A 228692-nucleotide genomic window follows, 5' to 3' on the forward strand; every position below is an offset into this window, starting at 1 on the left:
TGGCTCGGCGCTACAGAAAGCGATGACGCCGAGGCCATGCTGCCTGGATCACCGCGCCAGCAGCGCGCGGGCCAGTTCCAGATCGCTCTGCTGCTGTGCGGCGGCGCTCTGCTCACGCAGGTGGACCAGCGCGGCCTGCAGGCGCGCACCCCGGATCTGGCCGTCGCTGGCAACGAATGCGGCGGCATCATCGCGTGCGGCAAGTACCACCTTGTCATCACCCGAGCTGCTACCCGAGGAACCGGACGACGCACCCGTGGCCGAACCGGCCGAGGTGCCGGCAAAGCTGGAAGCGAAGCCGGCCAGCGGCAGGGACAGCAGGGCAAGCAGCAGAAGCGGACGGGTCATCGGTGCGAAGCCGGTTGTGAAGGTGCGTGGAGCGTAACGGGTACGTGAAGGATTTTCCCGGCTCAGAGGTCGAAGAGCTTGCCGGGATTCAGCCGCGCTTGGGGATCGAACGCGCGTTTGACCGCCTTCATCAGGGCGATCTCGGCCGGGCCACGGGTGCTGTCCAGGTACCCCTTCTTGACCAGGCCGATGCCGTGTTCGGCCGAAATGCTGCCGTCGAAGCGGGCCAGCACCTGCGCCAGCAGCTTGGTCACCTGCTCGCACTGCGCTACGAATTCGGCGTCGCCGGTGTCGTCGGGCTTGAGCACGTTGATGTGCAGGTTGCCGTCGCCGATATGGCCGAACCAGACCACGTCGAAGTGCGGATAGGCCTGCCCGATCAGCGCCTGGGTCTCGGCAAGGAACGCCGGCATCGCCGAGATCCGCACCGACACGTCGTTCTTGTAGGGCTTGTAGCGCGCCAGCGATTCGGTGATGCCTTCGCGCAGGCGCCACAGCTGGGCGGCCTGGGCGTCGCTGGCGCTGATCACGCCGTCGCTGACCCAGCCGTTGCCCATGCAGTCCTCGAAGGCGGCCATTGCCGCCGCTTCCTGCGCCTCGTCATTGGCCGCGAACTCGGTGACCACGTAGTACGGGTGCACCTCGTCGAACGGCGCCTGCGCGCCGTGCGCCAGCACATGTTCCAGCGCCCGGTCGGTGAAGAACTCGAAGGCCTGCAGCTGCAGGCGCGCGCGGAACGCGGCGAATACCTGCATCAGCACCTCGAAGCTGGGCAACGCCAGCAGCATCACGTTGCTTGCAGGCGGCGGGTCGGTCAGTTTCACCGTCGCCTCGACGATAACGCCCAGGGTGCCTTCCGAACCGATCAGCAGCTGGCGGAAGTCGTAGCCGCTGGAGTTCTTGATCAGTCCCTTGTTGAGCTCGAGCAGTTCGCCACTGGCAGTGACCACCTTCAGCCCTGCGATCCACTCGCGGGTATTGCCGTAGCGGATCACGCGGATGCCGCCGGCATTCGTAGCGATGTTGCCGCCGATCGTGCAGGAACCACGCGCGGCGAAATCCACCGGGTAGATCAGGCCATGGTCCAGCGCGGCATTGTGCACGGCTTCCAGCGGCATGCCGGCCTGCACCACCAGCGTGCGATCGACCGCATCGTAGGCCAGTGCCTTGTTCATCCGTTCCAGGCTGAGCACCAGCTCGCCGTTGGCCGCCACTGCGCCACCGGACAGGCCGGTGCGGCCGCCGGACGGCACCACCGCCACGCCATGCTCGGCACTCCAGCGCATCACCGCCTGTACTTCCTCGACCGTGGCCGGCAGCGCGACCGCCAGTGGCGCCGGTGTCCAGCGCCGGGTCCAGTCGCGCCCGTAATGCTCCAGGTCGGCCGGGTCGGTCTTCAGCTTCAGGCCGGGACAGGCCTGCTGCAGCGAGGCAATGCGGGAATCGGTCATGACGGTCCAGCGCGGGGCGTGAAGAACGGGCAAGCGTGCCAGCGGCACGCGCCAGCGTCCAGCCCCGCAGGCAGGCAGATAGCTACCGATGCAACCAATTGCGCACTGCACCATGGGCGTCGCGATCTGGCATAGTGATTGGCCCCTGTCCCACTGGCCGTGTTGCCCCATGTCGCCGAAGAAGACCTCGTTCCCGAAGCAGGATATCCGCGTGCTGTTGCTGGAGGGGGTCAGCCAGACCGCCGTGGAGGTGTTCAGCGCCGCCGGCTACAGCCAGATCGAGGCGCACACCAAGGCGCTGCCCGAGGACGAACTGAAGGCGCGCATCGCCGAGGCGCACATCGTCGGCATCCGTTCGCGCACCCAGCTCAGCGCCGAGGTACTGGCCGAGGCCAAGCGCCTGATCGCGGTGGGCTGCTTCTGCATCGGCACCAACCAGGTCGACCTGGACGCGGCCGAGCTGGCCGGCATCCCGGTGTTCAACGCGCCCTATTCCAATACCCGCAGCGTGGCCGAGCTGGTGATCGCCGAGGCGATCATGCTGACCCGCGGCATTCCGCAGAAGAACGCTGAATGCCATCGCGGCGGCTGGTCGAAGTCGGCCAGCGGCAGCCATGAGGTGCGCGGCAAGACCCTGGGCATCATCGGTTACGGCCACATCGGCACCCAGGTCGGCGTGCTGGCCGAATCGCTGGGCATGCAGGTGATCTTCCACGACGTGGAAACCAAGCTGGCGCTGGGTAATGCCCGCGCTGCCGCCAGCCTGGACGACCTGCTGGCGCGCGCCGACATCGTCACCCTGCACGTGCCGGAAACCCCGTCCACGCAGTGGATGATCGGCAGTACCGAGCTGGCGAAGATGCGCAAGGGTGCGCACCTGATCAATGCCGCACGCGGCACCGTGGTCGACATCGATGCACTGGACGCGGCGCTGGCCAGCGGCCACGTCGGCGGCGCCGCACTAGACGTGTTCCCGGTCGAGCCGAAGGGCAACGGCGATATCTTCGAATCGCCGCTGACCCGCCATGACAACGTGATCCTGACCCCGCACGTGGGCGGCAGCACGCTGGAGGCGCAGGACAACATCGGCGTGGAAGTGGCGGCCAAGCTGGTGCGCTACAGCGACAACGGCAGCACCCTGTCGGCGGTCAACTTCCCCGAAGTGACCCTGCCCGAGCACGCCGACAGCCTGCGCCTGCTGCACATCCACCAGAACGTGCCGGGCGTGCTGTCCAAGGTCAACGAGATCTTCTCGCGCCACAACGTCAACATCGACGGCCAGTTCCTGCGCACCGACCCGAAGGTGGGCTACGTGGTGATCGACATCACCGCGAGCGAGGAACAGGCCGCGGCCGTGCGCGACGAACTGGCCGCGATTCCGGGCACGCTGCGTACGCGCATCCTGTATTGACGCGCGTTCCACCTTGCACTTGTAGAGCCGAGCCCATGCTCGGCTGCGCTTCTGGCCGACATTGAGCCGAGCATTGGCTCGGCTCCACATATTGCTAGCGCGCCAACCACCGGCGCGCCATGCGCTGCATCGACTCATCCGATTCCGGGTCTGCGGCGACCTCCGCCACCGGCCGCCAGGCCAGCTCCAGCGACTCCTCGCTGAGCACGAAGGCCTCGCCGCCCAGTGCCCGGATCACGAAACGCACGTCATAGTGCCAGTGTCCCGGCACGTCCTTGCGTTCCGGAATCCAGTGCTTGTCGATGTCGAAGATGGCAGGGTCTTCCAGCACCAGGCCGCTCAGGCCGGACTCCTCCTCGGCCTCCTTCAGCGCGACCTGGGCCAGGTCGCGGTCGCCGTCGGCGTGGCCGCCCAGCTGCAGCCAGCGCTGCAGCTTGCGGTGGTGGGTCAGCAGCAGGCGCTGGCCATCGGCACTGACCAGCCAGCAGCTGGCGGTGAAGTGGCCGGCCAGGCGCTCGCGGCGGAACGGATCTTCCGGATCGTCCAGCAATGTGCCGAATTCGGCAGCCAGTGCGTCGTGGGCCGGTTCGCGGCGGGCATAGTCACGCAGCAGGCCACGCAGGCGATCGTCAAGCACGGCAAGGGTTTCGGCGGTCTGGCTCATGAATGGGCGGCGTTTGGAAAAATACTGCTCATTATCGCCGTTCATTGTTGCGATTGCGCTTGTGCGTTGGCTTCAGCTTTGGCTAAGGTACAGCGGGCCGTTCGCGCGGCCTTCACCATTCCAGGGTTGCCGGCAACGTATCGGCGGCCCACCCAATCCGATCACTAGGAAGTACTGCATGCTGAAAGCTCTGTTGAGGGTCAAGCCGGTTGAACCGGCCGGGCACGTCGATGCCGGCGAACCCATCGAAGGCAGCCTGGATGGCGAAGCCACGCTGAAACGGACCCTCACGGCTAAACACCTCATCCTGCTTGGCGTAGGTGCGGTGATCGGCGCTGGTATCTTCGTGCTGACCGGCCAGGCCGCGGCCAACCATGCCGGCCCGGCGGTCATGCTGTCGTTCGTGATCGCCGGCTTCGCCTGCGCCCTGGCGGGCCTGTGCTACGCCGAGTTCGCGGCGATGATGCCGGTCTCCGGCAGTGCCTACTCCTATTCCTACGCCACCCTGGGCGAGGGCATGGCCTGGTTCATCGGCTGGTGCCTGGTGCTGGAATACCTGTTCGCCTCGGCCTCGGTCGCGGTGGGCTGGTCCGCGTACCTGATCAGCTTCATCACCACCACGCTGCACATGCCGTTCCCGGATGCCCTCAGCGCGGCCCCGATTGCCTGGACCGGCAGCGAGTTCATCGCTTCGGGCAAGCTGTTCAACCTGCCGGCGGTGCTGATCGTGGCGGCGGTGTCCGGCCTGCTGTACGTGGGTGTGACCCAGTCGGCCTTCGTCAACGCGATCATCGTGGCGATCAAGGTCACCGTCATCTGCCTGTTCATCGGTATCGGCGCGGCCCACATCGACCCCGCCAACTGGCAGCCGTTCATCCCGGAAAACACCGGCGTGCCGGGTGAGTTCGGCTGGAGCGGCGTGTTCCGCGCGGCCACCATCGTGTTCTTCGCCTACATCGGCTTCGATGCTGTCTCCACCGCAGCCGGTGAAACCAAGGACCCGCAGCGCAACATGCCGATCGGCCTGCTCGGCTCGCTGGCCGTGTGCACCATCGTCTACATCATCGTCTGTGCGGTGCTGACCGGCATGATGCCCTACCACCTGCTGGGCACCGACAAGCCGGTGGCCACCGCGCTGGAGCCCTACCCGACCCTGTCCTGGCTGAAGACGTTCGTGGAGATCGGTGCCATCGCCGGCCTGTCCTCGGTGGTGCTGGTGATGATGATGGGCCAGACCCGCATCGCCTACACGATCTCCCGCGACGGCCTGCTGCCGAAGTTCTTCGGCAAGGTCCACGCCCGCTTCCGCACCCCGTATGTCGCTACCATCGTGGTCGGCGTGATCGCTGCCGCCCTGGCCGGCCTGGTGCCGCTGAACGTGCTGGGCGAGCTGGTGTCGATGGGCACCCTGCTGGCCTTCGCCACGGTCTGCATCGGCGTGCTGGTACTGCGCTATTCCAAGCCGGAAATCCATCGCCCGTTCCGCGTGCCGATGGTGTGGATCATCTGCCCGCTGGGCGCGGCCACCTGCCTGTTCCTGTTCTGGCAGGCGTTCGTGGTGCACTGGCACCTGTTCGTGGGCTGGACGCTGCTCGGCCTGCTGATCTACCTGGGCTACGGCATCCGCAACAGCAAGCTGGCCAAGTCGCCCTGATCCGCCTACGGGCCGGCCTCGCGCCGGCCCGTCCGTTTTCCCCGCGCGCCAGCCACGGCGCGCTTCGACAAGACCACCACACATGTTCAAGCAACTGTGGGCCACCAAGCACCCGCACGCCGCCCATGAAGACGCCAATGGCCTGAGCCTGCGCCGCCACCTCGGCCCCTGGGGGCTGACCGCCCTCGGCATCGGCGCGGTGATCGGCGGCGGCATCTTCGTCATCACCGGCCAGGCCGCCGCCAACCACGCCGGCCCGGCCATCATGCTGTCCTTCGTGCTGGCCGCCATCTGCTGCGCCTTCTGCGCGCTGGCCTACGCCGAGTTCGCCTCGATGGTGCCGGTTTCCGGCAGCGCCTACACCTACACCTACGCCACCTTCGGCGAGCTCTCGGCCTGGTTCATCGGCTGGATGCTGGTGCTCGAATACGGCGTCTCCGCCTCGGCGGTGGCGGTCAGCTGGACCGGCTACTTCCTCAGCCTGCTCAGCCAGTTCGACATCCATCTGCCCGCCGCGCTGGTCAGCGCGCCACTGGACGCACAGCTGCGCCCCACCGGCGCGATCGCCAACCTGCCCGCCGCGGCACTGGTGATGCTGCTGACCTGGCTGTGCTACGTCGGCATCAGCAAGTCCTCGGCGATGAACATGGCCATGGTCGTGCTCAAGACCGGCCTGATCGTGCTGGTCATCGTGGTCGGCTGGAAGTACGTGGATACCAGCAACTGGACCCCGTTCATCCCGGCCAACGAGGGCCCCGGCAAGTACGGCATGGAAGGCGTGCTGCGCGGCGCGGCGATGGTGTTCTTCGCCTACATCGGCTTCGAGGCAGTGTCGGTGGCGGCGCAGGAATCGAAGAACCCGCAGCGCGACATGCCGATCGGCATGATGCTGTCACTGGTGGTCTGCACCGTGCTGTACATCGCGATGGCCGCGGTGATGACCGGCCTGGTGCCGTTCCAGCTGCTGGGCACCGATGAGCCGGTGGTGACCGCGGTGGCCGCGCATCCGCAGCTGGGTTGGCTGCGCTGGGTGGTCGAGGTCGGCGCGCTGGTCGGCCTGTCCTCGGTGGTGCTGGTGATGATCATCGGCCAGCCGCGCATCTTCATGATCATGGGCCGCGACGGCCTGCTGCCACCGGTGTTCACCAGGATCCATCCGAAGTACCGCACCCCGCACATCAACACCGTGATCACCGGCATCGGCATCGCGCTGCTGGCGGCGCTGTTCCCGCTGGACATCCTCGGCGAACTGACCTCGATGGGCACGCTGATCGCGTTTGCCGCCGTGTGCGCGGGCGTGCTGATCCTGCGCCGCACCCAGCCGGACCTGCCGCGCCCGTTCCGCATGCCGATGGCGTGGCTGATCTGCGGCCTGGGCGTGCTGAGCTGCCTGGCGCTGCTGTCGGCGATGACGATGCACAACTGGATGCTGATGGGCGTGTGGACGTTCGTCGGTTTCGTGATCTATTTCTGCTACGGGTTCAGGCACAGCCGCCTGCGGGGTCAGTGAGGTTTTTTGTTTTGCAGGGCCTGCGGCCCTGCACCCGCGTCTGAAGCCAGAGCAACGGCAAGAGCGGGTGTGTTGATTTGGCGGGGAGGCATGGGTACGCGGGGGACGCCACGTACCCATGCCCCCCCACCCCTGACAGTCTCCCGGCGTGTCCGGTAGATCCACGCCATGCGTGGATGAAGCGTTCCCGGAAGCGAATGTATCGGGACGAATCTTCTGTAGAGCCGAGCCATGCTCGGCTGCGAGCAAGCGCAGCGCCGCGACCCGCTTTTCGCTCTTCCTTCTTCACTCCGTGGCCGGCCGCAGCCGGAACCTGTCCGAGGCGGGGCGGGTGGGCCGTGCAGGGGCGTTGGCGCCATGGATGGCGCCATCGAGCTTACAGGGACGTACTTGCAGCGTCCCCTGCACGGCCCACCCGCCCCGCCAAACCCATGAACCGCTCTGCACGACCCGCCACGAGGGGCTCAGCCGTTGGCCGAATCCAGTAAAATCACCCGCATGAACGCCCCCACCTTCCCCTACGACACCGCCCGCCTGGGCGAACTGGCCCAGCTGCTGATCGACAACGTCCGCGAGCTGGCCCAGGCCGGCTGGACCCCGGCTACCAGCAGCAACTTCTCCCACCGCCTGGACGACCGCCACGCCGCGATCACCGTCTCCGGCAAGGACAAGGGCCGCCTGATCGAGGACGACATCATGGTGGTGGACTTCGATGGCAAGGCCGTCGGCCGCCCGCTGCGCCCCTCCGCCGAAACCCTGCTGCACACCCAGCTGTACCGCCGCTTCCCGGAAATCGGCTGCGTGCTGCACACCCATTCGCCGGTGCAGACCATCGCCTCGCGCCTGTACGCGCCGCAGGGCCATGTGCACCTGGAAGGCTACGAGCTGCTGAAGGCCTTCGCCGGCAACAGCACCCACGAGATGGCCATCGACGTACCGGTGTTCGCCAACACCCAGGACATGAACGTGCTTTCGCAGCAGGTCGATGATCTGCTTGACCGGCAGAACCTGTGGGGCTACCTGATCGACGGCCATGGCCTGTACGCCTGGGGTCGCGACATGGCCGAAGCGCGCCGCCACCTGGAAGCCTTCGAATTCCTCTTCCACTGCGAGCTGGAGCTGCGCAAGCTGCGCGGCTGAACCCGCGCGCAGGTGCAGATGCCGATCCGGAATCTGCGCCCCGCCCCCGCCCTGCTACCCTGTCTTCCCCCCGAGACGTTCAAGCTGCCGCCATGAGCCGACTGCGCATCTACGACGACACCCGCCCCGAATCGCCGCTGCTGGACACCCAGGACGGCGCTGTCATCGCTGCCGAACTGAAGCAGATCGGCGTCACCTTCGAGCGCTGGCAGGCCACCGCACCGGTCGCGCCGGGCGCCAGCCAGGATGAAGTGTTCGCCGCCTACCGTGCGGACATCGACCGCTTGGTCGCCGAGCGCGGCTTCAAGAGCGTGGACGTAGCCTCGATCGCCCCGGACAACCCCAACCGCGCCGAGCTGCGCAGGAAGTTCCTCGACGAGCACTTCCACAAGGAAGACGAGGTGCGCTTCTTCGTCGCCGGCTCCGGCCTGTTCACCCTGCACGTGGGCGACAAGGTCTACGAGATCGAGTGCGTGAAGGATGACCTGATCGCCGTGCCCGATGGCACCACCCACTGGTTCGACATGGGCGATGAACCCAGCTTCGTGGCGATCCGCTTCTTCACGGAGCCGGATGGCTGGGTCGGTCACTTCACCGGCACCGACATCGCACAGAAGTTCCCCCGTTACGTACCCACCCAGGCATCCTGATCCATGCAACCCCGCGTCATCCTGACCGATATCGAAGGCACTACCAGCAGCATCTCGTTCGTCAAGAACGTGCTGTTTCCCTATGCGCGCCAGGCGCTGCCCGGCTTCGTCGCCGAACACGGCCAGGACCCGGACGTGCGCCGCTGGCTGGACGCGGTAGCCACCGAGATCGGCGGCACCTGCCAGGACAGCCTGGTGGTCGAAACGCTGCAGGGCTGGATCGACCAGGACCGCAAGCACACCGCGCTGAAGGCCCTGCAGGGCCGGATCTGGGACGCCGGCTACCGTCGCGGCGACTACACCGCGCACTTCTATCCGGAAGTGACGGCGGTACTGAAGGGCTGGCACGCCTCGGGCCTGCCGCTGTACGTGTACTCCTCCGGTTCGGTGCCGGCGCAGAAGCTGTTCTTCGGTTTCAGCGACGCCGGCGACCTCAGCCCGCTGGTGTCGGGCTGGTTCGATACCGAAGTCGGCGGCAAGCGTGAGGCCGACAGCTATCGCCGCATCGTGCAGGCGATCGGCGTCCCGGCCGGCGAGATCCTGTTCCTGTCGGATGTGGTGGAAGAGCTGGACGCCGCCCGCGAAGCCGGCCTGCAGACCCGCCTGATCGACCGTCTGGATGATTACCCGCTGCCGCGCACCGGCCAGGCCGCCAACGGCCATGAGCGGGTCGAGAATTTCCAGCAGATCCAGCTGTAACTCGAAAAGGGTAGATGCCAACCTTGGTTGGCATGCTCCCAGCGTGCCAACCAAGGTTGGCACCTACCAGAGCAGAATATGCCTGCCCGATGGTCCGGTAGATGCCAACCTTGGTTGGCATACGGCCGATGTGTCAACCAAGGTTGACACCTACCAGAACATGGTTCGCCTGCCCTCAACGATCGTTGAGTGTTTTTACCTTCAACGCTTCTCGCAGCGTCGTCAGATCCACCGGACCACGCACTGCAATGTCCCGGGCTTCACCCGGCAGCAGGTCCAGCAGGTTGTCTTCGATCTGCACATCCAGCGCACCGAAATCGATCCACATCGCGCGCACGTAAGCCGCGCTTTCCAGCCGTAGTCGATAGTGGTCGCCTTCTATGGACAACGTGGCCTTGAGCTTCTGCCGCGGCAACACCTGGTCCTTGGCTTCGGCGAAACCGACCACCTGCCTCGCGCTCACCTTGCCGTCCTGCAGCAGTTCGAACACCGCCACCGTGCGCTTCGGGTCGGCACCGGCCAGCAGTTCGGCGTCGCGGAAATCACCGATCGAGGTGACACCTTCCCCCGCCAACGTGACCGCCTCCTCACGGCGGCCCAGCACCTTGCCCTCCACGTCCATCACCCGCAGCCGCCAACGTGCCTCCTGCGCGGCGCCATCATTGATCAGGCGCACCCGCGTATTGCCCTCGTCGCGCAGCGCAGCCACCGTCACCGGCGCGAAGAAACGCCGCGCGGCAAAGTGCAGCGCCTTCCAGCGGCCGAAGTAGTCCACGCTGGACCATGAAGCGCCCGGCCAGACATCGTTGAGCTGCCAGTACAGCGAACCCATCGTGTACGGACGCGAGGCGCGGTGATGCAGCGCCGCCAGGGCGATGCCATCGGCCTGCATCACCTGGCTCAGGTAGACGAAGTCCTCGAAGTCCTTTGGCGTGCCGTAGCCCAGTTCGATGTAATGCAGCAGGCGGCTGTTGCCCTCGCCGGCCATGAATTTCTGGTGCGCGCGGATGACCGGGCTGTCGATGCGCTGCTCGGCACGGGTGGCGATCTGGTCCACCGTCGCCACCGACGGCCACGCCTGCAGCCCGTACTCGGACATGAAGCGTGGGGTCTCGCGCAGATAGGCCTGCACCGGCAGCGCCGGATTGCCCCAGACCTGCCAGTAGTGCTTGTCACCGCGGGTGGAATCGTTGGCCTTTTCATCCAGATCGTTGCTGGGCGAACTGGACCAGTACGGCACGCCCAGCCCTTCCTCGCCAACCACCGCACGCAGATCGTGGCCGAACAGGTCCACGTAGCCCTGCCAGACCTTCGCCGCGAACGCCGGATCGGCCGCCTTCAAGTCGCGGCCGTGGCCCCAGTCCTTCCAGGCGGTTTCCTCTTCGTTGTTGCCACACCACAGCACGATGCTGGGGTGATGCCGCAGGCGCCGCACGTTGTCGCGCGCCTCGGCGACCACGCTGGCGCGGAACGCCGGATCGTAACCGGGCTGCATGCCGCCGCCGAACATGAAGTCCTGCCAGACCAGCAGGCCGAGCTCATCGGCGATATCGAAGAAGGCATCTTCTTCGTAGTAGCCGCCGCCCCAGTTGCGCAACATGTTCATGTTGGCGTCGCGCGCGGCCACCAGCACCTGGCGCAGGCGCGCGGCATCGACGCGTGCGGGGAAGGCATCGAACGGAATCACGTTCGCGCCCTTGGCGAAGATCGGCACGCCATTGATGACGAAAGCGAAGCCCTGCCCGCCCTTGTTGTCCGAATCGCGGCGCAGTTCGACCGTGCGCAGGCCGATGCGCTGCTCGCGGGCCAGCGCCGGCGTGCCACCGTCGTCCAGGCGTGCCTGCACCGTGTAGCGGTCCTGCGCACCATGGCCTACTGGCCACCAGCGCCGCGGGTCAGCCAGTTCAACCGGAACCTCGATGCTGTTCTGGCCGGGCTTCAGCAGCACCGTGCGCTTCACCTGGGCCACGCTGCGACCCTGCGGATCGCGCACATCCACATTGACAACCGCAGAACCGGCTGCATTCCCCTGCTCCACCTGCAGCAGCACCGCCAGCTTCGCCTGCTCCGCGCTCAATGCACCGGTGCGCACGGCAAGATCGGTCAATCGATGCGTATCCCAGGCCTGCAGGTCGACGCCGCGCCAGACACCGGCGGTGACATAGCGCGGCCCCCAGTCCCAACCGAAGTGGTAAGCCGGCTTGCGCGCGAAGTTGCCGACCATCGCATCTTTGGGCTCATCGCCATAGGGCGAAGGATAGTTGCCGGCGATCTTGTGCGGCATCGCCTGCACGTCCGGCAGCAGCATGCGGATCGGCGAACGGAACACGATCTGCAGCTCATTGTCCTTCGCACGCAGGCGGCCTTCGACCCGCGCACGCCAGCTGCGATGCGCGTTGTCCGCGCGCAGCAGCGGCCTGCCGTTGAGAGTGACTTCGGCGTAGGTGTCCAGCCCGTCGAAGCGCAGTTCGGCATTGGGCTGGGCCAGCGTCCCCGCATCCACGTCGAAGCGCGCGCGGTACTCCCAATCGGCCAGGCCGATCCACTGCAGTTCAGCCTCCGGCGCACCCACGTAGGGGTCGCGGATCAACGCGTGCGCCAGCAGGTCGGTGTGCACGCTGCCGGGCACCTGGGCTGCACGCCACTGCTGCAGGCCCGGGTGGGCGGCGCCTTGCGCATCGCCGGGCAGCATGCGGAATTCCCACTGCGCCTGCAACGGGGCCGCCAGTGCAGGGAACACAGAGGTTGCGACCAGCAGCAGGAGCAGGCGGACAACGAGGGAAAGGCGATGCACGGGATGCTCCTGTTTTTCCGCCGGGCCTGGCCCGGCGCTACCTGCAAGTCTGATTCGAGGTAGTGCCGGGCCATGCCCGGCGTACCCATCTCAACGCACGACGTTCAATACTTCGTAGCACGCACCCATGGTGTGGTAATCCACCTTGCCTGCCGGGCTCTTCTCGTCGCTGTACTTGCGGTTGTCGGCATCGAGGATGCGGAACCAGGCACCGTACTGGTGGTCGACGAAGTGCTCCCACGAGTACGCCCAGATGCGCTCGTACCACTGCCAGTAGCGGTCATCGCCGGTGCGCTGGGCCATCAGTGCGGCGGTGGCCAGGGTCTCGGCCTGAACCCAGAAGTACTTGTCGTCGTCGCAGACGAAACTGTCGCCACCGATCGGGGCGCCCTCCATGCCCGGCTGCCGGCGCGATTCCGGCGCGAAGCCGTAGTAGAGGCCACCACGCGCCTCATCCCAGCTGCGGGCCACGGCGACATCGAACAGATGCTGCGCGGTCGCCACCAGCCAATCGGCCTGCACATGGCGGTCCAGGATCAGCAGCAGCTTGGCCCACTCGGTCTGGTGACCGGGCTGGAAGCCCCACGGGCGGAACAAGTGCTTGGGGTCGTCCAGGTTGTAGTCCCAGTCGATCTCCCAGTTCACGTCATAGTGTTCCCAGACCAGGCCACCGGCCTTGGCGGCCTGGCGGCGGGTCATGTTGTCGGCCAGCTGCAGCGCGCGTTCCACATAGCGCTGCTCGCCACTGGCCTCGAACGCCGCCAGCATCGCCTCGCACATGTGCATGTTGGCGTTCTGGCCACGGTAGCCGGTAAAGTTCCACTGGCCATCGGCCTCGTCCTTGTACAGGCCGTGTTCCGGCTCCCAGAAGCGCGCTTCCAGCAGCTGCCAGGTCTCGTCCATCCACGCGCGGGCCTGCTCGATGCCGGCCTTCAACGCACAGCTGTAGGCCAGCAACACGAAGGCCACGCCGTAGCAATGGTTCATGTCGTCCTCGACCTTGCCGTCGCGCAGGGTCCAGGCATAGCCACCGGTAACCGGATTGCGATGCACCTCGCGCAGGTAGCGCACGCCGTGATCGACCGCGTCGCGGTATTCAGCGTTGCCGAATTCGCGGTAGGCCATCGCGTAGTTGAAGACGAAGCGCGTGCTGCTGACCAGATGGCGATGGCTGGCATCGTAGATGCTGCCGTCATCGCGGAAGTAGTGGAAGAAGCCGCCGTTCGGGTCGATGCAGCGCGGGTGGTAGAACGCCATCGTGTCGGCGATATGCGCACGCAGGAACGCGGGCGAACGGAAATCGGGCGAGGTGTTCATGCGGTAATGTCCTGGGCCTGCAGCAGCTGCTGCACTTCATCGAGCGAGGGCATCGCGGCGAACGCGCCCTTGCGGGTAACAGCCAGCGCGCCGACCGCGGCGCCGAAGCGCAGCGTGGCTGTGATCGCCTCGGGGTCCTGGCAGAACGCGGCAAAGCCTGCGCCCGCCCCGCCACGCTCCAGCAGTCCGACCAGCACCCCACCGACAAAGGCATCGCCGGCGGCCGTGGTATCGACGGTGGCTACGCGGAAGCTGGTGACCGTGCCGTGGTTGTCGCGCGTGTACCAGTGCAGCGTGGCCGCACCATCGGTAACGATGACCCAGCGTGCCTGCGCAGCCAGCAGGCGCTTCAGCACCACTGCCTCACCATCGGCACCCAGCGGTGCCGCCAGGTAGTCCAGCTCCTCGCGCGACAGCTTGACCAGGTCGGCACGCTGCAGCGCCTGCCACAGGCGCGGCGTCGGATCTTCGCTGGCCGGCCACAGTGCCGGGCGCAGGTTGAGGTCCAGGCTGACCACCGCACCGGCGGCACGGGCGCGCTCCATGCCGGCGAAGGTCGCCTCGGCGATGGACGGCTCGGTCAGGCTGTTGGAGCAGACGTGGAAGCACTGCGCGCTGTCGAAGCACGCGGCCTGGAAGTCGCTGTCACGGAACAGCAGGTCGGCGGCCGGCGGGCGGTAGAAACTGAAGCTGCGCTCGCCGCTGGCATCCAGCGCGACGAAGGCCAGTGCGGTCTTGGCCGCATCGGTACGCACGATGTAATCCGTGCCTACGCCGTGTTCGACCAGGCTCTCGGCCAGGAAGTCACCGAACATGTCACGGCCCAGCATGCCGACGAACTGGGTCTTCGCACCCAGTCGCGCTGCCGCCACCGCAACGTTGGCCGGCGCCCCGCCGGCGTACTGCAGGAACGCGCGCGGCGTGTCGGCCGAGGCCGGCGGCTGCGCCAGTAGATCGATCAAAATTTCGCCGAAGCAAACGATGGAACCCATTCCGGACTCAGCCTCCCTGCGTTGCGGAAGCCGGCGTACGTGCGCCGACCAGTCCGTAGAAAATGATGTAGCCGTAGCACAGCAGCGGCAGGATGAAGCTGGCCTGCACACCGATGTGGTCGGCCAGCACGCCCTGCAGGTACGGCACCACGGCACCGCCGACGATGGCCATGATCAGCAGGCTGGAGCCCTTGTTGGTCAGCGGGCCCAGGCGCTCGATGCTCAGCGCGAAGATGGTCGGGAACATGATCGAATTGAACAGGCCGATCGCCACCACCGAGTACAGCGCGATGTTGCCGGAGGTCAGCATGGTCGTGACCAGCAGTGCCACGTTGACCAGCGCGAAGATCGCCAGCAGGCGGCTGGGCGAGAAGCGCGCCAACAGCGCCGAGCCGGCGAAGCGGCCGATCATCGCCATGGTCCAGTAGGCCGACACGTAATGGGTGGCCTCCTGTTCGCTGAAGCCACCGATGTTCGGCATCGACAGGTAATTGACCAGGAAGCTGCCGATCGATACTTCGGCACCGACGTAGAAGAAGATGCCCAGCACGCCCAGCAGCAGGTGGCGCTTGCGCAGCGCATCCAGGTAGCTGTGGCGGTGACCCTGGTCGGCCTGTTCGGTGGCATCGCTCAGTGCCGGCAGGCGGAACAGGAACACGAACAGCGCCAGCAGCACCAGCGCAACGGCCAGGCCCACGTACGGGCCCTGCACGGCCTGCGCCTCGGCGGCGCGGTAGGCCAGCTGTTCGGCGGGCGGCAGCGCGCTCAGTTCATCGGCGCTCTTGACCGTGTTGGACAGGATCAGCATGCCGCCGAAGATCGGGGCGATGGCCGTGCCCAGCGAGTTCAGTGCCTGCGCCAGGGTCAGGCGGCTGGAGCTGGTCTGCTCCGGGCCCAGCAGCGCGACGTAGGGGTTCGCAGCAACCTGCAGCACGGTGATGCCGGTGGCCAGCACGAACAGTGCGCCGAGGAAGGCGCCATACACGCGCAGCTCGGCCGCCGGCCAGAAGCCCAGTGCGCCGATACCGGCGATCACCAGGCCGGCCACGATGCCCTTCTTGTAACCCAGCGCCGCCACCAGGCGGCCGGCCGGCAGCGACATCAGGAAATAGGTTCCGAAGAAGGTGAACTGCACCAGCATCGCCTTGGCGTAGTTCAGCTCGAACACTGCCTTCAGGTGCGGGATCAGGATGTCATTGAGGCAGGTCAGGAAGCCCCACATGAAGAAGATCGTGGTGACCACGGCCAGCGCCTTGCCGTTGGTGACGGCGGGTGCGTTGCCCGAAGAACCCGATGGACGGGGCGTTGCGGAGATCGGCATGCGGTACGCGCCTCGATGCGCGGAAGGTCGTTGGTGCGTGGAAGGGGTACGTGGAAGGAATCAGTTCGGCCGTGCGGCACTGCTTTCGCGGATGCGCAACTGCACCGGCGCCACCGTGCGCCGTGGTGGCGCGTCCGGTTCGTCCAATCGTTGCAGCAGCAGCGCGGCCGCCTGCCGGCCCCGCTCGCGCGGATCGGCGGTGAGCGTGGTCAATGGCGGCACCGCGACCGATGCCTCGGAAATATCGTCGAAGCCGGTCACGGCAAAGTCACCGCCCGGACGAATGCCTCGCGAGTTCAGGCCCAGCATCAGGCCCAGCGCGACGGTGTCGTTGTAGCAGACCGCCGCGCTGGGGCGATGGCCATCGGCAAACAGCTCATCGGTGCGCGCAGCTGCTTCCAGCCGGTTCGGCGCCGACTCGATCATCCAGCCCGGCGGCAGCGACAGACCGGCCTCGGCCAGCGCCTGCTGGAACCCGGCACGCCGCTGGTGGCACGAGCTCGATGCGGCGTGGCCGCCGAAGAAGGCGATCTGGCGATGGCCGCGCTCGATCAGGTGGCGCGTGGCCAGATAGGCGCCGTGCTGGTTGTCCAGGGTCAGGAAGTCCCAGTCGGCCCCTTCCAGTTCGCGGTTGAACAGCAGCACGTTGGCATTGGCGCCCAATGCCTGGCGCAGCTGCGCGGTGTCGCTGCCTTCGGCCGGCGACAGGATCAGGCCGGCCGGGGTGTGCTCCATCAGCGTGGACAGCACCGCCTGCTGGCGCTCCGGCGATTCGCCGGTGCTGCCGAGCAGGGTCACATAACCACGCCCGCCCAACGCCTCGTCCACGCCGGACGCAAATTCGGCGAAGAACGGGTTGGACAGGTCGTTGATCACCAGCGCGATGCTCGACGAGGTACGACGGCGCAGGTTGGCGGCCGCACGGTTGTAGACATAGCGCTGCCGGCGCAGCTCGGCCTCGACCTTGGCCCGGGTATCGACATTGACCAGCGGGCTGCCGCGCAGCACCAGCGACACGGTCGCCCGTGACACGCCGATGGCACGCGCGATGTCGGTCACCGTCACTGCCTTGCCGGCGCGTTTGCTGGGACTGCTGCCGTTGTCGTTCATCGTCTTCCCGGACTCCGCTGGAGGCTCAAGCCTAATGGATCAGGGCCGTGTCGTGCCGTGCCGTTCGCTGGGTCACCGCGAAGGGCACAGTCCGGCTCAGCGCAGCTGGCTGCCCGGTGCCGCGCACCAGGATACCGGCAGGTCCTTCACCGCCGTGCCCCAGCCCTGCTCCGGCACCTTCGCATCCAGCGCAAAGCGCACGCGCGGGCCCTGCTGCAGGCGGCTCCAGTCCAGCCACACCGGTGCATGTGCCTGGCCATCGACCTGCACGCCCTGCACGTACTGCAGGCGGCGGCCATCGGCGCCCGGCGCGTCGATGCGCAGGGTGCGGCCATTGCCCATGTCCACTTCCACCCTGCTGAAACGCGGGGTGTGCAGCAGGAACTGGCCGCTGCCCGGCACCGCCGGGTACACGCCGATGGCGCTGAACAGGTACCAGGCCGACATCGTGCCGAGGTCGTCGTTGCCGGTCACGCCGTTCGGGGCGTTGGTGAACAGCTGCTGCGCGGCACGCACCACGGCAGCGGTCTTCCATGGCTGGCCGATCAGCGTGTACAGCCACGGCGAGTGCAGGTCCGGTTCGTTGTTAGGGTTGTAGCGGAACTGGTTGTAGTAGCTGTACGGCCCGACCACCCACTCCTTGCGGGCAGCGTTGAGCGGGTCGGCCTGCAGCGCATCCATCGCGAAGAACGCATCGAGGCGGCGACCGGCCTGCTCGCGGCCATCCATCGCTTCGACCAGGCCTGGCACGTCCTGCTGCGCCAGCCACTGGTACTGCCACGCGGTGCCCTCATGGAAACCGTGGTGCGAACGCGGGCTGTAGTGACCATCGGCCGGGGTGTACCACTGGCCGTCCTCGGTACGCGGGCGCGGGAAACCGGTGAAGCCGGTCTCGGCATCGCGCACCTGCGGGTCCCACACCTTGCGCCAGTTGCGGCCGCGCTCACGCAGCGTCGCCGCGTCCTGCGCGTGACCCAGGCCATCGGCCATCTGCGAGAGCGCGCAGTCGGCCAGCGCATATTCGAGCGTCGCCGAGCCACCGTGGTGCGGATCGACGTCCATGCCCTTGGATGGGAACGCACGGTCGTAGACCACGTAACCCTTGTCCAGGTAGGTGGGGTTGCCGGAGCGGCCGGCCATGCGCGAGTTCAACGGCGGCGTGCCGAAGGCGTTGCGGCGCAGCGCATCCCAGGCCTGCGATTCACTGCCCTTGAGCGCACCGAAGCGCCACAGGTCGACCATGAACGGGGTAACCGGATCACCGGTCATGATGTTGGTCTCGAAGTTGGCATAGCCCCAGCGCGGCAGCCAACCGCCCTGTTCGTCAATCGCCAGCAGGGTCCGGCCGATATCGCGCGCCACGTCCGGGCGGGTCAGCGCCAGCCACTGGTTCTGCGCGCGGTAGGTATCCCACAGCGAGAAGTACTCGTAGTAGGTCCAACCATCGGCGCGATGGATGCCATCGTCGTAGCCGCGATAGCGGCCATCAGCATCGTTGCCGGTCATCGGCTGCAGCAGTGCGTGGTAGACCGCGCTGTAGAACACGGCGCGGTCGTCGGCGTTGCCGCCCTGCACGCGCACCCGGCCCAGCTGCTCGCGCCAGGACTGCTGCGACAGCGCACGCATGCGGTCGAAACCGAGCAGCGCCCCACCCTGCATGCCCTCGGCGCGCAGGTTGGTGCGCGCGCCTTCGGCATCCACGTGCGAGATCGCGCTGACCGCCGTCACCGACTGGCCCTTGGCCAGATCGAAGCTGAGCCAGGCGCCATTCGGCTTCTGCTCGCCTTCCATGCTGTGACGCGCACCGGGCAGGCCACCGCCCTCGCCCCAGGTGCCATGCGCCTTGAACGGACGGTCGAACTCGATGCGGAACCAGGTGGTGTACTGGTGGCCGCCACAGAAGCTCTTGGTGACCAGCTTGCCTTCGACCACGCGGTCGCCGACCACGTCGACCACGCTGCCGATGACCGAATGGCGCTCGTTGGCCTGTCCGACATTGACCAGCACGTGGCCATCGCCGCTGCGCTGGCTGAAGGTGTAGCGCTCGGCGGCGGCACGGGTGCGCGCGGTGGCCTCGGCATCAATACCGCCGTAGCTGGTCAGGCGCACCTTGTAGTAGCCGGCCTGACCGATCTCGCCGTCATGGGTGTAGTTCGATGCGTAGGCCTTGTGGTCGAACTGCTTGGCGTTGCCGGTATCGAAATCGCCACCGGGGCCGATGCTGCCGGTGACCGGCAGGATGGACACCTGCCCGCCCTGCTCCCAGCAACCGGCGCCGGAGATGAACGAGTGGCCGAACCCGCGGATCTTCTCGTCGTCGTAGCGCCAGCCGGAATAGTGGCTGCCGATCGGGCTGACCTGGATCAGGCCAAACGGTGCCGACGCGCCCGGGAAGGTATTGCCGTCGTCCTTGCTGCCGATGAAGGTGTTGACCTCGCGCTCCAGCGCTGCCGGCGCAGCCTGCAGCAGCATCGGCATGGCCGAAAGCGCCAGCAGGCAGGCCAGGCGCGCCAGCGGGCGCGAGGTCGATGGGACGGCGGGAGCGGACGGCACTGGACGCATGTCGGGTTCCTGTAGTCGATGATGGGGAGGCTGACGGCCGGGGCCTTCCGGCACCGTTCCGCTGAGCCACGCCGTGATCGGCAGAGAGCTCCCTCTGGAATGACGCCCGACCCGTGCGACCGTGAATTTAGATCGATTCAAGTAGAGCATGCAGGTTCAGCCGAATGCATTCTGCGGCGCAGCATGAAAGGGGTGTTCGGCAGGGCTGCGTCCTGCACCTGCCGAAGCCGAAGCCGAAGCCAGAGCAACAGCAGAAGCTGACTTCCTGAGGGGAAGCGGGGTGGGTCCGGTTGCGGGGGACGCTGCAAGTACGTCCATGTAAGCTCGGTCGCCGCTTGCTCGTGTGCGCTGTCCTGCGCACACGGCAAGACCGGGGTTGGGCGTCCTGCCCAACCCGCCCGAGGCATGCCTCGGGCCCATGCGGCTCACGCCCCCGCAACCGGCCCCACCCCGCCTTCGACAGATTTCCGCGATCTGTGGATCCACGCCATGCGTGGATGAATCTCTGTCGGATAGCGAAATTCAATCGGGGTCAGATCCGTTTTCCAACGGAAAACGGATCTGACCCCAAGCCATTCCCCATGCCGTCCCCAGGACCCATCCAACCGTCACCGGGAAATTGTCGAAGGCAGGGCGGTGTCGGATTGCGGGGTGTCCGCGGCATGGATGCCGCGGCCAAGCCCCCAGGGTGAAGTGACCCCCGGGAGTTGGACGCCAGATCCAACCCCGAGGGATACATGAACAGATACGACGCGCGTTTCAAACTGCAGGTCGCCAAAGAGGCCTGCAAGACCTCCACATCGGTCAAAGCCGTTGCTCGTCGCCACAGCCTGGAGTTCTCCACGGTCAGACGCTGGGTGGCGACCTATCGGCTGCACGGTTGGCGCGGGTTTCACCGCCAGGCCCGGTCCTATGACCTCGCGTTCAAGCTGGCTGTCCTGGAGAAGATGAGCCAGGACGGCATGTCCGGGCGCGAGGCCACCACCTACTTTCAGATTGGTGATGCCGGCGCAGTGGGGCAGTGGCGGCGCCTGTATGCTCAGGGCGGTGCCCAAGCGTTGGCACCGCCCCTGCCGCCGCCCCGAAAGCCGATGAAAAAGACCCGTTCGTCCAAGCCACCTGAGGATATGAGCCGCGATGAGCTGCTCAAGGAAGTCGCCTATCTGCGCGCGGAGACCGACTACCTAAAAAAACTCGATGCCTTGATCCGGGAAGAGCAGGCGGCGCAAGACGCAAAGCGCAAGCCATCCAAGGATTGAGGCAGGTTCATACGCTGTCGCTTCTGCTCGAAGCGGCAGGGCTGTCGCGCAGTACGTTCTATTACCAGAACCATGTCCTGGCCCATCCGGATCAGGACGAGGCAGACCTGCGTGAGCGTATCCGTGCAATCTACGATCAGAGCCAAGGGCGCTATGGCTATCGCACGGTGACGCTGGAACTGGCCAATCAGGGCCATCGGACCAATCACAAGCGGGTACAGCGCCTGATGGGGGAGATGGGCCTGAAATCGCGCGTGCGCGTCAAGCGCTATCGGGCCTTCAAGGGGGCGGCCAATATTGTGGTTGGCAACGATCTCAATCGTGAGTTCCAGGCCGAGCGACCCAATCAGAAGTGGGTGACCGACGTCACCGAGTTCAAGGTGCAGGGCATGAAGCTGTACCTGTCGCCGATCATGGACCTCTACAACGGTGAAATCGTGGCTTATCAGATCAAGCGCCAGCCCGTGTTCGATCTGGTGGGTCAGATGCTGGAGGAGGCCATCAGCAAGCTTTCCCCGGATGAGCGCCCCATGATCCATTCTGACCAGGGCTGGCAGTACCAGCATGAAAACTACCGGCACATGCTGGAAAAGCACTCGTTGAAGCAAAGCATGTCCCGGCGTGGCAACTGTTTGGACAATGCGGCAATGGAGAGCTTTTTCGGAACGTTGAAGTCGGAGTTCTTCTATCTGAACAGCTTTGACAGCATCGAGAGTCTGGAGGCTGGGCTGGTGGAATACATCCAGTACTACAACGAAGAGCGCATCAAACTGAAACTGAAAGGTCTGAGCCCGGTAAAGTACCGGGAGCAGGCCCAATCGGCCGCCTGACCCCGTCCAAGTCTCGGGGGGCACTTCAGGGATGGGTTTACGGCGTCCCCGCAATCCGACACCGCCCTGCCCAACCCACAGACAACCCAGAGCCGCTTTGGCTTTGGCTTTGGCTTTGGCTTCAAGCAGGTGCAGGGCGCAGCCCTGCCGACCCACCCTCCCCTGCGCACGAAAACGATTTCACTGATTTCAGCAAACCGTCATCCCTTCGCCACGCCAGTACCATATTGCGGAGCAGCATGCGTCCGCGGGCGACCCATGCTAAAAAACGCCCGCCCATCGCTTAGATCGATCCAAGACGACATTGCGATGGCCGGGAGTTGGGGGAGCGGCAACAGGACGTACCAGGCCACGCGCACGGTGCTACTGCCACTGCATGGCGATAGCGACAATGTCACTTCAAATTAGATCGATTCAAGTTGTCCGTGCCACGTCACCGGATCAATCCAGGAGAGAGGGAGAGATGGGAATGAAGCATTCAACACGTAAGCATGGCCAGGATGCATTGTCGCTGGCCATCGCGCTGGCCCTGGCCGCCGCCGTCGTTCCGGCCGGCGCCGCCGCGCAGCAGGCAACCACCACCGGCTCGCAGGAAGCCACCAACCTGGACAGCGTCCAGGTCACCGGCTACCGCTACGCCATTGAAAAGAGCCTTGAGCAGAAGCGCGACGCCAATGCCGTGGTCGAAGTGATCACCGCCGAGGACGTCGGCAAGTTCCCCGACAAGAACGTGGCCGACGCACTGCAGCGCGTGCCCGGCGTGGTCATCACCCGCAGTGGCGGCGAAGGCAAGACCGTCAGTGTGCGCGGCCTGGCCCCGGACCTGACCCTGACCCAGTTGAACGGCAACTACGTCGCCACCTCGGAAACCAACGACGAGGCCACCCGTTCGTTCAACTACACCCTGCTGCCGTCGAACATGCTGTCCAGCGCCGAGCTGTTCAAGTCGCCGGAAGCACGCATCGACGAAGGCGGCATCGGTGGCACGGTCATCCTGCATACCCGTCGTCCGCTGGACATGGAATCCAACTCGGGCTTCGTCACGCTCGAGGGCACGTCTTCCGACACCCATCACGATATCGATCCGCAGGCCTCGGCCCTGTACTCCTGGCACAGCAAGGATGAGCGTTTCGGCGTGCTGGTCGGCGTGACGCAGCAGAAGCGCACCACCCGCACCATGGAAGCCAGCACCGAGGACTACCAGTGGTATGGCGCCGGCAAGGCGCGCGATGCCTATGGCAACGTGCAGTCGCAGGATGGCATCCACTACTGGTGGGGCAAGTCCGGATTCAACAACCAGACCGGCGGCAACTACAGCGATTTCTTCATGCCGACCTCGGCCAACTTCGCGGTGAAGGAAGAAAAGCGCGAGCGCAAGGGCGGCCAGCTGACGTTCCAGTTCAAGCCAGTCGACAACGTCACGATGACGGCCAACTACTTCCGCTTCGAGCTGCAGGGTGACTACACCCAGAACATGCTGAAGATTCCGGAATGGAGCATGGCTCGTTTCAACGGCGATGGAAACTGGGCGGGCGGACGCCTGCTCAATGGGTTGGACTTCGACCCCAGCGGCAACACCGTCACCGGTGCACAGTTCGAAAAGCTGGCCGGAAAGACCTACTACTGCAGCGAAGACCAGGCCAAGGCCGCCGGACTCAAGCCCGGTGGCTGGGGCCCGGACGACTGCACGGTTCCGACGCCGCAGCTGACTGGCGGCTACAGCAAGGAAAAGGCACTATCGCAGACCGCTGACCTGACCATCGAATGGGATATCAGCCCGCTGTGGAAGGCCTCGTTCACCGGCGGCCGCACCTGGTCCGAAGGTGGCCCGTCGATGAACTTCCGGATGTCGGCCAAGCCGCGCCGCAAGGTCGGCAGCGATTACCTGTCGGGCAACCAGTACAGCGCCTGGGACCTCACCGGCACGCCCTCGGCCACCTTCTCGCCCGACCTGCAGCAGCAGCTGATGAACGGCATCGCCGAAGTCGACACCGGTTCGACCGATTCGTCGTGGAAGCGCACCGAGGTCAAGCAGAACTACTTCCAGGCCGACGTCACCAAGCTGTTTGAATCGGGCTGGCTGGACTCGATCCAGTTTGGTGCCAAGTACCGCGACGGCAAGGTCCACCGCAATACCGGTAACACCTACTGGACCTGCCAGGGCCGTGATCCGGCCGACTACAAGGACGGCCGTTACCAAGCGGGTTGCGACCCGACTGCCGGCGACGCGCAGCCCGGCTTCTTCCTGTCCAATCCGATCAGCAACATCGCCGGCGGTTTCAATGCGAATGTGTTCCCGGGCATCAACTACCCGGCCTACATCGACTACCTGAACAAGACCTACGGCGGTTCGCACAACCGTACCGAGGAAGACTTCGTCTACAACGTCAACGAAAAGATCTACTCGGGCTATTTCCAGGCCAACTTCCGCACCGAGCGTCTGCGCGGCAACGTCGGCGTGCGCGTAGTACGCACCAAGCAGTTCGCGCAGTCCTCCGACTCGATCGAGAAGTTCAACGATTACTTCCTGGACAACGCGTCCGGCGCGCCGATGGCGTGCACCGACCCGGCTGCTGCGGCCTACCCGGGCTATGGCTGCGAGAGTGGCTTCGTGCGACTGCCGTATGATCTGGCGCAGAGCAAGACCCATGAACTGATCGGCGTCGACCGCACGTATACCGATATCCTGCCGAGCTTCAACATCGCCTGGGACATCACTGACACCCTGGTGCTGCGCGGCGCCGTGTCAAAGGTCATCGCCCGTCCGGGCTACACCGATATCGCCACCCCGGGCGCTCTGAGCTTCTACAGCGCCGAATACGTCGACGATCGTCGCGTCGCCGGCGGTGCGCCGAACCCGGGTTGGGCCGGCGAAGGCAGCAACAAGCAGCTGCAGCCGTTCAAGGCCACGCAGTACGACCTGGGCCTGGAATGGTACTTCCAGCCGGGCGCCGTGGCCGGTGTCGGCCTGTTCCGCAAGGACGTGAGCAATTTCACCGTGCCGGTCGTGCGCGACACGCAGATGACTGTCGGCGGCGAAGTGGTGACCGTGCAGAACTACAAGACCAAGGCCAATGGCCAGGATGGTGTTTCGCAGGGCGTGGAACTGTATGGCCAGTACACCTTCGATTCCGGCTTCGGCGTGCAGGCCAACTACACCTACAATGACACCAACCTGGCATCGATCGTGATTGACGGACAGAACATCGGCTCTTCGCCGCTGGTCGGCAGCGCCAAGAACCAGGCCAACGTCACGGTGTTCTACGAGAACGACAAGTTCCTTGCGCGTGCCTCGTTCAACCGTCGCGGCGAAGTTGTGGGGGGCCTGCAGAACGGCATGACGGTCTACACCGAGCCGTATGACCAGCTGGATCTGAACGTGGCCTACAACCTGACCCCGGACTGGACGCTGACCGCCTCGGTGATCAATGCCACCAAGTCCGAGCAGCGCGTGCACCTGGGCAATGACACCAAGGCCCGCCTGATCTCCAACACCTATGCAGGCCGCCAGCTGTACTTCGGCGCCACCTGGAAGTTCTAAGGCCCGACCGGGCGTGCCGGGTCCTGCCCGGCATGGCCCCGCCCCGCTCCGTGCGGGGCCATTCCTCCACGGCAGCCGCGCTGGTACAGGTGGCTGCCGTTTTCATTGGCTCCGATATGCCCGGCGTTCAGTCCGGCGCTTGACCCTGCCATCGTTGGAAGGTGCACACTGGCTCCACCCAAGAGCACAGAAGGAGCTACAGATGGAATTCCATGTTGACGGCATGACCTGCGGCAGCTGCGCACGCAGCGTGTCCCGTGCAATCCAGCAGATCGATCCCAATGCCAGCGTGGTCGCCGACCCGCCGACCGGCCTGGTCAGGGTGCAGACCACCGCATCACAGGAAGATGTCTTCGCCGCGGTGAACGATGCCGGGTTCCCGCCGCGCACCGCCTGATCCGCAGCCTCGCTTCAACAACAAAGCCCGCCCGGTGCAACCGCATCGGGCGGGCTTTTTCATGTGCGCGACAGCGGCTCAGTGCTTGTGTGGACGGCGCCGCACCGCACCGGTCTTCGGAGCATCAACCGGTGACTCTATTTCGTCATCCTCGCCCAGCCGCTGCAGGATCGGGCACTCCGGGCGCTCGTCGCCCGCGCAGCAACTGATCAACGACTTCAGCGTGTCGGCCATCTGCCGCATGCTCTCGATGCGCTGCTCCAGATCGACGATGTGCTGTTCTGCCAGGCGCTTCACGTCGGCACTGTGCCGCGAGGTGTCGTTCCAGAGGCCCAGCAGGTCGGTGATTTCGGCAACCTGGAAGCCGAGATCGCGTGCGCGGCGGATGAAGCGCAGGCGGTGGATGTCCGCCTGCGAATATGCCCGGTAGCCGGACTCGGTGCGATCGGCCGCAGGAATCAGACCAATCTGTTCGTAGTAGCGGATCATCTTCGCCGACACGCTGGAGGCCTTGGCGGCTTCACCGATATTCATACGGTTCTCCTTCAGTGGCTCGCAGCGGGGGCATCCGCCATCGGCGGCTGGAAGCGGCGCAGGCGCAGCGCGTTGGCCAGCACGAACACGCTGGAGAGGGCCATCGCACCGGCCGCGAACACCGGCGACAGCAGCACGCCCCAGGCGGGGTACAGCACGCCGGCCGCCACCGGGATCAACGCGGTGTTGTAGGCGAAGGCCCAGAACAGGTTCTGGCGGATGTTGCCCAGCGTCGCCTTCGACAGCGCGATGGCATTCGGCACGCCCTGCAGGTTGCCTGACATCAGCACCACGTCGGCCGATTCCACCGCGATATCGGTACCGGTGCCGATGGCCAGACCAACATCGGCCTCGGCCAACGCCGGCGCATCGTTGATGCCATCGCCGACGAACGCGACATGACCATGCGCGGCCTTCAGCCGGCGCACTGCTTCAACCTTGCCTTCCGGCAGCACCTCGGCCACCACCTCATCGATGCCCAGCTGCCGCGCGATCGCCTGCGCGGTACCGGCATTGTCGCCGGTGATCATCGCCACCTTCAGGCCAAGCCGGTGCAGCGCCGCGATCGCGGCCGGCGTGCTCGGCTTGATCGGATCGGACACCGCGATGATCGCGGCCAGGCGGCCGTCGATGGCGGCATACAGCGGCGACCTGCCCTGCGTTCCAAGCTGGCTGGCCAGTTCAGCGAACGGGCCGATGTCGACGCCGAGCTCACGCATGAATCGATCAGCACCAACCTCCACGCGCGCGCCATCAACACTGGCACGCACGCCCATGCCGGTGACCGATTCGAAATCGGCCATCGCCGGCAGCGCGATGCCCTGCTCGGCAGCCGCGTCGACGATGGCGCGGGCTATCGGATGCTCCGAGCGCGACTCCACTGCCGCCACCGCTGCCAGCACCGTACCGTGATCAAACCCGTCGGCGATCTCCAGATCGGTCAAGCGCGGGCGGCCTTCGGTCAGCGTGCCGGTCTTGTCCACCGCCACCACCTGCGCATCCTTCAACAGCTGCAGCGCCTCGCCCTTGCGGAACAGCACGCCCATCTCCGCGCCGCGGCCGGTGCCGACCATGATCGAGGTCGGCGTTGCCAGCCCCATCGCACACGGGCAGGCAATGATCAGCACCGCCACCGCATTGACCAGCGCGAAGCTCAGTGCCGGTGACGGGCCGAAGATCAACCAGACCAGGAAGGTCGCCAGCGCAGCCAGCATCACCGCCGGCACGAACCACAACGTGACCTTGTCGACCACCGCCTGGATCGGCAGCTTCGAGCCCTGCGCCTGTTCGACCATGCGGATGATCTGCGCCAGCATGGTCTGCGCGCCCACCGCCGTGGCACGTACCGTCAGTGCGCCCTTCTGGTTGACCGTACCGCCCACCACGCCGCTGCCCGGCTGCTTCTCGACCGGAATCGGCTCGCCGCTGATCATCGATTCATCGATGTAGCTGCGGCCTTCAACCACCTCGCCGTCGACCGGCACGCGCTCGCCCGGCCGCACTTCCACCACGTCGCCGCTCTGCACTTCATTGACCGGGATATCGACTGCGCGGCCGTCACGGATCACGTGGGCGACCTTGGCCTGCAGGTTGACCAGGCGCTTGATCGCTTCGGAGGTGCGGCCCTTGGCCCGGGCTTCGAGGAAGCGGCCGAGCAGGATCAGCGCAACGATCACCGCTGCCGCTTCGTAGTAGACGTTCACCGTGCCCGGCGGCAACAGCCGCGGTGCAAAGGTCGCCACCACCGAATAACCGAACGCTGCGGCGGTGCCCACCGCCACCAGCGAATTCATGTCCGGCGCAAGCCGCAGCAGCGCCGGGAATCCCTTCTGGTAGAAACGGCGACCGGGGATGGCCAGCACCAGGAGGGTCAGTGCGAACTGCAGATGCCAGCTGGTCTGCATGCCGATGTTGGCCATCACCCATTCGTGCATGCCGGGAATCAGGTGCGAACCCATCTCCAGCACGAACACCGGCAGCGCCAGCGCGGACGCCACGATCAGGTCGCGCTTCAGTTCGGCGCGCTCGGCATCCTTCTTTTCAGCGGCTTCATCATCGGACTGCACACCGGCCTCGATCGGGCGGGCGGCGTAGCCGACCTTGTCGATGGCAGCCACCAGCGCGTCCACGCCCGCCACGCCGCGTACGGTGGCACGCTCGGTGGCCAGGTTCACGCTGGCCTGGCTGACCCCGGGCACCGCCAGCAGCGCGCGCTCCACGCGACCAACGCAGGATGCGCAGGTCATGCCCTCCACCGCCAGTTCAACGGTCGCGGCGGGTACGTCGTAGCCCACACGTTCAACCGCCTGGATCAGCGCCGCGCGATCAACCGGACCGGAGGGCCGGATGTCCGCGCGCTCGGTGGCGAGGTTCACAGAGACACTGCCGACGCCCTCGACCTTGGACAGCGCTGCTTCGACCCGGCCAACACAGCTGGCACAGGTCATGCCCTCGATGGGAAGGCTGATGGTGGAGGGGCTGACGGGGACTGCAGTGGCGCGAGGCGTGCTCATGATCGGATTCCCGGGGTTCCTTCTGGATGCGGACAGGCTAAACCTTGCCATCGTTGGAAGGTCAAATCCATCCACCCCGGGACCGTCCGGTAGCGCCGGGCCATGCCCGGCGTACCGCCTGCAACCCGCCTCAGAAGGTGAACACGTACTCCAGCGCGAACTCACGGCCCACCGCGCCCAGCAGGCGGGTCGGGGCGAAGTCGTAGTCCAGCTTGTACGGATCCTTGTGGTTCCAGCTGGCCGAGTTGAACGCGTTGTTGACGTACACGTTCACCTTCGCGTGTTCGGTCACCTGGTAGCCCACGTTGAAGTTCCAGGTGATGAACGGCCCGACCCGGCCGAAATAGCGGGCGGTCTGCTGGCCTGCATTCGGGTTCGGGTTGGGCGAGCCATCCGGACGCGTCGCCGGCTCCAGGCAGTTCAGCGACGGGCTGTCGCTGGGCACGTAGCCATCGGCGAACGGCAGGCAGCCGCCGGGGTTGTCCAGGCGGTCGGTGCCCCAGTGGTAGCGCACGCCCGGCACCGAGCCGACGCGGTCGGCGTAGACATTGGCGTTCCAGTTGCCACGCTGCCAGGCCAGGCTCGCGCGCAGCTTGCTGCGCAGGTCACGATCGCGCCGCTCCGGATTCGGGTCATTGGCGTAGCGCTGTTCCTTGGTGGAGATCTGGTTGGTGTAGTTCAGGCCCAGCTGGAAGCTGCCCCACTGCACGGTGTCCAGGCGATAGCGTGCGGTCAGGTCGATGCCACGCACCTCGCGGCTGGCCAGGTTGAACGGGCCGCGCTCGATCGATACCAGGCGCCCGTTGCTGTCACGGTTCACGCGGGCCAGGATGCCGGCGCAGTACTCGCCACCGGCCGGATTCGCCCACGGCGTACCGTCCATGTTCTTGCCGGTCAGGCAGCCCGCTTCGCTGGCCAGCACCTCGTCGGCGCCAACGTCGACGATCATGTCTTCCAGCTTGATCGCCCAGTAGTCGGCGCTGACCGACAGGTTCGGCAGCACGTCCCAGACGAAGCCGACCGTCCACGAATCACCGGTTTCCGAGCGCAGCAGCGGCGTGCCACGGCGGTTCACATCGAACGTGTACCAGACATCGGTGTTGCCGACGCCGCAGTTGTTGACCAGATAGGCGCCGCTCTGGATGCAGCGCAGGCGGTCATAGGTCTGCACTTCGGAGCTGCTCGGCTGGCCCAGCAGGTAGTGCATGTCCGGCGCATGGAAGCTGGTGGCATACGAGCCGCGCACCAGCAGCGATTCCACCGGGCGCCATTCCAGGCCGACATTCCAGGTGGTTTCCTTCTGGCTGCCGATGTTCAGCGCTTCGCTGCTGTCGTCGGCCTTGTAGTTGCCATAACGGTCATAGCGCGCGGCCGCGGTGGCGGTCACGCTCTCCAGCAGCGGGATCTTGAACTCGACGCCGGCCGAATAGCGCGTGCGCTCGCCACCACCACGGTCGACATTCTGCAGATCGAAGTCGATGCCGGCGCGTGGGTCAGGACTGAGGTGATAGCCCTGCTGCGCGACTTCAGCCACGGCTGCGAACGAGATGGGGCCGGCCCAGCCCTGGAACAGTTCGCCGGTGATGTCCGCCGACGCCTGGTTGACCCAGGAGGTCGCGCGGTTCTTCGCCACCGTACCCATCTGCCAGTACTGGTCCGGCGTCAGCGGATTCCACCAGCGCGATTCGTTCAACGCGTAGATCGCCTCGCCATCGGCAGTGGTGCCCAGCTTCGGGCCGAGGAAGTAGTCGTACGACTTCTGCTTGTCGACCACGTTCTGCCGCTCTTCCACACGGTAGTACGAACGCCCTACCGTTGCGCTCCAGTCGAAACGGTCGGCGAGGCGCCCGCGCAGGCCGGCACTCCAGTCCCAGGACAGTTCGCGATTGGTGTTGCGCAGCGTATCGAGGCCGCCCACCTCGTTTGGCGTGAACTGGCGCACGCCGAGGATCGGGCGGTTGCGGTTGGCATCCCAGTAGTAGCCGTTGTCATCGTCGATCAGCGACACGCCGGGCGGATTGGTGCCCCATATCGCCTCCGAGCGGTACACCGCCAGGTTGGTCCAGGCCTGCAGGTCGTTGCTGAAATCGAAGGTGGCATACAGGTTGCCGGACACGTTCTCGGCACCGCCGGTCAGCAGCCAGTTGGCGTAGTCGGCGCTCATGCCGCACAGGCGGCCGGTATTGGTGATGGTGTTGGCGGCGTAGTTGTAGACCAGCCGGTCGGCGGTGTAGTACTCGCCGTTGAACTTCTCGCAGGTGCCGGCGGGCGGCGCCACGCGCTGGCCGTTGCTCGGATCGATCAGCGCCAGGCCGGCAGTGGGACGGAAGCCGACCTTGCGCTGTTCCATGTTCCAGGATGGATACGGAGCATCATCGGCATCGTCCATCTGCGGGCGGTCACGGCCGAACAACGGATCGCGCTTGGTGTACTGCAGCGCGTAGGTCACGCTCCAGTTGTCGCCGGTCTTGCCGCCAGCCCAGGACAGGTCCCAGGTATCGCGCCCGCCCTCGGTGGAGGTACCGCCGCGTACGCGCACTTCATCACCGTCGTAGTTCGTTTTCAGGATGACGTTGACCACACCGGCGATCGCATCGGAACCGTAGATGGCCGAGGCACCACCGGTCAGTACTTCGATGCGCTCCACCGCCGCGGCCGGAATGTTGCCGTAGTTGGAGAAATTGGTTTCGCCGCCATAGGGCAGCGGGTAGTCGGCCACGCGACGACCATTGACCAGCAGCAGCGAGCGGTTCGGGCCCATCCCGCGCAGGTTCAGGCCGCTGGCGTTGGGCGTGTGCGAGCCCCACTGCGAGGCCGCCTCGACGGTGCCGGTCGCTTCGGTCAGTGTCTTCAGCGCGTCATACACGCTGACGAAGCCTTCCTTCTGGATCTGCGCAGCGGTGATCACGTTGACCGGTGCAGGGCCTTCGACGCTGGCGCGCTTGATGCGCGAGCCGGTGACGGTGACCGCGTCGAGATCCTTGGTGGACGAGCTTGAGGCTTCCTGCGCATTGGCAGCCAGGGGAAGCAGGGCCAGGACCAAGGCCTGGGACAGCAGGTGACGGCGCTTGCGGACGATCTGAGCCATGGGTGGTTGCTCTTCGAAAGTGTGGACGCACGGACGGGTGGTGGCGCGGCACTACGGCTGATCCGGGCACCTGGATCGGTTCAAGACCGTCCCGGCACCCTCCCCTGTGGATCGATCCAAACTAAAGCACAGCTGAACCGTGCCAAGCATGCGGCGACGCAGCAAGCGGCGACGGAATGCCGTTATTGGCTACCGGTATCGAGAGCAATCAATAGGTTGCGGACTATCGCCGAGAGAGCGGCGCAGGTATGCATGACACGATTGCGACAATCACGCGCGGAACGGTTTTGTCCGCCTCAAGGACTTGCCGCACCCGGTTGATCCACGACGAAGCGGCTGTTGCGGAGCAGATAGCGGCGTGAAACATCGCTTCCGGGCCCGCTCCCCCGCCACTGGACGGTGAATCCATCCCGTTGCCAGGTAACCGAGGAAAAGTCGGACTCGTCGCCCACTTGCCCCGAGTTCTGGCTGGCCAGTGACACATTCTCAAGGCAACTGCTGATCCGTATCCTGCCGCGCTCCACGGGCTCCAGCGGCGTCACTTCGTAGACGAAGAGATGGATCTCGCGTCCAGCGCCGCAAAAGCCCATCGGGTTATCCGCGTTGGAATCGAATACCTGATACAGCGCGCGAAAACGCCTCGCCCCGATGCGATGTGCACGCGTGTCGAGGAGCGCGCTCCGCGCGGTCGGCTCAAGCCTCACACCAACCATTTCGGGGTCAACCTGCAGGTCCTTGTCGGCAGCCACCTCCCGCACCCACTCCGGTGCCTGCCCTTCACGTGCGCCGATTGCAATGGCTGGCACCGCGCAGACAAGCAGCAGAAACAATCGAAACATGCGGGAATTCGATGGCGAACGACGGTATGAACCACTATCGGCAATCGCCGACTGCGCCGCCATGCGACGGCGCGCCAGCGTATGCATTTCAACGACTTGGCCTGCCCCCCGAGCCGTTCGAACGTGCTGTAAGCGTCACATCTTCGGCCGCAACGGTGGGCAGAACCGAGGTCAGAGCCCTTCTGCGAAGGGATCCGACCCCGGGCCCAAAGAGCAGCCGAGCGTGGGCTCGGCTCTACAGAAGAAGCGGGCTAGCTTGCGCCGTCCAGCGCCTGCCGCAGTGCAGCCACGGTGGCGGTGGCGGTCTGGCTCCAGTCCGGGTCCAGGCCGCGCAGGGCCGGATTCTGGAACTGCATGGCCGAGCGCCGCAGGCCCTTGGCCGAGGCGTGCAGTTCGCTGCAGCCACTCTTCCGCGCGACCGTGGCAATGTTGGCCGGGCCCAGTCCGGCACCAGCCATCACCGTGATGCGCCCCGCCGCCTGGGTAACCAGGCCCGCCAGCACCTCGGCACCGGCCTCGGCGCTTGCCTGGCCCCCCGAGGTCAATACCCGTTGGCATCCCAGCCCGATCACCTGCTCCAGTGCGGCAGGCAGGTCGCGGGCGGCATCGAAGGCGCGGTGGAAGGTCACCTGCAACGGCCCGGCGGCCTGCACCAGTTCGCGGCACAGCGGCAGGTCGATGTCGCCCTGCACATCCAGTGCGCCGATCACAACGCCATCGCAGCCGAGGGCACGGCACTGCGCGATGTCACGCAGCATCAGTTCGGTTTCCAGCGCGTCGTAGTGGAAATCACCCGGACGCGGGCGCACCAGCACGAACAGCGGAATCGACAGGCGTTCGCGGGCGATGGCGATGCTGGCAAACGACGGCGTGGTGCCACCCTCGGCCAGGTTGTCGAACAGCTCGATGCGGTCGGCGCCGCCGGCCTGGGCGGCCAGCGCCGAGGCCAGCGAGTTGCTGGCGATCTCCAGGGTGCGCCGCGTGCTCACGCCTGGGTGCTCGTGTAGATCGACGGCGAATCGCGCAGGTCGTCCTGGCGTTGCGCATCACACACCGCGTAGACGAAACCGCGGTGCAACGCGTACGCGCCCACCTCGCCCTGCTTGTTCATGGCCAGGAAGCACACCTGCAGCGTTCTGCTCGCTTCCGGGCGCTTGCGCACCACACGGTCGATCGCCTCGCGACAGGCCTGCGCCGGCGAGCGCCCCTGGCGCATCAGCTCAACCACCAGGAATGAAGCGGCGTTGCGGATCATCTCCTCACCCACGCCCGAGGCAGTGGCCGCGCCCACTTCATTGTCGACATACAGGCCGGCACCGATGATCGGGCTGTCGCCGACCCGGCCATGCAGCTTCCAGGCCATGCCGCTGGTGGTGCAGGCACCGGCCAGATGGCCCTTGGCATCCAGCGCCAGCATGCCGATGGTGTCGTGGTTGTCGCTGTTGCCGGGGATGCCACGGCGCTCGGCATTGATCTGCGGCTGGTACTTCTCGGTCTTCAGCCACTCGCGCCAGGCCGCTTCGGCCTGCGGCGTCAGCAGGCGCTGGCGTTCGAAGCCCTGCTGCACGGCAAACTGCTGTGCGCCCTCGCCCACCAGCAGCACATGCGGGCTGTTCTCCATCACTTTGCGGGCCACCGACACCGGATGCAGGATGTCGACCAGCGCGGCCACCGCGCCACAGCGGCCATCACCATCCATGATGCTGGCATCCAGGCTCAGTACGCCGTCGCGATCCGGGTTGCCGCAATGACCGACGGTGGGGTTGCACAGTTCGCTCTCGGCCCAGCGCGCACCGGCTTCCACCGCGTCCAGCGCGCTGCCACCTTGCGCCAGTACTTTCCACGCAGCCTGGTTGGCCGGCACGCCGAAATCCCAGGTTGATACGACCTTCGCCCCGCCCTGGCTGCGCGCCTGCACGCCCGGTAATGCTGCGATGCCTGCGGCCAGTGCGCCGGCCTGAAGGAACTGCCTGCGATCCACCATCTTCCCCTCCCAGTCTGCAATGTGCGGCCGGCACGATGCCGGTCGCAGCGATCAGTCGTGCGCGGGCTGCCGTGCGGCGTGCCAGACCGCTGCGCCCAGCACCCCCAGCTGGCCATGCTCCACGCGCCATACCGGCACCTGGCGCAGCACCTCGGTCAGCACACCCTTGTTGAGGAAGCGCTCACGGAAACGGCCATCGGCCAGGAAATCCTGCACGTGCGCGGAAATGCCGCCGGCCAGGTACACCGAGCGTGCGCCGACGGCGATCGCCGCGTCACCGGCCAGGCTGCCCAGCCAGGCGCAGAACACCTGCAGCGTCTCCACCGCCAGCGCATCCTCGCCGCTGCGGGCGGCGCCGATCAGCGCCTCGGTGCTGGACCACACCGGGGTGACGCCACGCAGTTCGCACAGGCACGGATACAGGTTCATCAGGCCGCTGCCGGAAAGCACGCGCTCGTTGTCCACGTGCGCCCAGCGCTGAAGCAGCTTGCCCAGCACCTGCAGTTCCAGCGCGTTGCCGGCGCCAAGCGCGGCATGGCCGATCTCGCTGGGCAGCACCGGGCGCTCGCCATCGGCGAAGCGCAGCGCGGCGCCCAGGCCGGTGCCCGCGCCCAGCACCAGCGCCGGGAACGCCTGCGCCGGATCGGCGTCGCCGTTCAGTGGCACCAGCGTCTCGCGCTGCAGGTACGGGATGGCCAGTGCCACCGCCTCGAAATCATTGATCAGCTGCAGCTCGCGCAGCCCGGACTGCGCGCGGGTGGCCGACAGCGATACGGTCCACGGCAGGTTGGAATTGATCAGCACATCGCCATCGAGCAGGCCGGCGATGGCCACCACGGCGGTCTGCACCGGCTGGCTGAGGCCAGTGGTGAAATCAGCAAGGATCGCCGCCAGGCTGGGATGCTCGGCGCAGGCGTAGGTGCGATGGCTGCCCAGCAGCGGCGCCTGGCCGGGTTGCGTTTCAGCCAACGCCAAACGGGCGAAGGTGCCGCCGACATCGGCGACGACCAGATGGCGCGGAAGACCGCCGCGGGCGGAGTCGGAGGAAACCGGGGACGCTGCTGCGATGGTCACGCTGGCCTGCTTGGATCGATCGAATCGCCCCGATTCTCAGGCATCAGGGCGGCTTTGCCTAGCACGCCGGTGGTTCAGGTTGGCCTACATGCCTTCCTGTTCGGCCACCTGCACGCCGTCCACCAGCACGCGCAGGCGCTGCGGGCGGAAGCCGGCGAACAGCAGCGGCCGGGTGCGTTCTACCAGCACTTCATGGCCAGCAATGTGGCGCAGCCACGACTGTACCAGCGAGAACGAGAAGTGGGTGCCCGGATGCAGCGGGTGCTGCACCCAGACCTTCTCGGTGGCGCTCTGCAGCAGCATCGCGCCGGTGAACCAGTGGCGGCTGAGGGTCACCGGCGTAGTGCCGGCCATGAAGCGGATATCCATGCGGGGTCCTTTCGCTGGAGAGGCCTTGCGGCGTGTCAGGGCTGGGCAGTCTGCAGGCTGTAGCTGGTGGTGGCAGTGAACACTGCGCCATCGGGCTGGGTGGAGCGTACCTCGACCTTGTGGCTGCCCACCGCCAGATCGGTCGGCAGCGCGCCACGCCACAGGTGAGGCGATGCGGTAGCCTCCGGCGAACGATCGTAGCCACGCAGGCTGTTTGCCATATCGTCGGCCACGTTCTCCACCATCAGGCGCGGGTCCGGCTGGCTGACCTGCTTCATCGGCTGCCAGGCACCGCCGTCGACGCGGTACTCGACCACGCTGGCATCCTCGCCCATGTAGACGTTGGCATAGATGCCCCATGCCGGGTAGGCCCCCTGGCGGAGCACCTTCGGTGCATGCAGGCCGATCTGTTCGCTGGCTGGCCTGCCGGCCACGCGGTACTGCAGTTTGTAGCTGCCATTGCCGGCGACATCCAGCAGCGCATAGCCCTTTGGCGTGCCATCGCTCATGGTGCTGTCCGGCACGCCGGCGGCATCCTTCACCCCGGACCAGAATGCACCGCAGTTGGCACCGACATTGTATTCGTGCAGCGGCTTGTCGCCGTTCCAGCCCTCGGCCTTGCCGTGATAGACGTGCTGCTGGGTGTGGCTGTGGCCGCTGAGCACCAGCACGTTGCGGAAGTCCTTGAGCAGGTCGAACAGGCGCTGGCGGTCGGCATGACGGAAGGTCTCGCGCCCTGGCGCCGCATCGAACAGCGGAATGTGCATGCCCAGCACCAGCAGGCGGTCCTTGTGCAGGCCCTTCAGATAGCTGGCGAGGAAAGCGAACTGGTCTTCGCGCAGGCCGCCGACATACTTCGGCCTTGCCTTGGGGTCGTACACCACGTCGTCGAGGAATACGAAGCTGGCGCCGCCCTCTTCCACCGCGTAGGTGTCCGGGCCATAGATGTTGCGCCAGCTGTCCAGCGAATGGTCGTCGCTGGCTGCATCGAAGTCGAGGTCGTGGTTGCCCGGCACATGGAACCACGGCACGCCCAGCGACGTGGTGACCTTGTTGATCGCCGGGTACAGGGTCAGGTCGTCGTTGACGATGTCACCCAGGGTTGTACCCAGGCGCGCCCTGGTCTGGCCAACCAGTGGCGCCACGATCGACTGCTGGTAGTAGCCGATGTCCTTCAGGCTGGCCGTCTGCGAATCGGTGAACACCAGCATCTGGAATCCACGGCGACTGTCATGGCGGTCCGGATGCAGCGCGAAATCCCAGTTGCGGGTGACGTCGCTGGTCGCGGCGATGCCGCCGTACTTCAGTGCCGGCGAACCGTTCGGGCGGTAGTGGCGCCAGAACGACGGCAGGCCATCGGTCGCCTTCGGGAAGGCGTAGGCGTCCGGCTTGATCACGAACACGGTCTGGCCGTCACGCACCGGAAGGCTGTAGCTGCCATCGGCGGCGGTCTTGACGATGGTCTCGCCATTGGAGACCTGCACCCCGGCCAGGCCCGGATCGGTGGCACCTCGGCCCGGCTTGCCGTCGCGCTCCAGATAGACCTTGCCGGTGACCACGGTGTCCGCGGCCCAGGCCGGCGAGGTCAGCAACAGGCAGCACAGCCACGCGGCAGGCAGTTTCATGGGACGGTCCGGGAGAGAAGAAGACTCCCTATTGTAGAGCCGAGCCATGCTCGGCTGCATTGAAAAGGTAGGTGCGGACCGTTGGTCCGCACGCCTCCTTCAACGATGGCGCTTTTCCAGCACTGCCCGCGCATCCTCCAGCGACAGACCACGCGCGCGCAGCAGCACCAGCAGGTGGTACAGCAGGTCCGAGGCCTCGCCCAGCAGCGCCTCGTCATCCTGCGCCACCGCCGCCAGCGCGGTTTCCACGCCCTCCTCGCCCACCTTCTGCGCGATGCGGCGGATACCACCCTCGAACAGACTCGTGGTGTAGCTGCCCGGTGGCCGCTGCGCCTCGCGCATCGCCACCAGCTGGCCCAGCCCGCCAAGGAAGTCCTTCGGCGCGCCATCGAAGCAGCTCTCCGCACCGGTGTGACAGGTCGGCCCGGCCGGGCGCGCCATCACCAGCAGCGTATCGGCATCGCAGTCCACGCTGATCGACTGCACCAGCAGCACGTTGCCGGACTGCTCGCCCTTGGTCCACAGCCGCTGCTTGCTGCGGCTGAAGAAGGTCATGTGGCCGATGGCCAGCGTGGCCGCCAGCGACTCTGCACTGACATAGCCCAGCATCAGCACCTGCAGGGTATCGGCATCCTGCACGACAGCGGGCAGCAGGCTTTCGCCCTTGCCCCAGTCCAGCGCCTGCAGCGCATCCAGTGACGGCCTCACTTCAATAGACATCCCGCACCTCGATCTGCTGCTCGCGCAGGTAGCGCTTCAATTCCGGAATGGCGATGGCGCCACTGTGGAACACGCTGGCGGCCAGCGCGCCATCCACATCGGCCTGGTCGAAGGCCTCGGCGAAGTGTTCCATCGCACCGGCGCCACCGGAGGCGATCAGCGGCACCTGGCAGAGTGCCCGTGCCTGCTGCAGCTGGGCGACATCGTAGCCACGGCGCACACCGTCACTGTCCATGCAGTTCAACACGATTTCGCCGGCACCACGCCGCTGTGCTTCGACGATCCAGTCCAGCGTGCGCAGCGGCACTGCCTGGGTCTTGTCCGGGTCGCCACTGAAACGGCGCACCCGCCACTGGCCATCAGCCTCGCGCACTGAATCGATGCCCACCACCACGCACTGCACGCCGAACTCGTCGGCCAGCTCGGTGATCAGTTCCGGGCGCCCCAGCGCCGGGGAGTTGATCGACACCTTGTCGGCACCGGCGAACAGCACGCGGCGTGCCGTTTCGACGCTGTCGATGCCACCGGCCACGCAGAACGGGATGTCGATCAGTCGCGCGATGCGCTCGATCCAGGCCACGTCCACTGAACGCGCCTCGGGGCTGGCGCCGATGTCATAGAACACCAGCTCGTCGGCGCCCTGGTCACGGTAGCGCTGCGCCAGCTCAGCGATATCGCCCATGTCGACGTGGTCGCGGAAACGCACGCCCTTGACCACGCGGCCATCGCGCACGTCCAGGCAGGGAATGATGCGCCGGCTCAACATGCCAGTGCCTCCGCCAGGTCCATGCGCTGCTCCAGCAGCGCCTTGCCAAGGATCGCGCCACCGCAGCCTGCACGTCGCGCTTCGGCAACGTCGGCCACGTCACGGATGCCGCCGGAAGCCTGCACCGCCACGCCCGGCAGCAGCGCCGACAGGTGCTGGTAGAGGCTGATGTTGGGCCCGGCCAGCATGCCGTCGCGGGCGATGTCGGTGCACAGCAGGTGGTGCATGCCGGCGCGTGCGTAGCGCTGGGCCAGATCATCCAGGGTCACCCCGGCGTTCTCGGTCCAGCCGTGCACCGGCAGCTGCCACTGGCCCTGTGCATCCTGGCGGGCATCAAGCGCAATGGTGATGCGTTCGGCGCCGAATTCCTCCAGCCAGCCCACTACCTCGTCGGGGCGGCGCACGGCCAGTGAACCGACCACCACGCGGTGGGCGCCGGCATCGAGGATGCGCGCCACGTCATCGCGACCGCGTACGCCACCGCCGGTCTGCACCCGCAACGGCGTCTGCGCGCGAATCGCTGCCAGCAGCGGCGCCAGCGTATAGCCGCCGGCACGCGCCGCATCAAGATCGACCAGGTGCATCCACTGCGCGCCCTGCGCAGCAAAGGCCTGCGCGCGCGGCAGGCAGTCGTCGCCATACGAGGTTTCCTGCGCGTAGTCGCCCTGGCGCAGCCGCACCACGCGGCCATCACGGATATCCAGCGCGGGGTAGACGATGAAACTCATGCAGCGGTGCCCTCAAGGAAGTTGCGCAGCATCAGCGAGCCGGTTTCGCCGGAACGCTCGGGATGGAACTGCGCGCCGTAGTAGCGCCCCTGCTCCACCACGGCCGTGAACAGGCCGCCGTGATCGCAGGCAGCAACGGTGTGGGTATTCAGCGGCGCCGCATAGCTGTGCACGAAATAGGCGCTGGCCCGCTCTGGTACACCCTGCAACAGCAGCGACTCACGTAGCGGCAGCAGGCGGTTCCAACCCATGTGCGGCACCCGGATGCCGCAGGCCGGTACCAGCTTGCGCACCACCCCGGGAATCAGCCCCAGCGTTTCCACGCCGGCTTCCTCGGAGCGCTCGAACAACAGCTGCATGCCCAGGCAGATGCCCATCAACGGCACTTCCAGCCGCTGCAACGGCTCGACCAGGCCCTGCGCATGCAGGCGCTGCATGCCGGGACCCGCCGCACCGACGCCGGGCAGGATCACCCGCTGCGCGCCGACCAGCCCATCGGCATCGCGCACCAGCCGAACGCTGGCGCCAAGGCGTTCGAGCGCATAGCGCACCGAACCAAGATTGGCACCGCCCGCGTCGATCAGCGCTACGTCACTCACAGCGCCCCCTTGGTGGTCGGCAACGCCGTGCCCTGCCGGGCCAGCGCCGGGCGCAGCGCGCGCGCCAGCGCCTTGAAGCAGGCCTCCACCTTGTGATGGTCGTTGTCACCGCGTACCTGCAGGTTGAGGTTCAGCCCACTGGCATCGCACAGCGAACGGAAGAAGTGCGGCACCAGTTCGGTCGGCATGTCGCCCACCCGTTCGCGCTTGAACTCGCCGTCGAACACGAAGTAGGGGCGGCCGCTGAAATCCAGCGCAGCGCTGGCCAGGGTCTCGTCCATCGGCAGGGTGAAACCGTAGCGGCCGATGCCGCGCTTGTCGCCCAGTGCTTCGCGCAGGGCCTGGCCCAGAGCCAGCCCGGTGTCTTCGATGGTGTGGTGCTCGTCGATGTGCAGGTCGCCCTCGGCCTGGATGTCCAGGGCGAAACCGCCGTGCTTGCCGATCTGTTCCAGCATGTGGTCGAAGAACGGCAGTCCGGTGGCGATGCGCGCATCACCGGCACGGTCCAGATCGAGTTCAACGCGGATCTTCGTCTCCTTGGTGTTGCGCTGGACCACGGCAGTACGCGGCGCGTCGGCCAGCGCATGGGCGATGCCCGGCCAGTCCCACTCGCCACCAAACTGCTCGGTACGCAACTGGAAGCCACGGATGTTGAGATTGTCGGCGAACTGCAGGTCGGTGATGCGGTCGCCCACCATGCCGGAGCGTGCCCAGTCGATGCTGCGGTCCTGCAGATAGGCGGTCATCAGCCCGATGCCCGGCTTGCGGGTCGGTGCATTGTCCTGCGGCCAGCTGCAATCGATCAGCACGTCACGGAAGGTGATGCCCTGGCTCTCGAAGATCTGCAGCATCAGATCATTGGGGCCATCGAAGCTGGCGCGCGGGTAGCTGTCGCTGCCCAGGCCATCCTGGTTGGTGACGATCACGAACTGGTAGCCGGCATCCCGCAGCTTCAGCAGCGCCGGGATCACCTGCGGCACGAAGCGCAGCTTCTCGTAGGCATCGATCTGGAAATCGGACGGCTCCTCGATGAGGGTGCCGTCGCGGTCGATGAACAGGATCGGGGTCATGCTGCGGCCCTCCGCGCCGACAGGGTCGCAAGCACGCGGTCGTTCTCTTCGGGGCTGCCAATGCTGATGCGCAGGGCATCGCCCAGTTGCGGCGCGGCGCGCTGGTCGCGCACCACCACGCCAGCAGCCAGCAGCGTATCGAACGCGGCCTGGGCATCGGCGAAGCGCACCAGCAGATAGTTGCCGGCCGAGGCATACACGCGGCGCACGCCGGGCAGGCCGGGCAGCGACGCGAACAGGCGTTCACGCTCGGCGATGACCGTGGTCACGCGTTCGGCGGTGCGCCCCAGTGCGGCCGTTTGCAGCGCCTGCACCGCCAGTTCCGCGCATGGCGTCGGCACCGGGTACGGCGCCTGGCAGCGACGCAGGACGGCAATCAGTTCCGGTGCGGCGATAAGTGTTCCGATGCGCGCGGCGGCAAGAGCGTGCGCCTTCGACAACGTTCTCAGCACCGCCAGATTCGGGTTCACGGCCAACAGCGTGGTCGCCGACGGACGTTGCGCGTACTCGACATAGGCCTCATCCACCACCACCAGCGCCTGCCCGCGCAACGCAACCGCCACGCGTTCGACCTCGTCCAGGGCGATATCACTACCGGCCGGGTTCGATGGTGCGCACAGGAACACCAGCTTGGCATTGCGCGCCTTGGCGGTGTCGATCACCGCATCCAGATCGGTGCGCAGGCCATCCTCGCTGTCCACAAGCGGCACTTCGATCAGCGCGGCGCCCTGCAACCGTGCACACACGGCGTACATGCCGAACACCGGCGGCGTGACCAGCACGCCATCACGTCCGGGCACGCACAGCGCGCGCACCAGCAGATCAATGGCTTCGTCGCTGCCGCGGCCGACCAGCAGCTGCTGCGGTTGCACGCCATACAGTGCGGCCAGGCTCTCGCGCAGCGCCAGCGGCTGCGGTTCGGGATAGCGCCGGCTGCTGCCGTCGGCATCGGCCGGATTGGCCCAGGCCGACTCGTTGGCGTTCAACCAGACCTCGCCCTGCACCGCCGCACTGCGCGCCGAGCTGTAGCCGGCGAAGGCCTGCAGATCCGGGCGCACCAGTGCCAGCACGTCATCAATGGCGGCGCTCATGCGGCGGCCTCCATGCGCAGGGCCACTGCACGCTCATGCGCATCCAGGCCTTCGGCGCTGGCGATGATGCGTGCGCAGCCGCCGATTGCTGCCAGTCCTGCAGCGCTGGCACTCTGCACGCTGATCAGGTTCTGGAAGCTGGCGACGCTGACACCGCTGTAGGCACGTGCAGCGCCTGCTGTCGGCAGTACGTGGTTGGTGCCGCTGCAGTAGTCACCCAGTGCTTCCGGCGTGAAATCGCCTAGGAACACCGAGCCGGCCGCCTGCACCTTGTCCAGCCAGTCGCGCGGCTGGCGCAGCGCCAGGATCAGGTGTTCGGGCGCATACCGGTTGCTGATTGCAAAGGCGTCAGCCAGCGAATCGACCTCGATCAGGCGCGACGCCGACAGTGCCTGGCGTGCGATCTGCTGGCGCGGCAGCAAGGCCACCTGGCGTTCCACTTCCGCCTCGACCGCCACCAGCATCGCGGTATCGTCGGTCAACAGAAGCACCTGTGAATCCGGGCCGTGCTCGGCCTGCGACAGCAGATCGGCAGCCACGAACGCCGGGTTTGCGCCCGCATCGGCAATCACCAGCACTTCCGACGGGCCGGCCGGCATGTCGATGGAGGCGGCGCCGTCCTGTGCGACCTGCTGCTTGGCTTCGGTAACGAAACTGTTGCCGGGCCCGAACAGCTTGTCGCACGCCGGGATGGTGGCGGTGCCATAGGCCATCGCGGCAATCGCCTGCGCGCCGCCGAGCTTGAACACGCGCTGCACGCCGGTCAGGCGCGCGGCCACCAGCACCGCAGGGTCGGCCGTGCCATCGGCGCGTGGCGGCGTGCACAGCACCACCTGCGGGCAACCAGCCAGTTGCGCGGGCACGCCCAGCATCAACGCGGTGGACGGCAGCGGCGCACTGCCTGCCGGTACGTACAGGCCGACCCGGCCGATCGGCCGCAGCATGCGTTCACAGACCACGCCCGGCGCGGTCTCCACGACATAGCCCTTGCCCATGCCAGCCTCGTGGAAGCGCGTGATGCGCTCGGCAGCTTCCCCCATGGCCTGGCGCAGATCCACGGGTACCGCCGCTTCGGCGGCCGCGAACTCGTCATCGGACACTTCGAAGGACGCCAGCTCCACGCCATCGAAACGAGCGGTAATCGCACGCAGCGCCTCGTCGCCCTGCGCGCGCACCTGCGCGATCATCGCCGCCACCGCATCGCGGGTCTGCTGCGCCACGGTCTGCACCGGGCGGGTCAATGCCGCGCTGCGCGCGGCCTCATCAAGTTGCGACCAGATCAGACGATTCATGCCAGCGACCGCTCCACGCTCAACACCATCAGACCCTGTGCACCGGCGCGCTCGAGTTCTTCCATGCGTTGCCAGCTCAACGGACCCGGGCACATGGTCTGCAGGCGCAGTGCACCGCCATCGGCCGGCAGCCGCACCAGCGGCTCGGCATCGGCCAGCAATTGTGCCAGCGCATCGACGCGATCCTCGCTGGCGCGGAACATCAGCAGCTTGCGGTCCTGGCGCTGCACCACGCCGTCGAGACGGCGCAGCAGCATCGCACGCAGCGACGCGCGTGCGTCATCCGGCACGCGCACCGCGCCCGCCAGCACTGCCTCGCTGTCGAGCAGGTTGTGCACCGGGGTCAACTGGTTGGCGCGCAGCGTAGCGCCGCTGGAGACCAGGTCGCAGATCAGGTCGGCGGTACCAAGGCGCGGCGCGATCTCCACCGAACCGGACAGCTCGACCACCTGCGCATCCACGCCCTGCTCATCCAGCCACTGCTTGAGGATGGCCGGATAGCTGGTGGCGATCCGTGTGCCAGCCAGCTGCGCCGGACCCTGCCACTGCCACTCCTCGGGCACCGCCAGCATCAGCCGGCACTGGCCGAAGCCCAGTCCGCGCAGCGCCTGATAAGCATCCGGCAGGCCGATCTGGCGGCGCGCGGCGGCCTGCTCATCCAGTTCATTGCGGCCGACGATGCCGAGGTCGCAGACACCGTCGGCGATCAGGCCCGGGATGTCATCGTCGCGCACCAGCAGCAGGTCCACCGGCAGCGACTCGCCGTAGCAGAACAGCTTGTCGCGGCTTTCGCGCCAGCTCAGGCCACAGGCACTGAGCAGATTGCGGGCGGGCTCGGCCAGCCGGCCACTCTTCTGGATGGCGATACGCAACCGGTCTCGTGCCGGTGCTGCCTGGGTTGCACTCATGGGGGAGGTCTCGAAGGTCGGAACGGGGCGCGGATCAGCGCGAAGCAAGGCGGTCTATGGCGGCGGCATAGCCTCGATGGCCATGCTCGAGCGTGCGTGCCACCCGTCCGGTGGTGGTCACGCTGACCCCGGTGCGCTCGTGGATCTCGCGATACGGCACGCCCTGCTGCAGCAGCGGCACCACCTTCCAGCGGTCGGCCATGGCTTCCAGTTCAGCGGGGGTGCACAGGTCGCGCAGGAACGCTTCCACCTGCTCAGGCTCGCGCAGGGCGGCAAAGGCCCGGGCCAGGGCTTCCAGGTCGGCCTTCGGGTCTTTGGCGGCAATTTCGGGGCGGACTTTCACGGGGTCGTTTCCATGCATCAATGTAATAGCGCGTTAGTACATTAGCGCATTCTTGCGCGGTGCGTCAAATCCGGGCGGCGTGGGGTCAGATCCGTTTTCCTGCGGAAAACGGATCTGACCCCTTAACGGGCAGCCGGAAACGAAAAACGCCCACCAAAGGTGGGCGTTTTTCTTTTTAATCATAGATTCGGCACAACTCAGGGCTTCAAGCAGCGCACCTCGGCCTGCAGCGCCCCGCGCCGCAGGCATTCGCCGAGCAGGCTGCCCTGCCGGCTCGGCAGGGACTGGATGTTTTCCAACGCACCCACGCCCGCCGGGCACTTCTGTGCGGCCAGGGCCTGCAGGTCGCCTTCGAGTTGCGCGCGGTCGATCACATGACAACGATCAACCTGCAGCCGGTAGTGGTCCGGACCGATGCGCGTGCTGTGCAGCGACGGGTCACTCTGGCAGCCGGCCAGCAGGAGGACGAACAGCCCTCCTGCCGCGACCCGCATCACGCCATCGCCTTCGACTGCTCCAGCTCCACCTGCAGGGTGCTGGCCAGCTCATCGCGGGAGACTTCGAACTGCTGCTCGCGCAGCAGGTCCTTCACCGCCACCACACCGCGTGCCAGCTCATCCTCACCCGCAAGCACCACGAAGCGGATACCGGCCTTGGCGGCGTACTGGAACTGCTTGCCGATCTTCTTCGGCTCCATCTGCACTTCGGTGTTGATGCCGCCGGCGCGCAGTCGACGGGCGATGTCCAGCGACTGCGGCATGCCCTGCTCGTCCATCAGCGCCACCAGCGCCTGCACGCTGCTGGCTTCGATGCCGTCGATCAGGCCGGCCTCGCGCAGCTGCCAGAACAGGCGCGACAGGCCGATGGAGATGCCCACGCCCGGCAGCTTCGACTTGCTGTAGTGGCTGGCCAGGTCTTCATAACGGCCGCCCGAGCAGATGGAGCCGATCTGCGGGTGGTCGGTCAGCGTGGTCTCGTACACGGTACCGGTGTAGTAATCCAGGCCACGCGCAATCGAGAAATTCAGGCAATAGGCGCTTTCCGGCACGCCCAGCGCCTGCACCAGCTGCAGCACTTCGCGCAGCTCGGCAACACCGGTGCGCAGCGTTTCCGACGAAGCCGCGCCGGTTTCCAGCGCGGCCAGCTGGGCCAGCGCATCGGCATGGCCCTGCGAACGCACAGCCACGAAGGCCAGGATCTTCTCGACCTGTTCGGCCGGGATCCCGAAGCCTTCGCCAACCAGCGTCTCGCGCACGTAATCGGCGCCGCGCTTGTCCAGCTTGTCCACTTCGCGCAGCACCGCCAGCTGGCGCTCGCCCTCGGCCACGCCCAGGCTTTCGAAGAAGCCGCGCATCAGCTTGCGGTTGTTCAGCTGGATGCTGAAGTCGCCGATACGCAGTTCCGAGAACACCGCGTGGATGACCGCCAGCACTTCGGCGTCATAGCGAACGCTCAGGCTGTCCTTGCCGATCACGTCGATGTCGCACTGGTAGAACTCGCGGAAACGACCGCGCTGGGCGCGCTCGCCGCGGTACACGCGCTGCATCTGGTAGCGGCGGAACGGGAAGGTCAGTTCATGTTCGTGCTCGGCCACGTAGCGCGCCAGCGGCACGGTCAGGTCGAAGCGCAGCGCCATCTCCGGCAGCGAACGGTCGCCTGACTCGGCGGCGTTGGCCAGCGCACCGGTGGACTGCACGAAATACACCTGGCGCTCGGTCTCGCCACCGGACTTGGTCAGCAGCACGTCGGACAGCTCGAACACCGGCGTCTCCACCGGCAGGAACCCGAAGCGCTCGTAGTTGCGGCGGATCACGTCCAGCATGCGCTGGAACGCAATCTGCTCGCGCGGCAGCAGTTCAAGGGTGCCGGGCGGGGTACGGGGCTTGATCACGGGCGGAACTCCTGCTGGAACGGGACGTGGGAGGGGGCGACATTCTAGCGCCCCCGCCTCGGGCAGGGTCGAACGGCCGCTTGAAGTATCATAAGGCCCTCCCCGCCCGCGATACGCCCCCGCAACATGTCACGGCCTTCCGGCGCCCCGCCCGCCACCAACGATCCCGCCTCGCCGTCCTGCACCACGCTGGACTGCCTGCACTGCTCGGTTCGCCACCTTGCGGTGTGCTCGGCGCTGTCGCCCGATGAAGTGCAGGCACTGGAACAGGTCACCGTTTCCCAGCAGGTCAGCATGGGCAGCACCCTGGCCCGCACCGGCGAAGAGCGCGACCATGTCTATACATTGACTGGCGGCGCCCTGCGCCTGGTGCGCACCCTGGCCGACGGCCGCCGCCAGATCAATGGCTTCGTACTTCCCGGCGACTACCTGGGGCTGAGCGGCAGCGACCACCACCGCTACGATATCGAGGCTATCGCCGACAGCCGCGTGTGCCGCGTTGCGCTGCCGCAGATGAAGGCGCTGCGCAGCCGCTTCCCGCACCTGGAGCGCAAGCTGCTGCAGCGTGCCTGCCAGGAACTGGACGCCGCACAGGACGCCGCACTGGCACTGGCGCGGCTGCAGCCGGCCGAGAAACTGGCCGACTTCCTGCTGCGCCTGGCCGCGCGCGAGGCCAAGCTGGGCGGCGATGGCCTGCGCGTCTCGCTGCCGATGGGCCGTGGCGACATCGCCGACCATCTGGGCCTGACCATGGAAACGGTCAGCCGCACCTTCACCAAGCTGCGCCAGCAGGGGCTGATTGCCCTGCCCCACCTGAACGTCGTGGAGATCCTCGACGAGGACGGATTGCGCGGACTGGCGGGCGAAGGCCTGGCCTGACCTCCGCCAGCGCTCCCCGGGAATGGCCCGGCGCTACCCCGCTCGCTGACCTTCGGTAGCGCCGGGCCATGCCCGGCGGCTCTTGCTCAACCCAACAACACCTCACGCAACGCCGCGTAATCGGCGGCCAACGGTTCCGCGTGCGCAGGCCGCTGCAACAGTGCATCCAGCGCCGGCGGCACCGCCACCGCTTCGCCAATCAACGGCTCCACCACCGCCTCGAACTTGGCCGGGTGTGCGGTGGCCACCACCGCCCAGTCACCCTTGGCGCCGCGCGCACGCAGGTCCTGCAGTACCTTCACCGCCGTCGCCGTGTGCGGGCAGAACAGCTCGCCGCGGCTCGCATGCGCCGCCGCAATCGTGGCGCGGATGGTCACGTCGTCCACCGCGAACGCACGGAAGGCCGCACGCAGCTCTGCATCATCGCCGTGATAGAGCCAGCGAAGGCGCTCGAAGTTGCTCGGCGCGCCCACGTCCATCGCATTGGCCACGGTGGCCACGCTGGCCTGCGGTTGGTAATCACCGCCATTGAAGTAGGCCGGCAACACGGCGTTGGCATTGGTCGCCAGCACAATCTGCCCGATCGGCACACCCAGCGCACGCGCCAGCACCGCAGCCATTGCGTTGCCAAGGTTGCCGGTCGGCACCAGCAGGTTGAGCCGGCGACGGGTTTCAGCATGATGGGTCAGTGCCGCATGCGCGTAGTAGCTCATCTGCGGCAGCAGGCGGCCCAGGCTGATGCTGTTGGCCGAGCTCAGCGGCACCTGCACCTGCAGTTCGCGGTCGGCCAGCGCCTGCTTGACCATGGCCTGGCAGTCGTCGAATGCACCGGCCACACGCAGCGCCTGGATGTTGTCGCCGAAGCAGCCCAGCTGGTGTGCCTGGCGTGGTGACACGCGGCCATCCGGATACAGCACCACCACCCGCACACCGGGCTGGCGATGGAACGCCGCCGCCACCGCGGCACCGGTATCGCCGGAGGTGGCGACGACAATGGTCAGGTCGCGGTCCTTGCCGGCCTGCAGCCGCGACAGCGTACCGGCCAGGAAGCGCGCGCCGATGTCCTTGAACGCTGCCGTTGGTCCATGGAACAGCTCCAGCACGTGATCACCGTTGCCGAGCGGGCGCAGCGGCACTGGGAAATCGAACGCTTCCCGGCAGATCGACGGCAACGCAGACTCCAGCGCGTCGCCGAAAAAGAACGGCGCCAGCAGGTCGGCGGCGGTATCGGCCAGCGCCGCACCGGCCTGCAGCTCACGCGGCGCCGGCAGCACCTGGGGCACATACAGCCCACCATCGGACGCCAGTCCTGCGGCGATGGCCGCGCTGAGGCCAACGGCTGGAGACTGGCCGCGGGTCGAAACAAATTGCATGGGTTGGGTATCCAGTAAGGGGGAAGGATTCAGCACAGCCGGGCTCCCGGCGCGTCCAGCGGCGACACCCAGGCATCGCTGTCGAAACCGGCGACGGCGAATGCCGCCTGCACCGGCGCCACGGCAGCGTGGGCCCGCTCGGCATCTTCAAACCAGGCGAACACGCTCGGACCGGCACCAGAGATGCCTGCCCCCATCGCCTGTGCCGATAGCGCCGCATCGCGTGCTGCCTCGAAGCCCGCAATCAGGCCGGCGCGTCGTGGCTCCACCAGCACATCACGCAGGCCAGCACGGACCAGCGCGGCGTCGTTGCGATGGCAGCCGCTGAGTACCAGCGCGAGGTTCGCGCTCTGCGCCACGAACTCACCCAGCGCATAGCTGCCCTGCAGCGCCTGGCGGGCGCGACGCGTCTCAAGCACCGCGTGTGGGTGCACCAGCAGGCTGTGCCACGTGGCCGGCACCGGGATCGGCAGCAGGCGATCGGCCGTGCACAGCGCGAGGCCGCCCAGCAGCAACGGACCCACGTTGTCACCGTGGCGGCCACCGCTGGCCACTGCTTCGCCATCCAGCGCAAACGGGTAAAGCGCCTCGCGCGACAGCGGCGCATCCAGCAGTGCGTTGGCCGCCACCAGCGCCGCCACGCACGATGCCGCCGATCCGCCCATGCCCGAGCCGAACGGAATGCCCTTGTCGATCTCGATGGCGAAACCGAAGTCCAGTCCGAGCCCTGCGCGCAGCGACATCAGCGCAGCTCCGGCGGTATTGCCGGCCGCTTTCAACGGCAGCTCGACCGCACTGCCCCGGATCGCCTCGATGCGTACCATCGGCTCATCGATGCGGCGCACGCTCACAGTATCGCCAACCCCGGCGATGGCATGACCAAGAATGTCGAAGCCCACCGCCACGTTGGCCACCGACGCAGGCGCAAACGCACGTGCGATCACAGGCGCGCTCCTTCACCGGCAGCCACCCGCAGCAGGTCGGCGAACACTCCGGCGGCGGTCACTTCCGGACCCGCACCCGGCCCCTGCACCACCAACGGGTTGTCGCAGTAGCGGCGGGTACGGAACTGCACCACGTTGTCGGTCAGCCGCAGGTTGGCGAAGGCGTGATCGGCCGGCAGCTCCTGCAGACCCACCGAAGCACCATCGGCGCCAAGCCGCGCCACATAGCGCAGCACGGCACCGCGCGCCCGCGCATCGTGCAACCGCTGCAGCAGGCTGGCATCGGACTCGCCCAGGCGCGCCATGAAGTCATCCACACTGCCCTCGCGCAGCAGCGCCGGCACCAGGCTTTCCACCTGTACCTGCTCCAGGCTGAGCGCATGGCCGGCCTCGCGCGCCAGGATCACCAGCTTGCGTGCCACGTCCACGCCGGACAGGTCATCGCGCGGGTCCGGCTCGGTGTAGCCCATCGACCGCGCCTGCGCGACCAGCGAAGAAAATGGCTGGCTGCCGTCGAAGCGATTGAACAGCCAGGCCAGCGTGCCGGAGAAAATACCTTCGATGGCCAGCACCTCGTCGCCCGTATCCATCAGATCACGCAGTGTGGTGATCACCGGCAGGCCCGCGCCCACCGTGGCCTCGTAGCGGAAGCGCGCACCACTGGCGGCCGCAGCAGCACGGATGCGCTGGTAGCGTGGCAGCGGCCCGGCACCGGCCTGTTTGTTCGGGGTGACCACATGGATGCCGGCCGCCAGCCAGCCCTCATAACGCTCGGCCACCTCGGCGCTGCCACTGCAGTCGATCACCACCGCATGCGGCAGGTGCGCGGCCAGCAGGTGTTCGGTGAAGCGATCGAGGTCGCTGGACTCCCCCGCGTCCTGCAGTGCCTCCCGCCAATCGGCGTGCAGGCCGTCCACTTCCAGCCGCATGCGCGAGCGCGAGGCCATCGCACGCAGGCGCAGGTCGACATTGGCCTTGGCCAGCAGTTGCGGGCGCGCCGCCAGCAGCTGGTCAAGCAGTGCCGCGCCGACATTGCCCGGCCCGATCACGCCCACCGCAAACGTCTGCGGCGACAGCCAGAAGCCGGCATGTGCGGCGCGCAATGCGCGGGTGGCATCGGCACTGTCCACCGCCACCGAGATGTTGCGCTCCGACGAGCCCTGCGCGATCGCCAGGATGTTCACCTGCGCACGACCCAGGGCTTCGAACAGGCGGGCCGCCACGCCCGGCTGGCCGGCCATGCCATCGCCCACCGCGGCCAGCACGCTGACGCCCCCGCTGACCTGGACGCGCTGCACTTGGCCGACCGACAGTTCATGCGCGAATGCGTGCAACAGCGCCTCGCGCCCCCGCGCGGCTTCGGCGGCACGCACCACGCAGCAGATCGAATGTTCCGACGAGCCCTGCGAGATCATCACCACCGACACCTGCGCCTGGCGCAGCGCGGCGAACACACGCTCGGCCGTACCGGGCACGCCGATCAAGCCGGTGCCTTCCAGGTTCAGCAGGGCCAGCCCGGGGCTCAGGGTCAGGCCCTTCACCGGCCCACGCGGTGAGCGCTCTGCCGAGATGCGCGTACCGGGATGCGCCGGCTGGAAGGTATTGCGGATGAAGATCGGCAGGCCCAGGCGGATCGCCGGCGACATCGTCTGCGGGTGCACAACCTTGGCCCCGAAATAGGCCAGCTCGCAGGCTTCGTCGTAGCTCAGCGATTCCAGCTGTACCGCCTCGGGCACCAGCCGCGGGTCGGCCGACAGCACGCCATCGACATCTGTCCAGATGTGCAGTTCATCGGCGTTGAACAACGCGGCGAAGATCGCACCGGAATAGTCGCTGCCATTGCGTCCGAGCGTGGTGATGCGATCGTGGCGGTCACGGGCGACGAAACCCGTGGCAACCACCCGCGGCTGGGGATGCTGCAGGCGCCACTTGGCCAAGCGGTCCGCACTAGCTTCCCAGTCGACATCCACACCCAGTTCGCCATGGCCGACCACCAGCACATCGCGCGCATCCAGCACCGCGCAGTCTTCGCCCAGCGCCTGCAGGTGCGTGCCGAGCAGCTGCGCGGAGAATACTTCGCCCAGGCCCTGCACGCGGTCGAGTACTTCGCGCGGCAGCTCGCCGATCACCGCCAGCGCCGCCAGTACCTCGGCCAACTGCTCGAAGCGGGCATCGATCCATTCCACGGTCTCGCCCACCTGCTCGCCCAGCAGCGCCACGGCGGCGCCCCGATGGCGTGCGCGCAGCGCATACCAGGCCTCGCGCCACCCTTCGTCGCCCTTGGCCGCCAGCTGCGCCAGCTCGATCAGCGCGTCAGTGACGCCCTTCATTGCCGAAACGACAGTGACCTGCAGCGATTCGGGACGCGCCAGCAGCAGGCCGGCGACATGGCGGTAGCGCTCGGCGTCGGCCACCGACGTGCCGCCGAACTTGTGCACGACGATGGACGGTGCGGCCAGATCGGCCGGGGCAACGGGTTGGGCGGGGGCGTGGGAAGACATGCAGACCTCGGCAGGAGGCCCCGTCGCATGCAAGTGTCGAGTCTCCCCGCCACCTGGATGGTGCGGGGCCGTGGTTTTCGGGAGTTACACGAAGACGACGGGCCGCACCAGGCGAGTGGTGACGGTGGTGGTGGTAATGGTGGTGATGGCGACCGGCACAGTCGAACGGCCCGCAGTGGCGGGGGCGATCAGGCTGGCGTGGGCGGCATCAAGGACCATGGCGTACAGAAAACACTGCACGCCGGGCGGCTGTCAAGTGCTGCGATGCAAAATTTCTCTGCGGCGATCATCGGCCAACGTGCCGGCATTTGGTTGCAACTGAGACAAAGTGGACATCAGCGCGCTTGCGGGCCGTATTCAGCCGGCATGTTCGGCGATTGCCCGCGGCGTGCGATGTGCATGCGCGCACAGCATCACACCCGCCACCAGGATCACGATTGCCAGCGCCTCCAGCAGCGTCGGCCAACGCTGCTGCCAGGCGAAGGCGTACAGCAGCGCGAACAGCGTCTCGAACACAATCATCTGCCCGGTGAGGGTCAGTGGCAGCAGGCGACTGGCCCGGTTCCAGAATGCGTTGCCGAGGATCGAGGCCACCACTGCCACACCCGCACTGATGGCCCAGAACCCGCTCCATTGCGCCGCCGAATGGCTGCCGGTGTGACCGATGAAGGCCATCGGCACCAGCAGCAGGGCCAGGCCACCGGTGGTGACGCCGGTCAGCAGTGACCAGTCGTGGCTGGACAGGTCCGGCCGGCGCGCCAGCCAGCGGCTGTTGCCGATCGAGTACAGTGCCCACGAGAACAGCGCGCCAAACGCGCACAACAGGCCGATCAGGCGCTGCCGCCACGGGGTTGCCAGGTGCTCGGACATCAGTGCCTCCCAGCCGACCAAGGCCACGCCGAGCACGCACAGGCCCAACGCCGGCAGCAGCTGCTTCAAAGGCACTGCACCCTGTTCGCGCACGCCGACCAGGGTGACCACCGCCGGAATCAGGCCGACAATCAGGGACGCCGCCGCGCCGCCTGCCCACTGCACCGCGGTGGCCAGCAACAGGAAGTACACGAGGTTGCCAGCCAGGCTCAGCCACAGCAGGCCGATCCATTCGGCGCGACCGAGCTTCGGCGCCAGCCGTTTCCAGCGCGGCAGCAACAGGGCTACGGCAATCAGGCCATAGACCAGGTAGCGACCGGCGGACAGTTGCAGGGCGTTGAACGACTGCAGCACAGCGGGCGCGAGGAAGACCACGCCCCAGAGCGCGCCGGCGGCAACGCCATTGGCGATGCCCAGGGCCATCGGGTTGTTGCGCATTCGGGTTCTTCGGGGGAGAGAGAACAGGCCGCGCAGTGTAAGCGCTGGCCGGTGCACGCTCTTGACCCAGGCTACTGCCCTGCGCTGTCGCTGATCTGTAGAGCCGAGCCCATGCTCGGCTGCGATTGCCCGCTGTGTAGATAAAGGCAGCCGAGCGTGGGCTCGGCTCTACAGGTCAGATGGCGCCCCGGCGCCACGCTGCGGGGGTCTGGCCGCACTCGCGGCGCAGCGCTCGGGTCAGTGCGCTCTGCTCGGAATAGCCTGCAGCGAGTGCGATATCGCAGATCGACGCGGTGCTGGTGCGCAGCTGGTGCTTGGCCCAGCGCAACCGGCACGCACTGAGCCAAGCCTGCGGGCTGAGCCCGAACTCACGCTGGAACAGCGCATGCAAGCGGCTCTCGCCGACACCCACGAACGCGGCCATGCGCGCCACCGGCCACGCCTGGCCGGGCTCCGCCTGCACTGCCGCGCACAGCCCCTGCATGCGTGCGCCACTGCCGGCGGGGGCAAACACCTGCAACAACTGCGGCAACAGCGCCGGCATCGGTTGCCCAGCCTGTACGCTGGCAAGACGCCGGCGCAGCGCCAATGGCAGGTAAAGCCAGCGTTGGCGGCACAGATGCTCCTGCGTGCCGTCATCGAGCACACCCGGGGCACAATCGACGATCACGAAACCATTCGGCCCATCCGCCATCTGGTCATGCGCCTCACCGGCGGCAACGAATGCCCCCTGCAGGACGTCCAGGCGACCACCGCGGCCTTCCATTTCGAATTGCAGTTCACCCCGCAGCGGCAGCACCCACTGCGCATAGTCATGGCGGTCCAGGCCGGTGGCCTGGCCGTAGTGCCGCAGGTGGAAGATGGCGCCCATCGGCGCAGTGTGCGCGTGTAATACCGGCCGCGCAAACCGCTGCTATAGTCGATCCGTCATCCAACGCAGGGAATGCAGGTCATGACCGATCAGTACGTGCGCCTGGTGCTTGCTGCCGGCCTCGGCCTGGCCCTCGCCGCGACGGCCTCCGCACAGCAACGTATGCCACCGGCACCGCATTGCATGGACGCTGTCGGAGTGCAGGAAGTGGAGCAGGCCTCGCCGCGCTCGATTGCCCTGCGCGCTGCGTCCGGCCAGGCCTATCGCATCGATTTCAGCGAGGATTGCCCCGGGGTCCGCGCAGCCACCACCTTGAAGCTGGAAGCGCCCGCCGGTTGGGCCTGCGGCCGACCCAGCGAGCGCGTCGTGGTTGACGGCCGCAGCTGCGCCGTCAGCGCGGTCACGCCGGTACAGAACCGCGACTATGCCAGCGTGGCCCGCGACAGCGACCGCCTGCGCACCGCTACCCTGCCCGCCATGACCATCCGCGAACGCAAGGAGGTGCGCCGCAGCTTCGGCGGCTCGCCCTCGTACTGCTTCGCGACCCGCAACGTGCGCGCATGGTCGTCCGATCCGCAGGGCATGCTGGTGGAGACCAATCCGCGCCGCAATGGCGGGCATCGCTACTACCGCGTGGAACTCGGCAGCCATTGCCGCCAGCTTGATCGTGCGCCACAGCTCAGCTTCCACTCCGGCCTGCAGAATGGCCTGATCTGCGGCAATCCCGGCGACCGGGTCACGACCGCCGGGTTCGAAGCAGGCGACCTGCGCCATGACGGGATCGCGCCGCTGCCGCAGTACACCCGCGGCAGCTGCACGATCCAGGCGGTCTACCCGGCCTCCGGCCAGGCGTCGAACTAACCGTCGACGCCGAGGAAGGTGAACGGTGCGCTGGGCACGAACTGGCCCAGTGCATCGCCGGAGAAGGTATTGCGCTGGTCCGGGCCAAGATCCAGCTTGAGCACCTTGCCACCGAAATCGACCTTGTTCAGATCGACCCAGAACGTGTTCGGGGTCAGTGCGGATTCGAAGAAGTACAGCCTCCGCTTGTGGTCGGCCACGGTGCGCCAGCGCGTGGATGAAATGTTCGGCTCGCCCGGCGTGGTGATGCCGTAGGGCACCGAGGTATTGCGGATCACGCTGAACACACTGGCCAGCGCCACGACCGGGTCTTCGGCCTTGGGAATGGCGTTGATGTAGAAAGAGGCGCGCGCGAAGCGGTCGGCGGAACGGTTGGTGCCCGGCAGCATCACCGTGCCACCGATCTGCTGCCAGTAGGTGTTGAGCGCCAGCTGCTGCTCGAAGATCGGCGAGTTGGTCATCACCTGGTAGCGCCGGTCATGATGGATCACCTGACGACCGCCGATGTACTCGACGATGGCGCTGTCGCCGCTGGCATCGGACAGCGACAGGTGCAGCGTCGCCTGGCGATCCTCACCGGGCACCTTGTCCGTGACGATCGAATACGGTTCACGCCTCAGCGCTGCCACCGCCTCGTCCACCGTGGCGAAGTTGTCCAGCACGTACTGTGCCCACAGCGAGATGGCCAGGCCCGGTTTGGTGCCACGCTGCTGTGGATACTCCGATTCGACCAGCCACAGCAGGTTGGCCACCAGGCCCTTTTCGTTCATGCCATCGGTGGTCGACACGTCGTAGCCGGTCGCCACCACCGAGCCGTAGCGCGCGGTCCAGGCCAACGACTTCGGGCCTGCCTGGCCGGTGCGCGCAATGCCGCGCGGCAGTATGTAGAGGTTGGTCGCCACATCGACCTTCCAGTCCATCGAGCGCGCGGTGATCACATCACCGTTGTCGCCCAGGTACACCGCGCGCGTGCAGGCCAGAGCCGGTGCCACGGCTGCGGCCAGCGCGACCACCAGCATCCCTCTTCCCATCCACTTCATCCGTGCCATGTCGTTGCACTCCTTTCCCCGTGATCCGAAGATAGGACCCCAAGCAGGGTGACACAAGGGTGAAGCCTCAACGGACGAAGCGGTCGTGCAGCCAGAATCCTGCAAGCATCGCCGGCACGAACCACAGGGATTCGCGCGATGCCACGGCCAGCCCGGCGATGGCCGGGCCCGGGCAATAGCCCGCCCAGCCCCAGCCGATGCCGAACAGCGCGGCACCCAGCAGCAGGCGAGCATCGACACCCCGGGCAGCAGGCAGCTGGAAGTGGAGCGAGAACCACGGCTGCACGCGCCGCAGCACCCAACGCTGTCCGACCGCACTGACCAGCAGCGCCGAGCCCAGCACCCACATCAGCGTGGGATCGAAGTCGCCCGTGATGTCGAGGAAGCCGAGGACACGACGCGCGTCGGTCATTCCCGAAAGCGCCAACCCCATGCCAAACAATGCGCCCGCCGCGCCGGCGGCCCAGACTGCGCGGCTCATGCCAGGCCTCCGCCATGACGGACCAGGAAGGTGGTCAGCATCGCGCAGGCCATGAACACCAGCACGGCTGCCAGCGAACGCTTTGAGCCGCGGGCCATGCCGCAGACGCCGTGACCACTGGTGCAGCCATTGCCCAGCCGTGTACCGAAGCCGACCAGCAGCCCGGCTCCGATCAACTGCCAGGCCGGCAAAGCATCACGCAGCAACACGCGTGGCGATGCCTCGGGCACCGATTGCCACCACAGTACCAGCCCAGCCGACGCGAGCAGTCCGGCCAGGAAGGCCCAGCGCCAGCCACGCTCGCCTTTGGCTGCGTGCAGGCTGCCCGCGGCGATGCCGCTGATGCCCGCCACGCGTCCGATGGTGGCGAGCAACAGCACCGCAGCGGCGCCGATCAACGCACCACCTGCCACTGCACTCCATGGCACGTTCATGCCCTGCCCTCTTCACTGCCGCACATGGGATTGTCCATTTATTTAGATTATTCTAAATTAGATCATCCTAAACAAAATGGTCAACCATGGCCCGCACCCAGCTCGACAGCGCCGCGATGGCCGAACACGCTTCACAGGCAGCCACGCTGCTCAAAAGCCTCGCCCACCCGGCCCGGTTGCGGGTGCTGTGCCGCCTGGTAGAAGGTGAGGCACCGGTGCCGGAACTGCAGGCACTGACCGGCCTGAGCGCATCGGCGCTGTCACAGCACCTGGCGGTACTGCGCGGACTGGATATCGTGGCGACCCGGCGCGAAGCACAGGCAATCCACTACCGGGTCATTGAAGGGCCGGCGCTGGGCGTGCTGCAGGCGCTGCATGCGGCCTACTGCGGTGGTACTTCGCGCTGAATCCGGCGCAGGCCTTCAACCAGCGTGCAGCACCGGCTGCACCACCTGATCGAGCAGGTCCACCGGCGTCGGTGCCGAACGGTCGCCCTGCAGGGTGCGGGTGAACCCTGACCAGTCACTGGAAGAAAGCTGGCGCAGCATCGCCGCGTCGACCGGGAGCGACCGCATCGCCCAATAGGGAAACTGGCGCTGGCCCAGGCGCCCGCGTGCCAGTTCGATGATGTCGATGTGGCTTCCTGCCTGCAGGATGCGCTCGTAGACCGAATCGATGCCGTCCGGCGGACCCTCGATGTACTGCAGGAAACGTTCGCCGTCATGCAGCAGCACGCCGGTCACCCCTGCCAGCTTGTTGAAACGTGCCGCGTCTTCCACCAGCCGATGCAGGCGCTCGGCGGAAAGGTCCGGCAGCGCCCGGCTGACGTAGGCGATGACGCGCAATGGCATGGCGCTTCCCTGGCAGGATGTGCACCCACGGTAGCAGTTGCGGACGAGTCCGTCTCAGTCCGCCGGGCCGTTGCCTGAAGAGTTCAGGTTGCCGCCATGACCGCGCCGTCGAAACGCCGTGGCAGCACTGCCTCGAACACCACCTGCCCCGCTTCGTTGCGGGCCGCAATGCGCCCGCCGTGCGCGCGGACGAACTGATCGACGATGTACAGGCCAAGGCCCAGGCCCTTGCTCTGGTGGAAGCTGGCCTTGAAGGGCTCGAACAGTCGCGGCAACAGCGCATCATCGATCCGGCCGGCGTTACTGACCCGCAGCAGCACGCTGCGCGGGTCGCGCCCATCCACCTCCACCCTGGCCTCGCTGCCATGGGTCAGCGCATTGCCGACCAGGTTGGCGGCGACCTGGCCAAGGCGATCCAGATCGCCCTGCAGCCGCGTGTCTCCCTGCATGTCCAGGCGGATCCGGTCCATCCCATGCGCGCTGCCTGCTTCGGCCACTACCGCGCGCGTCACGTCGGCCAGATCGCAGGCACTTGCCTCCAGCCTCAGGCCACCGCTGCGGATCCGCGAGAAATCCAGCAGCTGCTCGACCATCCGCGCCATCCGCAGGGTGCTGGCTTCCAGGTACTGAAGGGTCTGCTGCGCGCCTGCGTTGCCTTCCGGAAGCTCCAGCGCCAGCTTGTCGGTGCACAGCAGGATCGCCGACAGCGGCGTGCGCAGATCGTGGGTCAGCACCGCGGCCATCGTCTCGTTGAGCTTCAACGCGCGCTCCAGTGCCTCGTTGCGCGCCTTCAGCAACTGCCGCTGCTGGTACAGCTCGATGAAGACATTGACCTTGCTCAGGATCACCTGTGGCGCCACCGGCTTGTGCAGGAAATCCACGGCGCCGCTCTCGTAGCCCTTGAAGACGCGCAGCGGATCGTCAGGCGAGGCGGTCAGGAAGATGATCGGCACGTCGCGACTGCGATGCGAACCGCGCATCAGCTCGGCCAGGGTGAAGCCATCGATCTCGGGCATGTGCACGTCGAGCAGGGCCAGGGCCACTTCGTGCTCCAGCAACAACTCCAGTGCCTGCGCACCCGAGCCAGCCAGCAGCAGGTTGACCCCTTCGCGCTGCAGCAATGCCTGCATGGCTACCAGGTTCTGCGGCACGTCGTCGACGATCAGCAGGTTGACCCGGGTCTGCGAGTGCGCAGGGTCCGGTGGCAGCAGGTTCATGCAAACGACTCCTTCAGGCGGCGACACATCATTTCAAGAGGCAGCACGGCATCGGCACCGGCGTACTGCAGGGCGGACGCCGGCATCATCGACGCCTCGGCTTCCTCGGGACATTGCAGCCAGGCACGGCCACCGGCAGCACGCACCGCGGCGACACCTTCGCTGCCATCGCTGCTGGCGCCGGTCAGCAACAGTGCAAGCACCTGCGGGCCGAACACCGCGGCGGCGGATTCAAACAACGGGTCGATGGCCGGCCGCGAGAACAGCACCGGCGCATCCACCGACAACGCCAGCGAACCGGCGTCTTCCACCAGCAGGTGGTAGTCCGGTGGCGCGAACGTCACCGTACCGGGCTGCAGTGGCTGCTTGTCCTCGGCCTCGCGCACCGGCAACGCGCAGTACGGCGCCAGCACCTCGGCGATGCGGCTGGTGCGGTCACGCGGCAGGTGCAGCACGGCCAGCACCGGCGCCGGCAGCCCCGACGGCAACGCACCCAGCACGGCCTGCAGGGCCGCGACCCCACCCGCCGACGCACCGATCACCAGCAGCGCGGGACGCGCCGGCACCACCATCAGGCCACCTTCCGGTACAGGCGGTGCTCGCGCGAACAGACCTCGAAGGCATCGTGGTGACGCCCGAACTGCAGCGACTCCTTGCTGCCCAGGCCGAGGAAGCCACGATGCACCAGCGCCTCGCGGAACAGGCCGACGGCGCGGTCCTGCAGGTCGCGGTTGAAATAGATCAGCACGTTGCGGCACGACACCAGGTGCACTTCGGAGAACACGGTATCGGTGGCCAGGCTGTGATCGGCGAACACCACGTTGCGGCGCAGCTGGCGGTCGAACACCGCACCATCGTAGGCGGTGGCGTAGTAGTCGGACAGCGACGCCGTGCCACCGGCGGCCAGGTAGTTGCGGCTGAACTGGGCCATCCGGTCGATGCCATAGGCACCCGCCTCGGCGGTGGTCAGCGCGGCCGGATTGATGTCGGTGGCATAGACGATGCTGCGATCAAGCAGACCCTCTTCGTGCAGCAGGATCGCCAGCGACCACACTTCCTCACCGGTGCTGCAGCCGGCCACCCACAGCTTCACCGAGGGATAGGTGCGCAGTACCGGCACCACCTGCTCGCGCAGCTCACGGAAATACGCAGGGTCACGGAACATTTCCGAGACCTGCACCGTGAAGAACTGCATGGCCTGGGCGAACAGTTCCGGCTCGTGCAGCAGGCGGTGCTGCAGGTCAGACAGGCGCTCACATTCGTAACGCTGCATGGCCTGGCGCATGCGCCGGCGCAGCGACGATACCGCGTAGCTGCGGAAATCATAGTGGTAGCGCTGGTAAAGCGCCTCCAGCAGGACCTTCAGCTCCAGGTCGAACAGGGCCTGTTCGTTCATTGCCGCGAGCACCAGACCCGGCACAGCGAGACCAGCTTGTCGACGTCGATCGGCTTGGCGATGTAATCGTTGGCGCCCGCCTGCAGGCAGCGCTCGCGATCGTCGGGCATGGCCTTGGCGGTCAGCGCGATGATCGGCAGGTCCTGCAGGTGGCGCTGCGCACGGATCTCGCGCATCGCGGCAAGGCCATCCTTCTCCGGCATCATGATGTCCATCAGCACCAGGTCGACCTCGCGCTCGGCCAGCCGATCCACCGCTTCCTGGCCATTGCGCGCGATCTCCAGCGTGACGCCGAGCGGTTCGAGCACACTGGACAGTGCGAAGATGTTGCGCACGTCGTCCTCGGCCAGCAGCACCGTCCGACCGTCGAGCACGGTGTCGCGACGGCGGGCCTCGCGCAGCAGGCGCTGCTGGTCGCTGGGCAGGCTGGCCTCCACGCTGTGCAGGAACAGGGTCACCTCGTCCAGCAGGCGCTCGGGCGAACGTGCGCCCTTGATGATGATGCTCTTGGAATAGCGGCGCAGGCGCTGCTCTTCCTCGCGGCTGAGCGCGCGGCCGGTGTAGACGATCACCGGCGGGAAACCGACGTCATCGTTGCCGGCCATGTGTTCGAGCAGGTCGTAGCCGCTGCCGTCGGGCAGCGACAGGTCCATCACCATGCAGTCGAACGTGACCGTGCTGAGCTGTTCCAGCGCACCGGCCAGGGTGCCCACCGCGACAATCTGCAGCTGGTCGCGGCCCAGCAACAGTTCCAGGTTGTGGCGCAGCTCGTTGTCGTCCTCCACGATCAGCAGCCGCCGCACGTCGCGCTGGCTGGTCTGTTCCAGCTGCTCGATGGCCGTCACCAGACGCTCGCGCGTGGTCGGCTTGATCGCAAAACCGATCGCGCCCAGCTCGCGCGCCACCTGGCTGCGGTCCGTCGCCGAGACCACATGCACCGGGATGTGCCGGGTATCAGGGTTGCGCTTCAGGCGCTCCAGCACGCTCAGGCCCGACACGTCCGGCAGGCCGATATCGAGCAGGATGCCGTTCGGACGCAGTTCGCTGGCCAGCGCCAGCGCCTCTTCCGCCGTGCCTGCCACCACGCAGTCGAAGTCCAGTTCATGGGCCAGGGCCACCAGTGCTTCGGCGAACGTGGCATCGTCCTCGACCGCCAGGATCAGGCGCCCGGCGCGCTGGCGGCGACCGCGGTCGTCGGCTACGCCGGCCATCGCAGCAACCGGCGCTGCCGCGGTCGCAGCGCGTACGGGCGCGGCCGGCAGCACGACCGGCGCCGTCGGCGGCGCTGCCACGGGGACCTCGGCAGCGTCGGCTGCGCTCGCCGCGGGCGCACCCTGCAACGGCAGCTCCAGGATGAAGCAGCTGCCGCGCCCGGGCTCACTGTCGACCTGGATGCCGCCGCCCATGCGCTCGGCCAGATCGCGCGAGATCGACAGGCCCAGGCCGGTACCGCCGTAGCGACGGCGGGTGCTGCCATCGGCCTGGCGGAACGCTTCGAAGATGACATCCAGCTGCTCGCGGGCAATGCCGATGCCGGTGTCACAGACCTCGAACCGGATGCGGCCGTTGCCGCCGGCACGCACGTGCAGGCTGACCTTGCCATGCTCGGTGAACTTCACCGCGTTGGCCAGCAGGTTCTTCAGGATCTGCTGCAGCCGCTGGCCGTCAACCACCATCTGGCTCGGTGCCAGGGCGTCGGCCTCGATCTGCAGGGCCAGGCCCTTCTGCCGCGCCATCGGCTCGAACGTCTCGCGCAGGCGCTGCAGCGCGCTCTCGACCACCACCACTTCATCGGACAGTTCGACATGGCCGGCCTCGATGCGCGACAGGTCGAGGATGTCGTTGATCAGCGCCAGCAGGTCGTTGTTGGACGACAGGATCGCGCGGGCGTACTTCACCTGCTCCTCGGTGAGCGTGCCGTCCTTGTTGTCGGCCAGCAGCTTGGCCAGGATCAGCGAGCTGTTCAGCGGCGTGCGCAGCTCGTGCGACATGTTGGCCAGGAATTCGGACTTGTAGCGCGACGTAGCCGCCAGCTCGTTGCTGTTGCGCACCAGCTGTGACTGTGCAACCAGCAGCGCCTGCTTCTGCGCTTCCAGCTCGTGGGTGCGCTCTTCCAGCTGCACGTTGCTCTGTTCCAGCTCGGCCTGCTGCTCTTCCAGATGGCTCTGCGACTGCTGCAGGCTGCGGCTCTGCTCTTCCAGCTCTTCGTTGGCCACCCGCAGCTCTTCCTGCTGCGCCTGCAGTTCCTCGCCCTGCCGCTGTGACTCTTCCAGCAGCACGACCAGCTGTGCGCGCAGCAGCGAAGCGCGCAGGGCCATGCCGATCGTCTCGGCGCAGCGCTCCAGCAGCTCACGATCCAGATCACGCTGTTCACCCGCCCGCGCGCGGCCCAGCTCGACGACACCGACCACCGCACCATCGCTGCTGATCGGCGCCAGGATGCGCTCGCGCACCGGCAGCCGGCCCAGGCTGGTCTGCAGTTCGAGCACGGCAGCGTCTTCGCCGCGCAGGTGGCGGATGCGTTCGTCCCGCGCAACCTGCCCGGCCAGTCCTTCGTGCAGGGCCAGGGAGGCCGGCGTCCCAGAGGGCAGCGCCACGCCACCGGTCAGCTGCAGCCGACCGCCGTCCAGCCGATAGACCGCACCGACCTCTGCGCCCAGCTGCCCGGCCAGGCTCACTGCTGCCGCTTCGGCGATCTGCTCCGGCCCGAGGTCACCGCGCAGGCTCATCGCCACGGCATTCTCAGCCTCCTGCAGCCAGAGCGCGCGCATCGCCTGGCGCCGGGCCTGGATCGCGCGCGAGACGATCAGTGCGATCATCAGGAAGGCGCAGCCACCCACGGTACGGTTGACAAGCGAGAACGACGAATTGTTGCTGGCTGGCGCAACGTTGAAGCCGATCACCAGCAGGACACAGGCGATCACCGCGACCACGAACGGCGCGCGTGCACTGCGCTGGAACACCGTCACGCCGACCGCGAGGAAGTAGGCCAGCCATACCGCGTAGCCGAGCGGGACGACCAGTTCCAACGCGATGGTCGCGGCCAGGAGCAAGGCGGACGTCATCCAGATCCAGCGGTCACGCGTAGTCGCACCAGGACGCATGCAGGTCGGTTCCAGAAGGCAAAGGGTGGAAGATGGTACTCCGTGTCGCATTCAGCCGCACAGGACAAATGGCACGTGTCAGGTGTGCACGCATCCTTCACACTTGAGTGCCTAGCTTCACGTCCCTCACAGGGGTAACACTTATTTACACGTGGACGCAGCCGCTTCTACGACGTCCGTGCTGACGGACCCTTCCCGACAACTGCGACTGCTGATCGACAGCGTGCGCGACCATGCGCTGTACCTGCTTGATCCTGAAGGCATCGTGTGCAGCTGGAACCCGGGCGCCGAACGTATCAAGGGCTATTCAGCCGATGAAGTGGTGGGAACGCACTTCAGCCGCTTCTACCTGGCCGCCGACCGCGAGGCCGGTGAACCCCAGCGCCTGCTTCGCGTCGCAGCACAGCAGGGGCATGTCGCCAGTGAAGGCTGGCGCGTTCGCCGCGATGGCTCGTCGTTCCGCGCCAGCGTGGTCATCGAACCGGTCGTGGAAGCCGGCGAACTGCTCGGCTTCGTCAAGATCACCCGTGACATCACCGAGCAGTGGCAAGCGCAGCGGCTGCTGCGCGATGCCCAGCGTGCGCTGCGCAACACCCAGCAGTTCGAGACCGTTGGCCGTCTCAGCCGTGGCCTGTCGCATGAGTTCAACAACCTGCTGACCACCATCGGCAATGCGCTGGACCTGCTGTCGCTGCGTGTCAGCAGTGACGATGCACGCGCAGCCGAGCTGCTGGATGCCGCGCAGGCAGCCACCGACCGCGGCGCGCTGCTGACCCGCCAGCTGCTGGCCTTCAGCACCGGCCAGACCCTGATCCGGGAATCGGTGGACATCAATGCGATGGTACGGCAGTGGCTGCCGGACCTGCAACGCGCCTGCCCGCCCACGGTGGTACTGGAAGCCCATCTCACCCCAGGCCTGCCGCAGGTGAGCACCGATGCGATGCAGCTCCAGACCGCCCTGGCGAACCTGGTGGCCAATGCCGTGGAGGCCACCGCCGATGGCGGCCGCATCCTGATCAGTACCGCGTTGGAACATCGCCTCGACCCGGATGCGGACACCACGCTGCAACGCGGCTATGTCACCCTCAGCGTCTGCGACGAGGGCCACGGCATGGCCGCCGACATCGCCGAGCAGGCCAGCGAGCCCTTCTTCACCACCAAGGACATCGGCAAGGGCAGCGGCCTGGGCCTGAGCCAGGTGTTCGGATTCACTACCCAGAGCGGCGGCTTCGTCGACGTGTCCACCACGCCCGGTGTCGGCACCACGGTCAGCCTGCTGCTACCCGCAACCGAGGAAGCAATCCATGACCGATGACCCGATCCGCGTTCTGATGGTGGAAGACCAGACTGATCTTCGCGAAATGATCGGCCTGGCCCTGCGCGATTTCGGCATCGAGGTGGCCACCACCGCCGACGGGCATGAAGCCGCAGCGTTGCTGAAGGGCGACGCGCGTTTCGACGTGGTGTTCAGTGACATCAGCATGCCCAACGGCATGTCCGGCATCGAGCTCAGCGAGCACGTCGCGCGTGAGCAGCCGCAGGCACGCATGATCCTGTCCTCCGGCTATGCGCGTTCGCAGCTGCCGCCCCTGCCTGAGCAGGTGGAGTTCCTGCCCAAGCCCTATCGCCTGCGCCAGCTGGTGCAGCTGCTCAGGCAGGAATGATCCGTCGCCGGGCATCGCCCGGCGTATCCGCTCATGTACAGCCGGGCCCATGCCCGGCTGCGCTCCTCAATAGCGCCCCACCAGGTTCAGGTACCACCCGCGATGGGTGTAATCGAACCTGGTCAGGTCATCGCTGAAGTCGGTGAAGTTGTAGCCCACACCCACGCGGAAGTTGCGGCCGATATCGCGATCGACACCGGCCAGCCAACCCTGCCTGCTGCCGCCGTCGCGGACATCCAGCAGCCGATACTCCAGCAGGCCGTGCCACTGGTAGTACAGGTCATAGCGCAGCTGTCCCGCAGCGAAGTTGGTGGCCGAGTCGAACCAGGGGCCGCTGCCGCGTCCATAACGCACCTCGCCTTCGCGCCGCGCCGCCTTGGCCGCCACCTCCCAGCGCTGGTCGATGCGGTACACGCCTTCCAGCGACAGGATCTGCGTGCGCTGATCGTAGTCCACGCCGTTCACCTGGCCCATCGTCGACAGGTCGTACAGGTAACTGTAGCGACCGAACAACGCCCAGCGGTCGTTGTCCCACGGCCGGTAGGCGAAGCCCAGGTTGCCTTCGATGAAGCGCGCACCCGCCACCGGATTGATCGCATCGTCGGTGTCGGCATAGTTGAAGCGCGCCGCGATGCGCCAGCTGTCGCTGAGGCGGTGGCTGAGGCGATTGGTGCTGACCCACTGCGTGCGCCGCTCGGCACCGGTATCGCGCCGCCATTCCAGCTTGCTCTGCCACTCGGTACCGGGCGCGGTGCGGCCGCCGGACAGGCTGACCGCCTTGCGATCCACCTGGCCACTGCTGGCGTCCAGCTTGCCGTTGCTCAGGGTGAAGCCCGCGTTCCAGCCCACCGCCGGATAGAAGTCCATGCCGAAGGTGTGCGCCAGGCCGGACTCCTGCCCGGATTTCAGGAACTGGCTTTCGTTGAACACGTTGACCTGGTCAGACAGGCGCCAGCGCTGGCCCAGAGTCCATCCATCCTGTGCGTTCGGGCTGAACAACGGGTCGTACTCGCTGCGGTCGGTGGACTGGGTGAATGCACCGTAGAAGCTGTGCTGCGGGGTCAGCCGGTACTCGGCGTTGACCTGCGCGGCGGTGCCACGGTCGCCGTCCGAGACTTCCGCACCAATGGTGGACAGGTTGGCGAAGGTCCAGGTGCCACCGGCCACCACCGCGTCGTTGTCGGCATAGCGGCCATGGTCATCGTCGACGGTCAGCTGGCCACCGCCGTACACATCCAGCGACGTACCGATGCGGTGTGTGTAGCGCGCCGCAGCCAGCACGCCAGCCACATTGCCGCCAAGGCCGCGGTCCTCCTGCACACGGCGCAGTTCGGCCGACAGTCGGTCGTTCTCGCCGATCCGCCATTCGGCGGTGGCCTGCGCCTGGATCAACGACGCATTGCCACGGCGGGCCTCGCTGTAGCGCGCATACAGGCTGAAGTCGTCGGTCACGTAGCCCAGCAGCTCGGCGCCCTGCTCGCGCACGCGCTGGCCGGTGTCGAAGCGGCCCACCGAATAGCCGCCGTCCACCTGGCGCCACCAGGCGCCGGCGCTCCAGTCGCGCTGGGTCCAGCCCAGTTCGCGCAGATTGACGCGTGCTTCAACGGCGGTCGCTTCACCTTCGCGCAGCCCCTCCGGGTTGAGGCGGCTGAAGCTCAGACCGCCGTTGTCCGAGAAGAACACCGGCGCACTGGTCGCCTCGCTGCGGCTGTGCTCGACCTTCAGGTAGGTGCCACGGCCGGCCTGCAGGGTCAGGTCCGCACCCTTCATCGAATAGTCCTGGCCGGAGCGCTGCTCGTCCACGTAGGTGGCGCCCACGGCAACGTGATCACCAAACCAGTGCTTGCCGCGCACGCCAGCGGTGATGTCATCGCTGTCGAAGCCGGTCGGCACCCATTCGTAGTCCACGATCAGGCGCTGCTCATAGCCGTCCAGCGGCACGTCGCGGCTGATCCGGCGCAGGTTCTCACGGCTGACCTGGGCCAGCGGCCGGGTCAGCAGGATGCGGCCCTGCAGGGCGTCGATCTCGTAGTCGGCACCGCGCACCATCGGCACGCGCTGCTCGACGCGGCCGGTGGTGCGGTCACGGATTTCCAGCACCACCTGGTCCGAACCACTGAGGATGCTTGCATGCCGCAGGTAGTACAGACTGCCACCGGTGCCGATGAACTCGCTGTGGCCCGGCGCCGTTTCGGCCTGTGAACCGAATACGCGCAGCTCGCTGCGTGCATCCCCCCAGGCATTTGCTCCGCGCGAGCGCCACGACAGTGCCGCACCGTACAGCGAACGCACGTACTGCGCGTACTCGGTGCCGGTCAGGCCGGTGTTGTAGTTGCCCCACAACGCCTGGTTCTTGTCCCAGTCCATGCGCAGGTAGAAGCGGCCCATGCTGTCAACATCGCGCTGGGTCAGCGAGTCGTCGCCATAGGTCGGGTAGTACAGGTCCGGGTCCAGGCTGCGGAACAGGTCGCGCGGATCGGCCGTGGTGAAGCCGGTGAACAGCTCGTCCAGCGGACGGTTCTGGGTATCGGCCTGTGCGGTCAGCAGGTAGCGGCCACGGGTCTTGGCCTTCAGGTAGAAGGCCAGGCGGCCATCGCTGAGCACGTCATCATTGCGCTCGCCCCGGGCGAAGTCCTGCCCTGCCCCACTGGCCTTGTTCTGGTACACGGTGATGTCGGCCAGGCCGACGCCAAACAGATACTGGCCGCTGACATCGACTTCCAGCGTGCGCGCGATGGCCGGCGCATCCGGTCGCTCCACGCGCACGTCGAAGGCATGATGGCCGATCGGCATCAGGTACTCGGCGGCGAACTTGCGATCCTGGTCCAGCGGATAACTGTCGCCATTGATCTTCAGCGACGCGCCCAGTGGCAGGTCGCGGCCACGCAGGCGCACCCGAGATCCATACACCGGGATGTTCTGCTGGCGCAGGCCATTGCCATCGAACACCTGCTGCAGCAGTGACAACGACGCGGCCTGGTTGGCGTCCACCGAGGTACCGCGGCGGTCTTCCAGCGCGTCACGCAACTGCTGGTTGCCGCGCTCGAATTCCGCCGGCGTCACCAGCTGCATCGACTGCGCGGTGGTTTCATCGACATTGCCCTCGGCATCAAAGGCGCGCAGCACGTAGACCAGCCGGTCGCCGCGACGCAGCGGCGTCGAGGCCGGCAACGCCCCATCCCACACGCCCTGGGCAACGGCGGCCACCGGCAGTTCGAACGTCGCCAGTGCTGCCACACGATCCGTGTCGCTGCCGCGGTAAACGCTGACTTCCAGGCGCTGGATGAAGGCGGTGTAGTTGCCACGCACGTAGAACTCGACCGGCCACACGATGCGGCCTTCGTCGAAGGCGACCATGCCCGGTGCAGAGACCGACAGTTCCGGCTGGCCCATCGCCGGGTCTTCGGTGGCCCAGATCGCGCCGCCTTCCGGCAGGCGGATCATGAACTCGCCACGCACGGTGGCCTTGCCCGGCTCATCGATCGCCACACTGACCCGGCGGTCCGGTTGCAGGGCCTGCGAGCTGGAACGCGTGGACGTTCCCTCGGTCACCGGTTCGTCATAGCTGCGCGAGCGCAGGCTGAACAACAGTTCGCCCTCGGCATTGCACTGGGTGCCGTCACAACGGATCGGCGCCGGCTCGGCGGCGGGCGGCTCGGCATGGGCGGCACCGGCCAGGCCAAGCAGCAGGGCCTGATACAGCGCAGCGCGCGGCAGGCGGGCCGCACGGCGGGCGGCAGAGTGATGCGCGCTCATGGGCGTGCCTCCTGTTGGCGGGCAGCCGCACGGGTGGCGGCGCTCTCCTCGTTGCGAACGCGCAGGCGCTGCTGCACGGCGGGGCTGAGCTGGCTGCGCAGCGCCTCGAACACGGCGTTGGCACGGCGCAGGCCCAGTGCCTGGTTGTAGGCATGGCTGCCGCGCACATCGGTGTGGCCGACCAGGCTGACCTGGCCACCGCCCAGCTGTTCCAGACGCGCGGCGATGGCGGCCAGCAGCGGCTTGAACTCGTCGCGTACGGTGGCCTTGTCGGTGTCGAACAGCACGTTGCCCAGCAGCGCGCCACCGGCATCCACACCGGCCAGCAGCGAGTGGGGATCGCGCACATCGGTGCGCAGCTGCACGGCCAGGCCGGCGCGTGCGCTTTCCGCAACCTCGGCCTGCAGTGCATCGCGTACCGCTGCGGCGCGGGCAAAGGCCAGTGCCTGGCTCTCGCCATTGGCAGCGATCACCACGTCGCCGCCCTGGTAGCGGTCGACCACCTCGGCCATCTTCTTCAGCACCGGGCGATAGTTGGCCTGCAGCTCGCTGCTGTCCGGTGCGAACAGCACCTCGCCCAACGCAATCTCCATGCGCTCGGCGGCGGCCTGCGGCGATGGCGACAAGCGCACGCCGAAGCTGAAGCGGGTCGGCACGCCCCGCGTCACCCGCCGCAGCAGCGGATTCTCGGTGGTCAGTTCAGCCCCGGCCGGCAGCGTGGCCGGGTCCAGCTTGATGATGAAGTTGCGGCCCAGGCGCGCGTCACCTCCGTGCACGTCAGCCAGGTGGTAGCGCCCGAACGGATCGGTCTCCACCAGCAGGCCTTCCACCGTGGCCAGACGCACACCGGGGATGCCCTGCTCCTGGATGCCTTCGTTGCCGATCACATAAGCCACTTCGTAACCCTCGGCGACACGGGCGATCTCGCGGCGCACGCTCGGCTCGGCTGCGGTGAGGCCTTTGCCGGCCTCACCGCTGCGTTCCACGCGCGTGGCGCCCTGCGCGTCCATCCGCAGGCGGTGGCCCTGCGCGCTTTCCAGCACGAAGTCATCGCTGAAGGACAGTTCGCGCAGGCGCTGGCGCAGCACCACCTGATGCGCCTCGGCGGTGTCGGACGTGGACGCGCGGCCATGCACCACGCCAATCTGCACTCCGTGCAGCAACGGTGCACTGGCATCGGCCAGCGGTTGCGGGCCATCGCCGCGATCCAGCGTGGTCGAGCCCGGCACGTAGGCCGCAGCAGCGAAGCCGCCCTGCACGCGAACGCCGCTCAGCTCGGCACTGTCCTGCCAGCCATCGCCGTCACGATCATCAAACACAGTGCCGAATACCAGGCTGTCTTCCAGCAGCGGATCGGCATCCATGGCCACCTCGGCGGTGGCGATGTTCGACAGCGGCGTGCCATCGTCGGCGGTGGCAACGGCCTGGTTCACGTGGTTGCCCGCGCGCACGCCGGCGCCCACACGCAACAGGTAGGTGATGGTCGCACTGCGACCCACGGCAATGTCCACCGCACCGATGCGCAGTGGAACCTGGCTGCTGGCCAGCGAGAACGCGCCGTCATCGTCGGCCACGCGCATCGAGCCGTCGACGTAGCTGAAGCCCGGCGGCGGTGTATCGACCACCACGCCGTTGCGCCAATGGCTGCCGCCCACGTTCTCGACCACCAGCTGGTAGCGCACCAGGTCGCCCACCTTCACCCGGCGCGGGCTGGCGGTCTTGGTGATCCGCAGGGCGAAGTCGGACACCACCTTGTGGCGCGTCTCGCAGGTCGTGCAGTCCGGCGGCGGCGAGCCATCCGGATACTGTCCGCGCAAGCGGTTCAGCACCTCGATGCGGGCCTCCTGGTTGACCACGGCCTGGTAGGCGAACTCGTGGCGACCGATAGCAGTACCCGTCGGCACCGTGCAGACGATGTCGGGCCCCTGCTGGACGCATCCGGCGGGCAGGCTTTCGATGCTCAAGCCGGCGTCCGGCGTATCCACCAGCTGCAGCGGCTGGCGCAGCGCCGCCCGCTCGACCGTGGCCACCAGCGTGTAGCGCAGGCGGTCGCCCGGTCGCACTTCGGTGCCACTGGCAGGTCCGGAATGCTTCTCCAGCACCACGCGCGGTTCGGCCAGCGCGTGCTCGGTGCTGCAGTCACCGCTGCAGGTGGGCGTGTCACCGCCGGTGCCGAGTACGGCGTTGCGCACGCTGCCGCTGGCCTGGGCGTTGACCAGCGCGCGGTAGCCCAGCGCATAGGTCCCGGGAGCGGTACCGGCCGGCAGCGTACAGACCAGCGGATTGCTGGCGTTGCAGGTGAACGGTCCCGGCTGGGTGACCGACTGCAGGTCCAGGCCCGTGCCCAGGGTATCGGTCAGGGTCAGCGTATCGAGGGTCTGCGAGTTGGCGACCGTCACTTCCACGCTGTAGTCCACCGCATCGCCCACGCCCACCGGAGCGACGGTGGTCGACTGCTTGCGGTAGGTCACCACCGCCGACAGCACCGGCGTGGTGGTTCCGCAGTTGCTGGTGCAGGTGGTGACGCCGGTGCCACTACCGAGCACGGCATTGCTGACGCTGCCCTTGGCCCGGGCATTCACCCGAGCGGTGTAGTCCACCGTGTAGGTGCCCGGCACAGTACCGGCCGGCAGCGTGCACACCAACGGATTGGCGGCATTGCAGCTGAAGCCCTGGCTGGCAGTCACCGCACCGAAGTCCAGGCCGGGGCCCATCGTGTCGGTCAGGGTGAACACCGCCGTGGTGCGCGAGTTGCTGACCACTGCAGTCAATGTGTAGGCGATGCTGTCGCCCACCTTCACCGAACCTGCGGCGGCCGAGGTCTTGCGATAGTCGATCGCGCTGCCGGTCACCGGCGTGCTGGTGCCGCAGTTGGCGGTACACGACGGATTGTCGCCACCACCGCCGAGCACGGCGTTGGTGACCTGCCCGGTGGCCTGCGCATTCACCACGGCGGTGTAGGTCAGGCTGTAGCTGCCCGGAACGGTGCCAGCCGGCAGCGTGCACACCAGTGGATTGGCGGCATTGCAGGTGTAGCCCCCCGCAGTGGTCACCGCGCCGAAGTCCAGGCCGGTACCCAGCGTATCGGTCAGGGTCACCACATCGGTGGTGCGCGAGTTGGTCACCACCGTAGTCAGGGTGTAGGTCAGGCGATCGCCCACCGAAACCGGACCGGTGCTGTTCACCGACTTGGCATAGCTCACCCCCGGTGTCGCCACCGGGGTGGTGGTATCGCAGTTCACGCTGCACGACGGATTGTCGGTGCCGCTACCAAGCACGGCATTGCGCACACTGCCGCTCGCCTGCGCATTGACGGTGGCGCCATAGGTAACACTGTAGGTACCCGGCACGGTGCCGGCCGGCAGCGTGCACACCAGCGGATTGGCGGCGTTGCAGGTAAAGATGCCTGCGCTGCTCACGCCAGCGAAATCGAGGCCATTGCCCAGCGTATCGGTCAGGGTGACCACGGCACTGGTGCGCGCGCGCGTCACGGTTGCAGTCAGGGTGTAGTCGATGCGGTCACCCACCCGTACCGGCCCACCTGTGGAGGCCTGCTTGGCATAGACCACCTGCGCTGCGGCCATCGGCGTGGTGGTATCGCACGCACCCACGCAGGACGGGTTGTCGGTGCCGCTGGGCACCACCGCGTTGCGCACCTGGCCACTGGCCTGCGCGTTGACCACGCCGGTGTACGAGAATGCATAGCTGCCCGGCACGGTCCCGGCCGGCAGCGTGCAGACCAGCGGGTTGCCTGGCGTGCAACTGAAGCTACCCGCGCTGGTGACGCTGCCGAAGTCCAGGCCGGGACCCAGCGTGTCGGTCAGCGTGGTCACCGCCGTGGTGCGCGCGTCGGCCACCAGCACCGTCACGGTGTAGGCAACACTGTCGCCGATGGCGACCGGACCGGCGGTGCCGCTGGCCTTGGATACCGAGATGCGTGGCGCCGCCACCGGCGTGGTGGTGGTGCAGTTGCTGCTGCAGGTGGGCGTGTCAGTACCCGTGCCGACCACGGTGTTGACCACCTGGCCACTGGCCTGCGCATTGACCGTGGCCGTGTAGCTCAGGCTGTAGGTGCCCGGCACCGTGCCTGCCGGCAGCGTGCACACCAGCGGGTTGGCCGCATTGCAGGTGAATGCACCGGGGCTGCTGACGCTGGCGAAATCCAGGCCGGTGCCCAGGGTGTCGGTGAAGGTCAGCACATCGCGGGTGTTGCCGTCGGCCACGGTGACATCCACCGTATAGTTCACGGTCGCACCCACCGCGACCGGGCCGGCGGTGTTCGAACGCTTGGCGTAGCCCACCCGTGTCACCGGCACGGTCACATCGCTGCGCGTGCAGTGGTCAACGTCGGTGCAGCTGCTGCCGGGTGCCGGCGGATTGCCGTTGTTGAAGGGATCGTAGCCGCCGCCCACGCTGGCATGGTTGGTCAGCACGCCGTTCGCAGCCGCGGTGACCGTCACCGGCAGCGTGAACGCCGAGCTGGAGCCGGGGCTGCCGGCTGCGGCCAGCACCTGGCTGCTGGTGCAGGTGACGTCCTGGCCACTGGCCGTACAGCTCCAGCTGCCGCTCACATGGGCACCCGCCCAGTTCGGCACGATCCCGGCCGGCAGCTGGTCGCGCACGATGATCGCACCCACCGGCACATTCGGTGGATTACCGGTGGGCACATCACTGGTATTGCTCACCGTCAGCGTGTACTGGGTGCCGGCCTGCCCGTAGTTCCAGATGCCACCGGTGGCGTTGCTGCCCTTGACCACCTTCAGCGAGGGAGCGGTGATGGTGATGCGGTGGTCTTCCACCTCGCCGTCATCGGCCACGCCGGTCGGGTTCTGGATCTGCGCGGCGATGGTGGAGTAGCGCAGCCGCACGTAGCTCGTGCCGGCGCTGACCGCGCTGGGTACCGTCCAGCTCAGGTTCGCCTGGCCTCCGCTGCAGGCGGCGGTCGTGCTGCGTTCGTTGAGATCGAAGGTGCCATTACGGTTGAAGTCGATCCAGCCGGCAACGCTGCCATTGCCCACACAGGCTACTGACTGGGTGATCAGCGTACCGGCCTGCATCACCGTCAACCGGTAGCTGGTTGGCCAGGCATCTTCTTCACGGCTCCCCACCTGCGGGAAGTTGTCATCGCCCAGTGCGTCCGCGCTGTAGCTGCTCTTCTGTTCGGTATCCGGGCCCAGGCTGCCGAGGAAATCAGTCAACGGTGGTGCCAGGCCACCCGGCGTATAACCGGCGGTATTGATGTTGAAGTTGCTGGCGCCCTGCGGAATGCCATCGGAACGGAACTGCAGATCGTCCACCACGTGCATGGCATCGCCGTAGCTCTGCGGTGCGTCACCGAAGTCGGCATACGGCACCAGCAGGCCGATGGCGATGGCGGTGGTGCCGCCGCCGCGCATCGAGAAGCCCATGTTCACCGCCAGGTTGCCCGGCGCGTGTGCGGCATTGTCGAAACTGAGGAAGGTAACGGCCGCCGTGTTGTCGTCGTTGCCGGGACCGAAGCGGATCACCTGGTTGGCGCCGCTGGTCGACTTGTTCACCAGATAGGGCGTGGCATTGGCCAGGTTCTTGCGAACCTCCACCACGTTCCAGGTGCCCTGCGCGCTGGCTTCGACGAACTCGCCGCTGTTGTTGATCGATTCGGCATCGGCCATCACCACGCCGCGCAGGCGGTAGGGCGCGCCCCCCAGGGTCGACGTGCAGGTGATGCTGAAACTGGAGGTGCCGCCCGCACGTGCGATGCCGGCAATCAGCTGGTTGCTGGTGCCAGTGCCGCCGATGTTGTACAGATCGTCAAGACTGTCACCGCCGAAGTTGCCAGGCCGATAGCTGCGCAGCACACCGGTCTCGGCGGTGTTCAGGCGGCAGTCCACGCGCAGGTTCACTCCCGCCGCCACAGGCATATCGATGGACGACGTCGCGCCGTCGTTGAGCGCGACGTTGTTCACGCCATTGGCACCGCCGCCCCAGGTCAACCACAGCACGGTGTTGCGATACGGGCTGCTACCGCCGGTGGCATAGGCCGCAGCCCAGGCCAGCGAGGGTGCCAGCATTGCCAGCAACAGCAACAGGCCGGCCGCCATCCAGCGGCCGGGGTGCAGGTACTGCAGGTTTTTTCCGGGATGAACGCATCCACCGCCCGCGCGAATGCGCGACGTCGTCGACTGCCACATGTTGATTTCCCCGCTCAGCCCTCAGACGGGCCGAAGTTCAATGGGTGACCTGGGACGAAATCCCGGCACCGGCGACGCACGCAACTACGTGTTCTGCCGACTCCGTGGCACCCGCCTTCGTCCCTGCACCCGGATGGTTGGGCACATATATCTGTGACCAAGTTAACACATTTCGCACAAATGTGTGACATTCATCACATTAATATTTGCCAACTCTGGCGCCAATCGCCTGGCTACAGTTGTAGCAACACGGCCCCGGCGGCCCGTGCACGATTCCGGCAGCTGCAGCGCCCTTTCCGGCAAGTTGCCATGCGAATTCGGCGCACAGTGGGGCCAGCGACAAGGTGGCGCGCGCTGCGCGCCATCGGGAATCAGCCCTTCATCGCCCCATGCCGGAACGAGGCCAACAGCGTGGATGCGGCCATTGCCGGGGCCAGACGGCCGCGCGCAAGCGACCAGGTGATGCCGTAGAAGCAGGTCCAGTAGAAGTCGGCCAACCACACCGCGGTGAACTCGACATTGAACTCACCCGCTCGCTGGCCGCGCAGGAAAAACGCCTCGAAACGTTCACCGATCGGGGCCCAGCGCTCCGGCAGCAGGTGCAGGTCACCCTGGCGCTGCTGCTCTTCCATCATCCGCGCGAACACCAGCGTCACCAGCTCCCAGTCCGCCAGCAGTGCCGCCGTAACCTGCTCCAGCACCTGCTGCGCAGGCTCGTTGCCATCGAACGAGCTCGCCGCTGCTTCCAGGCGTTCGAATCCCGCTACGAACAAGGCCTCGTCAATCGCCTCCCGTGTTGGCGCGAACCGGTACAGGGTCGCGCGACTGATGCCTGCCCCGCGCGCCAGTTCGCTGAGCGTGCAGCGAGGATGGCTGACCAGGGTGGCAGCAAGGGCGTGGTGCAGGTTGCGGCGTGTGCGGGCAGCGGCAGGTCGCATGGAGGGGCCTGGATGCGGGGTCCGGTCACGCTAGCATGAATCATAAATTAATAAACTGAATCATATTTGATTCACTCGAATCACGAATGCGCTACAACAAGGCTGCGTCCGGTGCACCCGGGTCGGTGCACGGCAGGGAACGCGTCACAGGCATCGAAGGAGACAACGCCATGCTGCATCCGCTACGCGACATCGCCGTGCTGTTCGACGCCAGCGATACCGGGGACCGCGTACTGAACATTGCCGCGCATCTGGCGCAGGCACAGCAGGCGCATCTGGTCGCGGTATCGACCGCCCAGCATCCCACCGACATCGCCAACGGCTTCGCGCGTGGCGCGGGCATCGCCGCCGCACTCGACCATGAAGCCCGCGCTGACGCCGCCTGCACCGCGCAGTTGATGCAGAACCTGCGCGACGCCGCCGAACCGCTGCAGATCAGCACCGAACTGCGCATCGTCTCGGACTATCTGGGCGGCGCCGATCTGGCCCTGCAATCGCTGTATTGCGACCTGATCGTCGCCGGCTATCCGCATACGCCCGGTGCCCCCTCCGGTTGGCATCCACTGGGGACACTGCGCCAGACCGGCGTGCCGATGCTGCTGGTGCCGCCGCACTGGAAGGGCGAGCAGGTCGGCCGGCGTATCGTGGTGGCCTGGAATGCCAGCAAACAGGCCCGCCGTGCCGTGGCAGATGCCCTGCCTCTGCTGGCCCGGGCGCAGGCCGTACACCTGCTGATGGTCGACACGCCCAAGGCTGAAGCCGCGCCCGGGGCCGAAATGGCCCAGCATCTGGCGCGGCACGGCGTCGAGGTCGAAATCCAGGCGATCAGCTCCAGCCAGGGCGGCGTTGCCGCCACCATCCGCCAGCATGTGCTCGATGCCGAAGCCGATCTACTGGTGTTGGGGCCGTACAGCCGCAGCCGCGTGGTCGAACGCGTGCTCGGCGGCGTCACCGAGGATCTGCTGGCCGAAGTTCCGGCGCCGCTGTTCGTATCGCACTAGCGCCACCCTGGCCGGCGCGGCGGTAGCCGGTCAGCGACTGGCCGGTATGCCGCCGGAAGTAGCGGCACAGGTAGGACGCATCCTCGAAGCACAGGCGTTCGGCGATGCGTCCGATCGACAGTTCGCTGTAGCTCAGCAGTCCCTTGATCTCCAGCACCACCTGGCGGTCGATCAACGCCTTCGGCGTTTCATCGAAGCATTCCCGGGTCAACTGCGAGAGATAGAACGGGGTGATGCACAGCGCCTCGGCGTAGGACTGCACGTCACGCTGGCGCATGCTGCGCCGGCCGACCAGCTCCCAGAAGTTCCAGGCCAGGCGCTCGCGCCGGCCGACCTTCGGCGCGGCCTCGTAGTGTGCCGGGAGCAGCGTGGCGAACTTCAGGAAAAAGGTCTGCAGCAGGTTGCGCAGCATCACGTGCCGATGGCGGCCACCGTTGTGCTGGGCATCCATCAACTGCTGAAGCCAACCCTGCAGCAGCGGCACCTCCAGCGGTGACGGCACGCAATGGGGATGCTCGTGCAGGAACTTGAACAGTGCATTGGGCAGCACATAGGCGACCTCCGAGGCCAACGCCTTCGGCATCAGGCAGACCACCGCCAGGAAACCGCGCGAACGCTGCCGCAGCAGCGCCAGCGTATCCTCGGCCAGCACCAGCACGTCGTGCCGCTGCACCGCCACCTCGCGGAAGTTCAGTGCGAAACGCGCACGCCCGGACACGCACACCAGCACCGCCAGATACGTATGCCCGAACGACAGTGGAACACCCAAGCCTTCAGCCAGCGTGCTGACCTCCAGGCGCATGGATTCGTCCTGTTCCAGAAGCTGGGGGATTCGATCCATGGGCCGATCCGGCTGGATTCCGGGGCCCAGCATATCGGGCCCGATGCCAGACTTGTGAAAAGTACCGAAATGATCAAGATGCCGCCCCCACCCGCAGTAGCCGACGCTGGGGGTGGATCAGCCCCCGCTGCGCTGCATGAACAGCAGCTCCGGCGTCGAAGCGTGTTCCACCGGCTGGAAGCCGAGATCACGGTAGAGGGCCACCGCCGCGAGGTTGTCACGATAGACACGCAGGGTCAGGCGCTGCACCCCGGGCGCCCGCAGGGCCTCGGCACCCAACAACTGCATCAGCACCCGCCCCAGGCCGCGCCCACGCGCCTGCGGCGAAACAATGATGCGGCCCAGGTGGGCGGTGCCAGACGCGGTCAACCAGTACTGGCCGAACCCCATGCACGCGCCCTCGCCGTCCAGCAGCACCCAACCCGGGCGCTTGGCCAGTTCAAGTGTCTGTGCGAACGCTTCGGGCGGCAGAGGAAACGCAACGCCTGGGCCAGCCCAGCGTTGCGTCGCTGCAACCGAATCGAGCCAGCCAGCGATACACGGGTAATGCGGAGGTTGAACCGGTTGCAACTGAGCGGGCATGAGGATGCCAGTGTGGTCTGGTCTGCTGATTGTGAGCGACCCGGTCGGCACCGTCACGCTGCGCGGCAGTCCTTGAATATTGTCCTAGGACAATATTCAATGCCGTGCATCCATGCACCTGCCTGCGCCTCGCAGCACTCCCCCCACCTCTCCAGGCCCCCTCATGTTCAAAGGTCTCAGCGCGTTTCCGCTCACGCCCTTCAACAACGAAGACATCGACACCCGCGCGTTCGCCGGCTTGGTTGAGCGCCTCGCGGCGTCGGGGGTGGACTCGATGGGCATCCTTGGCTCCACCGGCAGCTATGCCTACCTGGAAAAGGCCGAACGCAAGCGGGTGCTGCGCCAGGCCCTCACCCACGCCGGTGGCGTTCCAGTAATCGCCGGGATTGGCGCACTGCGCACCCGCGACGCGGTGGAACTGGCCAAGGATGCCGAGGATGCGGGCGCGACCGGTCTGCTGCTGGCACCTGTGTCCTACCATCGGTTGAAGGAGCACGAGGTCTACGCGTTGTTCGAATCGGTGTGCAATGCAGTGCGTACCCCGATCTGTGTCTACGACAACCCCGTTGCCACCCACTTCCGGTTCAGCGATGAACTGCATGGGCGAATCGCTGCCCTGCCGAACATCGCCTCGATCAAGATGCCTCGCCTCTCCGATGACCCTGCGGAAGCGGTGGCTCGGGTTTCCACGTTGCGTTCCCACATCCCGAAGCACGTCACGCTGGGCATCAGCGGCGATGCGGCCGCAGTGCATGGGCTGGCCGCCGGCTGCGATGGCTGGTACTCGGTGATCGGTGGGCTGTTCCCCGAGGTGGCGCTGCGGATCACGCGCGCGGCCCTCGGCGGCGGGATCGCCACGGCAAAGGCCTTGTCGGCGAGGCTGGCGCCACTGTGGGCGCTGTATGACCGGTTCGGTGGGATACGTGTAATGGCGTGCGCTGCAGCGCTGATGGGGCTGAGTGGGCACGGCAACCTGCCGCGGCCGCTGCTTGGCCTGGAGGGTGATGACCGGGCGCTTGTAGCGGACGTGCTTGCGCAGCTTGGGCTGTGCTAGCCGGGCCAGCCCGCGTTGCAGCCGCCCTGCATGCCTCTCACCACAGGGCGGCAGGCCTGCAACGCCGCAGTCACCAAATTGCAGACCGATCAGAATGCCATTGCACCATCACCACCACAGTCGCAGCTTCAGCCCTGCAGGTAGGTAGGGCCGTCCCACCCATCAAGGTACTTCGGCAACTCATCGCGAACCTCAACTACGCGATGCCGGTAGTAGAGATGCATTGTGGGCGCCATGGCAACGTCCAGCCATCCATCGCTTGCTCGGGCGAGCATGGCGTTGGGAACAACACACATGCCCAGACGATTCGTGCCGAACACAACCTCGCCGCACGTAGCACAGAAGGTCTTCTTCAGCTGCTTGTGGGGATGGTTGAAGCTTCGCGCATCGAAGGAGGCCATCTGAACCGACGAAGCCTCCCAAGCCGTCGCAGAGAACATGGTGACACCGTAGAAGTCCCTGCACGATGAACAGTGGCAGTTGGCGCGTGCGACCGGCGCTCCAGCCAACTCAATGACGACGTTTCCGCACAGGCACGCTACTCGTATTGACATGATGACCCGGAAGTAGAGAGGACTGGCGCGGATTCTACTGGCCTTTCTGAAACACATGCCGGCTGCCCCAACAGAAAACCCAGTCTGGCTCACCCACAGACGCAACGTATCGTCCATCGCCTTCGGGGTCTTCGGGCGCTTCTTCCCGATACCCTTTCCCTTCAGGGCCATCAAGGTATCGGGCATGCCGTACCGCACGACGATGGTGCTGGTGGCGCGCTCGCCGATGCTGCCGACCTCCTTCAGCTGGACGATGGCGACGGCAGCGAACTGGGTGGGGTGCAGAAAAGAAAGGCCCGCTGGAGAGCGGGCCTTTCTTCATTCATTTGCCAGTTGTTGACGACTGGATGGGCTTCGGAGTGGTTAGATCGTAGGCAAAGCATGCAGCCTGCATTTCGGTAAGCGCCTTCCGTCGATCGTGCGACGTCTCTCTGCGATCCGTGATCACTGGGAGCTTCAGACGAATCACGTCAGCGACGGCTCTACGATCAGCAATTGCTGCGGATCCGCCAAACCCAGAGTCCTCCAGCGCCTTTCCCGCCATCCCAGAGGCGCCCCCCAATGCACTTAGTCCGGCTATCGCACCGGCGTGCTTGGCAGCGTTCGCCGCCGTGAGTGCAGGTGCGATGACCGTGCCCGCGACCAGCCCGATCCCGTACACCGAGAGGGACGCCTTTCGCTGATCAACGGATTTGTTCTCCATCCCGAGGATGAGCTTCTTGCATTCCGCCAGTACCGCTGGCAACGCCTCCTCAACGTCTGAGGCGTCATCGACCTCCCCTTCAGGCTCATGCCATCCGTCGCGGGGATGCCTCCTCGGAGGCTTGACCCCGTTGGGATCAGGCGCCTGGGTCTGCCCCCCCAACGGGGGGCGGCGGAGGTGGAGGTGGTGCTACGTCGGCCCGGGAAGGATGGCCAACGAAAGAAACGTTGTAAGGTGCAGTAGAACCACCCGTGGTTGAACAGCCAACGCAAAGCACAGCCGCAACCAGAACAGCGATCATCGCTTTCATGTTGCCCCCTGTCGGCGGCGTCTTGCCACCGCTGGGGCCTTTACTACCACAGGATTCCGACTTTCACGGGCGCGACAATCCGACTCTGCCTGCTTTTTACCGGGCCCAGCTAGGCCGCCAGCAGTTGCATGGCCTGCGGCCGCGTGAATCCGTTCTCCACTTGGGACAGGTACTCAGCCCGGACGCACGCCGCCACCAATGGTGCTGGTCAAAACGGGGTACACCGCGTTCGTCGGAGATGGCCTCTGTACGTCATTCTGTCTGACTGACGATTCGATCATCGACGGCCGAGTCCGCCTCATCCAGCACCTGCAAGGCGTTGCATGACCTGCAGCGCTTGGCTACTGCTCGCGGCTCAGGCGAAGGCTCCCGTCGGACGGGAGCAGGATTCGATAGACCTGCCTTTCGCCCGCGTTGATGGTCAGGTTCTGGGAAGTTGAAATGTTCGGACAGGCGCCACCGCCTGTGTCGAGCTTCACGAAGTAGGAGCCTGGGGATACATACAGGGTGGCGGCCTCAGACTGGCGAATGTCCATCACCTTCTCATTGTTGAGAGAGATGGCATGCGTGCATGCGGATCCGTGGAAACCCTTGTCCCGCATGATGTAGATCTGCGCACTACGGTCCGGCGACGGCGCCAAGCGCGCGGCCTTGTAGATGCGATCAGGAGGCACCGGCCTGGCGGCCCCCTCCGTGACGGGGACCGTGGAACAGCCGATCAACGTGGCCATTGCCGCCGCAGCACCAAGCATTCCTTTCCGCATGATCCCCTCCATTGTCGTTGCCTGATTCTACCGCGCGTCCGCTCCCTCGCAATTCCGAACTGATTGACAGGAAAAGTCACCTTCCGGCATTGCGAGTCAGTTGCCGCGTAGCAATCCAACTCCAGCCGCCCACGAAGCTTCCCGGCAGAGGCGGGCCGCCGAAGTGCTGTGAGTGATCCAGACGAAGATGGCCAGGGGCGCACGAAGTCGGCAAGTGGCGCGAGGCCCCGCTGAGCCGGTATGCGCGCTGGGCACTTCGCCGCCCATCCGATCCGCTTGCCGCCGTGCACAAGAACACGGTATGGCCAACACCGGAGTGCCGTTGCGACAGGTGCAGATCCTGGCCGGGCATCCCGACTACGCCACTACTGAGAAGTACTACGCCCACCTGCCCCCGGAGGGCGATGACAGGGCGGCGCGAAAGCTCAGATTCCGGGGTGTGCCAACTGTGCCGGTTCGCGGTTAGAAACTGGCCAGAATAGTCCAATCGACACCACTGGGCTCAGCGTAAGTCGTTAAATCTGGTGACCCCGGCCCGATTCGAACGGGCGACCTTCCCTTAGGAGGGGGATTTCGTCGCCCGCTCAATCAGCTACTTACGAAGTGCATGGGACCGGCATGGGTCCATTTCAGCTCAAATACCCCGCCGTAGCTGCAGCAGCCCCCCGCCCTCACCGGCTCCTTGTCGGATCCTCGCATCATTTGCTGCCAAGGTGTCCGTTGGGGCGCAGATAGACGTCTCCGGTGTTGGTGTCCAGCAGAATGTTGAAATTCCTAAGGACTTCGCTGCCGATTGTGCCGTCACCGCTTGACCCGTCTTCATCGATGGTGAAAGAGACCTTGGGTTGGTCCAGCCGAAGACTCTGAAGCTCTACCGCGGGAGCCCGAACGTCGACCGACCGGATCTTCTTGCCTGCGCTCCCACTGAATTGTGACGTTCCGACCTTCTGCGTGAGAACATCTTTGAGGTTGTGTCGGGAACTGTAGGCATAGCTCAGATCGATGGTTCCGTTGTTGCCGGTGTCCAAAGATAGCCACGCTTGGAGTCGTGAGCCTTCTGTCTGGAGGGTCACTTCGATAGCGGGAGTGTTGTCGATCCACCGCGTTTTCATCCGCGTGTAGCCCACTACGCTGGGCAAACTGCCATGCACGAACAGAGTCATCTTGTCGTAGTCGATCTCGACCACACGGCCCTCAAAAAATTTCCAGCCGAGAACGGCGTCAAAAGGCCGGTTCTGGTAGTCAATCACTGCGGCGCCTAGCGTTCTGCTAGCGCCTCCAAGGGCAACCCTATTTTTCGTGCTGTAGTCAACCAAGGTCGTCCCGTCTGCACCGGTGTTCTCGGATTGATCATCGATTTTCATACCAGCCAGATCGCGCGTAGCGAGTGACACAGCCATGCCGTCCGCTCCTGTGTCTACCAGGAAACGCAGAGGACGCGACTGATTGATCGTGCCCTCTGCGTAGATTCGTTGGTCTTTACCGAGCTCGAACGGGATAGCGATGGTCTCCGCAGAAACGGCAGGAGCACCAGTGAGGGCAGTCACCACAAGAATGGCAATAAACTGAATACGGCAGATCTTGGACATTGGCAGCTTCCGTTGGGCGAGGTATGAGTCCATGCGCCTACTTGGATGCATCACCGGGCCAAATGGTTTAACAGGTAGGCTGGCAGCTACCTCAGATCGCGGACCTGCCGCTGCTCAAGCGCGTCTCCACTGAGTCAGATGCCTTGGCCTGGGCATCGGTGACTTGCGCGGCTCCAGCGCTTCCTTGATGAGCGCGCCCTCTCTGGCTCCAGCCGCGGCTAGGCGCCGTGCCTGTTGCTGTTGCTCGCGGGTCAGGGACTGGGCCCATTGGGCGGCGACGGCGGCAGTACAGCCGACCGCCTGCTGGATTGTCGAGGCGGTCAGGATCATGGCGGGTCCGGAAATAGAAAACCCCGGCTGGTTGGCCGGGGTTGGGTCGTGCGCGATGGTAGTGAATCTACTCCGAAATGTGCGGGGGCATCAACCCCGCACTACTGCCATGGCCAACGATGGATGGTCCAAAGCGCAGGAATGTTGATGACCTTGGCCTGCAATAGTGCGGCGATCACCATGACCCCCGTCAGCCACTTGATGCCGCTCTGCAAGCGCATCGATTCCCTGTGCTTCCGCTCCTCCTCCTCGTATTGCGACAACGAAGCAATGCCCTTACCGTTGATGACGAATCCATTGCCGGTCTTCTGGATCTCCTGCAAATCCACTAGAGCAGCCAACATCGTCTCAATCTCGTCGAGCTTCTTCGAGGCATCAGGTCTTTCCATCCAGCGCTTTCCAACTATGGATTGGCACACTACCCAGGAGGAAACGGCATCTCTTTTGGATGACAGCTCTCTAACTGTCTTGAGAGTGGCGTATCTCTCGACAGATACTTCTTTCCGATAAGAGGCGCTAAAGGTCAACTTCCGCCACGCGCTAATCAATTGCCATGCGATGGCGTTGAACCGCCAGGTCTGTTCTCGCGCAAAACTTGTCCAATTATTGAACTTAAACTCGGCCCGCCCCCAGTACTGAGTAATCTCCGGCCTAGCCCGCCACACATCAAACAAGCTCAGTTCAGTTCGCACCGAAAATGAATCATCCTTCCAAGCCCGGCAGCTGACCACATCCCCTTCAATGCGATCGAACAGATAGTCTTGCTCGTCAATGTTTAGAAATACAGATACACATCGGACTGTTGCACCATCCGCCCCAGACCTTGGAATCAGTTGTGGAGACTTTACGGTCCCCGCATACCTGAGCCAAAAGCGAAGACTATCTGATGAGAACACGGAATCTCCTGGGATGTCCCTAGCGATCGAGCCAGAACGGCCGCCGCGTCGTTTTCAGCTTCTCGCATTCTATCCAGCAGCCACTCGTATACGCCACGCCAACGTTCCCTGTAGCTGGACTCATCTCGGCAAATAGCTGCAGCGCGCTGCCGATCGCTTACTGGAACGAGCCCGGTCCCGCCGCATGTCTTGCATGACACCAGCAGCTCCCCAACCATCGCTTGGCTCCTGCCCTCGCAGGCCACACAGTGCGGCCGCTTGGCGATCTCGCTGATCACCGCCGCCGCCAGGGTCGGAAGCGACTCCAGGGTGCTGATCGGCCAGCACTGAGCCTTCACCCGGCCAAGCCTCTGCTGGGCCGCGCCACGGTTCGCGCGCTGCTCCGCCGTCGCCGCGCCGCCCCAACCCATGCACACCTCGGCCAGGCCGAGATCTGTGCGGGCCTCGGCGAGGCGCCGCTGCTGCCGCTGCAGCTCCGGAGTCACCAGCGCAATCACAGCGTCCCGCAGCTTGTGCCGGCGCAGCGCGGCGCCGTCCGGCCACCAGCACGCCTCCAGCAGCTCCCGGCCCAGCCCGGCCGGCACCATGCCCAGAGCCGCGGCAATGTCCTGGTTCGTCAGGTCGGGCTTCCCACCTCCCCGGCCGATGTCGAACTTCACCGTGCTCGGCCCCAGCCGCGCTATCGTCTCTCGTGGATTCATGCCCGTTCCCCTGCCGCTGACAACGTCGTGCAGTTCAACCTCAGCCTCGCCGAGCAAGCGCCGGCCAGGAGGAAGGACGCGGGAGGCACCAATGGGCGCCGCTGAAAGGCTCGACCTGTCAGGGAAAGACTGGCTCACCGTCGAGGAAGCCGCCCACTACTGCGGCGTCTCAAACAGCCAGTTCAGGAAGAACGCCAGGGGCTACGGGCTCACGCCCCGCCGCTTCATGGGAAAGCAGTTGTACGAAAAGGCGGCGCTCTATGCCGCGATCGAAGGTGCAGAGGAATGGCAAAGGTTCGACTCTACTGGCGCGGCAGCAAGGCCTACCTCGACTGGGCGGAAGGCGGCGAGCGCTTTCGCCGGTCCATTGGGCAACCTGACGCCCGTGAGGCGGAGAGAATACGTGCCGCGAAAGAAGCAGAACTGACCCATGGGGTCCGGATCCTGGCGCGCTTGCCGAAGGTCCGCGACTACCTGGAGTGGTATCTGGACTGGTACGAGGCCGAGCACCCGACCACCATCGCGAAAACCAGGAGTGAGGTGAAGCGCTTCATAGAGCGCTTCGGCCACCGGCCGATCGACAGCATCCGAGCGGTCGAGGTAGAGCAGTACAAGCGCGGCAGGCTGCTGGACGACAGGGCGGCAAAGGAGACTGTGGGTAAAGAGATTCGACGGCTGAAGGCGGCATTCAACCGCGGCCTGGAATGGAAAGAGCTGGACGTGAACCCTCTGGCCTCCGTGAAGGCGCCCCGGGGCGTGCGGAGCGTGGCTGTGAAGTTCTATGACCGGGCCGCGATGCGCCGGCTGTATCGAGCTAACCCTGCACGGGCGCCGTTGTGGCTATTCATGGCCCACACGGGACTCCGGCGGGGCGAGATCATCGGCCTGGAGAAAAGCTCGGTCGTTGCCGGGCGACTGCTTGTGGAAAGCGACCCGGACGAAACGGGAGAAGGCCGAACTAAGTCAGGGAAGTGGCGAGAGGTTCCCCTCAACCGCTATGCCAGATGGGCACTGCGGCATCTGCCTGATCCGCTCGTCACGGTCCACAAGGACACACTATCGGACTGGTTCTCCAAGGACGCGTACACGGCAAGCATTGGCGGGCATCTCCATCGACTGCGACATACATTCTGTGCACATCTGGCTACCAGCGGAGTGCCTCTTCGCCGTATACAGCTTCTAGCTGGACATGCTGACTATGCGACCACGGAAGAATACTACGCACACCTCACGCCAGAGGGGAACGAAGAAGCAGTATCAAGATTAAGATATTGAACAATTACACCAACTTCGAAACATAAGGCTGCGCGAAAATTCAACGCGAAGCAAAGGAAGACAGATAGATTTTGGCCAAATCAGTGCAGGTCCTTGCGATTAAGGTTAGGAATTTTGCAGTCTTAAGAACTTGACCTGGATCAGGGAAGTTTGTACTGCCAGTAGGGTGAGCCACTTGGTTCCGCTCATCCATGATGTTATTAAGCCGACTCTGAGCCTCCCTCGTCGCCTCCGGATCAGTGGACTTTTCCAGAAACAACTTTACTGGAGCTTGCTTGCCGACATTCGCCCAGAACTCGGTAATCCCGACACGCAGAAGAACATCAGAAAGAACACGATCTCGCATGTTTGATTCTGTAAGGGCCAGTACTTGAGACGAAATGGAAACAGGGGGCGAAGTGATGGCCCTGCTTGCCACATACGATTCAAGCAGAGCCTCGGCCTCAAGATCGTCATACCCGTACTTCTTGGGAGCCTTCGCTACATCCAGCACCCTGCTTCTGAGCTCGGCCTGAAGACTCTTCGGAAGATCTGCATATTTTTCGACCCGCGTACAAATCTCGTCAGCTACCGCCTCAACGATTTGACGTATGCAGTATTCAAATCGACCGGCAAGATACAACTGCAACGATCCCGAGAGAACTGGGAGGTCGGTCCGCCTGCCAGATGCCGTTTGATGGAGCTGAGCCGCCTCGACCCAAACTGGCGGCTCGCCTTCGCCAACCGCTGGCGGAACGCTTCCACCAAAGTCCTTAAAGCCCCGGATTAAAGTGAGCAGATGCTCGACTCTCTCCACATCAGATGTAAACTCAGCTAGCACCATATCGAGGTCAGGCATAGATCCATCTCAAGCTTGGAGAATTTGTCGAGCAAGCTCAACCCGCTCTATCACCGATTCCATGGTGTTGCCACGGCCCACAAGCACATCGTATGTATCGTCGTCAGCAAGCGCGGCTGCAAGCGCCGCCTGAATCTTCCTCTTCCTCTTTTCCACATCAAGGTGAGAATTCAAGCTCAACGCAATCATTAATGCATCGTAAAGCGGCCTACTCGGACGCGACGTTTTGGGAAGCCTAAAGGGATGACCGCCAAATACGCTATTCAACCGCGACAGCGTCTCTATATATTCATCCTCCATGAGGGCAGCTGTACCATGAGATATCAGCTGTTTCTCTCTCATAAATCTGTCCAAAATTCTTCGCAAGGATCCCGCCCCTGAGTTTTGGACAGCATCCCTCAGCGCGAAGAAGCGCAAGACGAGCTCCGCATCTGCGAGTGACGAGAAAAGTGGATTCCTGACCAACTCCTCTGACGGCTCTGCCTCCTCCGATTTCTTATACGCAGGAATTCCCCAAGTCTGTGTAAACACCTTAGACCTGGCGATTCGAATGAGAAGCGCATTGAGCTCACCGGGGTACAAGGCATTGCGCAACTCCTGAGGATTCAACCTCATGCCACCCGTGTTCAACCGGTCGAACAAGAGACGGCGCACATCCAGTCCACCTTCAGTCGGCTCTTTGGTTTCAGCCAAAAGCACAACGGCTGGGAGACTTCTACGGAGCAGGCCTTTTTGCAGGACCTGAGGCAATTCATTAAATCGCTTACGGTTGAGCTCGGGCCAATACTCGAGCCCAGATAACGCGAATTCGCTGGATAAGAATGCCCTGATCGTCTCAATGCGTTGACGACCGTCGATCACTTCATAGGCATTGTAATCGCGCTCAAACAGAAAAACCGGAGGCACTGGTATATTCAGAAGAAAAGACTCAATCAAAAGAGACCTTTTCTTGTTTGACCACCTCAACCTACGCTGGTAAGCAGGAGCCGTATCTATAAGCTCCTTTCCTGGCTTTAGGGCATGTTGAAGATAGTCGAGCTGATAGTCTTTCGTTTCACGGACGACCCGGAGCTGACTTCTGGCATATTTCGTAGCGGGATCAAGCTTCTCGTCGTCCACGAGGCTTGAATCATCGACCTCGTCTTCGAACCACTGTTCGACCTCGTCAGCGTCAATGTATTCCTTGGTCATCCTAGCCATCCGATTACCTCAAGTTGAGCGCTTACCTCGCGGGCAGTGGCGAGCATAGCGTCAACAAGGGGAGAAAAGATCAGCTAGTAGCAACCTCCCCCCAAAGAATGCTCGGCCACTGAACTCCGCTCACGTTAGTCGGGAAGCTGCTGTGCCATCTGTGCCAGATGAGGTCCACTTGATGGCAATTAACAGCAACCTCTGGCCAAGCGCGCGAACCTAAGCCATTGATTCTGGTGACCCCGGCCCGATTCGAACGGGCGACCTTCCCCTTAGGAGGGGGACGCTCTATCCAGCTGAGCTACGGGGCCATGCAGCCGTGAAGTTTACAGGCAACCTACCCCACCCTCCAAGCATTCACGTTCCACCCGCTTCCGCTGGCGCGTTGCACCATGCCCGGGCAGACCGCTCTGCTACCATCGGCGATTCAGTTCATCGCGTCCCCCACCTGCCCGCGATGGCACCAAACAACGTAACGAAACACAGGAGTCTGCATGTCTTCCGAGCTGCTCAAGTCCCTTGGCCTGGACGCGATCAACGCTGGCACGTACCTGGGCAACGGGGAGTGGTCGAGCGCGACCAGCGGTGAGCTGATCACCCCGGTCAACCCGACCACCGGCGAGCCGATCGCGCAGGTCCGCGCGACCACCGAGGCCGAGTACGAGACTGTCGTCGCCCGCGCCCAGGAAGCCTTCAAGGTCTGGCGCACCACGCCGGCGCCGCGTCGCGGTGAAGCCGTGCGCCTGTGCGGCGAAGCGCTGCGCAAGCACAAGGATGCGCTGGGCTCGCTGGTCGCCCTGGAAATGGGCAAGAGCAAGCCGGAAGGCGATGGCGAAGTGCAGGAGATGATCGACATCGCCGATTTCGCCGTGGGACAGAGCCGCATGCTGTACGGCTACACCATGCATTCCGAGCGCCCCGGCCACCGCATGTACGAGCAGTACCACCCGCTGGGCCTGGTCGGCATCATCTCGGCCTTCAACTTCCCGGTTGCGGTGTGGAGCTGGAATTCGTTCCTGGCCGCCATCTGTGGCGACGTGTGCATCTGGAAGCCGTCGAACAAGACCCCGCTGACCGCCATCGCCTCGCTGAAGATCTGCAACGATGCCCTGCGCGAAGCCGGCTTCCCGGACATCTTCTTCCTGATCAACGACGCTGGTACCGCGCTGTCGGAAAAGATGGTCGATGACCGTCGCGTGCCGCTGATCAGCTTCACCGGCTCGACCCAGGTCGGCCGCACCGTCAACGAGAAGGTCGCGCGCCGCCTCGGCCGCTGCCTGCTGGAACTGGGCGGCAACAACGCCATCATCCTGGACGAAACCGCCGACCTGAAGCTGGCCGTTCCGGGCATCGTGTTCGGCGCCGTCGGCACCGCCGGCCAGCGCTGCACCACCACCCGCCGCCTGATCGTGCACCGCTCGATCTACGCCGACGTGCTGGCCACCCTGGTCAAGGCCTACAAGCAGGTCGAAGGCAAGATCGGCGATCCGACCGATGCCGCCAACCTGATGGGCCCGCTGAACAGCGACGGTGCCGTGCAGCAGTTCCTCGATGCCATCGCCCAGGCCAAGGCCGCTGGCGGCACCATCGAAACCGGCGGCACCCGCATCGACCGCGCGGGCAACTTCGTTCTGCCGGCCATCGTCTCCGGTCTGAAGAACAGTGACGCCGTGGTCCAGCACGAGACCTTCGCACCGATCCTGTACGTGATGCCGTACGACAGCATCGACGAAGCCATCGACATGCAGAACGGCGTGCCGCAGGGCCTGTCGTCCTCGATCTTCACCCAGAACCTGAAGACCGCCGAGAAGTTCCTGTCGGCGGCCGGTAGCGACTGCGGCATCGCCAACATCAACATCGGCACGTCCGGTGCGGAAATCGGCGGCGCGTTCGGTGGCGAAAAGGACACCGGCGGTGGCCGCGAGTCGGGTTCGGATGCGTGGAAGGTCTACATGCGCCGCCAGACCAACACCATCAACTATTCGGACTCGCTGCCGCTGGCCCAGGGCATCAAGTTCGATCTGTGATGCCTTCTGTAGTGCCAGGTCATGCTCGGCAGGATGCGCCATGAACACCGTTGGAAATGCAGCCGAGCATGGCTCGGCTCTACAAGGTCGCAAGCCGGTGATTGATTTCACCGGCCGCCGCGTGCTGATCGCCGGCGGCAGCAAGGGCATTGGCCGTGAAATGGCGCTGGCATTCGCTGCTGCCGGTGCGCAGGTATCGGCCTGCGCCCGCGGACAGGCCGGGCTGGACGCCCTGCAGGCCGACGCCCATGCCCAAGGCACGTCGCTGCACACGTTTGCCACCGATCTGGCCGACATTGGCCAGATCCAGGTGTGGCTGGACGCTGCCGCCAACGCACTCGGCGGCATCGATGTGCTGGTCAACAACGCCACCGGCTACGGCATGGCCGATGACGAAGATGGCTGGGCCGCCAGCCTGCAGATCGATCTGATGGCGGCGGTGCGGGCCTCGCGCCTGGCACTGCCCTGGCTGCGCGCATCCAGCGATGCCTGCATCCTCAACCTGTCCTCGATCGCCGCACAGCAGCCACGCCCCGGCGGCGCACCCTACGCCGCCGCCAAGGCCGCGCTGTCGCACTACACCACCTCGCAGGCACTGGCGCTGGCCAAGGACCGGATCCGGGTCAACGCCATCGCACCCGGTTCCATCGAATTCGACGATGGCCTGTGGGATCGCCGCCGCACCGAAGACCCCGCGCTGTACCACGGCACCGTGGCGAAGATCCCGTTCGGCCGCTTCGGCCATCCGCGCGAGATTGCCGACGCGGCCCTGTTCCTGTGCTCGCCGCTGGCGCGTTGGATCACCGGCCATGTGCTCAATGTGGACGGCGGCCAGGTGTTGATGGGCTGAATCTGTAGAGCCGAGCCCACGCTCGGCTAGCGCGCGAGGCGCGGTCGACACTGCATTGTCCAGGGTCCAGCCGAGCATGGGCTCGGCTCTACAGGGCGCTGCCCATGGGATTGCCCGGGCAGAGGCACTATCATGTGCACACTGCCAAGGAGGACCCCGATGAGCGTGGCACCCCGACAGACAAGCGCCCTGGCTGTAGTCAGCCTGGTCATGGGCATCGCCAGCTGGACCGTCCTGCCCTTCGTGGCCAGCATCGTGGCCATCGTCACCGGCCACATGGCCCGCGCCGAGATCCGCCGCCGCCCGCAGGAACTGGAAGGCGATGGCCTTGCCGTCACCGGTCTTGTGCTGGGCTGGGTGATGGTCGGCGCGGTAGTCGCCGCCATCCTGGTCTTCATCCTGTTCTTCGGCGGCCTGGCCTGGCTCGCCGCGATGTCGAACTGATCGCCATGACCGTTTCCGACAGCACTGAACGCTTCAGCAGTCGCGTCGCCGATTACGTCCGCTACCGGCCCGACTACCCGCCCGCCCTGCTGGAGTGGCTGCATGGCCCCATGGGCGTGGGCCACGAGGCCGTGGTCGCCGACATCGGCGCCGGCACCGGCATTTCCAGCCGCCTGTTCCTGGCCACCGGCCATCCGGTCATTGCGGTGGAACCGAACGCCGCCATGCGCGCTGCGTCCGAGCAGTGGCTGGCACCGCAGTACCCACGATTCAGCGCTATCGACGGCCGCGCCGAGGCCACCGGCCTGGACGATGCCAGCGTTGACCTGGTCAGCGTCGCGCAGGCCTTCCACTGGTTCGATACCGTAGCGGTGCGCGCCGAGTGGCAGCGCATCCTGCGCCCGGGTGGCCAGGCACTGATCTACTGGAACTCGCGCCTGCTCGATGCCAGCCCGTTCCTGGTCGGCTACGAACAGCTGCTGCTGGACTACGGCACCGACTACACCGCCGTGGCCGAGCGCTACCAGGACGACGCCACCATGCAGGCCTGGTTCGGCGCCGGGCTGCGCGGCATGGTGCAGCTGCCGAACGTGCAGTACCTGGATCTGGATGCCCTGCAAGGGCGCCTGCTGTCCTCCTCCTATGCCCCCCAACCCGGTCACCCGCGCCATGCGCCGATGATCGCCGCTCTGCAGGACCTGTTCGCCGCCCACGCGGTCGACGGCCAGGTTGCTTTTGAATATCGAACCCGAGCCTTCCTCGGCACGCTGGACTGAACCGACGCATGTATTCGCTTGCCCGCCCCTTCCTGTTCTCGCTCGACGCCGAGCGCGCCCACGGCCTCGGCCTGTCCGCACTGGACCTGGCCTACCGCACCGGCACCACGCCGCTGCTGGCCGCCCGCATCGCGCCGATGCCGAGCACCGTGTTCGGGCTGACGTTCCCCAATCCGGTCGGCCTCGCTGCTGGCCTGGACAAGAACGGCGAGCATATCGATGCGCTGTTCGCGCTGGGCTTCGGCTTCGTCGAAATCGGCACCATCACCCCGCGCCCGCAGGCCGGCAACCCGCAGCCGCGCCTGTTCCGCCTGCCGGAGCACAACGCGATCATCAACCGCATGGGCTTCAACAACGCGGGCGTGGATGCGCTGGTGCGCAATGTCGAACGCGCGCGCAACCGTCGCGGCCTGCTCGGCATCAACATCGGCAAGAACAAGGACACCCCCAACGAACAGGCCGTGGACGATTACATCGCCTGCCTGGACAAGGTGTATCCGCTGGCCGACTACATCACGGTCAACATCTCCTCGCCCAACACCGCCGGCCTGCGTGAGCTGCAGGAAGAGACCGCACTGCGCCAGCTGGTCAGCCAGCTGCGTGACCGCCAGGAAGCCCTGGCTGCGCAGCACGGTCGCCGCGTGCCGATGCTGGTGAAGGTGGCGCCGGACCTCAGTGAACGCGACATCGATGCCGCCGCGCGCGTGCTGGGCGAACTGCAGGTGGACGGCGTGATCGCCACCAACACCACCATCGACCACAGCAAGGTGGCCGGCGATCCGCTGGCCAACGAGGCCGGTGGCCTGTCCGGCGCGCCGGTGCTGGAGCAGTCCACGCTGGTGCTGCGCCGCCTGCGTTCGCGCCTGCCCGAATCGGTACCGCTGATCGGTGTCGGCGGCATCCTGTCCGGTGCCGATGCCGTGGCCAAGATGGCCGCCGGCGCCGCGCTGGTGCAGTGCTACAGCGGCCTGATCTTCCGTGGCCCCGCCCTGGTCTCCGAATGCGTGGAGGCGATCCGTCGCCGCCGCGAGGCGCCGAGCCGCGGCGCGGTGGCGCCGCTGTGAGCGCGCCCATGGACACCACCGATGCAGCCGCACCGCTGCGCTGGACGCTCACCCGCAATGCGCCCCTGCAGGCACTGAACACCTTCCATGTGCAGGCCAGCGCGGCACGGCTGCTGGAACTGCACGACGCTGCCCTGCTGCCGGAAGTGCTGGCGCTGCCCGAAGTCGCCAACGGCCCACTGCTGGTGCTGGGCAGCGGCAGCAACGTACTGATCGCCGAAGACCTGCCCGGCACCGTGCTGGTGTTCGGCAACCGCGACATCAGTTTCCTTGAACACCGCGCCGACCATGCGGTGATCCGCGCCGGCGCCGGTGTGCCCTGGCATGGCCTGGTGATGTGGTCGCTGCAGGAAGGCCTGTCCGGCCTGGAAAACCTGGCCCTGATTCCCGGCACCGCCGGTGCCGCGCCGATCCAGAACATCGGTGCCTATGGCGCGCAGGTCGGCGAATTCATCCAGGCCGTCGAGGCCTGGGACTGCCAGGAACAGGCCTGGGTGCGGCTGGACAACGAACAGTGTGGCTTCGCCTACCGCGACAGCGTGTTCAAGCAGCAGGTGGACCGTTACCTGATCACTGCCATCGAGCTGAAGCTGCCATTGCTGCATGACCTGCGCATGGACTACGCCGGCATCCGCGAGGAACTGCAGGCACAGGGCGTGGAACTGCCGGGTGCGGTGGACGTAGCCAATGCGGTGATCGCGATCCGCCGCCGCAAGCTGCCCGACCCGGACGTGCTGGGCAATGCCGGCAGCTTCTTCAAGAACCCGGTGCTGCCGCTGGAACAGGTTGACGTGCTGCTGCAGCACTTCCCCGACCAGCCGGTGTTCCCGTCCGACCAGGACGGCAAGCGCAAGGTTTCGGCGGCCTGGATGATCGAGTCCTGCGGCTGGAAGGGTTTCCGCGAAGGCGATGCCGGCGTGGCCGCCAGCCACGCGCTGGTGCTGGTCAACCATGGCAACGCCAGCGGCGCTGAACTGCTGGCACTGGCACGCCGCATCTCGGCCTCGGTGCTGGAGAAGTTCGGCGTGCCGATCGAACCGGAGCCCCGCCTGCTCGGCGCCCAGTGGTGAACACCCCCGCCCTTTCCACAGGCGCCACTCCGATGCGGGCGGCGCTGCTGATGCTCGGCAGTACGATGGCGTTCGGCCTGATGGCGGTGGCGATCCGCTATACCACGCGCTACGTGCCGACCCAGGAAGTAGCGTTCTTCCGCAACGCCTTCGGCCTGCTGGCCCTGTTGCCGATGCTGTTGCGCCCGGGCCATGCGCCGCTGAAGACCCAGCAGCTGCCGCGCTATTTCGTGCGCAGTGCGATCGGCCTCGGTTCGATGCTGTGCGCGTTCTGGGCGCTGGGCCACCTGCCTTTGGCGCAGGCGGTTTCGCTGTCGTATTCCACGCCGCTGTTCGTCACGATTGCCGCCGTGCTGTGGTTGGGGGAAACCGTGCGCGTGCGGCGCTGGGGTGCGGTCGTGGTCGGCTTCATCGGCGTGCTGGTGATCGTGCGGCCCGGTACCGCGGGCTTCACCGCGGGCAGCTTGGTGGCGGTGGCTGCCGCCGTGCTCAGCTCATTGGTGGCGATCCAGATCAAGCAGCTGACCCGCGTCGACAGCGCCGACACCGTGGTGCTCTACACCTACGTGTTCTGGGTACCCCTGTCGCTGGTGCCGGCCCTGTTCGTCTGGGTCTGGCCGACCGGCATCGCCTGGCTGTGGCTGCTGGCCACCGGCGTACTCGGCACTATCGGCCAGCTGCTGTGGACGCGGGCACTGCGGCTCGGTGAAGTCTCGGCACTGACCCCGATCAGCTTCCTGCAGCTGCCGCTGGTAACACTCTTCGGCTGGCTGTTGTTCAACGAAAGCGTGGATCGCTGGACGCTCATCGGCGCCAGCATCATCCTCGCCGCGAACGCCTACATCGCCCACCGCGAAGCGGTGTTGTCGCGGCGTGCCGCAAGTGCGGCGGCCTCGGCAGCGGCCAAGCCCGCAGAATGAAAACCACCTGCATGGACAACCCATGGGTCGTGCACGGACAGGCTGCGGGTAGAGTCGACTGTTAGTCGACTATCGCGCGCAGCGCGGGCATTGCTGGTTCATTCGAAGAGCAGTCGACTAACAGTCGACTCTACCCGGGCGATCCTGGCAACCCGGGGCGATCCTGGCAACGGCCCGGAACCTACGCCAGCGCGCGATACGCACGCTCCGCAGCATCGAACACATTGCCCGGCGCGAACTGTTCGCCCAGATAGTGCAGCGACTGCCGCCGCAATGGAGGCGAACGCTCCTCTCCATCGCTGCCCAGCAACACCTGCTGGAACTCGATCAGGTCCTGCAGGATGCGCCAGTGCCGGTACCACGCGATCCAGCGCGGGTCGCCGCGGTCGCTGCCATAGCCCTCCTCGAAGCCCAGCGGATTCTCACGCCCCCAGCGCCCGCCAACCGCGGCACCGATGAACATCAGGTCACGCTCACGCGGGGCCAGCGACAGGCCGTCCCAATCGATCAGGTGCAGGCCACCGTCATTGCCCATCAGCAGATTGCCGGCATGCAGATCGGTATGACACAGGTGCAGGTCAACCGGAACCTCCTGCAATGCCGCGTGCAGCTGCAGTGCCTGCGCGTGCAGCGCGGTGATGCGCGCATGCTGCCGGTCCCATACGGAAACGAATGCACGGCCCAGTCCATCCTTTGCAGCCGCAAGGCCCTCGCCGGCCAGCCACTGCCCAACGGTCTCAAGTGCCGCAGTTTCCAGCCGCGTGGTCGGAAGCGCACCCTGCAGTTCGGTCGGCAGCTGAGACGCGTGCAGGCGCCGCAGCACCTCGCCCAGGCGCCGCCACTGCCCATGGCTCAACGCCGCCTCGAACCCGGACTGGCCTTCGATGTAAGGGAACAGGGTGAACTGCAATCCCCAACGCTGCACCGACGCGCCACCGGTCAACGCCGGCCACGGGGCAACGATTTCATCGATGCCCAGCGTACCGCGCAGCCAGTGCAGGCTGTCCCATACCGCCGGATCAACCTGGTACGTGCGGCATTTCAGCCACCATTGCCCGTGGCGCGCGTCCACACGATACACGCTGGCATTGGCGTCGGCGCCCACCGGGCGCGGCACCACGGCGGTGGCGGTAATGCCATAGGATTGTTGCAGGACTTCGCCGAGATGCTGCGCCGAAGCGAATGACATGGATGCAAGCGGAAAGTAATACCTGCCGCCACTATCGCAGATGCGATCGCCGCGACACAGACATGTCCGTCACAACATCACCTCGGCGCGACCAAAGGACTAGCCCGCGATGCGCCGCATCATCGCTTCCAGCGGACCGCGTGCGAACCGCCACGACCACAGCCACGCCGCGCCTGTCGCCAGCATCAGGAACAACAGCGCCCACAACAGCACCGACGCAAGCGAAGCACGCCCATCAAGCAGGCCAAGGCTTTCCAGTGTTCCCATGCCCAGCAGGATGTGGCCGACATAGAGCGTGAGGGTCATGCGCCCTGCCGCCGTGAACGGCTCCAGCCAGTCGCCCGGATGTACCCGTGCCAGCCACAGGCAGGCGGCGATGACACTGCAGGCCGCGCCCGCACCGGTAAGCACGTAGGCGGGGCCCGGCGGCATCGGTTGCGTACCCAGCCACGCCTGCCATGGCGTTCCCTGCGCAAGATGCTGCACGCCCTGGCCGGCACCGATCAACAGCACGCCCAGCACCAGCAGTGCACGCTGCACCCGCGGTTGCGACAACTGCAGCCGCGCCAGCAACATGCCCAGCAGGAAGAAGCACAGCCAGGGCAGCAGCGGATGGAAGCCATTGAACAGCAGGTTGCGCGCGGCACCTGGCCATTGCCAGAGGCCGGCGTACTCCAGCGTCTGCCAGTTCCATCCCTGGCTGTAGTCCCAGTGCAGCAGCGCCCAGAACGAACAGGCGGCAAGGCCAACAATGCTGGCCAGCAATACCTGCGGGGAGGCGCGCAGCCACACCACGGCCAGCGCGAAGTACACCGCGTAGTAATGCAGGATGTCGGCGGGGAACACGGTCAGATTGAGCAGGCCCAGCACCAGCAGGAACAGCGCGCGCCGCCAGGTCTGCACGCTGGCTGGCCACCATTGCTGCCGCTGCGTAGCCAGCACCAGGCCAAGACCGGCCAGGGTGACGAAGGTCGCCGACGCCTTGCCTTCCAGCAGATGGAAGAATCCTGCCAACCAACCCTCACCCTCTGCCGGCAAGGCCATCGCCAGGCGGAAGTTGACCAGCACCATGCCGGCCAGCGCCAGATAGCGGGCCAGATCCAGGCCGTGCAAGCGCCGGTCATCGGCGCTCATGCGCGTGCCCCGAGCAGCCGCGCGAGCAGGCCAAGATCCAGCGATGCCCCATCGGTGCCATCGGCTTCGCCCAGCCCCCGACGTAGTGCATCGCTTTCGATGGCATCCAGCAGCACCTGCGCCTGCAGTGCCGCTGCCAGCACGGGACGCCGCCGCTCGCGCTGAGCCACCTGCTGCAGGGCTTCGGCCAGCGTCGCCTGCAATTGCCTGCGATTGGCCGCAAATGCCTCGGCCACGGCCGGATTGCGTGCGCTCTCGGCCAGCACTTCGACGGCAAGCGCCGCCCATTCCGGCTGGCGGCACAGTGCGTGGAAGTCCTGAAGGAAAACCAGTACCTGTGCACGCTCGCCATTGGACGCGACCAGTCGCTGCAGCAACGGTGCCAGTTCTTCGCTCTCGGCCACCGCCACTGCGAGGATGATCGCTTCCTTGCCCGGAAAGTGGTTGTAGAGATTGCCCAGGCTGACGCCGGCCGCCTGCGCGATGTCACGCATGCTGGTCTGGTGAAATCCCTTTGCGAGGAAGCACTGCAGTGCCGCCTGCAGGATCAGGATCATGCGCTGCTCATTGCGGTCGATTCTGCTCATGCCACAAATAGTGAACGAACGTTCGTCCGTTTTGAAGAGGGTAGCCCGGCCACCACCGGGCTTCGTTCAGGCAGCCTTGACCTCAACCGCTGTTGAGGCCCGATGCTGCCCGCCCTGCCCAACGCTCAACCCGGAGCTGCTGCATGCCACGGATGATCTCCACCCTGCTCGACAGCCGCGCGCTGTGGTTCCTCGCCCGCCTGCTGTTGGCCGTGGTGTTCCTGTCCTCGGGCCTGGCCAAACTGATGGCGTGGGACAACAGCGTCGCCGAGATGCAGGCGGCCGGGCTGCACCCACCTGCGCTGTTCAACATCGCCAGCGCCATGGTGCTGCTGGGCGGCTCACTGTGCCTGCTGCTCGATCGCCTGCTGTGGCTGGGCAGCGGCGCACTTGCGGTGTTCATGCTGTTGACCATCGTCATCGTGCACACCTTCTGGGCCAAGCAAGGTGCAGAACAGCAACTGGCCCTGTTCTTCGCGCTGGAACACCTGAGCGTGGTGGGTGGCCTGATCTGCGCAGCCATCGCCAGCCGTGCGCGGTCTCAGAAGAACTCGTCAAGCAACCGATAGAATGCAAGCCGCCGCTCATCAGGGACCGCACCGTAGCGCCGGAACAGCGTGGCGACACAGCGGGTCTCACCGGAATTGTGGACCAGGCTGCGCGCGGCCAGGGCCAGGTCCTGATAGCGGTCGGCCACGCCCAACCGGCCACAATCGATGAAGCCGGTGAACCGCCCATCGGCCACCATCAGGTTGGGCAGGCAGGCATCGCCATGACTGACCACCAGGTCTTCATGAGCGGGCCGGGTAGCGCGCAGCTCGGCGAAAACCTGCTGCGGGCTCTGGCCCAGCCGCTCGTCGTCGAAGTCATCGGCATCGACCAGCCCCGCCTCGACGCGTGCCTGTGCGGCCTGCAGGCGCGATGCCAACCGCTGGTCGAACGGGCAGTTGGCTACAGGCACGGCATGCAGGCCACGCAGTGCGTCAGCCAGCAGTTCTGCCACCTGCCTCGGCGCGAGCTCCGGCGAGGAGGCCAGGTCGCGGCCGGGCAGCGCGCTCATCAACAACCAGCGCCGACCGCCCTCCTCGGTCGTGGCAATCACCGTCGGCGCCGACTGCCCCTGCGCCTGCAGCCAACGCAGCCGGGCGATCTCATCACCCAGTTCACTGAAGGCATCGATCACTTCCGATTTCAGGAAGGCATCCGCCTGGCCCGATCGATGGACGCGGGCGACGTCGGCACGCGACACACCGATCGACTGCCGTTCGATGTATGCGTCGGTCAGCATTTCCTGCCATGCCTGCGGCAGCTGCATCCCGCAGGGGACCGCTTCGTTTTCGTCCATGTGCATTCAACGACCCAGGCAGGTGGATGGCACTGCCGATTGTCGCGCACCCTGCCGGTTCGCGCCCATCCCTGCAAAGGTGCGCCTGGCGTGGCACCGTGCTGAACGGAATGAGTACGCCGACGCGCACGCAATGGACGAATTGCCGCGCGCCGTCCACAGTAGCCGGCCCCGTACAGGCAGCAGCGGCCGCTGCAACTCCCAACGACAAGGAAGCAGCATGAAGTTGATGGTCATCGGCGCCAGCAGGGGCCTGGGGCGGGCATTCGTTGAAGGCCTGTGCCAACCCGGCGATACCGTTGTCGGCGTCTCCCGCAGTCGCCCGCGCGACATCCAATGCCCTGCGGGCGTCACCCTACAGTGGATCGAAGCCGACCTGGCCCAACCAACCCTGGCCGCCGACCATATCGCGACGCAGGCACCAGCCGATATCGACGTGCTGATCCACAATCTGGGCATCTGGGAAGCGAACGCCTTCAGCGACGATTACGCCTTCCTCGATGAATCCGACAGTGCCCTCGCACAGCTGATCGACGTCAACGTCACCGCCACCCTGATGCTGCTGCGCCGCCTGCTGCCTCGCGTGCTGCAGGCATCGCGCCCGCAACTGGTGCTGACCGGCTCAACCTCGGCCCTGCCACGCAGCGGCCGCCCGGAAGTGGCGTTCGGCGCTTCGAAATTCGCACTCAACGGCATCGCCGACGCATTGCGCGAAGGCTTCCGTGATCGACGCCTGGCGGTGACCAGCCTGCAGCTGGGTTATCTCAATACCGACGATGCACTGTCGGTTCCCGTGGCAGCGGCGGCAGCGCGCGGCGATGGCGAACTGGTGCCGGTGCACGACGTGGTGACCATGGTGCGTGCGCTGCTGCAGCTGTCGCCGTCCGGCTTCGTACGTGAACTGGTACTGCCCGCCATCGCCGACCCGCGCTACTGACCCCAGGGGCAGCGCAGCGCACTCGCGGTGGCCGCACAGGCGGACGTGGTTTACCCTGCTCCTCACTGGCCGTCGGTCACAGGCGGGAACCTGCTATGGATGCGCTTTCACGGGTTGCGGCTCAGGTCCTGGACAGCGCCCTGCCCAGCCTGCCGCTGTACCTGCTGCAGGCCACGGCGGTGATCGGCATGATCGGCGTGCTGCTGATCGCCACCCGTCGCGCCGGCCACGCCATTGAAGGCCGCCGCCTGTACGTAGGCGTAGCGCTGGGCCTGATCTACCTGTTCAACTCGTGGTTCGTGGCCCGCTATACGCAAGGGGTGGTCAAGCTCCATCTGGGCTTCGACATCCTGCTGGTCAGTGGCCTGCTTGGCGGCTGGCGCGGCGGCCTGGCCTGCCTCGGCGCCAGCCTGCTGGCCCGCTACCAGTTCGCAGGCACGCTGTACTTCCTGCCTGCTGGCCTGGAGGCCGCACTGCAGATGTTGGCAGGCGTCTGGCTGCGCAGGCGCCTGCACCCGCGCATGCTCAATGAACTCTCGCTGCGCATGATCCTGCAGGCCTGGGGCGTACGTATCGCCGTCACCGCGTTCGGCCTGGCCCTGGGCGTGGCGATCATCGGCGCCGATCTGCTGCCGGTGGAAGAGCTGGCGATCCAGCGCCTGCTGGCGCTGCCGCTGTCACTGCTGATGCTGGGCGCGGTGTTCGCACTGGTCTACAACGATGCGCAGATCGACGCGCAGCGCCAACGCGAACAGGCCTGGCTGCGTATCGATCCGATCAGTGGCCTGCCCAACATGCGCGCGCTCGGCGAACGCCTGCAGCACTTCTGGCGCGACAACGACGGCATCGGCAAGGCCTGCCTGATCGTGGCCGAGATGGGCAACCTGCGCGATCTGCGCCTGCGCTATGGTCCTCTGCAGGACAACGGCCTGTGGCAGCGCGACACCACCGACGAGGTGCATCGGTTGCTGCCCGCGCTGCCGACCGGACAGCTGGAGATCCATCAGTTCGGCGACGCCGCGCTGGCGATCCTGGTACGCGACCTGACCCTGCCCGAACTGCGCACGCAACCACAGATCACCGAGCTGGCCAGCAACCTGGCTGACCGGGTCGGCCGTGACTGGCCGGGCTTCCGCCCGTTGTTCCGCTGCGCGGTGGTGGAGCTCAAGCCCCCAACCCCTGAAGACGACGGCCACCTGCCGTTCCGCGCGATCACCCTGGCGCTCAGCGCGATCGAATCGGGCGTGGTGTTCTTTGATGACCCGATCCAGCGCGACAGCGAGATCGACGCCCTGATCGAGAGCTCACTCGAACGCTGGTTGCAGCAGGGGGATGCGCCGCTGTGCTACCAGCCCAAGCATCGCCTGCAGGATCGCCGGCTGGTCGGCGCCGAAGCACTGCTGCGCATGCGCGATACCGAGGGCAGGATGATCGCACCGATGCGCGTGATCTCCCTGCTGCGTCGGCATGGGCGGTTGGCCGAACTGGAATGGGCCACGCTGCAGTCGGCCATCCATTTCCTGCAGCAGTGCCGGCGTGATGCCACAGCGTTGACCGCTGCCGTCAACGTTTCCGCCGAGTCCCTGCGCCAGCCCGGCTTTGGCCAGCGCCTGCAGGAACTGCTGCAGCTGCACGATGTGCCTGGTGAGATGCTGCGCCTGGAGATTGTCGAATGGACCGAGATCGTCGAGCGCGACGTGGTCGATGCCAACATCGCGCAGTTGCTGGCGGCCGAGGTCACCTTGTCGCTGGATGATTTCGGCGCCGGCTATTCAACCCTGATCCTGCTTTCGCAGCTGGCCATTGCCGAGGTCAAGATCGAACAGGCGCTGATCGCCACGCTGTCCGACGCCAAGTCGCAGTCGATCGTGCGCTTCATCGTCGAAGTCGCGCACCGCTGCGGTGCGGTTGTCGTGGCCGAGGGCACCGAGACCCTGGCGCAGGAACAACAACTACGTGCACTTGGCGTGGATGTCGGCCAGGGCTATCTGTACTCGGCAGCGCTGCCGGCCGACGAGTTCCGCCGTTTCGCCGCCAACTAGACTGCGTAGAAGCCCAGGAACATCGCCACCGCCGACTCGGCCACGCGTGCACGCTCATGCGCATTCAACGGCGCCTGCCCCATCGTCACCTGCGGCCAGAACGCGAAGCTCTTCACCAGGCCGTGCAGCTGGTGGCCAGCAAATTCCGGATCAACCTCGCGCAGCCGGCCATCGGCGATGGCCGCGCGGATCCAGGCACTCTCGCCGCTTTCCTTCTCGCCCATGCGACAGACGATGGCCTGCGCGCGCTCCGGCGAATGGATGATCTCGGCCATCGCCACCCGCGCCAGATCGATGAAGTTGGCATCGCTGAGCAGTTCCAGCTTCTGCCCTACCAACTGCAGCAGCTGCGCCTGCAGCGTCTGGTCAGGCCGGTACGGCAACGTATCACTGGCTACGCTGCGTTCCCACAGCTCCTCCAGGATCATCGAGAACAGCGCTTCCTTGCTCGGGAAGTGGTTGTAGACGGTGCGCTTGGAGACCCCGGCCACCTCGGCGATGCGGTCCATGCTGGTCGCCTCGTAGCCCGAGGCACGGAACTCCTCCACCGCCGCGCGCACGATGGCTTCGCGTTTGCGGTCGGTCAGGCGTTGCGGGGCACGGGGCATGGCGGAAACCGGATAGCTGAACGGACACCGACATTTTACACCCGTCAGTGTACTTTTCAAAAAACGGAAACTACACTGTGCAGTGTACTCAGCGGACGTCACCCATGAAGCGCCTGCTCCTTGTCCTCCTGCTTGGAATCCTCGCCGTGACCGCCTACACCTTCTGCAAGTCCTGGTCCCTCCCCGACTTCCCCGACTCGCCGCAGTACCGCGACGGCAAGTTCCGCAACGCCCTGCCGAAGCCGGCAATGGGCCTGCGCGACGGCCTGGAGATCTGGTGGACCTTCCTGTTCAACAAGCCCAAGGGCACCGTGCCCAATCATCCGATCCCGGTGCAGCCGCTGGACCGTGCCACGCTGGACGCTGCGCCGGACCGCAGCCTGTTCCGCATCGGCCATTCCACGATCCTGTTGAAGCTTCGCGGCCAGTACTGGCTGACCGACCCGGTGTTTTCCGAGCGCGCCTCGCCGGTCCAGTGGATGGGACCGGCCCGCTTCCATGCGCCGCCGATCAGCATCGACGAGCTGCCGCCGATTGCCGGCGTGATCCTCTCGCACAACCACTACGACCACCTCGACCACGCCGCCGTGATGCAGTTGGCCGGCAAGACCGCGCGCTTCATCGCACCGCTCGGCGTGGGTGACCAGCTGATCGCCTGGGGCGTGGACGCCGCCAAGGTCGAACAGCTGGACTGGTGGCAATCCACCGAAGCCAACGGCCTGCGCCTGACCGCCACCCCGGGCCAGCATTTTTCCGGCCGCGGGCTGGGCGACAGCGACCGCAGCCTGTGGGCGTCGTGGGTGATCCAGGACGGCGACTTCCGCATCTTCTTCAGCGGCGACACCGGCTACTTCGACGGCTTCAAGGCCATCGGCGAAAAGTATGGCCCGTTCGATCTGACCATGATCGAAACCGGTGCGTACGACCCGCGATGGGCGTTCGTGCACATGCAGCCGGAACAGACCCTGCAGGCGCACCTGGACCTGCGCGGCAAGTGGCTGCTGCCGATCCACAACGGCACCTTCGACCTGGCCCTGCACGCGTGGCAGCAGCCGTTCGAGCGCATCACCGCATTGGCGGCCGCGAAGAACGTGCCGGTGGCTACGCCGATGATGGGCGAAGCACTGGACATGCAGGCGCCGCAGGCGGGTACGCGCTGGTGGGAGACGGTGGAGTTGTAACCGGCGTGACGGGGCGTCATGTATCCCAAGGCCCTGTAGAGCCGAGCCATGCTCGGCTGCTTCTGAAACGTGTTCAGTGGAAGTCAAGCAGGCTCAGCTCTGGCGAAACTGCAGGTAGAGACGCTGGCAGCATTGCTGACATCAGAATGCACCGCTATCAACTCGGCTTCCGGGAGCGCCTTCTGGACCTGCGCGCATGTGTCACGCGCGACATCGTTTGCGGCCGTTCCCTCTCGCCAGAATCGCAACGCCAAGATGCCCGGCAAACCGCTGCCCAGCAATGCATCGTCACATCCCGACTCTGCAAGACATCGCTCAAATGCACTGAGATCTTCTCCGGTATCGGGCACCCGATACATCAGCGTGAAGCTGAATTCCATCATCAATCCATTTCAGACCTGAGGTCGCTATCAATCAGCGTATGACCTAGCCGGCAGGCGTCCAGAGCCACATGCGTCAGTCCCATCGATGAATCGTGACTCAAGCCCACGAAGGAGGCGACCGGGGATCATCCGCAACCTATTGCAGCGCGTCATGTAACCGATTACATACCTTGCTAGCGTAGCGCTCGCCCGATACCGGTCGAACCTGCGAGGCTGTCCGTAATGACGTTGCGCGCCGAACGCTCCAAGGTCTCCCGCTCAGCCTTCCCGTGGCAATCTGCCGCCACCCTGCTGTTGGCCGCCCTCGCCGCTGCCGCACAGGCACAGACCCTTCCCCCCCGCAGTCAATGGCAGGCCAGCAGTTCCTCCCAGCAGGTGCCGGCGATGGCGATCAGCCACCTGATCGACGGCGACCCGAAGACCGTCACCGGCGGCGCCTTCAGCCCCGGCCACTGGTTCCAGATCGACCTGGGCGCGCCCACCCTGCTGGCCGGCGCGCGCCTCACCTGGGATGTCTCCAATCCGGAAGGCTATTCACTGCAGACCTCGCTGGATGGCACGCAGTGGCAGACCGCGTACACCATGGCCGATTCGCTGGGCGACGTTGAAACGCTGTACTTCGCACCACGCCAGGCACGCTACCTGCGGCTGGCCAGTCCACGGCGCACCTCCGACTGGGGCGTGTCGATCTTCGAGATGGAGCCACTGGACAGCACACTCAGCGCGCGCATCGGCGGTGTCGATGCGACGCAGGCAGCCGCACTCTGGCAAGGCGGCAGTCCGGTCGCCTTGCCGACCGGGAAAGGTGGCAGCCACACGCTCGACATCACGCTGCCGCGCACGCAATCCACGGCTGGCCTGGCAGTGGAATGGGCCGACGGCGCGCGCGGTGCGGCCCGCCTGCAGGCACAGGACGCCCAAGGCCGCTGGCAGGAACTGGCCCACGATGCGCAGGCGGCAGATCACAAGCAGAGCTGGCTCGCCGCCGATACCGCGCAATCCGTGCGTGCATTCCGCCTGAGCGTGGAGGGTCCTGCACCAACGGTGGCACGCCTGCGCCTGCTCGGGCCGAAGGCGGTGATGACGCCGATGAAGCAGTACCAGATTGCCGCCAGCGGTGCGCAACGCGCGTTGTTCCCGGCCTCGCTGCAGATGCAGCAGACCTACTGGACCGCTGTTGGGGTGCATGCCGGGCGACAGAAATCGATCTTCGACGAGTACGGCAACCTGGAAGCGTTCAAGGGCGCGCCGCTGGTGCAGCCGATCTGGCGCAGCGCCAGTGGGAGCACTGCAGGTGCCGCCGGGCAGAACGTGCAGCATGCTTTGCGTGATGGCTGGAAGCCGATGCCCTCCGCCACCTGGTCGCCGCAGCCTGGGCTGGAACTGCGCAGCGAAGTGTTCGCCATCGAACGTGATGGCCAGCCGGTAACGTTGTTGCGGCATCGCCTGCACAACACGGGCAGCGCCAGGATCGAAGGCACGCTCAGCCTGGTCGTGCGCCCGATGCAGATGAATCCGCCGTGGCAGAACGGTGGCCTGTCGCCGATCCGCGACGTTGCTGTAGACCGTCAGGCCGTGCGCATCAATGGCCGCACGTTGTTGTATTCGCTCACGCCGGTATGGGCGTCTGGTGCGGCGCCCTTCGGCAAGGAGGGGGCCACGGAAATCACCTCGGCCCTCGCCGTTGGGAAGCTGCCTTCCACCCAGCAGGCACGCGATGAGCAGGGTCTTGCCGCCGCCGCTATGGACTACCGTATCTCGCTGGATCCGGGTGCCAGTGATGCCGTCGTGGTTGCCTTCCCGCTGGGTACTGCCGCCGCCGATACCAAGGGTGTGCTGCCCGAGGCACCACCGCTCGATCTGGCCTCGCTGCCGCGCGACGCCAACACGGCATTCGACACCCTGGCCACACAGGCCTCTGCGGACTGGCAGGCACGGCTGGGCCAGGTCGGCCTGCGCCTGCCCGATCCCTCACTGGTGGACATGCTGCGCGCGCAGGCCGCCTACATGCTGATCAACCAGACCGGCCCAGCCATGCAGCCTGGCCCGCGCAACTACAACCGTTCCTTCATCCGCGACGGCATGGCCACCTCGGCGGTGCTGCTGCGCATGGGCGAAGCCCGCGTAGCGCGTGACTACCTGGCCTGGTACAGCAAACACGGAGTGCATGCCAACGGCCTGGTCTCGCCCATCCTCAACGACGATGGCAGCGTCAATACCGGCTTCGGCTCGGACATCGAGTACGACAGCCAGGGCCAGTACGTCGCGCTGGTGGCCGATGTCGCGCGCCTCGACGGCGGGCCCGGGTCGGTGCGTGCCTATCTGCCGAAAGTGAAGGCGGCGCTGCGTTTTCTGCAGGAACTGCGCGAGCGCACGCTGGTGCCCGGCTACATGGCCGACCAGCCAGCGCCGGAGCGCTTCGCCGGCATTCTTGCGCCATCGATCAGCCACGAGGGCTATCCCTCGCCCACCCACAGCTACTGGGATGACTACTGGGGACTGAAGGGCTGGCACGACGGCGCGTGGCTGGCTGAATCGCTGGGCGACCACGAGACTGCGATGTGGGCACGGGAACAGTACAAACTGCTTTACGACGCGCTGCACGCCTCGATCCGGGCGACGATGGCGTGGAAGGGCATCGACTTCATTCCCTCCTCGGCCGACCTGGGCGATGGCGATCCCACCGGGGTATCGATCGCGCTGGATCCGACCGGCGCACAGAGCGTGCTGCCCGCCGAAGCGCTGCGCACCACCTTCGCCCGCTATCTCGATGACGTGCGCAAGCGCAGCCAGCCCGGCGCGCTGTACGCCTACACGCCATACGAGATCCGCAACGTGCTGAGCTACGTGCACCTTGGCCAGCCACAGGTGGCCGACGAGCTGCTGCAGGGGCTTCTGCACGATCGGCGCCCGCTTGAGTGGCAGGTGCTGGGCGAAGTGGTGCATTCGCGGCTGCGGTTCCCGCGCTATCTCGGCGATATGCCCCATACCTGGATCGGCGCCGAGTACGGCCGCACGCTGTTCGGCATGCTGATGCGCGAAGACGATGATGCGCTGTCGCTGCTGCCAGGCACGCCGCCGTCGTGGGTGGCGGGCGATGGCTTGGCGGTGGAACGCCTGCCGACCGCGTATGGCACGTTGCAGATGCAGGCGCGGCAGCGCGACGGCGTGCTGACGGTGGCGCTTGGCGAGGGGCTGCGCAACGGGACGGCGGTGAAGGTCTGGTGGCCGGCGCGCACGATGCCGAAAACGGTGCGTGTGGATGGACGTAGCGTTTCCGACTTCGATGCCGAGGGTGTGCGGTTGGCGAAGCCCTTCAAGACGCTGGAGGCGCGTTGGTAGAGCAGCCGAGCATGGCTCGGCTCTACAGAAGCGGAGGTAGCGCCGGGCCACGCCCGGCGTCACTGCAGCGTCGGCAACCCCGGTGGATTGGTCTGCGACTGCGGCACCGCTTCCTCGGCCACATTCCAGCGCTTCAGCGCCTGCGCATAGGTGCCGCTGCCGATCTGGGTGTTCAGCGCCTGCGTCACCGCCTCGGCCAGGCCACTGCCCTTGCGCGTGGTCACCGAGATCGCCGCGGCGTTCGGCCAGCCACCGGGGAACAGGCCCACGCGCCGAACCTTGCCATCGCGTGCCGAGTACGCGCCGGTGGCATTGGGCTCGAACGAGACATCGGCGCGGCCGGTGATCACCGCCAAACGGCCGACCACCGCGTCGTCGAAGTACTGGTACTCCACCGCTTTCAGGCCCGCGGCGATGTTCTGCTGGTCCCACTGGCGCAGGATCTGGTCCTGGTTCGTGCTGGCACCCACCACCACCTTCAGCCCCGCCACGTCCGCCGGCTTCTCGATCTTCTGGATCGGCCCATCCGTGCGCGTGTAGATGCCCAGCAGGTCGTAGCGATAGCTGGAGAAATCGAACTTCTTCTTGCGCTCTTCAGTGACCGTCACGTTCGACAGCACTGCATCGTACTTGCCCGACTCCAGCCCCAGCGGCCAATCGGCCCATGCCACCGGCACGATCACCAGCTTCAGGCCCAGCGCATCGGCGATCAGGCGCGCGATGTCGGGCTCGATGCCGACCACGTCCTTGCTGTCGGCGCCGTAATCGGCCAATGGCAACTGTCCCGGATGGGTCGCCACCGTAAACGCCCCCGGCGTGACGAAGCGGTAGCCCGCGGGAATCAAGGCCTGCGCCTTGGGATCGGGCGTGCCCTTCAGCACCGTGCTGTTCGCTCCGGCCAGGCTGCTCGCGGCCACCGCCGCAGCCTCCGGGGCCTGGCGCACGCGCGAGTAGACGATGCCGGCGATGCCGATGACCAGCACGCCGGTGATCAACAAGGTACTGCGTGAGGGACGACGGGGTGCTGCAGGGCTCATGGCATTCCTTGAGGGTTACAGGGTCTTGGCCAGGAAGTCGGCCGTGCGTTGGTGGCGCGGGCGCTCGAATAACGCCTCGGGCGTGCCCTGCTCGATCACCCGGCCCTGGTCCATCATCACCACGTGGTCGGCCACTCGGCGGGCGAAGCTCAGCTCATGGGTGACGATCACCAGCGTGGTGCCGGAGCGGGCCAACTCTTCGATCACACTGAGCACTTCCGCCACCAGTTCCGGGTCCAGCGCCGAGGTGGGTTCGTCGAACAACAGCACCTTCGGCTGCAGCGCCAGGGCACGGGCGATCGCGATGCGCTGTTGCTGGCCGCCCGACAGCTGGCGTGGGAAGGCATCGGCCTTGTCGGCCAGGCCGACCCGCTCCAGCAGCGTGCGCGCCTGCTCTTCGGCCTGCGCGCGCGGTACGCCGCGCACGGCGATCGGCGCCTCGATGATGTTCTCCAGCGCGGTCAGGTGCGGGAACAGGTTGAAGCCCTGGAACACCATGCCCACCTCGGCACGCCGACGGCGGATCTCACGCTCGGGCAGTTCGTACAGGGTGTCACCGTCGCGGCGGTAACCGATCAGCTGGCCGCCGACAGTCACGTAACCACTGTCCGCGCGTTCCAGGTGGTTGATCAACCGCAGCAGCGTGGATTTCCCGGCACCGGACGGGCCGATCAGTACCGTCACGCTGCCAGCGCGCAGGTCCAGGTTCACGTCTTCCAGCACCGGCTGCTCGCCGAACACCTTGCCCACGCCATGCAGCGATACCGCCGCACCCTCGCCCGCTTCCACCTGGGTGGCGATGCGCGGGCGGTTGGCCACGCGCGGCGCAGCATCACTGGATGTCCGCACCGGTGACGACACCCGCGACACCGAGCGCTCGCGCTGCAGCTGGCCGCGCGCGAAGCGCTGTTCCACGCGCCGCTGCAGCAGCGACAACACGGTCAGGATCACCAGGTACCAGACCGTGGCCACCATCAGCAGCGGCACCACTTCCAGGTTGCGCCGATAGATCACCTGCACGGTGTAGAACAGCTCCGGCAGCGCCAGCACGTAGACCACCGAGGTGCTCTTGGCCAAGCCGATCACATCGTTGAACGCCGCCGGCAGGATCGAACGCATCGCCTGCGGCAGGATGATGCGGCGCACCTGGCGGCCACGCGGCAGGCCAAGCGCGGCGGCCGCCTCGTACTGCCCATGGTCGACCGAGAGAATGCCGCCGCGAATCACCTCGGCCGAGAACGCGGCCTGGTTCAAGGTCAGGCCCAGTACTGCTGCCGTGAACACGCCGATCAGTTGCGTGGTCGGGTACGAGAACAGGCTGATGCCGGTGAACGGCACGCCCAGCTCGATGGTGCTGTACAGGTAGCCCAGGTTGTTCAGCAGCAACAACAGCACCAGCAGCGGGATCGAGCGGAACAGCCACACGTAGCCCCACGACACCGCCGACAGCAGCGGCGAGCCGGACACACGGGCCAACGCCAGCAAAGTACCCAATGCGAAACCAAGTCCGGTGCCAAGCGCGGTCAGCAGCAGCGTGCGGCCCAGGCCCTCGAGCACTGGGCGTGCGAAGAACCATTCGGCAAAGGTGCCCCAGCCCCAACGCGGATTGCCCAACACCGATTGAAGGCCGATCAGGATCAGCGCAAGTGCCAGCACAGTGCCAACCACCTGCAGCGGATGGCGCGCCGGCACGATCTTCAACGCGGGCGCTGGCGCAGGTCGCGCAGTGATCCCCTCAAGCGCAGACGACGGCGTACTCATGCGTGGGCTCCGTGCAGCACTGTCTGGGACGGCGAAAGCACTGGCGTCGGTTGCCCAAGAAGCTTCTCGAACGGGAGGTGCGCGATGGTTTCCGGATCCGCGTCCAGATCGAACAGCGCGGTGTAGCCATGGCTCAGGTACAGGCCGACCGCCTCGGGCTGGCGGAAGCCGGTGGTCAGGAACACCCGCCGATAGCCCTGGCGTGCCGCCTGGTCTTCCAGCTCCTGCAGCACGCGCCGCGCGATGCCCTGGCGGCGCAGCCCAGGCAGCGTCCAGATACGCTTGAACTCGGCGGTATCCGGATCACGATGCGGCATGAAGGCGCCACCCGAGATGGCAGCGCCATCACGCAGCAGCAGCACGAACGCCCCTACCGGTGCGGCGAAGGCCTGCGCCGGATAGCGCTGCAGCTCCTCGCGTGCGCTGCCGCCGATGCGGCGGCGCACGTCGGCGTAGCGGCTGTCGTACTCCTGCTCCAGGCCATCGAACAAAGGCCGCGCCAGCGGATCATCCACCGAGGTATAGAGGAAGCGTTCGTTGCTGCTCATGTCGCGTCCTTCACCAGATAGTCTTCGGCCAGCCGCGCCCACAGGCTGGCGGCGGGTGCGATGGCCGCATCGTTGAACACATAGCGCGGGCTGTGCAGCGGGGCGCTGTCACCGTTACCCACGAACACGAAGCTGCCGGGCCGCGCCTGCAGCAGGAAGGCGAAATCCTCGCTGGCGGTGCGTGGCGCGAATTCGGGCACCACCTGTTCGGCACCGAAGCCCTGCACCGCCACCTCGCGGATGTAGGCGGTCTGCTGCGGGTGATTGATCACGCTGGGGAAGCCGCGCGGGAATTCGATCTCGGCGCGCGCACCAAACGCGGCGGCGGTCTGCTCGGCAATCTCGGTGACCCGGCGCCGCAGGGTATCGCGCACCTCCGGTAGATAGGCGCGCACGGTCAGCTTCAGCTCGACCACGTCTGGAATCACATTGGCGGCCTGCCCGCCGTGGATCGAACCGACGGTGACCACGCCCATCTGCCGCGGATCGACATTGCGCGACACCACGCTCTGCAGCGCGGTGATGATGTGCGCCGCCACCAGGATCGGATCGACGCTGCCCTGTGGCTCGGCGCCATGGCCACCCTTGCCGATCACCTTCAGCCGTGCCCAATCCACCGACGCCATCGCCGGGCCATCGACGAAACCGAAGTGGCCCACCGGCACGCCCGGCCAGTTGTGCAGGCCATAGATCGCATCCACCGGGAAGCGCTCGAACAGGCCGTCGGCAATCATCTTCGATGCACCCGAGCCGGTTTCCTCGGCCGGCTGGAATACCAGCTGCAGGGTCCCATCGATCCGTCCGTGGTGGGCCAGGTAATGCGCGGCAGACAGCAGGATGGCGGTGTGGCCATCATGACCGCAGGCATGCATCAGGCCCTCGGTCTGGCTGGCATAGGCCAGGCCGGAGTCCTCATGGATCGGCAGTGCGTCGATGTCGGCGCGCAGGCCGAGGCGACGGCTGCCCTGCCCGCGCTGCAGCGTGCCGACCACGCCGGTGCCACCGAGCCCGGTGGTCACCTCATAACCCCACTGCTGCAGCAGTTCGGCCACGCGGGCGCTGGTGCGATGCTCCTCGAAGGCCAGCTCAGGGTGCCGATGCAGGTCATGGCGGATCGCGATGGCGGCCTCGGCGCGTGCTGCGATCTCAGGCAGCACGCCGGTTGTTGGGGAAGTCCGCCGGGCGTGGCCCGGCGCTACCGCGCTTTCTCCGCTCATCGCCCTACCCTACCTTCCGCGCCGGTTCGGCATCGGTCGAATAGCGGCTGGCCTTGTACGGCAGCCCCAGATGCTCGCGCAGGGTCTGTCCTTCCAGCTCGCGCTGGTGGTAACCGCGCGCCTGCAGGATCGGCAGCACCTGGGTCACGAAATCGTCCAGGCCTTCGCGCTGTGCGGCGAAGCCGAGAATGAAGCCATCGCTGGCACCCGCATCGAACCAGCGGATCAGCTCATCGGCCACATGCTCCGGTGTGCCGATGAAGTTTGGCCGTGGGCTGACCGCTTCCAGCGCCACCTGGCGCAGGCTCAGTCCCTTCTCGCGCGCGTCCTGCTTGATGCGGTCGGTGGTGGAGCGGAACGAATTGCTGCCGATGTCGCCAAGCGCCGGGAACGGTGCATCCGGGTCGTACTGGCTGAAATCATGGTGATCGAAGAAGCGCCCGAGGTAGGCCAGCGCATCTTCCAGCGTCGCCAACGCGGCAATCGCCTGGTATTTGGCTTCGGCCTCCTCGGCAGTACGGCCGACGATGGGACCGATGCCCGGGAAGATCTTCACGTCGTTGCCGCTGCGGCCGTGCGCGATCGCCGAGTTCTTCACCTTCTGGGTGAACGCGCGGGTTTCTTCCAGCGACGGCGAATGGGTGAACACCGCATCGGCGTACTTGCCGGCCAGCGCGATACCATCATCAGACGAACCGGCCTGGAAGATCACCGGCTGGCCCTGTGGCGAACGCTGGATGTTGAGCGGCCCTTCCACCTGGAAGAAGCGGCCCTTGTGATCGAGGCGGCGGAACTTCTCCGGTGCGAAGAACGTGCCACTGTCACGCTCGCGCACGAAGGCATCGTCATCCCACGAATCCCACAGCCCCTGCACGACGTCCAGATACTCATCGGCGATCTGGTAGCGCAGAGCGTGCTCCGGATGCGGGCGGCCGTAGTTGCGGCCGGAGCCTTCCAGCGGTGAGGTCACCACGTTCCAACCGGCGCGGCCGCCGCTGAGAAGATCCAGCGAGGCAAACTGCCGGGCCACGGTGAACGGGTCGCTGTAGGAGGTCGACAGCGTGCCGGCCAGGCCAATCTTCTTCGTTGCCGTGGCCAGTGCCGAGAGCAGCGAGATCGGCTCAAAGCGGTTGAGGAAATGCGGGATCGACTTCTCGTTGATGTACAGCCCATCGGCCACGAAGCCAAAGGCAATTCCGTTGTTCTCGGCGGTGCGCGCGATGTCGATGTAGAACTGCAGGTTGACGCTGGCATCGGCCGGATTGGATGGATGCTTCCAGGCATGCATGTGGCTGCCAGGGCCCTGCAGCATGATGCCGAACGGAATGTGGCGCGGGGTGGTGCTCATGGGGATCGCTCCTGCAGGTCAGGCCACCGCCGCGCGTGGCGCGGGCGACAGCAGTTCAAGGGATGTCAGGCGTGCGTCGAGGTCGGCCACCGGCGCATCGAGAATGAACTCACCCACGCCGAAGCGCCGGTGCAGCGCGTCCAGTTCGTCACGCACATGCTGCGCATCGCCGGACAGCACGCTGGGGCGCGTTTCCTCGATGCGGAAGTCCGCCACGCCCACCTGGCGTGCGTACTCGGCAGCCGCCTCGGGGCTGGGCAGGTTCACCGCCTGCCCGGGACCAAGGTGCAGCTTGTAGACGCGTAGCGCACCGATGTGCCGCGCAGCCGCTTCGGCCGTAGGTGCGGCGAAGGCCACCGTCGCCAACAGAGGGGGCTGCGAGGAGACGCTGCGATAGGCATCGAACGCGGCCTCGATGTGCTTCGGGTCGCCATCGAAGTGCGCGGCGTAGACGAAGCGCCAGCCCAGCTCGGCCGCCTGCTGCGCACTCTGCGGGCTCGCACCGAGCAGGAAGCGCTCCGGCGCCTGCTGCGGAACCGGACGCGCCAGCACATCGGCTTCAGCGCCGGACAGATAGCCCTCAAGGTCGCGCAGCTGCTGGTCGAAGTCGGCGAACGCCGGGCGCCCGGCCGCCAGCGCGGCAGTCGACGCTGGCAGGCCGCCCGGCGCCTTGCCCACGCCCAGATCCACGCGCCCTGGCGCCAACGCTGCCAGCAGGTTGAAGTTCTCCGCCACCTTGTACGGCGCGTAGTGGCGCAGCATCACCCCGCCGCTGCCGATACGGATGCGCCGGGTCTGCGCCAGCACCCACGCCGCAATCACCTCCGGTGCGGGACTCGCCAACGTCGGCGTGGCATGGTGCTCGGCAAACCAGTAGCGGTGGTAGCCCAGCTGTTCGGCGCGCTGCGCCAGCTGCAGGCTGTTGCGCAGCGCTTGCTCCGGCGAGGCGCCCTCGGCCACCGGGCTCTTGTCCAACACGCTGATCTGATAGCTCATCGTCGCGTCCTCGCTCAGGGGTGGGCCACGGGAATGCCGAGCAATCCGTTCAGCGCGGCCAGGATCGGCTCGGCACCGGAGATGTACTGGCGATCCTGGTGCGCGCCGCTGGCCAGCTCGCTGCGCACGCCCTGCGGCAGCACCAGCTTGGGCAGCGACTGGTCCTGCTCGCCGATCTCGGCGATCACCTCGCGGCGCGGCCGCGCGAAGCCGATGCGGCGCACGTCCAGCTGCGCGTCCAGACCGTCGATGCTCGACAGCGCCCCTTCCAGCAGCAGGCTGTGCCGGCAGAAGAAGCGCTGGCCGGGAATCTGTCCGTCCTCGAACTCACGGTCGAGCAGGAACAGGATGGGCTTGTCGGTTGCGTCCAGACTCACGGGGGCGTCCTCATCGGGGGGCGGCAATGCGATGCCGCTTCGATATCGATGCTAGAGATGACGGCCGCCGGGACGGCGATGCCAGGCGACAATCGGCGGTCAGATCCGGCCATGCAGATGCGCCTTGGCCATAAGCAAAGCGCCGCCGGTTATGCCGTCAGGCGATCCGTCGCAGCGGCGCCGGTACCGCCAGCGCCTGCACAGCCAGATGCCCGGCCGCGCGCTCGGTCGCCAGCGCGATGCGTGCCTGCAGGGCCGCACTGTTGATACGCTCGCCATCGAAGTCGGCCGACGTGGCGTACACCCCGATTGGCAGCGTGTGCGCCTGCAGGAAGCTGAACAACGGCCGCAGCTGATGATCGATCACCAGTGCGTGGCGCTCGCTGCCGCCGGTTGCCGCCAGCAAGACCGGCGTATCCACCAGCGCTTCCAGCCCGATGAAATCGACCAGGTGCTTGAACAGCCCCGGATACGCCCCCCGATAGACCGGTGCAGCCACCACCAACAGTTCGGCCGCCTCGATCGTCTGCAGCGCCTGCTCCACGGCGGGCTCCGCTTCATCGCGCGACAACGACTGCCCCAGCGAGCGCGCGATCGGCGCCAGCTCCACCAGATCCACACTGGCGTGCACCCGCTGCTGCAACGACTCCAGCAGATACCGCACCAGCAGCAACGTGCGCGACGTCGCCGAACTGGTCGGCGACCCCACCACTGCAACCACCTTCAATGCAGAAGACATGAACTGCTCCTCGATGATGCCGGACTACGTCCGGCCGCCTTTCGCCTTTTGTAGAGCCGAGCCATGCTCGGCTGCTTCCCGCCCTTGTAGAGTCGAGCCATGCTCGACTGCTCCAGGTCAGAACCGGTAATTGACCCGCCCATACCAGTACGCCCCAACGTTGCCCAGCACGTCGCCGTTGTCCCAGGTCGTCTCGATGCTGGCCACATCGGTGGCACTGCGCGCGTACTCCGGCACCTTGCGGGTGCGCTTGTCGAACACGTTGTTGATGCCCAGCGCCGCACTCCAGCCCGCACCCAGTTCCACCGCACCGGAGAGATTGGTCACCAGCACCGGCGGCTGCTTGTACTCCACGCCGTTGTTCAGGCGCTTGATCGGGCCGTAATACGTGAAGTCCACATTCGAACGCCAGCGCCCGTTCTGCCACCCCAGCCCGGCCACCTGCGTGTAGCTCGGCGTACGGAAGCGCAGCGCGTACTCGCTGCTCTTTGTCAGCAGGTTGATGTTCGGCAGCCCCTGCAGCGCCGCCGGAATGTCGCTGACCTTCTGGATGGTGGTGCGGCCCACGTTGGCCGCGTAGCTCCAGCGCAGCTTGCCCCACGCAGTCTCCTGGTTCGCTTCCAGGGTCAATTCGACGCCGCGTGTGCGGGTGTTGCCCACGTTGGTGAAGTAGCTCGCGTAGAACGCATCACCCGGCAGGATGCTGATGCCGGCCGAACCCAGCAGTGCATCGATGGTGTTCTTCTGCACCGCGCTCAGCACCGTGCCGCTGTTGTCGGTGATGCGCGCCGGATCCTGTGCGTTGTAGCCGATCTGGCTGGACTGCCCGAGCTGGCCACGGATATCGATCTGGTACGCATCCACGGCCAGGTGGAAGGCCGGGCTCGGGTCCCAGGTCACGCCGAGGCTGTAATTGGTGGCCTTCTCAGGCTTCAGCGGCGTGGCACCCAGTGCGACCGCCGCCGGCGAAGACACCTGTGCCACCAGCGTGGTGCCGCACGGGCAGCTGCCGGTTGCCTGGTAGTACTGCGCGCCCAGGCTGGGCGCATGGAAGCCGTTGCTCACCGTAGCCCGCACACCCAGCGCATCGGTGAAGTCGAAGCGCGTGGTCAGGCGGCCCGTGGAAACGCTGCCGAAGTCGGAATGGTCTTCCCAGCGCGCGGCGGCATCCAGGTACCAGCGCGAGGTGATGTTGGTGGCTGCACCCACGTACACCGCCTTGCTGTTGCGGGTGGCCTTCACCGCATCGGCGGTGGAGTAGCCGACGAAGGCAGCCGCACCGAAGCCAGTGTACGACTCCCACTGCCCTGCCCCGCGCTCGTATTTTTCGTGCTGGTACTCCGCGCCCGCGCTCACTTCCAGGGGCGAGGCGAACGCCGCCACCTCGAACCCGCGCCGCAGGTCCAGGTTGGCGATGCCCTGCTGGTAGTCCAGCTTGCCGTCGTAGAAGTCGGTGGGCGAACCGGGGTACGGCAGCGAGTAGTTCACCGAATTGCGGGTGTAGGTACGCACCGTGCTGCGGTTGCCGGTCAGGCTGGCGTCGTAGTCCCATCCCGCAATCTGTCCCTTCACGCCCGCGGTACCCGTGTACTGCTTCTCCTTGGTTTCCAGCACCGGCAGGAAGCCATCGGGAAACACGCTCAGTACGCCGGGGGCCTTGTAGGTGGTGAAGATGGTCGCCGGCAGGCGGAAGTTCTGGATCGCCTGCGCGGTGCGATCGCTGGCGGTGGCATTGGCATAGAACTGTGCGCTCTCGCCCAGCCCATGGCCCACGTTCACCGCAAACGCCTTCAGCGCGTACGACGGGGAACTGAGGATCGTGTTGGCCTCGGCATTGCGGCCGGCTTCTGCCGGGTTCGGCGATGCGCCGGTCGGCAACCGGTTGTTCGGTCGCAGCGCGACCAGATTGCCGTTGGCATCTACCGCCGGATAGCTCAGATAGCCATCGATGTAGCGGCGGGTACGGATCGCGTGGTGCTGCCGCGTGGTCTCGCCGGACAGGTTGACGAAGCCATCGGCGCCCCACGGCAGGCCCACGTTGGCACGCACGCTGGTGCGCGATCCATCCCCGTCGATGCTCTGACCGCTTTCCACAGCCAGTTCGCCACCCTGTGCCTGCGATTTCAGGATCACGTTGACCACACCGGTAATCGCATCCGAGCCATAGATGGCTGAAGCGCCATCGCGCAGCACTTCCACATGGTCGATGGCCGAGACCGGAATCAACGCCAGATCGGCCCAGGCATGGCCGGGGAAGCCACCGCCGTTGGCGCCACTGACATAGGCACTGGCATTGCGGCGCTTGCCGTTCACCAGCACCAGCGTGTAGCCCGGCGACAGGTTGCGCAGCTGGTAGCCACGGATCAGGCTCTCCTGGTCGCTCTGGTAGCCACCGATCTGGCTGAGCGACGGCAGCGCGCGTTGCAGTGCTTCCAGCAGGTTGGCCTGGCCGGTGGCGGTGAGGTCTTCGGCCGAGATCACATCGATCGGCGTGGAGCTGTTCTTCACCGTACGCGTGCTGGTGCGCGAGCCGGTCACCACCACGGCATCCAGCGTGGATGCCGCGACATTGGCGGTTGCTGCCGTGGTGGCAGGATCCGTATCGGCTTCAGCGGCATGGCTGGGCGACGTGGCCAGGGTGGCCGCGATCAGGACGGCAAGAGAGCTCAGGACAGGAGTGTGGGCGGCAGGCATGGGGGCTCGTGGGGGTAGGCCGGAAACACGCTTCCATTCAAGGGCCTGTTCACCCACTGCGACAGGCACGAACGCGTCACCCAGCCGTAACATCCGGCCACCCACATGACCGCTGGTAATGACGTTAGGCGGCATTGCCGGTGCACTGCTGTCTGTAGAGCCGAGCCCACGCTCGGCTGCTCTTCGTGACGGCGTCAGATGCATCCCCCCTGCCGGTATTGAGCCGAGCGTGGGCTCGGCTCTACAAGAGGGGAACGACCGCTCCATATGCCTGCCCGGCATCACCTCATGCCCGTACACCACTCCGCACCGCGCATCACCGCCCGTAGCATCAGGCCATGCCCAGCCCACCTGCCGATCCCGCCGCACCGCTCGTCGCCATCGTTGCCTGCCACGGCCAGGGCCTGTTCGAGTTCGGCTGCGCGGTCGGCCTGTTCGCACCCGTGCGGCCGGAACTCGGCGTGGCCTGGTACCGCACCCAGCTCTGCGCAGGCGAGCCCGGCGCATTGCGCATGCTCGGCGGCACGCAGGTGCAGCTTCCCTACGATCTGAGCACAGTTGATGACGCTGACATCATCGTCATTCCCGGCTGGCGTGAGCCCAGCGAGCGTCCACCACAGGCGCTGCTCGAAGCCCTCATCCGTGCCCACGCACGTGGCGCGCGCATCGCCTCGATCTGCTCCGGTGCCTTCGTGCTGGCCTGGGCCGGGCTGCTCGACGGCCGCCAGGCCACCACCCACTGGCGCCTCACCGAAGCGCTGGCGCGTGACTTCCCGCGCATCGACGTACGCGAGGATGTGTTGTACGTGGACACCGGCAGCATCATCACCTCCGCAGGTTCGGCCACCGGCATGGACATGATGCTGCACATGGTGCGCAAGGATTACGGCGCACGGGTAGCCAACCTGGTGGCCGAGCGGCTGGTGCTGGCACCGTGGCGTGATGCCGGCCGCAGCCAGCGCGTCAGCCGGGCCATTCCCAATGGCGAGCCCTCGCGTCTGGCAAAACTGATGGAATGGATGCGCCGCAACCTGCGCGAGCCGCACTCGCTGGGCAGTCTTGCCGAGCAGGCCGCGCTCAGCCAGCGCACGCTGCAGCGGCAGTTCCTGGAAGCCACCGGCCTGTCACCCATCGACTGGCTGATCCGCGAACGCGTGGCCTTTGCCCGCGAGCTGCTGGAGACCACCGACCGGCCGCTGCAGTGGATCGCTGAGCAGGCCGGCTTTGGTTCACAGGAATCGTTCCGTCGGCACTTCCGGGGTCAGGTCGATGCGAGCCCTACCGAGTACCGCAGCCAGCATCGCAACGGCATCGGTGCCGACCGCCTGGTCGGCTGCTGAGCGCCCTCTTTCCCGGCTTTCCACGGCGCCCCCACCGCCGAAAGATAGGGGCACGCCCCACACTGCCGATGGAACGGTGATGACTGACAGCCCCTACAGGAATTACCGCGTCGGCATCGGCGTGTCGCTGCTGCTGGCCGTGCTCATCGCCGCGCTCTCGCTCATCGCGGTGGCGACGCCCAACCTGGGCTGGGGCGTCGTGGCGCTGGCCACCGTCGCGATCTGGGTCGGCCTCCCATTGCTGCTTGTCCTGCTGCTGGCCTGGCTGCGCTACATGGTGCGGCAGCGCGGTCAGGTGCCCGGCCGGGTACACGCGCTGATGTTCGTGCCGACCGTCGCCGCCATGCTCATCATTCCGCTGTGGCATTCCCTGCAGAGCAGTTGGGCCAGCCTTGGTGGCGGTTCGCGTGCCTCCATCGCAGAGCTGCACGTCAACCTCAGCGGGCAGCCGCTGTGGCTGGACACCACGCCGTATGCATCCACCGGCTCCGGCGCTGGCCCGGACCTGCCCATGAAGGGTGAAACGCCCGGGCAGTTCATGGCCTTCCATCGCTATCCCAATGCACAGTCCGACGCAGACGGAGCGTTCCCGTATGAGGACGGGCGCCTGAAGCGCTCCGTTGACCACTATCGCTACGCCACACCCTCTGGAGATCGCGCTGTCACCGATGTGCCCCTGGAGCGCCAGCCGTATCCGGACACCGCCCCCTTCAATGCCGGATGGCGCCGCGCAGACACACCGGAACTCGTGTACATCTACTACCACTACAGCGATCACGTGGAGGTCGCGCCAACACTCGCACGCCTCAGCGGCTTCACTGCCGACGATCTGGAACGCAGCCGCTTTGAAGGCCTCGTGCTGTTCAGGATCCACAACTACGGCAGCGCACCGATCGTGCGGCTGGAGGTCAATGGCACCGCACTGGACATCGGTGACAGGGCCATCGAGAGCATCCCGGACGCGCCCGGGGACTGCACGGCCTACGGCTCCCCCCTCGGCACCGCATTGTTATCGCTGGACGCACCCCTGCAGGTGCGCTGGCAAACCGTCGATGCACCGACTCGTTGGCACAGCGCGCGCGTGCAGGTGCCTGCGTTCCGGCAGCCGCTGCCACTGCAGGGGCAATCCACGTTGCAGCGTGTCCTGCTGTACGTACTGCCCGACGGCACGCTGGCCGCCGAACGCTACGCCGAAGTATTCGAGGGCGATAGACTGCGCGGCATCAAGGCCACCGGCCTGCCCGCCAGTGCGGCCACCCATGCGGTGTGTGGCAGCGCCCGCGCGAGCTACCGCGAAGGTGCCGACACCGTGCTGGCCGACTGACTCGCGGGGCACGCGGGCTCAGCCTTGATGCCATCTCTCCGTCGCTACGTTCGCCGGGCATGGCCCGGCGCCACCTGACGCGGCTTTCCTGGTAGCGCCGGGCCACGCCCGGCGAGGCCTAGTCCTCCTGCACCAGCTTGAACTCGCGCAGCAGGCCACCGATCTGGGTCTTGTCCAGCTTGTTCATCAGCAGGTTGCGCAGGAACGCCGGCCCGGGAATATCCAGTTCCTTGCCATCGCGCAGCCGTCCGGTCGCGGCCAGCAGCGAACGCACATCGTAGGTGGAATTGAACACCTCCGGCACACCGCGTTCGATGTCCAGCAACGTGTACACCGCCTCCATCGGCGTGCGCACCGAGTACTCGGTGGTGAAGATGCAGTCGCGCTGCTTCGATTCAGCGAACTGGCCAATGAAGGCGAAGTTCACCGCACCTTCCGGCACCACGTCCGGGCGATCACCGGCCTGGCGCGGCATGAAGAACGCGGTGATGTACGGCATCATCACCGGAACCGTCTTGGCACCGGTCGCGGCCAGCGCATCAATCTCTTCCACCGGCACGCCCAGGTGGTACAGCCACTCGCGGGTGATCTCCTCGCCGGTACAGTCCTGCATCGGCTTCTTCACGTAGTCACCGGGCGTATCCACGAACAGCGAATACACCCAGACCACGATCTGCTCCTTGGGCTGGTTCTTGAAATGCGGCTGACGGTTCACCGTCCAGCTCATCAGCCAGCGCGAGTCGCGCACGCTGACGATGCCGCCGGTCACCACCTTGCCGCTGAAGGGGTCGCGCTTGGCAATCTTCTGGATGTAAGCCGGAATGCGCGCATCCAGCGTGGTTACCGTCGCCGATTCCCACTTGGTTTCCGGGATATGCGCGCCGAACACATCCGGGCGCCCGAATGCCGCATCCTTCGCGGCAATGCGTCGCCACAGGTCCCAGGCCGGCGCCGGACCTTCATTCAGGCGTGCCGCAGTGTGGTGGTCGCCATTGTCCGAGTTCTCAGTCAGCGAGCCGATGGTCATGAACAGAAGATCGTCCGCGCCCAGATCCACGCCACCGGCTACACCATCACGCATCCAGTGGATGCGCGTGGCCTGCTTGCGGCCCGGCTGCAGATCGAAGTCGACGTCGGTCACCTCGGTGCCGTACTGGAACACCACGCCATGGTCCTGCAGCCACTTCACCAGCGGCAGCACCAGCGATTCGTACTGGTTGTATTTGGTGAACTTCAGTGCCGAAAAGTCCGGCAGGCCGCCAATGTGATGGATGAAGCGATGCAGGTACAGCTTCATCTCCAGCGCCGAATGCCACTCCTCGAATGCGAACATGGTGCGCCAGTACAGCCAGAAATTGCTGTCCAGGAAATCACGGCCCAGCACTTCGTTGATGCGCTTGTTCTCCATCTCCTGCCGGGTGGCCAGGAACAGCGCGATGATGTCCTTCTGCGCCTGCTCGGTCAGCGTGAACAGGCCGTCGGTGTGCGCATCCTCGCCGCGATTGATGGTGGCGCGCTGCAACGAATAGTTCGGGTCGTCCTTGTTCAACCAGTAGAACTCGTCCAGCACGCTGGCGTCCTCGATCTCCAGCGAGGGAATCGAGCGGAACAGATCCCACAGGCACTCGAAATGGTTCTCCATTTCGCGGCCACCGCGGATCACGAAACCCTTCTCCGGCACCTTCAGGCCATCCAGCGCGCCGCCGGCAATCTGCTGCTGCTCAAGGATGGTGATGCGTTCACCAGCCATGCGGCCGTCGCGCACCAGGAACGCGGCACCGGCCAGCGAGGCCAGCCCCGAGCCCACAAACCAGGCGCTCTTGCCATCCACACCGGCCGGCTTACGCGGGCGCGCGAAGGCTTCGTAGTTGCCACTGCTGTAGTACATGCACTGCTCCTTCCTGGAGGGGGTCCACCCCACTCTAGCGCCGAACCCTTCTCCCTCATGCTTCAGCCCGCCTGTGACCCAGTGACGCAGTAGTGCCAGGCCAGGCCTGGCAGATCCCCTCCACACCGAAGATTGACATGCAGGCATTTGCCTGCATATAGTCACCCCAAGGGCGGCGCCTGCCGGCCCATCGCGAGGAACCTGCAATGGTGGATATCGCACACAGGGTCGGCATCAAGGCCCCCGCAAGCCAGGTGTACCAGGCCTTGGCCACCCCCGAAGGCGTGTCCGGATGGTGGGCCGAAGATACTCGTGGCGACCGCCAGGTTGGCGGCACGGTCAAGGCGCGTTTCACGAACAACGGCCAGGAGATCGGCGCCATGGAAATGAAGCTGGAACAGCTCATTCCCGGCGAGCTGGTGCTCTGGAAGTTCCTGGCGGGCCCCGCCGAATGGATCGGCACGCATGCGCGTTTCGCCCTGAAACAGGAAGGCGACTACTGCATCGTGCTGTTCACCCACGAGGGCTGGAAGGAACGCGTCGAGTTCACCTCCCACTGCAGCACCAAGTGGGCGGTGTTCCTGATGAGCCTCAAAGCCCTGCTGGAAACCGGCAAGGGCCAGCCCAACCCACACGACATCAGGATCGACAACTGGAACTGACGACGCTCCGCATGAATGCAGACAAGGTGTTCAAGGCCCTGGCCGACCCCACGCGCAGGACGCTGCTGGACCTGCTCTGCGCAGACAACGGCCAGACCCTGGGCCAGCTCTGCGAGCACCTGGACATGGCCCGGCAATCGGTCACCCAGCACCTGGGCCTGCTGGAAGACGCCAACCTGATCAGCACCGTGCGCCGTGGCCGCGAGAAGCTGCACTTCATCAACCCGGTGCCGCTGCATGAAGTCTACGAGCGCTGGGTACGCAAGTTCGAGCAGCAGCGCCTGAGCCTGCTGCATGACCTGAAACGCGAACTGGAAGGAGAATGACGATGTCCGCAGAGTCCACCCGCTTCATCCACGTGATCTACATCGCCTCCACCCCACAGAAGGTGTTCGAGGCCATCACCCGCCCCGAGATCGCCAGCCGCTACTGGGGCCATGAAAACGTCTCGGACTGGAAGCCCGGCTCGCGCTGGCAGCATGTGCGTGCCAACGAAACGCGCTCGGTCGAGCTGGTCGGCGAGGTGGTGGAAAGCACCCCGCCCTCGCGGCTGATCATCACCTGGGCCGCCGCCTCGCAGGCCGACAACCCGGACGCCTACAGCCGGGTGACCTTCGAGATCGTGCCCTACCAGGACATGGTGCGGCTGACGGTTACCCATGAGGAGCTGGAACCGGGCAGCGGCATGGATACCGGCATCCGCCAGGGCTGGCCGATCGTGCTGTCCAGCCTGAAGTCGCTGCTGGAGACGGGCAAGGGGCTGGATGTGTTCGCCAAGCCAGCGTAGCTGTCGGGATGATTTGCCCGCGCGAGCGGCACCGGGCAGATGGCCCCCTGTTGCCGCCGCCGCGCAACCCCCAATCGCTCCCGAAAATTGCATTTCATGGAACAATAGGGAGCACATGGTTCTCGAGTTCCGTTATGTCCCCCGCGTTGCTAACCGTCGATCAGGCTGCCCAGCAGCTCAGCCTGCACCCCAAAACCGTCCTGCGGCATATCCGTAGCGGCCAACTGCGCGCGACCCGCATCGGCAAGTCCTATCGCATCACCGCTGAAGACCTCGACGTGTTCACCGGCACCGTGCGTGAGCCCTCCGCTGCGCGCCCACAGCTGACCACAGTGGTGGATATTCCCGGATGCGGTGCGGCACGTGCCGCCGACCTGGTCCGTGCCCTGCATGCGCGCGTCACCGGCCGCGAGGCCAACGATGAGCCGCTGCGCATGGAGACGATCTATTCGCCTGAGCACGATGTGCTCAAGCTGATCGTGATCGGTGGCCTGGCAGGTTCCACGGCGCTGCTGGTCAGCCTGCAGCGTCTGCTGCAGGACCGCAGCGCATGAAGCGGCAGCGCCCCGGCATTCCCACGCAGCACGTACTTGCCGCCTACCGCCAGGTGCTTTCGGACTGGCCGGGACCCCACGAATCGCACCATCTCGCCACCCGTGCCGGTTCCACATTTGTGGTCAGCTGCGGCCCGGAACACGGCCCTGCCCTGGTGCTGCTGCATGGCACCCTCAGCAATGCCGCCAGCTGGATGTTCGATGCCGAACGTTGGAGCGAGCACTACCGCGTGCATGCCGTCGACATCATTGGCGAACCGGGCCTCAGCGAAGGCACGCAACCTGCGCTGGACAGCGATGCGCATGCGCAATGGCTGGATGATGTCCTCGACGCACTCGGCGTGGAAAGCGCAGCATTCGTGGGCCTGTCGTTCGGCGGCTTCCTGGCACTGGACTACGCGCTGCGAAGGCCTGCCCGGGTCAACGCACTGGTCCTGGTCAGCCCCTCGGGTATCGGGCGCCAGCGTGCATTCCTGCTCAAGGCGCTGCCACTGTTGCTGCTTGGCCGATGGGGACGCGAGCGCCTTCGCCGTGCTGTCATGGGTCCCGCGCCACTGCATGCACCTGCACGTGCGCAGCCGCTGCTCGACCTGCTGGCATTGATCCGTGCCGAGGTTCGGCCACGTCCGCTGCGCATCCCCCGCATCAGCGACGAGCGCCTGGCTACCTTGCATCCGCCGGCAGCCCTTGTCATGGGCGCGCGTGATGCCCTCATCGACACCCCTGCCGCCGCCGAACGCATGAAACGGCTCGTCCCGACGGCGGACGTCACCCTGCTCGCAGACGCCTATCACTACATCCCCGGCCTGCGCGAAGACATCCTCGCCCGGCTGCGTCAACTGCAGAACCTCCAGCATGAATGATTCCATTGAACACATCGGCACCACCCGCCTCCTGCGCATCGAGCCGCAGGGCCCCGCACTCGATGCCAACGGCCTGCGCGATCTGGTCGGCGACGCCCTTGGGCATCAGGCCGAGTGGATTGCCGTGCCGGTGCAGCGCCTTTCGGCAGACTTCTTCGAGCTGCGCTCCGGCACGGCCGGGCAATGGCTGCAGATGCTGGTGAACTACCGCCTGCGCTTCGCCGTGCTGGGCGATGTCAGCGGCTACCGCGCACAGAGTGAATCGCTGGACGCGTGGATCACCGAATGCAACCGTGGTCGCGATGGCTGCTTCGTGGCCGATTGGGATGCTCTGCTGGCTCGCCTTTCGGCCCCCGCCAGCGCGGGCTGAACGCCAACCCCACGCTCACCCTCACCGAACCCGGTTCCGACTGCACTCCGACGGCGCCCGCCACAGCATCGCCGGCAGGCTCCCCAGGCGACGTTCGATGAGTGCTTCAGACGCAGATTCCCTGCACAGCAAAGTGGCGGCGGTCACCCTTGGCTTCTGGGTGATGAAGATTGCCGCCACCACCCTCGGCGAGACTGCGGGCGATCTGCTGTCGATGACGCTCAACCTGGGCTACGTGACCAGCTCGGCCATCCTGCTGACGATCTTTGCCGGCCTGCTGGGCATGCAGTTGTCGGCACGGCGCTTCCATCCTGTGCTGTTCTGGTCGGTGGTGCTGGCGACCAGCACCGCTGGAACCACCATCTCCGACCTGCTAGACCGCACGCTTGGCCTGGGCTACGCCACCGGCGCCAGCCTGCTGGCCGGCTGCCTGGCGCTGGTGTTGCTGGCCTGGCGCATGTCGGAGAAGTCGATCTCGGTCAGCAACATCGCATCGCGCCGCGCCGAAGGCTTCTACTGGACCGCCGTGCTGTTCTCCAACACGCTCGGCACAGCGCTGGGCGACTTCCTGGCCGACGATTCCGGGCTGGGCTTCACTGGCGGCGCACTGCTGATCGGCAGCCTCATCGCGCTCACCGCGCTGGCCAGCCGCATCAAGGTCATCAACCGGGTCATCCTGTTCTGGATCGCCTTCGTACTCACCCGCCCGTTCGGCGCCACCTTCGGCGACCTGCTCACCAAGCCGCTGGAAAAGGGCGGCCTGGGCTTCGGCACGGTCGGCTCGTCGCTGGTGCTGTTCACCATTCTCGCCACGTTGGTGGCGCTGCCGATGCTGCAGCGCAAGCCGCAGCCAGCCAACTAGCGCGCCGTCCAGCCCCCATCCACCGGCAGCGCCGTGCCGGTGATCTGCGCTGCGGCGTCCGAGGCCAGGAACACCACCATCTCGCCCAGCTGATCGGGCGTCACGAACTGCAACGACGGCTGCTTTTCAGCCAGCAGCGCACGCGCGGCGGTTTCCTGATCCGTGCCTTCGTGCTCGGCCAACGCGGTGATCTGCTGCTCGACCAGCGCCGTTCGCACCCAGCCCGGGCAGATGGCATTGGCGGTAATGCCGGTGCCCGCATTCTCCAGCGCGGTCACCTTGGTAAACCCCACCACGCCATGCTTGGCCGCCACATAGGCCGACTTGTTCACCGAGCCCACCAACCCGTGCACCGACGCGATGTTGATGATGCGGCCGGCGCCCTGCTGCTTCATGTGCGGCAAGGCCGCCGCCGTTGCATGGAACACCGCCGACAGGTTCAGCGCCAGGATCGCATCCCATTTCTCGACCGGGAATTCCTCGATCGACGCGGTGTACTGGATGCCCGCGTTGTTCACCAGGATGTCGATGCGGCCCATCTTCGCAACGGCGTGGTCGATCAGTCCGCGCACCGCCTCGCCGCGCGACAGGTCGGCGCCGTCATGCGCCACTCGCACACCGAACTCAGCTTCCAACCGCGAACGAATGCGCTCGATCTCCGCCGCATCGCCGAAGCCATTCAGCACGATGTCCGCGCCCTGCCGCGCCAGCGCGGTGGCAATGCCAAGACCGATACCGCTGGTGGAGCCGGTGACCACCGCAACCTTTCCATTGAACATGGGTGAGCTTCCATCGGGCATAGGCAGCCAGTGTAGCGTCACCGACCGCCGCACCCACTTCCTACGCGTCCACATCCAATGAATGCGCCAACAGGAACTCCCGGGCGTACTCATTCCCACCCTGCGCCGAAGCGCGGATCAGGGACACCGCACGTGGCACGTCGCTGGCGACTCCCTTGCCATGGAACAGCGCCAGGCCAAACTCGTACATGGCCGACGGATAGCCGGCCTCCGATGCGCGCTCAAAATGCGCGGCCGCCCGCATGACATCCTGCTCGACGCGGTCACCCGTCAACAGACACAGCCCTACCGCATGGATTGCCGGAATATAGCCCTTCTCTGCGGCTCGCTTGAGGGTCGCAAAGCTGTCAGCCTCGGCATGTGCGTCATCCTCCCCCACAGGCATCGAAGAAGAGAGGAACAACGCTTCGGCACAGCCGCTTGCAAGCTGCGGAGCCAACAGCCGCCGCGCCTCGGTAATGTCGCCACGGTCGAGCACCGCATCGAAGTCAGTCGTGAGCTGGGTTGGCATGTTCGTCATGGCGCAGGCTTCCTTCCTGTTTGCGGGCATCCGTTCGCCCGGCTGACAGTATGCCTGCACCAGGCCAGGGCATTGCGCCAGCCCCACAAGACCGGGTGACCAGAAGGCTCTCCGCGTCCATCGATGTTGGCCCTATAGTCAACGCCATCCACCCAAGGATGGCCCGATGAACCCCTGCAACGCCCTACTGCCTGCCGCCCTGATCGCGCTGCTCGCTCCCGCTACCAGCGTGGCCGCACCGGCCGCACAACCGGCCACACCGCTCACCACCGGCAGCGTGCGGCTGGATATTGCCAGCGGCCGTGTCGAGGGCGATGTCTGCATGTCCAACCTCCCAGCCGAATCAAGGGGCGCGTTCGTACTCAACGCCGGTCTGAACGTCGCGCGGGTCTCCGACGGTGACGGCAAGCCGGTAGGGTTCGATGGCTGGTACGACCCGGGTGTGGATGGCGAAGCGCGTGTCTATACCCTGGCAGAGCCCGCCGCCGCGCTCTGCGTGCAGTATGTGGGCGCGTTCCCGCTGTACCCGAAGCACGATGCCCTGGGCGACTTCAAGGGCATGATGGCCTTCAACGGCGACAGCGCCCGCTTCACCGAGCAGTCCGCATGGCTGCCGCAGGCGTTCGATCCCAAGGCGCGCGTGCGCAGCAGCGAGAGCCGCTACGACCTGCAGGTGGACTGCGCCGGCTGCCGCTTCCTGTATCTCAACGGCAGCCCGGCCATCGAAGGCGCGCAGGGGCGATTCCGCAGCGACAACGCGCGGCCGATCCTGCTGTTCGGCGGCAGCGGCCCGATCACCCGCACTGCGCAGGTCACCATCCTCAACGAGACCCTGCCCACGGCCAAGGTCGATGCACTGTCCAGCACGGTGCAGAAGGTTGCCGACGTGCACAGCCGCTACATGGGCGCGCCGCTGGCCGACCGCCCCACCTTCCTGCGCATGGTCACGCTCAACCAGATCGAGCGCGACCGCGAAGGCAGCGAATGGGGCTTTGCCACCTGGCCGACCATCGCCATGAGCGGCAGCATCGGCAATGTGGCCGACTCGCTGCTGGCCGGGGGCGAGCAGGCCGAGCGGCGCGTGCAGTACATCGCACACGAAATGGGCCATTACTATTTCGGCACACTGAACCGTCCGCAGGGGCCGTATTTCTGGGTGCTGCTGGAGTCCAGCGCCGAGTTCCTGTCGATCAGGGCGCTGCGTGAGATCAGTGGCGATGCCGCGGCCGATCGCTATATTGCGCGACTGCAATCGGCCATCGACACGCAGGACAAGCCGCTGCCAGCATTCGATGCCATCGACAGCAGCTCGGACCTGGGTGAGATGTATCTCTACGTCTATGGCCCGTTGCTGCTGCTCTCGCTGGAAAAGCAGGTGGGCGAAGCGAAGATGCAGGCCTTCATGCGCGGGCTGCTGGCCGCGCCGTCGCCGAGGAACTGGGCCGAGCTGCAGACCATCGCACTGAAGGCCGGCATCGACGCCAAGGCCTGGGAGCGTTGGCGGGCCAGCTGTGTGGCAGGTGGCACACCGAGGTGCCGGTAGATTCACGCCACGCGTGGATTCACTCCCTCAACGCCCGCACAACTGAATCGCCCAGCACCGTGTCCAAGGCAACTCGCCCCCTGGCCCCTCCATTTGCCAATCAGCGCCGCTGATGTCCCCGCGCAATCAGAAGAACAGACCCGCCTGATCCAAAGTCGCCAATGGATTGGCCTTCCGCACCGCCTCCAGGAACAGCAGGAAATCGCGATTGAACAGCGTCAGGTTGTTGGTGAACGTCACGCATTTTCTGCCCGATGCTTTGCTGAAGCACACCTGCCACACATAGCGCCCGTAGATCTTGTCGGAGGTGCGAGTGACTGAGGTGATCTGCGAAAGCGGAACCGCCGTAGGCACCGGGCCACGCCGTAGGTAAAAGGACGCCGCATCAAAGAAGTAGTGCTCCCGATCCTCTTTCCCATCCACCATCACCAAGGTCATGGATGTACCGGAGATCCGGCGAGGGGCATGCAAACGCAGCCCCGACTTCACGGACGAGCGAGCAGTTGCTGCCATTCGCCGAAGTGTGAACCAGAGGATCACCAACGGAAGTGCCGCAAGGACAATGAAACCTACGGTCTTCAAAACAGTTTCCAGCGTGCTGGGCACACAGATCTCCAGGATGAATTTTCAGGCGATACCCAAGTAGATCCACGCCACGCGTGGATGCTCTGGCTTCAACACCCCATCACTTCCAATGATCCGGCCCCAGGAACGGCAGGCTCAACACAAACACCGGCACCGCCACAGGGATCAACGCCGCGCCGAGCACCTTGCCAGCCGCCGAACCCACACCCGGCTTGTCCTCCCTCTCCGGCAGGATCCGCTGCGCCCGCGCACTGATCGGCTGTGCCAGCTTCCCCTTCTCCGCCAGCGCCGCAGCATCGGGCAACTTCACCCGCTCGCCGTCGCCCTCGAACAGCGCGCTGTAATAGCTGCCACCCTTCTTGGAAAGATTGCAGGCACGGTCAAACGCCAACGCGTAGCGGCTCCGGTCCTGCGGCAGGTAGTAGCGCGCACGCTCATCCACATACTTCGCCTCGCGCGGGAGCACTTCAATCCGCTCCAGCTTGAACTGCGCGGCCTGTTCCGGCGTCACCTGCTCCGGCCGCAGCAGCAGCGCATAGCTGCCGTGCACCTTGGCCTTGTTGGCTGGGTCGCGCCAGTCCTCATGGAAGTACATCTGCGCGCAGGCCACTGCCTCGCGCAGCGGGCTGTCCATCAGCGCGCGGTACTCGCGGAACGGCGCGGCATTGAAGCGCATCGGCTCGTCATAGCGCGGCAACAGGTACAGCTGGCCGTCGTCGGCCACGAATGCGCCGGTGATCTCGCGGCTTGAGGCGTGTTCCTCCGGGCCACTGGCACAGCCGGACAGCAAGCCAAGGCACAGGGCGGAGAGAATGAAAAAAGACGTTCGCATGTCGTGTTCGAGGGCTTCCCTGGGAAAACGGCCCCGCCCGGAAGAACGAGGCCAGCCCACCATGGTGCCACGGCACCGCATGCGATGCTGAATCCGCCCTACTTCAACCGCTCCACCAACCGCTGCCCCACCTCCAGCGCCGAAGCCGGGTTCTGCCCGGTAATCAGCTCGCGGTCCACCACCACATGCCCGGTCCACGGCGTCGCATTGCTGCTGAACCGCGCCCCCGCCCGCTGCAACGCGGTCTGCGGGTAGAACTTCATCTCACCGCCGCCCAGCAGGGGTTCGGCCTGCTCCTCCTCCTGGTTGCTGATCACCGTCATCTGGTAGCCGCTGTAGATCCACTTCGGCGTGGCCGGCATCGCACCGGCCTCCAGCTTTGCCACGAAACCCGCAGCATCCGGCAACGTGGACAGCAGCGCGATCGGCCCATGGCAGACCAGCGCCGTGGTCTTGTTGCGCTGGTGGAAGTCGGCCAGCAACCGGCCCAGCGCCGGGTTCTTCAGCAGGTCCTGCATCGGCGCGTGGCCACCGGGAATGTAGACCGCATCGAAACGCACGTAGCCCTGTTGCTCGATGCGCGCCAGGCTGACCACCGGCGAAGCCGTCGGCGAGGTCAGCGCCAGTTTCTCCAGCAGGTCCTTGTGCAGTTTCAGCTGTGCGGCATCGTTGCCGAAGTACGCCGGCGTCACCGAGGACGCATCCACCGTCGGCGCCCGCCCCTGCGGCGTGGCGAAGGTCACCACGTGGCCGGCGTCCAGCAGCAGCTTGACCGGCTGCATCAACTCGTTGAGATAGAAGCCGGTGGACAGCACCTTGCCGTCCTTCAGGTCCAGGTGGTTTTCGTCGGACAGCACCACCAGCACGTTGGCGGCCTGCGCGCCGGTGGCGGCCAGGGTCAGGGCCAGCGCTGTGGCCAACCGGGTCATCAGGTTCATGGGGTAGCTCCTATCGGGGAATGGCGGCCACTTTATTCATCGCCCCAGCGGCGATAAATTGGCCCCATCGCAAAACATCTGTTCCCCGGAGAGCCAAATGAGCCGCAAGTTCGACTACCTGGGCGATGTGGAGGTGTTCCTGGCGGTGGTCGAGCACGGCTCGTTCACGTCCGGCGCGGTGGCGCTGTCCACCACGCCCTCGGTGCTGAGCCGCGCCGTCACCCGCCTGGAAGCGCGGCTGGGCCGCCAGCTGCTGCAGCGGACCACCCGCCGCGTGGGCCTGACCGACGCCGGGCGGCTCTATCTGGAACAGGTGCGCACCGCCTTCGGCCTGCTGGACGACGCCGAGCGCGACGTACTGGCCCAGGACGGTGCGCTGGCCGGCCGCGTGCGCCTGAGCGTGCCCACCACCTATGGCCACTACCGGCTGCCGCCCGTGCTGGCGCGCTTTGCGCAGCAGTACCCGCAGGTGCAGGTGGAACTGAACATCACCAACCGCAACGTGGACCTGGTGGCCGAAGGCTTCGACCTGGCCATCCGCCTGGGCCAGCTGCCGGACAGCGGGCTGGTGGGGCGAAAGCTGGAAGACGCGCCGCTGCTGCTGGTGGCCGCGCCGGACTATCTGCAGCGCCACGGCACGCCGCAGACCCTGGACGACCTGCAGCAGCACCTGTGCCTGCCGTTTGTGATGCCGCGTACGGGACGGCTGGCGCCGTGGGTGTTCCGCGATGGCGGGCGCGACGTGGACTGGCTGCCGCGCTCGTCCATCGAAACCTCCGACGACGTGCTTGGCGTGGTGTCGCTGGCCGAACAGGGCATCGGCATCTGCCAGAGCTATGCGTTCATCGTGCGCGAGCGGTTGATGCGTGGGCAGCTGGTGGAAGTGCTGCCGCAGCTGCGGGGAAGATCGCGGCCGTTCTCGGTGATCTATGCGCCGCATCGGCGGCAGTCGGCGGCGGCGCGGGCGATGATTGAGTTGTTGGTGGGGAATGCGGCTGAGGATGGGGTGGGTTGAGGCTGCGAGGCTCGCTGGCGTTGTCGGGTTTGAACCGCTTTTCAGGGTATGCGGCTGATCGCGCGCCGTTGCCTGGCGAGGCTGACTAAGAACTGTTGCAAAGCAGGCTGTCGCGCTATTCGCTTGTGGCATGGGCGATTGCGCCACTTTTATTCGCCATCAGCAGAGCAGCTGCGCGAATGCGTCTGCTGGCGTCGCGTGCTGCATGAATGGTGCGTGCAACAATAGTTCTTCGCTCTCGGATTCCGCGATTCCTTCGCGAATTTCTATTGGCATTCGAAGCGGCCGCGTAAACACCATGGCGCGCCACCGACAACGGGTGGCAGCGGGCGTCCAAACCCGAGACAGATAGTTGTTTACGCTTGCCCGTCGGCACCGTCCTTAACCGGTGCCGGCGGGCAATCCGTCGGCCTTTATGGCGGGCGGTGCGTGGGGGTCTTCGGACCCGCCGGTTATTGACAACTGTCTGTCCCGGTTTGGAACCCGCACCGTCCGCCACCTCTTCGCGGTGGCGCTGTTAAGCACAGCCACGGAAGCCGACGCCATGAACGAATCCGACACCTTCTCTTCGTACACCGTTGTTGAACCCATCAACGACGACACTCCCCTCCCCGATCTGAACTCCCTTCTCGGCATCCTCAAGCGCATGCGCGGCTGCGAAGGAGCTGATGGGCATCCTTGGCCGGAAACCGATGTGTCGCCCGGCCGCCGCGTGAGTCTTGCCAGGAGCGAGCGCGCGATGGTGGGCGCGCTGACGGTGCTGGAGGTTCTGCATGCAGCGGACCGCTGCCGGGTGGCAGCGGATCCGGAACGGCATTTGGATGAGGGGGTTGTGGATGGGCTATTTCTGGCCTGCCGAGGGTTGGTTGAGTGGGCGTGCCATGAGGTTAGGCCGGAGTGATCATCCTTGGTCACATCGATGCCTGCTGACGAATCTAGCGCCCGCCTCCGCTTAATAGAGGACGTTTAACGCCCTTGTTAAGCCGTGCCACGATTCGGCGTCAGCCTAAATGAAGTGCAAGGACGAGACATGCTTCAGAAGCTCGCGAGTTCTTCTAAGCTAACGATCGGGGTTGCTGCAGCGCCAATTAACTTCTTTAGCTCCTCAATGTGGATCGTTGACTCTTCGAGACTTATGAAGAAGTGGTTGGATAGCATCGCAGATAGTCGATTGACCTGCGCACTACCAGGGAACTCCGCCTCTGGGGTTCGAGCCCCGTGTATAAGCAGGTCTGGGCTGATAGGCAAGAAGATCTGATCAAGGAGGACACGCTTATCAACGTTACCCAAGGCCACGCGGGGCCGTGACTGACTGTCTAAGGCGGCGACCGCGCAATCACCGAGTACAAACGACTCCTCGGTTGTCTCAACCAAGGTGTATGAAAAATCATCAAAAAACGAGCTCCTCTTGTCCAATGCGCTCGTATCAGTAAAGACGCGAGACAAAGCCCCATTCGCAATCGTTGCTGCCTTCGATTCCAGATAGTCGAACAGTTGGTGTGATAGTGCATTGAAATCTTCGAGAATTCGGGGCTTACTACTTTCAAGCTCTCTCTTTATCTGCGGCCTGATGATGGCCCTCATGGCTGCGCGTCTATTTCTGTCAACCATACCGAACTCTTGCAACTGCTTATCTATCTGCGTGTCAATCCAGGCCGCGTCATTTATTTGTTCATCCAGCGCCTCTAGAGCCCAAGCCTGCTCAGCGGCCTTCTTTCTTAAAGTGCTAATCATGGCTGGCGCAAGCTCTTCCATCGCGTTTCGCATCTTGAGCGTGCGAATCGATAACGCGCCGAAAAGCATGGAAATATCACCACTCTCAGGCAATTCTTTGGTGCGCAACACCCGATCCAGAATTCCTCCAAGAATCGACTCGTTTGCTGTGATGTTGTCGTCAGCGCGGGTGTCTTCGATCGTTGAATAAAAGTCACGAATCGCGCCAACTCCCGTAGTGCTTGGGCTGTACCTCGATCGCTGCTCGTGAACATGTACGTAGTAGTTGTTTCTGACAACGCGATGACTAAAGGGGCGCTGCAAGAACTGAGGTAAGTAATGTTGCTTGCGACCGCTCATGTGGTGCGCCTTAGTGCCTGAATCAAGCCGAGCCGTGAAGCGGATTCGGCTTGGATGAATTGCCAGTAATCATTGCCACTGCTAGCGATAGCCTTGAGGCTTGCTTCGTGCGAGGCCGAATTCTCTCGGAATAGAATCCACCCACATCCTTCACGAAAACCATCGGACCCCGAGTCAGTGTGGTGAATGTACCAGCCATCCAATGCAGGTCCTCCACGTCGAGCTAGCGCTGCAAGCGGCTCTATTCCAAATCCCGAGAATAATATGGCGGTTCGATGGGCCTGGAGTTGTGTGTCATGAGGCCAAACATCTGAATTGAGCCGTGCCGCGAAGCGGCATCGGCTTGAATCAATTCTCAGGCAGGAAGCCTCGTTTCACCGAACTACTTCTTCTTAGGTGGAGTCTTCTTCGTAGCTGCTGTCTTGGAAGCGGTCTTCTTAGTGGCTGCTGTCTTAGAAGCGGCCTTCTTCTTGGCCTCGCTTAGCGCAACACGAAGTTCCTTCTTCTCTGCATCCTTCACTTTTCCCTTTGCCTTCTCTGCAGCAAGACCCGCCTTAAGTGCCGCCACCTGGGCCAAGAGTCGATCCTCTCGAGGAGAGTGGTTCTTGCTACCTGGCCTGCGGCCACCTGCGCTCTTCTTCGTTGCCACGAGTTCCCCCTGTTATTGAATCGAAATTATGGGCCATGGGGCCCGATTGTACTGCCGCCCAACTAGCGAATAGCTGGCCTCTGGGTCCGGTTACGCGAACTATCTATAAAGCACCGCCAAGTGGATTTTCCCTTTGGTGCAACTCGATCTTAGAGGGACTGGATCCAACTAACAAGCCATCGCGTAACCGAGTCCAGCGGCGGACACGCCGCCTACTGTAAGCAGAAGCGCAAATTACGCGCAGGGTCCCATCACGCGCTGCGCGCAAAAGCGGTCATTACGGCACCTCAGCCTTTCAGTGTTACCACTTGACGTACCGTTAGCGCAGCCAGATCCGCGCGAGAAACACGCTGGAATGTAAAAATTGCTAGATCAAGAGCTTCCAGAGACTTGATTCTTATGGCACCAGATAACGCTTGTGCGAAGCGCAGTTCAACGAAAGCTGCGCGAGCCATATGCGGCCGATTTGTCCAGACCCTGATCAAACACGTCGCCAGATTGCCCCCCACCTAGTGGGCGACCCACTGCCCGTACCTGTGAGCCACAGCCTTAGTGCCTACCCGGCGCGCTATCGCGGTTCTAGACCGCGGAGAAGGACCTACAGGCGCAGCGACTGGCTTGGAGCCTCCTGCCTGAAGGGCTCTACCACCAATATCTGTATCGATACCGCGGCCACCAAGCCGGGATTCCGGAGCGCATTCAAAGCACGCAGGTGCTTGATCCCATTGGCGGGCGACAGCAGCAATGTGATTGCCGACCAGCATGACCGCAAACCGATATGCCTGGCACAATCAGCGTCTTGGCAGTTCGTTACAAGGCCTCGACTACCAAGGATTCACTCACCTTGCGCGCCCCCCCCCCTAGAACCTTACGGAGCTCTCAAGGTAGTGCCAAGTCACCTAGTACGTCGAAGCGGGGCTTCGTTTTTTTCAGCCTGAAAGCCGTCAATCTGGATTTGATAGAACGCGGTGCTATGAACGTACTCTCTGAGGTGGGTGACGTCCTAGAGCGGCAGACAGGCGATGCGCTCTCGACAGTCGCATTCCAAACCCACGTCACGGGCAATGCAACCTTTTGGCAGAGCAGGTACTCCATTGCCCGCTGGTGCGCCTGATGAACAGCGAACCGCACAAAAAACAAGGGCGCCTTTCGGCGCCCTCATTCTTTCAAATCATTCCCACTCAATAGTAGCCGGCGGCTTCCCCGAGATGTCATAGACAACCCGCGACACCCCCCGCAACTCATTGATGATCCGGTTGCTCACCGTCCCCAGGAACTCATACGGCAGGTGCGCCCAGTGCGCGGTCATGAAGTCGATCGTCTCCACGGCCCTTAGCGCAATCACCCACTCATACGCACGCGCATCACCCACCACGCCCACCGACTTCACCGGCAGGAACACGGCAAACGCCTGGCTGGTCTTGTCGTACAGATCCGCCTTGCGCAGCTCATCAATGAAGATGGCATCGGCCTTGGCCAGCAGTTCGGCGTATTCGCGCTTCACTTCGCCCAGGATGCGCACGCCCAGGCCCGGGCCCGGGAACGGATGGCGGTAGACCATGGTGCGCGGCAGGCCGAGCTCGACGCCCAGGCGGCGCACTTCGTCCTTGAACAGCTCGCGCAGCGGCTCCACCAGGCCCAGCTTCATGTGCTCCGGCAGGCCGCCCACGTTGTGGTGGCTCTTGATCACATGCGCCTTGCCGGTCTTGCTGCCGGCCGACTCGATCACGTCCGGGTAGATGGTGCCCTGCGCCAGCCACTTGGCGTTCTTCAGCTTGTTCGACTCTTCGTCGAAGATCTCAACGAACAGGTTGCCGATGATCTTGCGCTTGGCTTCCGGGTCGCTCACGCCTTCCAGCGCGGTAAAGTAACGGTCGGCGGCATTCACGCGAACGACCTTTACGCCCATGTGCTCGGCGAACATCGCCATCACCTGGTCGCCTTCCTGCCAGCGCAGCAGGCCGGTATCCACGAACACGCAGGTCAGCTTCTCGCCGATGGCCTTGTGCAGCAGTGCGGCCACCACGGACGAATCAACGCCGCCGGACAGGCCCAGGATCACTTCGTCATCGCCCACCTGTTCGCGCACGCGGGCGATCTGGTCGTCGATGATGTTGGCGGCGGTCCACAGGGTCTGGCAGCCGCACACGTCCACCACGAAGCGGCGCAGCAGCGCCTGGCCCTGCAGGGTGTGGGTCACTTCCGGGTGGAACTGCACGCCGTACCAGCGCTTTTCTTCGTTGGCCATGGCGGCCACCGGAATGCGGTCGGTGGTGGCGGTGATGGTGAAGCCCGGCGGTGCAACGGAGACGTGGTCGCCGTGGCTCATCCAGACATTCAGCTTCGGCTCGCCGCCGTGGTCGCTCAGGCCCTTGAACAGTGCATCCGGGTTGATCACGTTCACTTCGGCGTGGCCGAACTCACGCTGGTCCGCCGCTTCGGTGGCACCGCCGAGCTGGGCAGCCAGGGTCTGCATGCCGTAGCAGATGCCGAAGATCGGCAGGCCGCTGTCGAACACTTCCTGCGGCGCGGCCGGGGCGCCCGGCAGCGTGGTCGATTCCGGGCCACCGGACAGGATGATGCCCTTGGCGCCAAACGCGGCAATGTCGGCCGGGTTGTGGTCCCACGCCCAGATTTCGCAGTAGACGCCCAACTCGCGGATGCGGCGGGCGATCAGCTGCGTGTACTGCGCGCCGAAATCGAGGATGAGGATCTTGTCGTTATGGATGTTGGTCATGGTGCCGTTCCAGTGGTGTTTTTCGCAGCGCCCGGCGCTTCAAGGCTCTGCGTCAGCGTGGCGATGAACGCCTCGCGTTGTTGAATATGTGAGGGGTCTTCCTCATCCCAGCGCAGCATCAGCAGGCCGTGCGGTGCGTTGGGGTTGGCGCGGTCAGCGCGCGGCAGCTCGGCGATTTCCTGCACTTCGGTGCCGGGCACGATGCGCCGTTGCAGCGCCGCCATCGAGAAGCCCGACTCCGCAGCGCCCCAGGACGCCCACTGCACGCTCATCCGTGCGGGCTCCAGCGCGCCCAGTACCGGCGTCAGCACCGGATCATCCGGGCCATGCAGCAGCTCGGTAACGCACTGCAGCAAGACCTGCAGCGGGCGCTCGCCAGTGCCTTTCAGCAGCCAGCGCTGCTCGCCAGCGGCCTGCACCTGCCAGCCCTTCGGCAGCGAGAACGCGTTCTGGCACGCCTGCACGTCCTGCAATTGCGAAACCGCCGCGCCCGGAGACCCGGAGCGCGGCGGCGGTTCGGACAACGAACAGCCTGCCATCAGCAGGCTGCCCGTAATCGCAAGAGCAGTTCGCAAGCGCATCAGGCGCGGTAGTTCGGCGGCTCTTTGGTGATGGTCACGTCGTGGACGTGGCTCTCACGCTGGCCGGCGCCGCTGATCTTCACGAACCTGGGCTTGCTGCGCATGTCTTCGATGGTGGCGCAGCCCACGTAGCCCATGGTGGCGCGCAGGCCGCCCATCAGCTGGTGGATGATGCCGCCCACCGGGCCGCGGTACGGCACGCGGCCTTCGATGCCTTCCGGTACCAGCTTGTCGGCGGTGGCGGCGTCCTGGAAGTAGCGGTCCTTCGACCCCTTCTCCATGGCAGCCAGCGAACCCATGCCGCGGTAGCTCTTGTACGAACGGCCTTGGTACAGCTCGGTCTCGCCCGGCGATTCCTCGGTACCGGCCAGCAGGCCGCCGACCATGATGGTCGAGGCACCGGCGGCCAGCGCCTTGCCGATGTCGCCCGAGTAGCGGATGCCACCGTCGGCGATCAGCGGGATGCGGTCCTGCAGCGCTTCGGCCACCAGGTCGATGGCGGTCACCTGCGGCACGCCGACGCCGGCAACGACGCGGGTGGTGCAGATCGAGCCCGGGCCGATGCCGACCTTGACCGCGTCCGCGCCGCTGTCCAGCAGCGCCAATGCGGCTTCGCCGGTGCAGATGTTGCCACCGATGACCTGCACGTTCGGGAAGTTCTTCTTGACCCAGCTGACGCGGTCCAGCACGCCCTGCGAGTGGCCGTGCGCGGTATCGACCACGATCACGTCCACGCCGGCGGCGACCAGCGCTTCCACGCGGCGATCGGTATCGCCACCCACGCCGACGGCAGCGCCGACCAGCAGGCGGGTCGACAGATCCTTGGCAGCGTTCGGGAAGTCGGTGTTCTTCTGGATGTCCTTGACGGTGATCAGGCCACGCAGTTCGAACGAGTCATTGACCACCAGCACCTTTTCGATGCGGTTGCGGTGCAGCAGCTGCAGCACTTCATCAGACGCGGCGCCTTCCTTGACCGTGATCAGGCGATCCTTCTTGGTCATGATGTGGCGGACCGGATCGTCCAGCTCGGTTTCAAAGCGCATGTCGCGATGGGTCACGATGCCGGCCAGCTGGCCGTCGCTGCCCACCACCGGCACGCCGGAGATGTTGTGCGCCTGGGTCAGGGCCAGCACGTCGCGGATGGTGGTTTCCGGGCCGACGGTGATCGGGTCGCGGATGACACCGGCCTCGAACTTCTTGACCTTGGCCACTTCCGCGGCCTGCTGTTCCAGGCTGAGATTCTTGTGGATGATGCCCATGCCGCCGAGCTGGGCCATGGCGATGGCCAGGCGGGCTTCGGTGACGGTATCCATGGCTGCGGACAGGATCGGAAGCTTGAGCTTCAGGTCTCGGGTCAACCGCGTTTCGAGGTTGACGTCCTTGGGCAGGATGGTCGAGTGGGCGGGGACGAGCGAGACGTCGTCGTAAGTGAGTGCTTCAGCCTGGATGCGCAGCATCGGCATACCCGAGATGTGGGGAAGCGCGACATTTTACCCCTTTTCAGGGGCCAAGAACAGCATTTTTGGTAGCCAGAATTGGAACTTCGCGCGACACAGTGTCGCACCCGCTCACCTGTAGAGCCGAGCCCACGCTCGGCTGCTTTCCGCCAGACCGCGATGAGCCGAGCATAGGCTCGGCTCTACAGGGGGCCCGAGGCCCGGCACCACCAAGCGGTGCCGCAGCGTCGCGCGGGGCGGTGATTCATTCAGGCGGGGCGGGTCAGCTCAGCGCTTCCGCCGCTTCCAGGGTGTTCTGCATCAGCGTGGCCACGGTCATCGGGCCGACGCCACCCGGCACCGGGGTGATCCAGCTCGCCCGCTGGGCAGCGGCCTCAAACCCAACATCGCCCACCAGGCGACCGTCATCCAACCGGTTGATGCCCACGTCGATAACCACCGCGCCCGGCTTCACCCACTCGCCCGGCACGATGCCCGGGCGGCCCACCGCCACCACCAGGATGTCGGCGTTGCGCACGGCCTGTTCCAGCACGTCCTTGGGGGTGAACTTGTGGCAGCTGGTCACGGTGCAGCCGGCAATCAGCAGTTCCAGGCCCATCGGGCGGCCGACGTGGTTGCTCACGCCCACGATGGTGGCGTTGCGGCCGCGCACCGGCTGGTCGGTGTGACCCAGCAGCGTAGTGATGCCGCGCGGGGTGCACGGGCGCAGGCCGAACTCGCGCAGGGCCAGGTGGCCGACGTTTTCCGGGTGGAAACCGTCCACGTCCTTGCGCGGGTCGATGCGCTGGATCAGCCGGCGCGCGTCCGGAATGCCCGGCAGCGGCAGCTGGATCAGGATGCCGTTGATCTTCGGATCGGCGTTGAGCTGGTCGATCAGGTCGAGCAGCTCAGCTTCGGTGGTACCGGCCGGCAGATCGTAGTCGTGTGCTTCGATGCCGACCTTCTCGGCCGCGCGGCGCTTGTTGCGCACGTACACGGTCGAGGCCGGGTCGCCACCGACCAGCACCACGGCCAGGCCTGGGCGGCTGCCACCAGCGGCCACGCGGGCGTCGACGCGCACCTTCAGGCTGTCGAGCAGGTCCTCGGCGATACGGCGGCCATCAAGGATGCGGGCAGGATGCTGGGGGGCGGAATCGGTCATCGGGGGCAGGCGTGGGGCGGCGGGGACGCTATTGTCCCCGATTCAGGCCCCCTCGCCCACCGCCACGACGCCGGCCGACCCGCCCCTGTAGAGCCGAGCCTACGCTCGGCTCACGCGCGCAGCGCGGCTTTTTCGCAACCTGACCGAAGAGCAGCCGAGCATGGGCTCGGCTCTACAACCGTCCGCCCCACTCTTGTAGAGCCGAGCCTACGCTCGGCTCAAGCGCGCAGCGCGGCATTTTCGCAACCTGACCGAAGAGCAGCCGAGCATGGGCTCGGCTCTACAGCCGACCGGCCCGCCCTTGTAGAGCCGAGCCTACGCTCGGCTCACGCGCGCAGCGCGGCTTTTTCGCAACCTGACCGAAGAGCAGCCGAGCATGGGCTCGGCTCTACAACCGTCCGCCCCACTCTTGTAGAGCCGAGCCTACGCTCGGCTCAAGCGCGCAGCGCGGCATTTTCGCAACCTGACCGAAGAGCAGCCGAGCACGGGCTCGGCTCTACAGCCGACCGGCCCGCCCTTGTAGAGCCGAGCCTACGCTCGGCTCACGCGCATAGCGCGGCTTTACCGCAACCTGACCGAAGAGCAAGCCGAGCATGGGCTCGGCTCTACTCTTCCTCTTCCGGCACATCCTGCGGGTTCAGCGTTTTGCTTTCCCGCTTCGGCGCGGTGAACGGCGTCGGCGTCGGTACGCCCTGCGGACTGTTGCCGTAGATCATCCGCGCACCTGCATTCAAACCACCACCGGCAATCTCCAGCTCAAAACGCTCGGCATCGCGGCGACGGATCTGCTCGGCAATCTCCACCGCGTCGTCCTCGTCCGCGCCCAGCTCCACCAGCGCGGCCTGGCCGAACAGCACCGCCGATTCAAACGTTTCGCGGATCTGGAAATCGACGCCGGCATGGATCAACCGCAGCGAATGCTCGCGGTCGAACGAGCGCACCATCAGTTTGGCCTGCGGGAACTCGTGCGACACCAGTTCAACGATGCGATCAGCCGCCTCGGCCTTGTCCACGCACACTGCAATCGCGCGCGCAGTGGCGGCGCCGGACGCGTGCAGCACATCCAACCGCGTGCCGTCGCCGTAATAGATCTTGAAACCGAATCGCGCCGCGCTCTGGATCATCTCCACATCGTTGTCGATGATGGTCACGTCCACGTCGCGCGCCAGCAGCGACTGGCTGGCGACCTGGCCGAAGCGGCCAAAGCCGATCAGCAGCACGCTGCCGGACAGGCCATCGGCTTCGTCCACGCCGTCCATGTTCACCGTCGGCTTCGGTGCGATGCGCTTGTAGAGCAGCACCACCAGCGGGGTCAGCGCCATCGACAGCACCACCACGGCGGTGAAGTTGGCATTGATCTCCATGTTGATCACGCCGGCCGATGCCGCGGCGGAGAACAGCACGAAGGCGAACTCGCCGCCCTGTGCCATCAGCACGCCACGGTCCAGCGCCTGTGCGTGGTCGCTGCCCATGATGCGCGCGACCACGTAGATGCACAGCGCCTTGGCCGCCATCAACGCCAGCACCAGGCCGAGGATCAGCTGCCAGTTACCCGCCACCACGCCCAGGTCCAGCGCCATGCCCACGCTGAGGAAGAACAGGCCCAGCAGGATGCCGCGGAACGGCTCGATGTCCGCCTCGATCTGGTGGCGGAAGGTCGATTCGCTCAGCAGCACACCGGCCAGGAACGCGCCCATCGCCATCGACAGGCCGGACAGCTGCATCAGCAGCGCCGCACCCAGCACCACCAGCAACGCGGCGGCGGTCATCACCTCGCGCGCCTTCGATTCGGCCAGCACGCGGAACAACGGGTTGAGCAGGAAGCGGCCGACCAGCACCAGACCGACGATGGCACCGACGCCGATCGCCACCGACAGCCAGCGCGAGCCTTCGCCATCCACGCTGCCCGCGCCCGGTGCCATCCAGGCCACCAGTGCCAGCAACGGCACGATCAGCAGGTCTTCGAATAGCAGGATGGAGACGATCTTCTGCCCCGATGGCAGCGCGATGTCACCGCGCTCGGCCAGCAACTGCATCACCACTGCGGTGGAGGTGAGCACGAAACCGGTGGCGCCGATGAAGGCCACCTGCCACGGCAGGCCGAACAGTTTGGCGATGCTGGTCAGCATCAGCGCACAGGTGACGATCTGCAGCGTACCCAGCCCGAAGATTTCCTTGCGCAGGCTCCACAGGTGCGAGGGCCGCATTTCCAGGCCGATCACGAACAGGAACATCACCACGCCGAGCTCGGCGGTGTGCAGGATGGCCTGCGGGTCGGAGAACCAGCCCAGCCCGAACGGTCCGATCGCCAGGCCAGCAGCAAAGTAGCCCAGTACCGAGCCCAGGCCGGCCCGGCGGAACAGGGGCACCATCACCACCGCCGCGCCCAACAGGGCCACGACCTTGACCAGCTCGCTGGTCGCTGCTTCTACCGCCATGCGGTGTGTTCCCCAAGATCCAGAATCGGGTTCAACAATAGAGCAATGCCGATGACGGCAATAGCACGCATGTTGCGCCGGATTGTCTTGGAGGTGGAACGATGATGGGAGTGACCCCCGACATCATCCCGAAATCGTTGCAAGTCACTGTAGAGCCGAGCCCACGCTCGGCTGCTCTTCGTGCCGAGGCCAGAAGCAGCCGAGCATGGGCTCGGCTCTACAGTAGATCCACGCCATGCGTGGATGACGCACAGCCGCCGCGCCCCGGTAGATCCACGCCATGTGTGGATGACGCACAGCCGCCGCACCCCGGTAGATCCACGCCATGCGTGGATGACTCCCCGGCCAGCCTCACCCGCCCCGGCAGAACGCGGCGTAATCGATATACCCGGGGAACGGCACGCCCGGCGCGCACACCGGGCAGTGCGGGTCCGGCCGGATGCCGGTCTCGCGGAAGCGCATGCCCAGCGCATCGAAGCGCAGCAGCCGGCCAACCAGCGGCTCGCCGATGCCCAGCAACAGCTTCAGCACCTCGGTGGCCTGCAGCACGCCGGCCAACCCAGGCAGCACCCCCAGCACCCCGGCCTCGGAACAGTTCGGCGCGAACTCCGGCGGCGGCGGCTCGGGGAACAGGCAGCGGTAGCACGGCGCCACGCCACGCTGGCGGCCTGCATCAAACACGCTGACCTGGCCGTCGAAGCGCTCGATGGCGGCATACACCAGCGGTTTTGCGTGCTTGATGCAGGCGTCGTTGAGCAGGTAGCGCAGCGGGAAGTTGTCCGAGCCGTCCAGCACCACGTCCACGCCCTCCAGCAGCGCATCCACGTTGTCGGAGGTGACCCGCTCGGGCACCGCTTCGACGTCGATGGACGGGTTCAGCGCCAGCAACCGCTCGCGCGCGGAATCGACCTTGAGCTGGCCGACACTGGCTTCGGTATGCACGATCTGCCGGTGCAGGTTGCTGCGCTCGACGCGGTCGTGGTCGGCGAAACGCAGGTGCCCCACCCCGGCCGCGGCCAGATAGAAGCCGGCCGGTGCGCCCAGTCCGCCCGCACCCAGCACCAGCACGCGCGACTGCTGCAGCCTGCGTTGCCCGGCTTCACCCACCTGCGGCAACAGCAAATGGCGCGAATAGCGGTCAAAGAAATCGCGGTCGGCGGCGCTGGCCAGCGGCTGCACCAGCGGCAGCGACTGCTCGCGCCAGGCCACGGTGCCGCCCGTCACGGAAGCGACGTTGGTGTAGCCCGCCTCCAGCAGGAACTGCGCGGCATCGGCCGAGCGCTTGCCGCTCTGGCAGATCAGCAGGATTTCCTGGTCGTGACGCGGCAGATGCGCGGCCGGATCGGCCTGCAGCTCGCCCTTGGCCACGCCGCGTGCGCCTTCGGCCATGCCACCGGCACGCTCGTGCGCCTCGCGCACATCGATCAGCACGGCGCCATGGGCCAGGCGTTCACGCGCCTGCGTGGGGGAAAGCTCTTGGATGCTCATGGCCGCATTATCGCCCACGTCATGCCAGCCCGCCTCGGCCAGCGCCTGTAGAGCCGAGCCCGCGCTCGGCTGACGCGAGCAGCGCGGCGGTGGCACTACGCGAACAGCAGCCGAGCATGGGCTCGGCTCTACAGGGTTACCCCCGGCAACGAAAAAGGCGGCCCTGCGGCCGCCTTCTCGTGAATCACTTGCCCTTGACGTGCTTCATCAAGCGCCGCTTGGCCTTGACCTGCCGCTCGGTGAGGACGTTCTTCTTGCCCTCGTACGGGTTGGTACCCTCGCGGAAGATGAAGCTCACCGGCGTGCCGATCAGCTTGAAGCGCTTGCGGAAGAAGTTCTCCAGGTAGCGCTTGTAGGATTCCTGCAGCTCCTTCAGGCGCGTGCCGTGCACGATGAAGGTCGGCGGATTCGCACCGGCCGGGTGCACGTAGCGCAACTTGGAGACGTGGCCGCGGATGGTTGGCGGCGGATTGGTCTCGTAGGCCACTTCCAGCGCCTTGTTCACTTCGCTGGTGGTGAAGGTCTTGTTCGCCGATTCGTGCGCGCGGTGCACGGCGCGGAACAGCTCGCGCAGGCCCGAGCCGTGCTTGGCCGAGATGCGCACCGATTCGGCCCACGGCACGAAGCCCAGCTTCAGCGACAGCATGGTTTCGGCCTGCTCGCGCTGGTATTCGGTCAGGCCATCCCACTTGTTGATGGCGATCACCAGCGCACGGCCGGCGTCGAGCACGGCACCGAGCACGGTGGCGTCCTGGTCGGTGACGCCTTCAGTGGCGTCGAGCATCAGCACGGCCACCTGGCACTGCTCGATCGACTGCATGGTCTTGACCACCGAGAACTTCTCGACGACCTCGTCCACGCGCGAACGGCGGCGCAGGCCGGCGGTGTCGATCAGGCGGTATTCGCGGCCATCGCGCTCCAGGTCCACCGCGATCGAATCGCGGGTGGTGCCCGGCACGTCGGAGGCAATCATGCGCTCCTCGCCGAGGATGCGGTTGACCAGCGTCGACTTGCCCACGTTCGGGCGGCCGACGAAGGCGATGCGGATGCGGTTCGGATCGTTGTCCAGCTCTTCGCCGCTGCCTTCTTCCGGCAGGCGCTGGATCACTTCGTCCAGCAGGTCGTCCAGGCCTTGGCGATGCGCGGCCGAGACGGTCAGCATTTCGCCGAAGCCGTAACGGGCGAACTCCGAACGCACGCTGTCCTCGTCGGTGCCGTCGATCTTGTTGATCAGCAGCAGCGTCGGGCGCGACAGCTTGCGCAGCCAGGCCAGGATCTCGTCGTCCAGCGCCGAGGTGCCCTCGCGGGCATCGACGACGAACAGGATCAGATCGGCTTCGGCCGCGGCCGCCCGCGCCTGCCGCGTGGTGGCGCCGGCCAGGCCTTCGTCTTCGCCGGCGATACCGCCGGTATCCACGACGAGGAAATGGTTGTCCTCGTCGAGGCGGCAGACGCCGTAGTTGCGGTCACGGGTAACGCCGGGCTGGTCATGGACCAGCGCGTCACGGGTGCGCGTAAGCGCATTGAAAATAGTCGACTTGCCGACATTCGGCCGTCCAACCAGGGCGACCAAAGGCAGCATCGCGATTACTCCAATTTTTAATTTGCCAACCGGAAGGCGGTCAGCTTGCCATCCACGTTCTGCACCAGCAGCACCCCGTCGACGACGACCGGCTGGGCCAGCAGGGCGTCACCGCCGCTCTTCGCCCGTGCCGCCATCGCACCATCGGAGGTCTTCAACCAGTGCACGTATCCCTTGTAGTCGCCAACGACCACGTAATCACCGTGCAGCGCCGGGCCGGTCAGCGAACGACGCGCCAGCTCGGTCTGCGACCACATGGCAGCGCCGGTCGCCTTGTCCAGGCCGAACACGCCACCCTTGTTGTCGGTGACGAACACATTGCCCGACGACACCGCCACGCCACCTGCACCACCATGGTCACGCGCCCACAGCGGGCGACCGGTCGGACCTTCGATGGCCATGGTCTGGTTCTTGAAGCTGCTCACGAAGAGGGTGTTGCCCTCCAGCACCGGAGCACCGTCGACGTCGGCCATGCGGTCCAGCTCGGTACGGCCTTCGCCGTTGCCAAGGTTCTGTTCCCACAGGGTACGCCCATCCTGCATGGCCAGCGCGGCAACCGCGCCTTCGTCCTTGCCGATGAACAGCACGCCCGGACCGGTGACCACCGGGGCGTTGCCGCGCACGGTCAGCGCCGGCAGCTCGCTCGGGTTGAACCACTTCTGGGTGCCGTTGCCGGCATCGAAGGCGGTGACGCGGCCGTCGTTGCTGCGCACGAACACCAGGCCCTGGGCCACGGCCGGCGCGGCAATGACCTCACCCGGAACACGGGCGCGCCACTTCTCGCTGCCGTCATTGATGTCCAGCGCGATGACCTGGCCATCGAGCGTGCCGATCACGACCAGGTTCTCACCAACACCCGGACCGCCGGACAGGCGCAGCTTCGGCTTCTTCTTTTCCTTCTGCGGCTCCCAGGTCCAGACCTTCTTGCCGGTCTGCAGGTCGATGGCGTGCACGCCACCGGTGATAGCCGCGGCGAACACATGGCCATTGGCCACGGCCGGGCCCTGGCGCACGCCGATGCGGCGCTCGCCCTTGCCGAGGTTGACCGACCAGGCCTTGTTGACCTTCACGCTCGGCTCGAACTTGACCAGCTCAGCCGGCTCCTGGGCCTTCTTCGCTGCCGCGTCCTTGCCGGCGAACCAGCCCTTCATGGTGCTGCAGCCGGTCAGGGCCATGCCCATCAGGAGCACGGTGGCGACGCGGGTGATCATGACCTTCTGACTCATCAAACCGACTCCGCAGGGGCGGCGACCGTGCCGCCGGCATCCATAACCTTGGTTTCCAGCAGGCGCCGCTGCGGCGCTGCCACGTCCAGCGACTTCAGCGCCTTCTCGTACTGTGCGCGGGCATCATCGCGCTTGCCCTGCGCCATCAGCGCATCGCCATGGATTTCCAGGCTGCTGCTGTCGGTGGCGCTGCCCAGCAGCTTGATTGCCTCGTCGCTCTTGCCGGTGGCCACCAGCAGGCGGGCCACACGCTGGTCGACCACGCGCTGCAGGTCGCTTTCGACCTTCACGGCGCGCAGGGTGGCCAGCGCTTCTTCGTTCTTGCCGGCGTCGACCTGGGCCTTGGCCAGCTGCAGCGCCGCGAGGTCGCCGTAGATGCTGGACGGGCCGGCTTCGAGCGCCTTGACCGCCTTGGCGGCGTCGTCGAGCTTGTTCTGCTGCAGGCCAACGAGCGCCTTCTGGTACTCGACATTGGCCGAGGCCAGCTTGCCGCCCTGATCCTTCTGGTACCACTGCCAGCCGGCAATGGCACCGATGGCGATGACCACGCCACCGAGGATGCTGGCGCCATTCTTCCGCAGCCAGCTGCGGACGCGTTCACTTTGTTCGTGCTCGTCGAGCAGATCGTCGATCGCCATGCGTACTCTCGCCCCGCCCATCGGGAGGGACCATTGGGTTTAATCGAAGGTGGTGAAACCGCGCCTCAGTGCGAAACCGGGACTACGGAGCCTTCAGAGGATACCTGAAAGCGTGCCACGTTGGCTCGCTGGTAGGGGGTCAGATCGACGATAGCGCCGTTCTGCTGAACCTGGACCGCCGAAGCGTTGCCCAGGGTCACCCGGGCCACCTGGCCGGGCGTGAAGCTGCGGCTCTCGCCGGACTTGATCAGTGCCTTCTCGACGGTGCCGCCGTCCGGACCACCGATATCGACCCAGCTGTCGCCGCTGAACTGCATCTCCAGCGTATTGGCGGCCGCGGGCGCAGTGGGTGCCGGACGCGGCACCGGGGACAGCGAAGCGACATACGGCGTTGCGGCCGGCTTGCTGGCCGGGGCGCTTGCGACTTCAACCGGGGCCGAGGGCTCGACACCCGCAGCGGACGGTGCCACCGGCACAGCGGCCGGGATCGCGTCCAGCGAGGCGGTGTTCGGCGACGGCGTGGCGCTGCCATCGAAATGGCCGCGGGTGGCGAACCACACCGGCACGGCCAGCACGGCGGTGATGCCGACGTACAGCACGCGCCGGCCGAGGTTCTCGGCAATGCGGCGCGCACGCGGGGTATGGGTATGGCTGACCAGGGTGGGCGGCACCACCGGACCCACCTGGGCCTGCTCGAGCAGCTGGCCCACATCGACATCAAGCAGGCGCGCGTAGCTGCGCAGCTGGCCGCGCACGAAGACGGGTGCGCCCAGCTTCTGCCACTGCTCTTCTTCCAGCGACTTGACCACCTGGACCGGCATGCGCAGGCGCGAGCCGACATCCTCAAGGGTCAGTCCGGCCGCTTCACGGGCCTGGCGCAGGCGGGTGCCGCAGCCGGCCGCAGTCTCGAGAGCGCTCACAGTCTGGTCATCAATCACAATGCATCAACCCTGGAGTTAGGAGCCCGCTTCCTGCGGAAATTCCTGTCGAATCCGCTGGAGATAGCGGTCAGATGCCGCCCTATCCCCCAGCCGCGCTTCGATTTGAGACGCAAGTTGTAACACGGAACGCGTTGCGGGTGCAGCCGCAATCCTACGTTCGGCGAAGGCCCGGGCCTCCATGTAGCGGCCCTGGCGGAAGCTGAGCTGGGCCATGGCCTCCAATGCGACCGGGTTGCCGGGCAGCGTCGCCAGCGCCGCGCGCAGGTCGCGCTCGGCACGCTCGAACTGGCCTGCATCCAGCGCACAGCTGCCGGCATTGGCCTGTGCTTCGGCTACGGCGGGGTTGCCCGGCGCCCGCTGGGCACGATCGAACCAGATCAGCGATTCGGCCGCCTGGCCCTGCTGGCAGAGCCACGCACCATAGTTGTTGAGCACGTCGCCGCGCTGCGGCGCCAGCTCGGCGGCCTTGCGGAAGTTCTCGCCGGCCTGCTGGCTGCGACCGCGACGCTCGTCGATGCCCGCAAGCAGGACCAGGCCGTCGGGGGCCGTGGGCACCAGCTTCTGGGCTTCGCGCGCCTTGCGCTCGGCGGCATCGAGATTACCGCCCTGGATGTCGCGACCAGCCAGGGTCAGCAATTCCTGCCAGCGCACCTGCTGCCGCACCCCATCCGGATCACGGACGGAGTAGACCGGCGCCTCGCTCGGGCCGAGCTTGGCCTTGGGATGGGATTTGCAGCCGCCGACCGCGAGGGCCAGCGTGCCTGCGAGCAGAACCAGCCAGAGGCGGTCAGGCCGCGGCATCGCTCCCCTTCCCCGCCTGCAGCGTCTTGTTGAACTCCGCCTGGCGGCGGGTACGGTCCATGACTTGCCCCTTGAGCTGGCCACAGGCGGCGTCGATGTCGTCGCCACGGGTGCGGCGGACCATGGTCAGCACGTTGCTGTCGAGCAGGATCTTCTGGAAGGCACGGATGTGCGCCTCTTCCGAACGCTCGTAGCGGGTGCCCGGGAACGGGTTGAACGGGATCAGGTTGACCTTGCCCGAATCCTTGGCCTGCACCGCGTTGTCGAACTGGCGCATCAGGCGGGCCAGCTCACGGGCATGCTCGGGCTTGTCGTTGATGCCCTTCATCAGGGTGTATTCGAAGGTGACCGATTCGCGGCGCTTGTTGGCGCGCAGGTAGCGTGCGCACGAGGCCATCAGCTCGGCGATCGGGTACTTCTTGTTGAGCGGCACCAGGGTCTCGCGCAGCGCGTCGTTCGGCGCATGCAGCGACACCGCCAGCGACACGTCGCTTTCGGCAGACAGGCGATCGATCTGCGGCACCAGGCCGGAGGTCGACAGGGTCACGCGCTTGTTGGCCAGGCCGTAGCCCAGGTCGTCGCGCATCACGCTCATGGCGCGCACGACGTTGTCGAAATTCATCAGCGGCTCGCCCATGCCCATCATCACCACGTTGGTGAGGCGGCGCATCTGGTGCGGCACGTTGCCCAGGTGGCGTGCGGCAACCCACACCTGGCCGATGATCTCGGCGGTGGTCAGGTTGCGGTTGAAGCCCTGGGTGGCGGTGGAGCAGAACGTGCAGTTCAGGCCGCAACCGACCTGCGAGGACACGCACAGCGTGCCGCGGGTCTTGTCCGGGATGTACACGGTCTCGATGGCGTTCTTGCCATCAACGCCCATCGCCAGCAACCACTTGTGGGTGCCGTCGGCGGAGGGCTTGTCGAACACGATGTTCGGAACCAGCACCTCGGCATGGGCCTGCAGCTTGGCGCGCAGGACCTTGCCGAGGTCGGTCATTTCATCGAAGTCGGTGACGTAGCGATGGTGGATCCACTTCATCACCTGATGGGCACGGAACTTCTTTTCGCCAAGAACCTCGACGAAAAACTTCTCCAGGCCCGCGCGATCGAGGTCGAGCAGGTTCTGCTTGCCAGCCGTGGGTGCCGACTTCGGCAGCGGCTGGATGGCGGGGGACTGTACGACCTCGTTCACGGCATTACTCTCAGCGCGAAACGACTTCGGTGGCGGCGAAGAAGTAGGCGATTTCAATCGCGGCATTCTCGACCGAGTCCGAGCCGTGGGCGGCGTTGGCATCGATGGATTCGGCGAAGTCGGCGCGGATGGTACCGGCAGCGGCTTCCTTCGGGTTGGTGGCGCCCAGCAGGTCGCGGTGGGCCAGGACGGCGTTCTCGCCTTCCAGGGCCTGGATCATCACCGGGCCGGAGATCATGAACTCGACCAGCGCGTTGAAGAACGGACGCTCGCGGTGCACGGCGTAGAAGCCTTCGGCTTCACGGCGCGACAGCTGCTTGTACTTGGCGGCCACGACCTTCAGGCCGGCCTTCTCGAAGCGGGCGTAGATTTCGCCGATGACGTTCTTGGCAACGGCGTCCGGCTTGATGATCGAAAGGGTGCGCTCCAGCGCCATGGGATGTCTCCAATGGAATCGGGCCGCTGATGGCCCGAAGGGTAACATGAAAAAAACCCGCGTCGGGACGCGGGCTTAGCCTGATAAACGTAGGCGAATTGTAAAAGATAAAGCGCTGCCGTGGTAGAGGGCGGCCAGCGCCCCCTGTAGAGCCGAGCCCATGCTCGGCTGCTTTTGGCCAGAAAGGCAGCCGAGCATGGGCTCGGCTCTACAGAAGCCGCACAGCCTTCCAAGCCCCCTCACCCCATTCACCCACCTGAGCGGATTCTGACCACCCTGCGCATTTTTGCTGCACTGCAAAATGCCATACGGTACCGTCCGGTTCTAGTATCAAACAATCGTTTGATTAAGGTCTGCCCACCGATGGCCAAGCCCGCCCACTTCTCGACCAAGGACCGGATCCTCGGTGCCGCCGAGGAGCTGTTCGCCCAGCACGGCTTCGCCGGCACCTCGCTGCGCCAGGTCACCAGCCAGGCCGACGTCAACATCGCCGCGGTCAACTACCACTTCGGCTCCAAGGAAAACCTGGTCAACGAGGTCTTCCGCCGCCGCATGGACGAGATGACCGGCGCCCGCCTGTCACAGCTCGAGCGCGCCCGCGCCGAGCACCCCGGCGAACTGCGCCCGGTGCTGGCCGCCTTCGTCGAGCCCGCCCTGGCGCTGGCCCAGGACCGCCAGAACGGCGGCGCCTTCGTGCGCGTGATCGCCCGCGCCTACGCCGAGAAGAACGACAACCTGCGCAAGTTCCTGTCCGACCATTACGGCCACGTGCTGCGTGCGTTCGGCAAGGCCATCGGCGAGTGCGTGCCCGGCCTGAGCAAGGAAGAGCTGTACTGGCGCCTCGACTTCCTGGCCGGCTCGCTCACCTATGCCATGGCCGACTTCGGGCTGATCAAGCGTCCCGCCGGTGTCACCGAAGCGGCGCATCGTGCCCATGCCGCCCACGAACTGATCCATTTCGCCGAAGCCGGGTTCCGCGCCGCCGCACGCGCCAGCGCCCTGCCCGCTTCCCTTTGATTCCACCCAGTAACTGCTGACCAACAAAGGCCCTACACCATGTCCAATTCCCTGCTAGTCCGCCGCGCCGCCGTGCTGGGTGCCGGCGTCATGGGTGCCCAGATCGCCGCCCACCTCACCAACGCGGGCGTCGACACCGTGCTGTTCGACCTGCCTGCGAAGGAAGGTCCGGCCGACGGCATCGTGCTGAAGGCGATCGCCAACCTGGGCAAGCTGAGCCCGGCGCCGCTGGCCAGCAAGTCGCTGGCCGAAGCCATCACTCCGGCCAACTACGAGTCCGGCCTGGAACAGCTGAAGGACTGCGACCTGATCATCGAGGCCATCGCCGAGCGCATGGACTGGAAGCAGGACCTGTACAAGAAGATCGCCCCGTTCGTGGCCGACCACGCGGTGCTGGCCTCCAACACCTCGGGCCTGGGCATCAACAAGCTGGCCGACGTGCTGCCCGAGCAGCTGCGCCACCGCTTCTGCGGCGTGCACTTCTTCAACCCGCCGCGCTACATGCACCTGGCCGAGCTGATCCCGGCCACCACCACCGACGCCGCCGTGCTGGAAGGCCTGGAAGCATTCCTGGTCACCACCCTGGGCAAGGGCGTGGTGTACGCCAAGGACACCCCGAACTTCATCGGCAACCGCATCGGCGTGTTCTCGATCCTGTCGACCATCCACCACACCCAGCAGTTCGGCCTCGGCTTCGACGAAGTGGACGGCCTGACCGGCCCGCTGGTCGGCCGCCCGAAGTCGGCCACCTACCGCACCTCCGACGTGGTCGGCCTGGACACCATGGCCCACGTCATCAAGACCATGGGCGACACCCTGCCGAACGACCCGTGGCATGAATTCTTCAAGTCGCCGAAGTGGCTGGACGCGCTGATTTCCAAGGGCGCGCTGGGCCAGAAGACCGGCGCCGGCATCTTCCGCAAGGTCGGCAAGGACATCGTGGTGCTGGACCTGGAGAAGCAGGACTACCGTCCGGCCGACCGCACCGCCGCACCGGAAGTGGTCGAGATCCTGAAGATCAAGAACCCGGCCGAGAAGTTCGCCAAGCTGCGCGAGAGCCAGCACCCGCAGGCGCAGTTCCTGTGGGCGACCTTCCGTGACCTGTTCCACTACAGCGCCTACCACCTGGCCGACATCGCCGAAACCGCGCGCGACGTCGACCTGGCCATCCGCTGGGGCTACGGCTGGTCGCTGGGCCCGTTCGAAACCTGGCAGGCCGCCGGCTGGAAGCAGGTCGCGCAGTGGATTGCCGATGACATCGTCGCCGGCAAGAGCATGAGCAACGCCCCGCTGCCGGACTGGGTGTTCGATGGCCGCGACGGCGTGCACGCCGCCGAGGGCAGCTACAGCCCGTCGCGCAACGCCAAGCTGCCGCGCTCGTCGCTGCCGGTGTACCAGCGCCAGCGCTTCCCGGATCCGCTGCTGGGCGAAACGTTCGCACCGGGCGAGACCGTGTTCGAGAACGACGGCCTGCGCATGTGGCACGACGGCGATGGCATCGCCGTGGTCAGCTTCAAGACCAAGATGAACACCGTCTCCGACCAGGTGCTTGATGGCCTGCAGGAATGCGTCAGCCGCGCCGAGAAGGATTTCCAGGGCCTGGTGATCTGGCAGCAGAAGGAACCCTTCTCCGCCGGTGCCGACCTGGCCGGTGCGCTCGGCCTGCTGCAGGCCGGCAAGGTCGACCAGTTCGAAGAGATGGTCGCCAACTTCCAGCGCACCAGCCAGCGCATCAAGTACTCGCTGGTGCCGGTGGTGGCAGCGGTGCGTGGCCTGGCCCTGGGCGGCGGCTGCGAGTTCCAGATGCACAGCGCCAAGACCGTGGCCTTCCTGGAAAGCTACATCGGCCTGGTCGAAGCCGGTGTAGGCCTGCTGCCGGCCGGTGGTGGCCTGAAGGAACTGGCCGTCCGTGCCTCGCAGGCCGCGGGCCCGGGCGGCGATGTGTTCGCTGAACTGAAGAAGACCTTCGAGACCGTGGCGATGGCCAAGGTGTCCAACTCGGCGGTCAACGCCAAGGAACTGGGCCTGCTGCGCAGTACCGACAAGGTGGTGTTCAACAGCTACGAGGCCCTGCATATCGCCAAGGCCGAAGCACGCGCCCTGGCCGAAGCGGGCTACCGTCCGCCGCTGCCGGCGCGCCGCATCCAGGTCGCCGGTGACGTGGGTATCGCCACCTTCAAGATGATGCTGGTCAACATGCTGGAAGGCCGTTTCATCAGCCCGTACGACTACGAGATCGCCGAGCGCATCGCCACCGTGCTGTGCGGCGGCAAGGTCGACCGCGGCACCCTGGTGGACGAAGAGTGGCTGCTGACCCTGGAGCGCAAGCATTTCGTTGAACTGGCCCAGCAGGAAAAGACCCAGGCCCGCATCGCGCACATGCTGAAGACCGGCAAGCCGCTGCGTAATTGATCGCCATCCCTGCTTTTGGTGGGTGCCCACTTTGGTGGGCACTCCCTGATGTGGCAGTCGAGCATGGCTCGACTCTACAAAACCTATTCGAGAGATCACTGCAATGACCAAGCAAATCCAGGACGCCTACATCGTCGCCGCCACCCGTACCCCGGTCGGCAAGGCGCCCAAGGGCATGTTCCGCAACACCCGCCCCGACGACATGCTTGCGCACGTGCTGCGCAGCGTCGTCGCCCAGGCCCCGGGCGTGGACGTCAACCGCATCGATGACGCGATCATCGGCTGCGCCATGCCGGAAGCCGAGCAGGGCATGAACGTGGCGCGCATCGGCGTGCTGCTGGCTGGCCTGCCGAACACCATCGCCGCGCAGACCGTGAACCGCTTCTGCTCCTCCGGCCTGCAGGCCGTGGCGCAGGCCGCCGACGCGATCCGCCTGGGCAACGCGGACCTGATGCTGGCCGGTGGTACCGAGTCGATGTCGATGGTGCCGATGATGGGCAACAAGATCGCGATGGCGCCGAGCGTGTTCGACAATGACCACGTCGCCATCGCCTACGGCATGGGCATCACCGCCGAGAAGGTGGCCGAAGAGTGGAAGGTCTCGCGCGAGGACCAGGACGCCTTCGCCCTCGCCTCGCACCAGAAGGCCATGGCCGCGATCCAGAACGGCGAGTTCAAGGACGAGATCAGCCCGTACGAGATCGTCTCGCACCTGCCCGACCTGGCCGACGGCCAGCGCATCATCACCCGCAACAAGGTCGCCGACACCGACGAAGGCCCGCGCCCGGACTCGTCCGCTGAAGGCCTGGCCAAGTTGCGCCCGGTGTTCCGCAACGGCCAGTTCGGCGGCACCGTGACCGCCGGCAACTCCTCGCAGATGAGCGATGGCGCGGGCGCGGTGCTGTTGGCCTCGGAGCAGGCGATCAAGGATTACGGCCTGACCCCGCTGGCCCGTTTCGTCAGCTTCTCGGTGGCCGGCGTGCGTCCGGAAGTGATGGGCATCGGCCCGATCGCCGCGATTCCGAAGGCCCTGAAGCAGGCCGGCCTGACCCAGGACCAGCTGGACTGGATCGAACTCAATGAAGCCTTCGCTGCGCAGTCGCTGGCCGTGATCCGCGATTGCGGCCTGGACCCGAGCAAGGTCAACCCGCTGGGCGGCGCGATTGCCCTGGGCCACCCGCTGGGCGCGACCGGCGCGATCCGCACCGCGACCCTGCTGCACGGCCTGCGTCGTCGCCAGCAGAAGTACGGCATGGTGACGATGTGCATCGGCACCGGCATGGGCGCAGCGGGTATTTTCGAGGCGCTGTAAGGTTCAAAGCGTTGCCGGCGGGATGTCGGTCTGCTTGCAGGGCCCGGGTGGGTGAGGCTGCCCGGGACACGCCGTGAACCCGTCCCTGGGGGCTTGGCAGCGGCATCCATGCCGCTGACAGTCCCGGGCAGCCTCACCCACCCGCGCCATCCATCATTCCGCGCGGCGGAGGGGTGAGCAAAGGCAGGATCAAGAGCTGGGATCAGATCCCTTTGCTGCGCAAAGGGATCTGACCCCAACAAGTAAAAAAGGCAGCCATCGGCTGCCTTTTTGCTTTTGCTCTTGCCCTTGATTCCGCCCTTCCCGTCCGCGCTCGCAGGAAACTGTCGAGAGGCGTGGGCAGTCCGCTGCAGGACCGTTGGCGCCATGGATGGCGCCATCGAGCCCCCAGGGATGGGTTTACGGCGTGTCCTGCAGCGGACTGCCCGCGCCTCCCCCACTTTGCAGGAGGGCGCTGCATGGAGCGCTTGATAAACCTTATTCCGCTAACATCGCCGTCAGCTTCTCCCGCGCCGGCCCTGCCAGCTTCGGGTTGTCCAGCGCGAAGCGGATCGTCGCCTCCACCAGCCCCAGGTGTGTACCGCAGTCGAAACGAGTGCCCTCGAAACGATAGGCATCGACCTCTTCGGTCTTCAGCAGCTGCGCGATCGCATCGGTCAGCTGGATCTCGCCGCCGGCACCGCTGCCGGTCTGCTCCAGAAGCTCGAAGATCTTCGGGCTCAGCACGTAGCGTCCGACCACCGCCAGGTCGCTTGGGGCGTCCTCCGGCTTCGGCTTCTCCACGATCTGCGAAATGCGCCCCTTGCGGCCATCAAAGGCCTCGGTGGCGACGATGCCATAGCTGGCGGTCTTGTCGTGCGGCACATCTTCAACCGCAATGACGCTGGCGCCACTGGCTTCGTTGAGATCGGCCATCTGCTTCAGCGCGCCATCACCACGGTTCCAGATCAGGTCGTCCGGCAGCAGCACCGCGAACGGTTCATCGCCGATCACGGCCCTGGCACACAGCACCGCATGGCCCAGGCCCAGCGCCTCGGCCTGGGTCACGAAGATCGCGCGCACGCCATTGGGCAGTACGTGACGGATCAGTTCCAGCTGCTCCTGCTTGCCAGCGCGCTCGAGCTTCTGCTCCAGCTCGTAGGCCTTGTCGAAATAGTCGGCGACTGCATGCTTGTAACGGTTGGTGATGAACACCAGCGTGTCACAGCCCGCCTCGATTGCTTCATCCACCGCGTACTGGATCAGCGGCCGATCAATGATCGGCAGCATCTCCTTCGGTACGGTCTTGGTTGCTGGCAAAAAACGCGTCCCCAGACCCGCCACGGGGAAAACTGCTTTGCGAATTCGCTTGCTCATTGGTGCCTGTTGGCCTCGCGTGCCGGAAAGGGCACGACTTTAGCGGATGAAATGTAAGCATCCTGTTCGATTGGCGAGAACTCGGGCATCGTCGCGAACAGGACTTCCTTGATGGTTTCGGTGTCGTAGCTGCAGACTGCCTCGCGCAGGCGCGGGACGTTGCCCAGCACCAGATCGCGCGAGAACATGCGGACACCGGCCTCAAGGACCTTCGGATGCGCGGTGGCGCGGTAGTCCTCGTCCGAATAGAACAGGGTCTCGTGCAGCTTCTCGCCCGGACGCAGGCCGGTATAGATGATCTGCACATCCTTGTACGGCTGCTTGCCCGCCAGGCGGATCATCTGCTCGGCCAGAAGCCGGATCGGCACCGGTTCGCCCATGTCGAGCGTGTAGATCGCACCGTGCGAGGCTGAGGCCGCTGCCTGCAGGATCAACTGGCAGGCCTCGGGGATGGTCATGAAGTAGCGGGTGACTTCCGGATCGGTGACCGTGACCGGCCCACCACGCAGGATCTGCTCCCGGAACAGCGGCACCACGCTGCCGGCCGAGGCCAGCACATTGCCGAAGCGCACCGTGACGAAACGGGTATGCGTGGACTTCTGGTCCAGGCTCTGGCAGATCATCTCGGCATAGCGCTTGCTGGCACCCAGCGCATTGACCGGGTCCACCGCCTTGTCGGTGGAGATGAACACGAAATGCTCGACGCGGGCTTCCAGGCAGGCGCGGGCCACGTTCTCGGTCGCCAGGATGTTGTTGCGCACGGCTTCGCGCAGCTGCCGTTCCAGCACCGGCACATGCTTGTAAGCGGCAGCATGGAACGCGGTGTCGACCGGATGCAGCGACAGCGCATGGCGGATCACCGCGGGATCGCCACAATCGCCCAGCACCGCTTCGATCTCGATATCGGGGAAGCTGCGGCGCAGCTCACCTTCAATGGTCAGCAGCAGCAGTTCGCTGATCTCCAGCAGGATGATGCGACCGGCACCGTGGCGCGCGCACTGGCGGCACAGCTCCGAGCCGATCGAGCCACCGGCACCGGTAACCATCACGGTGCGCCCACCCAACCAACCCCGGATCAGGTTCCAGTCCGGGGTGATCGGCTTGCGGCCGAGCAGGTCCTCGATCGCCACTTCCTTCAGCTGGCCGGGCAGCGACTGGCCCTGCAGGATGTCGCTCAGCTTGGGCACCGTGCGGAACGGCACGCCGGTGCTTTCGCAGATGGCGACCACCCGCTGCATGCCAGCGGCATCCAACGACGGCATCGCGATCACCAGCAACTTGGCCGCGGTCTCGCGAACCACCGACGGTGCGTCATCCAGGCTGCCCAGGATGGGCAGGCCCTGCAGCTTGGCGCCGCGCAGGTGCGGTGCGTCGTCCAGCAGGCCAACCGGCTCGAAGTTGCCGGAACGGCGCAGATCGCGGACCAGGGTCTCGGCTGCCTGCCCGGCGCCCAGGATCAGCACGCGGCGTGCGCTCGAATCGGACTGCAGTGCCTGGTAATCCTTCCAGGCACGGTACAGCAGGCGCGGCGCGCCCAGCAGCGCCGACAGCGCGAACGGATAGATCACCAGCACCGACATCGGCACACCGTCGAAACGCTTCCACATCAGCACCAGCACGATGCCGACCAGGCCGATGAAGCTGGCCTTGAAGATGTTCAGCAGGTCGCTGACGCTGGCGAAACGCCACAGCCCGCGATACAGGCCCACGCGCCAGAACACCAGGCCCTGCAGCAGCAGCACCAGCGTGGTATCGACGTTCCAGAGGGGCAGCGCGGGCGCGTTGGGCAGGATCGAGTACCGCCCCGCATGGAGCAGCTGCCAGCATGCCCAGACCATGAACAGGTCGTGGCAGACGATGGCCGAACGCGGCATCAGGCCAAGAATTCTGTCCCGCCAAGGTGAAGCCATAAGTCAGGTCGTTCCTTATCGGTGACGCAATCCATTGCGCAGGAGGAGCCAGAGGACGCTCAGCGCGAGAAACCACGCGATCGCCAGGACAGCCTCCCACCTCGGCTGCAGATTGGAGCAGACATTAAGCACTGTAATACTGAACAGGCCCAAAGCAAAGTACATCCCTGTCACCTGGGCGTGGCTGGCTCCTGCCTGCACCGCCCGCTGGTAGACGTGCTGGGTATGGGGTTCCATCCAGCGTTGTCCGGAAATGATGCGCGCCGCCAGTGTGAAGCCCGCGTCCACAAGGAATGCCGAAGCCGGCACCAGCAGCAGGATCCAGTGGATATCTGTACGCACCGCGGCGATGGCCAGGACGACGGCGACTGCATAGCCCAGCGCGCCACTTCCGACATCACCCATGAATATCCGCGCCCGCGGGAAATTGAACGGCAGGAAACCCAGGCAGGCCAGGCCCAGCGCCACCGCCGCCAGCGAGTACGGCCAGGGCAGTACCGGCGCCAGGCCCAGTGCGACCACGATGGCCTGGCTGGCAGCAATACCGTTGATGCCATCCATGAAGTTCCAGATGTTGATCAACGAGGCTGTGAATACCAGCACCAGCCCGGCCAGCAACCAGCTTCCACCGTGCACCTTGACCAGGGCGGCCAGCAACGCGGCGGCAATGAAGTGCACCAGCAGGCGGCGCATGGCCGGCAACGGCCGGTGGTCGTCCCACCAGCCGATGCCCGCCACCAGTACCAGGCCCAGGCTGGCCACCAGCAGGCTCGGTGTCGATTCCGGCCAGACCCACATCGCTGCACCGGCGGTGATCAGCAGGCTGACGACGATGGCGATACCACCACCGCGCGGCGTTGCCACGCTATGGCTGCGACGCTCGCCGGGCTGGTCCACCAGTTGCTGGCGCAGGGCATAACCCCGTGCCGCCCAGGTCAACCCCGCACTCAGCAGGGCCAGCCCCAGCAGCGCGCCCATCACGAGCCACGGCATGGATCAGAGCACCGCGTAGTTCAGCAGTGGCTTGACCGTGCCCCATTCCTTGCAGCTCGGGCACTGCCAATGGTGGGTGCGTGCACCGAATCCGCAACGGGTGCACCGGTAGGCGGGATTGCGCACCAGCAGCTGGTCGGTGATGTGCTTGAGGTCATGCAGGGTCGCAGTGGAATCGGCGCCCTCGGCCAGCGTCAGGTCGATCAGCGCGGATTCGCCGCGCACCGACGGACGATCCTTGAGCTGGCGGCCAAGGTAGGCACGGGCCGGAGCCACACCCTCCTGCTCTTCCATCAGCCGGGTCAGGGCCAGCACCGGGGCGATGCCACGGTAGTGTTCGGTCATTTCCGACAGGAACGCACGCGCGCCCCCCAGATCACCGACCTTCCGGTAGTTTTCCATCAACGCCGGCAGCAGCTCGGGCAGGTATTCCGGATCGTTGCGCGCGGCACGTTCGAATGCACGCACGGCGGCTTCAGCGTTGCCCGCATCCGTCTCAAGGCGACCTTCGATGATGCCGGCGCGCACCGACATGGCGTCGGCCTGGTAGGCGCGGGCGATCGCCGCCCTCGCCTCTTCCAGCTTGCCGGCACCGCGGAAGCGTTCGGCCAGTTCGCATTCGAACTGCCCGATCAGCTTGCCCATCGGCTCGCCGGTGACGTCTTCGAAGCGGGTGGCGTTGTCGATCGCCTTTTCCCAGTCACGCTCGGCCTGGTAGATGCCGATCAGGTGCTTGAGCGCCTGCGGGGCGCGCTGGTCCAGCTGCGCCAGCTCGGTGAACACAGTCTCTGCACGGTCCAGCAGGCCGGACTTCATGTAGTCCTCGCCCAGCGCCAGCAGGGCCTGCACGCGCTGCGCGTCACTCAGATCGTGGCGGTTGACCAGCCCCTGGTGCAGGCGGATGGCGCGGTCGACTTCACCGCGGCGGCGGAACAGGTGGCCCAGCGCGACCTGGGTCTCGAAGGTTTCCTTGTCCAGCTCGGCGATGTGCAGGAACAGTTCGATGGCCTTGTCCGGCTGCTCGTTGAGCAGGTAGTTCAGGCCACGGAAGTAGGTGCTGGACAGGCGGCTGACCTGGTTGTCACCGTGGCGCTGGCCACCACGCCGGCCAATCACCCACCCGGCCAGTGCGGCCAGCGGAACGAACAGGAAAAACCACAGCCATTCGGTGACGAAATCCATCTTCGATCAGCGTCCATCAAAAGATTGGGAGGAAACACCCGCGGCCGGCGTGGCGGCGGACTTGTTGGCGCGGCGCAGCTGGCTGTAGAGCGGAATGACCACGCTCACCAGCACCAGGCCGGCACCGACGATGACACCGATCAGCAGGGCCGCAATGAGCGCCACGCCCACGGAGGTATTCAATTGGGTAAACAGCAGGTTGATCGACATCGCGGTCATGTTGACCGCACCAATGATCAGCCCAAGGATCAGGACCGCCAGCAGGACCAGCAGACGAAAGACCTTCATGCGACAGCTCCAGTGGCAGGAGTCCGTAGCTTATCCGACCCGCGGCTGGATTCGCACGCGGTGGCGCGACGGAGGCTCAGGCCGGATCGGCGTCCAGCGGCAGCACACTGCTGACCCGCTCGCGCAGTTCCTTGCCCGGCTTGAAATGGGGGACGTGCTTGCCCGGCAGGGCAACCGATTCGCCGGTCTTCGGGTTGCGACCCAGGCGCGGCGGACGATAGTGCAGCGAGAAGCTGCCAAAACCACGGATTTCGATGCGATCCCCGGCGGACAGCGATCCGCCCATCATTTCCAGCAACGACTTCACCGCCAGATCGACATCATCGGCCTTCAGGTGCGCCTGGCGGCGCGCAAGGATTTCGATCAGTTCGGATTTGGTCATTACCGGCTCACATCAGGGGCATCTCAGCCTGAAACGGCCCGGGCAGAAGCCCGGGCCGTCCAGGAAACAACAAACAGCGTAAGGCCGATTACTCGGACTTGTTGCCGTTCAGCTGTGCACGCAGCAGCGCGCCCAGCTGGGTGGTGCCGCTGGAAGCCGAAGAGGACTGGTATTCCTCCAGCACTTCGCGCATTTCCGCGTCATCCTTGGCCTTGATCGACAGCTGCAGGGTACGGCCCTTGCGGTCCATGCCCACGAACTTGGCTTCGATCTTGTCGCCGACCTTCAGGTGCTGGGTGGCGTCGTCAACGCGCTCGTTGGCGATGTCGCGGGCCGAAACGTAACCCTCGATGCCGTCAGCCAGCTCGATGATCGCGCCCTTGGCGTCGACTTCCTTCACCACGCCTTCAACCTTGGAGCCCTTCGGATTGGCAGCCATGTACTGGCCGAACGGATCCTGCTCCAGCTGCTTCACGCCCAGGGAGATGCGCTCGCGCTCCGGATCGACAGCCAGGACAACTGCGTCCAGGGTATCGCCCTTCTTGAAGTTGCGAACGACGTCTTCGCCGGTGGTGTTCCAGCTGATGTCGGACAGGTGGACCAGGCCGTCGATGCCGCCGTCCAGGCCGATGAAGATGCCGAAGTCGGTGATCGACTTGATCTGGCCCGACACCTTGTCACCCTTCTTGTGGGTGGCAGCGAAGGTTTCCCACGGATTGGCGGCAACCTGCTTCATGCCCAGCGAGATACGGCGACGCTCTTCATCGACGTCCAGCACCATCACTTCGACTTCATCACCAACCTGGACAACCTTGGACGGGTTGACGTTCTTGTTGGTCCAATCCATCTCGGAGACGTGCACCAGGCCTTCGACGCCCGGCTCGATCTCAACGAATGCACCGTAATCGGTGACGTTGGAGACCTTGCCGAAGACGCGGCTGTTGGCCGGGTAACGACGGCCGATGTTGTCCCACGGATCCTCGCCCAGCTGCTTCAGGCCCAGCGAAACGCGGTTGCGCTCGCGGTCGAACTTCAGCACGCGGACGTCCAGCTCGTCGCCGACGTTCACGACTTCCGACGGGTGACGCACGCGCTTCCACGCCATGTCGGTGATGTGCAGCAGGCCGTCGATACCGCCCAGGTCCACGAACGCGCCGTAATCGGTCAGGTTCTTGACGACACCCTTCAGGATCGCGCCTTCCTGCAGCTTGTCCATCAGCTGCTCGCGCTCTTCCGAGTGCTCGCTTTCGACGACAGCGCGGCGCGAGACCACGACGTTGTTACGCTTGCGGTCCAGCTTGATGAGCTTGAACTCGAGTTCCTTGCCTTCCAGGTAGGCCGGATCGCGCACCGGGCGCACATCGACCAGGGAACCCGGCAGGAAGGCGCGGACATCCTTGATGTCCACGGTGAAACCACCCTTGACCTTGCCGCTGATGCGGCCGGTGATGGTTTCGTTCTTTTCCAACGCTTCTTCCAGCTCGTCCCACACCATCGCGCGCTTGGCCTTCTCGCGCGACAGGACGGTTTCGCCGAAGCCGTTCTCGATCGAGTCGAGGGCGACCTTGACGATGTCGCCTTCGGCGACGTCGATTTCGCCAGCGTCGTTACGGAACTGTTCGATCGGCACGATGCCTTCGGACTTCAGGCCAGCGTTGATCACCACGACGTCGCCGCGGACTTCAACAACGGTACCGCTGACGATGGCGCCCGGCTTCAGCTTGGCCAGGTTGGCCTGGCTGGCTTCAAACAGTTCGGCAAATGATTCGGTCATTAGATTTACTCTGTTGGACACATGGGTCGGTGGCGTCCCCTTCAGGGGAATGGCGACCGCCCGCCTGTTGGTCGACCCCGGAAACGCAGGTCGTGTGTAGTAGGAAAACCGCCACGCATCATTGCGCGACGGAGCTGGTACAGCACTGCTTTGCGCGACCACCACCGATGCTGCTGGCAGTGCTCCTGCGCGAACGGATCAGGCAGCCGGAACCGGAAGCAGATCCATCACTCGGGCAACGACACCATCGATGCCGATGCCTGTGGTGTCGATGAGGACAGCATCGTCTGCCGGCTTCAGGGGCGCCACGGTACGCTGAGCATCACGGGCGTCGCGGGCCATGATCTCGCGCAGGAGGTCATCAAAGTTAACAGAAACCCCCTTGTCTTTCAACTGCTTATGCCGGCGCTCGGCGCGCTCCTCGGCACTGGCGGTCAGGAAGACCTTGTAGGGGGCGTCCTTGAAGATCACCGTGCCCATGTCACGGCCGTCGGCGACCAGGCCCGGCAGCTCCCTGAATGCGCGCTGGCGCTCCTTCAGGGCAGCCCGGACCTCGGGAATGGCGGCAATGGCGGAGGCCAGGGCGCCGGTGGTCTCCAGGCGCAGCTCGTCGGTGGCATCGGTGCCGTTGACCATGACCCGCATCGACTCGCCCTGTTCAACAAACTGAACATGGGTGTCGAAGGTGCACCGCACCAGCGCCGAGGCGTCAGAAGTGTCGATGTCGGCCCAGCTCGCGGCCACGCCCACCGCGCGGTACAGCGCGCCCGAATCCAGGTAGTGCCAGCCCATCCGGCGCGCGATGATGCGGCTGATGGTACCCTTGCCGGCCCCGGAAGGGCCGTCGATGGTCAGGACGGGAGCGAGTGGATTCATGGGGTTCCCAGAGCGTGTGAAGGGGTCATTCTAGCCCCTGCCCGGGGCCCCGCGCGGCGACTTTCGTGCAACCACTTGAAACATCGACAAAAAGCCCGGTAGAATGGCGGGCTTGAACGAGCGTCAACTGCCGATTGTCTTTCGCATATCGCGGCCACGCTCCACCCGAACAACTACTGTTTACGCCGAGGTATGCCATGAAAGTCCTGTCCTCCCTGAAGTCGGCGAAGGCCCGTCACCGCGACTGCAAGGTCGTCCGTCGTCGCGGCAAGATCTTCGTCATCTGCAAGTCGAACCCGCGTTTCAAGGCGCGTCAGCGCTAAGCCCAACAGCCCTCGCGGCTGCGGCTGGCCCTACGCGGGGCCGACCCGATGCAAGAAACCGCCTTCGGGCGGTTTTTTGTTTATGCGGCTTTTCCCTGCCGTTTTTGCTGTAATCGCCTTTCTTGACCACTGGGGAGTAGATCGAGATGAAGCGTTACCTGTCCGCCCTGGCCGTGATGGCCACCCTGGCTGCCGCCACGCCGGCGATGGCCGATACGCTGCTTGTCGACCGCGCCCGCGAGAAGCCGGCCGGCGCCCTGCCCGTTCGCGGCCAGAGCATGCAGCAGGTGCAGGCGCAGTTCGGCGCGCCGAGCGAACAACTGCAGCCGCGTGGCGGGCAGAAGCGGCAATGGCCAACCATCAACCGCTGGGTGTACCCGCAGTTCACCGTCTACTTCGAGAAGCAGAAGGTGATCGACGTGGTGGCCAACCAGGCGGACCCGAACGAAATCGGCCCGAAACCGCCGATCCGTTGATCCCTTTACCCGCCGTGGGCGGGCCTGTGTAGCGAGACCATGAACCAGACCCTTCGTTTTCCTGCCGAGTGGGAAGCCCAGAGCGGCGTCCTGATTGCCTGGCCCACCGCCGACACCGACTGGGCCGACCGCCTGGGCCAGGTGGAAGAGACCTACATCGCCCTGGTCGCGGCCATCACCCGCTTCCAGCCGGTGCTGATCTGCGTGGCCGACGACGATGTGGAGACCTATGCCGAAATGCGGCTGCGCTCCAACCGCATCGACATGGACAAGGTCCACTTCACCACGGCCGCCTACGACGATACCTGGCTGCGTGATTCGGGCCCGATCACCCTGCGCCGCGCCGATGGCAGCTTTCAGCTGCTGGACTTCCGCTTCACCGGCTGGGGCGGCAAGTTCGATGCCACCCTCGATGACCAGCTGGTGGGCGTGCTCGACCAGGCCGGGGTGTTCAACAACGCGGCGGTGCGCAGCATTCCGTTCGCGCTGGAAGGCGGCGGCATCGAGACCGATGGCGAAGGCACCCTGCTGACCACCTGGAAGTGCCTGCACGAGCGCCACCCGGACCGCGACCGGGCAAGCCTGAGCGCCGACCTGACCGACTGGCTGCAGCAGGACCGCGTGCTGTGGCTGGACCACGGCTACCTGGAAGGCGACGACACCGACGCGCACATCGACACCCTCGCCCGCTTCGCCTCGCCGGACAGCATCGTCTACCAGGCCTGCGACGACGAGAGCGACTCGCACTACGCCGAACTGCAGGCGATGGGCAATGAGCTGGCCGCGCTGCGCACCAAGGATGGCAAGCCGTACCGCCTGTTCCCGCTGCCGTGGGCACAGCCGGTGATCGACGAAGGCCGCCGCCTGGCCGCTTCGTACGCCAACTACCTGATCATCAATGGCGCGGTGCTGATGCCGGCCTATGGCGACCCGGCCGATGACCTGGCCCGCGACGTGCTGGCGCAGGCGCACCCGGGCCGCGAGATCGTGCAGGTGCCCTGCCGCTCGCTGATCTGGCAGAACGGCAGCCTGCACTGCATCACCATGCAGCTGCCGGACGGCCTGCTGAAGGCCTGATGGATGACGTCGGGCCCCGCCCGGCACCGCTTTTGTAGAGTCGAGCCATGCTCGCCTGGCTCCTTGTAGAGCCGAGCCCACGCTCGGCTGGCCGCTCGCGCGATCGAAGCGGAACGCAGCCGAGCATGGGCTCGGCTCTACAACACCGGCCCATTCAGCGCGCGACACGCCGTCGCCGCCCATCCGCGCTAACATGCAGGTTTTCCCCCGCAGGAACGCCCCGCATGAACTCGCGCAGCCCCCTTACCGTCGCCCTGATCCAGGAGCGCAACCACGGTGATGCCGCCGCCAACCTGGCGGTGATCGAAGCACGCGTGGCCGAGGCGGCTGCGCAGGGTGCCAAGCTGGTGCTGCTGCAGGAACTGCACAACGGCCCGTATTTCTGCCAGCACGAATCGGTGGACGAATTCGACCTGGCCGAGCCGATTCCGGGCCCGAGCACCGAGCGCCTGGGCGCACTGGCGAAGAAGCATGGCGTGGTGCTGGTCGGCTCGCTGTTCGAGCGCCGCGCTGCCGGCCTGTACCACAACACCGCCGTGGTGTTCGAGAAGGACGGTACCCTGCTCGGCAAGTACCGCAAGATGCATATCCCGGATGATCCGGGCTTCTACGAGAAGTTCTACTTCACCCCGGGCGACATCGGCTTCAAGCCGATCGATACCTCGGTGGGCCGCCTTGGCGTGCTGGTGTGCTGGGACCAGTGGTACCCGGAAGCGGCGCGCCTGATGGCGCTGGCCGGCGCCGAACTTCTGCTGTACCCGACCGCGATCGGCTGGGACCCGGACGATGTGCAGGACGAGAAAACCCGCCAGCGCGACGCCTGGGTGCTGAGCCACCGTGGCCACGCCGTGGCCAACGGCCTGCCGGTGCTGAGCTGCAACCGCGTCGGCCACGAGGCGTCGCCGCTGGGCGCGTCGGGCATCCAGTTCTGGGGCAACAGCCACGTGCTCGGCCCGCAGGGCGAGTTCCTGGCCGAAGCCGGCACCGATGCCACGGTTCTGCTGTGCGATGTCGACCTGCAGCGCAGCGAGCACGTGCGCCGCATCTGGCCGTTCCTGCGCGACCGTCGCATCGACGCGTACGGTGACCTGCTCAAGCGCTACATCGACTGAGCCGGAGCCGCGCATGGCCGTCCTCATCCGTGATGCCGGCCCGGCCGACATCGACGCGATCACCGCGATCTATGCGGTGGAAGTGACCGACTTCGTCAACACCTACGAGTACGACATCCCGGACGCGACCGAGATGCTGCGCCGCATGCGCGACATCATCGATCGTGGTTTCCCCTACCTGGTCGCCGAGATCGACGGCCAGGTGGCCGGCTATGCCTACGCCAACACCTACCGCACCCGCGTCGCCTACCAGTGGACCGTGGAAAACTCGGTCTACGTCGATGCCCGCTTCCAGGGCAAGGGCGTCGGCACCGGCCTGCTGCAGGCCCTGATCGACGCCTGCGTGGCGCGTGGCTACCGGCAGATGGTGGCGGTGATCGGCGAACCGACCAATACCGCTTCCATCAAGCTGCACGAACGCTTCGGCTTCGAACTGGTGGGCGTGTTCCGTGGCCTCGGCCGCAAGCACGGCCGCTGGCTGGATACCGTGCAGATGCAGCGCGCGCTGGGCGATGGCGCCGACACCGCACCTTCCAATGAATGAACCCATGACCGAAACCCTTCCCGAGACCGGCGACGATCTGTTCGCCGGCCAGCCGGTGCGCGTCGTCGAACGCGACGGCGTGCGCTACACCCTGCTGGGCACTGCCCACGTTTCGCGCGCCAGCGTTGAAGCCGTGGAGAAAGCCATCGACAGTGGCCGCTTCGATGCGGTGGCGGTCGAGCTGGACCCGCAGCGCCTGCAGGCGCTGAGCGACCCGGACACGCTGGCCAAGCTCGACCTGGTCGAGGTGATCCGCAAGGGTCGCGTCGCCCTGTTCGCCGCCAACCTGGCCCTGTCCGCCTACCAGCGCCGCCTGGCCGAGCAGCTGGACATCGAACCGGGCGCCGAACTGAAGCGCGCAGTGGAACTGGCCCGCGAACGCGACCTGCCGGTGCACCTGATCGACCGCGAGGTCGGCCTGACCTTCCGCCGCGCCTCGCAGCGGCTGGGCTTCTTCGGCAAGCTGAAGCTGGTCGCCGGCCTCGGCGCCGGCCTGTTCTCGTCCGAGGAAGTGGGCGAGAACGAGATCGAGAAGCTCAAGCAGGGCGACATGCTGGAATCGAGCTTCGGCGAGTTCGCCAGCGAGAGCCCGGCGCTGTACGAGACCATCATCGGCGAACGCGACCGCTACATGGCCACGCGCCTGCGCGAGGAACACAACCCGCAACAGCGTGAAGTACTGGCGGTTGTCGGTGCGGGCCATCTTGCAGGCCTGGCGCGCTACCTGGAAACCGACACCGAAGCACCGGCACCGCTGCGTGCCGAGCTGGAAGCAGTACCGAAGAAGCGCAACATCCCGTGGTTCACGCTGGGCATCCTGGCGATCGTGGCGACCGGCATCGGCGTTGGCTTCTACCGCGGCGGCCTCGGCGTGGGTACCGAACTGCTGGCGACCTGGGCGATGTATACCGGCGGCCTGGCGGGCCTGGGCTGCCTGCTGGCCGGCGGCCATCCGCTGAGCATCCTCACCGCGATCGCGGTGGCCCCGTTCAAGCCGTTCCGCCTGAGCATTCCCACCGGCGCGTTCTCGGCGCTGGTGGAAGCGCGACTGCGCAAGCCGGCGTACGAGGACTTCCTCAAGCTGCGCGACGATGCGCAGAGCCTGAAGGGCTGGTACCGCAACCGCGTCACCCGCGTGGTGCTGACTTTCATGCTGACCAACATCGGCAGCATGCTCGGTCTGTGGCTCACCACGTTCAAGGTATGGGGCAAGGTCGCGGGGTAGGCCTCAACCGGCCACAGAATCTGTAGCGCCCGAGCCCATGCCCGGGCGACGCCGCGACGCGGCGAACAGCAGCCGAGCATCGGCTCGGCTCTACATGGGCGCGGAATCTGTAGCGCCCGAGCCCATGCCCGGGCGACGCCGCGACGCGGCGAACAGCAGCCGAGCATCGGCTCGGCTCTACATGGGCACGGAATCTGTAGCGCCCGAGCCCATGCTCGGGCGACGCCGCAACGCGGCGAACAGCAGCCGAACACCGGCTCGGCTCTACATGGGCACGGAATCTGTAGCGCCCTTAGCCCACGCTCGGGCGACGCCGCGACGCGGCGAACAGCAGCCGAGCATCGGCTCGGCTCTACATGGGCACGGAATCTGTAGCGCCCGAGCCCATGCTCGGGCGGCGCCCGCGACGCGGCGAACAGCAGCCGAGCATGGGCTCGGCTCTACATGGGCACGGAATCTGTAGCGCCCGAGCCCATGCTCGGGCGGCGCCCGCGACGCGGCGAAGTGCAGCCGAGCATGGCTCGGCTCTACATGGGCACGGAATCTGTAGCGCCCGAGCCCATGCTCGGGCGACGCCGCAACGCGGTGACCAGCAGCCGAGCATGGCTCGGCTCTACATGGGCACGGAATCTGTAGCGCCCGAGCCCATGCTCGGGCGACGGCGCGACGCGGCGAACAGCAGCCGAGCATGGCTATGCCGGCCGTCTTGGCCGACACCCTCCGGGCCGTCGCAAGCGACGTTGGCAGCGGCTCCTGCCGCTGCCTTCGGCTCTACAGAGGCAAACAGACGCGGCGAGCAAAAAAAAGGGGGAGGCCGCCCCACTACGACCGGCCTCCCCCACACCACAACACGTTGATGTGCATTACGGTCGAGCAAGCTCGACCACTACACCGGGGTACCCGCCACGACCTCCAGGCCACGCGCGCGGCGGATCAGCCGCGTCACGGCATTGCGCAGGTCATCGAGCACCGCATAGATCGTCGGCAGGAACAGCAGGCTGACCACGGTCGAGAACGCCAGGCCGCCGGCAATCGCGCGCGCCATCGGTGCGTACTCCGGGCCGTTGCCGAACATCTGCGTGTTGGTCAGCGAGATCGGCACCATCGCCAGGATTGCCGTGCCCATGGTCATCATGATCGGGCGCAGGCGCTCGCGGGAGCCTTCCACCAGTGCCTGCGTCCGGCCCATGCCGCCGCGCCGCAGGTTGTTGATGTGCTCGATCATCACGATGCCGTTGTTCACCACCACGCCCATCAGCACCAGGATGCCGATGAAGGACATGATTCCGAACGAGGTGCCAGTGATCCAGAACAGCCAGAACACGCCGAAGATCGAGAACAGCACGCCGCTCATGATCGCCGCCGGGAACAGCAGCGACTCGAACACTGCCGCCATCACCACGTAGATCATCACCAGCGCGATCAGCAGGTTGAACACCATCTGCTGCATGGCCTCGTCATCGTTGCCGTAGTCGCCACCATCGAAGGTGAAGCCATAGCCTGCCGGGAAGTTCATCGGCTTGAGCACCGACTCCATCGCCTTGCGGCCATCCGGCGCGGTGACTTTCTCGGCCAGGTTGGCCTTGATGGTCAGCGTAGTCTGGCGGTTGGTGCGGCCGATCTGGGTGGCTGACGAACCGACGTCGACGGTGACCAGGCTCAGCAGCGGCACGCTGCGGCCATCGCCGGTACGCACGCTGAAACCGGCCAGGTCTTCCGGGCTGCTCTGCTCGGCACCCGCGAAACGCACCCACACCGGCACTTCGTTGTCGCCACGGCGGAACTCGCGCATCGGTGCACCGCGCAGCGCCAGGCCGACGAAGCTGGCGACCTGTTCGGCGTTGAAGCCGAACGCCGCCGCACGCTCGCGGTCGACACGCACCTTCAGTTCGCCGCCCTTCTCGCCATTGTCGATGCGCACGTCGCGCAGCTCGGCACGCTGGGCCAGCAGCGGCACCACTTCCTGGCCGATCTCCTGCAGCATCGAACTGGAATCGCCGACCAGCTGCACCTGCACGCCCTGGTTGCCGCCACCGCCGCCATCACCACCCTGGTTGCCGACGAAGTAGTCGGTACGCGCCGACTTCGGCAGCCCCTTGCGCAGTTCTTCCTGCAGCGCCTTGATGTCCTTGGCGTACTTCTCGTCCAGGGTGACCACGGTCGAGCTGCCTTCCTGCTCGCTGTACCAGGAGTACACCTGCTTGACGTGCAGGCGCTCGCGGTTGGCGTCGATCCAGTTCTCCACCCGCGCCACTTCCTCTGACATCTGCCGGTAGGTGTAGGCGCCCTTCCACATGTAGCCGATGAAGATGTCCTTGCCGCCGTCACCACCGAACATGTCGATCTTGGTCAGCTTCATCGGCACCAGGCTGACCAGCACCACCAGCAGAATGCCAAGCAGGCTCCAGCCGCGGTGGCGCAGCGACCAGTCCAGCAGCCTGGCGTAGCGGCGTTGCAGGCGCGCGATCAGGCCGGTCTGCGAGTGCACCAGCTTGGGCGTGGCCATGCGTGCGGACAACATCGGGATCAGGCTGACCGCGACCAGCCACGAGGCCAGCAGCGAGACCGAGATGGTGATCGCGATCTGCGCCATGAAGATGCTGATGTTGTTGGTCTCGCCGAACAGGTTCGGCACGAACACGATGCAGTGGCACAGCGTGCCGGCGCTGAGCGCGATGGCCACGTTGCGGGTGCCGATGATCGAGGCCAGCCGCGGCTGCCCCGGCAGGCGCTCGCGCTCCTGGTAGATGCTCTCCACCACCACCACGGCGTTGTCGACCAGCATGCCCACCGCCAGCAGCAGGCCCATCATGGTCAGGATGTTCAGCGTCACCCCGACGAAGTACATGAAGCCCAGGGTGATGGTGAAGCAGATTGGAATGGCCAGGGTCACCATCAGCGTCGATGGCCAGTGCCGCAGGAAGAAGAACAGCACCGTCACCGACAGGATCAGGCCGACCGCACCGGCCTCGGCCAACTCCAGCAGCGAGGAGGTCACCGCCTTGCCCTGGTTGTCGATCACCTTGATCTGGACGTCGCGCATCGACGCTTCGGCACGGATCGCTTCAACCTCCGCCAGCGCCGCGCGCGACACCTCCACCAGGTTGGCGCTACGCTCCTTGAAGATGTCCAGGCCAACCGCCGGGTTGCCGTCCAGGCGGCGCCCGTAGTTCATCCGCGCCGGCTTCAGGCGCACGTCGGCGATGTCGCCCAGGCGCAGGCCCTTGGCGTTGATCACCAGGTCGCGCATTTCCTGCAGGTCGGTGATCTCGCCCACCGGCTGCACGCGCACGCGCTGCCCGTTGTCATCGATCTGCCCGGCCGAGATCGAGAAGTTCAGCGTGCGCAGGCGCTCGCTGAGCTCATTGATGCTCAGGCCATGCGCGTTGAGCCGGTTCGGGTCGATGGCAATCTCGACTTCGTTCGGCGGCGCACCGGTGATGTCGACGCGGGCCACGCCGGGAATGCGCTCGATGCGCCGCTTGAATTCGCGGTCAAGCATGTCGTACGCGGTGGTCAGGTCGGTGGTGCTGGCCAGGCGCACCTTCAGCACCGGCTGGTCGCTGCTGGACCACTTGAACACGTTGTAGCGCTGCAGGTCATCGGGCAGGTCGCTGCGGATCGCATCGATGCGCTCGCGGGCATCGGACGCGGCGATGGCGATGTCGCGGTCCCAGTCGCTGAACTCGATGAAGATCAGCGCCGCTTCGGAGGTAGCCGACGAACGCATGCGCTTGATGCCGGTCATCGTCGCCAGCGATTCCTCCACCGGGCGGATGATGGTCCGCTCCACTTCTTCCGGGGTTGAACCGGTATACGGAATCTGTACGAACAGGAACGGCGCGGAGATGTCCGGCAGCGCTTCCAGCGGCAGCCGGAACGAGGCGATCAGGCCGATCACCACCAGTGACACGAAACACATGATGGTGGTGACCGGGCGGCGGATGGAGAACTCGGCAACACTCATGCCGGTTCCTCCGCGCCCGCCTCACTGCCCGCCACACCCGGCTCGATCTCACCGGCGTGCTTGCGGCCACGCTCGCGGTAATAGGCATCACCGCGGCGATCCATCAGGTCGTACACCACCGGGATCACCAGCAGGGTCAGCAGGGTCGACACCAGCAGGCCACCGATCACGGTGATCGCCATCGGCGCGCGCACTTCGGCGCCCTCGCCCATCGCCACCGCCAGCGGCAGGAAGCCGAACAGCGTGCACAGCGTGGTCATGATGATCGGCCGCAAGCGCGAGCGCGCACCTTCCACCAGCGCTTCATGCTTGGCCACGCCGGCCTCGCGCAGCTGGTTGACCTTGTCGATCAGGATGATCGCGTTCTTGGTGACCAGGCCGACCAGCAGGATCAGGCCGATGAACACCACCACCGAGATGGGCTTGCCGGTCAGCATCAGCGCCAGGATCGCGCCGACCAGTGCCAGCGGGATGGTGAACAGGATCACGAACGGATGCAGCAGCGACTCGAACTGCGAGGCCATCACCAGATAGACCAGGAAAATCGCCAGGCCGAAGGCGAAGATCAGCGATTTCGCCGCCTGCGCCAGCTCCTCGCCCTGGCCGCCGATGTGCAGGCCAACGCCCGCACCCAGTGGCTGTTCGGCCACCATCTGCTGCACTTCGCGCATGGCAGCGCCCAGATCGATGTCACGCAGGTTGGCCGAGACCACGGCGACGCGGGTCTGGTCGGCGCGATGGATCTCGCTGGGGCCGGTGGTGGCGACTACGTCGGCTACTGCGTCCAATGTGACCGGACGGGTGCTGCCCGGATTGACGATCAGCCGGCGGATGCTCTCCACGCTGGCACGGTCGCCCTCCTGCGCACGCACCAGCACGTCGATCTTGCGATCGCGGAAGCTGTAGCGGGTGGCCACGTCGCCGCGCACCTTCTTCACCACCACATCGGCGATCTGTCGGGTGGTCAGGCCCAGTGCACCGGCACGCTCCTGGTCGAAGCGGATCTGGATTTCCGGGAAGCCCTCTTCCACCGTCGACTTCACGTCGGCGTAGTGTGCATTGCCACGCAGCATCGCCGCCAGGCGCTGGCCAGCCACTTCCAGCGTCGCCATGTCCTGCCCGCGCAGCTCGATTTCCAGCGGCGTGGAGAAGCTGAACAGCGCCGGCCGCGCGAAGTCGACCTGTGCACCTGGATGCTGGCCCATGGTGTCACGCAGGCGCTCGGTGATCTCCGCTTCGGTTCGCGCGTTGCCACCGCCTTCCATCACCACGGTCAGCTTGCCGATGTTCTCGCCGCTCTCGGTCGGGCTGGCATCCAGGCGGGTGCCGCTGCCACTGACGCCGTACAGCGAGGCCACGCCCTCGCCGTTGCCGTGGGCCAGCTGCAGTTCGCGCACCAGCGCATCGGTCTGCTTCAGCGGCGTGCCGGCCGGCAGCTTCACCGTCATTTCGAAGCGGTCCTGAGCCAGCTGCGGGATCAGGTCGGCACCAAGCATCGGCACCAGCGCCATGGTCGCCACGAAGATGATCGTGGCCACGCCCAGCACCTTGCCCGGATGGGCCAGCGCGCTTGGCAGCAGCCGCAGGTAGCCGCGCTCGGCACCGGCATAGGGCTTCATCGCCAGGTCGCTGGCCTTGCGCATCACCGGGCCGACCACCGCCACCACGCCACGCCATGCACGCACGACCAGCCAGGCCAGTGCATAGAAGCTCCAGCGCGCGGTTGCGACAGCACCACGGCGACCCAGTGCCACCGGCTTCTGCCAGCGGTTCTGCGGATGCCACGGTTCGTTCGGTGCTTCTTCCGGGAACGCCAGCGGCGGCCGTCCCTTCAGCGAGCTGAGCATCGGGATCAGGGTCATCGACACCAGCAGCGAGATCGCAATGGCGATCGCCACGGTCAGTGCCTGGTCGCGGAACAGCTGGCCGGCGATGCCGTCGACGAACACCAGCGGCAGGAATACCGCGATGGTGGTCAGGGTCGAGGCGACCACCGCCATGCTCACTTCGCGGGTACCGACGATGGCCGCCTGCAGGATGCCCAGGCCACGCTCGCGGGCCTTGGCGATGCTCTCCAGCACCACGATCGAGTCGTCCACCACCAGGCCGGTCGCCAGCGCCAGGCCGCCCAGCGACATCACGTTCAGGCTCAGGCCGAGCTGGCCCATGAAGAAGAACGTGGCGATGATCGAGACCGGCAGCGACAGGCTGATCACGAACGTGCTCCAGCCATCACGCAGGAACAGGAAGATGATCAGGATCGCCAGCAGGCCGCCGATCACTGCATCCTTCTTGACGTCGGCGATGGCGTGCTCGATGAAGCGCGACTGGTCCTCGATGGTGGTCATCTCGACATCGGACGGGAACGTGCCCTTGATCTGCCCCAGGCGCTTGCGCAGCGCTTCGGCGGTGGACACGGTGTTGGCATCGCCTTCCTTGTAGATGGCCAGCTCAACCGACTCCTTGCCGCCCAGGCGGATCACTGCTTCGCGTTCCTTGTAGCCCTGGCGCACGGTGGCCACGTCCTTCAGGCGCACCGGCACACCATTGGCGACCACGCTGGAACCACCGCCGGACGATGCGCTCTGCGCCGCCGAGGCCGCCGCGATGGCGGCCGCCGAACCGGTCGATGCGGCGATGTTGAACATCTGCTGCAGCGCCGAGTCGGCCGCGCTGCCGTTCGACGCCTGGGTGGTGACCAGCAGGTTGCGGATTTCCTCCAGGTCGGCGAACTGGTTGACGGTACGCACCAGGAAGCGCTGCGAACCCTCCTCCAGGCGACCGCCGGAGATGTTGATGTTCTCGTCCTTCAGGCGCTTGATGACGGTGTCGATCGGCAGGTTCAGCTGCGCCAGCTTCTGCTGGTCGATGTCGACCTGGATCTCGTCTTCCAGGCCGCCACCGACCTTGACCGCCGCCACGCCGGTGACCGGCTCCAGCTTCTTCTTCAGGTCTTCATCGGCATAGCGGCGCAGGCCGGTCAGCTCGCGGATCGCATCGGCATCGGTGGCCGGCGCGGTCTTGCTGGACAGCACCAGGCGCATGATCGGCTCGGTGGACGGATTGAAGCGCAGCAGCACCGGGGACTTGGCCTCCAGTGGCAGGTTCAGCGCTTCCATCTTGTCGCGCACCTCCAGGCTGGCCTGGTCCATGTTGGTGCCCCAGGCGAACTCCAGCACCACATCGCTCTGGCCGGTGCGCGAGACCGACTTCAGCTTGCGCAGGTTCTTGACCACGCCCACCGCTTCTTCGACCGGCTGGGTGATCAGGGTTTCGATTTCGGTCGGCGCCGCACCGGTGTACTCGGTGCGCACGGTCAGCGTCGGGTAGCTCAGGTCAGGCAGCAGGTTGACCTTGAGGTTGCCCAGCGCGATCAGGCCGAACAGCAGCAGGGTGACCGTGCACATGGCGATGGTCACGCGGCGGCGGGTGGCGAATTCCACCAGGCCGCCGCGCATGCTGGCGGCGGCGCCGTCGCTCGCCGGCGAGGCACCGTGGTCGTGGCCCGGGGCGGTCATTGCTTGCTCCCGGCCTTGTCCGCCGGCTTGGCGGCCGCTGCAACCGTCTTCGCCTTTGCCTTCGGATCGGCGATCACCTGCACCGCGGTACCGTCGCGCAGCGCGACCTTGCCGGCGGTGACCACCTGATCACCGGCCGCCAGGCCATCACGGATCTCCACCCACGGGCCCTCGGCGTAACCCAGCTTGACCGGAACGCGTGCGACCTTGCCTTCGCGCACCCGGAACACCGCCGGCTCACCGTCGTCGAGCAGCGCCAGGCGCGGCACCACAAGCGCATCGGCACGCTGGTCGTAATCGATGCGGATGCGCCCGAACATGCCGGGCTGCAGCGCATGGGCGGCGCCATCGAAGGCACTGACCACGCGAAACGTGCCGCTGCCCGAATCCACCACCGGCGCGATGCGGTCGACGGTGCCGGTGAAGCTCTGGCCCGGCAGCGCATCGGCAGCCAGCGTCACCGGCTGGCCGGCACGCAGCGTGGCCAGTTCGCGCTCGGGCACGTTGAGGGTGGCTTCCAGGCGCGAGTTGTCGACGATGCGGAAGATCGGCGTGTTGATCTGCACGAAATTGCCGGTCTTGATCGAGCGCGAGGCGATCACGCCGGAGATCGGCGCCACCACCGTGGTGTAGGACAGTTCCAGCGTCGCCAGGCGGTACTGCGCGCGGACGTTTTCCAGATCAAAGCGCAGCTGGTCGACATCGGCGGCACTGACCATCTGCTGGCCAACCAGTTTCTGGGCGCGCTGGTAGTTGTTTTCCAGCTTGCGCATCTGCGCTTCGCTCTGGGCAACAGCCAGGCGTGCGCGATCCGGGTCCAGCCGCACCAGCGGCTGGCCAGCGGTCACCCGCTGGCCTTCCTCGACCAGCACCGCCAGCGCCACGCCGGAGGTCTTGGCGACCACCTGCGATTCGGCGCGCGGCTCCAGCGCAGCGGTTCCGGTGTAGCTGGCCGCGACCGCACGGTGGCTGGCCACCGCCACTTCGACCGGCACCGCGTCGACCTTCTTCTCCTCCTTGGTCTCGGCGGCCTTGGCTTCGGAATTGGGCCCTGCGGCGCAACCGCCCAGCAGCAGGGAGGTGGAGATCAGCAGTGCGGCGGCACAGATTCCGCTGCGACGGCCGGACAGGAAGGTTGGGTGCGACATCGTCAGGTCCCTGGAGGATGCGTGGACAGGTGTGGTAGCAAAGTAATGCACCACTTCACGGCCACACCATATCCCAAAGGTCATGGTGCCTTCACGCCACCGGTCGGGCCGACCCCATTTCAGCTAGATGAAACCTGAGGCTATACTCGGGTCGTTCCGTACCCCACGCCGGAACGACCAGACCCGAATCCCCGGAAACGACACCATGCGCCCGCAGCCGCTCGCCGCTTGTCTCGCTCTGGCCGTCCTCCTGCCCCTTGGGGCCGCCGCACAGCCCGCTCCTGCTCCTGCCACACCCGCTCCGGCCCCGGCTCCTGCCGCTGCGCCGGCGCCTGCCGCGCCCACCGGCAACTTCGACAATGGCCGCGTGCTGGCCTACACCTGCCAGGGGTGCCATGGCATCACCGGCTACAAGAACGCCTACCCCAGCTACCGGGTGCCGAAGATCGGCGGCCAGACCCAGCAGTACCTGGCCCAGGCCCTGACCGAGTACCGCCAGGGCAAGCGCCGGCATCCAACGATGCAGGCGCAGTCGATGAGCTTCAGCGAACAGGAGATCGCCGATCTCTCTGTTTACCTGTCCACCGTCAAGTAAGGCCCGCCCATGTCGAAAGCCGCGCATCCGATGCGTCATGCCATCGCCCTGTCCGTTGCCCTGCTGCTGGCCGCCTGTTCGCAGTCGCAGGTGGAAAACAGCGAGAAATCCGCCGCCGACCCGGGCCATGCCAGCGGCGAACACGGCTCTTCTTCTTCGGCCGGCCTGCCCGCAGGCCGCGAGGCCGCCGGTGAAGCCCGCGCCAAGGTGAAGGGCAAGGCCACCAACCAGAGCTGCATCGACTGCCACGGGGCTGACGGTAACGCGCCGATCGACCCGACCTATCCGAAGCTCGGTGGGCAGTACGGCGACTACCTGGCGCATGCCCTGCAGGCCTACCGCGCCGGTGACCGCCAGCACATGCTGATGACGCCGCAGGCGAAGGACCTGAGCGATCAGGACATCGCCGATCTGGCCGCGTATTTCGGCAGCCGGCCGAGCCAGCTGCGGGATCTGCACGGGGTCAAATGACCGGCCCCGGCGGGTGCGGAATCCGCTTTGGTGGGTGCGGACCTTGGTCCGCACTGATGCAGGAATCCACGGACCTACCAGCCGAGCATGGGCTCGGCTCTACAGCGCCTGCTGGCATGCCTCGGTAGAGCCGAGCCTACGCTCGGCTGCACTCGGGCCAGATCGCGATGAGCCGAGCATGGGCTCGGCTCTACATCAATAGCCTCGCCGCTGGCGCCGACCGGCGCTCAGCCTTCCAGCTCTTCCCAGCGCGCGTACGCGGCATCCAGCTCGGCCTGCACCCTGGCCAGCTGCTGGGTATGCGCGGTAACTTCGGCGCTGCTGCGGGTGTAGAACGACGGGTCGTTCATCGCCGAGGTCAGCCCTTCGACATCGCCTTCCAGCTTTTCGATGGTCTTCGGCAGCTGCTCCAGTTCGCGTGCTTCCTTGTAGGCCAGCTTGCGCTTGGGCGCGGCCGGAGCCGCGGCAGCCGGGGTAGCCGGTGCGGCGGCCGCCGGCTTGGCGGCGGGGGCTGCGGCAGGCGCCGCGATGCTGGCCGCATAACGCTGCCAGTCGCTGTAACCGCCCACGTACTCGCCGATCACGCCGTCGCCTTCCATCACCAGCGTGGAGGTCACCACGTTGTCGATGAAGTCACGGTCGTGGCTGACCAGCAGCAGCGTACCGGTGTACTCGCCCAGCAGCTCTTCCAGCAGCTCCAGGGTTTCCACGTCCAGGTCGTTGGTCGGTTCGTCCATCACCAGCAGGTTGGACGGCTGCGCGAACAGCTTGGCCAGCAGCAGGCGGTTGCGCTCGCCACCGGACAGGCGGGTGATCGGCGCACGCGCACGTTCCGGGGTGAACATGAAGTCCTGCAGGTAGGCATGCACGTGCTTGCGCTTGCCGTTGAACTCGAGGAAATCGCGGCCTTCGGCCACGTTCTCGATCGCGCTCCAGTCCTCGCGCAGCACCGCACGGTACTGGTCGAAGTAGGCGATCTGCAGATTGGTACCGGCGTTGACCTCGCCCTTGGCCGGCTGCAGTTCACCCAGCAGCAGCTTCAGCAGCGTGGTCTTGCCACTGCCGTTGGGGCCGATCAGGCCGATGCGGTCGCCACGCAGGATGGTGGTGGTGAAGTCGCGGACCATGGTGCGCTCGCCGAAGGCGAACGAAATGTCCTTGACGTCGATGACCTTCTTGCCGGAGCTGACGCCCTGCGCGGCTTCCATCTTGACGTTGCCACTGAGATCGCGGCGCTGCGAACGCTCGGTACGCATCGCCTTCAGGCGGCGCACGCGGCCTTCATCGCGGGTACGACGCGCCTTGATGCCCTGGCGGATCCACACTTCTTCCTGCGCCAGCAGCTTGTCGAAGCGCGCGTTTTCCTGCGCCTGTGCGTTGAGGCGTTCCTCGCGGCGGCGCTCGTAGTTGGCCCAGTCGCCCGGCCAGCTGGTGACCTGGCCGCGATCGATCTCGACGATGCGGGTGGCCAGTGCGCGCAGGAAGCGGCGGTCATGGGTGACGAACACCACGCTGCCGCTCCAGCCCTTCAGGAACGCTTCGAGCCAGTCGATGGCTTCGATGTCCAGGTGGTTGGTCGGTTCGTCCAGCAGCAGTACGTCGGGGCTGGACACCAGCGCGCGGGCGAGCAGCACGCGGCGCTTCATGCCGCCGGATAGGCGGCCGAATTCGGCATCGCCGTCGAGATCGAGCTTGGTCAGGGTTTCGCTGACGCGCTGGTCCAGGCCCCAACCGTTGGCGGCGTCGATCTTGGCCTGCACGTTGCCCAGTGCTTCGCCATCGAACACCTCGGCGTGGCTGAGGTGGTGGAATTCGGCCAACCACTGGCCCAGTTCGCCGAGGCCATCAGCGACGACGTCGAACACCGAACCGGCGGCGCCATGAGGCACCTCCTGCTCCAGGCGTGTGACGCGCACGCCCTGCTGCACGCGGACTTCGCCGTCATCGGGCTTGTGGTCGCCGGACAGCAGCTTGAGCAGGGTGGATTTGCCGGCGCCGTTGCGGCCGATCAGGGCGATGCGTTCGCCCGGCTCGATCGACAGTTCGGCCTTTTCCAGCAACAACGGGCCGCCGACGCTGAAGTCGACGTTCTGCAGAGTAATCAGAGGCATCCGGATATTGTACGGGTTGGGGGCGTCGGCCGGGTTGCACCCGGCACCCGCAGAGGCAACGTCAACCGCCGAAGCAACAGCTGAAGCGGGTTTCCTGTGGGATGGCGGGGCGGTGTGGGTATGCAGGACACGCCGTAAACCCATCCATGGGGGCTCGATGGCGCCATCCATGGCGCCAACGGTCCTGCATACCCACACCGCCCCGCCTTCGACAGATTTCCGCAATCTGTCGGAACTGCATTCTGCTCCGGTGGGTGTCGACCTTGTCTGTCGGAACGGCATTCCGCTCAGGTGGGTGTCGACCTTGTCTGTCGGAACGGCATTCCGCTCAGGTGGGTGTCGACCTTGGTCGACACGGTAGATCCACGCCATGCGTGGATGAACGCTGCAGGGACTGTCGACGGATGGAATCGACTTGGAATCTGATGGCTTACCCCACCTCCCCCAACAACGCCTGCAGCCCCGGCAGCCATTGTTTGCCCGGGTGGCGCACCAGCCACAGGGTGCGCTGCAGGGCGGGCAGCGGGGTCTCGAGTACGCGCAGGCGGCCGAGGGCCAAGGGTTCTTCCAGCGCGTGGCGCGAGAGGCAGGCCAGGCCGAGGCCGGCGATGGCGGCCTGCTTGATCGCTTCGGTATTGCCCAGCTGCAGGGTCTGGGCGAAGCCACGCAGGTGCGGCAGCAGCGCCTGTTCGACGGCTTCGCGGGTGCCGGAGCCGGGCTCGCGCAGCAGCCAGCGGGCAGCGCGCAGTTCGTCCAGTGACCAGCTGGCGGGGGCATCGGCGGCAGCCACGATCACCAGCGGGTCCTGCTGCCAGGCGGTCACCTGCAGGCCGCGCTCGTGGCACGGGCCTTCGATCAGGCCGGCGTCCACGTCCAGGCGCTGCACGGCAGCGACCACGCCGGCACTGTTGTCGATGCGCAGGTCGACCTCGGCCTGCGGCGCCTGGCGCAGCAGGTCGGCGATGCGCGGCGGCAACAGGTAGTTGCCGATGGTGGTACTGGCGGCCAGCACCAGCCGCAGCGGTGCGCCCTGCCCCGGGTCGCCGCCGGCGGCCAGCTGCCGCTCCAGATCGGCGGCGTTGACCAGCAGCGTGCGTGCAGGCTCCAGCAGCGCGCGGCCGTGCCCGTTCAGCGCCAGGCGGCGGCCGATGCGGTCGAACAGCGGGGTGCCGAAGTGTGCCTCCAGCTCCTGCAGGGCGGCGCTGCTGGCCGACTGAGAGAGCGCGATGGCCTGGCCAGCGGCGGTGGTGCTGCCGTGATCGGCGATGGCGACGAAGACCTGCAGCTGGCGCAGGGTCAGGCGCATGGAAATTACCCGCTGGATAGGTAGGTTTCACCCATATTATTCGTTTTACAGGTCATCGTCTCCGGCGCACGCTTGCCCCATCTCTCCAGCGCTGCCGTGCCATGAACGTCCCTGCCCTCTCCCCCTGGACCCTGCCCGCCCTGCGCCAACGCTGGCAGCCGCGCCTGCCCGGCCTGATGCTGGTCGGCCTGATCGCAGCGGCGTCGCTGTACCTGGCCGAGCTGCCGTGGCTGCAGGCACACGGCCTGAGTGCGCTGACCGTGGCCATCGTCGCCGGCATCGTGATCGGCAACACCCTCTATCCGCGGCTGGCACCGAGCAGCGCGGCCGGTGTTGGTTTCTCCAAGCACTGGCTGCTGCGCGCCGGCATCGTGCTGTACGGGCTGCGCCTGACCTTCCAGGACATCGGCCATGTCGGTGTCAGCGGCGTGCTGATGGACGTGCTGGTGGTTGCCAGCACCTTCGGCCTGGCCTGCTGGCTGGGCGTGCGCGTGTTCAAGATGGAACGCGAGGCGGCCATGCTGATCGGCGCCGGCAGCGCGATCTGCGGCGCCGCGGCGGTGATGGCTGCAGAACCGGTGGTGCGCGGGCGCGCAGCACAGGTCACGGTGGCTGTGTCGACGGTGGTGGTGTTCGGCACGCTGGCGATGTTCCTGTACCCGGCGCTGTATGCACTGGTGCAGTCGCACGGCTGGCTGGCGATGGACGCACGGCAGTACGGCCTGTTCACCGGTGCGACGGTGCATGAAGTAGCACAGGTGGTGGCCGCCGGCCGTGCGGTCAACGAAGCGGCGGCTGATACCGCGGTGATCACCAAGATGGTGCGGGTGATGCTGCTGGCGCCGTTCCTGATCGCGCTGTCGCTATGGCTGGCACGTGGGGGCAAGGCCAGCGCCGACGGCAGCAAGGCGCGCATCGTGGTGCCGTGGTTCGCGTTCGGTTTCGTGGCGGTGGCCGGTTTCAACTCGCTGCACCTGCTACCGGCTGGCCTGCAGGCGGGGCTGGTGCAGCTGGATACCGTGCTGCTGGCGATGGCGATGGCTGCGCTGGGTCTGACCACCCACGTCTCGGCGCTGCGCCAGGCGGGCCTGAAGCCGCTGCTGCTGGCGCTGATCCTGTTCGCCTGGCTGCTGTTCGGTGGCCTGGCGATTCATCAGGGCGTGCTGGCGTTGCTGGGCTGAGTCTACCCCCGATGTAGAGCCGAGCCGACGCTCGGCTTCAGAGGTGAAGCAGCCGAGCATCGGCTCGGCTCTACAAAGGGCAGCCGCGCGCGACCGGACGGGTACAATGCGCCATGACTGACTTCTCGACCCTGCCGCTGAGCCCGGCCCTGCAGCCCGGCCTGGACGCCCTCGGCTACACCACTCTCACCCCCGTGCAGGCGCAGAGCCTGCCGGCCATCCTGGATGGCCGCGATGTGATCGCACAGGCGCCGACCGGCAGCGGCAAGACCGCCGCCTTCGGCCTGGGCCTGCTGCAGTCCATCGACCCCAGCCTGATCCGCGTGCAGGCGCTGGTGCTGTGCCCGACCCGCGAACTGGCCGACCAGGTCGGCAAGCAGATCCGCAAGCTGGCCACCGGCATTCCCAACCTGAAGCTGTTGCTGCTGGTCGGTGGCGTGCCGCTGGGCCCGCAGCTGGCATCGCTGGAAGGCCATGACCCGCACGTGGTGGTCGGTACGCCCGGCCGCGTGCAGGAGCTGGCACGCAAGCGCGCGCTGAATCTTGGCGCGGTGCGCACGCTGGTGCTGGACGAGGCCGACCGCATGCTCGACATGGGCTTCGAGGAGCCGATCCGCGAGATCGCCGGCCGCACCCACAAGGACCGCCAGAGCCTGCTGTTCTCGGCCACCTTCCCCGACAGCATCCGCGCCATGGCGCGTGACCTGCTGCGCGAGGCGGTGGAAGTGACCGTGGAAGGCGCCGACCAGGCACCCGCGATCCGCCACATGTTCTGCGAGGTGGAACCGGCACACCGGCAGAAGGCATTGGCCGGCCTGCTGCTGAAGTACACGCCGGAATCGGCGGTGGTGTTCTGCAACACCCGCAAGGACGTGGACGAAGTAGCCAACTCGCTGCAGCAGTTCGGCTTCTCCGCGCTCGCCCTGCATGGCGACATGGAGCAGCGCGATCGCGAGGAGGTGCTGCTGTTGCTGGCCAACCGCAGCTGCAACGTGCTGGTCGCCAGCGACGTGGCCGCGCGCGGCCTGGACGTGGAAGAGCTGGCCGCGGTGATCAACTACGAGCTGCCGACCGACGTGGAGAGCTACCAGCACCGCGTGGGCCGTACCGGCCGTGCCGGTGCCAGCGGCCTTGCGATCAGCCTGGTGGCCGGCCGCGAAAAGACCCGCGCCGAAGCCATCGAAGCGCAGATGGCGCAACCGCTGGATTGGCAGAAGACGCCGCTGGCGACCGCGCGCCCGGCCGAGCTGCCGCAGGCCGCGATGCGCACGCTGCGCATCGACGGTGGCAAGACCGACAAGCTGCGCCCGGGCGACATTCTCGGTGCACTGACCGGCGACGCCGGCCTGTCGAGCAAGTTCATCGGCAAGATCGCGATCTTCCCGACCCGTTCCTACGTGGCGATCGCCCGTGAGCAGGTCAACAAGGCCGTGGCCAAGCTGGAAGCCGGTAAGATCAAGGGCCGTCGCTTCCGCGTGCGGATGATGTGATTGACGCAGCGTTGCCAACCACGGTTGGCAACGACCGGCTCCCGGCCATTCGCTCTGGCAGGTGCCAACCTTGGTTGGCACCCATCCTACGGTCAGAACACCAGTTCGGTGTGCAGCGGCAGATCCGCTTCCCAGCGCGCACGGCCGCCGAGGCCATCGAGCTCGACCAGTACGCCGGCACCCACCACCTCTACACCCAGGCGACGCACCAGCGACAGCGCGGCGACCAGCGTGCCGCCGGTGGCCAGCACGTCGTCGATGATCGCGACGCGGGCACCGGCCGGCAGCGCATCGGCGTGCACCTCGATGCAGTCGCTGCGGTATTCCAGCGTGTACTCCTCGCGCAGCACCTGGCCCGGCAGCTTGCCCGGCTTGCGCACCGGCACGAAGCCTACGCCCAGTTCCAGCGCCATCGCGGCGCCGAGGATGAAGCCACGCGATTCGATGCCCACCACCGCGTCCAGCTTCTGGTCGCGCCAACGGTCGGCCATTGCGGTGATCGCACCACGGAAGTCCTCGCCGTGGGCGAGCAGCGGCATGATGTCCTTGAAGAGGATGCCGGGCTTGGGGAAGTCGGCGATGTCGCGCAGGCGGGAGGCCCACTGCGGAGCGACGAGGGCGTCGGTCATGTCACGTTGGCTATCTGATGGCGGCATAGGGTACCTGTTCCGGGCGCCGGCTGCCTGTTGGGGGTGTTCGGCCGGGCTGCGCCCGGCACCTGCAGAGGCCACGGCACAAGCAAAAGCGAAAGCAAAAGCCGTATTCCGAGGGATGGCGGGGTGGGCCCGCCTTCGATAGTTTCCTGCGATCTGTCGGAACGGCTCGTGGGGTCAGATCCGTTTTCCGCAGGAAAACGGATCTGACCCCATTCTCGTATAACGATATCTGACAGATGTGTCGACCAAGGTCGACACCTACCCACAGCAGCGGGAATCTGTCGGAGGTGGGGCGGTGTCGGAGTGCGGGGTGTCAGCCGCATGGATGCGGCTGCCAAGCCCCCAGGGATGGGTTTACGGCGTCCCCGCACTCCGACACTGCCCCGCCAAACCACGGAATCCAGCCTTTGCTCTGGCTGTTGACCTGGCCTCTGCGGGTGCAGGGCGCAGCCCTGCCGAACCCCACCCTCAGGAACTGCAGGAAAGCATCGAGCAGCCGGCGCGGTTGTCGGCCCACGCCGGGCGTTTGCCGGCGAAGTGCTCGAGCCCCGGGCGTTCGGTGTACGGGTCGCGCAGCACATCCTGCAACGCATGAACACCGCCGAGGTCGCCCTGTTCGGCGCGATCGATGGCCTCCTGCGCCAGCCAGTTGCGCAGCACGTACAGCGGATTGGCCGCGGCCATCTTCGCCGTGCGTTCGCTGGCCGACAGCGTATCCATGCGCAGCCGCGCCGCGTAGTCCTGGAGCCACTGCTGCAACGGTGCCTGCACCGACTGCTGGCGCGCCTCGTCGTAGTACACCGCGTCCAGCAGGCCCACATCGGGCGACGCTGGATCAACGCGCATCAGCGCGCGCCAGGCCAGCGTCATGTCCATGCTGCCGTCCTGCATCAACTGCTGCCAGCGCAGGTAGAGCTGCAGGTCCTCATCATCGGCCGCAGCCAGGCCGAGCTTGGCCGCTGCATCGCGACGGGTGCAGGCAACGAACGTGGACTGGTACGCCGCCAATCCTGCCTGCAGCGGTTCGACATCGGCAAACAATGACGACAACGCCTGCGCCAATCGGCTCAGGTTCCAGTACGCCACCTGCGGCTGGGTACCGAAACGATAGCGCCGGCCTTGGGCATCGGTGGTGTTCGGCGTCCAGTCCGGATCGAAGTCCTCGACCCATCCATAGGGACCGTAATCCAGCGTGAGGCCGAGCACGGACAGGTTGTCGGTGTTCATCACGCCATGGACGAAGCCCACGCGCATCCAGTGCGCGATCATCTCGGCGGTGCGCACCGCGATCTGCGCGAACCAATCGCCATACAGCGCCTCGCCCTGCCCTTCCAGCTCGGGGAAATCGCGGGCGATGCAGGCATCGACCAGCTGCTGCAGCAAGGCGGTTTCACCACGCGAGGCCGGCAGTTCGAAGGAACCGAAACGCAGGAACGAAGGCGATACCCGGCACACGATGGCGCCGGGCTCGGCACGCGGGTGGCCGTCGTAGAACATGTCGCGCACCACGTCTTCGCCGGTGCCGACCAGCGACAGCGCGCGCGTGGTCGGCACGCCCAGGTGATGCATCGCTTCACTGCACAGGAACTCGCGGATGGACGAGCGCAGCACCGCGCGACCATCGGCGCCCCGCGAATACGGGGTCGGGCCGGCACCCTTCAGCTGCAGCTCCCAATGACCGCCATCCGGTGCGACCACTTCGCCCAGCGAGATCGCGCGGCCATCACCCAGCTGCCCCGCCCAGTGACCGAACTGATGGCCGCCATAGTTGGCCGCCCACGGCTGCATGCCGGGGTATAGCGCATTGCCGCCGAATACGCGCGCGAAGCCTTCGCTCTCAACCTCAGCGGTATCGAAGCCGAGCATCGTGGCAACGTCCGGCGACCAGGCCAGCAGCGTGGGGACTGCCACGGGCGTCGGCATCACCGGCGACCAGGCGGCGCCCAGTACTTCGCGGCGACGCGGGCCGGATTCGGGGTCACCCGGCAGGGCATTCAGCAGGCGATTGTCGAAACGGGGGCTGTCGGTATCCATGGGGTTGAAGATGGGGGCGACCGCCGCCCGCCTCAATTGCCGCTGAGCGCCTGCAGATGCCCGCCATGTGCTTCGGCGCGCTGATAGGCCGGGCGCTCGCTGATGCGCTTGAGGAAATCGCGTAGCGCCGGCTTGTCATCCAGGCCACCACCACGGGCGGCGGCAGCCTGGATCGGGAAGCTCATCTGGATGTCGGCCGCGCTGAACCGCTCACCCGCGAACCAAGGGCTTTCGGCCAGGCGGCGCTCCATCCAGTCCAGGTGCAGGCGCCTTTGCGGGCCAATGAAGCCACGCTCGGCCTTGTCGGCGATGCTGCGCGCGATCGGGCGCGCAAAGAACGGCATCGGCGCGTTGCGGATGCGGCCCATCACCAGGGTCAGCAGTAGCGGCGGCATCGCCGAGCCTTCGGCGTAGTGCAGCCAATAGCGGTAGGCGATGCGCTCGGCGCCATCGGCCGGCGTCGGTGACGGCGACAGCTGGCGCTGGGTGTCGTAACGGTCGGCGAGGTAATCCAGGATTGCGCCGGACTCGGCCAGCACCAGTTCGCCATCCTGCAGCACCGGCGACTTGCCGAGCGGATGCACGTTGCGAAGCTCCGGCGGTGCCAGCAGCGTCTTCGGATCGCGCGGATAGCGGCGCAGCTCGTAGTCCAGCCCGAGCTCCTCCAGCATCCACAGCACGCGCAGGGAACGGGAGTTTTCCAGGTGGTGGACGATGCGCATGGGGACGATCCTTGGGGAGGCCCACATCGTACCGTGATGGCTGCATGCCCCATGTAGAGTCGAGCCATGCTCGACTGTCTTTGGAAAGCAGTCGATCAAGGCTCGACGCTACAGAACAACGGGCAATAAAAAACGCCGGAAGCTTTCGCTTCCGGCGTTCTGGCTACCAAACGGTAGCAGACGGATTAGACCGCCTGCACCTGGTCAGCCTGCATACCCTTCTGGCCCTGGACGGCGATGAAGGTAACCTTCTGGCCTTCCTGCAGGGTCTTGAAGCCGGTGCCCTGGATGGCACGGAAGTGCACAAACAGGTCCGGGCCGCTTTCCGGGGTGATGAAGCCGAAGCCCTTGGCGTCGTTGAACCACTTGACGGTGCCGGTCTGACGATCAGACATTTGACTAACTCCTGAAACACATGTTGAAAAAATCGCAGCCACCGGGTATCGGGGCCGAGACTGAGTTGCAGGCGTTGGTAAAGCGGATCGATGAGCGGATCGTGAGATCAACTGCACCAGGCCACGATTCACGGTGACCCTAGCAAACACAGTGGGACGAACGATACGCGTGTTTTCTGCAAAAAGCGATAGCCCGGACGTTCATGGGCGGGCCCCGCCCGCTAGGCGTGGCAAGGGCTGGCAGCTGATCAGGGCTAAACCCGAGTCCCCATTCAGGTTTTTCCTACCCTACACTGGGTAAATGACTGAAGCTGAAACCCAAGCTGAACCCGCCCTCCCCCGCATCTGGGTGGACGCGGATGCCTGCCCCACCGTCATTCGCGACATCCTGTTCCGGGCCGCTGAACGGGTCGGGATCGAGCTGACCCTGGTCGCCAACCAGTGGATCCGCACCCCGCCCTCGCGCTGGCTGCGCTCGATCCAGGTGCCGCAGGGCCTGGACGTTGCCGACAGTGCCATCGTCGAACGGGTGGCCGCCGGTGACCTGGTGGTCACCCAGGACATCCCGCTGGCCGCACTGGTGCTGGAAAAGAAGGCCGTGGCGCTGAACCCGCGCGGCCAGCTGTACACGCCGAACAACATGGCCGAGCGGCTGTCGATGCGCAATTTCATGGAGGAGCTGCGCGGCGCCGGGGTGCAGACCGGAGGACCGCCCCCGTTGGGACCGCGCGACCGGCAGCTGTTCGCCGCCGAGCTGGACCGCTGGCTGGCGCGGCGCCCGGCTCGCTGAACAGACCTAGTCGCCGTTGCCGGGCAGGCACAGGCGCCGCTGGCTGCTGAACCGCCGCGGCTCCCCGGTGAGTGGATCATCGAAGGCCAGCCCCTGTGCCAGCAACTGGAGCGGTGGCTCGGCACTGCTCTCAGGCCGCGACTGCAGCTGCGGGTAAAGGTCATCACCCTCGATCGGCGCGCCCAGCGCGGCCATGTGCACACGCAACTGGTGCTTGCGGCCGGTTTCCGGCTTCAGCCGGTAGCGCCAGATCGGTCCCTCCGCCTCGATCGGCTCGATCAGGCTGCGCGCATTGGGCTCACCTGGCACTTCGGCCATGCGGAAGAACGGCTCGTCCGGCGCCAGCCGGCTGTGCCGTCGCAGCGGGAACGCCAGCCCGGGCAGCGCCGGTGCCAGCGCCTCATAGGTCTTTTCAATGCGGCGCTCGCGGAACAACCGCTGGTAGGCATCGCGCGTGGCCGCCTGCGTCGAGAACAGCACCAGGCCAGCGGTCAGCCTGTCCAGCCGATGCAGCGGCGCCAGCCCGGTATTGCCCGTGCGTGCGATCAGGCGTGCCAGCAGGGTTTCGCGTACGTAGCTGCCGGCCGGCGTCACTGGCAGGAAGTGCGGCTTGTCGGCCACCAGCAGGTGCTCATCCAGATGCAGGATGGTCTCGGCGAAGGGAATCACCGGTTCGTCGGCCACCTCGCGGAAGTACTGGATCTCCAGTCCCACCTGCCAGGGCATGTCCGGCGACAGCGCCCTGCCCTGCATGTCCTGCACGCGGCCACGGGCGAAGCGATCCTGCCACTGCGCACGGTCGATGCGCGGGAAACGTGCGCACAGGCCATCAAGCAGGCTGGGCCAGAGGCCGGGCGGCAGCTGCAGGCGGCTGGGCAGGGTCATCGTATCCACTTCTGCGGCGGGAAAGCGTGCAAGGGTGCCACGTTGACGTCCCGCAGACAGTCTGGCAACGGACACCCCGGAAGCAAACCTCTATCATTGTCGTCTTTAGTCCACGGATCCCCCATGGCTCTTACCGCCACCATCCGCAAGGCCGAACTGCAGATCAGCGACATGGATCGCGGCTACTACGCGACCCACAACCTGACCCTGGCCCAGCACCCGTCCGAGACCGACGAACGCCTGATGGTGCGCCTGCTCGCCTTCGCCCTCAATGCCGGTGACCGCCTGGAGTTCGGCCGTGGCCTGAGCACCGACGATGAGCCGGACCTGTGGGAACACGACTACACCGGCGACATCCTGCAGTGGATCGACCTGGGCCATCCGGACGAATCGCGCATCCGCAAGGCCAGCAACCGCAGCCGCCAGGTGCAGGTGATCAATTACGGCGGCAACGCCTCGGACATCTGGTGGGGCAAGCAGGGCAAGGGCCTGGCGCGCTTCGACAACCTGTCGGTGGTCGACCTCGATGGTGCCTTCGTAGAACTGTGGGGCCAGCAGATCCAGCGCGCGATGCGCTGGAGCGTGCTGATCCAGGACGGTGAAGTGCAGCTGCTCAACGATCAGATGCAGCTCGACGTGATCCCGAACTGGCGCAAGCGCGCCAAGGCATGAGCACGATCCGCTGCGACGTGGTGGTCATCGGCGCCGGCGCGGCCGGACTGATGACCGCGATCACGGCTGGCCAACGCGGCCGCCAGGTGCAGGTGATCGACCATGCCAACAAGGTCGGCAAGAAGATCCTGATGTCCGGCGGTGGCCGCTGCAACTTCACCAACACCGGCACCACCCCAGCCAATTTCCTGTCAGCCAACCCGCACTTCTGCAAGTCGGCGCTGGCGCGCTACACGCCCTGGCACTTCATCGAGCTGGTCAGCAAGCACGGCATCGCCTATCACGAAAAGGAGCTGGGCCAGCTGTTCTGCGACATCTCCTCCAAGCAGATCGTGAAGATGCTGGTGGACGAATGCCAGGCGGCCGGCGCGCAGATCCGCACCGAGTGCAGCGTGCAGCGCATCGAGCACGGCAGCGACGGTTTCCGCGTGCACACCACGCACGGCCTGTTCCACTGCGCTTCGCTGGTGGTGGCCACCGGCGGCCTGTCGATTCCGAGCATGGGCGCAACCGGCTTCGGCTACGAGATTGCCCGCCAGTTCGGCCACCAGGTGCTGCCGACCCGCGCAGGCCTGGTACCGCTGACGCTCAGCGGCAAGCACCAGGAGCGGCTGGCCGATCTGAGTGGTGTCGCCCTGCCGATCGAGGCGCGCTGCAACGGCAAGCGCTTCCAGAACTTCATGCTGCTGACCCATCGCGGCGTCAGCGGCCCGGCGATCCTGCAGATCTCCTCGTTCTGGCAACCCGGCGATGCACTGGAGCTGGACCTGCTGCCCGGCCAGGATGCCGGCGAGTGGCTGCGCCAGATGAAACGCGAGCGCCCGGCCGCCGAGCTGCGCACCGTGCTGGGCGAGGTACTGCCGAAGCGGCTGGCGCAGCGCCTGTGCGAGCACTGGCTGCCCGACCGGCCCGTGCGCCAGCTGGACGAGCCGGTGCTGCGCCAGGCCGCGCAGCTGCTGGGCGCGTTCCCGCTGGTGGCCAGTGGCACCGAGGGCTACCGCACCGCCGAGGTCACCCTGGGCGGCGTGGATACGGCCGAGGTGTCGTCCTCTACGATGGAATCCAAGCGTGTGCCCGGCCTGCATTTCGTTGGCGAGGTGCTGGACGTGACCGGCTGGCTGGGCGGCTACAACTTCCAGTGGGCCTGGGCCAGCGGCCATGCCGCCGGTGGCGTGGTGTGAAGCAGATCGCCGTTCGATGCGTGCAAGGGGTGCACGCATGGACGGTTCGCCGCGCATCGTGTATCTAGATTCGCAGATTGGGGAGCAGTGCATGCAGAACGCGAACGACATCACCATCCGCCTGCTGATCGTCGATGACAGCGGCGAAAACGCCGAAGCCATTGTCAGCACCCTGCGCAACAGCGGCATCGCGGTGCGCCCCTGGCGGCCGCAGGATGCGGCCGAGCTGTCCCAGGTGCTGTCCGGCCAGGCCATCGACCTGGTGCTGGCATCGCCCTCGCAGGGCATCCCGCTGCCACTGGTGGCCCAGCACATCGCCGCCAGTGGCAAGGACATCCCGCTGGTGCTGCTGGCCGAGCGCATCGACGAGGACGAGCTGGTGCAGGCCAGCAGCCACGGCATCCGTGCCCTCGCCCTGCGCCAGCGCCCAGAGCACCTGCTCGCCGTGGTCCGCGACCAGTGGGTGGACCTGCAGGCGCGGCGTGGCCTGCGCCGCATCGAGGCGCAGATGCGCGAGACCGAGCGCCGCTGCGATGCGCTGATCGCCTCCTCACGCGACCCCATCGCCTACGTGCATGAAGGCATGCACATCCGTGCCAACGACGCCTACCTGGAAATGTTCGGTTACGAGCATTTCGACGATATCGAAGGCATCTCGCTGCTGGACATGGTCGCCGCCCAGCATGTGGAGGGCTTCAAGCAGCTGCTGAAGGGCCTGAGCCGTGGTGAAGCGCCACCGCCGCAGTACCAGCTCGATGCCCGTCACGAAGATGGCAGCGCGTTCCCGGCAACGATGGAATTCACTGCCGCCACCTACGAGGGCGAATCCTGCCTGCAGGTGGTGCTCCGCCGCCGCATGGAGTTCGACCCGGAACTGGCGCGCGAGGTCGAGGACCTGCGCCAGCGCGACCAGGTCACCGGCCTGCTCAACCGCCCGACCTTCATGCTGCAGCTGGAAAGCGCGGTGGCCCAGGCCGGGCGCAGCGAGGGCCAGTTCGGCCTGCTGCTGATCGAGCCGGACCACTACGCGCGCCTGCTGCCGGACATCGGCCTGGCGTCGGCCGACACCCTGATCGGCGCCCTGGCCGGCCTGCTGGCCGAGGTGGTCGGCGAGGACGCGCAGCTGGCCCGCTTCGGCGAACACAATTTCGCCGTGCTGCAGGCCGGGCCCTACGCGCAGACCGTGGCGCTGGCCGAGCGCATCCGCGAAGCCTACGCCGCACACGTCTTCAGCATCGGCGCGCGTTCGGCCACGGTGACGGTCAGCATCGGCGGCGTACAGGTGGGCGAGAAGATCGCCAGCATCGGCCAGGTGCTCGCACGCGCCAGCGAGTGCACGCATGCCGCCGCCGAACTGGGCAATACCTGCCGCATCTTCGACCCGGCTGCGGCCGACCGCGTCGAGGAAGAGCGCGTGCTGCGCTGGGTCACCCGTATCCGTGAAGCACTGGCCGGCGACGGCTTCCAGCTGCACTACCAGCCGGTGCTGAACCTGCAGGGCGAGCCGCTGGAGCTGTACGAAGCCTACCTGCGCCTGGAGCACAACGGCGAGCTGTTGAGCCCCACCGCGTTCCTGGGCATCGCCGAGGAGCACGGCCTGCTGGCCGACATCAACCGCTGGGTGGTTTCGCAGGCCATCGCCGTACTGGGCCAGCGTGCGCGCCAGGGCCATGCCACCCAGGTACTGGTGAAGGTGACGCCGGAATCGTTCGACGACCCGCAGATGATCGCCACCCTGCGCCGCGAACTGCACGCGCAGGGCGTACCCGGTGAGCGACTGTGGCTGCATGCACCGGAAGCGAAGGTGTTCACCCACCTGCGCAGTGCGCAGCAGTTCCTTGCCGAAGTGGCGCCGCTGGGCTGCCGCATCGGCCTGGAGCAGTTTGGTTCGGGATTGGACTCGTTCCAGCTGCTGGCCCACTTCCAGCCGCAGTTCCTCAAGCTGGACCGCGGTTTCACCAGCGATCTGGCGGCCACCCGCGAGAACATCGACCGCATCAGCCAGATCACCGCACGCGCGCAGGAAGCCGGTATCCATACCATCGCCGAGTTCGTCAGCGATGCCAATTCGATGACCCTGTTGTTCAGTGCCGGGGTGGACTACGTGCAGGGCGACTTCGTCGGCCCGGCGCTGCCGGAGATGGGGTTCGAGTTCGGGTGACGCGTCTCTGTAGAGCCGAGCCATGCTCGGCTGCAGGACTCAAGCGAAGAGCAGCCGAGCATGGCTCGGCTCTACACAAACGAGAAGGCCGGCTTTCGCCGGCCTTTTCATTGATCAGGTCATGTCGACCAGGTTGTCGATCTTCACGTCCGGGTTGACGTCGGCCTCGTAGTCGACACCCTCCACGCCAAAGCCGAACAGGCGCAGGAAGTCGGCCTTGTAGCCGGCCAGGTCGCTGATCTCGTACAGGTTCTCGTTGGTCACCTGCGGCCACAGCGCGACCACCTTGCCCTGCACGTCCGCCGCCATTTCCTTGTAGTCGGCACGCAGGCGGCCTTCCTTATCGACCAGCGCGACGGTGTGGCCCTCGCCATCGACCAGGTCGTGGCGCAGGCGATCGATCGCCACGCCGTCGGCCTTGCCGCCGTAGAGGATGTCGTACAGCACGTCGAGCTGCTCGATGCAGCCTTCGTGGGTGCCCTTTTCCTTCATCACCTTGAACAGCAGCGACAGGTACAGCGGCATGGTCGGAATGGCCGAGCTGGCCTGGGTGACCACGGCCTTCAGCACCGACACGCGCGCGTCGCCGCCGATTTTCGCCAGCTTTTCGCGCAGGCCAAGCACCTTGGTGTCCAGGTCCTTCTTGGCGGCACCGATGGAACCGTTCCAGTAGATCGCCTGGGTGATTTCTTCGCCCACGTAAGTGAAGGCCGTGGTGGTGCAGCCGTTGGCCAGCACGCCGGCGTCGGCCAGCGCATCGATCCACATCTGCCAGTCCTCACCGCCCATCACCGCAACGGTGCCGGCGATTTCTTCCGGCGTGGCCGGCTGCAGGTGGGTCTCGGTCAGTACTTCCTTGTCGGTATCCAGGCCACGCAGGGTGATCGGCTCACCGATCGGCTTCAGCGTGGAGCTGATGATCTCGCCGGTCTTCGGATGCTTGCGGCGCGGCGCGGCCAGGCTGTAGACGACCTGGTCGACCTGGCCCAGATCGGCCTTGATCATCTCGATGGTCCTGGCCTTCACTTCATCGGAGAAGGCGTCGCCGTTGATGCTCTTGGCGTACAGGCCGGCTTCGTCGGCGTACTTGTGGAACGCGGCCGAGTTGTACCAGCCGGCCGTGCCCGGCTTGGATTCGGTGCCCGGTCGCTCGAAGAAGATGCCCAGGGTCGCGGCGCCGCTGCCAAAGGCAGCGGTGATGCGCGCCGCCAGGCCGTAACCGGTGGACGCGCCGATGACCAGCACGCGCTTGGGGCCGTTCTGGATCGGCGGGCGCGCGCGGATGTAGTCGATCTGCTGCTTGACCGCGGCCTCGCAGCCGGTCGGGTGGGTGGTGACGCAGATGAAGCCGCGGACGCGCGGTTTGATGACCATGGATACCTCGGGTTGGCAGATGCGGCGCACGGGGCGCTCAGCAGGAATACGGGCGCGCGCCTGCGCGCGCGAACCGCAGGATCGTAGTGCGCGGGGGCCGAATGCACAACCGACGCTGGCGTAGGGTGGTGTTTGTTTTGCAGGGTTGCACCCTGCACCCGCAGCGGCCGGAGCAACGGCCACAGCCGGAGCAACGTCAAAAGCTGGGCTCCTGTGAGATGGCGCGGTGGGTCCGGTTGAGCGGGACGCTGCAAGTACATCCATGTAAGCTCGGTCGCCGCATCCATGCGGCTCACGCCCCCTCAACCGGACCCACCCCGCTTTCGACAGTTCTCCGCGATCTGCCAGGAAGGCGTGCGGCCCTGGTAGGTGTCGACCTTGGTCGACACGGTTGAATTCACTCGATATCTGACAGATGTGTCGACCAAGGTCGACACCTACCAACAGCTACCGGAATCTGTCGGAGGTGGGGCCATGTGGGTTGGCAGGACCGTTGGCGCCATGGATGGCGCCATCGAGCCCCCAAGGATGGGTTTACGGCGTGTCCTGCCAACCCACATGGCCCCGCCCAACCAGCAGAAAGCCAGCTCCGGCTTTTGACGTTGCCGTTGCCGTTGCATTGAGCGGGTGCAGGGCTGCAAGCCCTGCCAACAAAAAAGTGCCGGTGTCAAGTCTTTCGTGCCAATCACGCAAGGCTTGAAACCGTATATGGGACAGTAGGTTAGCTCTTTTCCAGGCCACTTTGCAGAAGTTTGGCCGCGTGGGCTAGGAGCCACATAAGAGCGTCGGGAGAGAAAGCCGCATCGCACTGTGTCGTGCTGGATTGCCGAGGAACGGCGGGCCTGTCGCAGCATCATAGCCCAAGCGGCTCTTGGCGGCGTCCAGAATGAAGAACGCGCAGCCTTGGGCTGCGCGTTCAATGGCTGCCGCTGGATGATGGGCCAGGCCATCATGTCGGCTTCGGTGGCGCGCTCCGCGTCGCGGTGCCCTTCTTGAACCCCCGATCCCCCGCCATGAACGCCTCCAGCATGTGCGGGATCAACTTCTCGGCATCGACCGCCTCGCCGTAGGTCTGCGCGTGCAGCGCGGCGTAGCGGTCGAGGTCGGCTTTCAAGCTGGCCGGGCAGGCAAAGGTTAGCTTGACGCTCTCGGTCTTGGGCAGCGGCCCGAGCCGCAGCTTCTTCGTGCTCATTGCGAAGCCCCCCGGTTGAAGAACAGCGGCTGGTACGGCCGCAGCACCAGATCCCGGTTCACGATGACGCGAACCGGCAGGCCCGGCCTGATGGTCAGCGTCGGCTGGATGTCCATGTTGCGCCGGGTAATCTCCTGGCCGACTTGGTTGATGCTGTCCTGGGCACCATCGCGCCCGGCGATGATGATGCGGTTGCCGTCCTGGCGATTCTCCGGCGAGGCCAGCTCGGCACCGACCCCTAGCAGTGTCGTCAGCACCGCGCCTGCAACGATGCGATCCCAGTGCCAGTCCACGTCATCCTCCAGGCCGGAGTAACCGGCCGGGTCGGTGCCGATGAGGTTGTCGAGCGTCAGCGAGGACGTGTCGGGCAGGATGACCCGATTCCAAACCACCTGCACGCGGCTCTGCCCGTGGCTGACTCGGCTGTTGTAGCGCCCGAGGATCCGCGATCCCTGCGGAATCAGCAGGAACTTGCCTGTGGCCGAGTCATAGACTGGCTCCGTCACCGTGGCGATCACGTCGCCCGGAAGATCGGACTTGATGCCCGTCACCAGCGCGCCCGCGATCACCGTTCCGGCCATGACCTGATAAGGCGACGCGGGCAGCGCCAGATTGCCGGAATTGCGGGTTTCCGTAGAACCGCTTTGCAGGAATGCTTCGTTCTGGTCTTGCCGACTCCGCGCAGCGGCTGGGGCGGCAACCTGGGCCGCCACCGAGGCCGGCCCGGCAGCGAGCGGGTCGAAGGCCGCGAGCGCATTGGCAGCACTAGGCACACCCGGCGCCGTCTGCGCCATCGTGGCGGTGGCGGTGGCGACGGCCTGGCCCTGACCGCCCGAGCGGAAGAACACCGACGAAGCCGCTGCGGCTTCGGCCTCCTTGCGCAAGGCATCGTTCGGATCGTGGCCGGGGGCCGCGTAAGCGGCCACGGCTGGCTGCTGCGAGTTCACGATGGCCGGGCCGAGGTCGCCCGGCAGCGGCGGCCCCAACTCGGGCGCCTTCGGCGGCAGCTTCGAGTAGTCGGCCGGCAGGCCATCCAGCCCTTCAGACTTCGAGACGCGATCGACGTTGTAAAGCTCGGTCTGCTCGTTGGCACCACGCCGCTGCGGTTGCAGCGACCAGATCGTGGCCCCGAGCACGGCGACCGACAGGCCGCCGACGAGGACGGCCAGCGTGCGCCGGTTCAACCGGGTCACAGCACGCGGCTGGGCGCGCAGTGCCACCGCCTCGGGCGCGACCTTGCCCGCTTGCGGCGTGGCGAGGTCGGGAGTGTCGTCCTGGCTCATGGTCAGTTCCTCCGTGCCACGCCGTCCGTGCGCTCGATCCGCACCACGTCGCTCTTGTCGCCGCCCAGGCGCAGCTCGGCCGCGCCAAACAGGCGATCCACGATGTAGTACGGCGAGCGGAAGCGGTAGTTCACCAGTTGGCCGTCGCCTTCGGCCCCGATCACGAACAGCGGCGGAAGATCGCCCTGCGCGATGCCTGCGGGAAACTGGATATAGACCTTCTGCCCGTCGTCGAAGGCGCGCAGCGGCTTCCACGGCGGATTGCTGCCGCTGATCGCGTAGCGGAAGCGCAGGTTCTCCAGCGACAGGCCGCTATCGACCGGCGCGGCGGCGCTGGCCGCCTGCGCCTGGCGCTGCAAGGCCAGCATCCGGTCGCGCGGGTACTCCCAGGAAACCGACGCCATCCACGTCTTTTCCGTGGAAGTCAGCTCCAGCAGGTACGTCCTGCGGCTGGTGGTGATGACCAGATTGGTTTTCAGGCCCGACCGAATGGGCTTCACCAGCACGTTGACGCGCAAGTCGGCACCGCTGCCGCTGGATGTGTCGCCCACGATCCAGCGCACCGTATCGCCGGCGGCCACCGTCACCAGTTCCTCGCCCGGCTGGAGCGAAACCACGGTCACGCGGCCCACGGCCGCATAGACCTGATAGAGCGCGCCATCGGTGAAGGGCCACACCTGAATCGCGTTGACATAGCCCTCGCGCGTGGGCGCGACGCGCGCCTCGGTATTGGCCCGCGAGACGCGCACCTTCTCGTCGGCAGGTTCAGGCGCGGGCTTGGCGTCCTCGGCTTCGGGAGCCGGCATCAACTGCGCCGGCATCGGCAGCACCTCGGGCACGGCCACCACCTCCACCGGCGCGGGCGGCTCGGGCAGCGGCTGGGCCTGCACCGGCTCATCGAGTGAGATGGTCGGCGGCGGCTTGCCCTGCGTGGCGCAGCCCGCGAGGGCCAGCACGATCAACGACAAGGCGGATTTACGGAAAAGATCATTCATGGTTTTGCTCCTTCGGAAGAATCCAGTTCACGGCTCCACGACAGGCCGTTGACGTAGATGCCTAGCGGGTTCTTGCGCAGGCGTTCTTCGGTGCGCGGCGGCTGGAGCACGATGGACACCACCGCCGTCCACCGCTCCAGGCCCGCCGCGGCGCCGTTGACGTAGCGCCGTTCCGTCCAGCGCACGTTGAAAGACGTGTCGCTGGCGCGCACGACGCTGGTGATCTGCACCGTCACCGACTCCTTTCCGATGCGCGCGAACGGGTCGTTGACCCGCGCGTAATCGTTGAGCACGGCTGCGCCCTTGTCGGTCGTGTAGTCGTAGGCGTCGAGCCAGTTCTGGCGGACGACGATGGGGTCGATGGACAGCGAGCGCACCAGCGTCACGAAGCGCGCGATGTGGTGCGCCGTCTGCGCATCGCCCGGCCGGTACGGCGTGGCGGCTTCACCCACTGCGCGCACCTGGCCCGCGTTGTCCACCTCCACGACGTAGGGCGTGACGATGGACTGCGCCGAGCGCCACACCAGGCCGCCGGCCATCAGCAGCGCGAGCGTCAGGCAGCCGAAGGCCATCAGGCGCCAGTTCTTCGCCTGCACGCGCGGCGAGCCGATACGGTCGTCCCACACCTGGCCGGCAGCTTGGTACGGCGTGGCAGGCTGCGGCGTGTCGGCGTAGCGCACCTGCGGTTTCTTGAATCGCATGGTCAGTTCTCCTTATGAATCGGAATCGCGCAGGCTCGGCCCCTGGCCGGAGCCGCCGCCATCGCCACCGCGGAGCGTGTGGGCGGTGGTGGTCGCGGCCTGGGTGAGTTGCTGGCGGCGTTGCAGCCGCTTGGCCCAGGCGGGCTGCTCGGAGGGCTGTGCAGCGGCAGCGCCTGCGGGGGCTTCGCTGGTGGCGGCCTGGCCGGCTGACGCGCCGGCGTCGCCATTCCAGCCCGCGCGGAACGGCGCGGCCATGCGCTGCCCGGCAGCGGAAGCGCGGGATGCGGCTGCGCGTCCGGCAGACTGCGCGCCGGTCTTGGCGACGTTGCCCAAGCCCGCCATCGCGCCTTTGGCACCGCCGCCTGCTGCTGCGGAACCCGCCTGGAACGCCGACTTCGCGCTGCCAGCCGCCGACGTGGCGGCACGCGCGCCGCTGCCGGCCAGCTTGGCGGCGGCCGGTGCCATGCGAGCACCAGCGGCCACCGCACCGCCCACGCCCGTCGCGGCGGCACCGACAGCCACTGCGGTTCCGGCTGCACCGACGGCGGCGCCGGCCATCGCGCCTGCGCCGAGTTGGGGCGCACCGGACACGAGGCCCGTGGCGATGCCAGGGCCGAAGATCCCGAGCGCCAGCAAGGTGAGCGAGGCCAGCATGATGACCAGCGCGTGGTCGATGTTCGGTTCGGCGGGATGGACTTGGAACTGCGAGAACAGGCCCGAGCCGATGCCGACGATCACGGCCAGCACCAGGACCTTGATACCGGCGGCCACGACATTGCCCAGCACCTTCTCGGCGAGAAAGCTGGTCTTGTTCCACAGCGCGAACGGCACCAGCACGAACCCGGCGAGCGTGGTCAGCTTGAACTCGATCAGCGTGATGAAAAGCTGGATCGCCAGCACGAAGAAGCACAGCACCACGACCAGCCACGCGAGGAACATCACCACGATGGGGTCGAGGTTCACGAACACCTCGGGGAAGCCGGCCATCTCGCCGATCTGCTCCAGAATCGGCGCCCCGGCGTCGATGCCGGTCTTCGCGAGCCGGCCCGGCTGCAAGAAGTTCTCCATCGTGATGGACGAGCCGGTGGCGGTGATGCCCAGCCCAGCGAACGAGCGGAACACGATGCTGGCCAGCCAGTTGAAGTTGTTGAGGATGTAGGCGAAGGCACCGACGTAAAGCACCTTGCGCAGCAGCTTGGCGATCACGTCATCGCCCTGGCCGGTAGCGTGGCTCATGGCCCAATACAGCCCGGCGATCGTCATGTCGATGACGATCAGCGTGGCCGTGAGGAACGCCACTTCGCCGCGCAGCAGCCCGAAACCCGAGTCGATGTAGGTGGCGAAGGTGTTGAGGAACTGGTCGATGATGGTCACGTCATTCATGGCGTGCCCTCCGGGGCGGCGGGCAAGGCCGGCGCGGTGCCATCGGCCGGTTCCTCGAAGCTGGGCGGGATCGGCGGCATGTCGGCCAGCGTCCGGTATTCATCCGGCCCGGCCTCGCCGGAAAAGAAGCGCCGCCGGAAGGCTTCGGCGGCGGCGCGGCAAGCGTCCTCGCCCGTGGCCTCCCGGTCGGCCGCGCATTGCGCGCGCAACGCCTTGAGCCGCGCGGGGTCGGCAGCCAGGGCATCGGCGAGGTTGTCGGCCGGCTGCTCGCCGCAAGCGGCCAGCAGCACGGCACCAAGGACGAGGACGCATCGCATGTCGGCCCCCGTCAGTCGCGGTAGAAGTTGACGGACTGCGGCGTGTACGGCGTGCCTTCCCCGAGGAAGCGCCGCCGCACTTCGCGGGCGCGCTCGGTCGCCGCCGCCTGCCGCGCCAGTTCCAGCGAGGCGGCCCGGTCTTGCGTGATCTGGAGCCGCTGCGACTGGATCGACTGCTTGGCCTGCAAGGCGAGCAACTGGTTCGTGGCCTGCATCGCCTGCAACGCGCCTTGCGCCGACTGGCTCTTGCCAACCAGATCGGCCAGCACGCTTTCGTCTTCGCCCAGGTTCTGCGACACCTGCGCCTGCATCTGCATGGTGGTCTGCAAGCCGTTGAGCGTGTTCTTCCACCGCTCCTGGGCATCGCGGTACATCTGGTCGCCGCTGACGGTGGCGGCGTACTGCTCCGGGTACAGGCGGGCAAACTCCCGATCCAGATTCGTCACGTCGTAGGCCAAGCCTCGGGCCTGGGCGATCAGCCGCTCGGTCGTCGCCAGGTTGGCGCGCAACTGGCCGACCACGCTGGACGGCAGGCTGGCGAGGTTGCGCGCCTGGTTCATCAGCATTTGCGCTTCGTTCTGGAGCTGGCGAATCTGGTTGTTGATCTGCTCCAGCGTGCGGATCGCGGTCATCGTGTTCTGCACGAGGTTGGTGGGGTCGATCACGACCCATTGCGCATGGGCAGTGGCGGTGCAAAGCATGGCCGCGATGGCAGCGGCGACAAGGCGCTTCTTCATGGCAGGATCTCCTGTGGGTGGTCAGCGAAGGAACCCGGCGCGAGGCCGGGGAACGAGGGCAGCAGGTCAGCCGCCCAATCGAGGCCGCGATGGCGCAGCCAGGCGCCCGCGAAGCCAGGCGTGCCGGCGTCCAGCAGCACGCGGTCTATGTCGCGCTGGTCTTGCGGCGTGGAAGCGCCCGCAAACGCCAACGCTGCCGGCCCCAGGTCGAGGTCGAATAGGCGGTTGCCGAGGCGGGATTGGTAGTAGTAGTCGCGCTTGGGCTGCGCGGTGGCGACGATCTCGATCTGCCGCGAATTTAGGCCGAAGCCTTCGTAGATCGTGCGAATCTGCGGCTCGGTCGCCTGCGGGTTCGGCAGGAAGATGCGGCTTGCACAGCTTTCGATGATCGCGGGCGCGATGCTCGAATCCTTGATGTCCGCAAGCGACTGTGTGGCGAAGATGACGCTGACGTTCTTCTTGCGAAGCGTCTTGAGCCACTGCCGGATGCGCGCGGCAAACACGGGGTCATCGAGGAACAGCCACGCTTCATCGAGGATCAGCAGCGTGGGCGCACCGTCAAAGCGTTCATCGAAACGCGCAAAGAGGTAATGCAGCACGGCCATGACGGCGGCCTTGCTGTGCATCAGCTCCTCCATCTCGAAACCCTGCACGTCGGCCATGCCCAGCCGGTCGTGATCGGCATCCAGCAGCTTGCCGTGCGCGCCGCCGAGCACATACGGCGCGAGCGCCTGGCGCAGCGCATTGCTCTGCAACAGCACGGACAGCCCGGTCATCGTGCGCTGCTCCACCGGCGCACCGGCAAGGCTGCCGAGTGCCGACCAGATGGCCGCCTTCTCGTCCGGGCCGACCGCCACGCCTTCGTGCAGCAAGCGCCCCTCGATCCATTCGGCGGCCCAGGTGCGGTAGCCCTCGCGGTCGATGCGGGCGAGCGGCTGGAAGGCGATTTCGCCATCCATGCTCAGGTCGTAGTGCTCGCCGCCCAGCCCGAGGATGGTGGCGCGCATCGAGCGCCCCATGTCGAAGGCGAAGATGCGCGAGCCGCGATAGCGGCGGAACTGCATCGCCAGCGTGGCGAGCAAGACCGACTTGCCCATGCCGGTCGGGCCGGCGACCAGCGTGTGGCCCACGTCGCCGATGTGCGTCACCAGCCGGAACGGCGTCGCGCCATCGGTGCGTGTGACGATCAGCGGCGGGCCGCCCAGGTGGTCGTTCTTCTCCGGCCCGGCCCATACCGCCGACACCGGCATCATGTGCGCCAGGTTCAGCGTCGAGACGATGGGCTGGCGCACGTTGGCGTAGGCGTTGCCGGGGAGCGAGGACAGCCACGCATCCACGGCATTGAGCGTTTCGGGGATGGTGACAAAGCCCCGGCCCTGGATGACGCGCTCCACCATGCGCAGCTTCTCGTCGGCTGCGCCGGCGTCCTCGTCCGTGACGGTGACGGTCGCCGTCAGGTAGCCGAAGGCGACTTGATCGCTGCCCAGCTCCTGCAAGGCGGCATCAGCGTCGGCGGCCTTGTTGTTCGCGTCGGTATCGACCAGCGGGCTTTCCTGCTGGAAGATCGTTTCGCGCAGCAGCGCAATGACGTTCTTGCGCTTGGCAAACCACTGACGGCGCAGGCGGGCGAGTTCTTTTTCCGCCTCGGATTTATCCAGGCACAGAAAGCGCGTACTCCAGCGATACCCAAATCCCAGGCGGTTGAGGTCGTCCAGAATCCCCGGCCAGGTCGAGGTCGGGAAGCCCCGCACCGACACCACACGCAGGTGCCGGTCGCCCAGCATGGGCGCCAAGCCACCGACCAGCGGCGAGTCGGTCAGCAGCGCGTCGATGTGGAAAGGCACCTCGGGCACGCCGACGCGAAAGCGCCGCGTCGAGATAGTCGAATGCAAATAGGTCAGAGTCTGCGCGTCGTCCAGCCAGGCGATTTCCGGCATCACGCCATCGAGCAGGTCGAAGACGCGATCCGTTTCCGCGACGAAGGCTTGCAGCCGCTCGCGCCAGTCCACGCCACTCGTCGGCGTGTTCTCGTAGAGCATCTTGGCGGCTCGGGCGCGCGATTCCTCGGGCGGCAGGTACACCAGCGTCAGGTGATAGCCGCTCTCGAAGTGGTGGCCGGTATCCTCGAAGGCCGAGCGGCGTTCTTCGTCCACCAGCCACGAAAGCGGCTCGGAAAAGTCCGAGTGCGGGTAGTCGGCGGCGGCGCGGCGCTCGGCCTCGATGAACAGCGCCCAGCCCGAACCCAGCCGGCGCAGCGCGTTGTTCAAGCGCGCCGACGTGGCGATCAGCTCGCCTTGCGTTGCACTGTCGAGGTCAGGCCCGCGAAACCGGGCCGTGCGCTGGAAACTGCCGTCCTTGTTCAAGACGACACCCGGCGCGACCAGTCCGGCCCAGGGCAGCCAGTCGGCGAGCAGCGCGGGCCGCTGGCGGTATTCGGCGAGGTTCAGCATGGCGGCCCCCTCACACGTCCAGCAGCGGGCGGTGTTTGATGTGCCGGGCGAACACGGCCATGAACTGCGGATCGACGCGCGCACCCCATACCGCCAGCGAATGGCCGACGATCCAAAGCACGACGCCCGGAATCCACAGTTGCAGGCCCAGCCCGACGGCGGCGGCCAGCGTCCCGTTGGCAATCGCCACGGTGCGCGGTGCGCCGCCCAGCAAGATCGGCTCGGTGAGCGAGCGATGCAGCGGCACCTCGAACCCGGCTGCGAAGCTATCCGGGGCGCTCATACGACAGCCCCGCCCGAGAACGAAAAGAACGATAGGAAGAAGCTCGAAGCCGCGAACGCGATGGACAGGCCGAACACGATCTGGATCAGCTTGCGGAAACCGCCCGACGTGTCGCCGAAGGCCAGCGCGAGGCCCGTGGCGATGATGATGATGACGGCCACGATGCGTGCCACCGGCCCCTGGATGGATTCGAGGATGGATTGCAGCGGGCCTTCCCACGGCATCGAGGAACCGGCGGCCTGCGCGGTTCCGGCCAGGAACAGCAGCAGCGCGGCCAGCAGCAGCCCTTGCCCCGCAGGGCGGCCCAGGCAGCGCAGCCGCGCGAGGATGGACAGGTGCGAAGGCGGATTTACGGAAACACGGAAGGCATGGGCGTGCGTCATGGCAGTTCTCCAGAGGGATTGAGGGACGGGGATGAGGAAGTCGCCGCAGCGGATGCGGCATCGGGAACTGGCGACAGCTCGGGAAACGGCGTGTCCATCGCATCCGCCAGTTGGTAGCCAACGCCGTCGAAGCCGACGACGCGGGCGATGCTCTCGATGCGGCGCTTCCGTCCGCGCCCGGCGATGTGGATCACCACGTTGACCGCCTCGGCGATCAGCGCACGCGGCGGGTTCACCGCCACTTCGAGAATCAGTTGCTCCATGCGCAGCAGCGCGCCCAGCGCGGAACCGGCGTGGATCGTGGCGATGCCGCCGGGATGGCCTGTGCCCCACACCTTGATGAGATCTAGTGCCTCGGCTCCGCGCACCTCGCCGACGACGACGCGATCAGGCCGCAGGCGCATGGATGAGCGCACCAGCTCGGTCATGGACACCACGCCGGAGCGCGTGCGTAGCGGCACGTGGTCGCGGGCGACGCATTGCAGTTCCACGGTGTCTTCGAGCACCAGTACGCGGTCGCCGGTGGCGGCTATCTCGGCCAACAGCGCGTTCGCCAAGGTCGTCTTGCCGCTGCTGGTGGCCCCGGCGATCAAGACGTTCTGGCGCTCGCGCACGGCGCGCACCAGAAAGCCTGCCTGGGCGGCGGTCATCATTCCGTCCACGACGTACCGCTCCAGCGGGATCACGCCGATGGCGCGCTTGCGCAGCGCGAAGGCCGGCCCCGGCGCGGCGGGCGGCAAGATGCCCTCGAAGCGTTCGCCGGTTTCGGGCAGTTCGGCGGACAGCAGCGGCTGGCCGCGATGCACCTCCGCGCCGACGTGGGTCGCGACCAGGCGGATGATTCGCTCGCCATCGGCTTCGGGCAGCTCCACGCCCATAGGCGCGCGGCCCGACGACAGGCGATCCACCCAAAGGGTGCGGTCGGGGTTGAGCATGATTTCCACCACGTCGGGGTCTTCGAGCGCGGTGGCGATTAGCGGCCCCATTGCCGTGCGCAGCATCTGGATGCGCCGGTCGAGCGACGTGGCACTCATGGATTGGGGAACGGCACTCATGACGCACGCTCCCGCGCCTGAGCCGCTGCGGCGGCGTCCTCCATCCGCATCGGGTCGGGGTGCAGTTCCTCCACCACGTCGCGCACCAGGCTGCGTCCGCGCATCAGGTGGCGGCCAAGCTGCTCGGTGAACTGCTCGAAGCGCGCCTTGCCCTGAGCACGGGCCGCGTCTTGGTGCGCTTCGGGAACCGGCGTGCTGACGGTCAGGTAGTAGCGGATGAAAAGCGCCAGCGTCTCGATGGCGATGTTCTGGTCGCGCTCCATGCGCTCGGCCTGGCGCGACAGCCGATCAAGGCGCTTGGCGATAGCGGCCTCGCGCTGGTCGGCGGCATCGGGCGACAGCCACGATGCGAGCGCCGCCGCGACGATGGATGACTTGGACACGCCTTTCTTGGCGGCCAGTTCATCGAGCCGCTGGGCGTGCTCGGGCTGAATAAAGAGGTTCAGGCGGTAGCTCATAGCTCGATTCCGTCGTTGGGGTCGAGGGACGCCAGCCGGGCCACGCGCTGCATGGGCGGATCAAGCTGGCGAGGAAGGGGAAGCGGCAGGTCGTCGTCGTCATCGAGCAGCGCCAGGTCGGCCGCGGGCGCGGCCAGCTCGGGGTCGTAGGCGACGGTTTCGGAAAGCTCTGGCTGACGGCGCGGGCCGCCGTCGTCAGTGCTGGCCGGGAAGCCCTCGGCTTCTCCGGCGGCAGGCGGAGTCAGCACGGCGGGGATCGCCAAGCCGCTCCAGTCGTCAGCGCGCGCAGGCGGCGCGTCCGCGTACTGCCCGTCCGCCAGCGCAGGCGGCGGCATGACACGCTGCTTGAAATTGGTGTCGGCGTAGTAGCGCAGCTTCGTGGCCTTGATGGGGGCCACGCTGGACACCATCACCACGGCCTCATCGGGCGGAAGCTGCATGACTTCACCCGGCGTCAGCAGCGGGCGGGCCGTCTCTTGACGCGACACCATGAGGTGGCCCAGCCACGGCGCGAGCCGGTGGCCTGCGTAGTTGCGCTGGGCGCGCAGCTCGGTCGCGGTGCCCAGCGTCTCGGAGATGCGCTTCGCTGTGCGTTCGTCGTTCGTGGCGAACGTCACGCGCACATGGCAGTTGTCGAGGATGGAGTGGTTCTGCCCATACGCCTTGTCGATCTGGTTGAGCGACTGCGCGATGAGGAAGCTGCGGATGCCGTAGCCCGCCATGAAGGCCAAGGCCGTCTCGAAGAAGTCGAGCCGGCCCAAGGCCGGGAACTCGTCGAGCATCAGCAGCAGCTTGTGCCTGCGCGCTATGCCGTCCGAGCCGTCCAGCGATTCGGTCAGGCGCCGGCCGATCTGGTTGAGGATCAGGCGGATGAGCGGCTTTGTGCGGCTGATGTCCGAAGGCGGCACCACCAGGTACAGCGACACCGGGTGCTCGGCGGAGATGAGATCGGCGATGCGCCAGTCGCAGCGCGACGTGACTTCGGCCACCGTGGGATCACGATAGAGGCCCAAGAACGACATGGCGGTGCTCAACACGCCGGAACGCTCGTTGTCCGACTTGTTGAGCACTTCGCGCGCCGCCGAAGCGACGACGGGATGCGGGCCATCGCCGAGATGCGGCGTGGTCATCATCCGGTGCAAGGTCAGCTCGAAGGGGCTGGCCGGGTCACTGAGGAAGTTGGCGACGCCGCGCAGCGTCTTGTCTTCGCTCGCGTAGAGCACATGCAGGATGGCCCCGACCAGCAGCGCGTGAGAGGTCTTTTCCCAATGGTTGCGCTTCTCCAGCGCGCCTTCGGGATCGACCAGAATGTCCGCGATGTTCTGCACGTCGCGCACTTCATGCGCGCCGCGCCGTACCTCCAGCAGCGGGTTGTAGGCCGCCGACTTCGCATCGGTCGGGTTGAACAGCAGGCAATGGCTGAAACGGCTGCGCCAGCCGGCGGTGATCTGCCAGTTCTCGCCCTTGATGTCGTGGATGACCGCTGAAGCCGGCCAGCTCAACAAGGTGGGCACCACCAGGCCGACACCCTTGCCGCTGCGCGTGGGCGCGAAGGTCAGGACGTGCTCTGGCCCTTCATGGCGCAGGTACTGGCGGTCGTGCTGGCCGAGGAACACGCCCGCTGGCTGCGTGAGGCCCGCCTTGCGAATGTCCTGCGCGTTCGCCCAGCGGGCCGACCCGTAGGTCGTGACCAGGCGTGCCTGCCGCGAGCGCCAGACCGACATGGCAATGGCGACGGCCACGGCGACCATGCCACTGCTGCCCGCGATGGCTCCGCCGGTGTCGAAGGTTTCCGGGGTATAGGCGCCGTAAGAAAACCACCACTCAAACAGCTTCCACGGGTGATAGATCGGCGTGCCAAGAAGATCGAACCAAGGCGAGCCAAGGCGTACTTGATAGCCAAGGGCTGCTGCTGTCCATTGTGTGGCGCCCCACACTCCGGCGATCACGATGCCGAATACCACGGCGATCTGACCGAATAGCACGTTCGTCCCTTGCATGACCTCGCCTCCGATTTCTCCTGCGCTGATTCCTCATGGAAAAAGCGGCACACGGACGTGCCGCAGGCGTCAGGATCGGTGCCGGGCCAGTGCCGGTCAAAGACCGTTTAGGACAGAAAGGTCGAACAAAAAGAAAGAATTAGCGCACTGGCGAGCCAAAGAAAAACGCCGCAAGCGCGGGCGCATTGCGGCGTGTTGGGCGGAAAAATGAAGGTAATGCGGCGAACCGACAACAATCAGAACTTGGGCGATTCCTTCGGTGGCGTGTACGGGGTTTCTCCGTCGCCATAGAACCGCTTGCGCGTGGCTTCGGCGACCCGATTACACAGCACGTCGCCCAGCTTGGCACGGTCGGTTTTGCATTGCTGGCGCAGCTCCTTGAGCCGTTCGGGGTTGGCTGCCAGTTCTTCCACCGTCGGGATATTTGCCTCCGAATCGGCGGCTTTCTGCGGCGCCTCGGATTGGCCGCAGGCGGTCAATGCGGCCGCCAGCAAGAAAGGAATGGTCTTCTTCACGGCGTAGGTACCTCCGGTAGGTCAAGAGTATGGCCCGTGATGGGCCGGGGAGATTCCGGTGATTCGATAGCCTGCACACGTTTAATGAAGCGTGTCAGCACATCGGAGGGGAAATTCTCTGGGCGGAGCAGGTACGTCGTCAGCGGCGGTACACGGGACGCCAGTGGTCGCGCTACCACGCCCGGTTCACGGCTTGCGACAATGTGCGCTGCACCCGCCAGGCCAAGTGCGAAGCCTGCCGATACGAGCGCCATCATCAGGTCGCAGGAAGCGACCCGCTCCGCAATTAGCGGCTCCATGTCCGCCCGACGCAGCACTCGATCAACGTGTTTGGCATGGCCTTCGCACACTTGCGGGTCGCACAAGACAAGCGGGTAGCGCAGCAACTCATCCAGAGGGATGCGTTTGTGGGCCAATAGCGGATGCCTCGCCGGCACCGCCACCATAAGCGGATCGCTCCAAGCCGGTAAAGCGACGATGCCATCGCCTGCCTCCCTGGACTGCGCGAATCCTACGTCGTACAGATCGTCATGTAGTCGCTTGATCTGTTGTGACAGTGGCACCTCGAAGAATCGGATTTCGACCTCTGGTTCTTCTTGTCGGCAGACGGCGAGCAAAGCAGATAGGCGTGACGGGGTGATGCCGTCGGACAGCGCCACGCGCAACTGTCCATGAAATCCATTGGCCGCTGCCCTCACACTGTCCCGTGCTTGTTCCAAGGCGGCGAAGACGCGGCGCACGTGCTCCAGAAACAGTTTCCCGGCGCGGGTGAGTTGAGTGCTGCGAGTGGTTCGAGCAAACAGCACAACGCCCAGTTCTTCTTCCAACTCTTTGATAGCACGCGACAACGGTGATTGCTCGATGTGCAGCTTCTCCGCGGCGCGGCCGAAGTGGAGTTCTTCGGCTACGGCCCAGAAATAGCGTAGATGGCGCAACTCCATGAGAACTTCCCTATATATAGGCGTGTGCCGCCTTCTCCACGCGCATGCATATCTACAGCCTTGTCGCTCTGAAACTGTCAACGCGCTAGCAGAGCGTGTAATCAGACCGAGTTGTCGTAACTGAAAAACTCAAATGTTCGTGTTGCCGACCAACTTATCTTTAGGCCCTCACGATGCAGATTGACTACCCCATCAGGCGGCAATGGGGCCTCGTTCCAAAACAGACGACTGCCTTGTGGCGATCGCCTCTTGCTACCGCAGTAAGAGCGTTGGAATGCGTGACGAGCGCAATAAGTCCGTCGTCTTGCTTCCAAATAGCAGGCCGCGCAGTGGTGAATGACCAAATGCGCCCATGATGAGCATGTCAATGGACTGTTCTTTCACTGCCGTTGCAATCACTGTTTCGGCATCTCCGGGAACCAGTGAAACCGTCACCTCGAAGCCTGCTGCTTTCAGGGTGTCCCTGGCCCAATCAAGCGATTTGGGTGCGTCTCTGCTTTGCTTGCCGGACATCAGCAATAGGATGGGCAATCCGCGAAACAGCGGGCTGCCCGCCACCATTTCAACGCCGCGCCGTGTGACGGTGCCGCCATCGAAGGCGATCATCACCCGTTGGGGCGCCTTGAAGTCTTCGGTCACGGTCAGGATGGGGCGATTCAGAGCGCGAACCAGATGCTCGACATGATGGCCCAGCTCACGTCGCGCCACTTCGGCCCCTGCACCTCGTCGGCCCAGCACTAACAGACGCACGCCTTGCGCCTGTTCCACCACTGTGTCTTCCAGTGCGCCGTGACGCTGCCGCACATCGACGCGCGCCGCACCCGCCGCCAATGCGCGTTCGCGCAGTTGGTTCAGGAACAGCCGGCCTTGCTCTCTCGCGCTCTTGGCGCGTGCTTCGTCCTCGGCTGACAGTTGTGCCAACAGGCTTTCCTGAGCGTCGACGCCGATGGCACCGCTGTGGTCGTCGCCCGGTCCCCGCTCGGGATGGCTGTCGATCACGTGTAGGAACTCCAGCGGTGCATCCATGCGGTGGGCCGCCCAGGCCGCGCAGTGGGCCACATGAACCGCGTATCGTGATTGATCGACGCAAGCCAGCACCTTATTCTCGTTTTTCATGATCCGTTCTCCTTGTTAGTGGCCCGCGAGCATGTCGGCAGCGCCGTCCTTGTCGTGGACGCCGAACTTGTCCACCATCGTGGTGCTGGCCTCGTTCAGGCCGATCACTTCCACTTCCGTGCCTTCGCGCCGGAACTTGATGACCACCTTGTCCAAGGCGCTCACCGCGGTGATGTCCCAGAAGTGGGTGCGGCTGACGTCGATGCGTACTTTGTCGATGACTTCCTTGTAGTCGAAGGCATTGACGAAGCGTTCGGCCGATGCGAAGAACACCTGGCCGGTGATGGTGTAGGTGCGTATGCGGCCTTCGTCCTCCGTGAGGGAGGACGCATGGAAGATCCGGCCGACCTTGTGGGCGAAGAAAAAGCCCGAGAGCAGCACACCAACCAGCACGCCCTTGGCTAGGTCATGGGTACCTACCGTCATGGCGACAGTCGCGAGCATCACCACGCTGGAACTCTTGGGGTGCGCGCGCAGGTTGCGAAACGATGTCCAGCTAAAGGTACCGATGGCCACCATGATCATCACTGCAACCAGTGCAGCCATTGGAATGCGCGCCACCCAATCTCCGATGAACACCACCATCAGCAGCAGGAATACACCGGCTGCAAGCGTGGACAGCCGGCCCCGGCCACCCGACTTCACGTTGATGACCGACTGGCCGATCATGGCGCAACCCGCCATGCCGCCGAGAAAACCGCTGGCAATGTTCGCCACGCCTTGGCCTACGCATTCACGGTTTTTGTTGCTGTTCGTGTCGGTCAGGTCATCGACGATGGAAGCCGTCATCATGGATTCCAACAGGCCCACCACGGCCAAGGTGGCCGACACCGGGAAGATGATCTTGAGCGTCTCCAGATTCAACGGCACATCGGGCAGTAGGAACACCGGCAGGCTGTCGGGCAACTGGCCCATGTCACCCACGGTGCGGATGTCGAGGCCAAGGACGATCGCCACGGCGGTCAGCACCACGATGGCCACCAGGGGGGACGGCACGGCCTTGGTGATACGGGGGAAGAGATAGATGATGGCCAGGCCCGCCGCCGTCATGGCATAGACGTGCCAGGTCACGTTCGTCAGCTCGGGCAACTGGGCCATGAAGATCAGGATCGCCAGCGCGTTGACGAAGCCGGTGATGACCGAGCGCGAGACGAAGCGCATCAACGCGCCGAGCTTTAGCCAGCCAGCGATGATCTGAAGTACACCCGTCAGCACCGTGGCGGCCAGCAGGTATTGCAGTCCGTGTTCTTTGACCAGCGTGACCATCAGCAGCGCCATCGCGCCGGTGGCCCCCGAAATCATGCCCGGTCGGCCGCCTGTGAAAGCAGTCACTGCGGCGATGCAGAATGAGGCATACAGGCCGACCTTGGGATCGACGCCTGCGATGATCGAGAAGGCGATGGCTTCGGGGATGAGGGCGAGCGCTACGACGACGCCAGCCAATAGGTCGTGCCGGACGTTGGAGAACCAGTCCTGGCGCAGGGATTTCATCATTGATCTATTCCGGGGGCAGGCTCGGCCGCAGGCTGGAACGGATCTAGGCGCGAATGCCTCTTTCCGAACCCGGAATAGAGAACAGCCCAAAAAGTAAGGGCTGGCAAAACACAGCCAGTCGAACGTACAGCCTCGTGCGAGCGAAGTTTGAAATTAGAAAAGCGGCTCGCTGCGAGACTGATAGTTACACTGGTAAGAGCTCCAAATAGGTGGCTGTGTGCTGATGGGTAGTGCGGGGATTGTAACTGCTTTTGCGCACCGCAGCAAGTCCCGGCAGCGCGTCTCTTGCTAGGTTGCTGCCGTTCCCGATGATTGCCCAGACGCTTGGTAGCTTCTAAGGTCTCTTTCTTAGCGACCGCTCGGCGATGTCCGAGTTCTGCGACTCATGTTCAATGCCAGCACTAGAATGGGTCATGTCCCATTGCGGTCGTATGTCTTGGAAGCATCAGCCTGCCTTGGTTGGTCGGCCACTTCCTTGCGGCTACTTCTTCCCTGTGACTCCGCCCTGAGCGCACATCGTGTGCTTGTCGGCAGTCGCCAGGTTGACCACGAATAGCCGAGTACGCCTCACCCCCTGTCTTGAGGGCGTGAACCTCGTAGCTCATTGTCGGCAACATGAAAGTGTGACTTCCTCGCAGATGTCGATCTAGCGAGGATGTCGAGCTACGAGAAGATGGATGGAACAGCCTAAAGGGCATCTAACCATCAGATCCTGCGATTCCGCAGGCCCTCGCCGATCTGTCATGTACGGAGTCGGTGTGAAGACCGACCAACATAGAACCGACATGGGCCGACATGCGTTGCCAGACAGATTCCGTACAACCCGCCGACTCGCCTGCCGAATGGCCTTTTCATACCGTCTATCTTTGGGACGCACAAACAAGACTCGCTCCGTTGCTACTTCTGGTAGGGGCGTTCGGCTCATGGCTGACGGTGGACATGCTTCGGTGGCAGACGTTTCACCGTAGCCTGGATGTAGCGTTGCCTTGGCTTGCCCTGTTTCATGTGCTATGGCCACTGTTCGGGCCGCGCGGTGCAGCCGTGCGAGCGCAGTTGGGCGCAAGCTGGAATTGGCACAGTTCCCTGGCGCCTTGGTCATTAAGAATGCTCGGCCCAGGTCATCAAGGATTAGCCATCAGAGCACTGGTGCTATTGCTTGCGCTAGGAATGGCCTTTTCCGCCATGTTCTCCCGCACGTGGCACCAAGGACTGGCCTCCGTCTTGGTGCTGGCCGTCGTTTTGCAGATGTTGGGCCAACTATGGGTGCATTGGCGTGCAGGTGACGCACTGCTGCCAGCACTGCTACATGGCATGGGCCCAAGTCGCCTCAATGAAGCCTTGCCAAAACACGCACGTGGCATGGCACTGATTCTGACAATGGTGATTCCGGTCTGCTGGGGATGGCAAGAGGTACGCATTGAACCTTAACTGTCCTGTAGCAGAGCTGAAATTGGGGGTTGGTTATCGCCCGAATCCTCGCTGCCGCCCAATCTCCCACGACACCCTACCGCCGCGCACCGTGGCGGCAAGCTGCTGCCCCAAGCGTTGTTCGATCACCGGCTTCCACGGCACCAGACTGAATCCCATGCCGTCATCGAGCATCGCGTAGCGCCCGCTGGCGAGCATGACGGAGCGCCGGTAGATTCCGGCCACGCGCTGCCCGTCGGCGACCGGGCGATGCTCCAGGCCGGTATCAGCAGCAATGGCCTTCGCGGCCTGTGCCAGTTCCCGGTTGCGCAGCGTGCCCAGCAGGTTGCGCGCCAGGATCACGCGCTGCCCGCGCCGCTCGGCCAGCCCTTGTTCGGCGAGGAAGTCGGCGCGCTGCTGCATCGCCTGCTTGGCCTCGCCGCCAAACCCCAGGTCGCCCAGGCCAGTGCCGCCGCCGATCAACTGTTGGTCAAGCCAGGTGGCCCCGATCACGCGCGCCTGCCGCTCGATGGGCAGGTGCGATTTCAGCTCCACGGCCACGCCGCCCAGGCGCTGCGCGTCGTAGCGGCGGCCCTGCTCGGGCAGGTCGCCCGGCACCTTCCATAGCCCCTCGGCTACGCGCTCCACGATGCCCGCCCGGCGTAGGGCTTCCAGCCTGCGGACATGGGCCGCCACAACTTCCTGCGGATCGCGTCCGGGGACGGCCTGGCCCTGTGTCACGGCCAGGTGGTGGTCGGTGCGGTACAGGCCATCGCTCGCCAGCGCGGCAATGTTCCTGTCGGCCGCGCGCACGTCGGCCGATCCCTTCACCTCCACCATGGCCCCGGTCGGATAGTTCGCCAACTCGTCGCGGGCGTTGAGCGCGACGTAGTGGGCCTTGCCGTCCACGCCGTCGATGACCAGATAGCCCCGGTCGTGCAGTTCGTCGGCCAGCCCCTTCGCGGCCACGCGGCCGACGATGGTGCGGCCATCCTCGCCCGGCTCGAACACCGCCAGCTCGCGCGGCTGGCCGCTCATGGCCCGCTGCATGGTGCGGATAATGTCGCCGCGCTCGCCCAAGGCGCGCAAGGTCTTCTCGGCATCGGCATGGATGGCCCAGGAGCCGGGCTGCGTCTCGTCGGCCAGGCCCAGGCGCTGCAAGCGTTGCAGGCGGCCGATCAGCAACAGGCGTTGGCGCTGCAAGCGAGGTTCGTTGAGCCGTTCGACATGCACCAGGCCATCGTCGCCGGCCTCGCGCTTCAAGGTGCGATCCAGACTCGTCCACCGCTCTTGCTCCACCTCGCGCTGCAAGGTCTGCTGGATCTCCAGCTCAGTGCGCGGCCCCAGCCACTCGGTCGCCAGTTCGGCGGCGCGGTGGCGGAAGCCGTCGGCGATGTAGTCGCCCGCGATGATGAGGTCTTTGCCGGTGTCGTCGCGCCCGCGCACGACGATGTGCGTGTGCGGGTTGTCGGTGTTCCAGTGGTTCACGGCCACCCAATCGAGGCCCGTGCCCAGGTCGGCCTCCATGCGGCCCATGAGGTGCCTCGTGTAGGTGCGCAGGTCTTCCAGCTCCGCGCCATCCTCGGGCGAGAGGATGAAGCGGAAATGGTGCCGGTCGTCGGCGCAGCGTTCCTTGAAGGCGTCGAGGTCGGCCACGTCTGTCTGCGCTCCGTAGGCTTGACCCGGTTCACCGTCGCGTCCCACACCGTCGCGCTCGATGTAGCGCAGGTGCTTGGCGAGCGACTGCGGGCTGGCCCGCTGGTGATTCACCAGCAGCGTCTTGATGGTCACGCGCCGGGACATGGGCGTCAGCTTCGCGTCCGCGAAGCGCGCCGCCGTATGGCCGCGCCCCAGGCGCGAGCCGGGCCGCTGGCCGGTGCCACCCGTCGCGCCAGGACGGCGCACCGAGGACTTCCCGCCGCTGGCCTTGCCGGTCTGCTTGAGCACCTTGGAAACGAAGCTCTGCCCCTGTCCCTTGCCCCGGTTCTTCGGGGCGCTGGGGCGCACGCGGAAATCGTCATCGCGGCGGTCGCTCATGGCTGCGTTCCATGAAAGCTGGGGCGTGCCCCGGCGTGCGAAGCACGCGGGCCGCCCTGTCTTGGCGTGGGCCTCGCACCACACGCGGCACGGCGGCGAAGCCGCTCCGTGCCGTGCCAACCCCACGTGCAGACTGGCTTTCGACGCGGCCCGGTGCCGCGTACTTTTGTCTTGCCTTCCGCCTTTGCCCCTCGCTGACGCTCCGGGCAGCGGCGGCCCGGCGGCGTTGCTGCGCGAGCAGCCAGCGCGCCGGCGAACGCAGCGACGGCCAAAGGCCGGGCGCATTCGAGGCAAGACGCCTGCACATGGGAAGGCAGCGCGAAGTGCGGCGCCCGATACGTAGGATCGGCGCTCGCACGGCACGCGCGACGACATGAGGAAAGCCACGGGATCGGCACGCCCGATGGCACGACAAGATGCACGGCAACGTGCAGTGAGTCGGCGGCCATCATGGGTGGGCCTCCAGCCAGATCGGGCGCGCGACGCCGATCACGGCAGATGCGCTGACCGGCCCGAAATACCGGCTGTCGAACGACGCCGGATTGGTCACACTGAGAAGGAACAGTTCGCCAGGCCGAAGCTGCCGGCACTGCGGCCAGGATGGCAGCGGGCGGCCCAGCCGGTCGGCGGGCCGAACGGCAGCCACCGGCACGCCGTCGATCCACACCAGCGCATCGAAAACGCAAACGTGCTGCGGCGCGACTGCGCCTACACGTTTGAGCAGCGGCACGCGCACCGGCAGATAGCCGCGCTGCGCAGCGAGTGCGGCGGCCGTGGTCGGCAGCGGCACCAGCACGATGCTGTCCACGGACAAGGGACGTGGCAGCGAGGCGGTGCGTGGGTCGAACGGGTCGATGCGATACCAGCCGACCGCCACGCTGTCGGACGGGTTGTAGATCAGGCGCGGCAGCGGATGAACGAAGGACGCCCAGGCCAGCGCAGCGAGGCCGCAGGCGGCGAGGCCCGCGAGCACGATGCGAGCGCGCAAGCGTGAGCGGGTGTGCGAGCGAGGACGCGGCGCAGTGCCGCCAGTGGAAACGGCGGTCATGGCAGCGCCCTCCCGGTCAGCCAGGCGGCGTGCCGCTCGGTGGTGTATTCGGGCAGCGGCAGGCGCGCAGCAAGCCGGTTGGCGAGCGTGCGCCAGTACGCGGGCGAGACGGCGATGGCTGCGATGCCCAGCGCCTCGATGGCGTCGATGCGCTCCAGCACGGCGCGCACTTGCCCGTCGCCCTCGGCGTGCAGCAGCAGGCGCGCGCCCGGCTGCACGCCGGGGATGCGCTGCGCGCCGTCCAGCGGCGTGCAAGCCTGCATCACCATGAGCTGCCAGCGCACGGTGCCGAAATCGTTGGACTGCCAGCGCACGCGGCAGAACACCGCACCCGGCAGGAACACCGCGCTACGCCGCCAGCGGTCGAGCTGGTGCGTGCGCGCGGGTTCGCCGAAGCGCAGGTAGAGCTTGAAACGGGCCTCGATGTAGGCCAGCGCCACGCGCGTCAGCGGCGCGCTGGCGGGCTGGCCGGAAGGCGCGCTGAATGATGGCTGTGGCGCAGCCGTGGCCGCGCCAGCGGCAGGCGCGGCAGCAGGTGCAGTGGATGCGGTCATGGTGTGTTCTCCCTGCGGTTCTCGGAAAACTCCCGCTCCAGCAGGCCGCGCAGCAGGTCGGCCACGGTCACGCCTTGCGTGAAGGCCGATACCTTGATGCGCGCCCGCATGGCGGGCGTGATGTCGAGCGTGAGGCGGGCGGTGTAGAGGTCGCCCTTGCCCAGCGCATCGGCGTCGCCTTGCCGAATCCACGCTTCAGCGTGCGGATTCGCGGGCGGACGCGCGCCTATGCCGACGCGCTTTGCTGCGCGCTTGCCGTTCGGTGGTGGCTTCGCTGTCATGTCGTCCACCGCAGCAGTTCGTCCACCAGGACGGTGATTTCACGGGCGGCGGCGCTGTCCGGTGCCGTCTCGCGTGCAAGCCGGCCAGCGGCCACGCTGTCGGCGAACACGATGCGCTGATGCACTTCCGCGCGCAGCGCAGGAAGCGGCTGGTCGGCGAGCGCCTGGCGTGCTTCGCGCCCGATCACGGTGGTACTGACACGCCGGTTGATGACGAAGGCCGCGCGCAGCGCAGGCCGAAAGACTTGCGCCTCGCGGATCAGCGCCACCATCTCGGCGCTGGCCCACAAGTCGTAGGGGCTGGGTTGCACCGGGATCAGCACGCGCTCGGCCGCCAGCAGCGCGGAGCGCGCCAAGGCGGCGATGCGCGGCGGGCCGTCGATGACGACGTGATCGGCGCGGCGTGCCAGCTCTGGCGCTTCCTGATGCAGCGTCTCGCGTGCGAGGCCCACGGCGCTGAACAGCCGTGGCAAGCCTTGCTGGCTTCTGCGTTGCGTCCAGTCCAGTGATGAACCCTGCGGGTCGGCGTCCAGCAGCACGACGTGCTGGCCGCGCATTGCCAGTTCGCCAGCGATGTGGGTGGCGAGCGTGGTCTTGCCCACGCCGCCTTTCTGGTTGAGTAGCGCGACGATCATGGCTTGGCCCTCCATGTTGGAAAGCCCGGCTGTTGCTGCTGCGTTGATGGCCGCGTGGCGGTTATCCACCGCAGCGGCGTTTCCCTACTAAAAGTTAGAGAAATTAAGTTAGGGAAGTTAGAGGGCGCGCAAACCCAGTGCTGGCGCGGGTTTGCGGCCGATTTTGTTGCCTGATAGCACGATAGTTCGTTGCCTGATAGCACGATACTTCTGTTGCCTGATAGCACGAGTCCGTCCACAGGCTCTCCCGCACTTATCCCCGTGCCGTGGACGGCACGGGCCGGAACGTGAGCAGCGGCGACGAAAGCCCGGATACGTGCTCGATGCCCAAGTGGTAGCCGGGCAAGGACTGCCGCGCGACCAATGCCCGCAGGTCGGCGGCGAAGTCGTAGTAGCGCGCCACGCTGCCCGATTTGCGGTACAGGTGCTGAAAGTCGAACTGCCAGCCGTGTTCCTGCCTGCCGCCGTGCTTGCGCACCAGGCGGTACAGCCACCGCTCGATGCCGCCGGTCAATCGGAAATACGCCGGGTCGATGGTCAGCACCAGGGCGGCGTCGATCACGCCCGCATAGAACCAGTCCGGCAGGATCAGCTCGATGCCCAGCGGCGTGCCGCTGGCATCGGCCAGTTCCTTCCATTCGTTGATCCATGAGAACCGATGCAGGCGCCGGCCTGTCGTCTCGCGGATGGACGTGGCCACGGTGGTCGATTGCAGGCGATCCAAGGCCGCTTTGAGGCGCTGGTAGTCGCGCAGCGACGTGCCGCGCCCGATGAAGCGCAGGATCTCGTAGGGCGTGGCCTGCATCAGCCGCGACGGGCGCAGGCCCGCGTCGCGCGCTTCCACGATCTGGCTGGCGGCCCAGATCAGAATGTCGGCATCCCAAATCGTGGCGATGCCGTGCTCGGCTGTGCCCTCCACGCGGATCGTGACGTTGCCGGCCCGGAAGTCGATTGGCGCAACGCGCCGAGACTTCGCCAGCGAGAAGAACGGAAAGGCCATCAAGTCCTGGCTGTCGCGCGGCGCCATGTCGCCCGGCAAGGCGCGGAACAGGTCGAGCTGTTCGCGCTCTTGCATCGGCCGCTGCCGCACGGGCAGCGCGGGGCTGGACATGACGATGGCCTGACGCGCGCCAGCGATCAGCGCGCACGGCTGTCCGCCGAGTGGTGCTCGGCGTACTCGGGATCGGAAGTCGTCTCGAAGCTGCGGTCGGCGGCCCAAGCATCGAGGTCGGCCACGGCGTACATGACGCGCCGGCCGAACTTGCGAAAGCGTGGGCCGCCGCCGATCACGCGCTGCTTTTCCAGCGTGCGCGGCGACAGGCGCAGGTACTCGGCGGCTTCGTCGTTGGTGAGGTAACGCTGCGGCTGCGCGGCAGCGGTCGAGACAGTGGCGGCAGGCCGCAAGGGAGCGGGACGCATGGTGTGAACCTCCATCGGTTGAAAACGACCAGCCACACAGCGCGACCGGATGGAGGCAGTCTCAAGAAGCGAGGGGTTTTCGATCAGGGACGTTTTGCGTCGGCTGCAAAACGTCCCTTCTCAAGCGGCGCAAGCTGTGCTAGGCGGCGATAGCCGCCGCGCATCAGCGCATCGCCGCGCCGTACCAGACGGCGCACGCGGGCGCGCAGATCACCGTCGGCGTGCCAGTCGGCCGCCACGGCATCGGCGCCGAACAGCCCTTCGGCGATTTCGCGCAAGGACGCGCCCGCCAGGGCTGCGTCGAGCGCCTGCAAGGTGTGCAGTTCCAGCAGCGCGGCGAGTGTCGGCCGGGGCTTCGTATCGGCCATGTCGGAGCTGGGCAGATGCCCATGCACCGGCGCGGCAGCGCCGCCGCGGTGGGCATAGGCGACAGCCATGCCGTCCTCCAGGCCGGGCGCCAGCACGAAGCGCACGCATCGGCCAGGGCTGCGCGCGATCAGCGCCAGCCCTTTGCCGTCATGCAGCAGTTGCTTGTGCCCAGGGATGTGCCAGAACGCAAAGACCGCCGCATCGAGCGGCGGGTCGGCGTCGGGATAGAGCTGCACCACGGCAGCGTGGCCGGGCAGCCAGGCTGGATGCGCGTCGCGCACATCCAGCACCGGGTCTTCCAGAAGGCGCAAGCCCCAGCGATGCGCCGCGTCCTGTGCCGCCTGCGGCCGGCGATGACGGCGCAGCCAGTCGAGCCGGTAGTCGGGATGCCTGCGCAGGTATTCCCAGGCGAGCGCGAGGTCGTCCAAATGCAGCGCGTACAGGTACGCGGCAGTCGGATACCAAGGCTCGGCGCTGCGATCGACCATGACGCAACCTCCCTGCGAACAGGACTGGCCGCCACGGAAGAACTACGCGCTACATCGGTATCGTCAGAACGTCATGGGTTAAAAAAGATGGATGGACCTGTCAAGACCGATTGGCTCCGACGCGTTGCGGTAGTCGTCTCAATGGCGGGGCAGCGGCGCCCCAGCCGTGGGACGCCGTATCGTCCAGCCTGCCGCAGCCCGCGCGGGGCATCATGTCTATTTGGATCAGACTGGCGTGGGTATGCCGCAATAATCCCGATTGAGACTTGCCCGGTATGACAAAAGACTGAAAAAGTCACAGTCGGCGGTGGTCAATCTGGAATGGCCCCGTCTCGCTCGGCTAGGCGGGTGTACTCCGACAGCGTGCGCGTGGGCCGGAAATAGAGGTCGCGCAGTACGGGCTGCTGGCGCGGCCCGACGATGCCGGCCAGCTCGGACAGCTTGACGGTGCCCTGCGCGGGCATCCCGATCCCCAGGTCGATAAGGCCCCAAGCGGTGTCGCCATCGGCGGGATCGAGCGCCGCCAGCAGCCAAGTCACATGCGCGTCGGGCGTGAACAGCCGCACCACGGGCACCGGGTCGATGGCCCGGCCAGCGGCACGGGCCTCGCCGTTGGCGAGCAGTTGCGCGCGCTCTGGGTCGGTGGCGAGTGGCTGGGGCATGGTCGGTAATCCCACGAATCCAATGATGCACGGATGCGGTTTCGCGCCAAAGCGCAGAACTGCCGAGCCGGATTTGTGCCTTCGTGCGCAAGCACGGACGCGGTTCCGTGGCTTTGCTGGAACCCGCCGATGCGGATTTCCGTAAAGGCACAAAAACGGATAGCAACACCAAATGAACACTATAGATTGTAGTCCTATAGGGCGCAATGGGCTGTCATCTTGGTTTTTTGAGGGAAACCATAGGTGGCGGCTGGGTATTCATTGGCAAAGGCGTTGAAGACGGTCAGAAAGGCGCGTGGCTTGAGCCAGGAAGCCTTCTCTGACGTGTCCAGCCGCACCTATATGAGTACCCTCGAACGCGATCTGAAAAGCCCGACCTTCTACAAGCTGGCGGAGTTGTGCGAGGTGATGGAGATCCACCCGCTCACGCTGCTGACGCTGGCCTATGCGGGCAACAGCCCGAGCAAGGCCGACGAGCTGCTGGCGCAGGTGCGCCAGGAGCTAGAGGCGGTGTTGAGCGAACGCGACGCGGCGAAGCCGCGTGCGTGATGCGGTGATGTGCTGCGATCAGCAGCACAGCGCCCCGCCGCGATGGGCGGGGCGCTGTGGCGGTCACGCCGCCTGGGGCTTGCTGCGCGACCAGATCAGGTCGTGCGTGCCGTCCTCGCCTTCGATCAGGCGGGCATAGACCGGCGCCGGGAACGAAGGATCGTCAATGCTCACGGACTTGTAATCCCGCCCGGCCTCGCTTTTCTTGTTCCATGCCGCGCCGATGTCGTGACCGGCGGCCTGGAGCCGGAAGTCGGGAGCGTTCTCGCTGCTGCCCTTGTCGTTGGGAACCAGTTTGACCTTGACATTGAGCGTCAGGGTGCGAAGCGTGCCGGTGAAGCCGTCTTTGTCTGCGGTGAAGGTGCCGATGTTGGCCATGATGTTTTCTCCTGTCGGTTGAACAAGGTTCGCGCCCATCGCGTCCTTGTTGTGATCCGGCTGGCGGGAGACGGGCTGGCTGCACCGCTTGCGGTCGAAACGCAGTGGAGAACCGGAAGGCGAAAAGAATTTGCTGCGCGAGGAAGCCGCGCAGCGGCGGGGAAATTGTTTTCGCCGGACGGTTGCAGTCATGAAGCCCGAGGCGCAGCCGCGCCACCGCCAGGATTCACAACGAGACAAGGACGCCTTGGGCCGAACCGCTCCGAAAGGAGATGGGGCCGGCTCGGCATCCCCGCATGAAGGCTGCTCCGGCTCGCCCGCTGACGCGGGCCAGGTCAACCACCCGACGACAGGCGAGAACGCCCCTGCCGCACCTTGCGGTGCCGGTCTTGAGGCGTGGTGTGGAAGCTCCATAGCGATGTCGGGCGGGTTGTCCGTGAACCGTCCTTCGTGACGTGACAGGCAGGAACCGCCAGCGTTGAGGACCGCACGCATTTGCACAACCCGCCGCAGCAAGCGCCAGCGTGTTCGCCGGCACGCCGTCCATCGCGGCGGGGCGCTGGCCGAGCCGATCCGGCGCAGCCGGTTCGGCGGCATCAAGGGGCGCCAAGCATTGCGCGGCGGGGGATAGCCCGCAGGGCTTTCCCCTGGACATAAGCGTAGCGCGCAGGTATGGGCCGGGCGAATGCTCGGCTGCTCTAACGCCGCCGCCTGAGCCACCGCGAAGGCGGCGGCGTTCTGATTCGGCTGTTGGCCTTGAACACCGGGCGCGGCCACCGCCGCGCCCGGATTTTCTTTTCACCGCGCCCAGGGCGGAACGGCCTGGGCGCGGTGCTGTTCGGGTTATTCCTTCGTCTCGATGAGCCACCACACGGCACGCGGCAAGGCGCGGCCCGTGATGGGGTGAATGTCGGTGAGGTCGGCGCGGGCTGACCAGCCCGAGGGCGGACGGTAGCCGCGCACGTCGCCGTCGCCGTGCCAGCGGCGGGCGCGTACCACGCCGGGGGCATAGATCGCCGCCATGCGTGGGCGGCTGGTGGTAGTGCGGGTCATGGGGCGTTTTCCTTCCAGCGAAGCGCCCCGGTCGAGGCCGGGGCGCTTGCTGTCGGCGCGGGTCAAGCGGCCAGCGCCACGGCGGGTTCATCCGCCATTGCCTCGGAATCCTCCGGGGCGTCGTCCTGCTCCTGCGGTTCTGCCTGCGGTTCTGCCTGCGTGGCTGCCTGCGTGCCTTCGGCCTTGAAGATGGCAGGCATCCAGCCTGTGCCGTTCGCCAGCCGCTCGGCTTCGCTGGCAATGTCGGCCTTCTTCAACTTCGCCAGCCGGGAAACCTGCTCTGGCGCGTACTCGCCCACGGCTTGCAGGATGGCGGCCTTGGGAACGTGCTGGAAGTAGCCTTCCGCGCTCGGCTGCCACCATGCTGCCATGTCGAGGCCCACGGCCTGCGCCAGTTCCTCGCCGGGCTGGCGCAGCATGGCGCGAGGCGTCACCACGTCCACCGTGGAAGCCACGCACACGGCCAGCAGCCGCACCAGTTCGTCTTGCGGCTTTGCCAGCAGCGCGGCGAACAGTTCGGCGCTGTCCTGCGGCAAGCCTTCACCGGCCACTTGTTGCAGTTCGCGCAGCGCCACGGCGGCGGGCGATTCCGGCCAGTCCGGGGCCATGCCTTCCAGCCGGTCTTGCATTTTCAGGCTCACGCCCAGCGGCAAGTCGTGGCCGTAGCGGCTTTCCTGCAAGACGGTCTGCACCATGCCATGCACCAGCGCGGCCAGCGCCACTTGCGGATGCCGGGCGACTTCGATTTGCAGCGCGGCGGTGCGGTGGGCGCTCAACCGTTGCGCCAGCCGGTCGGACATGGCGGCGGTCTTTGGCTGCCCGTCGCCGTCGCCGTCTCCGTCCTCGCCTTCGTCGTCGTTCCCGGCATCCTCGCCGCTGAAACCTTGGCGCAGGCGTTCCAGCGTGCGCAGCGCCTTGGCCTCGGCCTCGCGCATCAGCCCGCGATGAATCACGGCCTGCCCGTTGCGGTCGATGGTGACGATGGCACCGGCTGCGGCCTTCGCGGTCGGGCTGTAGTCCTGCAAGCCATCTTCCAGCGCCTGCAACTGCTCGCCCACGGCTTCGCCTTCCTCTTGCAGTGCATCGGCCTTGTCCTCGTCCTCGGCGTCCAGCGCGTCATCCACGGCTGCGGCCAGTTCCTGCATCTTGGATTGCAGCTTCTCGATGCGCTGCGCTTCGCGCTTGGTCGGCTCGCGCCGCTCCC

General features: G+C 66.1%; 200 protein-coding genes and 1 tRNA gene (2 of these 201 only partly in view). 59 read left to right on the forward strand and 142 right to left on the reverse strand.

The genetic code is table 11. The features are described 5' to 3' along the window. The 3 genes from ACZK0Z_RS12885 to ACZK0Z_RS12895 form a co-directional block, all read right to left on the reverse strand. A protein-coding gene (locus ACZK0Z_RS12885; RefSeq protein ID WP_404830728.1) for a DUF7844 domain-containing protein crosses the window boundary here: on the reverse strand, positions 1-38 show its beginning. It extends 1858 nt beyond the left edge of the window; the window shows 38 of its 1896 coding nt (coding positions 1-38); the start codon lies at positions 36-38; the stop codon falls past the left edge of the window. A 10-nt stretch (positions 39-48) separates the two neighbouring features. Continuing rightward, positions 49-348, reverse strand: a complete 300-nt coding sequence (locus ACZK0Z_RS12890) for a DUF2388 domain-containing protein (protein WP_049447145.1) — start codon at positions 346-348, stop codon at positions 49-51. A gap of 62 nt (positions 349-410) precedes the next feature. Then, positions 411-1799: an FAD-linked oxidase C-terminal domain-containing protein gene (locus ACZK0Z_RS12895; RefSeq protein ID WP_197632619.1), complete on the reverse strand. Its 1389-nt coding sequence runs from the start codon at positions 1797-1799 to the stop codon at positions 411-413. Positions 1800-1968: 169 nt separating this feature from the next. On the opposite strand from ACZK0Z_RS12895, the gene serA reads away from it, so the two are divergent. Further along, entirely contained in the window at positions 1969-3210 is a 1242-nt protein-coding gene (serA, locus tag ACZK0Z_RS12900; protein ID WP_014037034.1) for a phosphoglycerate dehydrogenase, read from the forward strand. 94 nt (positions 3211-3304) lie between these two features. On the opposite strand, the gene ACZK0Z_RS12905 is transcribed toward serA, so the two are convergent. Then, the gene (locus ACZK0Z_RS12905; RefSeq protein WP_080355001.1) at positions 3305-3919 is read right to left on the reverse strand and encodes an NUDIX hydrolase; all 615 of its coding nucleotides are present in this window, start codon (positions 3917-3919) and stop codon (positions 3305-3307) included. Between the two features lie 133 nt (positions 3920-4052). Between ACZK0Z_RS12905 and ACZK0Z_RS12910 the strand changes: the two genes are divergently transcribed. From ACZK0Z_RS12910 to mtnC, 5 genes are all read left to right on the forward strand, one after another. Continuing rightward, a complete protein-coding gene (locus ACZK0Z_RS12910; protein ID WP_100443543.1) occupies positions 4053-5528 on the forward strand; it encodes an amino acid permease in 1476 nt (491 codons plus the stop codon). A gap of 82 nt (positions 5529-5610) precedes the next feature. Next, positions 5611-7038 carry an amino acid permease gene (locus ACZK0Z_RS12915; RefSeq protein WP_049429050.1) on the forward strand — a complete coding sequence of 476 codons (1428 nt, stop codon included), beginning with the start codon at positions 5611-5613 and terminating at the stop codon, positions 7036-7038. 498 nt (positions 7039-7536) lie between these two features. Further along, entirely contained in the window at positions 7537-8178 is a 642-nt protein-coding gene (locus tag ACZK0Z_RS12920) for a methylthioribulose 1-phosphate dehydratase (protein WP_049426740.1), read from the forward strand. A 92-nt stretch (positions 8179-8270) separates the two neighbouring features. Next, positions 8271-8828 (forward strand): 1,2-dihydroxy-3-keto-5-methylthiopentene dioxygenase, encoded by a 558-nt coding sequence (locus tag ACZK0Z_RS12925; RefSeq protein WP_197632618.1) that lies wholly within the window; start codon positions 8271-8273, stop codon positions 8826-8828. A 3-nt stretch (positions 8829-8831) separates the two neighbouring features. Then, a complete protein-coding gene (gene mtnC / locus ACZK0Z_RS12930) occupies positions 8832-9527 on the forward strand; it encodes an acireductone synthase (RefSeq protein WP_197632617.1) in 696 nt (231 codons plus the stop codon). A 175-nt stretch (positions 9528-9702) separates the two neighbouring features. On the opposite strand, the gene ACZK0Z_RS12935 is transcribed toward mtnC, so the two are convergent. From ACZK0Z_RS12935 to ACZK0Z_RS12960, 6 genes are all read right to left on the reverse strand, one after another. Then, entirely contained in the window at positions 9703-12321 is a 2619-nt protein-coding gene (locus ACZK0Z_RS12935) for a glycosyl hydrolase 2 galactose-binding domain-containing protein (protein ID WP_197632616.1), read from the reverse strand. Between the two features lie 90 nt (positions 12322-12411). After that, positions 12412-13638 (reverse strand): AGE family epimerase/isomerase, encoded by a 1227-nt coding sequence (locus ACZK0Z_RS12940; protein ID WP_197632615.1) that lies wholly within the window; start codon positions 13636-13638, stop codon positions 12412-12414. After that, the gene (locus ACZK0Z_RS12945) at positions 13635-14630 is read right to left on the reverse strand and encodes a carbohydrate kinase family protein (RefSeq protein WP_049426745.1); all 996 of its coding nucleotides are present in this window, start codon (positions 14628-14630) and stop codon (positions 13635-13637) included. Before ACZK0Z_RS12945 ends, ACZK0Z_RS12940 begins: the two co-directional genes overlap by 4 nt. Before the next feature lie 7 nt (positions 14631-14637). Then, positions 14638-15951: an L-fucose:H+ symporter permease gene (fucP, locus tag ACZK0Z_RS12950; protein ID WP_049426746.1), complete on the reverse strand. Its 1314-nt coding sequence runs from the start codon at positions 15949-15951 to the stop codon at positions 14638-14640. 60 nt (positions 15952-16011) lie between these two features. After that, complete coding sequence (locus ACZK0Z_RS12955; protein ID WP_087922403.1) at positions 16012-17061, reverse strand: LacI family DNA-binding transcriptional regulator; 1050 nt, start codon at positions 17059-17061, stop codon at positions 16012-16014. A 96-nt stretch (positions 17062-17157) separates the two neighbouring features. Continuing rightward, complete coding sequence (locus ACZK0Z_RS12960) at positions 17158-19623, reverse strand: GH92 family glycosyl hydrolase (RefSeq protein ID WP_197632614.1); 2466 nt, start codon at positions 19621-19623, stop codon at positions 17158-17160. A 737-nt stretch (positions 19624-20360) separates the two neighbouring features. Between ACZK0Z_RS12960 and ACZK0Z_RS12965 the strand changes: the two genes are divergently transcribed. From ACZK0Z_RS12965 to ACZK0Z_RS12975, 3 genes are all read left to right on the forward strand, one after another. Then, a protein-coding gene (locus ACZK0Z_RS12965) for an IS3 family transposase (RefSeq protein ID WP_197633811.1) occupies positions 20361-21712 on the forward strand; the annotation gives its coding sequence in 2 pieces (ribosomal slippage) (positions 20361-20808 and positions 20808-21712; 1353 coding nt in all). A 463-nt stretch (positions 21713-22175) separates the two neighbouring features. Continuing rightward, complete coding sequence (locus ACZK0Z_RS12970) at positions 22176-25253, forward strand: TonB-dependent receptor (protein ID WP_049427561.1); 3078 nt, start codon at positions 22176-22178, stop codon at positions 25251-25253. A gap of 202 nt (positions 25254-25455) precedes the next feature. Then, positions 25456-25650, forward strand: a complete 195-nt coding sequence (locus tag ACZK0Z_RS12975) for a cation transporter (RefSeq protein ID WP_197633601.1) — start codon at positions 25456-25458, stop codon at positions 25648-25650. A gap of 78 nt (positions 25651-25728) precedes the next feature. Here ACZK0Z_RS12975 and cueR read toward each other — a convergent pair whose 3' ends face one another. The 20 genes from cueR to hisS all read right to left on the reverse strand — a co-directional run bounded on the left by cueR (position 25729) and on the right by hisS (position 47084). After that, positions 25729-26184, reverse strand: coding sequence for a Cu(I)-responsive transcriptional regulator (cueR, locus tag ACZK0Z_RS12980; protein ID WP_106549696.1), 456 nt, complete (start codon positions 26182-26184; stop codon positions 25729-25731). Positions 26185-26195: 11 nt separating this feature from the next. Then, on the reverse strand, positions 26196-28697 hold the full coding sequence (locus tag ACZK0Z_RS12985) for a heavy metal translocating P-type ATPase (protein ID WP_197633600.1): 2502 nt from the start codon (positions 28695-28697) through the stop codon (positions 26196-26198). A gap of 130 nt (positions 28698-28827) precedes the next feature. Beyond that, the gene (locus ACZK0Z_RS12990; RefSeq protein ID WP_197633599.1) at positions 28828-31785 is read right to left on the reverse strand and encodes a TonB-dependent receptor domain-containing protein; all 2958 of its coding nucleotides are present in this window, start codon (positions 31783-31785) and stop codon (positions 28828-28830) included. Positions 31786-32081: 296 nt separating this feature from the next. Beyond that, entirely contained in the window at positions 32082-32711 is a 630-nt protein-coding gene (locus tag ACZK0Z_RS12995) for a hypothetical protein (protein WP_336339903.1), read from the reverse strand. A gap of 164 nt (positions 32712-32875) precedes the next feature. Further along, positions 32876-33613 (reverse strand): copper homeostasis protein CutC, encoded by a 738-nt coding sequence (locus tag ACZK0Z_RS13000; RefSeq protein WP_197633598.1) that lies wholly within the window; start codon positions 33611-33613, stop codon positions 32876-32878. Beyond that, positions 33610-34608 carry an isoaspartyl peptidase/L-asparaginase gene (locus tag ACZK0Z_RS13005; RefSeq protein WP_197633597.1) on the reverse strand — a complete coding sequence of 333 codons (999 nt, stop codon included), beginning with the start codon at positions 34606-34608 and terminating at the stop codon, positions 33610-33612. Before ACZK0Z_RS13005 ends, ACZK0Z_RS13000 begins: the two co-directional genes overlap by 4 nt. A 51-nt stretch (positions 34609-34659) precedes the next feature. Continuing rightward, the gene (locus ACZK0Z_RS13010) at positions 34660-35682 is read right to left on the reverse strand and encodes a glucokinase (protein WP_197633596.1); all 1023 of its coding nucleotides are present in this window, start codon (positions 35680-35682) and stop codon (positions 34660-34662) included. Between the two features lie 84 nt (positions 35683-35766). After that, positions 35767-36051, reverse strand: a complete 285-nt coding sequence (locus tag ACZK0Z_RS13015) for a hypothetical protein (protein WP_005409434.1) — start codon at positions 36049-36051, stop codon at positions 35767-35769. Between the two features lie 35 nt (positions 36052-36086). Continuing rightward, positions 36087-37676: a calcineurin-like phosphoesterase C-terminal domain-containing protein gene (locus ACZK0Z_RS13020; protein WP_197633595.1), complete on the reverse strand. Its 1590-nt coding sequence runs from the start codon at positions 37674-37676 to the stop codon at positions 36087-36089. Positions 37677-37775: 99 nt separating this feature from the next. Then, positions 37776-38396: a bifunctional phosphoribosyl-AMP cyclohydrolase/phosphoribosyl-ATP diphosphatase HisIE gene (gene hisIE / locus ACZK0Z_RS13025; protein ID WP_049427542.1), complete on the reverse strand. Its 621-nt coding sequence runs from the start codon at positions 38394-38396 to the stop codon at positions 37776-37778. Further along, positions 38386-39162 (reverse strand): imidazole glycerol phosphate synthase subunit HisF, encoded by a 777-nt coding sequence (gene hisF, locus ACZK0Z_RS13030; RefSeq protein WP_197633594.1) that lies wholly within the window; start codon positions 39160-39162, stop codon positions 38386-38388. The genes hisIE and hisF overlap by 11 nt, the downstream gene beginning before the upstream one ends. Beyond that, positions 39156-39890: a 1-(5-phosphoribosyl)-5-[(5-phosphoribosylamino)methylideneamino]imidazole-4-carboxamide isomerase gene (gene hisA, locus ACZK0Z_RS13035; protein WP_197633593.1), complete on the reverse strand. Its 735-nt coding sequence runs from the start codon at positions 39888-39890 to the stop codon at positions 39156-39158. Before hisA ends, hisF begins: the two co-directional genes overlap by 7 nt. Continuing rightward, entirely contained in the window at positions 39887-40489 is a 603-nt protein-coding gene (gene hisH / locus ACZK0Z_RS13040) for an imidazole glycerol phosphate synthase subunit HisH (protein WP_006436751.1), read from the reverse strand. The genes hisA and hisH overlap by 4 nt, the downstream gene beginning before the upstream one ends. Then, positions 40486-41559, reverse strand: coding sequence for a bifunctional histidinol-phosphatase/imidazoleglycerol-phosphate dehydratase HisB (gene hisB / locus ACZK0Z_RS13045; RefSeq protein ID WP_049426901.1), 1074 nt, complete (start codon positions 41557-41559; stop codon positions 40486-40488). The genes hisH and hisB overlap by 4 nt, the downstream gene beginning before the upstream one ends. Next, entirely contained in the window at positions 41556-42650 is a 1095-nt protein-coding gene (hisC, locus tag ACZK0Z_RS13050) for a histidinol-phosphate transaminase (RefSeq protein WP_197633592.1), read from the reverse strand. The genes hisB and hisC overlap by 4 nt, the downstream gene beginning before the upstream one ends. Continuing rightward, positions 42647-43942, reverse strand: coding sequence for a histidinol dehydrogenase (hisD, locus tag ACZK0Z_RS13055; RefSeq protein WP_197633591.1), 1296 nt, complete (start codon positions 43940-43942; stop codon positions 42647-42649). The genes hisC and hisD overlap by 4 nt, the downstream gene beginning before the upstream one ends. Further along, complete coding sequence (hisG, locus tag ACZK0Z_RS13060; protein ID WP_019338500.1) at positions 43939-44850, reverse strand: ATP phosphoribosyltransferase; 912 nt, start codon at positions 44848-44850, stop codon at positions 43939-43941. Before hisG ends, hisD begins: the two co-directional genes overlap by 4 nt. Before the next feature lie 34 nt (positions 44851-44884). Further along, positions 44885-45193, reverse strand: coding sequence for a YerC/YecD family TrpR-related protein (locus ACZK0Z_RS13065; protein WP_197633590.1), 309 nt, complete (start codon positions 45191-45193; stop codon positions 44885-44887). 197 nt (positions 45194-45390) lie between these two features. Next, positions 45391-45687, reverse strand: a complete 297-nt coding sequence (locus ACZK0Z_RS13070; protein WP_049426989.1) for a hypothetical protein — start codon at positions 45685-45687, stop codon at positions 45391-45393. Continuing rightward, positions 45687-47084 (reverse strand): histidine--tRNA ligase, encoded by a 1398-nt coding sequence (gene hisS / locus ACZK0Z_RS13075; protein ID WP_197632256.1) that lies wholly within the window; start codon positions 47082-47084, stop codon positions 45687-45689. The genes ACZK0Z_RS13070 and hisS overlap by 1 nt, the downstream gene beginning before the upstream one ends. A gap of 126 nt (positions 47085-47210) precedes the next feature. Between hisS and ACZK0Z_RS13080 the strand changes: the two genes are divergently transcribed. Continuing rightward, positions 47211-47963, forward strand: coding sequence for a Crp/Fnr family transcriptional regulator (locus ACZK0Z_RS13080; protein ID WP_049426985.1), 753 nt, complete (start codon positions 47211-47213; stop codon positions 47961-47963). 86 nt (positions 47964-48049) lie between these two features. Here the strand turns inward: ACZK0Z_RS13080 and thrC are convergent, their stop codons facing one another. The 6 genes from thrC to ACZK0Z_RS13110 form a co-directional block, all read right to left on the reverse strand. Continuing rightward, positions 48050-49336 (reverse strand): threonine synthase, encoded by a 1287-nt coding sequence (gene thrC / locus ACZK0Z_RS13085; protein WP_197632257.1) that lies wholly within the window; start codon positions 49334-49336, stop codon positions 48050-48052. A 29-nt stretch (positions 49337-49365) separates the two neighbouring features. Continuing rightward, positions 49366-50280, reverse strand: a complete 915-nt coding sequence (locus ACZK0Z_RS13090) for a homoserine kinase (RefSeq protein WP_049426981.1) — start codon at positions 50278-50280, stop codon at positions 49366-49368. Then, complete coding sequence (thrA, locus tag ACZK0Z_RS13095) at positions 50277-52781, reverse strand: bifunctional aspartate kinase/homoserine dehydrogenase I (RefSeq protein ID WP_197632258.1); 2505 nt, start codon at positions 52779-52781, stop codon at positions 50277-50279. Before thrA ends, ACZK0Z_RS13090 begins: the two co-directional genes overlap by 4 nt. A gap of 84 nt (positions 52782-52865) precedes the next feature. Further along, positions 52866-53021 (reverse strand): hypothetical protein, encoded by a 156-nt coding sequence (locus ACZK0Z_RS13100; RefSeq protein ID WP_157804743.1) that lies wholly within the window; start codon positions 53019-53021, stop codon positions 52866-52868. A gap of 117 nt (positions 53022-53138) precedes the next feature. Beyond that, the gene (locus ACZK0Z_RS13105) at positions 53139-54089 is read right to left on the reverse strand and encodes an EamA family transporter (RefSeq protein WP_197632259.1); all 951 of its coding nucleotides are present in this window, start codon (positions 54087-54089) and stop codon (positions 53139-53141) included. Positions 54090-54264: 175 nt separating this feature from the next. Further along, positions 54265-54960 (reverse strand): helix-turn-helix domain-containing protein, encoded by a 696-nt coding sequence (locus ACZK0Z_RS13110; protein ID WP_049430935.1) that lies wholly within the window; start codon positions 54958-54960, stop codon positions 54265-54267. 72 nt (positions 54961-55032) lie between these two features. Here ACZK0Z_RS13110 and ACZK0Z_RS13115 point away from each other — a divergent pair, with 72 nt between their 5' ends. Next, on the forward strand, positions 55033-55821 hold the full coding sequence (locus tag ACZK0Z_RS13115) for a DUF6491 family protein (protein ID WP_370671888.1): 789 nt from the start codon (positions 55033-55035) through the stop codon (positions 55819-55821). Here the strand turns inward: ACZK0Z_RS13115 and ACZK0Z_RS13120 are convergent. The 3 genes from ACZK0Z_RS13120 to ACZK0Z_RS13130 all read right to left on the reverse strand — a co-directional run bounded on the left by ACZK0Z_RS13120 (position 55818) and on the right by ACZK0Z_RS13130 (position 57785). Further along, the gene (locus ACZK0Z_RS13120; RefSeq protein ID WP_049430938.1) at positions 55818-56870 is read right to left on the reverse strand and encodes a linear amide C-N hydrolase; all 1053 of its coding nucleotides are present in this window, start codon (positions 56868-56870) and stop codon (positions 55818-55820) included. The two genes, ACZK0Z_RS13115 and ACZK0Z_RS13120, sit on opposite strands and share 4 nt — an antisense overlap. Positions 56871-56937: 67 nt before the next feature. Next, positions 56938-57351 (reverse strand): DUF6691 family protein, encoded by a 414-nt coding sequence (locus ACZK0Z_RS13125; RefSeq protein ID WP_049430940.1) that lies wholly within the window; start codon positions 57349-57351, stop codon positions 56938-56940. Continuing rightward, complete coding sequence (locus tag ACZK0Z_RS13130) at positions 57348-57785, reverse strand: YeeE/YedE family protein (RefSeq protein WP_049430942.1); 438 nt, start codon at positions 57783-57785, stop codon at positions 57348-57350. Before ACZK0Z_RS13130 ends, ACZK0Z_RS13125 begins: the two co-directional genes overlap by 4 nt. 86 nt (positions 57786-57871) lie before the next feature. Here ACZK0Z_RS13130 and ACZK0Z_RS13135 point away from each other — a divergent pair, with 86 nt between their 5' ends. Beyond that, positions 57872-58192 carry an ArsR/SmtB family transcription factor gene (locus ACZK0Z_RS13135; RefSeq protein WP_049430946.1) on the forward strand — a complete coding sequence of 107 codons (321 nt, stop codon included), beginning with the start codon at positions 57872-57874 and terminating at the stop codon, positions 58190-58192. Positions 58193-58207: 15 nt separating this feature from the next. Here the strand turns inward: ACZK0Z_RS13135 and ACZK0Z_RS13140 are convergent, their stop codons facing one another. The 5 genes from ACZK0Z_RS13140 to ACZK0Z_RS13160 form a co-directional block, all read right to left on the reverse strand. Continuing rightward, the gene (locus ACZK0Z_RS13140; RefSeq protein WP_049430948.1) at positions 58208-58636 is read right to left on the reverse strand and encodes a BLUF domain-containing protein; all 429 of its coding nucleotides are present in this window, start codon (positions 58634-58636) and stop codon (positions 58208-58210) included. Between the two features lie 83 nt (positions 58637-58719). Beyond that, positions 58720-59853 (reverse strand): response regulator, encoded by a 1134-nt coding sequence (locus tag ACZK0Z_RS13145; protein ID WP_197632260.1) that lies wholly within the window; start codon positions 59851-59853, stop codon positions 58720-58722. Next, the gene (locus tag ACZK0Z_RS13150) at positions 59850-60425 is read right to left on the reverse strand and encodes a chemotaxis protein CheB (RefSeq protein WP_049430952.1); all 576 of its coding nucleotides are present in this window, start codon (positions 60423-60425) and stop codon (positions 59850-59852) included. The genes ACZK0Z_RS13145 and ACZK0Z_RS13150 overlap by 4 nt, the downstream gene beginning before the upstream one ends. Then, entirely contained in the window at positions 60425-61249 is an 825-nt protein-coding gene (locus tag ACZK0Z_RS13155; protein WP_049430956.1) for a CheR family methyltransferase, read from the reverse strand. The genes ACZK0Z_RS13150 and ACZK0Z_RS13155 overlap by 1 nt, the downstream gene beginning before the upstream one ends. Further along, positions 61246-64353, reverse strand: a complete 3108-nt coding sequence (locus tag ACZK0Z_RS13160; RefSeq protein ID WP_197619601.1) for a response regulator — start codon at positions 64351-64353, stop codon at positions 61246-61248. The genes ACZK0Z_RS13155 and ACZK0Z_RS13160 overlap by 4 nt, the downstream gene beginning before the upstream one ends. Positions 64354-64504: 151 nt before the next feature. On the opposite strand from ACZK0Z_RS13160, the gene ACZK0Z_RS13165 reads away from it, so the two are divergent. Continuing rightward, positions 64505-65668 (forward strand): two-component system sensor histidine kinase NtrB, encoded by a 1164-nt coding sequence (locus tag ACZK0Z_RS13165; RefSeq protein ID WP_404830258.1) that lies wholly within the window; start codon positions 64505-64507, stop codon positions 65666-65668. Further along, positions 65658-66017, forward strand: a complete 360-nt coding sequence (locus tag ACZK0Z_RS13170) for a response regulator (protein WP_049430967.1) — start codon at positions 65658-65660, stop codon at positions 66015-66017. The genes ACZK0Z_RS13165 and ACZK0Z_RS13170 overlap by 11 nt, the downstream gene beginning before the upstream one ends. A gap of 66 nt (positions 66018-66083) precedes the next feature. Here the strand turns inward: ACZK0Z_RS13170 and ACZK0Z_RS13175 are convergent, their stop codons facing one another. The 3 genes from ACZK0Z_RS13175 to ACZK0Z_RS13185 form a co-directional block, all read right to left on the reverse strand. After that, on the reverse strand, positions 66084-69773 hold the full coding sequence (locus tag ACZK0Z_RS13175) for a TonB-dependent receptor (RefSeq protein ID WP_336339756.1): 3690 nt from the start codon (positions 69771-69773) through the stop codon (positions 66084-66086). After that, entirely contained in the window at positions 69770-75943 is a 6174-nt protein-coding gene (locus ACZK0Z_RS13180) for a CshA/CshB family fibrillar adhesin-related protein (protein WP_414489322.1), read from the reverse strand. Before ACZK0Z_RS13180 ends, ACZK0Z_RS13175 begins: the two co-directional genes overlap by 4 nt. 371 nt (positions 75944-76314) lie before the next feature. Continuing rightward, positions 76315-76881 (reverse strand): TetR/AcrR family transcriptional regulator, encoded by a 567-nt coding sequence (locus ACZK0Z_RS13185; protein ID WP_197632262.1) that lies wholly within the window; start codon positions 76879-76881, stop codon positions 76315-76317. A 170-nt stretch (positions 76882-77051) separates the two neighbouring features. Here ACZK0Z_RS13185 and ACZK0Z_RS13190 point away from each other — a divergent pair, with 170 nt between their 5' ends. Beyond that, positions 77052-77882: a universal stress protein gene (locus ACZK0Z_RS13190; protein WP_197632263.1), complete on the forward strand. Its 831-nt coding sequence runs from the start codon at positions 77052-77054 to the stop codon at positions 77880-77882. Here ACZK0Z_RS13190 and ACZK0Z_RS13195 read toward each other — a convergent pair. After that, entirely contained in the window at positions 77830-78723 is an 894-nt protein-coding gene (locus tag ACZK0Z_RS13195; RefSeq protein ID WP_197632264.1) for a helix-turn-helix domain-containing protein, read from the reverse strand. The genes ACZK0Z_RS13190 and ACZK0Z_RS13195 overlap by 53 nt on opposite strands. Before the next feature lie 117 nt (positions 78724-78840). After that, a complete protein-coding gene (locus tag ACZK0Z_RS13200; RefSeq protein ID WP_197632265.1) occupies positions 78841-79305 on the reverse strand; it encodes a GNAT family N-acetyltransferase in 465 nt (154 codons plus the stop codon). A 163-nt stretch (positions 79306-79468) separates the two neighbouring features. Between ACZK0Z_RS13200 and ACZK0Z_RS13205 the strand changes: the two genes are divergently transcribed. Further along, the gene (locus ACZK0Z_RS13205; RefSeq protein ID WP_197632299.1) at positions 79469-80359 is read left to right on the forward strand and encodes a dihydrodipicolinate synthase family protein; all 891 of its coding nucleotides are present in this window, start codon (positions 79469-79471) and stop codon (positions 80357-80359) included. 128 nt (positions 80360-80487) lie between these two features. On the opposite strand, the gene ACZK0Z_RS13210 is transcribed toward ACZK0Z_RS13205, so the two are convergent. From ACZK0Z_RS13210 to ACZK0Z_RS13235, 6 genes are all read right to left on the reverse strand, one after another. Next, a complete protein-coding gene (locus ACZK0Z_RS13210; protein ID WP_336339759.1) occupies positions 80488-81099 on the reverse strand; it encodes a GFA family protein in 612 nt (203 codons plus the stop codon). 1168 nt (positions 81100-82267) lie between these two features. Further along, the gene (locus tag ACZK0Z_RS13215; RefSeq protein WP_197632266.1) at positions 82268-82690 is read right to left on the reverse strand and encodes a hypothetical protein; all 423 of its coding nucleotides are present in this window, start codon (positions 82688-82690) and stop codon (positions 82268-82270) included. Between the two features lie 698 nt (positions 82691-83388). After that, positions 83389-84279: an aspartyl protease family protein gene (locus tag ACZK0Z_RS13220; protein WP_197632267.1), complete on the reverse strand. Its 891-nt coding sequence runs from the start codon at positions 84277-84279 to the stop codon at positions 83389-83391. A 114-nt stretch (positions 84280-84393) separates the two neighbouring features. Next, positions 84394-84609: a hypothetical protein gene (locus tag ACZK0Z_RS13225; RefSeq protein ID WP_197632303.1), complete on the reverse strand. Its 216-nt coding sequence runs from the start codon at positions 84607-84609 to the stop codon at positions 84394-84396. Positions 84610-84710: 101 nt separating this feature from the next. Beyond that, the gene (locus tag ACZK0Z_RS13230) at positions 84711-85301 is read right to left on the reverse strand and encodes a hypothetical protein (RefSeq protein WP_197632268.1); all 591 of its coding nucleotides are present in this window, start codon (positions 85299-85301) and stop codon (positions 84711-84713) included. A gap of 152 nt (positions 85302-85453) precedes the next feature. Beyond that, positions 85454-86206, reverse strand: a complete 753-nt coding sequence (locus tag ACZK0Z_RS13235) for a hypothetical protein (protein ID WP_336339768.1) — start codon at positions 86204-86206, stop codon at positions 85454-85456. Positions 86207-86491: 285 nt separating this feature from the next. On the opposite strand from ACZK0Z_RS13235, the gene ACZK0Z_RS13240 reads away from it, so the two are divergent. Beyond that, entirely contained in the window at positions 86492-87481 is a 990-nt protein-coding gene (locus ACZK0Z_RS13240) for a tyrosine-type recombinase/integrase (RefSeq protein WP_197632269.1), read from the forward strand. Positions 87482-87521: 40 nt separating this feature from the next. Here ACZK0Z_RS13240 and ACZK0Z_RS13245 read toward each other — a convergent pair whose 3' ends face one another. From ACZK0Z_RS13245 to ACZK0Z_RS13255, 3 genes are all read right to left on the reverse strand, one after another. Beyond that, positions 87522-88319, reverse strand: a complete 798-nt coding sequence (locus ACZK0Z_RS13245) for a HEPN domain-containing protein (protein WP_197632270.1) — start codon at positions 88317-88319, stop codon at positions 87522-87524. 9 nt (positions 88320-88328) lie between these two features. After that, positions 88329-89510: a GmrSD restriction endonuclease domain-containing protein gene (locus ACZK0Z_RS13250; protein WP_197632271.1), complete on the reverse strand. Its 1182-nt coding sequence runs from the start codon at positions 89508-89510 to the stop codon at positions 88329-88331. 234 nt (positions 89511-89744) lie between these two features. Continuing rightward, positions 89745-89821 (reverse strand) — tRNA-Arg (locus tag ACZK0Z_RS13255). A gap of 183 nt (positions 89822-90004) precedes the next feature. On the opposite strand from ACZK0Z_RS13255, the gene amaB reads away from it, so the two are divergent. The 7 genes from amaB to ACZK0Z_RS13290 all read left to right on the forward strand — a co-directional run bounded on the left by amaB (position 90005) and on the right by ACZK0Z_RS13290 (position 96661). Beyond that, positions 90005-91537 carry an L-piperidine-6-carboxylate dehydrogenase gene (gene amaB, locus ACZK0Z_RS13260; protein WP_049398541.1) on the forward strand — a complete coding sequence of 511 codons (1533 nt, stop codon included), beginning with the start codon at positions 90005-90007 and terminating at the stop codon, positions 91535-91537. A 40-nt stretch (positions 91538-91577) separates the two neighbouring features. Continuing rightward, entirely contained in the window at positions 91578-92387 is an 810-nt protein-coding gene (locus ACZK0Z_RS13265) for an SDR family NAD(P)-dependent oxidoreductase (RefSeq protein WP_049431028.1), read from the forward strand. 159 nt (positions 92388-92546) lie between these two features. Next, entirely contained in the window at positions 92547-92831 is a 285-nt protein-coding gene (locus ACZK0Z_RS13270) for a DUF4190 domain-containing protein (protein WP_049431031.1), read from the forward strand. A gap of 5 nt (positions 92832-92836) precedes the next feature. Beyond that, on the forward strand, positions 92837-93607 hold the full coding sequence (locus ACZK0Z_RS13275) for a class I SAM-dependent methyltransferase (RefSeq protein ID WP_049431035.1): 771 nt from the start codon (positions 92837-92839) through the stop codon (positions 93605-93607). A gap of 8 nt (positions 93608-93615) precedes the next feature. Continuing rightward, on the forward strand, positions 93616-94671 hold the full coding sequence (locus tag ACZK0Z_RS13280) for a quinone-dependent dihydroorotate dehydrogenase (RefSeq protein ID WP_099552874.1): 1056 nt from the start codon (positions 93616-93618) through the stop codon (positions 94669-94671). Between the two features lie 8 nt (positions 94672-94679). Then, positions 94680-95741 carry a UDP-N-acetylmuramate dehydrogenase gene (gene murB, locus ACZK0Z_RS13285; RefSeq protein WP_197632272.1) on the forward strand — a complete coding sequence of 354 codons (1062 nt, stop codon included), beginning with the start codon at positions 94680-94682 and terminating at the stop codon, positions 95739-95741. Positions 95742-95773: 32 nt separating this feature from the next. After that, the gene (locus tag ACZK0Z_RS13290) at positions 95774-96661 is read left to right on the forward strand and encodes an EamA family transporter (protein ID WP_197632301.1); all 888 of its coding nucleotides are present in this window, start codon (positions 95774-95776) and stop codon (positions 96659-96661) included. Between the two features lie 181 nt (positions 96662-96842). On the opposite strand, the gene ACZK0Z_RS13295 is transcribed toward ACZK0Z_RS13290, so the two are convergent. From ACZK0Z_RS13295 to ACZK0Z_RS13305, 3 genes are all read right to left on the reverse strand, one after another. Beyond that, positions 96843-97850, reverse strand: coding sequence for an aminoglycoside phosphotransferase family protein (locus ACZK0Z_RS13295; protein ID WP_100443601.1), 1008 nt, complete (start codon positions 97848-97850; stop codon positions 96843-96845). A gap of 99 nt (positions 97851-97949) precedes the next feature. Continuing rightward, the gene (locus ACZK0Z_RS13300; protein WP_197619570.1) at positions 97950-98984 is read right to left on the reverse strand and encodes a DUF418 domain-containing protein; all 1035 of its coding nucleotides are present in this window, start codon (positions 98982-98984) and stop codon (positions 97950-97952) included. Next, positions 98981-99571, reverse strand: a complete 591-nt coding sequence (locus tag ACZK0Z_RS13305; RefSeq protein WP_049430703.1) for a TetR/AcrR family transcriptional regulator — start codon at positions 99569-99571, stop codon at positions 98981-98983. The genes ACZK0Z_RS13300 and ACZK0Z_RS13305 overlap by 4 nt, the downstream gene beginning before the upstream one ends. A gap of 143 nt (positions 99572-99714) precedes the next feature. Here ACZK0Z_RS13305 and ACZK0Z_RS13310 point away from each other — a divergent pair, with 143 nt between their 5' ends. After that, positions 99715-100140, forward strand: coding sequence for a DoxX family protein (locus tag ACZK0Z_RS13310; protein ID WP_049430705.1), 426 nt, complete (start codon positions 99715-99717; stop codon positions 100138-100140). On the opposite strand, the gene ACZK0Z_RS13315 is transcribed toward ACZK0Z_RS13310, so the two are convergent. After that, on the reverse strand, positions 100113-100916 hold the full coding sequence (locus ACZK0Z_RS13315) for an APH(3')-II family aminoglycoside O-phosphotransferase (RefSeq protein ID WP_049430707.1): 804 nt from the start codon (positions 100914-100916) through the stop codon (positions 100113-100115). The two genes, ACZK0Z_RS13310 and ACZK0Z_RS13315, sit on opposite strands and share 28 nt — an antisense overlap. Before the next feature lie 220 nt (positions 100917-101136). Here ACZK0Z_RS13315 and ACZK0Z_RS13320 point away from each other — a divergent pair, with 220 nt between their 5' ends. Together ACZK0Z_RS13320 and ACZK0Z_RS13325 are read left to right on the forward strand one after the other, a co-directional pair. Beyond that, positions 101137-101853 (forward strand): SDR family NAD(P)-dependent oxidoreductase, encoded by a 717-nt coding sequence (locus ACZK0Z_RS13320; protein WP_197619566.1) that lies wholly within the window; start codon positions 101137-101139, stop codon positions 101851-101853. Positions 101854-101948: 95 nt separating this feature from the next. Continuing rightward, positions 101949-103895: an EAL domain-containing protein gene (locus ACZK0Z_RS13325; protein WP_197632273.1), complete on the forward strand. Its 1947-nt coding sequence runs from the start codon at positions 101949-101951 to the stop codon at positions 103893-103895. On the opposite strand, the gene ACZK0Z_RS13330 is transcribed toward ACZK0Z_RS13325, so the two are convergent. Then, positions 103892-104503 (reverse strand): TetR/AcrR family transcriptional regulator, encoded by a 612-nt coding sequence (locus ACZK0Z_RS13330; RefSeq protein ID WP_049430713.1) that lies wholly within the window; start codon positions 104501-104503, stop codon positions 103892-103894. The two genes, ACZK0Z_RS13325 and ACZK0Z_RS13330, sit on opposite strands and share 4 nt — an antisense overlap. Before the next feature lie 104 nt (positions 104504-104607). On the opposite strand from ACZK0Z_RS13330, the gene ACZK0Z_RS13335 reads away from it, so the two are divergent. Beyond that, entirely contained in the window at positions 104608-105684 is a 1077-nt protein-coding gene (locus tag ACZK0Z_RS13335; RefSeq protein WP_197619562.1) for an MBL fold metallo-hydrolase, read from the forward strand. Between the two features lie 83 nt (positions 105685-105767). Here ACZK0Z_RS13335 and ACZK0Z_RS13340 read toward each other — a convergent pair whose 3' ends face one another. After that, complete coding sequence (locus ACZK0Z_RS13340; protein WP_197632274.1) at positions 105768-106064, reverse strand: hypothetical protein; 297 nt, start codon at positions 106062-106064, stop codon at positions 105768-105770. A 225-nt stretch (positions 106065-106289) separates the two neighbouring features. Between ACZK0Z_RS13340 and ACZK0Z_RS13345 the strand changes: the two genes are divergently transcribed. After that, on the forward strand, positions 106290-109409 hold the full coding sequence (locus ACZK0Z_RS13345; protein WP_197632275.1) for a galactose-binding domain-containing protein: 3120 nt from the start codon (positions 106290-106292) through the stop codon (positions 109407-109409). Positions 109410-109468: 59 nt separating this feature from the next. On the opposite strand, the gene ACZK0Z_RS13350 is transcribed toward ACZK0Z_RS13345, so the two are convergent. From ACZK0Z_RS13350 to ACZK0Z_RS13390, 9 genes are all read right to left on the reverse strand, one after another. Then, positions 109469-110446: a transporter substrate-binding domain-containing protein gene (locus ACZK0Z_RS13350; RefSeq protein ID WP_197632276.1), complete on the reverse strand. Its 978-nt coding sequence runs from the start codon at positions 110444-110446 to the stop codon at positions 109469-109471. Between the two features lie 15 nt (positions 110447-110461). Next, positions 110462-112207 (reverse strand): amino acid ABC transporter permease/ATP-binding protein, encoded by a 1746-nt coding sequence (locus ACZK0Z_RS13355; RefSeq protein ID WP_197632277.1) that lies wholly within the window; start codon positions 112205-112207, stop codon positions 110462-110464. Then, entirely contained in the window at positions 112204-112755 is a 552-nt protein-coding gene (locus ACZK0Z_RS13360; RefSeq protein WP_197632278.1) for a GNAT family N-acetyltransferase, read from the reverse strand. Before ACZK0Z_RS13360 ends, ACZK0Z_RS13355 begins: the two co-directional genes overlap by 4 nt. Further along, a complete protein-coding gene (locus ACZK0Z_RS13365) occupies positions 112752-113972 on the reverse strand; it encodes an amidohydrolase (protein ID WP_197632279.1) in 1221 nt (406 codons plus the stop codon). Before ACZK0Z_RS13365 ends, ACZK0Z_RS13360 begins: the two co-directional genes overlap by 4 nt. A 4-nt stretch (positions 113973-113976) precedes the next feature. Then, positions 113977-115320: an LLM class flavin-dependent oxidoreductase gene (locus tag ACZK0Z_RS13370; protein WP_049430726.1), complete on the reverse strand. Its 1344-nt coding sequence runs from the start codon at positions 115318-115320 to the stop codon at positions 113977-113979. 18 nt (positions 115321-115338) lie between these two features. Continuing rightward, entirely contained in the window at positions 115339-116316 is a 978-nt protein-coding gene (locus tag ACZK0Z_RS13375) for an MsnO8 family LLM class oxidoreductase (protein WP_197632280.1), read from the reverse strand. Between the two features lie 14 nt (positions 116317-116330). After that, positions 116331-116693 (reverse strand): DUF3088 family protein, encoded by a 363-nt coding sequence (locus tag ACZK0Z_RS13380; protein ID WP_005416277.1) that lies wholly within the window; start codon positions 116691-116693, stop codon positions 116331-116333. A 157-nt stretch (positions 116694-116850) separates the two neighbouring features. Further along, positions 116851-117432, reverse strand: a complete 582-nt coding sequence (gene msuE / locus ACZK0Z_RS13385) for an FMN reductase (RefSeq protein ID WP_197632281.1) — start codon at positions 117430-117432, stop codon at positions 116851-116853. A gap of 117 nt (positions 117433-117549) precedes the next feature. Continuing rightward, positions 117550-120126 (reverse strand): TonB-dependent receptor domain-containing protein, encoded by a 2577-nt coding sequence (locus ACZK0Z_RS13390; protein ID WP_197632282.1) that lies wholly within the window; start codon positions 120124-120126, stop codon positions 117550-117552. 338 nt (positions 120127-120464) lie between these two features. On the opposite strand from ACZK0Z_RS13390, the gene ftrA reads away from it, so the two are divergent. Both ftrA and ACZK0Z_RS13400 read left to right on the forward strand, forming a co-directional pair. Beyond that, positions 120465-121466, forward strand: coding sequence for a transcriptional regulator FtrA (gene ftrA, locus ACZK0Z_RS13395; protein ID WP_197632283.1), 1002 nt, complete (start codon positions 120465-120467; stop codon positions 121464-121466). A 79-nt stretch (positions 121467-121545) separates the two neighbouring features. Then, positions 121546-122790: a hypothetical protein gene (locus tag ACZK0Z_RS13400; RefSeq protein ID WP_197632284.1), complete on the forward strand. Its 1245-nt coding sequence runs from the start codon at positions 121546-121548 to the stop codon at positions 122788-122790. A 118-nt stretch (positions 122791-122908) separates the two neighbouring features. Here ACZK0Z_RS13400 and ACZK0Z_RS13405 read toward each other — a convergent pair whose 3' ends face one another. Then, on the reverse strand, positions 122909-124678 hold the full coding sequence (locus tag ACZK0Z_RS13405; RefSeq protein ID WP_197632285.1) for an oleate hydratase: 1770 nt from the start codon (positions 124676-124678) through the stop codon (positions 122909-122911). Between the two features lie 206 nt (positions 124679-124884). Here ACZK0Z_RS13405 and ACZK0Z_RS13410 point away from each other — a divergent pair, with 206 nt between their 5' ends. From ACZK0Z_RS13410 to ACZK0Z_RS13440, 7 genes are all read left to right on the forward strand, one after another. Further along, positions 124885-125340, forward strand: coding sequence for an SRPBCC domain-containing protein (locus tag ACZK0Z_RS13410; RefSeq protein ID WP_197619540.1), 456 nt, complete (start codon positions 124885-124887; stop codon positions 125338-125340). A gap of 11 nt (positions 125341-125351) precedes the next feature. Beyond that, positions 125352-125666 carry an ArsR/SmtB family transcription factor gene (locus ACZK0Z_RS13415; protein ID WP_010484635.1) on the forward strand — a complete coding sequence of 105 codons (315 nt, stop codon included), beginning with the start codon at positions 125352-125354 and terminating at the stop codon, positions 125664-125666. A 2-nt stretch (positions 125667-125668) separates the two neighbouring features. Next, positions 125669-126127: an SRPBCC domain-containing protein gene (locus ACZK0Z_RS13420; RefSeq protein WP_197632286.1), complete on the forward strand. Its 459-nt coding sequence runs from the start codon at positions 125669-125671 to the stop codon at positions 126125-126127. A gap of 134 nt (positions 126128-126261) precedes the next feature. Further along, positions 126262-126681 (forward strand): helix-turn-helix domain-containing protein, encoded by a 420-nt coding sequence (locus tag ACZK0Z_RS13425; protein WP_134958261.1) that lies wholly within the window; start codon positions 126262-126264, stop codon positions 126679-126681. After that, entirely contained in the window at positions 126678-127544 is an 867-nt protein-coding gene (locus tag ACZK0Z_RS13430) for an alpha/beta fold hydrolase (protein ID WP_197632287.1), read from the forward strand. The genes ACZK0Z_RS13425 and ACZK0Z_RS13430 overlap by 4 nt, the downstream gene beginning before the upstream one ends. Beyond that, on the forward strand, positions 127537-127914 hold the full coding sequence (locus ACZK0Z_RS13435; protein WP_100443603.1) for a DUF4180 domain-containing protein: 378 nt from the start codon (positions 127537-127539) through the stop codon (positions 127912-127914). Before ACZK0Z_RS13430 ends, ACZK0Z_RS13435 begins: the two co-directional genes overlap by 8 nt. 97 nt (positions 127915-128011) lie before the next feature. Continuing rightward, entirely contained in the window at positions 128012-128776 is a 765-nt protein-coding gene (locus ACZK0Z_RS13440) for a COG4705 family protein (protein ID WP_197619534.1), read from the forward strand. Here ACZK0Z_RS13440 and ACZK0Z_RS13445 read toward each other — a convergent pair. Both ACZK0Z_RS13445 and ACZK0Z_RS13450 read right to left on the reverse strand, forming a co-directional pair. Next, positions 128773-129555, reverse strand: coding sequence for a 3-hydroxybutyrate dehydrogenase (locus ACZK0Z_RS13445; RefSeq protein WP_049427994.1), 783 nt, complete (start codon positions 129553-129555; stop codon positions 128773-128775). The genes ACZK0Z_RS13440 and ACZK0Z_RS13445 overlap by 4 nt on opposite strands. A gap of 61 nt (positions 129556-129616) precedes the next feature. Beyond that, positions 129617-130096, reverse strand: a complete 480-nt coding sequence (locus ACZK0Z_RS13450; protein WP_197632288.1) for an SEL1-like repeat protein — start codon at positions 130094-130096, stop codon at positions 129617-129619. 166 nt (positions 130097-130262) lie between these two features. Here ACZK0Z_RS13450 and ACZK0Z_RS13455 point away from each other — a divergent pair, with 166 nt between their 5' ends. Next, the gene (locus ACZK0Z_RS13455; RefSeq protein WP_197632289.1) at positions 130263-131639 is read left to right on the forward strand and encodes a M1 aminopeptidase family protein; all 1377 of its coding nucleotides are present in this window, start codon (positions 130263-130265) and stop codon (positions 131637-131639) included. Positions 131640-131765: 126 nt separating this feature from the next. On the opposite strand, the gene ACZK0Z_RS13460 is transcribed toward ACZK0Z_RS13455, so the two are convergent. The 3 genes from ACZK0Z_RS13460 to ACZK0Z_RS13470 form a co-directional block, all read right to left on the reverse strand. Then, positions 131766-132245 (reverse strand): hypothetical protein, encoded by a 480-nt coding sequence (locus ACZK0Z_RS13460; protein WP_336339769.1) that lies wholly within the window; start codon positions 132243-132245, stop codon positions 131766-131768. A gap of 79 nt (positions 132246-132324) precedes the next feature. Next, positions 132325-133056 (reverse strand): hypothetical protein, encoded by a 732-nt coding sequence (locus ACZK0Z_RS13465; protein WP_197632290.1) that lies wholly within the window; start codon positions 133054-133056, stop codon positions 132325-132327. Positions 133057-133154: 98 nt separating this feature from the next. Next, positions 133155-133994 carry a type 1 glutamine amidotransferase domain-containing protein gene (locus ACZK0Z_RS13470; protein WP_197632291.1) on the reverse strand — a complete coding sequence of 280 codons (840 nt, stop codon included), beginning with the start codon at positions 133992-133994 and terminating at the stop codon, positions 133155-133157. 97 nt (positions 133995-134091) lie between these two features. On the opposite strand from ACZK0Z_RS13470, the gene ACZK0Z_RS13475 reads away from it, so the two are divergent. Both ACZK0Z_RS13475 and ACZK0Z_RS13480 read left to right on the forward strand, forming a co-directional pair. After that, a complete protein-coding gene (locus ACZK0Z_RS13475; RefSeq protein WP_197632292.1) occupies positions 134092-135009 on the forward strand; it encodes a LysR family transcriptional regulator in 918 nt (305 codons plus the stop codon). A 544-nt stretch (positions 135010-135553) separates the two neighbouring features. Beyond that, positions 135554-135910 carry a hypothetical protein gene (locus ACZK0Z_RS13480; RefSeq protein WP_053498424.1) on the forward strand — a complete coding sequence of 119 codons (357 nt, stop codon included), beginning with the start codon at positions 135554-135556 and terminating at the stop codon, positions 135908-135910. 134 nt (positions 135911-136044) lie between these two features. On the opposite strand, the gene ACZK0Z_RS13485 is transcribed toward ACZK0Z_RS13480, so the two are convergent. From ACZK0Z_RS13485 to ndk, 15 genes are all read right to left on the reverse strand, one after another. Further along, the gene (locus ACZK0Z_RS13485; protein ID WP_080375081.1) at positions 136045-137082 is read right to left on the reverse strand and encodes a DUF4238 domain-containing protein; all 1038 of its coding nucleotides are present in this window, start codon (positions 137080-137082) and stop codon (positions 136045-136047) included. Positions 137083-137464: 382 nt separating this feature from the next. After that, positions 137465-137731 carry a hypothetical protein gene (locus tag ACZK0Z_RS13490; RefSeq protein ID WP_197632293.1) on the reverse strand — a complete coding sequence of 89 codons (267 nt, stop codon included), beginning with the start codon at positions 137729-137731 and terminating at the stop codon, positions 137465-137467. Positions 137732-138902: 1171 nt separating this feature from the next. Next, entirely contained in the window at positions 138903-140468 is a 1566-nt protein-coding gene (gene guaA / locus ACZK0Z_RS13495) for a glutamine-hydrolyzing GMP synthase (protein WP_197632294.1), read from the reverse strand. After that, the gene (locus tag ACZK0Z_RS13500) at positions 140465-140941 is read right to left on the reverse strand and encodes a hypothetical protein (RefSeq protein ID WP_197632302.1); all 477 of its coding nucleotides are present in this window, start codon (positions 140939-140941) and stop codon (positions 140465-140467) included. The genes guaA and ACZK0Z_RS13500 overlap by 4 nt, the downstream gene beginning before the upstream one ends. A 107-nt stretch (positions 140942-141048) precedes the next feature. Beyond that, the gene (gene guaB / locus ACZK0Z_RS13505) at positions 141049-142506 is read right to left on the reverse strand and encodes an IMP dehydrogenase (protein ID WP_197632295.1); all 1458 of its coding nucleotides are present in this window, start codon (positions 142504-142506) and stop codon (positions 141049-141051) included. A 262-nt stretch (positions 142507-142768) separates the two neighbouring features. Then, positions 142769-143647, reverse strand: a complete 879-nt coding sequence (gene folD, locus ACZK0Z_RS13510) for a bifunctional methylenetetrahydrofolate dehydrogenase/methenyltetrahydrofolate cyclohydrolase FolD (protein ID WP_049402332.1) — start codon at positions 143645-143647, stop codon at positions 142769-142771. 605 nt (positions 143648-144252) lie between these two features. Continuing rightward, complete coding sequence (locus tag ACZK0Z_RS13515) at positions 144253-146085, reverse strand: monovalent cation:proton antiporter-2 (CPA2) family protein (RefSeq protein WP_197632296.1); 1833 nt, start codon at positions 146083-146085, stop codon at positions 144253-144255. Positions 146086-146436: 351 nt separating this feature from the next. After that, entirely contained in the window at positions 146437-147573 is a 1137-nt protein-coding gene (gene moeB, locus ACZK0Z_RS13520) for a molybdopterin-synthase adenylyltransferase MoeB (protein ID WP_049427444.1), read from the reverse strand. Between the two features lie 184 nt (positions 147574-147757). Continuing rightward, entirely contained in the window at positions 147758-149155 is a 1398-nt protein-coding gene (gene der, locus ACZK0Z_RS13525; protein WP_012479950.1) for a ribosome biogenesis GTPase Der, read from the reverse strand. Between the two features lie 17 nt (positions 149156-149172). Continuing rightward, positions 149173-150381 carry an outer membrane protein assembly factor BamB gene (gene bamB / locus ACZK0Z_RS13530; RefSeq protein ID WP_005409300.1) on the reverse strand — a complete coding sequence of 403 codons (1209 nt, stop codon included), beginning with the start codon at positions 150379-150381 and terminating at the stop codon, positions 149173-149175. Further along, on the reverse strand, positions 150381-151019 hold the full coding sequence (locus ACZK0Z_RS13535) for a YfgM family protein (RefSeq protein WP_033834897.1): 639 nt from the start codon (positions 151017-151019) through the stop codon (positions 150381-150383). Before ACZK0Z_RS13535 ends, bamB begins: the two co-directional genes overlap by 1 nt. 65 nt (positions 151020-151084) lie before the next feature. After that, on the reverse strand, positions 151085-151957 hold the full coding sequence (locus tag ACZK0Z_RS13540) for a RodZ domain-containing protein (RefSeq protein WP_197632297.1): 873 nt from the start codon (positions 151955-151957) through the stop codon (positions 151085-151087). Between the two features lie 18 nt (positions 151958-151975). Next, positions 151976-152761, reverse strand: coding sequence for a tetratricopeptide repeat protein (locus ACZK0Z_RS13545; RefSeq protein WP_049427441.1), 786 nt, complete (start codon positions 152759-152761; stop codon positions 151976-151978). Then, entirely contained in the window at positions 152748-153953 is a 1206-nt protein-coding gene (gene rlmN, locus ACZK0Z_RS13550) for a dual-specificity RNA methyltransferase RlmN (protein ID WP_005409296.1), read from the reverse strand. The genes ACZK0Z_RS13545 and rlmN overlap by 14 nt, the downstream gene beginning before the upstream one ends. Positions 153954-153963: 10 nt before the next feature. Continuing rightward, on the reverse strand, positions 153964-154389 hold the full coding sequence (gene ndk / locus ACZK0Z_RS13555) for a nucleoside-diphosphate kinase (RefSeq protein WP_008265389.1): 426 nt from the start codon (positions 154387-154389) through the stop codon (positions 153964-153966). A gap of 363 nt (positions 154390-154752) precedes the next feature. Between ndk and ACZK0Z_RS13560 the strand changes: the two genes are divergently transcribed. The 3 genes from ACZK0Z_RS13560 to ACZK0Z_RS13570 all read left to right on the forward strand — a co-directional run bounded on the left by ACZK0Z_RS13560 (position 154753) and on the right by ACZK0Z_RS13570 (position 159130). Next, on the forward strand, positions 154753-155406 hold the full coding sequence (locus ACZK0Z_RS13560; RefSeq protein ID WP_049427155.1) for a TetR/AcrR family transcriptional regulator: 654 nt from the start codon (positions 154753-154755) through the stop codon (positions 155404-155406). Positions 155407-155445: 39 nt separating this feature from the next. Beyond that, entirely contained in the window at positions 155446-157818 is a 2373-nt protein-coding gene (locus ACZK0Z_RS13565) for a 3-hydroxyacyl-CoA dehydrogenase/enoyl-CoA hydratase family protein (RefSeq protein WP_100443606.1), read from the forward strand. Between the two features lie 103 nt (positions 157819-157921). Continuing rightward, positions 157922-159130 (forward strand): acetyl-CoA C-acyltransferase, encoded by a 1209-nt coding sequence (locus ACZK0Z_RS13570; protein WP_005416236.1) that lies wholly within the window; start codon positions 157922-157924, stop codon positions 159128-159130. A gap of 477 nt (positions 159131-159607) precedes the next feature. On the opposite strand, the gene galU is transcribed toward ACZK0Z_RS13570, so the two are convergent. The 8 genes from galU to cmk form a co-directional block, all read right to left on the reverse strand. Continuing rightward, complete coding sequence (galU, locus tag ACZK0Z_RS13575) at positions 159608-160486, reverse strand: UTP--glucose-1-phosphate uridylyltransferase GalU (RefSeq protein ID WP_197632463.1); 879 nt, start codon at positions 160484-160486, stop codon at positions 159608-159610. Further along, positions 160483-162396 (reverse strand): polysaccharide biosynthesis protein, encoded by a 1914-nt coding sequence (locus ACZK0Z_RS13580; protein ID WP_197632464.1) that lies wholly within the window; start codon positions 162394-162396, stop codon positions 160483-160485. The genes galU and ACZK0Z_RS13580 overlap by 4 nt, the downstream gene beginning before the upstream one ends. Before the next feature lie 15 nt (positions 162397-162411). Continuing rightward, positions 162412-163389 carry a glycosyltransferase family 4 protein gene (locus ACZK0Z_RS13585; protein WP_197632465.1) on the reverse strand — a complete coding sequence of 326 codons (978 nt, stop codon included), beginning with the start codon at positions 163387-163389 and terminating at the stop codon, positions 162412-162414. 3 nt (positions 163390-163392) lie between these two features. Beyond that, entirely contained in the window at positions 163393-164571 is a 1179-nt protein-coding gene (gene lapB / locus ACZK0Z_RS13590) for a lipopolysaccharide assembly protein LapB (protein ID WP_049428020.1), read from the reverse strand. Positions 164572-164577: 6 nt separating this feature from the next. Then, positions 164578-164859 carry a lipopolysaccharide assembly protein LapA domain-containing protein gene (locus ACZK0Z_RS13595; protein WP_197632466.1) on the reverse strand — a complete coding sequence of 94 codons (282 nt, stop codon included), beginning with the start codon at positions 164857-164859 and terminating at the stop codon, positions 164578-164580. Between the two features lie 76 nt (positions 164860-164935). After that, positions 164936-165241, reverse strand: coding sequence for an integration host factor subunit beta (locus tag ACZK0Z_RS13600; RefSeq protein ID WP_005409286.1), 306 nt, complete (start codon positions 165239-165241; stop codon positions 164936-164938). Between the two features lie 88 nt (positions 165242-165329). Beyond that, a complete protein-coding gene (gene rpsA / locus ACZK0Z_RS13605) occupies positions 165330-167015 on the reverse strand; it encodes a 30S ribosomal protein S1 (protein WP_005409285.1) in 1686 nt (561 codons plus the stop codon). A gap of 198 nt (positions 167016-167213) precedes the next feature. Continuing rightward, positions 167214-167891 carry a (d)CMP kinase gene (gene cmk / locus ACZK0Z_RS13610; protein WP_197632467.1) on the reverse strand — a complete coding sequence of 226 codons (678 nt, stop codon included), beginning with the start codon at positions 167889-167891 and terminating at the stop codon, positions 167214-167216. Positions 167892-168088: 197 nt separating this feature from the next. Here cmk and ykgO point away from each other — a divergent pair, with 197 nt between their 5' ends. The 6 genes from ykgO to ACZK0Z_RS13640 all read left to right on the forward strand — a co-directional run bounded on the left by ykgO (position 168089) and on the right by ACZK0Z_RS13640 (position 172648). Continuing rightward, complete coding sequence (gene ykgO / locus ACZK0Z_RS13615; RefSeq protein ID WP_005409283.1) at positions 168089-168214, forward strand: type B 50S ribosomal protein L36; 126 nt, start codon at positions 168089-168091, stop codon at positions 168212-168214. A 176-nt stretch (positions 168215-168390) separates the two neighbouring features. Then, entirely contained in the window at positions 168391-168690 is a 300-nt protein-coding gene (locus ACZK0Z_RS13620) for a hypothetical protein (RefSeq protein WP_226053522.1), read from the forward strand. 39 nt (positions 168691-168729) lie between these two features. Beyond that, positions 168730-169767 (forward strand): agmatine deiminase family protein, encoded by a 1038-nt coding sequence (locus ACZK0Z_RS13625; protein WP_197632468.1) that lies wholly within the window; start codon positions 168730-168732, stop codon positions 169765-169767. 224 nt (positions 169768-169991) lie between these two features. Beyond that, entirely contained in the window at positions 169992-170879 is an 888-nt protein-coding gene (locus tag ACZK0Z_RS13630) for a carbon-nitrogen hydrolase (RefSeq protein WP_005409280.1), read from the forward strand. Between the two features lie 13 nt (positions 170880-170892). Next, positions 170893-171423, forward strand: coding sequence for a GNAT family N-acetyltransferase (locus ACZK0Z_RS13635; RefSeq protein ID WP_049429014.1), 531 nt, complete (start codon positions 170893-170895; stop codon positions 171421-171423). 4 nt (positions 171424-171427) lie between these two features. Then, positions 171428-172648, forward strand: coding sequence for a TraB/GumN family protein (locus ACZK0Z_RS13640; RefSeq protein WP_005409278.1), 1221 nt, complete (start codon positions 171428-171430; stop codon positions 172646-172648). An 886-nt stretch (positions 172649-173534) separates the two neighbouring features. Here the strand turns inward: ACZK0Z_RS13640 and ACZK0Z_RS13645 are convergent. The 3 genes from ACZK0Z_RS13645 to ACZK0Z_RS13655 are packed head-to-tail and all read right to left on the reverse strand — an operon-like array spanning position 173535 to position 181281. After that, complete coding sequence (locus ACZK0Z_RS13645; RefSeq protein ID WP_197632469.1) at positions 173535-176615, reverse strand: efflux RND transporter permease subunit; 3081 nt, start codon at positions 176613-176615, stop codon at positions 173535-173537. Beyond that, positions 176612-180133 (reverse strand): efflux RND transporter permease subunit, encoded by a 3522-nt coding sequence (locus tag ACZK0Z_RS13650; protein WP_197632470.1) that lies wholly within the window; start codon positions 180131-180133, stop codon positions 176612-176614. The genes ACZK0Z_RS13645 and ACZK0Z_RS13650 overlap by 4 nt, the downstream gene beginning before the upstream one ends. Then, positions 180130-181281, reverse strand: coding sequence for an efflux RND transporter periplasmic adaptor subunit (locus ACZK0Z_RS13655; RefSeq protein WP_021204157.1), 1152 nt, complete (start codon positions 181279-181281; stop codon positions 180130-180132). The genes ACZK0Z_RS13650 and ACZK0Z_RS13655 overlap by 4 nt, the downstream gene beginning before the upstream one ends. A 205-nt stretch (positions 181282-181486) precedes the next feature. Here ACZK0Z_RS13655 and ACZK0Z_RS13660 point away from each other — a divergent pair, with 205 nt between their 5' ends. Together ACZK0Z_RS13660 and ACZK0Z_RS13665 are read left to right on the forward strand one after the other, a co-directional pair. Continuing rightward, positions 181487-181876 (forward strand): c-type cytochrome, encoded by a 390-nt coding sequence (locus tag ACZK0Z_RS13660; protein WP_005413034.1) that lies wholly within the window; start codon positions 181487-181489, stop codon positions 181874-181876. Between the two features lie 9 nt (positions 181877-181885). After that, a complete protein-coding gene (locus tag ACZK0Z_RS13665; RefSeq protein ID WP_019661289.1) occupies positions 181886-182347 on the forward strand; it encodes a c-type cytochrome in 462 nt (153 codons plus the stop codon). 227 nt (positions 182348-182574) lie between these two features. Here the strand turns inward: ACZK0Z_RS13665 and ACZK0Z_RS13670 are convergent, their stop codons facing one another. Both ACZK0Z_RS13670 and ACZK0Z_RS13675 read right to left on the reverse strand, forming a co-directional pair. After that, positions 182575-184458: an ATP-binding cassette domain-containing protein gene (locus tag ACZK0Z_RS13670; protein WP_197619936.1), complete on the reverse strand. Its 1884-nt coding sequence runs from the start codon at positions 184456-184458 to the stop codon at positions 182575-182577. Positions 184459-184888: 430 nt separating this feature from the next. Continuing rightward, the gene (locus ACZK0Z_RS13675) at positions 184889-185764 is read right to left on the reverse strand and encodes a LysR family transcriptional regulator (RefSeq protein ID WP_049431524.1); all 876 of its coding nucleotides are present in this window, start codon (positions 185762-185764) and stop codon (positions 184889-184891) included. Positions 185765-185865: 101 nt separating this feature from the next. Here ACZK0Z_RS13675 and ACZK0Z_RS13680 point away from each other — a divergent pair, with 101 nt between their 5' ends. After that, the gene (locus ACZK0Z_RS13680; protein WP_197632471.1) at positions 185866-186945 is read left to right on the forward strand and encodes a YeiH family putative sulfate export transporter; all 1080 of its coding nucleotides are present in this window, start codon (positions 185866-185868) and stop codon (positions 186943-186945) included. 113 nt (positions 186946-187058) lie between these two features. Further along, positions 187059-188435 carry an ATP-dependent RNA helicase DbpA gene (dbpA, locus tag ACZK0Z_RS13685; RefSeq protein ID WP_049431518.1) on the forward strand — a complete coding sequence of 459 codons (1377 nt, stop codon included), beginning with the start codon at positions 187059-187061 and terminating at the stop codon, positions 188433-188435. 92 nt (positions 188436-188527) lie between these two features. On the opposite strand, the gene ACZK0Z_RS13690 is transcribed toward dbpA, so the two are convergent. The 4 genes from ACZK0Z_RS13690 to ACZK0Z_RS13705 all read right to left on the reverse strand — a co-directional run bounded on the left by ACZK0Z_RS13690 (position 188528) and on the right by ACZK0Z_RS13705 (position 192242). Further along, complete coding sequence (locus ACZK0Z_RS13690) at positions 188528-189064, reverse strand: adenine phosphoribosyltransferase (protein WP_111202596.1); 537 nt, start codon at positions 189062-189064, stop codon at positions 188528-188530. Between the two features lie 495 nt (positions 189065-189559). Then, positions 189560-191125 (reverse strand): protein adenylyltransferase SelO, encoded by a 1566-nt coding sequence (locus tag ACZK0Z_RS13695; RefSeq protein ID WP_197633762.1) that lies wholly within the window; start codon positions 191123-191125, stop codon positions 189560-189562. 32 nt (positions 191126-191157) lie between these two features. Further along, positions 191158-191847, reverse strand: coding sequence for a glutathione S-transferase family protein (locus tag ACZK0Z_RS13700; protein WP_049428208.1), 690 nt, complete (start codon positions 191845-191847; stop codon positions 191158-191160). Between the two features lie 185 nt (positions 191848-192032). After that, the gene (locus ACZK0Z_RS13705) at positions 192033-192242 is read right to left on the reverse strand and encodes a cold-shock protein (RefSeq protein ID WP_004153307.1); all 210 of its coding nucleotides are present in this window, start codon (positions 192240-192242) and stop codon (positions 192033-192035) included. A gap of 301 nt (positions 192243-192543) precedes the next feature. Here ACZK0Z_RS13705 and ACZK0Z_RS13710 point away from each other — a divergent pair, with 301 nt between their 5' ends. Continuing rightward, positions 192544-193032 (forward strand): YaiI/YqxD family protein, encoded by a 489-nt coding sequence (locus ACZK0Z_RS13710; protein WP_059034065.1) that lies wholly within the window; start codon positions 192544-192546, stop codon positions 193030-193032. 6 nt (positions 193033-193038) lie between these two features. Here ACZK0Z_RS13710 and ACZK0Z_RS13715 read toward each other — a convergent pair whose 3' ends face one another. Further along, positions 193039-193917: a pseudouridine synthase gene (locus ACZK0Z_RS13715; RefSeq protein WP_197620816.1), complete on the reverse strand. Its 879-nt coding sequence runs from the start codon at positions 193915-193917 to the stop codon at positions 193039-193041. 123 nt (positions 193918-194040) lie between these two features. Between ACZK0Z_RS13715 and ACZK0Z_RS13720 the strand changes: the two genes are divergently transcribed. The 3 genes from ACZK0Z_RS13720 (at position 194041) to ACZK0Z_RS13730 (ending at position 197931) form a co-directional block, all read left to right on the forward strand. Continuing rightward, the gene (locus ACZK0Z_RS13720; protein WP_049428197.1) at positions 194041-194589 is read left to right on the forward strand and encodes a YaeQ family protein; all 549 of its coding nucleotides are present in this window, start codon (positions 194041-194043) and stop codon (positions 194587-194589) included. Next, positions 194586-195770 (forward strand): BaiN/RdsA family NAD(P)/FAD-dependent oxidoreductase, encoded by a 1185-nt coding sequence (locus ACZK0Z_RS13725; protein WP_049428195.1) that lies wholly within the window; start codon positions 194586-194588, stop codon positions 195768-195770. The genes ACZK0Z_RS13720 and ACZK0Z_RS13725 overlap by 4 nt, the downstream gene beginning before the upstream one ends. Positions 195771-195861: 91 nt before the next feature. Continuing rightward, positions 195862-197931 carry an EAL domain-containing response regulator gene (locus tag ACZK0Z_RS13730; protein WP_100443690.1) on the forward strand — a complete coding sequence of 690 codons (2070 nt, stop codon included), beginning with the start codon at positions 195862-195864 and terminating at the stop codon, positions 197929-197931. Between the two features lie 114 nt (positions 197932-198045). Here the strand turns inward: ACZK0Z_RS13730 and fabV are convergent, their stop codons facing one another. From fabV to ACZK0Z_RS13865, 27 genes are all read right to left on the reverse strand, one after another. Then, the gene (gene fabV / locus ACZK0Z_RS13735) at positions 198046-199305 is read right to left on the reverse strand and encodes an enoyl-ACP reductase FabV (protein ID WP_197632478.1); all 1260 of its coding nucleotides are present in this window, start codon (positions 199303-199305) and stop codon (positions 198046-198048) included. Between the two features lie 949 nt (positions 199306-200254). Continuing rightward, on the reverse strand, positions 200255-200497 hold the full coding sequence (locus ACZK0Z_RS13740; RefSeq protein ID WP_023121617.1) for a DUF2274 domain-containing protein: 243 nt from the start codon (positions 200495-200497) through the stop codon (positions 200255-200257). Further along, entirely contained in the window at positions 200494-201780 is a 1287-nt protein-coding gene (locus ACZK0Z_RS13745; RefSeq protein WP_023121618.1) for a TraB/TrbI/VirB10 family type IV secretion system protein, read from the reverse strand. Before ACZK0Z_RS13745 ends, ACZK0Z_RS13740 begins: the two co-directional genes overlap by 4 nt. Before the next feature lie 2 nt (positions 201781-201782). Beyond that, complete coding sequence (gene trbG / locus ACZK0Z_RS13750; protein ID WP_023121619.1) at positions 201783-202775, reverse strand: P-type conjugative transfer protein TrbG; 993 nt, start codon at positions 202773-202775, stop codon at positions 201783-201785. Further along, positions 202772-203476: a conjugal transfer protein TrbF gene (trbF, locus tag ACZK0Z_RS13755; RefSeq protein ID WP_023121620.1), complete on the reverse strand. Its 705-nt coding sequence runs from the start codon at positions 203474-203476 to the stop codon at positions 202772-202774. The genes trbG and trbF overlap by 4 nt, the downstream gene beginning before the upstream one ends. A gap of 12 nt (positions 203477-203488) precedes the next feature. Beyond that, positions 203489-204859, reverse strand: coding sequence for a P-type conjugative transfer protein TrbL (gene trbL / locus ACZK0Z_RS13760; RefSeq protein ID WP_023121621.1), 1371 nt, complete (start codon positions 204857-204859; stop codon positions 203489-203491). Next, a complete protein-coding gene (locus ACZK0Z_RS13765; protein ID WP_023121622.1) occupies positions 204856-205176 on the reverse strand; it encodes a hypothetical protein in 321 nt (106 codons plus the stop codon). The genes trbL and ACZK0Z_RS13765 overlap by 4 nt, the downstream gene beginning before the upstream one ends. 11 nt (positions 205177-205187) lie before the next feature. Then, positions 205188-205913, reverse strand: coding sequence for a P-type conjugative transfer protein TrbJ (trbJ, locus tag ACZK0Z_RS13770; RefSeq protein ID WP_023121623.1), 726 nt, complete (start codon positions 205911-205913; stop codon positions 205188-205190). Then, on the reverse strand, positions 205910-208363 hold the full coding sequence (gene trbE / locus ACZK0Z_RS13775) for a conjugal transfer protein TrbE (protein ID WP_023121624.1): 2454 nt from the start codon (positions 208361-208363) through the stop codon (positions 205910-205912). Before trbE ends, trbJ begins: the two co-directional genes overlap by 4 nt. A 10-nt stretch (positions 208364-208373) precedes the next feature. Then, complete coding sequence (locus ACZK0Z_RS13780; RefSeq protein ID WP_023121625.1) at positions 208374-208646, reverse strand: VirB3 family type IV secretion system protein; 273 nt, start codon at positions 208644-208646, stop codon at positions 208374-208376. Continuing rightward, positions 208643-209029: a TrbC/VirB2 family type IV secretion system protein gene (locus tag ACZK0Z_RS13785; RefSeq protein ID WP_023121626.1), complete on the reverse strand. Its 387-nt coding sequence runs from the start codon at positions 209027-209029 to the stop codon at positions 208643-208645. Before ACZK0Z_RS13785 ends, ACZK0Z_RS13780 begins: the two co-directional genes overlap by 4 nt. Next, a complete protein-coding gene (gene trbB / locus ACZK0Z_RS13790; protein WP_023121627.1) occupies positions 209026-210084 on the reverse strand; it encodes a P-type conjugative transfer ATPase TrbB in 1059 nt (352 codons plus the stop codon). Before trbB ends, ACZK0Z_RS13785 begins: the two co-directional genes overlap by 4 nt. Further along, positions 210081-210542 (reverse strand): hypothetical protein, encoded by a 462-nt coding sequence (locus tag ACZK0Z_RS13795; protein WP_023121628.1) that lies wholly within the window; start codon positions 210540-210542, stop codon positions 210081-210083. The genes trbB and ACZK0Z_RS13795 overlap by 4 nt, the downstream gene beginning before the upstream one ends. Further along, positions 210539-212542, reverse strand: coding sequence for a conjugal transfer protein TraG (locus ACZK0Z_RS13800; RefSeq protein WP_033457389.1), 2004 nt, complete (start codon positions 212540-212542; stop codon positions 210539-210541). Before ACZK0Z_RS13800 ends, ACZK0Z_RS13795 begins: the two co-directional genes overlap by 4 nt. A gap of 236 nt (positions 212543-212778) precedes the next feature. Further along, positions 212779-213057: an EexN family lipoprotein gene (locus ACZK0Z_RS13805; protein ID WP_023121630.1), complete on the reverse strand. Its 279-nt coding sequence runs from the start codon at positions 213055-213057 to the stop codon at positions 212779-212781. Then, positions 213054-213998: a LysR family transcriptional regulator gene (locus ACZK0Z_RS13810; RefSeq protein ID WP_414489335.1), complete on the reverse strand. Its 945-nt coding sequence runs from the start codon at positions 213996-213998 to the stop codon at positions 213054-213056. Before ACZK0Z_RS13810 ends, ACZK0Z_RS13805 begins: the two co-directional genes overlap by 4 nt. 252 nt (positions 213999-214250) lie before the next feature. Continuing rightward, entirely contained in the window at positions 214251-215114 is an 864-nt protein-coding gene (locus ACZK0Z_RS13815; RefSeq protein WP_023121632.1) for a universal stress protein, read from the reverse strand. Positions 215115-215129: 15 nt separating this feature from the next. Continuing rightward, a complete protein-coding gene (locus tag ACZK0Z_RS13820; protein ID WP_023121633.1) occupies positions 215130-216608 on the reverse strand; it encodes a SulP family inorganic anion transporter in 1479 nt (492 codons plus the stop codon). A 1461-nt stretch (positions 216609-218069) separates the two neighbouring features. Then, a complete protein-coding gene (locus ACZK0Z_RS13825) occupies positions 218070-220052 on the reverse strand; it encodes a relaxase/mobilization nuclease domain-containing protein (RefSeq protein WP_134228150.1) in 1983 nt (660 codons plus the stop codon). A gap of 448 nt (positions 220053-220500) precedes the next feature. Next, on the reverse strand, positions 220501-221100 hold the full coding sequence (locus ACZK0Z_RS13830) for a S26 family signal peptidase (RefSeq protein WP_033457388.1): 600 nt from the start codon (positions 221098-221100) through the stop codon (positions 220501-220503). Continuing rightward, complete coding sequence (locus ACZK0Z_RS13835) at positions 221097-221654, reverse strand: DUF2840 domain-containing protein (RefSeq protein WP_023121637.1); 558 nt, start codon at positions 221652-221654, stop codon at positions 221097-221099. Before ACZK0Z_RS13835 ends, ACZK0Z_RS13830 begins: the two co-directional genes overlap by 4 nt. Continuing rightward, the gene (locus tag ACZK0Z_RS13840) at positions 221651-221935 is read right to left on the reverse strand and encodes a hypothetical protein (protein WP_023121638.1); all 285 of its coding nucleotides are present in this window, start codon (positions 221933-221935) and stop codon (positions 221651-221653) included. The genes ACZK0Z_RS13835 and ACZK0Z_RS13840 overlap by 4 nt, the downstream gene beginning before the upstream one ends. After that, entirely contained in the window at positions 221932-222570 is a 639-nt protein-coding gene (gene parA, locus ACZK0Z_RS13845; protein ID WP_023121639.1) for a ParA family partition ATPase, read from the reverse strand. Before parA ends, ACZK0Z_RS13840 begins: the two co-directional genes overlap by 4 nt. Before the next feature lie 253 nt (positions 222571-222823). After that, positions 222824-223681, reverse strand: a complete 858-nt coding sequence (locus ACZK0Z_RS13850; RefSeq protein WP_023121640.1) for a replication initiator protein A — start codon at positions 223679-223681, stop codon at positions 222824-222826. A 26-nt stretch (positions 223682-223707) separates the two neighbouring features. After that, positions 223708-223989, reverse strand: coding sequence for a helix-turn-helix transcriptional regulator (locus ACZK0Z_RS13855; RefSeq protein ID WP_003107109.1), 282 nt, complete (start codon positions 223987-223989; stop codon positions 223708-223710). 83 nt (positions 223990-224072) lie between these two features. After that, positions 224073-224846, reverse strand: a complete 774-nt coding sequence (locus ACZK0Z_RS13860) for a DUF2285 domain-containing protein (RefSeq protein WP_023121641.1) — start codon at positions 224844-224846, stop codon at positions 224073-224075. Between the two features lie 311 nt (positions 224847-225157). Continuing rightward, positions 225158-225508: a DUF2958 domain-containing protein gene (locus tag ACZK0Z_RS13865; protein WP_023121642.1), complete on the reverse strand. Its 351-nt coding sequence runs from the start codon at positions 225506-225508 to the stop codon at positions 225158-225160. A 300-nt stretch (positions 225509-225808) separates the two neighbouring features. On the opposite strand from ACZK0Z_RS13865, the gene ACZK0Z_RS13870 reads away from it, so the two are divergent. After that, a complete protein-coding gene (locus tag ACZK0Z_RS13870) occupies positions 225809-226057 on the forward strand; it encodes a hypothetical protein (RefSeq protein WP_051644179.1) in 249 nt (82 codons plus the stop codon). A 63-nt stretch (positions 226058-226120) separates the two neighbouring features. Here the strand turns inward: ACZK0Z_RS13870 and ACZK0Z_RS13875 are convergent, their stop codons facing one another. The 3 genes from ACZK0Z_RS13875 to ACZK0Z_RS13885 form a co-directional block, all read right to left on the reverse strand. Next, positions 226121-226435, reverse strand: a complete 315-nt coding sequence (locus ACZK0Z_RS13875; RefSeq protein ID WP_023121644.1) for a DUF736 domain-containing protein — start codon at positions 226433-226435, stop codon at positions 226121-226123. An 843-nt stretch (positions 226436-227278) separates the two neighbouring features. Beyond that, the gene (locus ACZK0Z_RS13880; RefSeq protein WP_023121645.1) at positions 227279-227488 is read right to left on the reverse strand and encodes a hypothetical protein; all 210 of its coding nucleotides are present in this window, start codon (positions 227486-227488) and stop codon (positions 227279-227281) included. 62 nt (positions 227489-227550) lie between these two features. Continuing rightward, positions 227551-228692, reverse strand: the 3' portion of a protein-coding gene (locus ACZK0Z_RS13885; protein WP_023121646.1) for a ParB/RepB/Spo0J family partition protein. The gene runs 943 nt beyond the window's last position; 1142 of the gene's 2085 nt are visible here — the last part of the coding sequence; the start codon falls outside the window, past its right edge; its stop codon occupies positions 227551-227553.

Source organism: Stenotrophomonas sp. 116085_Sma (assembly GCF_056479585.1).

Excerpts from the sequence above, each read along its gene's own strand:
- parA (WP_023121639.1), bottom strand. The coding sequence starts at position 222,570 with ATGATCGTCGCGCTACTCAACCAGAAAGGCGGCGTGGGCAAGACCACG.
- ACZK0Z_RS13250 (WP_197632271.1), bottom strand. The coding sequence starts at position 89,510 with ATGACCAAGGAATACATTGACGCTGACGAGGTCGAACAGTGGTTCGAA.
- ACZK0Z_RS13815 (WP_023121632.1), bottom strand. The coding sequence starts at position 215,114 with ATGAAAAACGAGAATAAGGTGCTGGCTTGCGTCGATCAATCACGATAC.
- ACZK0Z_RS13210 (WP_336339759.1), bottom strand. The coding sequence starts at position 81,099 with ATGCCCGATACCTTGATGGCCCTGAAGGGAAAGGGTATCGGGAAGAAG.
- ACZK0Z_RS13315 (WP_049430707.1), bottom strand. The coding sequence starts at position 100,916 with ATGGACGAAAACGAAGCGGTCCCCTGCGGGATGCAGCTGCCGCAGGCA.
- ACZK0Z_RS13070 (WP_049426989.1), bottom strand. The coding sequence starts at position 45,687 with ATGCGGGTCGCGGCAGGAGGGCTGTTCGTCCTCCTGCTGGCCGGCTGC.
- ACZK0Z_RS13855 (WP_003107109.1), bottom strand. The coding sequence starts at position 223,989 with ATGCGTCCCGCTCCCTTGCGGCCTGCCGCCACTGTCTCGACCGCTGCC.
- ykgO (WP_005409283.1), top strand. The coding sequence starts at position 168,089 with ATGAAAGTCCTGTCCTCCCTGAAGTCGGCGAAGGCCCGTCACCGCGAC.
- ACZK0Z_RS13265 (WP_049431028.1), top strand. The coding sequence starts at position 91,578 with ATGAACACCGTTGGAAATGCAGCCGAGCATGGCTCGGCTCTACAAGGT.
- ACZK0Z_RS13330 (WP_049430713.1), bottom strand. The coding sequence starts at position 104,503 with ATGCCCCGTGCCCCGCAACGCCTGACCGACCGCAAACGCGAAGCCATC.
- trbJ (WP_023121623.1), bottom strand. The coding sequence starts at position 205,913 with ATGAAGAAGCGCCTTGTCGCCGCTGCCATCGCGGCCATGCTTTGCACC.
- ACZK0Z_RS13245 (WP_197632270.1), bottom strand. The coding sequence starts at position 88,319 with ATGCCTGACCTCGATATGGTGCTAGCTGAGTTTACATCTGATGTGGAG.
- trbL (WP_023121621.1), bottom strand. The coding sequence starts at position 204,859 with ATGAATGACGTGACCATCATCGACCAGTTCCTCAACACCTTCGCCACC.
- hisB (WP_049426901.1), bottom strand. The coding sequence starts at position 41,559 with ATGACCCCGATCCTGTTCATCGACCGCGACGGCACCCTCATCGAGGAG.
- ACZK0Z_RS12920 (WP_049426740.1), top strand. The coding sequence starts at position 7,537 with ATGAACGCCCCCACCTTCCCCTACGACACCGCCCGCCTGGGCGAACTG.
- ftrA (WP_197632283.1), top strand. The coding sequence starts at position 120,465 with ATGCCCAGCCCACCTGCCGATCCCGCCGCACCGCTCGTCGCCATCGTT.
- ACZK0Z_RS13475 (WP_197632292.1), top strand. The coding sequence starts at position 134,092 with ATGAGCCGCAAGTTCGACTACCTGGGCGATGTGGAGGTGTTCCTGGCG.
- ACZK0Z_RS12990 (WP_197633599.1), bottom strand. The coding sequence starts at position 31,785 with ATGGCTCAGATCGTCCGCAAGCGCCGTCACCTGCTGTCCCAGGCCTTG.
- ACZK0Z_RS13595 (WP_197632466.1), bottom strand. The coding sequence starts at position 164,859 with ATGAAGGTCTTTCGTCTGCTGGTCCTGCTGGCGGTCCTGATCCTTGGG.
- ACZK0Z_RS13270 (WP_049431031.1), top strand. The coding sequence starts at position 92,547 with ATGAGCGTGGCACCCCGACAGACAAGCGCCCTGGCTGTAGTCAGCCTG.
- ACZK0Z_RS13400 (WP_197632284.1), top strand. The coding sequence starts at position 121,546 with ATGACTGACAGCCCCTACAGGAATTACCGCGTCGGCATCGGCGTGTCG.
- ACZK0Z_RS13720 (WP_049428197.1), top strand. The coding sequence starts at position 194,041 with ATGGCTCTTACCGCCACCATCCGCAAGGCCGAACTGCAGATCAGCGAC.
- ACZK0Z_RS13620 (WP_226053522.1), top strand. The coding sequence starts at position 168,391 with ATGGCCACCCTGGCTGCCGCCACGCCGGCGATGGCCGATACGCTGCTT.
- ACZK0Z_RS13325 (WP_197632273.1), top strand. The coding sequence starts at position 101,949 with ATGGATGCGCTTTCACGGGTTGCGGCTCAGGTCCTGGACAGCGCCCTG.
- ACZK0Z_RS13375 (WP_197632280.1), bottom strand. The coding sequence starts at position 116,316 with ATGAGCTATCAGATCAGCGTGTTGGACAAGAGCCCGGTGGCCGAGGGC.
- ACZK0Z_RS13235 (WP_336339768.1), bottom strand. The coding sequence starts at position 86,206 with ATGAATCCACGAGAGACGATAGCGCGGCTGGGGCCGAGCACGGTGAAG.
- ACZK0Z_RS13730 (WP_100443690.1), top strand. The coding sequence starts at position 195,862 with ATGCAGAACGCGAACGACATCACCATCCGCCTGCTGATCGTCGATGAC.
- ACZK0Z_RS13350 (WP_197632276.1), bottom strand. The coding sequence starts at position 110,446 with ATGAGCCCTGCAGCACCCCGTCGTCCCTCACGCAGTACCTTGTTGATC.
- trbB (WP_023121627.1), bottom strand. The coding sequence starts at position 210,084 with ATGAGTGCCGTTCCCCAATCCATGAGTGCCACGTCGCTCGACCGGCGC.
- ACZK0Z_RS13345 (WP_197632275.1), top strand. The coding sequence starts at position 106,290 with ATGACGTTGCGCGCCGAACGCTCCAAGGTCTCCCGCTCAGCCTTCCCG.
- ACZK0Z_RS13275 (WP_049431035.1), top strand. The coding sequence starts at position 92,837 with ATGACCGTTTCCGACAGCACTGAACGCTTCAGCAGTCGCGTCGCCGAT.
- ACZK0Z_RS13005 (WP_197633597.1), bottom strand. The coding sequence starts at position 34,608 with ATGGTGGATCGCAGGCAGTTCCTTCAGGCCGGCGCACTGGCCGCAGGC.
- ACZK0Z_RS12915 (WP_049429050.1), top strand. The coding sequence starts at position 5,611 with ATGTTCAAGCAACTGTGGGCCACCAAGCACCCGCACGCCGCCCATGAA.
- ACZK0Z_RS13020 (WP_197633595.1), bottom strand. The coding sequence starts at position 37,676 with ATGAAACTGCCTGCCGCGTGGCTGTGCTGCCTGTTGCTGACCTCGCCG.
- thrA (WP_197632258.1), bottom strand. The coding sequence starts at position 52,781 with ATGTCTTCCCACGCCCCCGCCCAACCCGTTGCCCCGGCCGATCTGGCC.
- ACZK0Z_RS13310 (WP_049430705.1), top strand. The coding sequence starts at position 99,715 with ATGCCACGGATGATCTCCACCCTGCTCGACAGCCGCGCGCTGTGGTTC.
- ACZK0Z_RS13455 (WP_197632289.1), top strand. The coding sequence starts at position 130,263 with ATGAACCCCTGCAACGCCCTACTGCCTGCCGCCCTGATCGCGCTGCTC.
- ACZK0Z_RS12925 (WP_197632618.1), top strand. The coding sequence starts at position 8,271 with ATGAGCCGACTGCGCATCTACGACGACACCCGCCCCGAATCGCCGCTG.
- ACZK0Z_RS13225 (WP_197632303.1), bottom strand. The coding sequence starts at position 84,609 with ATGATCCTGACCGCCTCGACAATCCAGCAGGCGGTCGGCTGTACTGCC.
- ACZK0Z_RS13715 (WP_197620816.1), bottom strand. The coding sequence starts at position 193,917 with ATGACCCTGCCCAGCCGCCTGCAGCTGCCGCCCGGCCTCTGGCCCAGC.
- ACZK0Z_RS13425 (WP_134958261.1), top strand. The coding sequence starts at position 126,262 with ATGTCCCCCGCGTTGCTAACCGTCGATCAGGCTGCCCAGCAGCTCAGC.
- ACZK0Z_RS13640 (WP_005409278.1), top strand. The coding sequence starts at position 171,428 with ATGACCGAAACCCTTCCCGAGACCGGCGACGATCTGTTCGCCGGCCAG.
- ACZK0Z_RS13675 (WP_049431524.1), bottom strand. The coding sequence starts at position 185,764 with ATGCGCCTGACCCTGCGCCAGCTGCAGGTCTTCGTCGCCATCGCCGAT.
- hisA (WP_197633593.1), bottom strand. The coding sequence starts at position 39,890 with ATGAGTTTCATCGTCTACCCCGCGCTGGATATCCGTGATGGCCGCGTG.
- ACZK0Z_RS13840 (WP_023121638.1), bottom strand. The coding sequence starts at position 221,935 with ATGACAGCGAAGCCACCACCGAACGGCAAGCGCGCAGCAAAGCGCGTC.
- ACZK0Z_RS13295 (WP_100443601.1), bottom strand. The coding sequence starts at position 97,850 with ATGTCATTCGCTTCGGCGCAGCATCTCGGCGAAGTCCTGCAACAATCC.
- ACZK0Z_RS13105 (WP_197632259.1), bottom strand. The coding sequence starts at position 54,089 with ATGCGCAACAACCCGATGGCCCTGGGCATCGCCAATGGCGTTGCCGCC.
- ACZK0Z_RS13190 (WP_197632263.1), top strand. The coding sequence starts at position 77,052 with ATGCTGCATCCGCTACGCGACATCGCCGTGCTGTTCGACGCCAGCGAT.
- ACZK0Z_RS13150 (WP_049430952.1), bottom strand. The coding sequence starts at position 60,425 with ATGGTGGTGCCGGCGCGTCCCGCGCTGCTGGTGATCGGTGCGTCGGCG.
- ACZK0Z_RS13290 (WP_197632301.1), top strand. The coding sequence starts at position 95,774 with ATGCGGGCGGCGCTGCTGATGCTCGGCAGTACGATGGCGTTCGGCCTG.
- ACZK0Z_RS13205 (WP_197632299.1), top strand. The coding sequence starts at position 79,469 with ATGTTCAAAGGTCTCAGCGCGTTTCCGCTCACGCCCTTCAACAACGAA.
- ACZK0Z_RS13200 (WP_197632265.1), bottom strand. The coding sequence starts at position 79,305 with ATGCCCGCTCAGTTGCAACCGGTTCAACCTCCGCATTACCCGTGTATC.
- ACZK0Z_RS12955 (WP_087922403.1), bottom strand. The coding sequence starts at position 17,061 with ATGAACGACAACGGCAGCAGTCCCAGCAAACGCGCCGGCAAGGCAGTG.
- fucP (WP_049426746.1), bottom strand. The coding sequence starts at position 15,951 with ATGCCGATCTCCGCAACGCCCCGTCCATCGGGTTCTTCGGGCAACGCA.
- lapB (WP_049428020.1), bottom strand. The coding sequence starts at position 164,571 with ATGGATTTCGTCACCGAATGGCTGTGGTTTTTCCTGTTCGTTCCGCTG.
- ACZK0Z_RS13680 (WP_197632471.1), top strand. The coding sequence starts at position 185,866 with ATGAACGTCCCTGCCCTCTCCCCCTGGACCCTGCCCGCCCTGCGCCAA.
- guaA (WP_197632294.1), bottom strand. The coding sequence starts at position 140,468 with ATGACCAACATCCATAACGACAAGATCCTCATCCTCGATTTCGGCGCG.
- ACZK0Z_RS13335 (WP_197619562.1), top strand. The coding sequence starts at position 104,608 with ATGAAGCGCCTGCTCCTTGTCCTCCTGCTTGGAATCCTCGCCGTGACC.
- ACZK0Z_RS13195 (WP_197632264.1), bottom strand. The coding sequence starts at position 78,723 with ATGGATCGAATCCCCCAGCTTCTGGAACAGGACGAATCCATGCGCCTG.
- ACZK0Z_RS13300 (WP_197619570.1), bottom strand. The coding sequence starts at position 98,984 with ATGAGCGCCGATGACCGGCGCTTGCACGGCCTGGATCTGGCCCGCTAT.
- ACZK0Z_RS13635 (WP_049429014.1), top strand. The coding sequence starts at position 170,893 with ATGGCCGTCCTCATCCGTGATGCCGGCCCGGCCGACATCGACGCGATC.
- hisG (WP_019338500.1), bottom strand. The coding sequence starts at position 44,850 with ATGAGTGCAACCCAGGCAGCACCGGCACGAGACCGGTTGCGTATCGCC.
- ACZK0Z_RS13390 (WP_197632282.1), bottom strand. The coding sequence starts at position 120,126 with ATGCCTGCCGCCCACACTCCTGTCCTGAGCTCTCTTGCCGTCCTGATC.
- ACZK0Z_RS13630 (WP_005409280.1), top strand. The coding sequence starts at position 169,992 with ATGAACTCGCGCAGCCCCCTTACCGTCGCCCTGATCCAGGAGCGCAAC.
- cueR (WP_106549696.1), bottom strand. The coding sequence starts at position 26,184 with ATGAATATCGGTGAAGCCGCCAAGGCCTCCAGCGTGTCGGCGAAGATG.
- ACZK0Z_RS13850 (WP_023121640.1), bottom strand. The coding sequence starts at position 223,681 with ATGTCCAGCCCCGCGCTGCCCGTGCGGCAGCGGCCGATGCAAGAGCGC.
- ACZK0Z_RS13745 (WP_023121618.1), bottom strand. The coding sequence starts at position 201,780 with ATGAGCCAGGACGACACTCCCGACCTCGCCACGCCGCAAGCGGGCAAG.
- murB (WP_197632272.1), top strand. The coding sequence starts at position 94,680 with ATGGACACCACCGATGCAGCCGCACCGCTGCGCTGGACGCTCACCCGC.
- ACZK0Z_RS13185 (WP_197632262.1), bottom strand. The coding sequence starts at position 76,881 with ATGCGACCTGCCGCTGCCCGCACACGCCGCAACCTGCACCACGCCCTT.
- folD (WP_049402332.1), bottom strand. The coding sequence starts at position 143,647 with ATGACCGATTCCGCCCCCCAGCATCCTGCCCGCATCCTTGATGGCCGC.
- hisF (WP_197633594.1), bottom strand. The coding sequence starts at position 39,162 with ATGTTGAGCCGGCGCATCATTCCCTGCCTGGACGTGCGCGATGGCCGC.
- ACZK0Z_RS13170 (WP_049430967.1), top strand. The coding sequence starts at position 65,658 with ATGACCGATGACCCGATCCGCGTTCTGATGGTGGAAGACCAGACTGAT.
- ACZK0Z_RS13600 (WP_005409286.1), bottom strand. The coding sequence starts at position 165,241 with ATGACCAAATCCGAACTGATCGAAATCCTTGCGCGCCGCCAGGCGCAC.
- ACZK0Z_RS13175 (WP_336339756.1), bottom strand. The coding sequence starts at position 69,773 with ATGAGCGCGCATCACTCTGCCGCCCGCCGTGCGGCCCGCCTGCCGCGC.
- ACZK0Z_RS13665 (WP_019661289.1), top strand. The coding sequence starts at position 181,886 with ATGTCGAAAGCCGCGCATCCGATGCGTCATGCCATCGCCCTGTCCGTT.
- ACZK0Z_RS13240 (WP_197632269.1), top strand. The coding sequence starts at position 86,492 with ATGGCAAAGGTTCGACTCTACTGGCGCGGCAGCAAGGCCTACCTCGAC.
- ACZK0Z_RS13535 (WP_033834897.1), bottom strand. The coding sequence starts at position 151,019 with ATGGCGATCGACGATCTGCTCGACGAGCACGAACAAAGTGAACGCGTC.
- ACZK0Z_RS12975 (WP_197633601.1), top strand. The coding sequence starts at position 25,456 with ATGGAATTCCATGTTGACGGCATGACCTGCGGCAGCTGCGCACGCAGC.
- cmk (WP_197632467.1), bottom strand. The coding sequence starts at position 167,891 with ATGAATCCACTCGCTCCCGTCCTGACCATCGACGGCCCTTCCGGGGCC.
- ACZK0Z_RS13120 (WP_049430938.1), bottom strand. The coding sequence starts at position 56,870 with ATGGCACGGATGAAGTGGATGGGAAGAGGGATGCTGGTGGTCGCGCTG.
- ACZK0Z_RS13865 (WP_023121642.1), bottom strand. The coding sequence starts at position 225,508 with ATGCCCCAGCCACTCGCCACCGACCCAGAGCGCGCGCAACTGCTCGCC.
- ACZK0Z_RS13135 (WP_049430946.1), top strand. The coding sequence starts at position 57,872 with ATGGCCCGCACCCAGCTCGACAGCGCCGCGATGGCCGAACACGCTTCA.
- ACZK0Z_RS13420 (WP_197632286.1), top strand. The coding sequence starts at position 125,669 with ATGTCCGCAGAGTCCACCCGCTTCATCCACGTGATCTACATCGCCTCC.
- ACZK0Z_RS13115 (WP_370671888.1), top strand. The coding sequence starts at position 55,033 with ATGCAGGTCATGACCGATCAGTACGTGCGCCTGGTGCTTGCTGCCGGC.
- ACZK0Z_RS12905 (WP_080355001.1), bottom strand. The coding sequence starts at position 3,919 with ATGAACGGCGATAATGAGCAGTATTTTTCCAAACGCCGCCCATTCATG.
- hisIE (WP_049427542.1), bottom strand. The coding sequence starts at position 38,396 with ATGTCTATTGAAGTGAGGCCGTCACTGGATGCGCTGCAGGCGCTGGAC.
- ACZK0Z_RS13660 (WP_005413034.1), top strand. The coding sequence starts at position 181,487 with ATGCGCCCGCAGCCGCTCGCCGCTTGTCTCGCTCTGGCCGTCCTCCTG.
- ACZK0Z_RS13355 (WP_197632277.1), bottom strand. The coding sequence starts at position 112,207 with ATGAGTACGCCGTCGTCTGCGCTTGAGGGGATCACTGCGCGACCTGCG.
- ACZK0Z_RS13305 (WP_049430703.1), bottom strand. The coding sequence starts at position 99,571 with ATGAGCAGAATCGACCGCAATGAGCAGCGCATGATCCTGATCCTGCAG.
- ACZK0Z_RS13585 (WP_197632465.1), bottom strand. The coding sequence starts at position 163,389 with ATGCCGTGGCTCGTGATGGGCGCGCTGCTGGGGCTGGCCCTGCTGAGT.
- ACZK0Z_RS13625 (WP_197632468.1), top strand. The coding sequence starts at position 168,730 with ATGAACCAGACCCTTCGTTTTCCTGCCGAGTGGGAAGCCCAGAGCGGC.
- ACZK0Z_RS13415 (WP_010484635.1), top strand. The coding sequence starts at position 125,352 with ATGAATGCAGACAAGGTGTTCAAGGCCCTGGCCGACCCCACGCGCAGG.
- ACZK0Z_RS13370 (WP_049430726.1), bottom strand. The coding sequence starts at position 115,320 with ATGAGCACCACCCCGCGCCACATTCCGTTCGGCATCATGCTGCAGGGC.
- ACZK0Z_RS13560 (WP_049427155.1), top strand. The coding sequence starts at position 154,753 with ATGGCCAAGCCCGCCCACTTCTCGACCAAGGACCGGATCCTCGGTGCC.
- ndk (WP_008265389.1), bottom strand. The coding sequence starts at position 154,389 with ATGGCGCTGGAGCGCACCCTTTCGATCATCAAGCCGGACGCCGTTGCC.
- ACZK0Z_RS12945 (WP_049426745.1), bottom strand. The coding sequence starts at position 14,630 with ATGGGTTCCATCGTTTGCTTCGGCGAAATTTTGATCGATCTACTGGCG.
- ACZK0Z_RS12970 (WP_049427561.1), top strand. The coding sequence starts at position 22,176 with ATGGGAATGAAGCATTCAACACGTAAGCATGGCCAGGATGCATTGTCG.
- ACZK0Z_RS13825 (WP_134228150.1), bottom strand. The coding sequence starts at position 220,052 with ATGAGCGACCGCCGCGATGACGATTTCCGCGTGCGCCCCAGCGCCCCG.
- ACZK0Z_RS13160 (WP_197619601.1), bottom strand. The coding sequence starts at position 64,353 with ATGCGTCCTGGTGCGACTACGCGTGACCGCTGGATCTGGATGACGTCC.
- moeB (WP_049427444.1), bottom strand. The coding sequence starts at position 147,573 with ATGAGCATCCAAGAGCTTTCCCCCACGCAGGCGCGTGAACGCCTGGCC.
- ACZK0Z_RS12895 (WP_197632619.1), bottom strand. The coding sequence starts at position 1,799 with ATGACCGATTCCCGCATTGCCTCGCTGCAGCAGGCCTGTCCCGGCCTG.
- ACZK0Z_RS13860 (WP_023121641.1), bottom strand. The coding sequence starts at position 224,846 with ATGGTCGATCGCAGCGCCGAGCCTTGGTATCCGACTGCCGCGTACCTG.
- ACZK0Z_RS13435 (WP_100443603.1), top strand. The coding sequence starts at position 127,537 with ATGAATGATTCCATTGAACACATCGGCACCACCCGCCTCCTGCGCATC.
- ACZK0Z_RS13465 (WP_197632290.1), bottom strand. The coding sequence starts at position 133,056 with ATGCGAACGTCTTTTTTCATTCTCTCCGCCCTGTGCCTTGGCTTGCTG.
- ACZK0Z_RS13875 (WP_023121644.1), bottom strand. The coding sequence starts at position 226,435 with ATGGCCAACATCGGCACCTTCACCGCAGACAAAGACGGCTTCACCGGC.
- ACZK0Z_RS13700 (WP_049428208.1), bottom strand. The coding sequence starts at position 191,847 with ATGCGCATCGTCCACCACCTGGAAAACTCCCGTTCCCTGCGCGTGCTG.
- hisD (WP_197633591.1), bottom strand. The coding sequence starts at position 43,942 with ATGAATCGTCTGATCTGGTCGCAACTTGATGAGGCCGCGCGCAGCGCG.
- ACZK0Z_RS13360 (WP_197632278.1), bottom strand. The coding sequence starts at position 112,755 with ATGAGCAGCAACGAACGCTTCCTCTATACCTCGGTGGATGATCCGCTG.
- ACZK0Z_RS13130 (WP_049430942.1), bottom strand. The coding sequence starts at position 57,785 with ATGAACGTGCCATGGAGTGCAGTGGCAGGTGGTGCGTTGATCGGCGCC.
- ACZK0Z_RS13725 (WP_049428195.1), top strand. The coding sequence starts at position 194,586 with ATGAGCACGATCCGCTGCGACGTGGTGGTCATCGGCGCCGGCGCGGCC.
- ACZK0Z_RS13650 (WP_197632470.1), bottom strand. The coding sequence starts at position 180,133 with ATGACCGCCCCGGGCCACGACCACGGTGCCTCGCCGGCGAGCGACGGC.
- ACZK0Z_RS13320 (WP_197619566.1), top strand. The coding sequence starts at position 101,137 with ATGAAGTTGATGGTCATCGGCGCCAGCAGGGGCCTGGGGCGGGCATTC.
- ACZK0Z_RS13565 (WP_100443606.1), top strand. The coding sequence starts at position 155,446 with ATGTCCAATTCCCTGCTAGTCCGCCGCGCCGCCGTGCTGGGTGCCGGC.
- ACZK0Z_RS13515 (WP_197632296.1), bottom strand. The coding sequence starts at position 146,085 with ATGGCGGTAGAAGCAGCGACCAGCGAGCTGGTCAAGGTCGTGGCCCTG.
- ACZK0Z_RS13145 (WP_197632260.1), bottom strand. The coding sequence starts at position 59,853 with ATGAACCTGCTGCCACCGGACCCTGCGCACTCGCAGACCCGGGTCAAC.
- trbF (WP_023121620.1), bottom strand. The coding sequence starts at position 203,476 with ATGCGATTCAAGAAACCGCAGGTGCGCTACGCCGACACGCCGCAGCCT.
- ACZK0Z_RS13180 (WP_414489322.1), bottom strand. The coding sequence starts at position 75,943 with ATGTGGCAGTCGACGACGTCGCGCATTCGCGCGGGCGGTGGATGCGTT.
- ACZK0Z_RS13220 (WP_197632267.1), bottom strand. The coding sequence starts at position 84,279 with ATGTCCAAGATCTGCCGTATTCAGTTTATTGCCATTCTTGTGGTGACT.
- bamB (WP_005409300.1), bottom strand. The coding sequence starts at position 150,381 with ATGAGTCAGAAGGTCATGATCACCCGCGTCGCCACCGTGCTCCTGATG.
- ACZK0Z_RS13365 (WP_197632279.1), bottom strand. The coding sequence starts at position 113,972 with ATGAGCGGAGAAAGCGCGGTAGCGCCGGGCCACGCCCGGCGGACTTCC.
- msuE (WP_197632281.1), bottom strand. The coding sequence starts at position 117,432 with ATGTCTTCTGCATTGAAGGTGGTTGCAGTGGTGGGGTCGCCGACCAGT.
- serA (WP_014037034.1), top strand. The coding sequence starts at position 1,969 with ATGTCGCCGAAGAAGACCTCGTTCCCGAAGCAGGATATCCGCGTGCTG.
- ACZK0Z_RS13485 (WP_080375081.1), bottom strand. The coding sequence starts at position 137,082 with ATGAGCGGTCGCAAGCAACATTACTTACCTCAGTTCTTGCAGCGCCCC.
- ACZK0Z_RS13480 (WP_053498424.1), top strand. The coding sequence starts at position 135,554 with ATGAACGAATCCGACACCTTCTCTTCGTACACCGTTGTTGAACCCATC.
- ACZK0Z_RS13440 (WP_197619534.1), top strand. The coding sequence starts at position 128,012 with ATGAGTGCTTCAGACGCAGATTCCCTGCACAGCAAAGTGGCGGCGGTC.
- ACZK0Z_RS13880 (WP_023121645.1), bottom strand. The coding sequence starts at position 227,488 with ATGACCCGCACTACCACCAGCCGCCCACGCATGGCGGCGATCTATGCC.
- ACZK0Z_RS12985 (WP_197633600.1), bottom strand. The coding sequence starts at position 28,697 with ATGAGCACGCCTCGCGCCACTGCAGTCCCCGTCAGCCCCTCCACCATC.
- ACZK0Z_RS13780 (WP_023121625.1), bottom strand. The coding sequence starts at position 208,646 with ATGAGCGCCCCGGATAGCTTCGCAGCCGGGTTCGAGGTGCCGCTGCAT.
- trbE (WP_023121624.1), bottom strand. The coding sequence starts at position 208,363 with ATGCTGAACCTCGCCGAATACCGCCAGCGGCCCGCGCTGCTCGCCGAC.
- ACZK0Z_RS13340 (WP_197632274.1), bottom strand. The coding sequence starts at position 106,064 with ATGGAATTCAGCTTCACGCTGATGTATCGGGTGCCCGATACCGGAGAA.
- ACZK0Z_RS13570 (WP_005416236.1), top strand. The coding sequence starts at position 157,922 with ATGACCAAGCAAATCCAGGACGCCTACATCGTCGCCGCCACCCGTACC.
- ACZK0Z_RS12890 (WP_049447145.1), bottom strand. The coding sequence starts at position 348 with ATGACCCGTCCGCTTCTGCTGCTTGCCCTGCTGTCCCTGCCGCTGGCC.
- ACZK0Z_RS13580 (WP_197632464.1), bottom strand. The coding sequence starts at position 162,396 with ATGGCTTCACCTTGGCGGGACAGAATTCTTGGCCTGATGCCGCGTTCG.
- ACZK0Z_RS13470 (WP_197632291.1), bottom strand. The coding sequence starts at position 133,994 with ATGAACCTGATGACCCGGTTGGCCACAGCGCTGGCCCTGACCCTGGCC.
- ACZK0Z_RS13545 (WP_049427441.1), bottom strand. The coding sequence starts at position 152,761 with ATGCCGCGGCCTGACCGCCTCTGGCTGGTTCTGCTCGCAGGCACGCTG.
- trbG (WP_023121619.1), bottom strand. The coding sequence starts at position 202,775 with ATGAATGATCTTTTCCGTAAATCCGCCTTGTCGTTGATCGTGCTGGCC.
- ACZK0Z_RS13695 (WP_197633762.1), bottom strand. The coding sequence starts at position 191,125 with ATGGATACCGACAGCCCCCGTTTCGACAATCGCCTGCTGAATGCCCTG.
- ACZK0Z_RS13450 (WP_197632288.1), bottom strand. The coding sequence starts at position 130,096 with ATGACGAACATGCCAACCCAGCTCACGACTGACTTCGATGCGGTGCTC.
- ACZK0Z_RS13125 (WP_049430940.1), bottom strand. The coding sequence starts at position 57,351 with ATGAGCCGCGCAGTCTGGGCCGCCGGCGCGGCGGGCGCATTGTTTGGC.
- ACZK0Z_RS13405 (WP_197632285.1), bottom strand. The coding sequence starts at position 124,678 with ATGTACTACAGCAGTGGCAACTACGAAGCCTTCGCGCGCCCGCGTAAG.
- ACZK0Z_RS13410 (WP_197619540.1), top strand. The coding sequence starts at position 124,885 with ATGGTGGATATCGCACACAGGGTCGGCATCAAGGCCCCCGCAAGCCAG.
- guaB (WP_197632295.1), bottom strand. The coding sequence starts at position 142,506 with ATGCTGCGCATCCAGGCTGAAGCACTCACTTACGACGACGTCTCGCTC.
- thrC (WP_197632257.1), bottom strand. The coding sequence starts at position 49,336 with ATGCAATTTGTTTCGACCCGCGGCCAGTCTCCAGCCGTTGGCCTCAGC.
- ACZK0Z_RS13800 (WP_033457389.1), bottom strand. The coding sequence starts at position 212,542 with ATGCAAGGGACGAACGTGCTATTCGGTCAGATCGCCGTGGTATTCGGC.
- ACZK0Z_RS13015 (WP_005409434.1), bottom strand. The coding sequence starts at position 36,051 with ATGGATATCCGCTTCATGGCCGGCACTACGCCGGTGACCCTCAGCCGC.
- ACZK0Z_RS13690 (WP_111202596.1), bottom strand. The coding sequence starts at position 189,064 with ATGACCGACGCCCTCGTCGCTCCGCAGTGGGCCTCCCGCCTGCGCGAC.
- ACZK0Z_RS13765 (WP_023121622.1), bottom strand. The coding sequence starts at position 205,176 with ATGCGATGCGTCCTCGTCCTTGGTGCCGTGCTGCTGGCCGCTTGCGGC.
- ACZK0Z_RS12960 (WP_197632614.1), bottom strand. The coding sequence starts at position 19,623 with ATGCGTCCAGTGCCGTCCGCTCCCGCCGTCCCATCGACCTCGCGCCCG.
- ACZK0Z_RS13655 (WP_021204157.1), bottom strand. The coding sequence starts at position 181,281 with ATGTCGCACCCAACCTTCCTGTCCGGCCGTCGCAGCGGAATCTGTGCC.
- ACZK0Z_RS13155 (WP_049430956.1), bottom strand. The coding sequence starts at position 61,249 with ATGAACGAACAGGCCCTGTTCGACCTGGAGCTGAAGGTCCTGCTGGAG.
- ACZK0Z_RS13430 (WP_197632287.1), top strand. The coding sequence starts at position 126,678 with ATGAAGCGGCAGCGCCCCGGCATTCCCACGCAGCACGTACTTGCCGCC.
- ACZK0Z_RS13820 (WP_023121633.1), bottom strand. The coding sequence starts at position 216,608 with ATGATGAAATCCCTGCGCCAGGACTGGTTCTCCAACGTCCGGCACGAC.
- ACZK0Z_RS13830 (WP_033457388.1), bottom strand. The coding sequence starts at position 221,100 with ATGACCGCCGTTTCCACTGGCGGCACTGCGCCGCGTCCTCGCTCGCAC.
- hisC (WP_197633592.1), bottom strand. The coding sequence starts at position 42,650 with ATGAGCGCCGCCATTGATGACGTGCTGGCACTGGTGCGCCCGGATCTG.
- rpsA (WP_005409285.1), bottom strand. The coding sequence starts at position 167,015 with ATGACCGAATCATTTGCCGAACTGTTTGAAGCCAGCCAGGCCAACCTG.
- ACZK0Z_RS13710 (WP_059034065.1), top strand. The coding sequence starts at position 192,544 with ATGACTGAAGCTGAAACCCAAGCTGAACCCGCCCTCCCCCGCATCTGG.
- fabV (WP_197632478.1), bottom strand. The coding sequence starts at position 199,305 with ATGGTCATCAAACCGCGCGTCCGCGGCTTCATCTGCGTCACCACCCAC.
- ACZK0Z_RS13215 (WP_197632266.1), bottom strand. The coding sequence starts at position 82,690 with ATGCGGAAAGGAATGCTTGGTGCTGCGGCGGCAATGGCCACGTTGATC.
- ACZK0Z_RS13140 (WP_049430948.1), bottom strand. The coding sequence starts at position 58,636 with ATGCCATTGCGCGTCATCGCCTACGTCAGCCGGGCGCTGCCGGACCTT.
- ACZK0Z_RS13795 (WP_023121628.1), bottom strand. The coding sequence starts at position 210,542 with ATGAGCTACCGCCTGAACCTCTTTATTCAGCCCGAGCACGCCCAGCGG.
- ACZK0Z_RS13645 (WP_197632469.1), bottom strand. The coding sequence starts at position 176,615 with ATGAGTGTTGCCGAGTTCTCCATCCGCCGCCCGGTCACCACCATCATG.
- ACZK0Z_RS12940 (WP_197632615.1), bottom strand. The coding sequence starts at position 13,638 with ATGAACACCTCGCCCGATTTCCGTTCGCCCGCGTTCCTGCGTGCGCAT.
- galU (WP_197632463.1), bottom strand. The coding sequence starts at position 160,486 with ATGAGCAAGCGAATTCGCAAAGCAGTTTTCCCCGTGGCGGGTCTGGGG.
- der (WP_012479950.1), bottom strand. The coding sequence starts at position 149,155 with ATGCTGCCTTTGGTCGCCCTGGTTGGACGGCCGAATGTCGGCAAGTCG.
- ACZK0Z_RS13080 (WP_049426985.1), top strand. The coding sequence starts at position 47,211 with ATGTCACGGCCTTCCGGCGCCCCGCCCGCCACCAACGATCCCGCCTCG.
- dbpA (WP_049431518.1), top strand. The coding sequence starts at position 187,059 with ATGACTGACTTCTCGACCCTGCCGCTGAGCCCGGCCCTGCAGCCCGGC.
- ACZK0Z_RS13705 (WP_004153307.1), bottom strand. The coding sequence starts at position 192,242 with ATGTCTGATCGTCAGACCGGCACCGTCAAGTGGTTCAACGACGCCAAG.
- ACZK0Z_RS13445 (WP_049427994.1), bottom strand. The coding sequence starts at position 129,555 with ATGTTCAATGGAAAGGTTGCGGTGGTCACCGGCTCCACCAGCGGTATC.
- ACZK0Z_RS13740 (WP_023121617.1), bottom strand. The coding sequence starts at position 200,497 with ATGAGCACGAAGAAGCTGCGGCTCGGGCCGCTGCCCAAGACCGAGAGC.
- mtnC (WP_197632617.1), top strand. The coding sequence starts at position 8,832 with ATGCAACCCCGCGTCATCCTGACCGATATCGAAGGCACTACCAGCAGC.
- ACZK0Z_RS13785 (WP_023121626.1), bottom strand. The coding sequence starts at position 209,029 with ATGACGCACGCCCATGCCTTCCGTGTTTCCGTAAATCCGCCTTCGCAC.
- ACZK0Z_RS12995 (WP_336339903.1), bottom strand. The coding sequence starts at position 32,711 with ATGCATACGCTGGCGCGCCGTCGCATGGCGGCGCAGTCGGCGATTGCC.
- ACZK0Z_RS13110 (WP_049430935.1), bottom strand. The coding sequence starts at position 54,960 with ATGGGCGCCATCTTCCACCTGCGGCACTACGGCCAGGCCACCGGCCTG.
- ACZK0Z_RS13280 (WP_099552874.1), top strand. The coding sequence starts at position 93,616 with ATGTATTCGCTTGCCCGCCCCTTCCTGTTCTCGCTCGACGCCGAGCGC.
- amaB (WP_049398541.1), top strand. The coding sequence starts at position 90,005 with ATGTCTTCCGAGCTGCTCAAGTCCCTTGGCCTGGACGCGATCAACGCT.
- ACZK0Z_RS13810 (WP_414489335.1), bottom strand. The coding sequence starts at position 213,998 with ATGGAGTTGCGCCATCTACGCTATTTCTGGGCCGTAGCCGAAGAACTC.
- ACZK0Z_RS13670 (WP_197619936.1), bottom strand. The coding sequence starts at position 184,458 with ATGCCTCTGATTACTCTGCAGAACGTCGACTTCAGCGTCGGCGGCCCG.
- ACZK0Z_RS13835 (WP_023121637.1), bottom strand. The coding sequence starts at position 221,654 with ATGACCGCATCCACTGCACCTGCTGCCGCGCCTGCCGCTGGCGCGGCC.
- ACZK0Z_RS12910 (WP_100443543.1), top strand. The coding sequence starts at position 4,053 with ATGCTGAAAGCTCTGTTGAGGGTCAAGCCGGTTGAACCGGCCGGGCAC.